Raw genomic sequence first — 226,254 nt, 5'->3', positions numbered from 1 at the left:
GGCGCGGGCGTCGACCGTGCAGCGGTGCGCCCGCGACGCGACGCCCTCCGCCGAGACCTCCACCAGCGCGGCCGTCACCGCGGGCGTCGAGGAGTCCACCACCAGTACGAGCACGATTGACCAGCCTAGCCGCCCCTGCCGTCACCCCCGGTGACGCCCCACCCGCCTTCCCCGCCGCCCCCGCCCCGCCCCCGCCTCCGCGATCTTGCACTTGTGGCCCCGTCATAAGCGACGAAAGCCGCAGAACGGAGGCCCAAACTGCAAGATCGCCGGGGCGGGGCGGGGGCGGGGGCGGGGTGGGGGTGGGGGTGAGGGGGGCACGGTTGCCGGGTCAGCTCGGGGTGCGGAACTTTCGGCGGAAGGCGGGCAGCAGCCAGGGCCGCCGCCCGGAGACGCGCACCCGACCGGTGAGCACCGCCCGCGCCTGGCTGACCCGACCGAACATCATCAGGTTGAAAGTGCCCGGGTCGTGGTGGACCCGGACGTCGGGCCGGGCGTCCGGCGGGGCGAACGAGACCAGCCCCCGGTGCAGCATCAGCCGGACCGGGTCGATGTACGCGTTGCGGAACTCGACCACGATCCGCCGGTCGCTGGGCGGCGCGCCGCCGTCCTGGAGCCGGCCGTAACCGTGCCGCACGACGCCGGCCAGGAACAGTTCGAGGAACAGGGCGGCGTCGCGGCCCGGCAACGACCAGCGCCGTCCGGTGGCCCTGGCGAGGTCGTGGCCGTGGATCAGCAGCTCGTTGACCAGGTGGGCGCAGAGCCCGGCGAGCGGCACCCGGGCCCCGCCGAGCCAGGGCACCGTCTCCTCCGCGTCCCGGTCGGCGCAACTGGCCAGCAGGTGCCCGACGTCGGCCCGCAGCCGGGCGAGCAGCACGACCGGGTCACGCTCGGTGAAGTGCCGGAGGATCACGTCGTTGAAGTCGGCGACCGTGTCGACGGTGACCCCGGGGAGGTAGTCGTCGAACCCCTCCACCGGCAGCGGCGGGTACTCCGGATCGGCCAGGTGCGCGTAGAGCCAGGCCAGGGAGACCACGTGCGCCAGCATGTCGGCCATCGACCAGTCGGCCGTGCACATGGTGTCGGGTCGGCAGGACTCGACCAGACCGGCGAAACGCTCGGTCTGGTCGGCCAGCGCCGTCCGCGCCGCGTTCCACTGCTCGGTGGTGACCGTCGCCGCCATGCGTCCTCCCCTGGTCGCCATGCCGCCGGCCACAGGCTACATCGGACGGTCACACCGTGGTGACCCCACGCAGTCAGCCGGCGGAGCGTTCCCAGTCCACAGTGGGCAGCCCCGCGTCGGCGAGCGCCTTGTTGGCCGCGCTGAACGGCCGGCTGCCGAGGAAGCCGCGCGGGTTCATCGGGCTCGGGTGCCCGGCCTCCAGCACCACGTGCGCCGGGTTGGTGACCAGGGCGGCCTTCTTGCGGGCGTACCCGCCCCAGAGCAGGAACACGACCCGCTCGTCGCGGGCGTCGAGGGCCCGGATGGTGGCGTCGGTGAACTCCTCCCAACCGGAGTTGGCGTGCGAGCCCGGGGTGGCCTGCCGGACGGTGAGCACCGAGTTGAGCAGCAACACGCCCTGCGCCGCCCAGCCGTCGAGGTTGCCGCTGCGCGGCTTCGGCACGCCCAGGTCCTCGCCGAGCTCCTTGAAGACGTTGCGCAGCGACGGCGGCACCGCCACTCCCTCGCGCACGCTGAAGCTCAGCCCGTGCGCCTGCCCCGCCCTGTGGTACGGATCCTGCCCGAGGATCAGCACCCGGCACTGCTCCGGCCCGCAGAGCCGGTAGGCGGAGAAGAGGTCCTCCAGCGGCGGGAAGACGGTCCGGGTGGCGTACTCCCGGGCGACGAACGCGGCCAGCGCGGCGGTGCGGGCCGGGTCGAGGTGCGGGGTGAGCACGGCACGCCACGCCTCCGGCAGCAGCGCCAGCAGGTCGAGGGTGGGGGCGTCGTCGGGCATCGGCAACCTTTCGCAGTCGTCCCGGGCACTCTAGGCAGCGGGTACGACAGCGCTCAGCGCAGGGCGTCCAGGCGGCTCGCCCAGTCGCCCCCGACCGGCTCCAACCCCACCACCCGGGTGTCGTCCTCGCGCCGGTCGATGCGGACCCGCAGGTGGGCGTCGACCAACTGCTCCACCAGCCCCTCGCCCCACTCGACCACGGTCACCGAGTCGTCCACCGAGGCGTCCAGGTCGAGGTCGTCGATCTCGGCACGCGGGTCGGCCGCGCCACCCAGCCGGTACGCGTCGGCGTGCACCAGCGCCACGCCCCGCCGCCGGGCCGGGTCGGGCCGGTGCACCCGGGCGATCACGAAGGTCGGCGAGGTGATGTCGCCGAGCACCCCCAGCCCGGCGCCGATGCCCTGGGTCAGCGCGGTCTTCCCGGCCCCCAGCGGGCCGGTGAGCAGGAGCAGGTCGCCCGCGCGCAGCAGGTCGGCCAGCCGGCGGCCGAACGCGTGCGTCTCCTCGACCGTCGACAGCGTGACGGTCACGCTCGCGCTCACAGACCCTCCAGGAACTCGGTCAGCGCCGCGTTGACCTCGTCGGCATGCTCCAGCATCACCACGTGCCCACTGTCGTTGATCTTGACGTACCGGGCGTGCGGCAGCCGGCGCACGATCTCCTCCGAGTGGGTCACCGGCGTGATCATGTCCTTGTCCCCCACCACCACCAGCACCGGCGTGCCGCTCAACGCGGCCAGCGCCGGGAACCGGGAGTGGCTGGCGAGGGTACGCAGGTAGCGGGTCACCGTGTCCGCCGACGTGCGGGAGTTCATCCGCTCGACGTACGACACCAGGGCCGGGCTGGGCCGGCGGGTGCCGAACCCGTACCTGCGGGTGAGCAGCCAGGCCACGTTGGACGTGGACTGCCGCGCCTTGTCGATCGCCGTGCCGCCGTACCGGGCGGCGTTGCTCATCATGTAGAGCACCGGCGAGCCGACCCGGCCCAGCAGCGCCGGCGCGACCAGCCTGGTCTCCGCGAGCAGGCCGCCCGAGGTGGCCATCAGCACGGTGCCCACCACCCGGTCGCCGAACATCTCCGGGTACAGCTCGGCGAAGGCCATGATCGTCATTCCGCCCATCGAGTGGCCGACCAGCACCAGCGGCCCCTCCGGGGTGGTCCGGTCGATCACCCGGCGCAGGGTATGCCCCAACGCCTCCAGGTCGTACTCGCCGGACTCCAGCCGGCCGGAGCGGCCGTGCCCCGGCTGGTCGTACGCGACGATCCGGTGCTCGCCCCGCTCGGCGAGCATCTTGCGCTGGAAGTGGAACGTCCCCATGTCCAGGCAGAAGCCGTGCACCAGCACCACCGTCGGGCGTCCCGGCGCGGACCGGGTCGGCTCGACCACCTCCACGTGGATGTCGGTGCCGTCCTCCAGCTCCAGCCGGAACGAGTCGTCGTACCGCTGCTCGCCGAAGGCCTCCCCGGCGTACCGGTCGGTGGGGTCGGCCTTGAGCCGGCGGACCAACGCGCGCTCGGTGGCGACACCGGCCGCGAGGCCGGCGGCGGCGACACCGACGGTCGCCAACGCACCGGCCACCTTCCCGGCGGCGGTACGCGGCCGGGGCACCCGGAAGTTCACGGCCGCTCACCGTCGTAGACCCGGGGCACCCGGACCCCGCCGAACCGGGTGACGATCTCGTAGTTGATGGTGCCGACCGCGTCGGCCCAGTCGTCGGCGGTGGGCTCGCCGTCGACGCCGCTGCCGAAGAGGGTCGCCACGTCCCCGGCGGCCACCTCGTCCGTGCCGCAGTCCAGCACGAACTGGTCCATGCAGACCCGGCCGGAGATGGTGCGCCGCCGACCGGCGAGCTGCACCGGGCCGACGTTGGAGGCGTGCCGGGGCACTCCGTCGGCGTAACCGAGCGGCACCACGGCCAGGTTCGTCTCGTCCTCGGTGGTGTAGGTGTGCCCGTACGAGACGCCGGTGCCGGCCGGGACCCGCTTGGTGATCATGACCCGGGCCCGGGCGGTCATCGCCGGGCGCAGCCCGAAGCGCTCCCCGGCGATCGGCGACAGCCCGTAGACGGCGATGCCGGGGCGGACCAGGTCGAAGTGGGTGTCCGGGCGGGTCAGCGTGGCGGCGGAGTTGGCCAGGTGCCGGTAGCGCGGGCGCAGCCCGGCCCGCTCGACCATGGCCAGGCCCTCGTGGAAGACCGCGAGCTGGCGGTCGGTGGTGGGGTGGCCGGGCGAGTCCGCGTACACGAAGTGGCTCCACACACCGACCACCTCGACCAGACCGTCGGCCTGGGCCTTCGCGGCGGCCTCCAGCAGGGTCGGCCAGTCGGCGACGGTCGCCCCGCCCCGGGACAGGCCGGTGTCGATCTTCAGGTGCAGCCGGGCCGGGCGGTCCGCGACCCGGCCCGCCTCGACCATCTCGTCGAGCTGCGGCAGGCTGGCCGCGGCGAGGTCCACCCCGGCCGCGACCCCCTCGTGCAGCGGCAGCCCCGGGTCGAGCAGCCAGGCCAGCACCGGGGCGGTTATCCCCGCCCGGCGCAGGGTCAACGCCTCGTCCAGGGTGCAGACACCGAGCCAGTCCGCCCCGGAGTCCAGCGCGGCGCGGGCCGAGGGGACCATGCCGTGGCCGTACCCGTCGCCCTTCACCACCGCCATCAGCTCGGCGCTGGTGCCCGCCCGGAGCCGGGCCACGTTGTCACGGATCGCGTCGAGATCGACGCGCACCTGGGACTGCCACATACGCCCAGCCTACTTGCGCCGGTGATCACCCGGCCCGCTCCCGGCTCAGCGGGTGAGCACCGTCCCGTCGACCGCGTCGACGTCGACCTCGCCGACCCGCGCCCCACGCAGTTTCATCTCCCAGATCGGCCGGCCGCCCTCCTCGTCCAGCTCCGCCCGGGTCACCTGGCCCCCGAACCGGGCGACGACGATCTCCGCCGCCCGCACGGCGTTCACCGGACGGGGGCCGAAGCGCGCGTCCAGCTCCGGGTCGATCCGCAGCTCGAAGGCCGGCCCGCCGGGCGGGGTGGCGACCCGGTCCCGGCCGTCCTTGGCCGAGGCGATGGCGGTACCGGCGGCCAGCATGCCGCCCACGGCGACGACCAGCAGAACGGCCTTGCGCATGGTTCCTCCTCGTGGAACACGTGCGGCCGGCAGCGTCCGGCGACGCGCCGCACGCCGGGGAGTACGGCCCCGGGCGGCGGGGCGGTTCAATCCAGCAGCGGCGCGATGACCGGGCGCAGCGCGGCCGCCACGTCCGGCGCGGTCACCGGGCCGCGCCGGGCCGCCTCCCGACCGGCCAGCCCGTGCAGGTACGCGGCGGTGGCCGCCGCCCGCTCCGGGGCCAGCCCGGCGGCGAGCAGCGAGCCGAGCAGCCCGGCCAGCACGTCGCCGGTGCCCCCGGTGGCCAGCGCGGGGCTGCCGGTGGGGTTGACGTACGCCCGACCGTCCGGCGTGCCGACCACCGTGCGGTCCCCCTTGAGCAGGACCGTCGCGTTCATCCAGGCCGCCAGCCGCAGCACGGCGGCGACCCGGTCGGCGCCCGGCTCCTCGCCGCAGAGCCGGGTGAACTCGCGGTCGTGCGGGGTGACCACGATCGGGGCGTCCCGGTCGCGCAGCCGGTCGGCGAGCGAGCCGTCCACCAGCAGGGTGAGCGCGTCGGCGTCGAGCACCACCGGCACCGGGGCGGCCAGCACCGCCCGCAGCTCGGCGGCGGCCTGCTCGCCGGTGCCGAGGCCGGAGCCGCACACCCAGGCCTGGACCCGTCCGGCGCCGGCGACCCGGTCGGTGGCGATCACCGACGGGTGCCGGCGGACCACGTCGGAGCGCGCGCCCCCGGCGTACCGGACCAGGCCGGTCGGGCCGGCGAGCGCGCCGCCCACCGAGAGCACGGCCGCCCCCGGGTACGTCCGTGAGCCGGTGGCCACCCCGACCACGCCCCGGCTGTACTTCTCCGAGGACGGGCCGAGTCGCGGCCACCAGTCGACCACGTCCGACCACTCGGTGACGTGCAGCGCGGGGGTGCCGCGCAGCCACGGCCCGAGCCCGATGTCGACCAGCTCGACCTGCCCGGCGAGCGGGGCGGCCGGGCCCACCACCAGCGCCGGTTTCCACGCGCCGAAGGCGACCGTCACGTCGGCGCGGACCGCGGCGGGCCGCCCGGAGGCGGCCAGCGGCACGTGACCGGTGTCGACCGCGACGCCGCTCGGCACGTCCACCGCCACCACGGTGGCCCGGTCGCCGTCGCGCCCGCAGTACCGCACCAGGCTCGCCGCCAACTGCTCGGCGGTCTCCCGCAGCCCGCCGGTGCCGCCGATCCCGACGATCCCGTCCAGCACCAGGTCGACGACGGCCGGTGGCCGGTCGACCAGCCGGCCGCCGGCGGCACGCAGCGCGGCGAGCCCTTCGGCGTGCGCCCGACCCGGGGTGACCGGCAGCGCGGAGACGGCGGCGCCGCGACGGGCCAGGTGCGCGCCCGCGTACAGGGTGTCGCCGCCGTTGTCGCCGGACCCGACCAGCAGCAGGACGTGGGCGCCGTACACCCCGCCCCGGTCGGCGAGCAGCAGCGCGCAGCGGCGGGCCAGGCCGGCGGCGGCCCGCGCCATCAGCGTCCCGGGCGGCAGGGTGCCCATCAGGCCCGCCTCCGCCGCGCGTACGTCCGCGACCCGCCACACCGGTTTCATGCCACCCGTCCCGTCGATCGGCCTGCGGACGGGCCGGGCGGCCCGCCCGTATCAGCGTTCCGCGACCACCATCGCCGAGGCGATCCCGCCGTCGTGGGAGAGCGATAGGTGCCAGCGGTTGATCCCGCGCTCGGTGGCGGCGGCCGCCACGGTGCCGGAGACGGTCAGCCACGGCCGGCCGTCCGGATCGGGCACGATCTCGCAGTCGTGCCAGCTCAACCCGCCGGGCGCGCCCAACGCCTTGGCGACCGCCTCCTTCGCCGCGAACCGGGCGGCCATCGACTCGGTCGAGCGCGGGTTGCCGGAGCCGGTGTAGCGCTCCGCCTCGGTGAAGAGCCGGTCGGCGAGCAGCGGGGTGCGGGCCACGGCTCGGGCGAACCGGTCCACCAGCACGACGTCGATGCCGACCGCGACGATCACGGAACCAGCCTACCGGCGGTGCGGGCCGCAGATTAGCCGCCGGCCACACGACGGGCAACGCCTGTGGACGACCCGGGGGTACGACCACCGCCCGCTGTCCACAGGCCCGCCGGACCGGCGGCGCAGCCGCCTAACGTCGACCCCGGTCGAGGTCACGCGGACGGGGAGGCCTGCGGAGTGGAGCCGTTGGAGGTACGACCGGAGGTGCTGCGCGAGGTGGCCGGCGGGCTCACCGACGAGGCGTACGCGCTGGCGCACGGGGTGGCCGGCGTGCCGGGGCTGGTGGTGCCCGCGCCCGAGTGGCGGGCCGCCGCCGCCCTGGCCCGGCTGGAGTCGGCGGTGCACTCCTGGCACGGCGTGCTCGGCGGTCGGGTGGCGCAGACGGCCGACGCCCTGCGCGCCGCCGTCCGCGCCTACGAGGCGGTGGACGACCGGGCGGCCGGTCGACTCGCCGCGCTGCCCCGGTGACCGGGTACGCGCAGCTCTGGCGGGCCGCCCCGGCGGACTGGAGCAGTGCTGGAGTGGCCTGGCGTGGGCTGGCCGACCCGGTGCGGCGTCGCCGTCGAGGGCTCGCGGCAGGCGTGGGCACGTTGCGTACCGGCTGGTCGGGTGGGGCGGCCGGCGCGGCCGGTGCGCGGCTCGGCGGGCTGCGCGCCGAGCTGGGCGGCCTGCTGCCGGTGCTCATCGAGGCGGACCAGGTGCTCGCCGAGTTCGCGGGCCGGCTGCGGGCGGCGAAGGCCCGGCTGGCCGCGGCGGTGGCGCTGGCGGACCGCAGCGGGGTGCAGATCGACCGGGACGGCGTGGCGAGCGCCGCCCCCGTCCCGGCCCGCCCGAGGTGGACCGGTCCGGAGGCGGGCGGCTTCCCGTCGGGCGTGCCGACCCGGCCGCCGGGCACGGGCGGGCCGGCGGAGGTGGCGCGGGTGGCCGCCGTCGTTCGGGAGGCGCTCGCGCTGGCCGACGCCGCCGACCGGGAGGCCGCCGATCGCCTCGACGAGCTGGCGGCGGCGGGCCGTACCGGCTGGGTTGCCCCGCCACCACCCGGGCGACCGGCGGCCGATGCCGCTCCCGCGCTGGTCCGCGCCTGGTGGGCCGGCCTCACCCCGGCCCAGCGGCGGTGGCTGGTGCTGCACGAGCCGGGCCGGGTCGGTCGCCTGGACGGCGTGCCGGTCACCGCCCGCGACCAGGCCAACCGGCTGCTGCTCGCCGACCGTCGGGACGCCCTCTCGGCCGACCTGCGGGAACTCTCGGCCGGGCCGGGCGATCGGGCCGCGCGGCGCCGGGTCGAGGCTGCGCTGGCCGGACTGGACGGGCTGGCCGGGCGGTTGGCGGTGGCGGGGCCGCCCCGGGCGTACCTGCTGGGGCTGGACGAGCGCGGGGACGGGCGGGCGATCGTCGCGCTGGGCAACCCGGACCGCTCGGCGCAGGTGCTGACGTACGTGCCGGGGATGACCGCCGACCTCGCCGACGCCCCGGGTGAGCTGAGCCGGGCCGCGCGGGTGCTCGCCCGGTGCGCCGGCGTCGCCCCCGACGAGGAGACCGCAGCGGTGCTCTGGCTGGACTACGACGCGCCGGACTTCCTGCACGAGGCGGCCTGGCCGGCCCAGGCGCGGGACGCCGGCCCGGCGCTGCACCACTTCCAGGAGGGGCTGCGGGCCACCCACGAGGGGCCACCGGCCCGGCAGACCGTCCTCGGGCACAGCTACGGCTCGGTGGTGGTGGGCAACGCCGCCCGCGACCACGGGTTGGCCGCCGACGCGCTGGTCTTCGTCGGGTCCCCCGGCGTCGGGGTGGACCGGGCGGAGGCGCTGCGCCTGCCGTCCGGGCAGGTCTGGGCGAGCACCGCGGCGGACGACGTGATCCGGTGGGTGGAGCCGCCGGCGCAGCTCACCGGCCGGGCGGCGCTCGCCACGTCACCGCTGGCCACGGCGGTCTCGCTGCTGCGTCCCGACGACCACGAGCTGTGGTTCGGCCACGACCCGGTCGATCCCGGTTTCGGCGGCCGCACCTTCCCCAGCGCCCGGTACGGCCACACCGGCTACTGGGAGCCCGACAATCCGGCCCTCGACGGCATGGCCCGGATCGTGCTCGGCCGGCCGGTGACCCCGTGACCGCACCACCGGGGAGACGGTCGGGCCCCGCCGGCCGTGGGTACGGCGGGCGGGGCCCGGTGGACGTCGCGGCCGGGCTACTCGACGGTGACCGACTTCGCCAGGTTGCGCGGCTGGTCCACGTCGTGCCCGCGGGCGGCCGCGATCTCGGCGGCGAGCACCTGGAGCGGCACGGTGGTCACCAGCGGGGCGAGCAGCGTCGGCGTCCGCGGCACGTAGATCAGGTGGTCGGCGTAGCGGACCACCGCCTCGTCGCCCTCCTCCGCGATCACGATGGTCCGGGCGCCCCGGGCGCGGACCTCCTGGATGTTGGAGACGACCTTGTCGTGCAGCATGCCCCGACCCACCGGCGACGGCACCACGCAGATCACCGGGGTGCCCTTGTCGATCAGCGCGATCGGGCCGTGCTTCAGCTCACCCGCGGCGAAGCCCTCGGCGTGCATGTACGCCAGCTCCTTGAGCTTCAGCGCGCCCTCCAGGGCCACCGGGTAGCCCACGTGCCGGCCGATGAAGAGCACCGTCGGCTCGGACTTCAGCTCCCGGGCCAGCTCGCGCACCGGCTCGATCCGGGCCAGCAGGTCGCGCAGCTTGCCCGGCATCTCCTGGAGCTGGGCGACCACCGCACCCACCTCGTCGGCGAACTTGATGCCGCGCACCTGGGCCAGGTGCAGGCCGATCAGGTAGCAGGCGACGAGCTGGGTGAGGAACGCCTTGGTCGAGGCGACCGCGATCTCCGGCCCGCCGTGGGTGTAGAGCACCGCGTCGGACTCACGCGGGATGGTGGAGCCGTTGGTGTTGCAGATGGCCAGCACCCGGGCCTTCTGCTCCTTGGCGTGGCGCAGCGCCATCAGGGTGTCCATCGTCTCGCCGGACTGCGAGATCACCACGATCAGCGTGGAACGGTCGAGCACCGGGTCGCGGTAGCGGAACTCGCTGGCCAGCTCGACCTCGCAGGGGATGCGGGTCCAGTGTTCGATGGCGTACTTGGCGACCAGACCGGAGTGGTACGCGGTGCCGCAGGCCACGATGAAGATCTTGTCGACGTCGCGCAGGTCCTGGTCGCTGAGGCGAACCTCGTCGAGGGCGATCTCACCGGTCTCGGTGAGCCGGCCGAGCAGCGTGTCGGCGATCGCCTGCGGCTGCTCCTCGATCTCCTTGAGCATGAACCAGTCGTAGCCGCCCTTCTCCGCGGCGGAGGAGTCCCAGTCGATGTGGAAGTCCTTGCCGGCGGCGGGCTGGCCGTCGAAGTCGGTGATCTCGATGCTCTCTCCGGTGATCAGCACGATCTGGTCCTGGCCCAGCTCGACCGCCTCACGGGTGTGCTCGATGAACGCGGCCACGTCACTGGCGAGGTAGTTCTCCCCCTCGCCCCGCCCGACGACCAGCGGCGAGTTGCGCCGGGCGCCGACCACCGCGCCCGGGATGCCGGCGTCGACGGCGAGCAGCGTGAACGCGCCCTCCAGCCGCCGGCAGACCACCCGCATGGCCGAGGCGAGCAGCTGCGGGCTGTCTGCCTCGCCCGCCGCGCGCAGCTCGGCCAGGGCGTTGGCGAGCAGGTGGGCGGCGCACTCGGTGTCGGTGTCGCTGGTGAACTGGACGCCGTCGGCCTCCAACTCGGCGCGGAGCTTCGCGAAGTTCTCGATGATGCCGTTGTGGATCACCGCGACCCGGCCGTCGGGCGACTGGTGCGGGTGGGCGTTGCGGTCGGTCGGGCCGCCGTGGGTGGCCCAGCGGGTGTGGCCGATGCCGGTGGTGCCGTCACCGATGCCGATCGGGCTGGCGGCACAGGAGGTGGGATCGGCAGCGGCCCGCTCGGACAGCACCTTCTCCAGGTTGGCCAGCTTGCCGGCCTTCTTCTCGGTCAGCAGTTCGTCGTCGCAGACGATGGCCACGCCGGCCGAGTCGTAGCCGCGGTACTCCAGCCGCCGCAGTCCGTCGAGCACGATGCCGAGCGCCGGGCGCGAGCCGGCGTAACCCACGATTCCACACATGGTCCGCAGCCTAACCCAGTTTCGCTCATCTCGCGTGCGCGGAAGCCCGGTAAACAATCACTGAATTTGAGCGATCGGCCAGCCGGGGCCGGCACCCGGACAATCGTCCACGCGCTGCGGCCCGCCGCGCGGGGCAACGGGGTTGCGGGCCCGCTTTCGGTACGACAGTCTCTCGGCGGATCCGGCACGTCCCTGGGACTGCCCCGTCGCCCCATTCCCCCTCCCGTCCCGGAGCAGTCATGTCCGACGCGTCCCCGCCCGCCGGGCCGCCCTCCCCCGACCCGTCCGCCGCGGAGTCGACCAACGGCCCCGGCGCTGCTCCGGCCGACCCCACCGCCGCGCCGCCCACCACGCACCAGTGGGCGCCGCCGGACCCCCTCGCGGCCCCGCAGCCCTGGACCGCGCCGGAGCCGTGGACCTCCCCCACGCCCGCCGAACCGGCCGACCCGGCCCGCTGGGCTCCCCCCACCACGCCGTCCGGCCCCCCGCCGGCCGCCGGCACCGGGGCGGCCCCAACCCACTCTCCCGGCGCGACCAGCGGGGCCGTTGAAGCCTCCGGGACCCCGTCCGCGCCACGACCGAGTGTGTCCACGCCGCCCGGCCTTCCCGCCACCCCGCCCGGCCTCCCGACCGGTCCGCAAGGACCACCCACCGGCCCGTACGCCACCGGGCCCTACGGCGACCCGGCCGGCCCGTACGGCACCCCCGCCGGGTCCACCGGGGCCACGTCGACCGGCTGGCCGCCATCGGCGTACCCACCGCCGTACGCCCACCCCGGCCACCCGTCCGGCGGCTCCTCGGTCGGCGGGCGGCAGGTGGTCGGCATCGTCATCGCGGTCGTCGCCGTGCTCGTCCTCGGCGTCTGCGGCTGCCTGGGAGTGGGCAGCGCGCTGATCGGGCGGTACGACACGGGCCCGGGGCCGGTCGCCGAGGACCCCTACTACGACGATCCGTACCACGACGACGAGGAGGACACCCCCGCCCCGACCTGGACCCCGCCCACGCCCAGCGAGCCGGCGACCGCCGCCGCCACCCCGTCCAGCGGTCGCGGCCGGATCAGCGTGACGTACGAGGTGACCGGGAAGGGCCGGGGAGACATCCGGTACTACGACGCCAACGGCGAGTTCATCCGTCTGGAGGGGGTGCGGCTGCCCTGGCGCGAGAAGATCCGCACCGACGATCCGAGCCGGGTGATGGTGATGGCCTACAGCACCGGCGACGACACCCCGATCGCCTGCTCGGTACGGGTCGGCGACCACCGGCCGGTGACCGACGAGCATGCGATGGGGTACCAGGTGACCTGCACGGGGAGGTGACCGGGCCGGGCCGGGCCGTAGGCTGGCCACCGTGACGACAACTCCCGACGTCGATCCTCTCGTCGCCCGGATGCGTCCCTTCGGGACAACGATCTTCGCCGAGATGTCAGCGCTCGCGGTCCGCACCGGCGCGGTGAACCTCGGGCAGGGCTTCCCGGACAGCGACGGCCCACCGGAGATGCTGGCCGCCGCGGCGGAGGCGCTGCGCACCGGGCAGAACCAGTACCCGCCGGGCCCGGGCATCCCCGCGCTGCGCCGCGCGATCGCGGACCACCAGCGTCGCTTCCACGCCCTGGCGTACGACCCGGACGGCGAGATCGTCGTCACGGCAGGCGCCACCGAGGCCATCGCCGCCAGCATCCTCGCCCTCTGCGAGCCGGGCGACGAGGTGGTCTGCTTCGAGCCGTACTACGACTCGTACGCCGCGTCGATCGCGCTGGCCGGCGCGGTACGGCGGCCCGTGACATTGCGCCCCGGCGCAGCCCACGCCGATGACCGGCTGGCCGGCCGCGCCGGCCGGGACGACGGCCGGTACTCCTTCGACCCGGCGGAGCTGCGCGCCGCGTTCGGGCCGCGGACCCGGCTGGTCCTGTTCAACTCCCCGCACAACCCGACCGGCAAGGTCTTCACCCCCGACGAGCTGGCCCTGGTGGCCGACCTCTGCCGCGAGCACGACGTGTACGCGGTCACCGACGAGGTCTACGAGCACCTGGTCTTCACCGACGCCGCCAGCGGGCACGTGCCCCTGGCGACGCTGCCCGGGATGCGGGAGCGGACGCTGCGCATCTCGTCGGCCGGCAAGACGTTCTCCTGCACCGGCTGGAAGGTGGGTTGGGTGAGCGGCCCGGCGCCCCTGGTGTCGGCGGTGCTGCGGGTCAAGCAGTTCCTCACCTTCGTCAACGCCGCTCCGCTGCAACCGGCGGTCGCCGTGGCGCTGGCCCTGCCGGACAGCTACTTCACCGAATTCCGGGACGACCTGCAACGGCGGCGGGACCTGCTGATGGCGGGCCTGACCGACGCGGGCTTCGACGTGCTCAGCCCGGAGGGGACGTACTTCGTCACCGCCGACGTGAGCGCGCTCGGCGGCCGCGACGGGGTGGACTTCTGTCGGTCGCTGCCGGAGCGCTGCGGCGTGGTCGCCGTCCCCACCCAGGTCTTCTACGACGATCCGGAGGCCGGCCGGCGGCTGGTCCGGTTCGCCTTCTGCAAGCGGCCCGAGGTGCTGTCCGAGGCGGTCACCCGGCTGCGCCGGCTGCCCGCGAGCTGAGTCCCGGCGACCGCCCTGGACTACGGCCGATCGCCGGCCTGCACGGCCGTTCCGCCTAACTCCCGTTCCGCGCGACGGGAGGGATCGTCCTCGGCCCACCCTCGACCCCGAAGCACCAACGAGTGCCCGGTGGCGCGAGTGGCAGGTCGCCGTGGACGAGGTCGATCAGGGCCTGCCCGAGGTCTGCGACCGGCGTGGTGTCCAGGTCGTCGGCGCCCCGCCACAGCACGGTGTCCTCACCGAGGACTCGCCACCGCGTCGCCTCGTCGCGGGTCACCGGGCCACGTTCGCGCAGTCGCCGGCTGGCTTCGGCGACCATCTCCAGCAGTTGCTCCCGTTGCGCGGCGTCGAGGCCGAGGTCCAGGTCGAAGTAGGCGTCGGCTCCGAGCACGGCGTGACGGCGCAGCTCGAACAGCGTGGGCGCGAGCCAGGGGGCACGGCCCGGTTCCGGCGCCTCCTCACCGACCTGAACGGTCTGCGCCAACAGGATGGAGAGGCTGACGTCCCAGGCCCATACGCTGCGATCGCCGAACCCGACAGGCACGGTCCGGCTCAACGACTCTCCTCGTCCTTGTCCGTGACGCTGCGGCGAACGGGTCAGGCGGTGGGGCTCGCCGCCCGGACCTGCTCGGCGATCCGCTCGGCCACCGACCGGGCGGTCGGCTCGGTGGCGGCCTCGACCATCACCCGTACCAGCGGCTCGGTGCCGGAGGGACGCAGCAGCACCCGGCCGGTCTCGCCCAGTTCGGCCTCGGCCCGCTCGACCTCGGCGCGGACGGCGGGGGCGGCCGCGCCGACGGTACGGTCGCCGACCGGCACGTTGATCAGCACCTGGGGCAGCTTGGTGACCACCGAGGCCAGCTCGGCCAGCGACTTGCCGGTGTGCGCCATCCGCGCCATCAGGTGCAGCCCGGTGAGCACCCCGTCGCCGGTGGTCGCGTGCGCCGGCATGACGATGTGGCCGCTCTGCTCGCCGCCGAGGGCGAGGCCGGAGCCGCGCAGCTCCTCCAGGACGTACCGGTCGCCGACCTTGGTCTCGATCAGCCGGATGCCCTGCGCGGACATCGCCAGCCGCAGGCCGAGGTTGCTCATCACGGTCGCCACCAGGGTGTCCTGGGTGAGCGTGCCGGCCTCCCGCATGGCGAGGGCGAGGATCGCCATCACCTGGTCGCCGTCGACCTCGTCGCCGTCGGCGGTGACCGCGACGCACCGGTCGGCATCGCCGTCGTGCGCGATGCCCAGGTGGGCGCCGTGCTCGACCACGGCGGCGCGCAGCGCGTCGATGTGGTTGGAGCCGCAGTCGTCGTTGATGTTGAGCCCGTCCGGCTCGGCGTAGATGGCGATCACCTCGGCGCCCGCCTCCCGGTACGCCACCGGGGCCACCTCGGCCGCCGCGCCGTTGGCGCAGTCGACCACGACCTTGATCCCGTCCAGCCGGTGCCCGACGGTGCCGACGAGGTGCTGCACGTAGTGGTCCGCGCCGTCGAGCAGGTCGTGGACGCGGCCGACACCGGCGCCGATCGGACGGTCCCAGGCGGTGGTGGCGTTCGCCTCGACGGCCGCCTCGATCCGCATCTCGATCTCGTCGGGCAGCTTGTGGCCACCGGCGGCGAAGAGCTTGATGCCGTTGTCGGGCATCGGGTTGTGCGAGGCGGAGAGCATGACGCCCAGGTCGGCCTTGGCCTCGGCGGTGAGGAACGCCACCGCCGGGGTGGGCAGCACCCCGACCCGGACCACGTTGGCCCCGGCGCTGGTGAGCCCGGCGACCACGGCCGCCTCCAGCATCTCGCCGCTGGCCCGGGTGTCCCGGCCGACCACGGCCAGCGGGGGATGGCTCTTGTCCGACTCGGCGAGCGTGTGCGCGGCGGCCACCGCCACCGCGAGCGCCAGCTCGGGGGTGAGATCCGCGTTCGCCCGCCCGCGTACGCCGTCCGTGCCGAACAACCGGCCCATACCCGCCAACCTCCGATGAAACGGTCCCAGGGAAACAACGAACGGCCGGGCCACCTCCCGTCGAGGGGAGGCGGACCCGGCCGTTCGTCAGAAGTACAACGTGTCGCTGAAGGTCAGCGCTTCGAGTACTGAGGAGCCTTACGGGCCTTCTTGAGGCCGTACTTCTTGCTCTCCTTGACCCGCGCGTCACGGGTCAGGAAGCCGGCCTTCTTCAGGGCCGGGCGGTCGTCCGGCTCGCTCACGATGAGCGCCCGGGCGATGGCGAGCCGCAGCGCGCCGGCCTGGCCGGTGGTGCCGCCGCCACGCAGGTTGGCGATGACGTCGAACGCCTCGGGCTTCTCGGCGGTGACCAGCGGGTCCTTGATGAGCTGCTGGTGCACCTTGCTCGGGAAGTAGGCCTCGAGGTCACGGCCGTTGCAGGTGATCTTGCCGCTGCCGGGGACGATGCGGACCCGGACGATGGCCTCCTTGCGGCGGCCCACGGTCTGGATCGGCCGGTCACCACGAGGCGCGCGGGCGACGGGCGCCGGCGCCTCGGTGGCCTCGGGGGCGACCTCGGTCTCGGTGATGTCGGTCATGCTGTTTCCTTCGCCCGCGCTCACTGCGCGATCTGCTTGATCTCGAACGGCACCGGCTGCTGCGCGCCGTGCGGGTGCTCGGCACCGGCGTAGACCTTCAGCTTCTTGATCAGCTGACGGCCGAGCTTGTTGTGCGGGAGCATGCCCTTCACGGCCAGCTCGATGGCCCGCTCGGGGCGCTTGGTCAGCAGCTCGTCGTAGCCGACCCGCTTCAGACCACCCGGGTAACCGGAGTGGCGGTAGGCGATCTTCTGCTGGCGCTTGTTGCCGGTCAGCGCGACCTTGCCCGCGTTCACGATGACGACGAAGTCGCCCGTGTCGACGTGCGGCGCGAAAGTCGGCTTGTGCTTACCACGCAGCAGCGTGGCGGCGTGGGTCGCGAGGCGGCCCAGCACGACATCAGAGGCGTCGATAACGTGCCACTGACGCTCGATCTCACCCGGCTTCGGGCTGTACGTACGCACAGGTCTACCTTGTCTCGTCGTCGGTCTGGGGTCGCGCGCCGAGGTGACCAGGCGCGCACGAACGACCAAGCGTACCTGATGCGGCACGCCTCTGAATGTCGTACAACAGCAGGCAACGATACCCGCCGCCCCGCCGGCAGGTCAAAACGGGGGGTCACCCAGCGTGGCCTGCGGCGGGACGATGAGCCAGATCACACGCCGGTCAGCCGGCGCTGCCCCGGCCGCAGGTACACCGCCCAGGTGAGGCCGAAGCAGAGCGCGTACCAACCGATGAACGCGACGTAGGCGGCGTCGGCGTTGCCGGAGGTCAGGAACGACTGCCGGAAGGCCACGTTGACCAGCACCCCGCCGACCGCCCCGACCGCCCCGGCGATGCCGATCAGCGAGCCGGAGAGCCGGCGGGCCCGCCGCTCGGCGGCCTCCGGGTCACCGGTCAGTTCCCCCTCGGTGACCGCCCGGGCCCGGAAGATCGCCGGGATCATCTTGTAGGTGGACCCGTTGCCGATCCCGGAGAAGACGAAGAGCGACATGAACCCGGTCAGGTAGAGCGGGAAGGACTGCTCCCGCGCCGCGTACAGCACCAGGCTGGCGCCGATCGCCATGCCGACGAAGTTCCAGAAGGTCACCCGGGCCCCGCCGAGCCGGTCGGCGAGCTGACCGCCGACCGGCCGGATCAGCGAGCCGATCAGCGGGCCGAGGAAGGTCAGCCAGGCGGCGTCGACGGGGGTCGGGAAGCGGTCGGCGAACTGGAGCTGGAGCACCTGCCCGAAGGCGAAGCCGAACCCGATGAACGAGCCGAAGGTGCCGATGTACAGCAGCGACATCACCCAGGTGTGCGGCTCGCGGGCGGCCTCGCGCAGCGCGCCCGGCTCGTTGCGGGCGTTGGGGAGGTTGTCCAGCCAGCGCGCCGAGGCCAGCGCGGCCAGCACGATCAGCGGCAGGTAGACCGCCGGCACCAACCGGGGGTACGCGGCCCCGGCGGTGGCGAGCACCGCCAGTCCGACGAGCTGCACCGCCGGTACGCCCAGGTTGCCGCCGCCCGCGTTGAGCCCCAGCGCCCGGCCCTTGAGCCGCTCCGGGAAGAAGAGGTTGATGTTGGCCATGGAGGAGGCGAAGTTGCCACCGCCCACGCCGGTCAGGCAGGCCAGCACCATCAGCGTGGTGTACGACACGCCCGGTTCCAGCAGGATCGTCATCGGCACCGCCGGCACCAGCAGCATCAGGGCGCTGACGATGGTCCAGTTCCGTCCGCCGAAGCGCGCCACGGCGAGGGTGTACGGCAGCCGCAGCACCGCCCCGAGCGCGGCCGGCACGGCGGTGAGCAGGAACTTGCCCGCCGGGTCGATGCCGTACGCGGGCCCCAGGAAGAGCACCGTGACGGACCACAGGCTCCACACGGAGAACCCGACATGCTCGGCGAAGATCGAGACCCAGAGGTTACGCCGGGCGATCCGCGCGCCGGTCGTACGCCAGAAGGTGGGGTCCTCGGGGCGCCAGTCGGAGATCCGGTGCCTGCCCCCGGCGGTGGTCGCCGGTTCGGCGGTGACTGTTGTCGTGCTGGCCAGCGTACTCACGGCGGCTCCTCCTCGTCGGTGTGACGAGCAGGACGCTAGGAAGGGCCGGTTACGGCGGGAGTCCCGTCAGGAGTCGTTCCGGAAACGGGGATCGCACGTCCGCCGGACAGCGGTGGTGAGACGCCTCAGAGCTGCTGGAGGATGCGCAACGCCCGGCCCACCCGCTGCATGGTCTCGGTGTCGACGACGTCCACGCACTCGGTGAACCACTTCTTCATCGGCGAGGAGAGCCGGTCGGGCATCACCACGTACCCGCCCATCCGCACCGCGAGCGGGGAGTCGCGCAGCAGCGCCTCCTCCACCACCTCGGCCACGATCACGATCGGCACGTCGGTGGAGTTGTAGACGTCGGAGCTGATCACCAGCCCGAGCCGCTCCCGGGCACCCTCGATCCGCCAGATCTCACCCCTACGCAGCACGCGGACGCCCGCCGAAGAGCGCGTCGTCGACCATGGCGACCTCCCGCGCGTCGGCGAGCGCGGCGGACTCCAGGTCGAGCCCGGCCCGGCCGACCGCCTCGGCGTGCGCGGTGAAGACCTCGCGCAGCGCCTTCTCCCGGGCCGCCTGGTCCATCCATGCGGAGAGGCTCAGCCCTTCACGCTTGGCGAACCGGCGCGCCTCCTCGATCGTCTCGTCGGAGAACGACAGTGTCACCTTGGCAGTCATGCGGCTGAGACTACCCACTGGTATGACCGCCAGTCATCCCTCGATGCGTCCCTCGAGAAATCCCCCAGTCGACGCCTTGCGGTGTGTCGCGGTACCAGGCGCCGGGGACACCGCGACACGCCGCAAATGGTGCGGCCGAGCCGGCGACCGACCCGTCACGGGCGACGGCCGCCGAAGACGGCGAAGCGCCACGCCTTGAAGAAGCAGTCGACGTCGACCAGGCCCGCCTCGGCCAACCAGCGGCACTGCTCCCCCACCGGCGCCGGCCGGTCGTGCCGCATCCGCTCCCGGGCGGCGGCGATCTCGGCGACCTCCGAGCCGAGCGCGGTGGCCTGCGCGACCCAGACCTCGTCGTAGCGGCGGTCCAGCTCCGGGGTGGGGCCGGCCACCTGTTCGGCGTTGACGAAGACCCCGCCCGGCGTGAGGGCCCGCGCCACCCGCCGGTAGAGCGCCCGCTTGCCGTCGTCGTCGAGGTGGTGCACGGCCAGGGCGGAGACCACCGCGTCGTACCGGCCGGCGGGGAGCGGGTCGGCCAGGTCGCCGACCACCGTCGCGTGCGGCACGCCCCGGGCGGCGAGGCCGTCGGCGGCGACCGCGAGCATCCGGGGCGCGCCGTCGAGCAGGGTCACCCGGATCCCGGGGACCGTCGCGGCGAGCAGCAGGGAGAGCAGCCCGGTGCCCGCGCCCAGGTCCAGCACCTCGGGGGTGCGCCCGGCGGTGAGCGCCGCGCGCAACGGCGGGGCGGCCACCTCGACCGCGGTGCCGTAGAAGGCGTCGAAGCAGGGCACCAGCCGCCGCCTGGCCTGGTCGTAGCTGCCCGCCACCGCGTCGAAGGCCGCCGCCACACTCATCATCGCCTCCTGAATAATGAGAAATCTGTCTCATATCTTAGGCCCTGCGGACCGGTCACGTGCTCCCGTGCGGTGTGAGGCGCTCTTGACAGGGCCGAAACAAACGGGACCCGGACCGGAAACCGCCCGGCGGCACGCTTCGATGGCATGACGGACGGTGCACGCGCGGCGACCCGACCGGGGGTACGGCCCCGGGAGGTGGAAACCCACTGCCCGTACTGCGCCCTGCAGTGCGGGATGGTCCTGCGCGCCGAGGGCGACCGGGTGGAGGTGCTCCCCCGGCAGTTCCCCACCAACCGGGGCGGGCTGTGCCAGAAGGGCTGGACCGCCGCCGAACTGCTGGACCACCCGGAACGGCTGACCACCCCCCTGCTGCGCGACCCGTCCGGCGAGCTGCGCCCCGCGACCTGGGACGCCGCGCTCGACCGGGTCGCCGCCGGCATCCGCGCCGTCCAGTCCGACCACGGGCGGGACGCGGTCGCGGTCTTCGGCGGCGGCGGGCTCACCAACGAGAAGGCGTACGCGCTCGGCAAGTTCGCCCGGGTCGCGCTGCGGACCCGGCACATCGACTACAACGGCCGGTGGTGCATGTCCTCGGCGGCGGCGGCCGGGATCCGCGCCTTCGGCGTCGACCGGGGGCTGCCCTTCCCGCTGGCCGACCTCGGCCGGGCCGACACCCTGCTGCTGGTCGGCGCCAACCCGGCGGAGACCATGCCGCCCCTGATGCGGCACCTGGCCGACCAGCGGAGCCGCGGCGGCCGGCTGATCGTGGTCGACCCCCGGGTCACCGCCACCGCCCGCCAGGCCGACCTGCACCTGCAACCGCTGCCCGGCACCGACCTGGCGGTGGCCAACGCGCTGCTGCACATCGCGCTCACCGAAGGGCTGGTCGACAAGGCGTACGTCGACGCGCGCACCACCGGCTTCGACCAGGTACGCCGGACCGTCGCCGGGTACTGGCCGGCCGAGGTGGAACGGCTCTCCGGGGTGCCGGTGGCCGACCTGGAGGCGACCGCCCGGGCGCTCGCCGGCGGCAGCGCGATCATCCTCACCGCCCGGGGCGCGGAACAGCACGCCAAGGGCGTCGACACGGTCAGCGCCTTCGTCAACCTGGCCCTCGCCCTCGGCCTGCCCGGCCGCCCCGGCTCCGGGTACGGCTGCCTGACCGGTCAGGGCAACGGGCAGGGCGGCCGGGAGCACGGCCAGAAGTCGGACCAGCTCCCCGGGTACCGCAAGATCGACGACCCGGCGGCCCGCGCGCACGTCGCCGGGGTGTGGGGCGTCGACCCCGACGACCTGCCCGGTCCGGGGGTGCCGGCGTACCGGCTGCTGGACTCGCTCGGCACGCCCGGCGGGCCGCGCGCGATGCTGGTCTTCGGATCGAACCCGGTCGTCTCCGCGCCCCGGGCCGCCCGGGTCACCGAGCGGCTGCGTGGACTCGACCTGCTGGTGGTGGCCGACTTCCTGCTCTCCGAGACGGCGGCGCTGGCCGACGTGGTGCTGCCCGTCGCCCAGTGGGCCGAGGAGGAGGGCACCATGACCAACCTGGAGGGCCGGGTGCTGCGCCGGCGGGCACTGCGTCCGCCGCCGCCGGGCGTCCGTACCGACCTCGACATCCTCGCCGGCCTGGCCGCGCGGCTCGACGACGGCGACTCGGCCGCCCGGCGGTTCCCGACCGACCCCCGGGTGGTCTCCGCCGAGCTGCGGCGGGCCTCCGCCGGCGGGCCGGCCGACTACGCCGGGATCACCTGGGAGCGGATCGAGCGGGACGAGGGCGTCTTCTGGCCCTGCCCGGACCCGGACGGTCCGGACGCGCCACGGCTCTTCGCCGACCGGTTCCCCACCCCCGACGGGCGGGCCCGGTTCCACCCGGTGACCCACCGGCCGGCGGCCGAGGAGGTCTGCGCAAAGTACCCGCTGCACTTCACCACCGGCCGGGTGCTCGCCCAGTACCAGTCGGGCACCCAGACCCGGCGGGTCGCCGCGCTGCGCCGCGCCGCCCCCGGCGGCTTCGTCGAGCTGCACCCGGACCTGGCCGACCGGCTCGGCGTCGAGGAGGGGGACGAGCTGGTCGTCACCTCCCGCCGCGGCGAGCTGCGCGCGCCGGCCCGGCTCAGCCCGGCGATCCGCCCCGACACCGTCTTCGCGCCGTTCCACTGGGGCGGCGCGGCCCGGGCCAACTCCGTGACCAACGACGCGACGGACCCGGTCTCCGGGATGCCCGAATTCAAGATCTGCGCCGTACGGGTGGAGAAGGCATGAGCGATCGGATCATCCGGCACCGCGCCGCCGCGTCTCGTGGCCGGTCGGAACGAAGCGGAGGACGGCCATGCGCGTCGTGATCGTGGGGTACGGCATGGCCGGCTCCCGGCTCGCCGCCGAGCTGCACGCCCGGGGCGGGGAACACAAGGTCACCGTGCTCGGGGCGGAGCCGCACCGGGCGTACAACCGGATCATGCTCTCCACCCTGCTGGCCGGGAAGATCGGCGAGCCGGACGTGGAGCTGGCCGAGGTCGCCGGGCAGGGCGTGGACGTCCGCACCGGGACGGGCGTCACCGCGATCGACCGGGCCGCCCGTGAGGTGTGCACCGACGACGGTGACCGGATCGGCTACGACCACCTGGTGCTGGCCACCGGCAGCCGGGCGCTGGTGCCGCCGCTGCCCGGCCTCGACCCGAGCGAGCTGCCGGCCCGGGTGGCCGCCTTCCGCACCCTGGACGACTGCCGGCGCATCCTCGCCGTGGCGCGCGACGCGCGCAGCGTCCTGGTGCTCGGCGGCGGGCTGCTCGGGCTGGAGGCGGCCCGGGGGCTGGCCGCCCGAGGGCTCGACGTGACCGTGGTGCACCCGGTGGGACACCTGATGGAGCGGCAGCTCGACCCGGCCGCCGGGGCGGTGCTCGCCGGCACCCTCGCCGGACTGGGCGTACGGACCGAACTGGCGGTCGGCGGCTCCGCAGTGGAGGTGGACGCCGACGGGGTCCGGCTGCGGCTGACCGACGGCCGGACGCTCGCCGCCGACCTGCTGGTGCTCTCCTGCGGCGTACGCCCCGAGACCGGGCTGGCCGCCGCCGCCGGGCTGGCCGTCGAGCGGGGCGTGGTGGTCGACGACCGGCTGCGCACCAACGACCCGCACATCTCGGCGATCGGCGACTGCGCCCAGCACGACGGCACGCTGACCGGGCTGGTCGCCCCCGCCTGGGCGCAGGCCCGGGTGGTGGCGCAGCTGCTGACCGCCGAGGACCCGACCGTCCGGTACCGGGCCCGCCCGGCGGTGACCCGGCTGAAGGCGGCCGGCATCGACCTCGCCGCGATGGGCGACCCGACCGACGGCCCCGGCGAGGAGCTGACCTTCGCCGACCCGGCCCGGGGCACCTACGCCCGGCTGCGCATCCACGACGAGCGGCTGACCGGGGCGATCCTGCTCGGCGACAACCCTGCCGTCGGCACGGTGGTGCAGCTCTTCGACCGGGGCGGACCCGTGCCGACCGACCGGCGGGCGCTGCTGCTCGGCCGGGCGATCGGGGCGACGGCGACGGCGACGGCCGAGTCCCCGGCGCTGATGCCGGACGCGGCGACCGTCTGCCAGTGCAACGACGTACGCAAGGGGGCGCTGGTGGCCTGCTGGCGCGACGGGGCCCGGACGGTCGACGAGGTGGTCGCCGCGACCCGGGCGTCCACCGGCTGCGGCGGCTGCCGGGAGGCCGTCGTCGGGATCGTCGACTGGCTCCGCGAGGCCGACTCGGTGGGAGCGGCCCGATGACCGGCCGGGTGGCGGGATACGGATCTGACGCGATGGACCGCGAGGAGGTGACGCGATGACCGGCGGACGATTGGTCGTCGTCGGCAACGGCATGGTCGGGCAGCGGTTCGTCGAGGCGCTGCGCGCCCGCGACCACGACCGGCGTTGGCAGGTGACGGTGCTCGCCGAGGAGGACCGGCCGGCGTACGACAGGGTGCGGCTCTCGGCGTTCTTCGACGGGGTGAGCGCCGAGGAGCTGAACCTGCACACCCCCGACGACGGGGTGGAGCTGCGCCTCGGCGAGCCGGTCACCGGGATCGACCGGGCGCGGCGGGTGGTGACCACCGCGGCCGGCGAGCACCCGTACGACATGCTGGTGCTCGCCACCGGGTCGTGCCCCTTCGTGCCGCCGGTGGACGGCGCGGACCTGCCCGGCGTCTTCGTCTACCGGACGTTGGACGACCTGGCGGCGATCCGCGACCACGCGGCCGGCCGACGGGTCGGCGCGGTGATCGGCGGCGGCCTGCTCGGCCTGGAGGCGGCGAACGCGCTGCGCCTGCTCGGGCTGGACACCCACGTGATCGAGTTCGCGCCCCGGCTGATGCCGGTGCAGGTCGACGAGGCCGGTGGCGCGATGCTGCGCCGGTACGTCGAGGAGCTGGGGGTGAGCACCCACCTGGGGGTGGCCACCACCGCGCTGCGTCCCGGCCCGGACGGCACGGTCGCCGCGCTGGAACTCTCCGACGGCGCCACGGTCGACGCCGAGCTGGTCGTGGTGGCCGCCGGCATCCGCCCCCGTGACGAGCTGGCCCGCTCCGCCGGGCTGTCGCTGGGGCCGCGCGGCGGGGTGCTGACCGACGCCACCTGCCGGACGTCCGACGAGCGGATCTGGGCGGTCGGTGAGTGCGCGGCGGTCGAGGGCGCCTGCCACGGCCTGGTCGCCCCCGGGTACGCGATGGCGGAGGTGGTCGCCGACCGGCTGCTCGGCGGCGCGGCCACCTTCCCCGGCGCGGACACCGCCACCAAGCTCAAGCTGCTCGGCGTGGACGTGGCCTCCTTCGGCGACGCCCACGGCACCACCCCGGGCTGCCTCGACGTGACGTTCACCGACCCGGTCACCCGGTCGTACGCGAAGCTGGTCCTCTCCGACGACGCGAAGACGCTGCTCGGCGGCGTGCTGGTCGGGGACGCGACCGCCTACCCGACGCTGCGGGCCAGCGTCGGCGGTCCGCTGCCCGCTCCCCCGCTGGCGCTGCTCGCGCCGGCTGGCGGGGCGGGGGCCGGCGCGGCCGCGCTGCCCGGCGCGGCGCAGGTCTGCTCCTGCAACGCGGTCACCCGGGACGACATCGACGCGGCGATCGCCGGGGGCGCGTGCGACGTGCCGGCGCTGAAGGCGTGCACCCGGGCCGGCACGAGCTGCGGCTCCTGTGTGCCGATGCTCAAGCAGTTGCTCGACGCGGCCGGCGTGCAGCAGTCCACCGCGCTCTGCGAGCACTTCGACGCCAGCCGGCAGGAGCTGTTCGACATCGTGCGGGTACGTGGCATCCGCACCTTCTCCCAGCTCGTCGCCGAACACGGGCGCGGGCGCGGCTGCGACATCTGCAAGCCGGTGGTGGCCTCGATCCTCGCCTCGCTCGGCACCGGGCACGTGCTCGACGGGGAGCAGGCGTCGTTGCAGGACACCAACGACCACTTCCTGGCCAACCTGCAACGCGACGGGAGCTACTCGGTGGTGCCCCGGATCCCCGGCGGCGAGATCACCCCGGACAAGCTGATCGTGATCGGCGAGGTGGCCCGCGACTTCCGGCTCTACACGAAGATCACCGGCGGGCAGCGGATCGACCTGTTCGGCGCGCGGGTGGAGCAGCTGCCGCAGATCTGGCGTCGACTGGTCGACGCCGGCTTCGAGTCCGGTCACGCGTACGGCAAGGCGCTGCGCACGGTGAAGTCCTGCGTCGGCGAGACCTGGTGCCGGTACGGGGTGCAGGACTCGGTCGGGCTGGCCGTCGCGCTGGAGCTGCGCTACCGGGGGCTGCGCGCCCCGCACAAGCTCAAGTCGGCGGTCTCCGGCTGCGCCCGGGAGTGCGCCGAGGCGCGCAGCAAGGACTTCGGCATCATCGCCACCGACACCGGCTGGAACCTCTACGTCGGCGGCAACGGCGGCTTCCGCCCCCGGCACGCCGACCTGTTCGCCTCCGACCTGTCCACGGAAACGCTGATCCGGGTGATCGACAGATTCCTGATGTACTACATCCGCACCGCCGACCGGTTGCAGCGCACCGCCGCCTGGATCGAGGCGATGGAGGGCGGCCTCGACCACCTGCGCGCGGTGATCGTCGACGACTCGCTCGGGCTCTGCGCCGAACTGGACGAGGCGATGGCCCGGCACGTGGCGTCCTACTCCGACGAGTGGCGCGACGTCCTCGAGGATCCGGAGCGGCTGCGCCGCTTCACCTCCTTCGTCAACGCCCCGGAGGTGCCCGACCCGTCGATCAGCTTCGCCGTCGAACGCGGCCAGCCGGTACCGGTCCGGGGCGGGCCACCACCCGGCGGGGACCACCGTCGGCAGCCGGTCGCGCTGGGCATGCCGGAGGTGCGGCGATGACCGACATGATGACGCTGGAGTGGACCGTCGTGTGCGGGCTGGACCGGCTGGACCACGAGCGGGGCGTCGCCGCCCTGGTGGACGGGGTGCAGGTGGCGCTCTTCCGCACCGGCGACGAACTGTACGCCGTGGCCAACCTCGACCCCGTCAGCGGCGCGTACGTGATGTCCCGGGGCATCGTCGGCAGCCGGGGCGGAGTGCCGACCGTCGCCTCCCCGCTGCACAAGCAGGTGTACGACCTGCGGACCGGGCACTGCCTGGACCTGCCCGGCGTGACGCTGCCCGTGCACCGGATCCGCTGCCGGGACGGGCTGGTCGAGGTGCGGCTGCGACAGGAGGAGTAGATGCGGGACGAACTGGCCGGCTTCACCATCGGGGTGACCGCCGACCGGCGACGGGACGAGTTGGCCGCGCTGCTCCAGCGGCGGGGCGCCCGGGTGGTGCTCGCCCCCGCCCTGCGGATCGTGCCGCTGGCCGACGACAGCGAACTGCGCGACGCGACCCGGACCTGCCTGGAACGGCCGCCGGACGTCCTGATGGCCAACACCGGCATCGGGATGCGCGGCTGGTTGGAGGCGGCCGAGGGATGGGGGCTGGCCGAGCCGCTGCGCACGGTGCTCTCCCGGGCGTACGTGGTGGCCCGGGGTCCGAAGGCGCGCGGCGCGATCCGGGCCGCCGGGCTGCACGACCAGTGGTCGCCGGACTCGGAGAGCTGCGACGAGGTCATCGAGCACCTGGTCGAGCGTGGGGTCGCCGGCCAGGTCATCGCCATGCAGCTGCACGGCGACCGGCAGCCGGAGTGCACCGAGGCGCTGGAGGCGGCCGGGGCCACCGTGATCGAGGTGCCGGTCTACCGCTGGGCTCCGCCGACCGATCCGGCGCCGCTGCACCGGCTCATCGACCTGGTCGCCGGCCGGCTGGTCGACGCGGTCACCTTCACCTCCGCCCCGGCGGCGGAGGCGATGCTGCGGGCGGCCGGCGACCGCGCCGAGACGGTGCTGGAGGCGCTGCGCGGGGACGTGCTGGCCAGTTGCGTCGGCACGGTCACCGCCGAACCGCTGGTGCGCCGGGGGGTGCCGGTGAGCGCGCCCGGCCGGGCCCGCCTCGGGGCGCTGGTCCGGCAGATCGTCGACGAGCTGCCCCGCCGTACGGTGACCGTGAAGGCGGCCGGGCACCTGCTGACCCTGCGCGGGCACGCCGCCGTCGTCGACGGTGAGCTACGCCCCCTGGCGCCCGCCCCGATGGCGGTGCTGCGGGCACTCGCCGCCACGCCCGGGAAGGTGCTGTCCCGGACCGCCCTGCTGCGTACCCTGCCCCGGGGCGCGGACGAGCACGCGGTGGAGATGGCGGTGGCCCGGCTCCGGGTGGGGCTGGACGCCCCCCGGGTCGTGCAGACCGTGGTCAAGCGGGGTTACCGCCTCCGGGTCGAGTAGACCCGGAGGCGGCTCAGCCCACCGGGGCGTACCCGCGGCCGTGCTCGTTCTGCAGGCGCAGCATGGCGTGCTCCACCACGGTCACCAGCACCTGCTTCACCGAGTCCCGGTGCCGGGCGTCGCACATCACCAGCGGCACGTCCCGCGAGATGGCCAGCGCCTCGCGGACCTCCTCCAGCTCGTACTGCGGCGCGTCGTCGAACCGGTTCAGCGCCACCACGTACGGCAGCTTGCGGTTCTCGAAGTAGTCCAGCGGCGCGAAGGCGTCGGTGATCCGGCGGGTGTCCACCAGGACGGCCGCGCCCACCGCGCCCCGGATGATCTCGTCCCACATGAACCAGAAGCGCGTCTGGCCCGGGGTGCCGAAGAGGTACAGGATCAGGTCCTGCGCCATGGTGATCCGGCCGAAGTCCATGGCGACCGTGGTGGTCTCCTTGCCGGGCACCTTCGACGGGTCGTCGATGCCGACCCCGGCCGCCGTCATCAGCGCCTCGGTGGTCAGCGGCGTGATCTCGGAGATCGCCCCGACCAGGGTCGTCTTGCCCACGCCGAAGCCGCCCGCGACCACGATCTTCGCGGAGATGATCTCCCGGCTGCGGCGCGCCCCGGCGGGGTCATAGTTCGCGAAGTCCACTTAGCACCCTTCCCAGCAGGTTCATTCGCTCCTCGTAGCCCGTGGCGGGAGCGGCAGTGTGTAGCGTCAGCAGGCCCTCGGCCACCATGTCGGCGACCAGCACCCGGGTGACGCCCAGCGGCATCCGGGTGTACGCGGCGATCTCCGCCAACGACTGCGCGCGACCCTCGCAGACCGTGGCGATGCGGTACTTGTCGTGCCCGGCGAAGCGCGCCTCGGCGGCCTGGGTGGGGGTGGCCGACAGCACCGCCTCCAGCGCGATGTCCCGACTCGGTTCGGTACGGCCCCGGGTGACCGCGTACGGGCGTACCAACGCCCCGCGCGGGTCCCGCCGTGGTTCCATCCGCGATCACCTCCCCCAGCCCGGAGCCACCACGGCACCGGATGCCCTGTTCCTGGCCGGGCGCGGTCGCGCCCGGCGTCGTACCGTCCGTCTCAGGACCGCACGGCGTCGCGCGGCAGCGGCACCAACGCGGCGCCCACCCGCTCCACCAGCAGTGCCATCTCGTAGCCGACCTGCCCCACGTCACAGCTGCGGGCCGCGAGGACGGCCATCGACGACCCGTCGCTGATCGACATCAGGAACAGGTAACCGCTGTCCATCTCGATCACCGTCTGGAGCACGCCCCCGGCGCTGAACATCCGGGCGGCGCCCTCGGTCAGGCTCACCACGCCCGAGGTGATCGCCGCCAGCTGGTCCGCCCGGTCCGGGGGCAGATCGCGGGAGGAGGCGAGCAGCAGCCCGTCCGCGGACACCGCCACCACGTGGGCGATGCCCGCCACGCTGTCGGCGAAGTTGGTGAGCAGCCAACCCATGTCCTGCATGGCCGCTGGCCTGTTCATCGGCGCGTCTCCTTGGTCGAGGTGCTGTTCTGGTCCGTACCGGCCGATCGGCCGCGCTGCACGCCGCGGTGGTAGGCGGAGAGCAGACCGCGTACCTCGTCGGGGGTGCGGCGACTGCGGTCCCGCCCGCTCTTCGGCTCGATGCCGCCGGGGACGAGTTGGGCCTGTGGCACCCGCTTGGGCAGGCCCGAGCGGGTGGTGCCACCGGCGGACGGTTCGGCGGCCTTGGTCGCCCGGGTCCAGCCCTCGTCGGCCGCGGTGCGCCAGGCGTCCGCCTCACCACCCGACGAGGTGGCCGACGGCGCCGGCGGCGCGGTCGGCACCGACGGCGGGGCGTACGACGGGGGCGGCGTGGCGGCCGCCGGCGGCGCGGCCGGGGCCACCGACGGGGTGCCGGCGGCGGCCGGCGCGCTCGGCACCCGGGTGGGCAGCTTGGGGCGCGGCGGCGGGGCGACGTCGTCCTGCCGGGCGGCCGGCGGCTCGCCGTCGAAGTTGGGCCGGGTGAAGATCGCGGTGGCGTCGTCCCCGTGGGAACGGAACCAGACCGCCTCCATCTCGCGGAATATCGGCGAGTCGGCCGGCCGTTCCGGGCGGGCCACCACCGGGGCGGCCGGCGGGGCGGCCGGCGGCGTGTACGGCACCGCCGGGGCGACCGGCGTCGGGGCCCCGCCGAACGGGACGGCCGGGGCGGCCGGGGCGGCGGCGAACGGCGTGGCCGGGGCGGTGAACGACGCCGGAGCGAGCGGATCGGCCGGCGCGCCGGCGACCGGCCCGAGCGGGAGCGTCGGGGCCGGCTCGGCGGCCGGGGCACGCTTCGGCAGCGGGTCGAGGACCGGGTTGGCCACCGTCGGGGTGCCGACGGAGAAGCCGTACGACGGTTCGGCCGGCGGGGCCGAGGCGGGCACGGCCGACGTCGGGACGGCCGACGTGGGCGCGGCCGAGACCGGGGCGCCGAAACCGACCGTCGGCGCGGTGTCCCGCGCGTCGACCGGCGGCCGCCACGGGGCCGGGGCCGGCGGGGTGGTCCGCCACGAGTCGGTCAGGGTCGCCGCGCCGGTTCGCCCACCGACCGCGGGCTCGCCGAAGCCGGACGTGGCGACCGGGGTCTGCTCGACCGCCAGCGGCTGCCGCTGCCGGGGCAGCGAGGAGTCCCGGCCCCGGTGGGCGGGGAGCACCACGGCGGAGTTCGGCAGGGTCACCTGGGCGACGGTGCCGCCCTCGACGTTGCGGCGCAGCTCCACCCGGATGCCGTAGCGGGAGGCGAGCCGGCTCACCACGGCCAGACCCATCAGCCGGAACGCGGCCACGTCCACGCTCGGCGGCGCGGCCAGCCGGCGGTTGAGCGAGTCGAGCTGCTCGTCGGTGAGGCCGAGACCCCGGTCCTCGACCTGGATCAGCACGTAGTCCCGGATCCGGCGGCCGTCGGCGACCACGGTCGTGGTCGGTGGCGAGAAGCGGGTCGCGTTGTCGAGCAGTTCGGCGACGAGGCGGACCACGTCGTTGACCGCGTGGGCGGCGACCGAGATGTCGGTGTCGACGGTGCCGAACTCGATCCGGTTGTAGAGCTCGACCTCGGACTGGGCGGCCCGCAGCACGTCCACCAGCAGCGCGTCGTCGCGGCGCGGCACGGCCGAGTCGGCGCCGGCCAGGACGAGCAGGTTCTCGTCGTTGCGGCGCATCCGGGTGGCCAGGTGGTCGAGTTCGAAGAGCTGGGCGAGGCGCTTCGGGTCCTCCTCGCTGCGCTCGATCGCGTCCAGCTCGCCGATCATCCGGTCGACCAGGGTCTGCGAGCGGCGGGCCAGGTTCAGGAACATCGCCGAGACGCTGGTCCGCAGGGCAGCCTGCTCGGCGGCGACCCGGACGGCCTCCCGGTGGACGACGTTGAAGGCCAGCGCGACCTGCCCCACCTCGTCGCGGTTCGCCAGCCGGATCGGGTCGCGGACCTGGCGGACGATCTCCTCCACCCCGCCGTCGCCGACGCTGCCCATGTTCTGCAGCCGCTTCACCGCGTCCGGCAGGTCGTGGTTGGCCACCGAGAGGGCGCCCTCGCGCAGCCGGCGCAGCGAGTGGTTGAGCGAGCGGGCCAGCACCACGGCGAGCGAGACGGCGATGATCAGGGTGAGCAGCACCAGCACCGACTCGACGACGGCCTGCCGGATCACGTCGCTGCGGGCGTCCTCGGCCTGGCGGAGCAGGCGGTCCTGGAGTTCGATCTCGGCCCACCGCATCAGGTCGTTGACCGCGCCGATCGAGGCGACCGCGTCGCCCGCGGTGACCAGCGGCTGCTGCCCGACCGAGCGGGTGATGTCGGCGGCGACCCGGTCGGCGAGGCCGACCGCGTCGCCGGAGACCGTCCCCTCGACCAGGTCACGCTGGTCGGGGGCGGCGGCCAGCGAGAAGGAGACCAGCGCCTCCTGCTGGCTGGTCAGCGTGGTGACGAAGGCGGAGAACTGCTCCTCGTCGACCCGGCCGCCGCTGAGCGCGGTGAAGGCGACCGCCTCCTCCTCGGCGACGGCGGCCTTCGCGCGGCTGAACGCGGCCACCGCGCGGCGGGCGTCCGCCAGGCTCTCCTGGCCGGGGAGCTGGGCCAGGGTGTCGCCGTACGAGACCAGGTCGGTCAGGACGATGCCGTACCGCAGGGTGGCCTCGGCGACCGGCATCTGCCGGCGGTCGAGCACCTTCTGGCGGGTGCCGTTGAGCGTCTCCAGATGGTCGTCGATGACCTTCAGCCGGTCACGGACGGAGCCCGGGATCTCGCCGATCCCGTTCCGCTCGGCGCGGTACTCGGTGATCCGCTGGTCGGTGGCCCGCACCCGCAGGTTGTAGTCGTCGACCCGCTGCTGCGGGTTGGCCAGGTAGAGCGCCGCGGCCATCCGCTCCTTGTGCAGGTCCTGAGTGAGCGCGGAGACGTCGGTCGAGAGCGCGGTGAGGGACCTGAGCCGGGTGGCGTCGACCGCGCCCTCACCGGTGGAGACGAGTCGGATAGTTGCCAGAGCAATGACGGCGGCCACGGGGACCACCAGAATGAGGGCGAGCTTGGAACGGATCCGCGCATCCCTCAGTCGGGGTAGCCGGCGTCCCCGGTCACCATCGGCGGTGTCGCCGATTTCGGGCAGGGTCGTCGGTCCGGTGCTCACGACATCGCCTCCGTCGTTTCTTCCGCGCCTGCCCCGCCGACCCGTGCCTGGTGCAGCGGAGAGCGCCACGCGCGGCACGGCCGCGATTTCATCAGAGAAGATCGCGTTTGGGAAGCCGCAGTGAGGCAGGAAACGGTCAACCGGCGACCTCGTCACCTTATGGCCTCATTCCCGCGCACGCTCTGAACAGGCATTGTCACTCCAGAGTGGTCGGTTGCCTCTCCGGAGTGAGCATCCGTAAATATCTGATGACCCCAACATGTGGGAAAGCCGTCCCGAAACCACTCCCGGGGCCCCGCGCTTGACCGCGCGGCCCGGCATTGGCAAGGTTTTGCAGGCTTCGCGCACACCGTACGGCAGACAATCCCGTTTCTCCACTGAGGACGGACACTAGCGGCGGTGACCGGGCATCGCCCGTGCCGCACCGGGAGGACTGAGTTGAGCCCCATCCGCTCCGCGACCATCGTGGCGCTCGCATCGGCCGTGCTGGCCACCACGCTCACCGGCTGCTCGTTCGGCGCGGGGCAGGAGGACACCACACCGATCGTCATCGCCGCCGACCTGGAGCTTTCCGGCGCGTCGGCCCCGATCGGCAAGGCGTACCAGCGTGCGCTGGAACTGAAGGTCGAGCAGTTGAACGGCTCCGGCGCCCTGGGTGGCCGGAAGATCGAACTGTTGATGAAGGACAACCGTTCCGACGCCAGTGAGTCGCTGCGCAACATCGGCGACTTCAGCGGCGATTCCAAGGTCAGCGCGATCATCATGGGCGGCTGCAACGAATGCGCCTTCGGCGCCGTCCGCACGATCAACGAGAAGAAGATCCCGACCATCGCGCTCGCCGCGTCCAGCGCGATCGTCAACCCGGTCGCCGATCGGCGGTACGTCTTCAAGCTGGCCCCGAACGCCGAGGACAGCGCGGCGGCGCTCACCACCGAACTGCGCCGAAAGGGCATCCGCAAGGTCGCCCTTCTGCACAGCGACGACGACTACGGCCGGGAGGGCCTCAGCGCGCTGCGCGGCGAATTCGACAAGGCCGACATCCGACTGGTCCGCAACGAGTCCGTCCGCTCCACGGACACCGACGTATCGCAGCCGGTACGCCGACTGACCACCGAGAAGCCGCAGGCGCTGATCGTCTGGACCCCGCCGGAGCAGGCCGGGCTGGCCGCCACCAGCGCCCAGGAGGCGGGCTTCTCCGGGTCGCTCTTCCTCGACGCGGCGGCCGCGGGCGACCTCTTCCTCGGCGGCTCCGCCCGGTCCACCGAGCGGGCCACGCTGATCTTCACCCAGACCATGGTGATCGACGACGTCATCGCCACCACCCCGGCCAAGGCCGCCCGCCGGCAGTGGTTCCAGGACTACACCGCCCGGTTCGGCGGCTACAACGGGTTCTCGTCCTTCGCCGCCGACGCGGTGCAGCTCATCGTCGACGCGAACCTGCGGGCCGGCGGCGACGGGGTCAACCGGGACGGCGTCCGGGACGTGCTGGAGACGTCCCAGATGGACGGCCTCTCCGGCCCGATCCGGATGACCCCCGACAACCACTCCGGCCTGATGCCCCAGGCGTTGACGACCCTCGTGGCGCGCGGTGGGCGGTGGCGGCTGGCCGGCTGATCTCTTGCGGTGGGGTGTGGCCCGCCGTGGGGGTGTGGCCCCGGCGCAACCGGCTCCGGGCGGTCAGGCTTGATCCCTCCGCCGGTTGCGCCGGGGCCACACCTCGGGTCGTTCGCCGTCCGGCCGCGCCTGGTGGATCTTGTGGGTTCACGGTCGACGTCGGGTGTCCGCGACGGGGGCTAGCGGGCGCTGGTGGTGGCCCTGACCCAGGGCAGGGCCAGGCGCTCGACCAGGGAGAGGGCCGAGTAGAGCAGGATGCTCATCCCGGCGATCAGCACGATCGCCGCCCACGCGGTCGCGGTGTCGCCGATGCCGTTGTACTGCAGGATCTGGTAGCCCAGCCCCGGCTTGTCGGAGTAGAACTCCCCGATCACCGCGCCGATCGCGGCCAGCGGCATCGCCACCTTGAGCCCGACGAAGATCTGCGGCAACGCCGCCGGGAAGCGCACCTTGCGGAACGCCTGCCACCACGAGGCGTTCAGCGACCGGGCCAGCTCGGCCAGGTCCGCCGGGGTGGTGGTGAGGCCGGTCGCCGTGGAGAGCACGATCGGGAAAAAGCAGAGCAGGAAGACCATGGTCAGGATGGGCTTCTCACCCCAGCCGACCGAGACCACCAGCAGCGGGCCGAGGGCGATCTTCGGCACCGCGTTGATCGCCACCAGCAGCGGCGCGAACATCCGCTCCGCCCGCCGGGACGCGGCCAGGGCCATCCCGATCAGCACTCCGGCGACCGTCGAGAGCAGGAAGCCGAGCAGCGTCATCAGCGTGGTGACGCCCAACGCCGGCAGCAGCACGTCCGCCGTGTCGGTCAACGCGGTCCAGACGTCCTGCGGGGGCGGCAGGGACGCCGGGTGGACCAGGTCGAGCCCCGCGGTCACCAGCCACCAGACGGCCAGCGCGATCAACAGGCCGAGCAGGGGCAGGCCCACCGTCGCCGGGCGTACCCCGGACCACCGGGACGCGGCGGCGAGCGGCGGTGTCGTCGGGGTCGCGACCGCGCCCGGGTCGACGGCGGCCGACTCCGTCCCGGCCGCCCCGGAGCGGGTACGGATCTCCGTCACGTTCTCATCCTCTCCTGCCGGCACGGGGCCGGCTACGGCGACGGGGGCGCGGCCACCGGGCGTCCCGGTGACCGCACCCCCGTGTCCGACGGTCGGTGATCAGGCCTTCGGCGTGAGATTGAAGTCGATGATCTGGTCCGGGTTGATGGCCGACTTCAGCGCGCCCGCGCCCTGGAGCAGGGCGATGCTCTTGGCGACCCGCTCCTTGTCCAGGGTGCCGAGCGCGGTGCCGGAGTTGCTCGACCGGACGTACGCGGCCATCAGCTGGAGCTCGGCGGCGGCCGCGCCCGTGTTGGTGGCGTCGACGTTCTTCTTCAGCAGGTCGGCGGCCTCCTGCGGGTTGGCCAGGGCGTACTCCAAGCCCTTGAGCAGCGCCGCGGTGAAGCGCTTGACCATCTCCGGCTTCTCCTTGGCGAGCTTGCTGGAGGTGATCAGCGCGTTGCCGTAGAGGTCCGTCATCACGTCGCTGTACGGCAGTACGACCGGCTTCTTCTTGGTGACCACCTCGACGGTGGGCTGGCCGACCACGAACTGGCCGATGCCGTCCACGGTGCCGGAGCCGAGCATGCCCATCAGGCTCTGCGCCTCACCGTTGACGAAGGTGACCTTGCTGGCGTCCACGCCGGCGAGCCGGGCGTACGTCGGGAAGAGCAGCCGCACCACGGAGGTGGGGGTGTCGGCGAGCTTCTTGCCCTCCAGGTCCTTCGGCGTGGCGATGTTCTTGCCCTCGACGGTCACGACCGCCGCCATGGTGCGCTGCTGGATCGCGGCGACCGCGACGAAGTCCTTGGCGGCGCCGTTGCCGAGCTGGAGCAGGCCACCGGTCAGGTCGATCGGGCCGAAGTCCGCCTGGCCGCCGACGACGGTCTGGATGACCGAGCCGGTGCCCTGGCCCGGCTTGATCTCCACGTCGAAGCCGGCCTCCTTGAAGAAGCCCTTCTCCTTGGCCACCCAGGCGTACGAGTCACGGCCGAAGTTGCCGAACGAGGTGAGGTAGGTCACCTTCTCCAGCGCCTTGCCGTCACCCCCCTTGGCCTCGGACGAGTCGTCCCCGCCGCTGCACGCGGAGACCAGGGCGAGGGCGGCGGCCAGGGCCGTCGCGGCGACCGTACGGGTCAGCCTTCTCATCAGTGCACCATGTCCTTTCCGACCGGGTGCTCGTCACCCGGAAGGGGTCGTCGGTCCGGCGGCGCGGCATGAGGGGGGAGCCGATACCACCGTCGTGAAGGGACTCTTCGCGCCGACAGCGTACGAGAAACCCACCGTCACGACGCCAGGCGGATCGGGTTGCGGAACGGAAACAACTCGTGGTCCACCCCGGACGGTGCGCATCGGACCCGAGCCGGATAGTGTTTGCCGGATTCCTGACCGACCACTCAGGGGAGGCCCGGCGGACATGATCCGACTCGCCGACGTGTCGCGTACGTTCGACGGCCGCTCCGGGCGGGTGGAGGCGCTGCGCGGCATCGACCTGGAGGTCGGCGAGGGCGAGTTCGTCGCCGTCCTGGGCCGCTCCGGCTGCGGCAAGTCGACCCTGTTGCGCATGGTCGCCGGGCTGCTGCCGGTCAGCGGCGGCGAGATCACCGTCGGCGGCGCCCCGATCACCGGGCCGCGCCGGGACATCGCCATGCTCTTCCAACGACCCGCCCTGCTCCCCTGGCGCACCGTGCTGGACAACGTGCTGCTGCCGGTGGAGATCTTCGGCTGGAGCCGGGCGAAGCACCGGGACCGGGCCCGCCGGCTCCTCGACGTGGCCGGGCTCGGCGGCTTCGAGAAGCGGCTGCCGCACGAACTCTCCGGCGGCATGCAGCAGCGGGTGTCGCTGTGCCGGTCGCTGATCGGCGAGCCCCGGGTGATGCTGATGGACGAGCCCTTCTCCGCCCTGGACGCGCTCACCCGCGAGGAACTCTCCGGCGAGCTGCAACGGGTGCACATGGAGACCGGGGCCACCGTCGTCTTCGTCACCCACTCCATCGACGAGGCGGTGCTGCTGGCCGACCGGGTGGTCGTGCTCAGCCCTCGGCCGGGCCGGATCCGCAAGGTCGTCGAGGTGGACATTCCCCGACCACGAACCCTCGGCCGCAACGCGCACCTGGCCGACGTCGCCCGGGTCAGCGCGGAACTGCACGAGCTGCTGATGGAGCGCGACGCGCCGGTGCCGGCCGGGACGGAGGAACGATGAGCATGCGGGTGGCGGTCTTCACCGAACCGCACCGGGGCGCCGACTACGACGACCAGCTGCGCTTCGCCCGGCTGGTCGAGGCGGGCGGCTTCGACGGCTTCTTCCGGGCCGACCACTACCAGGCGATGGGGGACGAGCCGGGGCTGCCCGGCCCGACCGACGCCTGGCTCACCCTGGCCGCGCTGGCCCGGGAGACCTCCCGGATCCGGCTCGGCACCCTGGTCACCTCGGCCACCTTCCGGCTGCCCGGCCCGCTGGCCGTGATGGTGGCCCAGGTGGACCGGATGAGCGGCGGCCGGGTCGAGCTGGGCATCGGCGCCGGCTGGTACGAGCGGGAGCACACCTCGTACGGCATCCCCTTCCCGGCGGTCGGCGAACGCTTCGACCGGCTCGCCGAGCAGCTGGAGATCGTCACCGGCCTGTGGCGCACCCCGGTCGGCGAGACCTACAGCTACACCGGCGACCACTACCGGCTGGTCGACGCCCCCGCGCTGCCCAAGCCGGCACAGCGGCCCGGCCCGCCGGTGATCGTCGGCGGACGCGGCCCGAAGCGCACCCCGGAACTGGCCGCCCGGTACGCCGACGAGTACAACATGCCGTTCAAGTCGGTCGAGGAGACCGCCGCCGCGTTCGAGCGGGTCCGTGAGGCCAGCGACCGGACGGGGCGGACCGGGTTGGGACGGGCGCCGCTGGTGCTCTCCGCCGGGGTCGTGGTGGCGATCGGGCGCACCGACGCCGAGGCGCGCCGCCGGGCCGAGCCGCTGCACGTCAAGAGCGCCCTGCCGCCGGAGGACCCGGTGGTCGGCTCCCCGGCCCAGCTCGTCGACCGGCTCGGCGAGTTCGCCGCGATCGGGGCCACCCGGGTGCACCTGCGCCTGATCGAACTGGACGACCTGGACCACCTGGAGCTGATCGCCGGCGAGGTGCTCCCCCAACTGGACGGAACGCGATGACCGACGTGTCGCACGGGCCCGGCACGACCGAGCCGGCCGGGACCCACGAAGGACTCGGCCCGGTCGGGCAGGAGATCGTCTTCGAGAACGACCGGGTGCGGGTGTGGCACATCCGGCTGGAGCCGGGCGAGCGGCAACCGCTGCACCGGCACGACCACCCGTACCTGGTGGTCGCGATCCAGGGGGCGAAGAACGTCGTGCAGACGATCGACGGCACCCGGATCGACGCCGACGAACCCACCGGCGGGGTGGTCTACCGGGACCCGGGTGCCGTCCACATGCTCACCAACGTCGGCGACACGACGTACCTGGCCCGCCTGGTGGAGTTGAAGTAACCCCAGGCTGATGCCCCGCCGCGCCACAGTGGCGATCGGGCGCACCGGGCCGTAACGTGCCCGACATGGCCTTTCGGACGTGGGGCAGACTGCTGCTCACCGCATTCGGGGTGAGCGTGCTGGCCGGGGCCGGTCAGCTCGGCATCGCGTACGGCTTCGGCATCGTCCGGCTCACCGGCGCCTTCACCGACGGCGCCGTCGACCGGTGGCCCGCCCAGCTCGCCTGGGTGGGCTGGTTCGCGGTGACCGCCGCCGTCGTCGGCGCGGTCGTCACCGGGCGGCTCGCCCGCTCCGACGGGCTGCCCGAGCAGACGAGCGTGCAGCTCGCCGTCTCCGGCGCGGCGGCGCTCGGCGCGACCGTCGTCGCCCCGCTCTGCATGCAACCCGCCCGGGCGGCCGAGCTGAGCACCGTCGACCCGGTCTTCGCCGTCGGCATCTGCGCGGTCGCCGGCGCGGTGGTCGGCGCGGGGGCCGCCTCCGTCGTGCTGCTGAGGCCGCCGCTGGGCTGGAACGTCGCCATGCTGGCCGGCGCGGTCTGGCTGGTCGCCCTGATCTCGGTCGCGCCGGGGCTGCTCTCCGCCGGGCCGCTGCGCACCGTACGCCTCGGCGTGCTGGAGCCGTCCTGGCTGGACGCCGCCGCCGCGCAGCGCCTGGCGATGCTGCTGCTGCCCACGGTGGCGTTGCTCGCCGGCGCGGCGACCGGCGCGCTGGCCCGCTGGCAGGGGCACGTCCCACTGATCGGAGGGGCCGCCGGCACGGCCGGCCCGGTGCTGCTCGCCTTCGCCTATCTGACGGCCGGCCCCGGCGACTCGGCCGACCGCTACCAGCTCGCCCCGTACTACGCGGCGGTCATCGCCGTCGCGGCCGGCGCGCTCGGCTCGACCGCCGCCACACTGGTGCGCTGGCCGCTCGTCCCGGCGCGTACGGATGACGGGGCGATCACGCCCACCGACATCCTGCGCCCCCTCCCCGGCGGGCCGGTGCCGGCCGGGGCGACCACGGCGAGCACCGTCGACCTGGTCGGCGCGGCGGGCGCGGCCCGCACCGTCGCGCCGGGCCGGCCGGGGGCCGCCACCCCGGCGCACTGGGACTGGCCGGTCGCCCCCGGCGCCTCCACCCCCACGCCCGACCCTTCCGGTACGCCCGAGCCCGCCCCGACCGCCGACGGCCGCCGCGCCGGCCCGCCCCCGGTCGATCCGGAACCGGCCTGGCCGGCGACGGCGCTGATCGAGGCCGAGGCGTCCACCGTGACCGGGACGCGGCGGCCGAGCGCCGACCGGGCGTCCGCACCGGTCTCGGCTGCCGACCCGGTGTCGCCTCCGGCCGCTCCCGACGGCGATCTCCGTACGCCGCAGGTCGCTCTCGAGGACGCGCCGGCCGCTTCCGAGGACGACTCCCGTGCGCCGCAGGTCGTTCTCGGGGACGCGCCGGCCGCCGTCCGGGCGTCGGGTTCGGTCACGCCGCCCGGCGGCACCGAGCCGGTGGGGCTGGACAGGGTGGCGCCGGGACCGGACGCCTCCACCGACGTGGCCGGGTCGGGGCGGACACCGGACGCCCCGGTCCCGTCGGCCGCCGCGACCGGCACGGACTCCCGGGCCGCCGAGCCGGTGGGGAGCGGCCCCGTGGTCGCGCCGAGGCCGCGGCCGAAGCGGCCCCGCAAGGCCCGCGCCACCGAGGCCGAGCTGACGGGAGTCGGCCTGCCCCCGGCCGCCCCGACCGACCCGCCATCGGTCCGGCCACCGGTCGACCCGACACCGGACACTCCGGCCGGGCCCACACCGTCGACCGGTACGTCACCGGCCACGCCGGACGACTCGACCTCGTTCCTGTCACCGGGCGCACCGACACCGGTCACGCCGACCAGTTCCACACCGGCAACGCCGGCCGGATCCACCGCCACCACGCCGGTCGGGTCCACGCCAGGCAAGCCGGCGGGTCACCCACCGGGCACGTCGGTCGGATCGGGGCCGGCCGCGAATGCGGCAGCAGCCGGCCGGGGAACCGGGGAGACCGCTCCCGGCCGCGCCACCCCGACGGCCCGTCCCGACGGCCGCACTCCGCGCGCCCCCCGGCAGCCGACCGGGGGCACCGCCGAGGACCCGGCCGGGAACACCACCGCGGAGCCGACCGGGAACACGACCGACCCGGCGGGCACCGGCGGCGCGACGACCCGGGCGGCCGGCGACGACGGGCCCGGCGTCGACGGCGAGCGGCCCGGGACGGGCACGGCCGGCGTACCCGCCGCCCCGCCGACCGTCGCGGAGCCGGCGCCCCGCCCCCGGCACCGCTTGCCCGACCTGGCCCGCGCGGGCGACTGGGACGCCTTCGGCGTCCGTACCTCTCCGGCCGGTGGGGCGCTGCCCTTCCCTGTCCCGCCCCAGGATGCCGAGGCCCCGAAGCCGGTCGCCTTCCGCTGGCACGCCGACGACGTAGCTCCCGCTGCCACCGACCCTGACGACGACCGGGACACCGGCGCGTCGACCGGCCCGTCCACCGCCCCCGCCGACGCGGAGTCCTCCGCCACCACGGCCCGGCCCCGGCGCGGCCTGTTCCGACGCGGCAAGGGCAAGGGCGGCACACCTGCCCTGGAGGCGCAGGAGGAGCCGCTGGCCGCGCAGGACGAGGAGTTCGTCGACTGGGTCGCCGGGCTGAGCAAGCCACTGGCCGACAACGAGCCGGAGCGGGAGAGCGGCCGTCGGTCACTGCGGTCCAGCGGCCGCCACCACCGGGACTGAGTACGACACACGGCGGGGCCGGAACGTCCGAAGACGTCCCGGCCCCGCCGCACGTCGACCGGTCAGGCCAGCGGGAGGTAGACCTTCCCGCCCGAGGAGACGAACTCGTCCGACTTGTCCTTCATGCCCCGGGCGGCATAGTCCTTCAGCTCCTGGGTGATCTTCATGGAGCAGAACTTCGGCCCACACATCGAGCAGAAGTGCGCGGTCTTCGCCGGCTCGGCCGGCAACGTCGCGTCGTGGTACGACCGCGCGGTCTCCGGGTCCAGCGAGAGGTTGAACTGGTCCTCCCAGCGGAACTCGAACCGCGCCTTGGAGAGCGCGTCGTCCCAGGCCTGCGCGCCGGGGTGGCCCTTGGCCAGGTCCGCCGCGTGCGCCGCGATCTTGTACGCGATCACGCCCGCCTTGACGTCGTCCCGGTCCGGCAGGCCGAGGTGCTCCTTCGGAGTGACGTAGCAGAGCATCGCGGTGCCGAACATGCCGATCATCGCCGCGCCGATGGCGGAGGTGATGTGGTCGTACGCGGGCGCGATGTCGGTGGTCAGCGGGCCGAGCGTGTAGAACGGGGCTTCGTGGCACCACTCCTGCTGGAGGTCCACGTTCTCCTTGATCTTGTGCATCGGCACGTGACCCGGGCCCTCGATCATCACCTGGACGTCGTACTCCCAGGCGATCTTCGTCAGCTCGCCGAGGGTACGCAGCTCGGCGAACTGCGCCTCGTCGTTGGCGTCCGCGATCGAGCCGGGACGCAGCCCGTCACCGAGGGAGAAGGTGACGTCGTAACGCGCGAGGATCTCGCACAGCTCACGGAAGTTGGTGTAGAGGAAGTTCTCCTCGTGGTGGGCCAGGCACCAGGCCGCCATGATCGAGCCGCCCCGGGAGACGATGCCGGTGACCCGGTCGACGGCCAGCGGCACGTACGGCAGCAGCACCCCGGCGTGCACGGTCATGTAGTCCACGCCCTGCTCGGCCTGCTCGATGACGGTCTCCCGGAACACCTCCCAGCTCAGCTTCACCGGGTCGCCGCCGACCTTCTCCAGCGCCTGGTAGATCGGCACGGTGCCGATCGGGACCGGCGAGTTGCGCACGATCGCCTCGCGGGTCTCGTGGATCCGCTTGCCGGTGGAGAGGTCCATCACCGTGTCCGCGCCCCACCGGGTGGCCCAGGTCAGCTTCTCCACCTCCTCGGCGACCGAGGAGGTGACCGCCGAGGTGCCGATGTTGGCGTTCACCTTCACCAGGAACGCCTTGCCGATGATCGCCGGCTCGCACTCCGGGTGGTTGACGTTGAGCGGCAGCACCGCCCGCCCGGCGGCGATCTCGTCCCGGACGAACTCGGGCGCCACCCCCTCACGGACGGCCACGAACTCCATCTCCGGCGTGACCACGCCCGCCCGGGCGTACGCGAGCTGGGTGGGGCGCTTGCCGTCCGTGCCGGCCAGTGGCGTCCCCGCGCCCCGGGCCGGGGCGACGTCCCCGCGCTCGGCGATCCACGCACCGCGCAGCGGGGGCAGCCCCACCTCCGGGTCGGAGCCCGGCCCGGAGGTGTCGTAGAGGCGCAGCGGGGGGTTGTCCCCGGTCAGCACCACCTCGGCGAACGGCACCCGGATGTCCGGCCGTGACCCCTCGACGTAGACCTTGCGACGTGCCTGCATGACAGCCTCCCTGATGGTCAACAGGACCAGCCGAAGTGGTCCAGCGGGCCGCGTCCCGCGCCCAGCTCCCAGTCCCGCGCGCCGGTCAGCGCGCGGGTGACGTACTCCTTGGCGGCGGCGACCGCGACCGGCACCGGGTCACCGGCGGCCAGCCGGACGGCGACCGCCGCCGAGAACGAGCAACCCGTGCCGTGGTTGTGCCGGGTGTCCACCCGAGGCGCACGCAGCAGCGTGGTGGTCCCGCCGCCGCAGAGCACGTCCACCGACTCGCCGTCGGCGTCCACGTCGCCGCCGGTCACCACGACGTGCGCCGGCCCACCGGCCGCGAGCGCCTCGGCCGCCGCGACCATCTCCTCGACCGTGGTCACCGGGCGTCCGGTGAGGGCGGCGGCCTCCGCGCAGTTCGGCGTCGCCACCTGCGCGTACGGCAGCAGCCGCTCGACCGCCTCCACCACGCCGAGCGGGTGCCCGCTGGTGGCGACCAGCACCGGGTCGACGACCAGGTGCGGCAGCCGACCCGCCTTCGCCGCCTCGGCGATCGCGTCGGCGACGGCCGGGGTGCCGAGCATCCCGGTCTTCACCGCCCGTACGCCGAAGTCGGCCAGCACGCTGTCGAGCTGGTCGGTGACGGTGCGCGGGGGCAGCGGCAGTACGGCGTCCACGCCCCGGGTGTTCTGGGCGGTGATCGCGGTGATCACGCTGGTGCCGTACGCGCCGAGCGCGGCGAAGACCTTGAGGTCTGCCTGGATGCCCGCTCCCCCGCCGGAGTCGGATCCGGCGATGGTGAGCACGGTCTGTGGCGTCACTGCTGTCCTCTTCCGGTGGGGGGCTGCGGCCGACCGTGCCCACTCCGGGCGGTCAGGCTTGATCCCTGCGTGGGCACGGTCGGCCGCAGCCCCGTCGTGCGGGCGTCCGCCGGGACGGGCGGGGTCGGCGTCACCGGGGTGGCCGCCTCCTCGAAGGTTCCGCCCAGCGGGGTGGTGGCGTCGGCGAGGGCGCGGGTGAGGGCGGCGGCCGATGCTGCCGGGTCGTCGGCCCGCATGATCGCGCCGAGCACGGCCACCCCGACGGCCCCTGCCTCGACGCAGGCGCGGGCCTGTCCAGGGGTTTCGACGCCGCCGAGGGCGAGGACCGGGACCGGGCTGCTCCCGACCAGCTCACGCAGGCCGTCGGGGTGCAGGGGTGGGCCGTAGCCGGGTTTGGTCCGGGTAAGGAAGACCGGCGACAGCGTCACGTAGTCCTCCGTGGTGAGTCGGGCCAGTTCCGCCTCGTCGTGGCAGGAACGACCGACCAGCCCGACGGCCGGCGGCGGGTACGGGCCGGCGGCGGGCAGGTGGACGGCGTCGCCTCCGAGCGGATCCGGGCCGGCCACGACCAGGGTGCCGCCGGTGTCGGCGAGGACCGCCCGCAGCTGCGCCGCGAGCGCGGCGCGCTCGGTGCGGGGCAGGTCCTTCTCCCGCAGCACCACCCAGCGCACTCCCCCGGCGACGGCCCCGGCGACCACCTCGACCAGTGGCCGCCGGGCCACCCGCCGGTCCGTCAGCAGCACCACGCCGGACGGGATCCGCCCCTGCGAAGGCCGGACCGGTTCCGCGACGGCCACCCCCGATCTCCGGGCCGTCACAGGTCGGGCCTGCCGTCGTCCGGGGTGGAGGCGAGGGCGTGGAAGCGACGGGCGATCCGGCCGGCACCGTACGCGAGCCGCCCGGCCTCGACGGCGTACCGCATGGCGGTGGCCATCGCCACCGGGTCGGCGGCCCGGGTCACCGCGCTGGCCAGCAGCACCGCGTCGCAGCCCAACTCCATGGCGAGCGCGGCGTCGGAGGCGGTGCCGATGCCGGCGTCGAGGATCACCGGCACCTGCACGCTCTGCCGGATCAGCCGGATGTGGTGCGGGTTGTTGACGCCGAGCCCGGAGCCGATCGGCGCGCCGGCCGGCATCACCGCCGCGCAGCCGACGTCGGCCAGCCGGCGGGCCAGGATCGGGTCGTCCGACGTGTAGGGCAGCACAGTGAACCCGTCGGCGACCAGTTCCTCGGCGGCGCGCAGCAGCTCCACCCCGTCGGGCAGCAGCGTGCGCTCGTCGCCGATCACCTCCAGCTTCACCCAGTCGGTGTCGAACGCGTCGCGGGCCAGGTGCGCCACCTTCACCGCCTCGCCGGCGGTGTAGCAGCCGGCGGTGTTGGGCAGCAGCCGCACGCCGCACCGGTCCAGCAGGTCGAGCAGCCCACCGGCGGTGCCGGGCGCGGTGTCGACCCGGCGCAGCGCGAGGGTGACCAGCTCGGTGCCGGACGCCCGGATCGCCTGCTCCAGCACGTGCAGGTTGGCCGCCCCACCGGTGCCGAGGATCAGCCGGGAGCCGAAGGTCACGCCGCCGATCTCGAAGCTCACCGCGCTCACCCGCCCTGGGCGGCGCTGAGCACCTCGACCCGGTCACCGTCGCGCAGCACCGTGGCCGGCCAGCCGGTACGCGGCACCACCTCGCCGTTGACCGCGACCGCGAGGCCGCGCTGCTGCCCGGTGACCTGGCGGACCAGGTCGGCCACCGTCGCTCCGCCGGGCACGGTCCGCCCGGCGCCGTTGACGATCAGTTCCACCTGCGCTCCTCCTCGGTGCTCGATCCGGCGGGCCCGATCCGGGCCGGCCCGGGGTGCGGGGCGTCGGGCCCGCCGAACCGGTCCGGTGTGAACGGCGCGAGCAGCGGGTCCGCCTCCCCGGTGACGACCAGCTCGGTGATCAGGTCGGCGGTGACCGGGGTGAGCACGATGCCGTGCCGGTGGTGTCCGGTCGCGACCAGCACACCGGGGTGGCCGGGCAGCGGCCCGAGGATCGGCGCGTTGTCCGGGGTGCCGGGGCGCAGCCCGGCGGACGCCTCCACCAGGTCGTACTCGGCCAGGTCGGGGACCAGGTCGACGGCGGCGCGCAGCAGCCGCAGCACCGCGCCGGCGGTCACCTCGGTGTCGGACCGTTCCTCGACGGTGGCCCCGACCACCACCTCGCCGTCGGCACGGGGCACCAGGTAGACCGACTCGCCGTCGGCGTACCCCCGGATCACGTGCCGGAAGTCCGGCGCGGCGCGACCGGGCGCGCGTAGCCGCAGCACCTGCCCCTTCACCGGCCGCACGGGCAGGCCGGTGAGCGCGGCGGCGCCGCAGCCGGCGGCCACCACGGTGACCCGGGCGTCCACGTCGGCGAGGCGGGCGACCGGGCCGGGGACCAGCGTCGCGCCGGCCCGCTCGGCCGCCGACCTCAGCGCGGCGACCAGCCGCCGGGGGTCGACCTGGTGGTCACCGGGCGCGACCGCGCCGCCGCGTACGCGCGGCGCCAGCGCCGGCTCGCGGTCGCGCAGCTGAGAGGGGCGCAGCGGGGTGATCGGCAGCCCCAGCCCCTGCTGGTACGACCACAGCCGGCGCGCCTCGGCCAGGTCGTCGGAGGTCAGCCCGACCACCAGGGTGCCCTCGGTCCGGTGGCCGAACTCCACCCCGGCGGCCCGGGCCAGCTCGGCGGCGAAGCCGGGCCAGCGGGCGGCGGACTCGGCGAGCAGCCCGGTCAGCTCGTGCTCCCCGAAGTACGCCTCGGCGACCGGGGAGAGCATCCCGGCGGCGACGTGCGAGGCGCCGGAGCCCGGGGCGGGATCGTGGACGACGACGCGCAGCCCGCGCGACGCGCATCGCCACGCGATCGCCAGCCCGACCGGTCCCGCCCCCACGATGGCGACGTCCGGCCGGGTCAGCACGTCAGGGCCTCGACGAGCGCGGCGGTCGTACGGGCCGGATCGGGGCTCGCGGAGAGCGCCCCGACCACCGCCACCCCGTACGCCCCGGCGGCCCGCAGGTCGGGCACCGTCGCGGCGGTCACCCCGCCGATGGCGATCACCGGCACGTCCACCGCCCCGGCGACGGCGCGTACCCCGTCCGGGCCGATCGGGTCGGGCAGGCCGGTCTTGGTGGCGGTCGCGTGGCAGGGGCCGACGCCCAGGTAGCTGGCCCCGGCGGCGACCGCCTCGGTGGCCGTCGCCGGCTCCCGGGCGGTCGCGCCCAGCACGGCGGTCGGGCCGAGCACCCGGCGGGCCGCCGCGACCGGCAGGTCCTCCGCGCCGACGTGCCCGCCGGCGGCGCCCACCGCGAGGGCCACGTGCAGCCGGTCGTTGACCAGGCACGTCGCCCCGTACGGCGCGCAGAGCGCGAGCACCCGCCCGGCCAGGTCGTACGCCTCGCGGTCGGTGGCGTCGTCGGTCACCCGGACCTGGACGACCAGTTCGGCGCGGGCCACCGGCAGGGCGGCGCGCAGCACGGCGAGCGGGTCACGCCCCGGCCGGGTGTCGGTGATCAGATGCAGTCGTCCGAGGGACGGCACGGCAACACTCCTCCCTGCGCCGGCATTACCCGGATCAGGTTCGACGGTCGGGGGCTTCAGCCCCCCTCTCAGCCCGGTGCACCGGGCTCCCGTGGGTCACTTGCGGGCCTACCGTACGACGTCTCTCCGGACGGCGGAAGAGTGGGTGACGTTTTTCCCACTGACCGTCCGGTGTCGACGGCAGGGGCGGCACGTGACCGTCCGGTCACGCCATGCTGTCCGGATGCCCGCTCACGCCCGTGTCCCGCGACGTCTGGCGTTCCTGCCCTTCGGGGGCAGCCATGCGGTCGCCGAGGGCCTGCTCACCTGGTCGATGCTGCGCGGCCCGGCGCGGCGCCGGCTGCTGCCCGACGTGTACGTGCACCGGGACGGGTTCCGCGCGGGCCGACCATCGCATGTGGTGCGAGGCGGTGGCGCTGCTGCTGCCGCCGGGCGCGGAAATCGCGGGGCCAGCGCCGCGTACCTCTGGGGTGCTGCCACCGCCCTGCGATGACGTACATGGCGTTCCACCGACGGAGTTCTGCCTGCGGCAGCGGGCGGCTGCCCGCGGGCGGCGGGGTGGTGGGGGCGGGATGCGCGTCAGAGGACGGTGTCGAGGGCGTCCAGGTCCTCCTCGGTGGGCTGCCAGGTTCCGGCGGCGGCGTTCGCCCGTACCTGCTCGGGGGTGGTGGCACCGGCGATCACCGAGGCCACCGCGGGCCGGGCGGCGAGCCCGCCGATGGCGACCTGGAGCATGGTCAGCCCCCGCTCGCTGGCGTACGCCTCGATCGCCTCGATGGTGTCCCAGTTCGCGGCGGCGAGGCGCTGGGCGTACCGGCCGCCGCCGGAGAGCCGGCTGCCGGCGGGCGGGGCCTCACCGCGCTTGTACTTGCCGGTGAGCAGGCCGTTGGCGAGCGGGAAGAACGGCAGCATGCCCAGCCCGAAGCGCTCGCAGGCAGGGATGATCTCGACCTCGACGTCCCGGTGGAGCAGGTTGTAGTGGTTCTGGGCGCTGACGAACCGGGTGCGGCCCTGCGACGACGCCGTCCAGTCCGCGTCGGCGATCTGCCAGCCGGCGAAGTTGGAGTTGCCCAGGTAGCGGACCTTGCCGGCCCGGACCAGGTCGTCCAGGGCGGCCAGGGTCTCGTCGATCGGGGTCTCCGGGTCGGGCTCGTGCATCTGGTACAGGTCGATGTGGTCGGTGCCGAGGCGGCGCAGCGACGCCTCCACCGCGCGGGCGATGTACCGGCGTGCACCGCGGGCGCCGAAGTCGGACCCGTTCAGCCCGTGCATGTCCATGCCGAACTTGGTGGCCAGCACCACGTCGTCGCGGCGGCCCTTGAGCGCCTGCCCGAGCAGTTCCTCGGAGCCGCCCTGCGGCTCGCCGTAGATGTCGGCGGTGTCGAAGAAGGTGATCCCGACGTCGAGGGCGGCGTCGACCACCGCGCGGGTGCCGTCGAGGTCGAGCTTGCGGCCGAAGTTGTTGCAGCCGATGCCGACCACGGACACCACGAGCCCGGAGTCGCCCAGCCGGCGGTAGGTCATCTCAGTCACGAGATCCACCCTATGCCGGCCCAGCCGGCTCCACCGGGCCCGGTCACCGCGGCCGGGCTCCCCGGCGACCCGGCCGGGCGGTCGACCAGCTCGTCGTCGTTCAGCGGGCGACGTCCCAGACCGGCTCGGGTGTCTCCACCACCTCGCCGTCGCCGCGGAACAGCACGAACCGGTCGAAGGAGCGGGTGAACCAGCGGTCGTGGGTGACCGCGACGACCGTCCCGGAGAAGGCGGCCAGCCCCGCCTCCAACGCCTCCGCCGACGCGAGGTCCAGGTTGTCGGTGGGCTCGTCGAGCAGCAGCAGGGTCGCCCCGGACAGCTCCAGCAGCAGCACCAGGAACCGGGCCTGCTGGCCGCCGGAGAGGGTGCCGAAGCGTTGGTCGCCCTGCCCGGCCAGCTCGTACCGGGACAGCGCGGCCATCGCCGCGTGCCGGTCCATGCCGGCCCGGTGCTCGTCGCCCCGCCAGAGGATCTCGACCAGCGTCTTCTCCATCAGCTCCGGCCGGTCGTGGGTCTGGGAGAAGTGGCCGGGCCGGACCCGGGCACCGAGGCGGGCCACCCCGTCGTGGCCGACGGGGGCGAGAGCCGCCGCGTCGACCGGGGTCTGCGCCGGGTCGGGGTCGGTGCCGCCCCGGGCCAGCAGCCGCAGGAAGTGCGACTTGCCCGTGCCGTTCGCGCCGAGCACGGCGACCCGGTCGCCGTACCAGAGTTCCAGGTCGAAGGGGTAGGTGAGGCCGTCCAGCTCCAACTGCTCGCAGATGACCGCGCGCTTGCCGGTCCGCCCGCCGGCCAGCCGCATCCGGATGTCCTGGTCCTTCGGGGGTACGGGCGGCGGCCCGGCCTCCTCGAACTTGCGCAGCCGGGTCTGCGCGGCCTGGTACCGCGACGCCATCCCGTCGTTGTACGCCGCCTTCTGCTTGTACATCAGCATCAGCTCGCGCAGCTTCTGGTGCTCCTCGTCCCAGCGGCGGCGCAGCTCGTCGAGGCGGGCGTGCCGGGCCACCCGCGCGTCGTGCCAGCTCGCGAAGCCGCCCGGGTGCACCCAGGCGCTGCCGCCCTCGACGGCGACCACCCGGTCGGCGGTCTGCGCCAGCAGCTCGCGGTCGTGGGAGACGTAGAGCACGGACTTCGCGGACTCGCGCAGCCGCGCCTCCAGCCAGCGCTTGCCGGGTACGTCGAGGAAGTTGTCCGGCTCGTCGAGGAGCAGCACCTCCTCGGTGCCGCGCAGCAGCAGCTCCAGGGCGAAGCGTTTCTGCTGGCCGCCGGAGAGGGTACGCACCGGACGGTCCCGGGCGGCGTCCCACGGCAGGTCCAGCACGATGGTGGCGACGGTGTCGAAGAGCACCTCGGCGTCGTACCCGCCGGCCTCGCCCCAGGCGGCGAGCGCGTCCGCGTACGCCAGTTGGGCCTTGCCGGCGGCGGTGCTGTACTTGCCGCGCAGCTCGGCCGCCCGCATGGCCGCCTCGGTCGTGGCGAGCCGGCGGCCGGCGTCGCGCAGTGACGGCGGGGCGAGGGAGAGCGCCAGGTCCGCGAGGGTGGACTCGTCCCCGATCATGCCGATGAACTGCCGCATCACGCCGAGGCCGCCGGAACGCGCGACCACCCCGGTGCGCACCGGCAGGTCACCGGCGACCATCCGCAGCAGGGTGGTCTTCCCCGCCCCGTTCGGGCCGACGAGGGCCACCTTGGCGCCGTCGGCGACCCGGAAGGAGACGTCGGCGAAGAGCTGCCGACCGTCCGGGAGGATGTGCCCGACCCCTGCCACGTCCACGTAACCCACGCCGGCATCCTGCCGGAGCGGCCGGGGCGGGCGACAGCGGATTACCGGGTGACCCGCAGCACCCGGTAGCCCTTCTGGCTGGCCGGGCGGTCGACCTGCCAGCCTTCGTCGACGAGCCAGCGGTGCAGCGAGTCGCCGCCGAGGTGGCGGGCGACCACCAGCCAGGCCACCCCGTCCGGGGCGAGCCGGGGCAGCCAGCGGCGCAGCAGCTCGTGCAGTTCGGCCTTGCCGATGCGGATCGGCGGGTTGGACCAGATCTGGGTGAAGGTGACGTCGGCGGGCACGTCGTCCGGGGCCACCGCGCGGATCCGCTCGGCGGCGCCGACCCGCCGGGCGTTCTCGGCGGTCAGGGCGCGGGCCCGCTCGTTGACGTCGACCGCCCAGACGGTGGCGGCGGGCGCGGTGCTCGCGAGCACGCAGCTGATCGGCCCGAACCCGGAGCCGATGTCGAGCAGGTCGCCGCCGGTGCCGGTGCCGGGCAGCTCGGCCTTGCGCAGCAGCACGGCGGTGCCGGGGTCGAGCCGGTCGGCGGAGAAGACCCCGCCGGCGGAGGCGAGGGTGAAGTCGCGCCCGGCGACGTGGAACTCCACCTCGCGCGGGTGGGCCGCGCCGGTGGGCTCGGTGGAGAAGTAGTGGTCGCCGGTCACGACGGGCATTCTCGCACCGGTCGGGAGCGGGGTCGCGGTCGCCTCGGTCAGCAGAATCCGACGCGCCGTACCGCAATTTCCCATTATTACCCTCTAAAGGGACAATGGCCCCTACTCTAGCTCACATGGTGTATCGGTACGAGTCCGATGAGGACGCCTTCGTGGAACATCCGGGGTCCCGGTCGGACCTGCCGGACGTCGCCCCCGGCCCGCCCGCGCCCGCCGGGCCGTCCCCGTCCCGCTTCCCCACCCCGTCGCTGCCCCGGGCCACCCCGCCGGCGCTCGGAGCCCCCGAGCCGCCTCCCGCCGGGGTGCTGCCGGACCCCGAGCCGGTCCCGGTCCGCTCGTCCGTCCAGGCTCCACCGCCGCCACCCACCCAGGGGTACGCCCCGACGGAACCACTGGACCTGCCCCGGTCCCGCCGATCCGGGCGGGGTGGCGGCCGGCTCTGGCAGGTGCTCGTCGGCGGCGCTGCCGTGCTGGTGCTGCTGGCGCTCTGCGGTCTCGGCGCGGCCGCCCTGCTGGCGGAGCGCACCTCCGACACCGACCGGGCCGCACCCGGCGCATCGGCCAGCGCGGCGGCCCCCACCCCCGAACCGTCCTCCGGGGACCTGGACTCCCGCGACACCGACCAGCAGCCGCTCACCGCCAAGGAGGTGTTCCCCGGCAAGAAGCTGGTGGTCGCCGACGGACAGCCCGCGTACGAGGTGCTCAAGACGCACTCCAGCGGCAGTTGCGCGGTGGCGGCCACCGGGGAGATCGCCGACCTGCTGGTCCGCCTCGGGTGCAGCCAGGTCGTCCGGGCCACGCTCCGCTCCCCCGACGGCGGGCACCTGGTCACCGCCGGGCTGTTCAACCTGACCGACAAGTCGAGCGCGCAACGCGCCCGGGACCGGATCCGGCAGATGCTCGACGAACGGCAGGGCCGCTTCCGGGGCCTGGCCGCCGGTGCGGACACCGAGGCGATCACCACCGCGGCCGCCCGGGTCGGCTGGCAGGTGCGCGGCCACTACGTCGCCTACTGCCTCGTCGTACGCGCCGACGGCGGCGCCGTGCCGGCCGGCGACGGCACGGTCCGCGAGATCCTCTACGAGATGATCGAGCTGCACCTCAACCGGGGAGTGCTCGACCGGCGGGCGGCCGGAGGCACGGCCGTGCAGCCCACCACCGGGAGCCGCGACTCCGACCAGAACGGCGAGGAACTCCCCGGCGACTGACCCGCCACCCGCCAGCGCCGAGGCCCGGCCCGCACCACGCGGACCGGGCCTCGGTGCTGCTGCACGGTCGGTCACCGGTGGGCTCGGTCCACCCGAGCGGGCCGCGCGCCGCCGCCTCCGACCCGGATCGGGCCGGCGAGCGGACGCGGCTCGGACCGGCGAGTCGACGCGGGTCAGGATTCGGCGGGGACGCGGAGCCTGCGGGTCAGGTCGGCGCGGCGGGCGTACTGGGCCGGGTCGTCCGGGTAGCCGACCTCGACCAGCGCCAGCCCGTGCGCGGGCGCGACCGTCACCTCGCTGGAGCGTTCCCGCCGGGTGAGCAGGCTGGCCGGCCACTCGACGGGGCGGCGGCCGTCCCCGGCGACCAGCATCGCCCCGACCAGGCTGCGCACCATGTTCTGGCAGAACGCGTCGGCCTGCACGGTGGCGACGAGGATGCCGTCCGGGTCACGCCGCCAGTCCAGCCGGGTCACCTCGCGCAGCGTGGTGGCGTTCTCCTTGCGCCGGCAGTACGCGGCGAAGTCGTGCTCCCCCACCAGGCCCGCCGCCGCGGCGTTCAGCGCGGCCAGCTCCAGCGGCTTCGGCCAGGCAAGGGTGTCCCGCCGGCGCAGCGGCTCGGCGCCCCACGGCGTGTCGGTCACCCGGTACTCGTAGCGGCGGAACGTCGCCGAGAACCGGGCGTCGAAGTCGGGCGGCACCTCGGTCATCGCGCGTACCCGCAGGTCGGTGGGGAGCAGCCGGGCCAGCCGGCGCAGCAGCCGCCCCTCGTGCTCCCGCCACACGGCGGTGGGCAGGTCGAGGTGGCAGACCTGCCCGGTGGCGTGCACCCCGGCGTCGGTCCGGCCGGCCACGGTCAGGCCGGTCGCGGTGCCCGCCCCGAGCACCAGGTCGAACGTCGCGGTGAGCACCCCGGCGACGGTACGGCGGGTCGGCTGGGCGGCCCAGCCGGAGAAGTCGGTGCCGTCGTACGAGACGTTCAGCCGCAGCCGGCTCCGCTCGTCCACCTCGTACCTCCAGTTACGGGTCGGGCCCGACACCCCGGTGGGGGTGTCGGGCCCGACGGCGGCCTGACTCAGGCCTTGTCGTTCTCGGCGGCCTCGTCGCTGTCCTCGCGGGCGGCGGCGGTGTCACCGGACGCCGACACCGGAGCGTCGGCGTCCTGGTCGTCGTCGGTCGACTTCGGGGTCTCGTCCGCGGGGGCGAGCGCCTCGACCTTGTCCTGCTGGGCGGCCTTGCGGGCGGCGGTCTTCTTGTTCGCCTTCGGCTCGGCGACCTGAAGCTCCTCGACCAACTCGATGATCGCCATCGGAGCGGCGTCACCCTTGCGCGGACCGGTCTTCACGATCCGGGTGTAGCCACCGTTGCGGTTGGCGTACCGGGGCGCGATCTGGTCGAACAGGGCGTAGACCACGTCCTTGTCCTTGACGACGCCCAGCACCCGACGCCGCGAGGCGAGGTCGCCGCGCTTGGCCTTGGTGATGAGCTGCTCGGCCAGCGGACGCAGCCGCCGGGCCTTCGTCTCGGTGGTCTGGATCTTGCCGTGCTGGAACAGCGCAGTGGCCAGGTTGGCCAGCATCAGCCGCTCGTGCGCGGGGCTGCCGCCGAGGCGGGGGCCCTTGGTGGGCGTGGGCATGCTTGGTGCTCCTCAGGTGTGGCGGCAGCGCGGACTAGAGCTGCTCGGTCTCGCGGTAGTCGTCGGTGTCGTAGTCGGCCTCACCGAAGGCGTCCACGACGTGCGCCGGGTCGAAGTTCGGGGCCGAGTCCTTCAGCCCCAGACCCATCCCGGCGAGCTTCATCTTGACCTCGTCGATCGACTTCTGACCGAAATTCCGGATGTCGAGGAGGTCGGCCTCGGTGCGCCCGATCAGCTCACCAACGGAGTTGATGCCCTCGCGCTTGAGGCAGTTGTAGGAGCGGACGGTGAGGTCCAGCTCCTCGATCGGCAGAGCCAGGTCGGCCGCCAGCTGGGCGTCCTGCGGGGACGGCCCGATGTCGATGCCCTCGGCGGTCTCGTCCAGCTCCCGGGCCAGGCCGAAGAGCTCCACCAGCGTCGAGCCGGCCGAGGCCAGCGCGGTACGCGGGCCCATCGACGGCTTGGTCTCGACGTCGATGATCAGCCGGTCGAAGTCGGTCCGCTGCTCGACCCGGGTCGCCTCGACGCGGTACGTCACCTTGAGCACCGGCGAGTAGATCGAGTCGACCGGGATCCGGCCGATCTCGGCGCCGGCCTGCTTGTTCTGCGCCGCCGTGACGTAGCCCCGACCCCGCTCGACGGTCAGCTCCATGTCGAGCCGGCCCTTGCCGTTGAGGGTGGCGAGCTTCAGGTCCGGGTTGTGCACCGAGACGCCGGCCGGGGGCTGGATGTCGCCTGCGGTCACGTCGCCCGGGCCCTGCTTGCGCAGGTACATGCTGACCGGCTCGTCGTGCTCGGAGCTGACGCAGAGCTCCTTGATGTTCATGACGAGCTCGACCACGTCCTCCTTGACCCCGGGGATGGTGGTGAACTCGTGCAGCACACCGTCGATCTTGATCGAGGTGACCGCCGCACCCGGGATGGACGACAGCAGCGTACGACGCAGCGAGTTGCCCAGGGTGTAACCGAAGCCGGGCTCCAGCGGCTCGATGGTGAACCGGGACCGGGTCTCGTTGATCGACTCCTCGGAGAGGGAGGGTCGCTGGCTGATGAGCATTTCTTCTCTTCTCTTCCGGGACGCCCGCTATATGACGCCCACGACAAAACTGTTCCGGTGGCCCGCCCCGGAGGGCGGGCCACCGCAACGAGCCCTTACTTGGAGTAGAGCTCGACGATCAGCTGCTCCTGGACCTGGGTGTCGATCACCTGGCGGGCCGGGAGCGAGTGCACGAGAACCTTCATCTGGCTGGGAATGGCCTCCAGCCACGCCGGAACCGACTTCGAGCCGGCCTCGGCCTGCGCGACGATGAACGGGGTGAGCTCCTTGCTCTTGCCCCGGACCTCGATGATGTCGTGCTCCTTGACGCGGTACGACGGGATGTCGACCTTCTTGCCGTTCACGGTGAAGTGACCGTGCTTGACCAGCTGGCGGGCCATGTCCCGGGACTTGGCGTAGCCGGCCCGGTAGACCACGTTGTCCAGCCGCGACTCGAGGATCTGCAGGAGGACCTCGCCGGTCTTGGCCTTCTTGCCCACGGCCTCCTCGTAGTAGCCGCGGAACTGCTTCTCCAGCACGCCGTAGACACGGCGGGCCTTCTGCTTCTCACGGAGCTGGAGCAGGTACTCCGTCTCCTTGGTGCGGCCGCGGCCGTGCTGCCCGGGCGGGAACGGCCGGGACTCGAACGGGCACTTCGGGCCATCGCACTTGCTGCCCTTGAGGAACAGCTTCATCTTCTCCCGCCGGCAACGGCGGCAGTCAGCACCGGTGTAACGAGCCATCTCTCTCTAACCTCTCAGACCCGGCGACGCTTCGGCGGACGGCACCCGTTGTGCGGCTGCGGGGTCACGTCGGAGATCTGCCCGACCTCGAGCCCGGCTGCCTGCAGCGAACGGATGGCGGTCTCCCGGCCGGAGCCGGGGCCCTTGACGAACACGTCGACCTTGCGCATGCCGTGCTCCATGGCCCGACGCGCGGCGGCCTCGGCGGCCAGCTGCGCGGCGAACGGGGTCGACTTGCGGGAGCCCTTGAAGCCCACCTGGCCCGAGGAGGCCCAGGAGATGACCGCACCGGTCGGGTCGGTGATCGACACGATGGTGTTGTTGAAGGTGCTCTTGATGTGCGCCTGCCCGTGGGCGACGTTCTTGCGTTCCTTGCGCCGGACCTTCTTGACGGCGGCTCCGGCACGAGCCTTCGGTGGCATAAGTCTGTGCGCTCCTAGTTACTTCTTGCCGGGCTTCTTCTTGCCGGCGACGGTCCGCTTCGGGCCCTTCCGGGTCCGCGCGTTGGTCTTGGTCCGCTGGCCACGCACGGGCAGGCCCCGGCGGTGCCGGATGCCGGCGTAGCAGCCGATCTCGACCTTGCGGCGGATGTCAGCGGCGACCTCGCGGCGCAGGTCGCCTTCAACCTTGTAGTTGCCCTCGATGTGGTTGCGGAGCTGGACCAGCTCCTCATCCGTGAGGTCCCGAACGCGCTTGTCCGGCGAGATGCCGGTAGCGGCGAGCGTCTCCAGGGCGCGGGTACGGCCGACCCCGAAGATGTAGGTGAGCGCGATCTCCATCCGCTTCTCGCGGGGGAGGTCGACGCCGACTAGACGTGCCATGTGCGGGCGTACTCCTCGTGATGTTGTGGCGGAGGTGTGGACCCGTCCCACCCCGCTACCGACCGTCCCGTCCTTCCGACGCCATCGGCGCCGGCGACCGGGAATGGTCGCTGCCCAAGCGGGCCCCGGCCTCCGACCGGGGGTCGGCCACGATCGAGTACGCGCTGCGTACCGCTCGCGGCTGGGACGAGCTGATGATGTGTTGTCCGGATCTGCGGCCCGGGCCTCGTTCCGCCACCGCTCGTCACGGTCGGCGGACTCGGCTCAGCCCTGGCGCTGCTTGTGGCGCGGGTCGGTGCAGATGACCATGACCCGGCCGTGCCGGCGGATCACCCGGCACTTGTTGCAGATCCTCTTGACGCTCGGCTTGACCTTCACGGTTGCCTTACTTCCCATCTGGCCCGGAGACGCGACGAGGCGCGACGCCGGACGTCGAAGACGGACACGGGGACGTCCCGGCCGCCGTCAGGCTTACTTGTAGCGGTAGACGATGCGCCCGCGGGTCAGGTCGTACGGCGAGAGTTCGACGACGACCCGGTCCTCCGGCAGGATGCGGATGTAGTGCTGCCGCATCTTGCCGCTGATGTGAGCCAGCACCTTGTGGCCGTTCGCGAGCTCCACCCGGAACATTGCGTTCGGCAGGGGCTCGATGACCCGACCCTCGATCTCGATGGCTCCGTCTTTTTTCGGCATGTCCTCCGCTGTCCTGACGTCGGTTGCTCCGGACGGCCCACAACGTCTTACACGGGCCTTCGACCATGATCGAAAGAGCCCGCGCCAGCCGCGGCTCCGACTCCCACCGAAGCGCGGGGTGGGCATGCCGGAGTGGACGCTGTGCGCCGATCTGAAAGTGTACGCCCGCCTGCCGGCGGTCGCCAAACCGGCCACCGTACTCGCCGCGACAGTGGGCAAAATCCCCCGACCGGGCGGCGTGTCCCCCGTCGTCGCCGTGCCGTGAGATGCCGGGGACGACCGGCCCGTCCGGTTCCCCGGCGCCGTCGGAGGGTCTTCCGGCGGCGGCGGTCACACCGGCGACCCGGGTCCGGCGGCCACCACCGGGCTTCGTCCCGCTAGTCGGTCAGTTCCCGTCGCCGGTGTTCCCGCCGCACGGCCCGCGCCTGCCGTCGGCGGTCCCGCTTCGCGGCCTGCGCCCGCTGTCGGCGGTCCCGCTTCGCGGCCCACCGCCGAGGCTCACCGGAGGCCAACCCCCCGACGGTGCGGACCAGCACCACCGCTCCCCACGGCCCGGCCACCCAGCCCGGCCAGAAGTACAGCACCTCACCGGCGAGCACACCGGTCACCGCCCACACCGCCAGCACGATGCCGACGACCTTCAGGTACGGCTCCCAGACCTCCACCAGCCACTCGGCGGTGGCGGAGCGCCGCCCCTCGACCGGCCCGGACACCGCAGGTGGCACCCGGTCGGGTGACCGGTCCCCCGTCCCGTCCGGAACCGCCACCTCGCCCACCCGCGGCCCCGGCAGGTCCACCAGGACCGAGTCGAGTTCGCCGTACGTCCGGGCGCCGTACGCCCGCTGCAACCGCTCGTCGTACTCGGAGAGGCTCAGCCGGCCCTCGTCGACCGCCATCCGGAGCCGATCCGCCACCACCTGACGGTCACCGTCGGCGGCCCGCATCCCGTCGCGCCCCTGCATCACGCCAGCATGACACCGCTGCGCCACCGCCGCCCAGGGCACCGGGGTGGGGACGAACCCCCGGCCGTGCCCGGCGCGCGGCGCGCAGACCGGACGGCGGGTCAGGCCGTCGGAGAGTCGGCCGACTGCCGAGCGGTGACGAGGTCACCGAGGCGGGCCCGGCCGCCGTCGAACGCGGTCAGCACCCACACCCCGTCCTCCAGCAGCGCCATCGAGTGCTCGACGTGCACCGCCATCGAACGGTCCCGGGTGACCACGGTCCAGCCGTCGGACAGCTCCACCGTCCGGGGCGAGCCCATGGTGATCATCGGCTCGATGGCCAGGGCCATGCCGGGCACCAGCCGTGGGCCCTTGCCGGGGCGGCCGTGGTTGAGCACGTGCGGGTCCTGGTGCATCTCCGTGCCGATGCCGTGGCCGCCGTAGCCGTCGACGATGCCGTACCGGCCGCCCCTGCGGACGGCGGTCTCCACGGCGTGCGAGATGTCGGTCAGCCGGCCCTTGCCGCCGGCGGCCCCGCGGGCGGCGGCGGCGATGCCGGCCCACATGGCGTCCTCCGCGACCGCGGCCATCTTCAGCAGCGCCGGGTCGACCTCACCCACCCCGACGGTGATCGCCGCGTCGCCGTGCCAGCCGTCGAGCACGGCCCCGCAGTCGATGGAGATCAGGTCCCCGTCGCGGAGCACCTGCTGCGCCGACGGGATGGCGTGCACCACCTGCTCGTTGACCGACGAGCAGATCGAGGCCGGGAATCCGTGGTAGCCCTTGAACGACGGGACCGCACCCGCCTCGCGGATCGTCGACTCGGCGATCGCGTCCAGGTCGGCGGTGCTGATCCCGGGGGCGACGGCCTCGCGCATCCGGCGCAGGGCCTCGGCGACCACCAGGCCCGCGGCCCGCATCTTGTCGATCTGGTCGGGGGTCTTCAGCTGGATGTCCAGCTGGGGACGGCGCATGGAGCGGTTACCTTTCGTTGCCGAACAGCGGGGCACGTCGCACGTACCCCGCTGTTCGCACTCTATCCACCGGACGCCGGCGGGACCTCACCCGCCGTACGAGCGCAGCGCGTCGATGGCGCGGACGGTGACGTCCTCCACCGGCCCGGTCGCGTCGATCCCGACCAGCTTGCCCTGGGCGCCGTAGTAGTCGACCAGCGGCGCGGTCTTGTCGGCGTACTCCCGCAGCCGGGCCGCGATCGTCTCCGGCTTGTCGTCGTCCCGCTGGAACAGCTCGGCGCCGCACCGGTCGCAGATGCCCTCACGGGTGGTGGCGTCGAACTCGACGTGCCAGATCTTGCCGCAGCCGCGGCAGGTACGCCGGCCGGAGAGCCGCCGGATCACCTCGTCGTCGTCGACGACAAGCTCCAGCACCAGGTCCAGCGCGGTGCCGAGGTCGGCGAGGAGCTTGTCCAGCGCGGCGGCCTGCGGCGTCGTACGCGGGAAGCCGTCGAGCAGGAAGCCCTCGGCGGCGTCCGACTCGGCGAGCCGGTCCCGGACCATGTTGATGGTGACCTCGTCGGGGACCAGCTTGCCGGCGTCCATGTACCGCTTGGCCTCGACACCCAGCGGCGTGCCCTGCGAGACGTTCGCCCGGAAGATGTCCCCGGTCGAGATCTTCGGCACCGAGAGGTGCGCGGCGATGAACTCCGCCTGTGTGCCCTTGCCCGCGCCCGGCGGGCCAACCAGAACGAGTCGCATCTACCGCAGGAACCCTTCGTAGTTCCGCTGCATGAGTTGGCTCTCGATCTGCTTCACGGTCTCCAGACCGACGCCGACCATGATGAGCACAGCGGTGCCGCCGAACGGGAAGTTGAGGAACTGCTCGCTGTTCAGCCAGATGAAGAAGAAGTTCGGCAGGATCGAGATGACAGCGAGGTAGAGCGCGCCCGGCAGGGTGATCCGGCTGAGGATGAAGTCGAGGTACTCCGCCGTCGGCTTGCCCGGGCGGATGCCCGGCACGAAGCCGCCGTACTTCTTCATGTTGTCCGCGACCTCGGTCGGGTTGAACGTGATCGACACGTAGAAGTACGTGAAGAAGATGATGAGCAGGAAGTAGAGGGCGATGTGCTCCGGCGCGGTCGCCTTCACGATGTGGTTCTGGATCCAGGCCTGGACCTTGCCCGGGTCGTTCGGGTCGAAGAACTGGAGCGCCAGCGTCGGCAGGTACAGCAGCGAGGAGCCGAAGATGACCGGGATGACACCCGCCTGGTTGACCTTCAGCGGGATGTAGGTCGAGGTGCCGCCGTACATCCGCCGGCCGATCATGCGCTTGGCGTACTGCACCGGGATCCGGCGCTGCGCCTGCTCGATGAAGCAGACCGCGGTGATGACCACCAGGACGAGGACGAGCACCAGGGCGAACTTCGGCCAGCCCTCGTTGGTCTTGATCTTCCAGCCCTCGCTGGGCAGCCGGGCGGCGATCGAGGTGAAGATGAGGACGGACATGCCGTTGCCGACGCCGCGGTCGGTGATCAGCTCGCCGAGCCACATCACCATGCCGGTGCCGGCGGTCATCGTCATGACCAGGATGCTCAGCGTCAGCCAGTTCGGGATGCCGGTGCCCTCGGGCACGATCGGGAACTGGTCGCACTGGTTGTTGAAGAGCTGCCCGGAGCGGGCCAGCGCCACGAACGCCGAGGACTGGAGGATGCCCAGGCCGAGGGTCAGGTAGCGGGTGTACTGGGTGATCTTCGCCTGCCCGGCCTGGCCCTCCTTGCGGAGCTGCTCCAGCCGCGGGATGACCACCGTCAGCAGCTGCAGGATGATCGACGCGGTGATGTAGGGCATGATGCCCAGCGCGAAGACCGAGAGCTGCAGCAGCGCGCCGCCGGAGAAGAGGTCCAGCAGGTTCAGCACGCCGGTGGTGCCACCCTGGATCGTGTCGAGGCACTTCTGCACGTTGCCGTACGAGACGCCCGGGCTGGGCAGGGTGGCGCCCAGCCGGTAGACCGCGATGATGCCTACTGTGAACAGCAGCTTCTTGCGCAGGTCAGGCGTACGGAACGCACTGAGAAAGGCGGACAGCAACTTCTTCCTCCTGCGCGAGGCGGGCCGCCGGTGTTCCCTGGCGGGGCGGGGTGGGTGCCGGGCGAGTGCCCGATATCCATAGCTGGGAAGGGACTCTAACAGCCCGATCCCGGTCCGGGCAGATGTGCCCGGCTACATAAACCGAATCCGATGTTACTTGGCGCACACGTGCCATGTAGACCATGGCGCCCGCCCAGTCGGTGACAACTGAGCGGGCGCCATGTTCGTGCCTTACAGCTCGGTGACGGAGCCACCGGCGGCGGTGATCTTCTCCTTGGCCGACGCGCTGAACGCGTGCGCCGACACCTGGAGAGCCACACCACCGAGGTCGCCGGTGCCGAGGACCTTCACCGGCTGGCCCTTGCGGACCGCGCCGGCGTCGACCAACTCCTGCGGGCCGACCTGGCCGCCGTTCGGGAACAGCTCGGCCAGCCGGTCCAGGTTCACGACCTGGAACACGACCTTGAACTTGTTCTTGAAGCCCTTCATCTTCGGCAGTCGCATGTGGATGGGCATCTGCCCACCCTCGAACGCCGCCGAGATGTTCTTGCGGGCCTTGGAGCCCTTGGTACCGCGACCGGCGGTCTTGCCCTTGGAGCCCTCACCGCGACCCACGCGGGTCTTGGTGGTCTTGGCACCGGGCGCCGGGCGCAGGTGGTGAACCTTGATCGTCATTACTCGACCTCCTCGACCTTCACGAGGTGGTTGACCGCGAAGATCATGCCGCGGATCTCCGGACGATCCTCCTTGACCACCACGTCGTTGATCCGCTTGAGACCGAGCGAACGCAGCGAGTCACGCTGGTTGCGCTTGGTCCCGATCTCGGACCGGACCTGGGTGACCTTCAGGCGTGCCATCAGGACGCCACCCCCGCCCGCGACGCCAGCATGGCCGCCGGCGCGACGTCCTCGACCGGCAGGCCACGACGGGCCGCGACCTGCTCCGGGGACTCGAGCCCCTTCAGGGCCGCCACGGTGGCGTGCACGATGTTGATCGGGTTCGACGAGCCGAGGCTCTTGGAGAGCACGTCGTGGATACCCGCGCACTCCAGCACGGCGCGGACCGGACCGCCGGCGATGACACCCGTACCGGCCGAGGCCGGCTTGAGCAGCACCACACCGGCCGCGTCCTCGCCCTGCACCGGGTGCGGGATCGACTGGCCGATCCGCGGCACCTTGAAGAAGTGCTTCTTGGCCTCCTCGACACCCTTGGCGATCGCCGCGGGCACCTCCTTGGCCTTTCCGTAGCCCACGCCGACGTTGCCGTCGCCGTCGCCCACGATCACCAGGGCGGTGAAGCTGAAGCGACGACCACCCTTCACGACCTTGGCGACGCGGTTGATCGCGACGACCCGCTCGAGGTGCGGGGTCTTCTCGACGGGCGCGTTTCCGCGGCCGCCCTCACGGCGGTTGTCGCGGCGACCACCCTCGTTGCCACCGGACCCGCCGCCACGGCGCTGTTGACCTGGCATCAGCAGCCTTCCTTCTCTCTCGTGACGGGGTTTCTAGAACTCGAGCCCGGCTTCGCGGGCGGCGTCGGCAAGCGCGGCGACCCGCCCCGCGTACCGGTTGCCACCGCGGTCGAAGACGACCTTGGAGACGCCGGCCGCCTTGGCCCGCTCGGCGAGCAGGGCGCCGACCTTGCCGGCCAGGGCGCTCTTGTCGCCCTCCGCACCGCGCAGCGACGCGTCCAGGGTCGAGGCCGACGCCAGGGTGTGACCCTTGGTGTCGTCCACGATCTGGGCGACGATGTGCCGCAGGGAACGGGTGACCACCAGGCGGGGACGCTCGGCGGTGCCGCTGATGTTCTTGCGGACCCGGAAGTGCCGGCGCGCACGCCCGACGGCACGCTTGGCGGCGACGCCGCGGCGGCGCTTGAGCAGCGTGGCGCTCACTTCTTACCTGCCTTTCCAGCCTTGCGGCGGATGACCTCGCCCTGGTACTTCACGCCCTTGCCCTTGTAGGGCTCCGGCGGGCGGATCTTCCGGATGTTGGCGGCAACCTCGCCGACCTGCTGCTTGTCGATGCCGGCCACGTGGAACAGCGTCGGCTTCTCCACCGTGAAGGTGATGCCCTCCGGGGCCGGCACCAGCACCGGGTGCGAGAACCCGAGCGCGAACTCGAGGTCCTTGCCCTTGGCGGTGACGCGGTAACCCGTACCGGCGATCTCCAGGCTCTTGCGGTAGCCCTCGGTCACCCCGACGATCATGTTGGCGACCAGGGTACGGCTCAGGCCGTGCAGCTCCTTGGCCTTGCGCTCGTCGTTCGGCCGGTTGACCTGCAGCTGGCCGTCCTCGGCCCGCTCCACCGTGATCGGCTCGGCGAGCGTGTGCGACAGCTCGCCCTTCGGACCCTTGACCTTGACGGTCTGGCCCTCGATCGTGATGTCGACGCCGGTCGGTACCGGGATCGACTTACGTCCAATGCGCGACATTTCTACCTGTCTCCCGTTACCAGACGAAGGCGAGGACTTCCCCGCCAACGCTCCGCTTGCGGGCCTGCCGGTCGGTGAGCAGCCCCTGGGACGTCGAAATGATCGCCACGCCCAGCCCGCCGAGCACCCGCGGGAGCCCGTCCGACTTGGCGTACACCCGGAGACCGGGCTTGGACACACGCTTGATGCCGGCCAGGCTGCGCTCGCGGTTCTGGCCGTACTTCAGCTCGACGACCAGTCGCTTGCCGACGGCGCCCTCCTCGGGCTCCTCGACCGACCAGGTGGCGATGTAACCCTCGGTCTTCAGGACCTCGGCGATGTTCGCCTTGATCTTGGAGTAGGGCATCGTCACCCGGTCGTGGTACGCCTGGTTGGCGTTACGCAGACGCGTGAGCATGTCTGCGATCGGGTCGGTCATCGTCATGAATTCGTCAACCTTTCTCGCCGGGGTTCCCCGGGCTGGGCCCGGGGCCTACGGCGAAGAGACAGTTCAGCTGACGCGCCGGAGCGCGCCGGGCTATTACCAGGAAGCCTTGGACACGCCGGGCAGCTCACCGCGGTGGGCCATCTCCCGGATGCACACCCGGCAGAGACCGAACTTGCGGTAGACCGCCTTCGGACGCCCGCACCGCTGGCAGCGGGTGTACGCGCGAACCGAGAACTTCGGCTTCGCGGCCGCCTTGAGGATCAGCGCCTTCTTGGCCATTCGCTCAGTTCTCCTTGAACGGGAAGCCCAGGAGCTTGAGCAGCGCCCGGCCCTCGTCGTCGGTCGTGGCGGTCGTGACCACCGTGATGTCCATGCCCCGCTGGCGATCGATCTTGTCCTGGTCGATCTCGTGGAACACCGACTGCTCGGTCAGACCGAACGTGTAGTTGCCGTGCCCGTCGAGCTTGCGCCCGTCCAGGCCGCGGAAGTCGCGGATACGCGGCAGCGCGATCGACAGCAGCCGGTCCAGGAACTCCCACATCCGGTCGCCGCGGAGGGTGACCTTCGCACCGATCGGCATGCCCTCACGCAGCTTGAACTGCGCGATCGACTTGGTCGCACGCCGCACCTGCGGCTTCTGGCCGGTGATGGTGGCCAGATCGCGGACCGCGCCGTCGATCAGCTTGGCGTCGCGAGCGGCCTCGCCGACACCCATGTTGACGACGATCTTGACCAGCCGCGGAACCTGCATGGGGTTCGCGAAGCTGTGCTGCTTCTGCAGCTCGGCCACGATCTCGTTACGGTACCGCTCCTTGAGGCGCGGCATGGTCTTGGTTTCGGTAGCCGTGGTCATCACAGGTCCTTACCGGTGCTACGCGCGATGCGGACCTTCTGGCCGTTGTCGTCGACCCGGTAACCGACGCGGGTCGGCTTCCCGTCGGAGTCCAGGACCATCACGTTCGAGACGTGGATCGGGGCCTCCTGGGTGACGATGCCACCGGTCTTGGCGCCACGCTGGGTGGTGCTGATGCGGGTGTGCTTCTTGACCCGGTTCACGCCCTCGACCAGGACCTTGTCCTGCCGCGGGTAGGCCGCGATGACCTTGCCCTTGGCACCCTTGTCCTTGCCGGCGATGACGACGACCGTGTCGCCCTTCTTGACCTTCACGGTCACAACACCTCCGGCGCGAGAGAAATGATCTTCATGAACCGCTTGTCCCGCAGCTCACGACCGACCGGGCCGAAGATACGGGTACCGCGCGGGTCCCCACCGTCCTTGATGATGACGGCGGCGTTCTCGTCGAAGCGGATGTACGAGCCGTCCGGCCGCCGCTTCTCCTTGGCGGTGCGGACGACGACGGCCTTGACGACGTCGCCCTTCTTCACACCAGCGCCGGGGATCGCGTCCTTGACCGTGGCCACGATGACGTCGCCGATGCTCGCGTAGCGCCGACCGGAGCCACCGAGAACCCGGATGCACAGGATCTCCCGGGCACCCGTGTTGTCGGCGACGCGCAGTCGCGACTCCTGCTGAATCACGTCTATCTCCTATGTCTGCCGGTTCTCCGGCCGCCCGCGGGCGGCCGGAGCCTGGCGGAACCTGCGCCCGACCGATGCCGGCCGAGCTCGAGCCTTCGCTACTTGGCCTTCTCGAGGATCTCCACGAGCCGCCACCGCTTGGTGGCGGAGAGCGGCCGGGTCTCCATGATCAGGACCCGGTCGCCGATGCCGGCCGAGTTCTGCTCGTCGTGCACCTTCAGCTTGCGGGTACGGCGCATGATCTTGCCGTACAGCGCGTGCTTGACCCGGTCCTCGACCTCGACCACGACGGTCTTTTCCATCTTGTCGCTGACCACGAGGCCCTCACGCACCTTACGGCGGGCCCGCGCAGCGGCGGTGGTCGTGTTCTCGCTCATGATGCAGTCACCTCAGTCGGCGCGGCCGAGAGACCCAGCTCGCGCTCACGCATGATCGTGTAGATCCGGGCGATCTCCCGACGGATGACCTGCAGCCGCCGGTTGTTGTCCAGCTGACCGGTCGCGGCCTGCACGCGGAGGTTGAACAGCTCCGCCTTGGCCTCGCGCAGCTTCGTGACCAGCTCCTCCTCGGAGAGCTCACGCAGCTCGGAAGGCTTGACGCCCGCTGCCATCAGGATTCACCCACTTCGCGCGTAACAATGCGGCACTTCATCGGGAGCTTGTGGATCGCGCGACGCATCGCCTCTCGCGCGATCTGCTCGTTGGGGAAGGACATCTCGAAGAGAACCCGCCCCGGCTTGACGTTCGCGACCCACCACTCGGGCGAGCCCTTACCGGAACCCATCCGGGTCTCGGCCGGCTTCTTGGTCAGGGCCTGGTCCGGGAAGACCGTGATCCAGACCTTGCCGCCACGCTTGATGTGACGGGTCATCGCGATACGCGCCGACTCGATCTGGCGGTTGGTCACGTACGCCGGCTCGAGAGCCTGGATCCCGAACTCGCCGAACACCACCCGGTTACCACCCTTGGACGCGCCACTGCGGTCCGGGTGGTGCGGCTTGCGGAAGCCCTTCGGGGGCTTGCGCGGCATCAGCATCTGTCAGCCCTCCTGCTGCGTTTCTGCCGCAGCGGCGACGGCGCCGGCGTCAACCGGCTCGCCGCTCGGCGTCTCGGCCTGCTGCGCGATGGTGGTCGCAGCAGCCCGGCCGGCCTCGGTGCCACCGGCGGTCGTGCCGGACGAACCCGACCGGCCACGGCGCGGCCGCTCGGGGCGGTCGCCGCGGTCACGGCGCGGGCGGGACGGACCGGCCTCGGCCGGAGCCTCCCGGCCCGGGACGGCGTCACCCTTGTAGATCCAGACCTTCACGCCGATCCGGCCGAAGGTGGTACGGGCCTCGAAGAAGCCGTACTCGATGTTGGCCCGCAGCGTGTGCAGCGGGACCCGACCCTCGCGGTAGAACTCGGTCCGGCTCATCTCGGCGCCGCCGAGACGACCCGAGACCTGGACCCGGATGCCCTTGCAGACCGGGTTCTTCATCGCCGACTGCATGGCCTTGCGCATCGCCCGACGGAAGCTGACCCGGCTGGACAGCTGCTCGGCGACGCCCTGGGCGACGAGCTGCGCGTCCGACTCGGGGTTCTTCACCTCGATGATGTTGAGCTGCACCTGCTTGCCGGTGAGCTTCTCCAGCTCGCCGCGGATCCGGTCGGCCTCCGCACCCTTACGGCCGATGACGATGCCCGGCCGGGCGGTGTGGATGTCCACGCGGACCCGGTCCCGGGTGCGCTCGATGTCGACCTTGGAGATGCCGGCGCGCTCGAGGCCCTTGGACATCATCCGGCGGATCTTGACATCCTCGCCGATGTAGTCCTTGTAGAGCTTGTCCGCGAACCAGCGGGACTTCCAGTCGGTCGAGATGCCGAGCCGGAATCCAGTGGGGTGAACCTTCTGACCCATTACTCGGCACCCTCCGTCTTGCTCTGCCCCTCGGCGGCCTCGGCCTGCGCGGCCGGAGCGGCCTTCTTCGCCGACTTCTTCGGCGCGGCCGGCGCGACCGCCTCGACCGCCACGGTGATGTGGCAGGTCCGCTTGCGGATCCGGTAGGCCCGGCCCTGCGCCCGCGGCCGGAACCGCTTCATCGTCGGGCCCTCGTCGACGAACGCCTCGCTGACGAGCAGCGCATCGGGGTCCAGCCGCTCGTTGTTCTCCGCGTTGGCGATCGCGCTCGCGAGCACCTTGTACACCTGCTCGCTCGCAGCCTGCGGCGCGAACTGCAGCACCGTGAGCGCCTCCTTCGCGGGCAGGCCGCGGACGAGGTTGACCACCCGGCGCGCCTTCATCGGCGAGATGCGCACGTGCCGCGCAACCGCCCGCGCGCCCGGAAGCACCGGAGCGTCGCCCTTTCCTGGCATCGCTGTAACCCCTTGTTCCTCTATCCGTATGCCCGCGGCGTCAGCGCCGGCGGCTCTTCCGGTCGTCCTTCTCGTGACCCTTGAACGTGCGGGTCAGCGCGAACTCGCCGAGCTTGTGCCCGACCATGGCCTCGGTCACGAACACCGGGACGTGCTTGCGTCCGTCGTGCACGGCGATCGTGTGCCCCAGCATCTCGGGGATGATCGTCGAGCGCCGCGACCAGGTCTTGATGACGTTCTTCGAGCCCTTTTCGTTCTGCGTCTCCACCTTCTTGAGCAGGTGGTCGTCGATGAACGGGCCCTTCTTCAGGCTGCGAGGCATGCTCTATCTCCCTCAGCCGCGCTTACGCGTGGCGTAGCGGCGGCGGACGATCAGCCGGTCGCTCGGCTGGCCCTTACGACGGGTGCGGCCCTCGGGCTTACCCTGCGGGTTGACCGGGTGGCGACCACCGGAGGTCTTACCCTCACCACCACCGTGCGGGTGGTCGACCGGGTTCATCGCGACACCACGGACGGTCGGGCGCTTGCCCTTCCACCGCATACGGCCGGCCTTACCCCAGTTGATGTTCGACTGGTCGGCGTTGCCGATCTCGCCGATGCTGGCGCGGCAGCGCACGTCGACCCGCCGGATCTCGCCGGACGGCATGCGGAGGGTCGCGTACACGCCCTCACGGCCGAGCAGCTGGATGCCGACGCCGGCCGAACGGGCCAGCTTGGCGCCACCGCCCGGACGAAGCTCCACGTTGTGGATCGTCGTACCGACCGGGATGTTGCGCAGCGGCAGGTTGTTGCCCGGCTTGATGTCCGCGCTCGGGCCCGACTCGACCCGGTCACCCTGCTTCAGGTCCTTCGGCGCGATGATGTAGCGCTTCTCGCCGTCGGCGTAGTGCAGCAGCGCGATGCGCGCGGTGCGGTTCGGGTCGTACTCGATGTGCGCGACCTTCGCCGGCACGCCGTCCTTGTCGACCCGCTTGAAGTCGATCAGGCGGTACTGCCGCTTGTGGCCGCCACCGTGGTGCCGGGTGGTGATCCGGCCGTGGGCGTTGCGTCCGCCCTTCTTCGGCAGCGGAGCCAGCAGCGACTTCTCGGGCGTCGACCGGGTGATCTCGGCGAAGTCGGCGACGCTGGAGCCACGCCGGCCCGGCGTCGTCGGCTTGTACTTACGGATAGCCATTGTCTACACCCCTCAGCTGACCGGGCCGCCGAAGGCCTCGATACGGTCACCGTCAGCCAGCTTCACGATCGCCCGCTTGGTGGCCTTGCGCTGACCGAAGCCGGTCTTGGTGCGCTTGCGCTTGCCCTCGCGGTTGAGCGTGTTGACCGTCAGGACGCGGACGTTGAAGATCTGCTGGATAGCGATCTTGATCTCGGTCTTGTTGGCGTCCGGGTGCACCAGGAAGGTGTACCAGTTCCGGTTCAGCTCGCTGTAGCTCTTCTCCGAGACGACCGGCGCGACGATGATGTCCCGCGGGTCGGCGATCGTGCTCACTTGCCACCCTCCTCGGTGGTCTCGGCGGGAACGCCCAGGAACTCGTCCAGGGCCTCCTTGGTGAAGACCACATCGTCGGCCACCAGCACGTCGTACGTGTTGAGCTGGCCGGCCTCGATCAGGTGCACCCGCGGCTCGTTGCGCAGCGACACCCAGTTCAGCTCGTCGGTGCTGCTCAGCACGACGAGGACCCGACGGGCCTCGGTCAGCTTGGCCAGCGTGGCCAGAGCGGCCTTGGTCGACGGCTTCTCGCCCGAGACGAACGCCTCGACGACGTGCACCTGGCCGGCGCGGGCCCGGTCGGAGAGGGCGCCACGCAGGGCGGCGGCCTTCATCTTCTTCGGGGTCCGCTGGCTGTAGTCGCGCGGGACCGGGCCGTGCACCACGCCACCGCCGGCGAACTGCGGCGCGCGGATCGAGCCCTGGCGGGCACGACCGGTGCCCTTCTGCTTGTACGGCTTCTTGCCGCCACCGGCGACCTCGCCGCGGGTCTTGACCTTGTGCGTGCCCTGGCGGGCCGCCGCGAGCTGGGCCACCACGACCTGGTGCATCAGCGCGATGTTGGCCTGGACGTCGAAGATGTCGGCCGGCAGCTCGACGGAACCGCTCTTGGCGCCTTCGACGTTGCGGACGTCAACGGTGGTCACTTGGCCGCACCGCCCTTCTTCACCTTGGTCTTGGCCGCGGTACGAACCAGGACCAGCGCGCCCTTGGGGCCGGGGATGGCACCACGGACGAGCAGGAGGTTGTTCTCGGTGTCGACCGCCTGGACGGTCAGGTTCTGGACGGTGTAGCGCACGCCACCCATCCGACCGGCCATCCGGGTGCCCTTGAAGACGCGACCCGGGGTGGCGCACGCGCCGATGGAGCCCGGCGAGCGGTGCTTGCGCTCCACACCGTGGCTGGCGCGCAGACCGTGGAAGCCGTGCCGCTTCATCGGGCCGGCGTAGCCCTTGCCCTTGGTCTTTCCGGTGACGTCGATGACGACGCCGGCCGGGAACTCCTCGACCGTGACCTCCTGGCCCGGCGAGTAGTCCGCGGCGTCGACGGTGCGCAGCTCGACGATGTGCCGGCGCGGCGCGACGTCCGCCTTCGCGTAGTGCCCGCTGATCGGCTTCTTGACCTTGCGCGGGTCGATCGTGCCGTAGGCGAGCTGGATGGCGGAGTACCCGTCCTTCTCGGCGCTACGAACCTGGCTGACGACGCACGGGCCGGCCTGCACCACGGTCACGGGCACAACCTTGTTGTTGTCCCAGACCTGGGTCATGCCGAGCTTGGCGCCCAGGATCCCCTTGACTTGCCTGTCCATCTGTCCGGTCCCTACAGCTTGATCTCGATGTCGACGCCAGCCGGCAGGTCGAGGCGCATGAGCGAGTCGACCGTCTTCGGGGTCGGGTCGATGATGTCGATCAGCCGCTTGTGCGTGCGCATCTCGAAGTGCTCGCGCGAGTCCTTGTACTTGTGCGGCGAGCGGATAACGCAGAAACGGTTGATCTCCGTGGGCAGCGGCACCGGGCCTGCGACCTGCGCCCCGGTGCGCGTCACCGTCTCGACGATCTTCCGAGCCGAGGAGTCGACGACCTCGTGGTCATAGGCCTTGAGCCGGATGCGGATCTTCTGTCCCGCCATGGTGGCTTCTGTTCCTTCTCTCGATGCCGCTGTGTGCGGGGGCTGTACCGGCTGGTACAGGCCCACTTCGCCGACCCCCGCGGTCGGGCGTGTCGCGCCCTCGGACCAGGCTCCGCCCCGGGACTCCGGAGCGATTCTCCTGACCGTGCGGTGGGTCAAGGCGCCGATCGCATCACAGCGATCCGGACGCCGTGCGAGGGTGGTTGACCGCCAGGGGCGATCAACCACCCTACGCGCGACTGTTGGTCTTCCGGAGGTCCAGCGTTCACCGGACGCGGACGACTAACCGTCGTTACGCAACCTGACTAGTATGCCGCACGACCGGCGGCAACGCTAATCGGGGTTACCTAGCTCACTTGACGATCTTGGTGACGCGACCGGCGCCGACCGTACGACCGCCCTCGCGGATCGCGAACTTGAGGTTCTCCTCCATGGCGATCGGCTGGATCAGCTTCACGCTCATGGTGGTGTTGTCGCCCGGCATGACCATCTCGGTGCCCTCGGGCAGCGTGACGACGCCGGTGACGTCCGTGGTCCGGAAGTAGAACTGCGGACGGTAGTTCTGGAAGAACGGGGTGTGCCGGCCGCCCTCCTCCTTGGAGAGGATGTAGACCGTCGCCTCGAACTCCGTGTGCGGGGTCGTGGTGCCCGGCTTGACGACCACCATGCCGCGCTCGACGTCCTCGCGCTTGATGCCGCGCAGCAGCAGACCGACGTTCTCGCCCGCGCGGGCCTCGTCGAGCAGCTTGCGGAACATCTCGATGCCGGTGCAGGTGGTCTTCATCGACTTCTCGCGGATGCCGACGATCTCCACCTCCTCGTTCGGCTTGAGGATGCCGCGCTCCGCGCGACCGGTGACGACCGTGCCACGACCGGTGATCGTGAAGACGTCCTCGATCGGCATGAGGAACGGCTTCTCGGTCTCACGCTCCGGCTGCGGGATCGCGGTGTCGACGGCGTTCATCAGCTCCATCAGACGACCGGTCCACTCCGGGTCGCCCTCCAGGGCCTTGAGCGCCGAGACCCGGACGACCGGCAGGTCGTCACCCGGGTACTCCTGCGAGGAGAGCAGCTCGCGGACCTCGAGCTCGACGAGCTCCAGGAGCTCCTCGTCGTCGACCATGTCGCTCTTGTTGAGCGCCACGACGATGTACGGCACACCGACCTGACGGGCCAGCAGCACGTGCTCGCGGGTCTGCGGCATCGGGCCGTCGGTCGCCGCCACCACCAGGATCGCGCCGTCCATCTGCGCGGCACCGGTGATCATGTTCTTGATGTAGTCGGCGTGACCGGGGCAGTCGACGTGCGCGTAGTGACGCGCCTCGGTCTGGTACTCGACGTGCGCGATGGAGATCGTGATGCCGCGGGCCTTCTCCTCCGGCGCCTTGTCGATCTCGTCGAACGGCGTGTACGGGTTGAGGTCCGGGAACTGGTCGTGCAGGACCTTGGTGATGGCCGCCGTCAGCGTCGTCTTACCGTGGTCGATGTGACCAATGGTGCCGATGTTGACGTGCGGCTTAGTCCGCTCGAACTTCGCCTTCGCCACTGGTGTCCTCCTGTGGACTTCTTGGTTCGTTCGCCCCGGCGCGCCGATTGGCGCTTAGGACTCTGTCGACAGCCTTTCCGACCTGATGGCCGGAGAGCTTGGTGGGTTCTGCGGCGATGAAGCCTACAGGCCCGGATTCACACAACCCGACCGAGGTGGCCGCGGGCGGAAGGAAACCCTCCCGCGGCCGGCCCCGGATCACCGGATCAACTCAGGTGAGCGTCACTCACCCGTCGCCTTGGCGATGATCTCCTTCGCGACGCCCTGCGGGACCTCGGCGTAGGAGTCGAACTGCATGCTGTAGCTAGCCCGGCCCTGGGTCTTCGACCGCAGGTCGCCGACGTAGCCGAACATCTCCGACAACGGCACCAGGGCCCGGACGACGCGGGCGCCGCTGCGCTCCTCCATCGCCTGGATGATGCCACGGCGGGAGTTGAGGTCGCCGATGACGTCACCCATGTTCTCCTCAGGAGTGGTGACCTCAACGGCCATCATCGGCTCGAGCAGCGCGGGGTCGGCCTTGCGGGCCGCCTCCTTCATCGCCATCGAGCCGGCGATCTTGAACGCCATTTCCGACGAGTCGACCTCGTGGTACTGGCCGTCCACCAGGGTGAGCTTGACGCCCACCAGGGGGAAGCCGGCGAGGATGCCGTACTGCATGGCGTCCTGCGCGCCCGCGTCCACCGACGGGATGAACTCCCGCGGGATGCGGCCACCGGTGACGGCGTTGGCGAACTCGTAGGTCGGCGCGTCGTTGCCCAGCGGCAGCGGCTCCAGGCTGATGATCACCCGGGCGTACTGGCCGGAACCACCGGTCTGCTTCTTGTGGGTGTACTCGACCTTCTCCACCTTGCGGCGGATGGTCTCGCGGTACGCCACCTGCGGCTTACCGATGTTCGCCTCGACGTTGAACTCGCGGCGCATCCGGTCGACCAGGATGTCCAGGTGCAGCTCGCCCATGCCGGAGATGACCGTCTGACCGGTCTGGTCGTCCAGCTTGACGCGGAAGGTCGGGTCCTCCTCGGCCAGCCGCTGGATGGCGGTGCTGAGCTTCTCCTGGTCGGCCTTGGTCTTCGGCTCGATGGCCACCTCGATGACCGGCTCCGGGAAGGTCATCGACTCCAGGATGACCGGGTTCGCCGGGTCGCACAGGGTGTCACCGGTGGTGGTCTGCTTCAGACCCTGCACCGCGATGATGTCGCCGGCCTGGGCGGAGCTGCGCTCCTCCCGCTTGTTGGCGTGCATCTGGTAGATCTTGCCGATCCGCTCCTTGCGGTCCTTGGTGGAGTTGACCACCTGGGAGCCGGACTCGAGCGTGCCGGAGTAGATCCGCACGTAGGTGAGCTTACCGAGGTGCTTGTCCGTCTGGATCTTGAAGGCCAGGCCGGAGAACGGCTCCTTCACCGACGGCGTGCGCTGCATCGGGGTCTCGCCGTCGGTGGCCGTGCCCTCGATCGCCGGGATGTCCAGCGGCGACGGCAGGTACGCGACGACCGCGTCCAGCATCGGCTGGATGCCCTTGTTCTTGAAGGCGGTGCCGGTGAGGACCGGGTTGGCCTTGCCGGCGATGGTGGACCGACGGATGGCGGCCTTGACCTCCTCGACGGAGATCTCCTCGCCCTCCAGGTACTTCTCCATCACCGCGTCGTCGACGTCGGCCAGGGTCTCCATCAGCTTCTCGCGCCACTCGGCGGCGGAGTCGGCGAGGTCGGCCGGGATCTCCTCGACCGCGTAGTCCTCACCCTTCTGGGTCTCGCCGCGCCAGGTGAGCGCCCGCATCTCGACCAGGTCGACGACGCCGATGAAGTCGGACTCGGCGCCGATCGGGATCTGGAGCACCAGCGGGGTGGCGTTCAGCCGGTCGATCATCATCTGCACGCAGCGGAAGAAGTCGGCACCGGTCCGGTCGAGCTTGTTGACGAAGCACATCCGCGGGACGTTGTACTTGTCGGCCTGACGCCAGACGTTCTCCGTCTGCGGCTCCACGCCGGCGACACCGTCGTAGACCGCGACCGCACCGTCCAGAACCCGCAGCGACCGCTCGACCTCGACCGTGAAGTCGACGTGGCCGGGCGTGTCGATGATCTGGATCGTGTGGCCCTTCCACTCACACTTGGTGGCAGCGGAGGTGATGGTGATACCACGCTCCTGCTCCTGCTCCATCCAGTCCATGACGGCAGCGCCCTCGTGGACCTCACCGATCTTGTACGTGATACCGGTGTAGAACAGGATCCGCTCGGTGGTAGTGGTCTTACCGGCATCGATGTGCGCCATGATGCCGATGTTGCGTACGTTGGCGAGCGCGTCTGCGGCGGCCACTTCAATCCCTACTTATCGTCGTCTCGACACAACTGGTGGCGGTTCCGGCGCCGGTGCGGCGCCGGAACCAAGGTGTTACCAGCGGTAGTGCGCGAAGGCCTTGTTGGACTCGGCCATCTTGTGCGTGTCCTCGCGCCGCTTGACGGCGGCACCCAGACCGTTGCTCGCGTCCAGCAGCTCGTTCATCAGCCGCTCGATCATGGTCTTCTCACGCCGGGCGCGGGAGTAGCTGACCAGCCAGCGCAGACCGAGGGTGGTCGCCCGGGCCGGGCGGACCTCGACCGGCACCTGGTAGGTGGCGCCACCGACACGGCGGCTGCGCACCTCGAGGGTCGGCTTGACGTTGTCCATCGCGCGCTTGAGCGTCACGACCGGGTCGGTGCCGGTCTTCTCGCGGCAGCCCTCGAGGGCCGCGTACACGATGCGCTCGGCGAGCTGGCGCTTGCCGCGCAGCAGGATCTTGTTCACCAGCTGGGTGACCAACGGCGAGTTGTACACCGGGTCAGCGACCAGCGGCTTCCGCGGAGCGGGCCCCTTACGCGGCATGTCAGCTCTTCTCCTTCTTCGCGCCGTAACGGCTGCGCGCCTGCTTGCGGTTGCGGACACCCTGGGTGTCCAGCGAGCCGCGGACGATCTTGTAACGCACGCCGGGGAGGTCCTTCACACGACCGCCGCGGACGAGCACGATCGAGTGCTCCTGCAGGTTGTGACCCACGCCCGGGATGTAGGCGGTCACCTCGATCTGGCTGCTGAGCTTGACACGCGCGACCTTGCGGAGCGCCGAGTTCGGCTTCTTGGGGGTGGTGGTGTACACGCGGGTGCACACACCGCGCCGCTGGGGGGACCCCTTCAGCGCCGGGGTCTTGGTCTTGGTCGTCTTGGCCTGGCGGCCCTTTCGGACCAGCTGCTGGATGGTGGGCACCGGGTTTCTCCGCTCCCTTCGGCCGCTGCGAGGCGACCGCGCCGTCTGCTCGTCAGCCGCCCGTGATGGACGGCTCTCCTACATTCCAACCAGGGCCGCCTTGCGGAGGCCCCAGCACCCGCGGTCGGGCGTGTCGCCCAGCTCACGGTCCGGTGCCGTCGCTCACGCGTGCCACCGGATGTGTTCACCGGCGCACGGCGGACCGCGTGCCGGCTCTTCGACTGTGTCGTGCCGCCGCCTGATCGCCGGATGGACCGGATCCCGCGCACGCACGAGTTGCCCGGGCAGGCCCGGGCACAAGGGGAAAGAGTACCTACCACAGCCTCGCAGGTCAAAACGGAATGGTCCGGCGGATCTCAGATCCCGCCGGCCGCCTCGCCCGTCGTGCCTGCTCACCCGTGATGGGCACCGACGTGCTCAAGTGTACCGGCTACCCCGGCAGGCGGCCCGTCGGGCCCCGGCGCGACCGCCGTCAGGCGAGCTGGAGCAGCAGCGCCAGTCCCAGGCCCAGCAGGCTGAGCAGCAGCCCCACCGCGCCGCAGCTGATCCCCGCGACGGCGATCCCACTGCCGGTGAACCGGACGGCCGGTGGCGGCGCCGCCCGGCGGATCTGCCGGCGGGCGAGCAGGCCGGCGACGATCGCCGCGGCCCCGGCCAGCGAGCCCGGCACGGTGAACGCCCCGGCCGCCCAGGCGCCGCCCAACCGTGCTCCCCCGACCCCGAAGCAGATCACCACCAGGGAGACCAGGATCGACCCGATGCCGGCGACCAGCGAGCCGACCGCAGGGCCCGAGGTGACCGCCGGCACGTCGAGGTGGACCACGCCGAAGGGCGTGCCGGGGACCGGGTCGACCCGCTTCGGCGGTCGCGGCGTCTCCTGCGGCGGCGGAGGCAGCGGCCCCGGGCCGGGCGACGAAGCCGGCGGCCACCCGCCCGGCGGGCTCCCCCCGAGGTACGCCCCCGGCTGACCGGGGTACGCCCCGGACGGTGCGACCGGGAACGCCGGCCGGTACGGGCCCGACGGGACCGGCGGCGGGGCGTACCCGATCGGGGCGGCCTCCGGCGGCGCGCCGGCGCCACGGTCGGACCGGTCCCCGCCCGGGCCCGGAGCCGACCAGGGCGACCCGCCACTCCCCTGCCAGGGCGACACCGGCCCGGGCACCGGCGACCCCGCGACGGGCTGCCCCGGCCCGGGCGACACCGGCCCGGGCTGCGCCCACCCGGACGGCACGGGACCGGACGACGCCGGGCCCGGGGACACGGGGGCAGGCGGGACCGGCGCGGCAGGGCCCGGCGAGGCCGGCGACACGGGGCCCGGCGGGACCGGCCAGGCGGCACCGGGTGCGCCGGTCTCCGGGGACCCCGCGGGCCGGCCGCCGGGGTCGGCTCCCGACGGCGACGCCGGTTCCGTCACGTGGTCCTCCTGTCGAGAGAGTCAGGTCCACCGCCGCGCGACGGACACCGGCCAGGCTACCGCCGGTGTGCACGGCCGGTGGGGGGCGTGAGCGGTCGTCACCGGGATCAGTCGACGTTCGAGGAGAAGTCCTGACCGAAGGGGGCCTCGGCGTAGCGGACCACGCCGATCACCACGAGCGTCACCACCGCGACCGCGACCAGCGCCAGCCCCGTCCAGGCCAGCCGCTCACCGCGCCGCAGCCAGGCGGCGCCGGTGAGGTACCCGCCGGAGGCGTACGCCTCGCGCCGGGCCTGTCGGGCGAGCTGGAGCGCGACCGTCGCCGGCACCACGCCACCGACGAACAGCCCGGTCAACGCCCCGATCAGGCCCAGGGCGAAGACGGCGCGCGCCTTCGTCGCGGGTGCCGGGTCGGGGTCGAGCGGGTGGCGTGGCGGCAGGTGCGCCACGGGCAGCTGCCCGGGAGCGGTCGTCATGCCGTCCATCATGCCCGCACCCGGCCCGCGCCGGGCGGGACCGGGACGCGACGAGGCCCCCGGCGGGTGCCGGGGGCCTCGTCGGTGCCCTGCTTAGCGGTACGACCCGAAGTCGAAGTCGTCCAGCGGCACCGCCTGGCCGCTGGCCGGCCCGAAGCCGTAGTCGGTCTCCGGGTAGCCGGTCATCGAGTAGACCTTGGCCTTCGCCTCCTCGGTCGGCTCGACCCGGACGTTGCGGTACTTGCTGATGCCCGTACCGGCCGGGATGAGCTTACCGATGATCACGTTCTCCTTGAGGCCGACGAGCGAGTCGCTGCGCGAGTTGATCGCCGCGTCGGTCAGCACCCGGGTGGTCTCCTGGAAGGAGGCCGCCGAGAGCCAGGAGTCAGTGGCCAGCGAGGCCTTGGTGATACCCATCAGCACCGGGCGACCGGCGGCGGGCTCGCCACCCTCGGAGACGAGTCGGCGGTTCTCCGACTCGAACAGCGCCCGGTCGACCAGCACGCCCGGCAGGAACTCGGTCGAGCCGGAGTCGATGACCGTCACCCGCTTGAGCATCTGGCGGATGATGATCTCGATGTGCTTGTCGTGGATGAGCACACCCTGCGAGCGGTAGACCTCCTGGACCTCCTGGGTCAGGTGGACCTGGACCGCACGCGGGCCGAGGATGCGCAGCAGCTCGTGCGGGTCGATGGTGCCCTCGGTGAGCTTCTCGCCGACCTCGACGTGGTCCCCGTCGTGGGTCCGCAGCCGGACCCGCTTGGAGATCTTGTCGTAGACGATCTCGTCGGTGCCGTCGTCCGGCACCACGATGATCTTCCGGGACCGCTCGCCGTCCTCGATCCGGATCCGGCCCGGGGTGTCGGCGATGGGCGCCTTGCCCTTCGGCACCCGCGCCTCGAAGATTTCCGTGACACGGGGCAGGCCCTGGGTGATGTCCTCGCCCGCGACACCACCGGTGTGGAAGGTACGCATCGTCAGCTGGGTACCCGGCTCACCGATCGACTGGGCGGCGATGATGCCGACCGCCTCGCCGACGTCCACCGTCTTGCCGGTCGGCAGCGAGCGGCCGTAGCACGCACCGCAGACGCCCAGCTTCGACTCGCAGGTCAGGACGCTGCGCACGCGCACCGTCTCCACCCCGGCCGCGACGATCTTGTCGACCAGGATCGAGTTGAGGTCCGAACCCCGCTCGGCCACCACGGTGCCGTCCGGCCCCTTGATGTCGTCGGCCAGGGTACGGGCGTGCACGCTGGTCTCGACGTGCTCGTGCGCGACCATCCGGCCGTCCAGGCGCTGCCCGATCTGCATCGGGATCGCCCGGTCGGTGCCGCAGTCCTCCTCGCGGATGATGACGTCCTGCGAGACGTCCACCAGACGACGGGTCAGGTAACCCGAGTCGGCGGTCCGCAGCGCGGTGTCGGCGAGACCCTTACGGGCACCGTGCGTGGAGATGAAGTACTCCAGCACGGACAGACCCTCCCGGTACGAGGCCTTGATGGGCCGCGGGATGATCTCACCCTTCGGGTTGGCCACCAGACCACGGATCGCCGCGATCTGCCGGAGCTGGAGCAGGTTACCGCGGGCACCCGAGTTGATCATCTTCCACAGCGGGTTCTCCTGCGGCAGCGCGGTGTCCATCTCCTTGGCGACCTCGTTGGTCGCCTTGGTCCAGATCTCGATGAGCTCGCCGCGACGCTCCTCGGCGGTCATCAGACCACGCTGGTACTGCTTGTCGATCCGGTCGGCTTCCTTCTCGTACCGCTCCAGGATCTCCCGCTTGCGCGGCGGAGCGATGACGTCCTCCATGCCGATGGTGACGCCGGACCAGGTGGCCCAGTGGAAACCGGCCTCCTTGAGCCCGTCCAGGGTGGCGGCCAGCGCCACCTTGGGGAAGCGCTCGGCGAGGTCGTTGACGATCGCGGAGAGCTGGCCCTTGCGGATCTCGTAGTTCACGAAGCGGTAGCCCTGCGGCAGCGTCTCGTTGAACAGGACCCGCCCCAGCGTGGTCTCCACGGTCAGGGCCTCGCCCTCGACCCAACCCTCGGGCGCGACCCACGGCTCGGCGCCGGCGCCGTTGTCGACACCGACCACGCCGCGCAGGCGGATCCTGACCGGGGCCTGGAGGTGCAGCTCGCCGTTGTCGAAGGCCATCCGCGCCTCGGCGTCCGAGCTGAACGCCCGGCCCTCGCCCTCGCCACCCGGGGTGAGGTGGGTGAGGTGGTACAGGCCGATGACCATGTCCTGGGTGGGCATGGTGACCGGCTTGCCGTCGGCCGGCTTGAGGATGTTGTTCGACGAGAGCATCAGGATCCGCGCCTCGGCCTGGGCCTCGGCCGACAGCGGCACGTGCACCGCCATCTGGTCACCGTCGAAGTCCGCGTTGAACGCGGTGCAGACGAGCGGGTGGATCTGGATCGCCTTGCCCTCGACCAGCTGCGGCTCGAAGGCCTGGATGCCCAGCCGGTGCAGGGTCGGCGCACGGTTCAGCAGCACCGGGTGCTCGCCGATGACCTCTTCCAGCACGTCCCACACGACCGGCCGCTGCCGCTCGACCATCCGCTTGGCGGACTTGATGTTCTGCGCGTGGTTGAGGTCGACCAGCCGCTTCATGACGAACGGCTTGAACAGCTCCAGCGCCATCTGCTTGGGCAGGCCGCACTGGTGCAGCTTCAGCTTCGGGCCGACCACGATGACCGAACGGCCGGAGTAGTCGACGCGCTTGCCGAGCAGGTTCTGCCGGAACCGGCCCTGCTTGCCCTTGAGCATGTCGGAGAGCGACTTCAGCGGACGGTTGCCCGGACCGGTGACCGGCCGGCCGCGACGGCCGTTGTCGAACAGCGCGTCGACGGCCTCCTGGAGCATCCGCTTCTCGTTGTTGACGATGATCTCGGGTGCGCCGAGGTCGATCAGCCGCTTGAGGCGGTTGTTCCGGTTGATCACGCGGCGGTACAGGTCGTTGAGGTCGGAGGTCGCGAAGCGGCCACCGTCGAGCTGCACCATCGGACGCAGGTCCGGCGGAATGACCGGGACGCAGTCCAGCACCATGCCGAGCGGCGAGTTGCGGGTGTTCTGGAACGCCGCGACGACCTTGAGCCGCTTCAGGGCACGGATCTTGCGCTGCCCCTTGCCGGAGCGGATGGTCTCGCGCAGGCTCTCGGCCTCGGCGTCGAGGTCCATGTTCTGGACCAGCGCCTTGATGGCCTCGGCGCCCATGCCACCGGTGAAGTACTCGCCGAACCGGTCGCGCAGCTCGCGGTAGAGCAGCTCGTCGGTGACCAGCTGCTTCGGCTCCAGCTTGCGGAAGGTCTCCAGCACCTCGTCGAGACGGTCGATCTCGCGCTGGGCCCGGTCGCGGATCTGGCGCATCTCGCGCTCTCCGCCCTCCTTGACCTTGCGCCGGACGTCCGCCTTGGCACCCTCGGCCTCCAGCTCGGCCAGGTCGGCCTCGAGCTTGGCGGCCCGCTTCTCGATCTCCGAGTCGCGGCTGTTCTCGGACTGCCGCTTCTCGGCCAGGATCTCGTTCTCGATGGTCGAGAGGTCACGGTGACGCGACTCGGCGTCCACGCTGGTCACGACGTACGAGGCGAAGTAAATGATCTTTTCGAGGTCCTTGGGGGCGAGGTCCAGCAGGTAGCCCAGCCGGCTCGGCACGCCCTTGAAGTACCAGATGTGGGTCACCGGAGCGGCGAGCTCGATGTGCCCCATCCGCTCACGGCGGACCTTGGAGCGGGTCACCTCGACGCCGCAGCGCTCGCAGATGATGCCCTTGAAGCGGACCCGCTTGTACTTACCGCAGTAGCACTCCCAGTCCCGCTGCGGACCGAAGATCTTCTCGCAGAAGAGCCCGTCCTTTTCCGGCTTGAGGGTGCGGTAGTTGATCGTCTCAGGCTTCTTGACCTCACCGTGCGACCACTGACGGATGTCGTCGGCGGTGGCGAGGCCGATGCGCAGCTCGTCGAAGAAGTTGACGTCGAGCACTATGTCCCCTATGTCGTCGTCTGTACTGCTTAGCTAGTGGGTGGGGTCGGGAGCCGGCGAACCGGCCCCCGACCGCTCACCTCAGACCTCTTCGACCGAGCTCGGCTCGCGCCGGGACAGGTCGATGCCCAGCTCCTCCGCGGCCCGGAACACCTCGTCGTCGGTCTCGCGCATCTCCAGGGCCACACCGTCGCTGGAGAGCACCTCGACGTTGAGGCACAGCGACTGCAGCTCCTTGAGCAGCACCTTGAACGACTCGGGGATGCCCGGCTCGGGGATGTTCTCGCCCTTGACGATCGCCTCGTAGACCTTGACCCGGCCCAGGACGTCGTCGGACTTGATCGTCAACAGCTCCTGCAGGGCGTAGGCGGCGCCGTACGCCTGCATCGCCCAGCACTCCATCTCGCCGAAGCGCTGGCCACCGAACTGCGCCTTACCACCCAGCGGCTGCTGCGTGATCATCGAGTACGGGCCGGTCGACCGGGCGTGGATCTTGTCGTCGACCAGGTGGTTGAGCTTCAGGATGTAGATGTAGCCGACCGCGATCGGGTCCGGCAGCGGCTCGCCGGAGCGACCGTCGAACAGCTGCGCCTTGCCGGAGGAGCCGATCAGCTGCTTGCCGTCCCGGTTGGGCAGGGTCGACGCGAGCAGACCGGAGATCTCCTCCTCGCGGGCACCGTCGAAGACCGGAGTGGCCACGTTGGTGTCCGGCTCGGACTCGTGCGCCTCGATCGAGCGGAGCTGACGCTTCCACTCGGCGTCGTCGCCGTCCACGCTCCAGCCGGTCTTGGCCACCCACCCGAGGTGGGTCTCCAGGACCTGGCCGATGTTCATCCGGGACGGCACACCCAGCGGGTTCAGCACGATGTCGACGGGGGTCCCGTCCTCCAGGAACGGCATGTCCTCGATCGGCAGGATCTTGGAGATGACGCCCTTGTTGCCGTGCCGGCCGGCGAGCTTGTCGCCGTCCTGGATCTTGCGCTTCTGGGCGACGTAGACCCGGACCAGCTCGTTGACGCCCGGGGGCAGCTCGTCGCCGTCCTCGCGGGAGAAGGTACGCACACCGATGACCGTGCCGGTCTCGCCGTGCGGCACCTTCAGCGAGGTGTCCCGGACCTCACGTGCCTTCTCACCGAAGATCGCGCGCAGCAGCCGCTCCTCCGGCGTCAGCTCGGTCTCGCCCTTCGGGGTGACCTTGCCGACCAGGATGTCGCCGGGGACGACCTCGGCGCCGATCCGGATGATGCCGCGCTCGTCGAGGTCGGCGAGCATCTCCTCGCTGACGTTCGGGATGTCGCGGGTGATCTCCTCCGGGCCGAGCTTGGTGTCCCGGGCGTCGACCTCGTGCTCCTCGATGTGGATCGAGGTGAGCACGTCCTGCTGCACGAGGCGCTGCGACAGGATGATCGCGTCCTCGTAGTTGTGGCCCTCCCAGCACATGAACGCCACGAGCAGGTTGCGCCCGAGCGCCATCTCGCCCTCGTCGGTGCACGGACCGTCGGCGATGACCTGACCGGCCTCGACGCGGTCGCCCTCGAAGACGACCGGCTTCTGGTTGACGCAGGAGCCGGCGTTGGAGCGGCGGAACTTGTGCAGCAGGTACGTCCGGCGGTGGCCGTCGTCCTGGTGGATGGTGATGTAGTCGGCGCAGAGGTCCTCGATGACACCGCCGACCTCGGCGACGACCACGTCACCGGCGTCGACCGCGGCACGGTACTCCATGCCGGTGCCGACCAGCGGCGACTCGGCCTTGACCAGCGGCACCGCCTGGCGCTGCATGTTCGCGCCCATGAGCGCGCGGTTGGCGTCGTCGTGCTCGAGGAACGGGATCATCGCGGTCGCGACCGAGGTCATCTGCCGCGGCGACACGTCCATGTAGTCCACGGCGTCCGGCGCGACGTCCTCGGTCTCACCGCCCTTACGGCGGACCAGGACGCGGTCCTCGGCGAACGTGCCGTCCGACTTCAGCGGGGCGTTGGCCTGCGCCTTGACGAACCGGTCCTCCTCGTCCGCGGTCAGGTAGTCGATCTGGTCGGTGACCCGACCGTTGACGACCTTCCGGTACGGCGTCTCGATGAAGCCGAACGGGTTGACCCGGGCGAAGGTGGAGAGCGCGCCGATCAGACCGATGTTCGGGCCTTCCGGCGTCTCGATCGGGCACATCCGGCCGTAGTGGGACGGGTGCACGTCGCGGACCTCGAAGCCGGCCCGCTCCCGGGACAGACCACCCGGGCCGAGCGCGCTCAGCCGGCGCCGGTGGGTCAGGCCCGCCAGCGGGTTGGTCTGGTCCATGAACTGCGACAGCTGCGAGGTGCCGAAGAACTCCTTGATCGCCGCCACCACCGGACGGATGTTGATCAGGGTCTGCGGGGTGATCGCCTCGACGTCCTGGGTGGTCATCCGCTCGCGGACGACCCGCTCCATCCGGGAAAGACCGACCCGGACCTGGTTCTGGATCAGCTCGCCGACCGTACGCAGGCGCCGGTTGCCGAAGTGGTCGATGTCGTCGGCCTCGTAGCCGTCCTCACCGGCGTGCAGCCGGCAGAGGTACTCGACGGTGGCGACGATGTCGTCCTCGGTGAGCGTGCCGGTGGTGATCGGCACGTCCACTTCGAGCTTCTTGTTGAACTTGTACCGACCGACCTTGGCGACGTCGTACCGCTTCGGGTTGAAGAAGAGGTTGTCGAGCAGGGTCTGCGCGTTCTCGCGGGTCGGCGGCTCGCCAGGGCGGAGCTTGCGGTAGATGTCGAGCAGGGCCTCGTCCTGGCCGGCGATGTGGTCCTTCTCGAGCGTGGTCATCATCAGCTCGGACCAGCCGAACCGCTCGCGGATCTGCTCGGCCGACCATCCGATGGCCTTGAGCAGGACGGTGACGGCCTGCCGACGCTTACGGTCGATGCGGACGCCGACCGTGTCGCGCTTGTCGATGTCGAACTCCAGCCAGGCACCCCGACTCGGGATCACCTTGACGCTGGAGAGGTCGCGGTCGGAGGTCTTGTCCGGCTGCTTGTCGAAGTAGACGCCCGGGGACCGGACGAGCTGGCTGACCACGACGCGCTCGGTGCCGTTGATGATGAAGGTGCCCTTCGGCGTCATCATCGGGAAGTCACCCATGAACACCGTCTGGCTCTTGATCTCACCGGTGGTGTTGTTGGTGAACTCCGCGGTCACGAACAGCGGGGCGCAGTAGGTCAGGTCCTTCTCCTTGCACTCCTCGATCGAGGCCTTGACCTCGTCGAAGCGCGGAGCCGAGAAGGAGAGCGACATGGTGCCGGAGAAGTCCTCAATGGGACTGATCTCGTCGAGGATCTCCGCGAGACCCGAGCGTGCGTGCGGGTCGTCCGCCGACCGGCCCTGCCAAGCCTCGTTGCCGACGAGCCAGTCGAAGGACTCGTTCTGGATGGCGAGGAGGTTGGGGACCTCGAGGTGTTCGGTGATCCTGCCGAAAGAAACTCGGCGGGGCGCGAAAGCGCTCGACGTACGACTGGTCTTCGCAGGGCGGGAAGCTGCCAAGATGCGTCCTTCCGAGGACCGGTGCTGCAGAACGGCTGGTACGCGTGCACTCCAATGACCCCACCGGAAATATCCACAAACGGACATTTCCGAGCAGGGGTCAATTCGGAAGGCAGCGCAAACTAGCAGTGTAGCCGAGAGGCTAACCGCTGTCCAGCCCATCCCGCAGGTCGTCGCGGAACGTGCCTCGGGACCCCTGGATCCGGGGTCTCCGGGCCGCTCGGAACGCGTCGTTCCTGGCGGGCCGCTCAGGTGCCGCGGCGGGTGGTGCTGCCGCTGCCATTACCCAAGAGGTGGCCGTCGCAAGCGCGGAAGGTCTTGCTGGTGTCAGCGTGCCTGGGAGGCCCGTGCCGCGTCAAGGGCCGGCCGGGGTCGCCGTCGTCTTTCCCACCGACGGACTACCGTCGCACGCCGCCTCGGTGCCGTACGCCCGGCGTCGGAAGCCCTGCTCACGCCGCTGCCGCCGGAGCCACCAACCACAGCGGGCGGTGATCCGTTCCCGGATCACCGCCCGCTGCGACGCGGTGTGCCCCGGCTCACGTGAGCCGGGCGCGCGCCGAGGTCGACCAGAGGCCGACCTCAGGTCACTTGAGGGTGACCTTGGCGCCCTCGCCCTCGAGCTTGGTCTTCGCCTTCTCGGCGGTCTCCTTGTTGACCTTCTCCAGGATGGCCTTCGGCGCGGCCTCGACCACGTCCTTGGCCTCCTTCAGGCCCAGGCCGGTCAGCTCACGCACGACCTTGATGACCTGGATCTTCTTGCCACCGTCGCTCTCGAGGACGACGTCGAACTCGTCCTTCTCGGCCTCCGGCTCGGCAGCGGCGCCGCCGCCACCCGGGCCGGCCATCATCATCGCGGCCGGAGCCGCGGCGGTGACCTCGAAGGTCTCCTCGAACTGCTTCACGAACTCGGAGAGCTCGATCAGCGTCATCTCCTTGAACGCGTCGAGCAGCTCGTCGGTGCTGAGCTTCGCCATGTCTGGCGTCCTTTCTCAAAGTGAAAACTAAGAACGTGGGTGCGCCGGGTGGCCTCAGGCCGCCTCGGCGCCCTCCTTCTCGCGCTTGTCCTGCAGGGCGGCCGCCAGACGGGCGGTCTTGGAGAGCGGAGCCTGGAACAGGGCCGCGGCCTTGCTCAGGTTGCCCTTCATCGCGCCGGCCAGCTTGGCCAGCAGCACCTCACGGGACTCCAGGTCGGCGAGCTTCGTGACCTCGGCCGCGGAAATGGCCTTGCCCTCGAAGACACCGCCCTTGATGACGAGCTTCGGGTTGGCCTTCGCGAAGTCGCGAAGCCCCTTCGCCGCCTCGACGACGTCGCCCGAAACGAAAGTCAGCGCGGTAGGACCGGAGAACAGCTCGTCGAGGCCGGAGATGCCCGCGTCGGCCGCAGCACGCTTCGCGAGCGTGTTCTTGGCGACGGTGTAGGTGGTCTCCTTGCCGAGCGAGCGCCGCAGCTGGGTGAGCTGGGAAACCGTCAGACCACGGTACTCGGTGAGCACCGCAGCGCCCGCGTTGCGGAAGCTCTCGGTCAGCTCAGCGACGGCCGTGGCCTTGTCGGCCCGGATCGGCTTGTCCGCCATGTCCCTCCTCTCTCGTTACTCGGAGCTGGTCGCCGTCGTCGGACCGGTCGGCCCGGGACGGCGGCGTAGGCATCACGACAACGAAAAAGCCCCGGCGCAGGGCGCACGGGGCGAGGGCCGGCCCGATCACCGCAGTCGGCGGACCACGGGAAGAGCCGAGTTTCGCTTGCCGCCCTGCGCGGGTCGCCCGTCATCGCGGGACCTTCGACCGTGCCGGGGCACGGTGACCAGCGGTCTCTGGGTGGAACTTCGTCATCAGGTTACGCGACGCGACCGTGAGCACCAAATCGCCCCCGCGTGCGCCCGGTCACGCCCGCACGACCGCGTCCGGGACCCGGCCGTCGCGCCGCGACCGATCGGGCCGCGAGCGGCCGTCAGGGGCGGGCCCGGCGACGCCAGGCGTAACCGGCCAGCGCCGCCGAGGCCCACGCCAGCGCCCATGCCGACAGCAGCAGACCCGTGCCGACGGTCGGCGAACCGGCCAGCGTACGGGCGGTAGCCATCACCGGCGGCGCCAGCCAGGGCACCACCGAGCCGCGCAGACCCAGCGCCAGGGCGCCGACCGCGCCGAGGGCCAGCACCGCGACCCCGTACCCGGCAGTGCGGGTGAGCGCCCGGCTGGCGAGGGCGCCCAGCGCCACCGCCGGAGGCAGGGCGAGCAGATGCGCCCAGAGCCCCAGGCCCAGCCCGGCCGCCCGGCCCATCGCGGTGAGGTAGCGCTCGACGGTGAAGGGCTGCTCGGCGGGGAACCGTTCCGGCACCCACCCCACCTGCCCGGGACGGTCGACGACCCGGCCCCGCGCCGGACGCAGCACCCCGGCACAGAGCTGGAGCAGGGTGGACTTGCCGACCCCGTTGCGGCCGAGCACCACCGCCACCTCGCCCGGCCCGATGCCGACCCGGGCCGCCCGGAGCACCCACGGGCCGCGCCGGTGGTACCGGAGCCGGACGTCCTCCAGCCGCATGGGCCGAGCCTGCCACAGGGGACAGACGGAGAGGGGGCCCCGCCACAGTGTGGCGGGGCCCCCTCCGTCGGGGTCGTGCTCAGCCCTCGGCGCCGGCTTCCTGGAGGTTCTTGACCAGCTTCGGGTCGACCGGGACGCCCGGGCCCATGGTGGTGGTCAGGGTGACCTTCTTGAGGTACGTGCCCTTGGCCGCGGACGGCTTGGCCCGCAGCACCTCGTCGAGGACGGCGGCGTAGTTGTCGATCAGCTGGGTCTCGGAGAACGAGGCCTTGCCGATGATCAGGTGCAGGTTCGAGTGCTTGTCCACCCGGAAGGTGATCTTGCCGCCCTTGATGTCCGAGACGGCCTTGGTGACGTCCATGGTCACCGTGCCCGTCTTCGGGTTCGGCATCAGGCCGCGCGGGCCCAGGATCCGCGCGATCCGGCCGATCTTGGCCATCTGGTCCGGGGTGGCGATCGCGGCGTCGAAGTCCAGCCAGCCACCCTGGATCCGGGCGACGAGCTCGTCCGTGCCCACCTCGTCCGCACCGGCGGCGGCGGCCTCCTCGGCCTTCGCGCCGGCGGCGAACACGATCACGCGGGCGGTCTTACCGGTGCCGTGCGGCAGGTTGACCGTGCCGCGGACCATCTGGTCCGCCTTGCGGGGGTCGACGCCGAGGCGCATCGCGACCTCGACCGTGGCGTCGAACTTGACGTTGGTGGTCTCCTTGGCCAGCTTCACGGCCTCGGCGGGGGTGTAGAGCTTCGAGCGGTCGATGACGTCCGCGGCCTTGCGGTAGCTCTTGCTGCGCTGCATTTCTCGTTACTCCTGTGGTCTATGGCGGGCCGCGGTGTCCGCGCGCCCTCCCACGAACTGATCGGGTGAAGCGGGTGACCGAGGTCAGTCGGCGACGGTCAGGCCCATCGACCGGGCGGTGCCGGCGATGATCTTCTCGGCCTGGTCGATGTCGTTGGCGTTGAGGTCGGCCATCTTCTTCTCGGCGATCTCACGCAGCTGGGCGCGGGTCACGGAGCCCACCTTCTCCTTGTGCGGGACGCCCGAGCCCTTCTGCACGCCGGCAGCCTTGATCAGCAGCCGGGCGGCGGGCGGGGTCTTCAGCACGAAGGTGAAGGACCGGTCCTCGTACACGCTGATCTCGGCGGGGACGATGTCGCCCCGCTGGGACTCGGTCTGCGCGTTGTAGGACTTGCAGAACTCCATGATGTTCACGCCGTGCTGGCCGAGCGCGGGGCCGACCGGCGGCGCCGGCGTGGCCTGGCCCGCCGGCAGCTGAAGCGTGAACGTCTTGACGAGCTTCTTCTTCGGAGGCATGTCTCTTCCTGGGGCTTGGAACTGGGATATTCACCGGCCGCGGGCGCGCACGGTCAGCGCGGTGCGACAACGGCGACGTTCTAGGGTAGCGCAGCCCTCCGCCGGCCCGTCCGCCGAGGTCCGCCACCGAAGGCCGGGAAGCACGGACGCCGACGGCGGGCTGCTGCCCACCGCCGGCGTCCGGTACGTCAGATCTTGGCGACCTGGTTGAAGTTCAGCTCGACCGGGGTCTCCCGACCGAAGATCGACACCAGCACCTTGAGCTTCTGCTGGTCGGCGTTGATCTCGCTGATCGTCGCCGGCAGCGAGGCGAACGCGCCGTCGGTGACGGTGACCGAGTCGCCGACCTCGAAGTCGAGGACCTTGACCTCGGGCTTGGCCTTCTTCTGCTCGGTCTCCACCGCCGGGGCCAGCCACTTCAGCACCTCGTCGAGGCTGAGCGGCGCCGGGCGGTCGGCCCGGTCCGTCGCGCCGACGAAGCCGGTGACGCCCGGCGTGTTGCGCACGCAGGAGTACGACTCGGCGGTCAACTCCATCCGGACCAGGATGTAGCCGGGGAAGACCTTGGCCTGGATCTGCGACCGCTTGCCGTTCTTGACCTCGACCTCTTCCCGGGTCGGCACCTCGACCTGGTAGATGTAGTCCTCCATGTCGAGGGACGTGATCCGGGTCTCGAGGTTGGTCTTGACCTTGTTCTCGTAGCCCGCGTACGAGTGCACCACGTACCAGTCGCCCGGGGCGTAGCGCAGCTTCTGACGCAGCTCGGCGACCGGGTCGTAGTCCTCTTCGGGCGCGGGCTCGGTGGTCGGGAATTCCGGCTCGCTGGCGGCCTCGACCGACTCGTCACTGGCCGCCGTCGCCACCGTGGACTGCTCGTCCGTGGTCTCGGCGGTCTCGTCGTACTCAGGCACGCTTGCTCACTTCCGTCACTATCGGCTCAGTCGGCCGGTCAGCTGGGGTTGCCGAAGACCCACAGCACGCCCTTCGCGAAGGCGAAGTCGAGAAGCCCCACGATCGTCAGCACCACCGCGACGAACGTCACCACCACAGCGGTGTAGGTCAGCAGCTCCTTGCGGGTCGGCCAGATGACCTTACGCAGCTCGGCGACCACCTCGCGGAAGAAACGCGCGATGCGGGCGAAGAGCCCCACCTTGTCGCTCTCGGTGCGGGTCCTCGGCTTGCTGTCGGCAGCCCGCTCCCGGGTCGCGGTGCCGCCCCGGGAGACCGGCTCGTCCGCGCCGGTGGCGTCGTCGTCGGCGGCCACGTCGTCGACGAGCTCGTCGCGCTCGTCGCGCAGACCCTCGTCGCCGGCGTCCTCGCCGCGCCGCTTGCTCTCGGCCACTTCGCCCTCCGTCGCGGGATGTCGGTCGTACGCCGATGGGCGCACGCGGCGCTGGTCACGCCGGCCGGACCAGCCGTCCCGCGACGGGCCGCGGCCGGCGGACCGGACGAAGGGGCCCCGATGCCTCGGAGCCACCCCGCCGATGCCACCACCACGGGCCGGACGCCGCCGTTCGGCGGCGCGACCCACGGGAACGGTCAGGCCTGAGGCGCAGGGGTGACAGGACTTGAACCTGCAGCCTGCGGTTTTGGAGACCGCTGCTCTGCCAATTGAGCTACACCCCTGTGCGGCAACGCTCGCCCCGCTCGGTCTGCACGACCGGGCAGGGGTCACTTGCCCCACGGCGGACCAGTGTACGGGTAGCGCCCCGACTTTCCCAACCGGTCCCGCCCATCACATCCGGAAGACCCGTCAGCGGGAGGTGCGCACGATCGCCCGGGCCTGCGAGAGGACCTTCTCGCCGTGGCAGGTGGCGGTCACGTCGAGCCTGGTCAGGCCCGCTTCGGTGACCTCCTTCACCACCGCGTTCACCTCGATCTCGGTGCCCTCGTCGTCGTCGGGGACGACGACCGGACGGGTGAACCGGACACCGAAGTCGACCACCGCGTCGGGCGCGCCGGCCCAGGCGGTGACCGCCCGGCCGACCAGCGCCATGGTGAACATGCCGTGGGCGATCACCCCGGGCAGGCCGACCTTGGTGGCGGTCCGGTCGCTCCAGTGGATCGGGTTGAAGTCGCCCGAGGCGCCCGCGTAGCGGATCAGGTCCGCCCGGGTGACCCGGAACGTCTGGGTGGGCAGTTCCATCTCAGGCCTCCCCGCGTACGACGATCTTGGACCAGACGGCGACCACCGGCTCGCCGGCGGCGTCGGTCACGTCGGTGCGGGTGGTCAGGAAACCGTGCCCGCCCCGGTTGGTGATCTCCTCGATGGTGTTCGCGCAGACCAGCTCGTCGCCGGCCACCACCGGCCGGGTGTACGCGAAGCGCTGGTCGCCGTGGACCACCCGGCTGTAGTCGACGCCGAGCGCCGGGTCGTCGACGATCTGCTGCGTGGCGGCCATGGTGAGCACCACGGGGAAGGTCGGCGGGGCGACCACGTCCGGGTGGCCCAGCGACCGGGCCGCCTCCGGGTCGTGGTGCGCGGGATCGGTCGCGCCGATGGCGGTGGCGAACTCGCGGATCTTTTCTCGGCCCACCTGGTAGGGGGCGGTCGGCGGATAGGTCCGGCCGACGAAGGACGGGTCCAGGGACATGCCGCCGAAACTACACGTACGACACGAACGCCGACCCGTACGGGACGCGCGGCTCAGGCCACGCCATCCGTGCGGATCGGCGTTCGGGTGTCGCTGCGGGACCGGGCCGGCGAGTGCCGGCCGTGGGTCAGCGGGTCTCGCGGTGGACCGTGTGCTTGCCGTCCCGGGGGCAGAACTTCTTCAGCTCGATGCGGTCCGGGTCGTTACGACGGTTCTTGCGCGTGATGTAGTTGCGCTCCTTGCACTCCACACACGCCAAAGTGATCTTCGGCCGGACATCGGTCGCCTTCGCCACGGCGGAGTGCCTTCCTCGTTAACGGGTAACAACTACGGCGCATCAGCCTACGCGGCCAATGCGCGGACATGCAAAGTGGGCGCCAGTGGCGCCCGTCCCACCGACCGCCGGGAACGAGCCCGGAGGACGAGAGTAGCGGTGGCCGGACTTGAACCGGCGACACAGCGATTATGAGCCGCTTGCTCTGCCATCTGAGCTACACCGCCGCAGGCGGGTCCAGCCGGACCCTCTGAGCCCCCTTACGGAATCGAACCGTAGACCTTCTCCTTACCATGGAGACGCTCTGCCGACTGAGCTAAGGGGGCCTACCCGATCACCCCGGAGGGCGTCGCGCAGGGGATACATTACACGGCCCCGAGCCGGGGACGAAATCGACTCCCCCCTCCCCACGTCCACCCAGCTCAGGGCACCACTCGCAGGCGGGGCAGCTCCCCGGCGGTGATCGTCTCCGGGTCCACCTGGGCGCCGAACCAGGCCTCCAGCCGCTCGTACGGCAGCGGGCGGCTGAACAGGAAGCCCTGGCCGATCTCGCAGCCGATGTCCTGGAGCAGCTCCAGCGTCAGCTCGCTCTCCACCCCCTCGGCCACCACCGCCAGCCCGAACTGCTGGGAGAGGGTGACCACCGCGTTGACGATCGCCAGATCGCCGGGATCGGTCGCCATGCCCTGCACGAACGAACGGTCGACCTTCACCTCGTGCACCGGCAACCGGCGCAGGTGCGCCAGGGACGAGTCCCCGGTGCCGAAGTCGTCCACCGAGAGCCGGACGCCGAGGTCCCGCAGCCGGCGCAGGGTGGGGATCGGCCGGTCCGTGCCGTCCAGCACCCCCGACTCCTTGATCTCCAACGTCAGCCGCTGCGGCGGCACGCCGTACTCGTCGAGCAGGTCCCGCACCCGCGCCGGGAAGTGCTGGTCGGTGAGCGTACGGGCGGAGATGTTGACCGCGACGGCGAGCGCCTGGTCGCCGTGCCCCCAGTCCCGGCTGCGGCGCAACCCCTCGCGGAGCACGAACTCGGTGAGCCGGCCGAGCTGGCCGGTGTGCTCCGCCACCGCGACGAAGTCCTCCGGGGCGACCGTGCCGTGCGCCGGGTGCTCCCAGCGGGCCAGGCACTCCACGCCGACCAGGAGGCGGTCCCGCAGGGTCACCTTCGGCTGGAAGTAGACCTCCAGCTCGCCGTCGTCCAGCGCGCGCCGCAGGTCCCCGGCGAGCCCGAGGCGGCGCAGCGACCGGGACTCCAGCGCCGGACTGAACAGCTGGACGCTGCCGGGCACCGACTTGGCCGCCGTCGCCGCCAGGTCCACCCGTTGCAGCAGCGTCGCGGCGTCACTGCCGTGCTCCGGATGGACGGCCACCCCGACGGCCGTGTCGACGTCCAGGGTGAGCGCGTCGAAGACCATCTCGTCGCGGATCTGGTCGCGCAGGTGCGCGGCGAGGTCCAGTGCCGCCTCCGCGCTCTCCAGCCGGAGCGTGACCAGGAACTCGTCGCCACCGGCCCGGCCGACCAGGGCGCTGGACGGCGCGCAGACGCGCAGCCGGTCGGCGACCTCGACGAGGACCTTGTCGCCGGCGGCGTGCCCGAGCGACTCGTTGACCTGACGCAGCCGGTCCACGTCGAACAGCAGCACCGCGACCACCTCGCCGGGCGCCCGGATCCGCACCGCCTCGTCCAGGGCGCTGGTGATCCGCCGCCGGTTCGGCAGCTTCGTCAGGGCGTCGTGGTACGCGTCGTGCCGCAGCCGGTCGACCAGCCGGGAGTTCTCCAGGGCGACGGCGGCGTGCGCGGCGACCGTCTCGAACACCGGGATGTCGGCGGAGGTGAAGTGGTACGTGTCGCCGAGCCGGTTGACGACCTCCAGGGTGCCGATGACGGCCTGACCGGAGCGCAACGGCACGACGATCAACTCCTGGACCCGGCTGTCCCCGGTGACGGTCCGCTGATCCACCTCGGTGCCGAGTTGCCGGCCCGCGGCCACCGTCTCCCCCGTTCGGAGCACCCGGTCCCGCACCGCCATCGGGGCGGGCGCGAAGTCGAGCAGACCGGGGTCGTCGACGCGGGCGGTGAGCAGCACCTCGGGGTGCCGGCCCTGCGAGGGGAGCCAGAGGGTGGCGTACTCGGCCTGCATCAGGCCACGGACCCGACCGAGGAGCGCGTCGACGAGGGTGCCGTCCTGGCCGCTCTGCGTCATCGCGCGGGTCAGCTCGTACATGTCGCTGAGCGTCCGGTGCTGGCGGAAGAAGCGGGAGTACGACCGGTACACGAAGGCCACGGCCACCGCCACCGCGGCGAGCAGCAGGGCCGCCCACGCGTTGCTGTCCAGCACCATGAGCACGACGAGACCGATGGCGACGTTGACCGCGGCGGTCAGCAGCGTCGGGGCCGCCCTGCGGAGCATGTCCCACCCGGCCTGCCAGCCCTGGATGAGGCAGATGACCCCGCTGACCGCGGCGAGGGCCGTCAGGGCGAAGGTGCTCACCACGACGAAGAGCACGCCCCAGGTCGCCGGCCCGACCCCGTCGACGGGAGGCATGGCCAGCAGGACGAGACTCGCCAGCGAGGCGGTCGCGCCCGCCTTGGCGACGTTGAACCAGGCCTTCGTCGCGGTCAGCCGACGGCGCAGCTGGCCGATCCCGGTGGCGAGCGCGGCGACCACGATGACCGTCACCGGCTTGAGGTAGAAGAAGGCCAGGACGAGTGGGATCTCGGTCAGGGTGACGGCCAGCGCCTGGCGCCGCACGATGAACTGGAGGACCTGGGTGCCCGCCACCACCATCGCGACGAGGACGATCGCGCCGGGGATCAGGTCGTCCGGGCCGGGCGGGTCGACCGCCCCCAGGACCGTGCAGCAGACGACCGAGAGCAGGGCCATCGGACCGGTGATCAGCCAGGCCGCATCGGTCGGCCTGCGTGCCGAGGTTTGACTCCGTGCCATCCCGCTCCTCAAGAGGGTCGCGTCAGATCGGCTCGGAACCGCCGGCCGCCGCGGGGTGCGCGGCGACGAGCCGTCAGCGGAGGACGACCTGCGAGATCGGCGCCGCCCACTCGTAGTCGAGCGGCGCCGCCCATTCGTAGTCGCCGAGGGCATCGCCGGACACGGGTACGAGTCCGGCGACGAGCGCGGCCAGCGCGAGCGACGCGAGGGTCATGCCGAGCAGCCGGCCAGGCCTACGACCAGACATCAGTGCGCTCCTGTCGGCAGGGGGAAGACGATGGAGGTTCCACGATGGTGCCACAGCTGTGTCAGGAGTGAGAAGCCGTGACGGGCGAGGTCCGTCCACCTGCGTGGCGGGGCGAGCCGTCCGGTTGTCGACGATGGGCCGTCCGGCCAGGTCAGGTCATCACGGCACGGTCCTTCGTCCTGCAGAAACGACCAAGGTCGCAAACGGGCCCTAACGAGCATAGCCGTACGTGTCGCCCCCGAGTGCGGCGGGCCGCGCGCAGCGCCACCTTACCGACACCCACCGACACATCGACCACCATACCTTCTCGTCACCATCGGGGTCAGCGGGCCGGAAGACCTGTTCCCGACAGCGAGGAGCCCGGGTGCGCAGCAGTCCGACCGGGTCGGACACGGCGTGCGGCACGACGTCCCTGACGCTGCTCGAGGCCGGCGGGACGTGGCACGATCTCGTAGGTGACCAGCACACCTGCCACCGCGCAGCATCTGCGCGACCTCGCGCGGCTGCGCCGCGTCCGGGACCGGATCGACCGGGAGTACGCGCAGCCGCTGGACGTCGAGGTGCTCGCCCGGGGCGCCCACATGTCGGCCGGGCACCTCAGCCGCCAGTTCCGGCTGGCCTACGGCGAGTCGCCGTACCGCTATCTGATGACGCGGCGCGTCGAGCGGGCCATGGCGCTGCTGCGCCGTGGCGACCTCAGCGTCACCGAGGTCTGCTTCGCGGTCGGCTGCGCCTCGCTGGGCACCTTCAGCACCCGCTTCACCGAGTTGGTCGGGGTGCCGCCCAGCACCTACCGGCGCGAGGCGGGCCGTGCGACGGCGGGAGTGCCGCCGTGCCTGGCCAAACAGGTGGGCAGACCGATCAGGAATCAAGAAGCACAGCCCGCGCGGCCGCACCTAGCCTGACTGCCATGAGCCTCACCATCCACACCTGCGTCCTGCCGCACACCGACCCGGACGCCTCGCTGGCCTTCTACCGCGACACCCTCGGCTTCGAGGTCCGCAACGACGTCGGCACCGGCACCATGCGCTGGATCACCGTCGGGCCCGCCGACCAGCCCGGCACGTCCATCCTCCTCGCGCCCCCGGCCACCGATCCCGGCATCACCGACGACGAACGCCGCACCATCGCCGAGATGATGGCCAAGGGCACCTACGGCTGGATCATGCTGGCCACCCCCGATCTCGACGACACCTTCGACAAGATCCAGGCCGGCGACGCCGAAGTCGTCCAGGAACCGATCGAGCAGCCGTACGGGATACGCGACTGCGCCTTCCGTGACCCCGCCGGCAACCTGGTCCGCATCCAGCAACTGCGCTGAACCGTCCCCGACACAGCCACGACCTGTACGGACGGCGCCGGGCAGGAGACCGCGCAGCCGCGCCCGGGCAACAGATGGAGACACGATGAGCATGGCCACGAGAGCGGACACGCCGGCGCCCGCGTCGCACGTCGCCGACAGTCACGACCTGATCCGCGTGCACGGCGCGCGCGAGAACAACCTCAAGGACGTCAGCATCGAGATCCCGAAGCGCCGGCTGACGGTGTTCACCGGCGTCTCCGGCTCGGGCAAGAGCTCGCTGGTGTTCGGCACCATCGCCGCCGAGTCGCAGCGGCTGATCAACGAGACCTACAGCGCCTTCGTGCAGGGCTTCATGCCGACGCTGGCCCGGCCCGAGGTCGACGTGCTCGACGGGCTGACCACCGCGATCATCGTCGACCAGCAGCGGATGGGCGCCGACCCCCGCTCCACGGTCGGCACCGCCACCGACGCCAACGCGATGCTGCGCATCCTGTTCAGCCGACTCGGGAAGCCGCACATCGGCTCGCCCCAGGCGTTCTCCTTCAACGTCGCCTCGATCAGCGGAGCGGGTGCGGTCACCCTGGAGCGCGCCGGCAAGACCGTGAAGGAGCGGCGCAGCTTCAGCATCACCGGTGGCATGTGCCCGCGCTGCGAAGGCCGGGGCTCGGTCTCCGACATCGACCTCAGCCAGCTCTACGACGACTCCAAGTCGCTGGCCGAGGGCGCGTTCACCATCCCCGGCTGGAAGTCGGACAGCTTCTGGACGGTGCGCGTCTACGCCGAGTCGGGCTTCGTCGACCCGAACAAGCCGATCCGCAGGTACACCAAGAAGGAGCTGCACGACTTCCTCTACAAGGAGCCGGTCAAGGTGAAGGTCGACGGCGTCAACCTCACCTACGAGGGGCTGATCCCGAAGATCCAGAAGTCCTTCCTGTCCAAGGACAAGGAGGCGATGCAGCCGCACATCCGGGCGTTCGTCGAGCGGGCGGTCACCTTCACCACCTGCCCCGAGTGCGGCGGCACCCGGCTCAGCGAGGCGGCCCGCTCCTCGAAGATCGCGGGGATCAGCATCGCCGACGCCTGCGCGATGCAGATCAGCGACCTCGCCGCATGGGTACGCGACCTGAACGAGCCGTCGGTGGCGCCGCTGCTGGCCAAGCTCCAGCAGACCCTGGACTCCTTCGTGGAGATCGGGCTGGGCTACCTCTCGCTCGACCGGCCCTCGGGCACCCTGTCCGGCGGTGAGGCGCAGCGCACCAAGATGATCCGCCACCTCGGCTCCTCGCTCACCGACACCACGTACGTCTTCGACGAGCCGACGATCGGCCTGCACCCCCACGACATCCAGCGGATGAACAACCTGCTGCTGCGGCTGCGCGACAAGGGCAACACGGTGCTCGTCGTGGAGCACAAGCCGGAGACGATCGCGATCGCCGACCACGTCGTCGACCTCGGCCCCGGCGCCGGCACGGCGGGCGGCGCCGTCTGCTTCGAGGGCAGCGTCGGAGGCTTGCGGGCCAGCGGCACCCTCACCGGCCGCCACCTCGACGACCGGGCCGCCCTGAAGCAGACGGTACGCAAGGCCACCGGCACGCTGGAGATCCGCGGCGCGACGAGGCACAACCTGCGCGACGTCGACGTCGACATCCCGCTCGGCGTGTTCGTCGTCGTCACCGGCGTCGCCGGCTCCGGCAAGAGTTCACTCGTGCACGGCTCGATCCCCGCCGGCGCGGGTGTGGTGTCGATCGACCAGAGCCCGATCCGCGGCTCGCGACGGAGCAACCCGGCCACGTACACCGGCCTGCTCGACCCGATCCGCAAGGCGTTCGCGAAGGCCAACGGCGTGAAGCCGGCGCTGTTCAGCGCCAACTCCGAGGGCGCCTGCCCGGCCTGCAACGGCGCCGGTGTCATCTACACCGACCTGGCGATGATGGCCGGCGTCGCCACCACCTGCGAGGAGTGCGAGGGCAAGCGGTTCCAGGCAGCGGTGCTGGAGTACCACCTCGGCGGCCGCGACATCAGCGAGGTGCTCGCGATGTCGGTCAGCGAGGCCGAGGAGTTCTTCGGTACCGGTGAGGCGCGTACGCCGGCCGCGCACGCCGTCCTCGACCGGCTCGCCGACGTCGGGCTCGGCTACCTCAGCCTCGGCCAGCCGCTCACGACCCTGTCCGGCGGCGAGCGGCAGCGGCTCAAGCTGGCCACCCACATGGCCGAGAAGGGCGGCGTCTACGTCCTCGACGAGCCGACCGCCGGCCTGCACCTCGCCGACGTCGAGCAGCTGCTCGGCCTGCTCGACCGGCTCATCGACTCCGGCAAGTCGGTCATCGTCGTCGAACACCACCAGGCCGTCATGGCACACGCCGACTGGATCATCGACCTCGGCCCCGGCGCCGGCCACGACGGCGGCCGGATCGTCTTCGAGGGCACCCCCGCCGACCTCGTCGCCGCCCGGTCGACCCTCACCGGCGAGCACCTCGCGGCCTACGTCGGCGCCTGACCGGACCTGGCAACGGGCACGGTGACTGTGATCCCACAACTGATGCGCGCGACAGCGCGATGAACCGAGGGCACATCAGTACCCCTCGGGACGTGCGGATCCGGCCGAGAACCGGAAAAGGCTGATCTTGATGTGCCGGAGTTCCGCTAGCATCGTCGGCGTGGCGACGCGGCTTGTGCAGATCAACATGAAGGCTCAGGACGACTCCGCGCTGGGCGGTTTCTGGGCGGGGGCGCTCGGCTGGGGAATCTCCAGCGAGGGACCCGGCGTGACCAACCTCGAACCCGAGGGCTTCGTCTATCCCGACCCCGTCGCCGTCTGCATCGACCTCATCGCCTCCCCGGAACCCAAGACGGTGAAGAACCGGGTGCACGTCGACCTCGCCACCACCTCGGCGGCCCATCAGAAGGAGTTGGTCACGCGTCTGAGGGATCTCGGCGCGACACCCGACGTGGGCCAGGACGACGTGCCATGGACGGTCATGGCCGACCCGGAGGGCAACGAGTTCTGCGTGCTGGACCCCCGACCGCTCTACCGGGACACCGGACCGATCGCCGCGGTGGTGGTCGACTGCGCGGATCCGCGAGCCATGGCCCGCTTCTGGGGCGAGGCCATGGACTGGGACCTGCACGAGGTGACCGACCGGGCCGCGGTACTGCGCTCCGCCAAGGGCGTCGGCCCATATCTGGAGTTCATCCGCACACCCGACGTGAAGACCGGGTGGAACCGCGTCCATCTCGACGTCCGGCCGTACCCCGGTGACGATCTGGAGGCCGAGGCGGCCAGACTGCGGACTCTCGGCGCCACCGCCATCGACCTGGATGTCCCGTGGAAGGTCCTCGCCGACCCGGAAGGCAACGAGTTCTGCCTCCTCACCCCGGGCTGACCCTCCTCATCCGTTGGCCACGGCCGGGAGCCCCGGGTCTGCGGCGACAGTGGTCAACGGCAGCAGCAGACGACGAAGGCCCCTGAACTACGTTTCCGTAGTTCAGGGGCCTTGCGTTGCCTGGTGGCGGGTAGAGGATTCGAACCTCTGTAGCTTTCGCGACGGATTTACAGTCCGCTCCCATTGGCCGCTCGGGCAACCCGCCAGGGCATACCACCGCACTCGCGCGCGGCAGCGGAGCCAAGGATAGCGGTTGTCCCCGGGGTCATCGCAACCGGGTACCGTCAGGGGGTCCCACGCTGGTCAGCGGGGGACGTACCAGCACAGACCGCCGGACAGCAGGAGCATGAGCATGGCAGCGAACCCGTCGTTCGACATCGTAAGCAAGGTCGACCGCCAGGAGGTCGACAACGCCCTCCGCCAGGCGGAGAAGGAGCTCGCGACGAGGTTCGACTTCCGCGGCACCGGCGCGGAGATCTCCTGGTCGGGCGAGGAGGCGATCAGCCTCCAGGCGGAGACCGAGGAGCGGGTCCGGGCCGCCCTGGAGGTCTTCAAGGAGAAGCTGGTCAAGCGGAACATCTCGCTGAAGTCGCTGGACGCCGGCGACCCTCGCCCCTCCGGCAAGATCTTCAAGATCGACGCCAAGGTGATCCAGGGCATCGACTCGGACAAGGCCAAGGCGATCAGCAAGAAGATCCGTGACGAGGGGCCGAAGGGCGTCCAGGCGCAGATCCAGGGCGACCAGCTGCGGGTCACCGGCAAGAAGAAGGACGACCTCCAGGCCGTCATCGCCCTGCTCAAGGGCGATGACTTCGGCGTCGCCCTCCAGTTCACCAACTACCGGTAAGGCTCGGCCACCACAGCCGCGCTCACCCTTCGTGAACCGGGCAGACGTCGTCGCCGATGGTCGTCGTTCGTCATCACTGTCTGACGCCGACGGCCTGGCGACGACCTGGCTGCCGCCTGACCCGCCTACGGGGTCGGCCTGGACCCCTCTCCGCGCCTCGGCAGGAATCGCGCGTTGAGGAAGACCGGCTAACGACGTTCGCCGGCGTCCGCCCCTTCCCACAGCGCCTCGATGTCGATCGGCTGGCCGCCGTCGGACACGGGGTTCGGGGCGGAGCCCACAGAAGGCTCCGGCCGGTCCGTGCGTGCCTCAGGAACAGGCGGGACCTCACCGGGCTTGTCCGACAGAAGGCGCAGCTAATCGAGGGTGTAGAAGACGGTCACGCGAGGCCATTGACCGTATTCGTTCACCTCGTCGTTGCTGTACATCAGACCCGCTACGTCGACCGCGCCGTGCTCCGCGAGGTCTTCGATGGATTTCGCCACGTGCCGCAGCAGGGCAGGAACGTCGGCCTGCCCCTCGCCGAGGGGGAGGCCGATCGAGTAGTGGAAACAGGCGAGTCCCCGGCCGGTCCCCGACCGACATCGACGCTCACGCCGATCCTCCTCGTCACGCGCTTGCAAGGTACGGGAAGAGGCCGCCGACGATACACAGGATGAACAGCCGGACCGTGGACACCGGGCGCTAGTTCAACGGCCGGCATCGGACTCGACGTGATCTCCACACCTTGGCGCAATTGCAGCGCGGCGCCCCAACCCTGGGCCGTCGCCCCGTGACTAACCCATCGCCAGGTGGCGTTATCATCGCGGAATGACGATGAGTTCTCCGCTCGGGCTGGAACCGGCCGCGGCCTTGTTCCGGTCCCTCGGTGATCCAACCCGGTTGGCGCTCCTGCGCCGGCTGGCGTCCGGCGAGGCGCGGGTGGTCGACCTGACCGGCGAGCTGGGTTTGGCCCAGTCGACCGTGTCGAAGCACCTGGCATGCCTGCGCGGCTGCGGCCTGATCGACTACCGGGTCGAGGGGCGTCAGTCGTTCTACGCGCTGATCCGGCCCGAGCTGCTGGATCTGCTGCGCTCGGCGGAACAGGTCCTCGCGGCGACGGGCGAGGCGGTCGCCCTCTGCCCGGTCTACGGGGCACCGACCGCCGCCCGGGCGGGGGCCAGCGCGTGAGCGCCGCTCTGCTGACCCCCGAGCGTCGGGCGGTGCTGTCCCGGCGCAGCCTGTGGCTGGCCTACGCCACCGCCGGCTACAACCTGCTGGAGGGCATGGTCGCGATCGTCGCCGGTGCGGCGGCATCCTCCACCGCCCTGATCGGCTTCGGCCTGGACTCGTTCGTCGAGGTGTCCAGCGCCGCCGTGCTCATCTGGCAGTTCCGCTCCCGGGTGCCCGAGGATCGCGAGCGGCTGGCGCTGCGGCTGATCGGCGCGTCGTTCTTCGCCCTGGCCGCCTGGGTGATCGTCGACGCCCTCCGCTCGCTGCTCACCGGGGGTGACGCCGACGCCAGTCCCGTCGGCATCGGTCTGGCCGTGGCGTCGCTGCTCGTGATGCCGCTGCTCGTCGGGGCGAAGCGGCGTACCGGTCGGGAACTCGGTTCCGCCACCGTCATGGCCGACTCCACCCAGACGATGCTCTGCACCTACCTGTCCGCGGTGCTGCTCGTCGGCCTGGCCCTGAACGCCCTCTGGGGATGGTCGTGGGCGGATCCCGTCGCCGGGCTCGTCATCGCCGGGGTAGCGGTGAAGGAGGGCGTGGCGGCCTGGCGTGGCGAGCACTGCGACGACTGCGCGCCGCTGCCCGCGAGCGCCGCCAGCGGCGAGGGAGAGGCGTGCGGCGGCGACGGCTGCTGCTCCGGCTAGCGCGAGAAGATCAGGATCAGCACCACGGTCAGGATCGCGCTGACCAGGATCGAACCGAGGCATCCGAGCCGGTTCGAGAAGAAGACGAACATGACCGGTGAGTTACCCGCCGGCCCGGCCGGCACACCTCGCCGACGACCACCCCGGTCAGACCGGGGCCGGTTGCTCCGCGCGTACCGCTCTCGCCTCGGCGCGGGCGACGGGACCGGCGGGCAGCCCGGCGACCGTCGCCCCGACGGCGACCGCCGCCCCGGCGAAGAGGAACGCCCAGGGCACGCCGCCGGCCTGGTCGACGATCAGCCCGGCCACCGCGCCGCCCGCGGCGCTCGCCGCCACCGACATGGTGACCACCCAGGTGTACGCCTCGTTCAGCATGCCGGTCGGGGCGATCCGCCCGACCAGGGTGTTCTCCAGGGTGAGCGCGGGCGCGATGGTGGCCCCGCCGATCACCAGCGCGACGCCGAGCGCCAGCGGGGTCGGCATCACCGCGAAGACCGCGAAGCTGCCGGCGACCGCGCCGAGCAGCCAGGCGAACTGGCGGGCCATGTTGGCCGACGGCTTGCGGACGCCGAACCAGAAGCCCCCGACGGCGCTGCCGACGCCCCAGACGGCGAGCAGCAGCCCGGCGAGCCCTTCCGGGTCGCCGGTGGACTGGTTGCCGGCGTAGGCGGGCACGATCACCCCGGCCGCGCCGAACGCGATGCCGAGGCTGGCGACGCAGACCAGCAGGGCGGGGAAACCTCCCACCCGCAGCGGGCCGAGCCCCTTGGCGTGGTGCTCGTGGGGGTGCGGCCGCCAGCCGCGCATGACCTTGCCGAGCGCCACCGCGCCGGTGCCGACCAGAGTCACCACGGCAGCCCCGACCAGCGCGGCGGCGGCGTCGGCGACCAGCACGAAGCCGGCCACCAGCAGCGGACCGAGCACGAAGACGACCTCGAAGAGCGAGGTCTCGGCGGCGAGCGCGGTGTTGCGCAGGTGGTAGCGGCCGGAGGCCGGACCGGTGAGGTCGTTCCAGGCGCCCCGGATCGCGGCGGTCAGCGGCGGGTACGTGGCTCCGGCCACCCCGGCGGCGAGGTAGATCAGGGCGATGCTGCCCGCCTCCGACCGGCTGGCCCAGAGCAGCCCGAACAGGGCGAGCGGGTGGGCGACGGCGGTGGTCAGCAGCACCGGGGTGGGGCCGACCCGGTCGGCGATCCGCCCGGCGACCGGGCTGAGCGCGGCGCCGGAGAGGGCGTAGATGCCGCCGGCCACGGCGGCGAGCGAGTACCGGCCGGTCACCCCCTCGACGACCAGCAGCAGCGCCAGCGGGGTCATGCCGATCCCGAGTCGCCCGACGATGCCGAGGACCAGCAGCATCGGTGCCCCGGGGATCCGCCAGACGCCCAGGTACTGGCGCAGAGCGGCCACGGCCGACCTCCTGGAGATGTAACGGGTGGGAGCCTTGCCGACCCTAACGCCGGGCCGCTCCGGCGGAAAGCGGATATGACGCGCGCGACGCCGCCGCGCCACTCGTACACGCAGATCCGCCCGGGTCCGGCGGACCGGACACGGGCGGAACCGGGTGGTACGGACCCGTCAGCGCTGGAACTGCACCGGGCCGCTGCTGGCCGCCAACTGCTCCAGCCGGGCGACCCGCTCCTCCATCCTCGGGTGGGTGGAGAAGAGCGCGGCGATGCCGCCGCCCCGCTTGAACGGGTTGTCGATCATCAGGTGGGCGGTGCTGGTCAGCTGGCCCTGGGCGGGCAGCGGACGCGCCTGCGTCCCCATGTGGATCTTCCGCAGGGCGCTGGCCAGGGCCAGCGGGTCGCGGGTGAGCTGCGCGCCGGAGGCGTCGGCCTGGAACTCCCGGCTCCGGCTGATCGCCAGCTGGATCACGGTGGCGGCGATCGGACCGAGGATCAGGGTGAGCAGCAGCACGGCCGGGTTCGGGGCGTCCTCGTCGTCGCCACCGCCCAGCGGGATGAACCAGGCGATGTTGGCCAGCATGGTGATGATGCCGGCCAGCCCGGCCGCCACGCTGGAGATGAGGATGTCCCGGTTGTAGACGTGCGACAGCTCGTGCCCGATCACGCCGCGCAGCTCGCGGTAGTCGAGGATCTCCGTGATGCCCCGGGTCACGCAGACCGCCGCGTGCTGCGGGTTGCGCCCGGTGGCGAACGCGTTGGGCTGCGAGGTCGGGCTGACGTACAGGCGGGGCATCGGCTGCCGCGCCTCGGTGGCCAACTCCCGCACCATCCGGTACAGCTCGGGGAATTCCGCCTCGCTGACCGGTTGCGCCCGCATCGAGCGCAGCGCGAGCTTGTCGGAGTAGAAGTAGGTCACGCCGTTCATCAGCAACGAGACGACGACGGCGATGACGAGGCCGCCGCTGCCGCCGAACCAGTAGCCGACCGCGAGGATCAGCGAGGTCAACAGGCCGAGCAGCGCTGCGGTCTTCAGACGGTTGTGATGCACGATCGCTCCTTCGGTGCGCGGGCCACGCGGGGCCCGCCGACCGGTACAACGACACCGGTACCCCACAACCATCCTGCTCATGACTGAGAGTTGCCTGGAGCATGCTGTGCGCCCGCTGTAAACCGGCCCGGACCTCGGGATCCTTCTGGTTACGGTCCGTCACGGCGTCACAGTCGGTGATCCCCCCGAGACGCACCGCGGGGGGTCGGACAGGCCGGATGGGCCGTCCGCCCGGGCCGGCGGCCCCCTGATCAACCCGGTTTGCGGTGTGTCGCGGTGTCCCGCCGGTCTGACACCGCGACACGCCGCAAACCGGGCGGAAGGTCGGGCGGACGGGCGGGGCGGACGGGTCGGGCAGATCCGCCGGGTGGGCCCGGACAGGCCGGGCGGCCCGGCGGGTCAGCGGGCGGCGAGGTCGAGGACCAACTGCGGGGCGAAGCCGAGCACCACGGCGACGACGGTGGCGAGGGCGAGCGCCACGGCGACGGTCCAGGCCGGGCGGCCGACCGGGGCGCCGGCCACGACCACTGCGCCGGCGTCCGCCGGGACGACCGACGCGGCGCCGACCGGTACGCCGCCGGAGACTGCCGGTGCGCCGCCGGCCAGGGTGCCCGACACGTCGCCGGAGACGGGCGCGGTGCCGGAGACGGGCACCGCGTCGACGGCGTAGAGGGTGGCGGCGAGGCGCAGGTAGTAGGCGAGCCCGATCACCGCGTTGACCGCCACCACCAGGGCCAGCCACCCCGCGCCGCCGTCCAGCAGCGACCGGACCACCGTCACCTTGGCGAAGAGCCCGGCCAGGCCCGGTGGCAGCCCGGCCAGCCCGATCAGCGCCAGCGCGAACGCCGCGCCGACCCACGGATGCCGGCGGGCCGCCCCGCGCAGGTCGTCGACGGTGCCGCCGTCCGCACCGGCCGGACGCAGCGCCACCAGGGCCGCGAAGGCGGCCAGCTCCAGCACCACGAAGAAGACCGCGTACGCGACCGCGGCGGCGTAGGCGGTCGCCGGGGCGTCACCGGTGCGGCCGGCGGCCAGCGCCAGCGCGCCCAGTGGGGCCAGGATGTAGCCGGCCTGGGCCACCGACGACCAGGCGAGCAGCCGGACGGTACGCCGCTGGCGCAGCGCCACCAGGTTGCCGACCGTCATGGTGAGCACGGCGAGCAGGGCCAGCACCGGGCCGGTGACGTCGGCCGGCAGCGCCCGCTGCACCACGGCGAGCAGGGCCACCACCCCGCCGAGCTTCGAGGCGGTGGAGAGGTACGCCGCCACCGGCAGGGGTGCGCCGTCGTAGGTCGACGGGGCCCAGGCGTGCAACGGCACCGCCGCCACCTTGAAGGCGATCCCGACCACCACCAGCACGATCGCGGCGGTGGTGAGCGGCAGGTCACGCCCCTCATCGAGGAGCGCGCCGAGCCGGTCGAGGTGCAGGCCGCCGGTGACCGCGTACAACAGGGCCGCGCCGAGCAGGGTCACCGTGGTCGCCACCACGCTGACCACGAAGAAGGTGACCGCCGCCTCGGCGCTGGCCAGACTGCCCCGACGCAACCCGACCAGGACGTACAGCGGGAGGGTGAGGGTCTCCAGGGCGACGATCAGGGTGATCAGGTCGCCGGCCGCGCCGAGCACCACGCCGCCGGTCATCGAACAGGCGAGCAGGAAGCAGTACTCCCCCGCCGGGGTCGGCCCGCTGCGCAGCAGCGGCCCGGAGAGCCCGAGCACCCCGAGGGTGAGCAGCGCGAAGACGGCGGCGACGAGGGCCGCGCGCCCGTCCAGGACCCAGGAGCAGTCGGCGCCGACGCAGAACGTCCGCCGGGTCTGTCCCGCGCCCACCACCGCCGCGCCGACCGCGGTGGCGACCGCGCCCACGGCGGCCACCGCCGCCGTCGCGCCGGCCCGGGCCAGCAGCAGGTCGGCCAGGAGCACCAGCACGGCCGTGCCGGCGGCCAGGTACGCCGGCAGCAGCGCCACGTTGTCGACGCTCTGCACCAGGCTCATGCCGCCACCTCGTCCGGTTCCGTCCCCGTCCTCACCGCAGCACCCCCACCAGCGCGTCCACCGGACCGGCGGCCAGGCCGAGCACCAGCGTCGGGGCCAGCCCCACCGCGAGGGCGAGCAGCACCAGCGGCGCCCAGGCGGTCAGCTCCGCCCCGGCCAGCCCGGGCGTGATCCCGGCCACCGCCGGGCTGGGCCGGCCGTGGGTGACCAGTCGCAGCAGCCGCAGGAAGTACGCGGCGGTCAGCGCCCCACCGATCGCGGCCAGCACGGCCAGCGTGGTCCAGAGCCCACCGCCGCGCTGGACGGCCGCGACGACGGCGAACGCCTCCCCCCAGAAGCCGGCCAGTCCGGGCAGCCCGAGCGAGGCGACCGCCGCGAAGCCGAGCAGCCCGGCGAGCCGGGGCGCGGTCTCCCGCAGCCCCGACAACTCCGTCAGCGCGCCGGTGTGCGTACGGTCCTTGACCGCCCCGGCGAGGAAGAAGAGCAGGCCGGTGATCACACCGTGCGCGATGTTGCCGATCAGCGCCGCCTGGATGCCGGTGGCGGTCAGCGTGGCCACCCCGAGCAGCACGAAGCCCATGTGCCCCACGCTGGAGTACGCGATGAGCCGCTTCAGGTCGGACTGCGCCAGGCAGACCAGGGAGCCGACCAGGATCGCGGCGACGGCGAGCACGCCGAGCACCGGGGCGGCCCACCGGGCGCCCTCGGGAGCCACCCCGACCGCGATCCGCACCAGCCCGTACGTGCCCATCTTGAGCAGCACCCCGGCGAGGATCACGCTGCCGACGGTGGGGGCCTGGCTGTGCGCGTCGGGCAGCCAGGAGTGCAGCGGCCAGAGCGGGCTCTTCACCGCGAAGGCGAGCGCCAGCAGGGTGAACGCGGCCAACTGGGTGCCCCGGGACAGCCCGGCCCCACCGGTCAGGGCCACGACGTCGGCGGTGCCGGCCGCGGCGACCACCACGTAGACGCCGACCAGCAGCAACACCGAGCCGAAGAGCGTGTAGAGGGCGAACTTCCGGGCCGCCCGCCGCCGGTCCTCGCCGCCCCACCCGGCGATGATCGCGTACATCGGCAGCAGGACGACCTCGAAGAACACGAAGAACAGGATCAGGTCCAGGGCGAGGAAGGTGCCGAGGATGCCCACCTCGACCACCAGCAGCAGCGCCACCAGCGCCCGCCCGCTGCCACCGGCCGGCACCCGCCAGAGCGTGTAGCCGCAGCAGAGCAGGGTGAGCAGCGCGGTGAGCACCACCAGCGGCCAGGAGATCCCGTCCACCCCGAGGTGGAAGCGCAGGTCCAGGCCGGGCACCCAGGGCACGTCGAGCCGGTGCCACGGCTGCACCGCGGGCGCCGGGCCGTACCCGAACCAGCCGTGGTCGCCGAGCACCAGCATCGCCGCACCGACCAGGGTCAGCCCGGCGACGACCGTACCGACCACCCGGGCGGCCCGGTCCCGGGGCGTGGCCGCCACCGCGACCGCACCCAGCGCCGGCAGGGCCAGCACCGCGACCAGCAGGAACTCCCCGAGGCTCACGACATCTCCCCGGTTCGCGACTGCGGGGCTCGCAACACCGGCTCACTCCTCGCGCTCACGGCGTCCCTCCGATCAGCAGGACGGCGGCCAGCCCGACCAGCAGCGCGCCGGCCAGCACCGCCGCCGCTGCGCGGGGCAGCGCCGCGCGGTGCAGCGCGGCCAACGCGCCCCCCAGGCCGACCGTGCCCCGGCCGACGCCCTTCACCACGCCGCCGACCACCATCTCGTCGCCCGCCTGCGCCACCCAGGCCAGGTCCGCCGCCGGGCGCACGACCAGGGCCTGCTGCACGTCGTCGAGGCGGAACGCGGTGGCGAAGACCGGGCGGAGCGGACCCAGCGTTCGGGCCGGGTCGGCGGCCGGGTCCCGCCGCCAGCCGGTCCAGGCCAGCGCGGCCCCGGCGAGCAGCAGCACGGTCGGCAGCAGCAGCGCCGGGCCGAGGTGGACGAGCACCTGCTCCCCGGGGGCGACGGCGGGCGCCGCCGGGAAGAACAGCCGGTGGGCGAAGGACTGGGTGAAGCCGGCCAGTCCGAGCAGCGCGGCCGGCACGGCGAGCAGCAGCACCGGCCACCGCATCGCGGCCGGCGGGTCGTGCGGGTGCAGCAGCGGCATCCGGCGTTCGCCGAGGAAGGCGCGCAGCAGCAGCCGGGTGGCGTACCACGCGGTGACCAGCACGCCGAGCAGCCCGGCCAGCCAGACCAGCCAGCCCACCCAGGCGGGCGCGGGACCGGCGCCGTCCAGCGCCGCCGCCTGGGCGACCGCAAGCACGCCGTCCTTGCTCCAGAAGCCGGACAGCGGCGGCACCCCGGCCAGCGCGCCGAGCCCGATCACCGTGCACCAGAAGGTGACCGGCATGTCGCGGCGCAGCCCACCCATCCGGGACATCAGCGTGGTGCCCAACGCGTGGATCACCGCCCCGGCGGCGAGGAAGAGCAGCGCCTTGAAGGCGGCGTGGGTGAGCAGGTGGAACAGCGCGGCGGCGGGCGCGCCGACCGCCAGCGCCCCGGTCATGTAGCCGATCTGGGAGACCGTCGACCAGGCGAGCACCCGTTTCAGGTCGTCCTGGGCGGTGGCCGCGAACGCGCCGAGCAGCAGGGTGACCGACGCGAGCACGCCGAGCACCGCCAGCGCGGTCGGGGCCGCCGCGAAGAGCGGCCAGAGCCGGGTCACCGCGTAGACGCCGGCGGCGACCATGGTGGCCGCGTGGATCAGCGCCGAGATCGGGGTGGGGCCGGCCATCGCGTCGGGCAGCCAGGTGTGCAGCGGGAACTGGGCGCTCTTGCCGGCCACCCCGGCGAGCAGCAGCAGGCAGGCGGCGGTGAGGGTGCCCGCCGAGTGGTCGTGGGCGAGTACGTCGGCGATGGAGAAGCTGCCCGCCGAGACGCCGAGCAGGGCGATGCCGAGCAGGAAGCCGACGTCACCCACCCGGGTGACCAGGAACGCCTTCATCGCGGCGGCCGGGGCCTCGGGCAGCCGCCGGTCGTGGGCGATGAGCAGGTAGGAGCAGAGCCCCATCACCTCCCAGCCGACCAGCAGCATGACCAGGTCACCGGCGACGACCACCACCAGCATCGCGGCGGTGAAGAGGCTGATCTGCGCCGCGTAGGGCGGGTAGCGGTGGTCCACCTCGACGTCGTCGTGCCGGCCGCGCCGCAGATAGGCGGTGGAGTAGACCTGCACGGCCAGGGCGACCGCCGCGACCGCCACCGCGACCAGCGCGGCGGCGCCGTCCAGCCGGACGCCGAGGGTGACCCGCAGGCCGCCGAGATCGATCCAGGTGGTGGAGGTCTCCACCGGGTCGCCGACCCGGACGACCAGGAGCACCGCGATCAGCAGGGCGCCGGCCGCGCCGGCCACCCCGAGGGCGGTCGCCGCCCGACGCGCCCGGTCCTCCCCGGTGGTCGCGCCCTTCGGCGACGGTGGCAGCAGCAACCCGGTCAGGCCCGCCACCAGGGGTACGGCCGGCAGCGCGGCCCCGAGCAGCCCGGTCACCTCGCCCCCTCCGCCCCGTCCACACCCGAGCCGGCCGCCGGCCGGTCGACGCCGACCGTGGTGGCCGACCGCTCGGCCACGGCAGCGGCCGGCACGGGCACCGGCGGCTCGGTCAGCGGCACCTCGTCCACCGCGACGCTGGCCCGCAGCCGGTAGAGCTGGAGCACGATGGCCAGGCCGACACCGATCTCGGCGGCGGCGAGCACGATCACGAAGAGCGCGAAGACCTGCCCGCCGTGCGGCAGGGCGGCCTTCGCCGTGGTGTCGGCGGTGACCAGGATCAGGTTGACCGCGTTGAGCATCAACTCGACCGCCATCAGCACCAGTACGGCGTTGCGCCGGCGCAGCACGCCGTAGACGCCCAGGCCGAACAGGAGCGCGGCGGTGACGTACGGGACGACCGGTCTCACGCGCGGCCTCCCTCGTCCGTGGACGCCGGGCCGGGGCGGGCGGCCGGGGCGGCCGGCGCGTCGGGACGGCGGCCGATGTCGGGACGGGAGAGCACGATCGCGCCGACCAGGGCGGCCAGCAGCAGCACCGAGAGCACCTCGAACGGCAGCACCCAGGAGCGGAAGACCTGTTCGCCGAGGCGCTCGGCGGTGCCCGCCGCGGGCAGCTCCACCCGGGTCCAGCGGAAGGCGTCCACCAGCAGCACGGCCAGGCCCAGCCCGGCGCCCCCGCCGATCAGCGCGGCCGGCCAGCCGGGACGGTCCAGGTCGTCGGAGGCGCCGATCGGGGCGCGGGTCAGCATCACCGCGAAGAGCAGCAGCACCACCACCGCACCGACGTAGATCAGCACCTGCACCCAGGCGACCAGCTCGGCGGTGAGCACCAGGTAGTCGCCGGCCAGCGCGCCCAGGCAGACGACCAGGTAGAGGCCGGCCCGGACCAGGTGCTTCGTGGCGACCACGAGCACACCCGCCCCGACCGCCACCGCGCCGAGGGCGAGCAGCAGCACGTCCGCACCGGTCATGCTGGCGTACCCCCGTCGGGGGCGGGGCCTGGCTCGGGGCGTACCACGGTGGGGCGGGCGGCGGAGCTGGACGGGGCCGCGGCCTTGCGCGCGGCGGTGGCCTCCTCCTTGGCCGGCTCGCCGTTGCGGTCGTGCGCCGGCGGCGGCGGCACGGTGCCCATCCACTCGCCCAGGTGGTCCTTGTCGTGCAGCAGGTCCTTGATGTCGTACTCGGCGTACTCGAACTCGGGTGACCAGTAGAGGGCGTCGAACGGGCAGACCTCGACGCAGATGCCGCAGTACATGCAGAGCGAGAAGTCGATGTCGAACTTGTCGAGCACGTTGCGCTGGCGGGGGCGGGCGGCGCCGGGCACCGCCACCTCCTCCTTGTGCGAGTCGATGTAGATGCACCAGTCCGGGCACTCGCGCGCGCAGAGCATGCAGACCGTGCAGTTCTCGGCCAGCAACGCGATGACACCCCGGGAGCGGGGCGGCAGCTCGGGGGCGACGTCCGGATACTGCTGGGTGGTCGAGCGGCGGGTCATCGTCTTCAGCGTGACCGCCAGCCCCTTCACCAGCCCCTCGCCGGGAAGACCACCGCGCTCGCTGCGCTCGCTCATGCCGCTCATCCTGCCCTGTGCCCCCGGCGAGCGCGACCACCACCCGTCCCTTCCCGGCGGTACGGTGACAGGCGGGGAGAACGACGCACCGGAAAGGACCCGTCGATGACCGCCGCCATGCACGACGAGTTTCCGCCGCCGGGCGAGTGGACGACCGACGACCTGGACCGACTGCCCGACGACGGTCGTCGTCGCCCCGAGCTCCTGGACGGAAACCTGCTCATGTCGCCCTCCCCCACGCGACTGCACCAATCCATCGCCGGCCGCCTGATGGCCGCTCTGGAGGAGACCTGCCCCGCCGACCTGGACGTCACCCAGGGCGTCGAGGTCCGCGTCTCCCGCCGCCGATCGTTCACCCCGGATCTGCTGGTCACCGAGCTGGACGCGTCGGTCCGCAACCCGTCGTGCTACCGCCCGAACGAGGTGCTGCTGGTCGTGGAGATCGTCTCCGAGGGTTCGCGCAGCATCGACCGGGTGCTCAAGCCCGCCCTGTACGCCGAGGCGGACATCCCGTACTTCTGGCGGGTCGAGACCGAGGCAGGCATCGTCGTGCACGCCCACAAGCTCGACCCGGTCAAGGGGGTCTACGTCGAGGCGGCGCGGATGACCGACGGCATCCTGCTGCCCGAGCCGTGGGAGATGGATATCCCGCTGTCCCGGATCACGCCTCGGCGCCGGTGAGCGACGGCTCGTCCGCCGGCCCCGGGGCGTGATCCCGCGCGCTCGCCGGGCCGACCGGTACACCGTCCGCCAAGATGGGTCGCAGCGGTGCAGTCGGACTGAGGGGGCGGTCGTGGACGAGCAGAGCGGCGGGAAGTACGTGGAGCCGGGCGGGGAGTTCACCCGCGACCAGCGCTACATCGCCACCCGGATCACCGCCGACGACCGGGACGGCTGGCCGGTGGAGCCCGGACGGTACCGGCTGGCGGTCAGCCGGGCCTGCCCGTGGGCGAACCGGCTGATCATCGTCCGGCGGCTGCTCGGCCTGGAGGACGCCATCTCGATGGCCGTGGCCGGCCCCACCCACGACGCCCGGAGCTGGACGTTCGACCTCGACCCGGACGGCCGCGACCCGGTGCTCGGCATCGAGCGCCTGCAGGAGGCGTACTTCCGGCGCTTCCCCGGCTACGAGCGGGGCATCACCGTGCCGGCGCTGGTGGACGTGCCGACCGGGCAGGTGGTCACCAACGACTACGCGCAGATGAGCCTGGACCTGTCGACCGAGTGGACTGCGTACCACCGGCCGGGCGCGCCGCAGCTCTACCCGGAGCACCTGCGCGCGGAGATCGACGAGGTCAACGCGGTGGTGTTCCGGGACGTCAACAACGGCGTCTACCGGTGCGGGTTCGCCGGCGCCCAGGAGGCGTACGAGAAGGCGTTCCACCAGCTCTTCGACCGGCTGGACCGGTTGACCGAGCGGCTGTCGGGGCAGCGCTACCTGGTGGGCGACACGATCACCGAGGCGGACGTGCGGCTGTTCACCACCCTGGTCCGCTTCGACCCGGTCTACCACGGCCACTTCAAGTGCAACCGGCAGAAGCTGACCGAGATGCCGGTGCTCTGGGCGTACGCCCGGGACCTGTTCCAGACCCCCGGCTTCGGGGACACGGTCGACTTCGACCACATCAAGCGGCACTACTACGAGGTGCACCGGGACATCAACCCGAGCGGGGTGGTGCCGCTCGGCCCCGACCTGTCGAACTGGCTCACCCCACACGGCCGGGAGGAACTGGGCGGTCGTCCCTTCGGCGACGGCACGCCGCCGCCCCCGCCACCGCCCGCCGAGCGGGTCGGCCCCTCCCACACCCCTCTGCGCTGACCGCCCTGCCTGCGTTCGCCGGCCTCGCCACCACGGCAGTGATGACAGTGGTGGCGTCGTCGGCGGAAGAACCTCCGGCAGGGTGTCGAACGGGCCGACCGCCGTTCGACGCGTAGGTGAGAAGGCACCCTGACACGAGGAGACAACGATGCGGTTCATGGTGATCACCAAGGCCACCGCGGAGAGCGAAGCCGGCGTGCTGCCCGCCACCGAGGACTTCGACACGATGGGCAAGTTCATCGAGGAGCTCATCGACGCCGGCGTGCTGCTGGCCGCCGACGGCCTCCAGCCCAGCGCCACGGGCGCCCGGATCTACTTCGACGGCGACAAGAGGACCGTGGTGGACGGGCCGTTCACCGAGACCAAGGAACTCATCGCCGGCTACTACCTGGTCGAGACGAAGTCGCTGGAGGAGTGCGTCGAGTGGTTCAAGCGCTGCCCGATCCGGCAGCCGGGTGCGGGGGCCCGGACCAACATCGAGATCCGCCGGGTCTTCCAGGCCGAGGACTTCGGCGAGACCTTCACCGCCGAGCAGCGGGAGGCGGTCGAGAAACGGCACGCGAAGGCCGGCGGGAACAACTGAACCCGTACAGCCCGGCAGACGCGGGTCCGGCTCCGGGGCGAACCCGCCCACGCGGCACGGGCACTGGTACGTCGGGGTGCGGTGGGATGGACGCGGGGCCATGACCACTGACACCCACCGTGTGATCGAGGCGGTCTGGCGGATCGAGGCGCCCCGCCTCGTCGCCGGGCTGACCAGGCTCGTCCGCGACGTCGGCGTGGCCGAGGAGCTGGCGCAGGACGCGCTGGTCGCGGCGCTGGAACAGTGGCCGGCGCAGGGCGTGCCGCGCAGTCCGGGCGCGTGGCTGATGACCACCGCCAAGCGCCGGGCCATCGACCAGATCAGGCGCAGCGAGACCTTCAGCCGCAAGGTCGCGGAGATCGGCCGGGAACTCGCGGATTCCGCCCCGGACATCGGCGCGACGGTCGCCGAGGATGACGGCATCGGCGACGACCTGCTGCGGCTGGTCTTCGTGGCCTGCCATCCGGTGCTGTCCACGGAGGCCCGCGCCGCGCTGACCCTGCGGCTGCTCGGCGGCCTGACCACCGGTGAGATCGCCCGGGCCTTCCTGGTGCCGGAGCCGACCGTGGCGCAACGGATCGTGCGGGCCAAGAAGACCCTGGCCAACGCCCGGGTGCCGTTCGAGGTGCCGCAGGGCGACGAGCTGGCGGCCCGGCTCTCCTCGGTGCTCGAGGTCGTCTACCTGATCTTCAACGAGGGCTACTCGGCCACCGCCGGTGACGACTGGATGCGGCCGGCGCTGTGCGAGGACGCCCTGCGGCTGGGCCGGATACTGGCCCGGCTGGCCCCGCGCGAACCCGAGGTGCACGGCTTGGTGGCGCTGATGGAGATCCAGGCTTCCCGGGCGGCCGCCCGTACGGGCCCGGGCGGCGAGCCGATCCTGCTGGCCGACCAGGACCGGGCCCGCTGGGACCAGCTGCTGATCCGCCGCGGCGTGGCCGCGCTGGAGCGGGCCCAGTCCCTGGTCGACGGCGAGCCCGGCCCGTACGTGCTGCAGGCGGCCATCGCCGCCTGCCACGCCCGCGCCCGCCACTTCGCCGACACCGACTGGGAGCGCATCGCCGGGCTCTACGAGCAGCTGGCCGAGGCGGCGCCGTCCCCGGTGGTCGAGCTGAACCGCGCGGTGGCGCTGTCCATGGCCTTCGGGCCGGAGGCCGGGCTGGCGCTGCTGGACCAGCTGCTGGCCTTCCCCGCCATGCGGAACTACCACCTGCTGCCCGGCGTGCGCGGCGACCTGCTGGCCAGACTGGGCCGGCACGCCGAGGCGCGGGCGGAGTTCGAGCGGGCGGCGTCGCTGACCCGCAACGAGCGGGAGCGGACCCTGCTGCGGGACCGCGCCGCCGCCTGCGATCAGCCGGCGCGAACGGATCGCCCCTGACTCCGCGACCGTCCCCGCCCCTGCGGGCCGGGCCCCTCGCTCTGCGGTGTGTCGCGGTGTCCGGTCGACCGGACACCTTCCCTGGGGGGCGGGTCCCTTTTTTCTGTGTTGTGTCGGGTTTCCTGGGCCTCGGGACACCGCAACACGCCGCAAACGGAGTGGATCACGCCGGCCGCGGCCGGGCGGCGAGGGCCCGACTGGATCCGGTCAGAGGGCCAGGCGGACGGCGGCGGTGAGGACGAGCTGGGCCAGGGCGAGGGGGACGAGGACCAGCCAGCAGAGGCGCTGGAGCTGGTCCTCCCGCAGTCGGGGGTAGCTCACCCGCAGCCAGATGATGACGAAGGAGACCGCGAAGACCTTCAGCAGCGTCCAGAGCCAGCCGAGCTGCGCGTCGGCGAACGGGCCCTGCCAGCCACCGAGGAAGAGCACGGTGGTCAGCGCGGCGATCACCACGATGCCGACGTACTCGGCGAGCAGGAAGAACGCGAAGCGCAGGCCGGTGTACTCGGTCATGTAGCCGAAGACCAGCTCGGAGTCGGCGATCGGCATGTCGAACGGGGGCCGCCGGATCTCGGCCAGCCCGGCGACGAAGAACACGATCATCGCGGGGGCCTGCCACAGCAGCCACCACGGCCGCCACGCCTCCACGATGCCGCCGAGGCTGAGCGTTCCGGCCGCCATCGCCACCGACGCGGCGGCCAGCACCAGCGGCAGCTCGTAGCCGAGCAGCTGGGCCGCCCCGCGCAGGCCGCCGAGGAGGCTGTACTTGTTGGCCGAGGCCCAGGCCGACATCAGCACCGCCACCACGCCCACCCCGACCACGGCGAGGACGAAGAAGAGGCCGATGTCCAACGGCTGGCCGACCAGGTCGTCCGGGCCCAGCGGGATGACCAGCAGCACCAGCAGGTAGGGCACGAGCGCCACCACCGGGGCGAGCCGGAACACCGCCCGGTCCGCCTCGCGCGGGGTGACGTCCTCCTTCTGCACGAACTTGATCCCGTCGGCGACGAGCTGGGCCCAGCCGTGGAAACCGCCGGCGTACATCGGACCGAGCCGGCCCTGCATGTGCGCCATCACCTTGTGCTCGGCCTGCCCGACCACGAGCGGCAGGGTGAGGAAGGCGACCAGCACGCCGCCGACCCGGATCACCAGCTCCAACCAGGTCGGCATCAGGCCGTGCCCCCCTCGTCGCCGCCCCGGTCCGCCGCCCGGTCGTCGGCCGCGCCACCCCGGGCGGGCCGGTCGGCCGGCCCGGAACCGCCGCCCCCGGCCGCCGGGTCGGTCGGCGCGCCACCACCGTCGGCAGCCGGGCTTCCCGGCCCGCCAGCACCCGCCGCCGGACGCTCGACCGCCGCAGCACCCGCAGGCGGACGCTCGACCGCCGCAGTGCCGGGAGCCGGCTGGCCGGGCGCCGCCGGGTCGTCGCCGGTCGCGCCGGCCCGGGGGGTACGCGCCGGACGCGCGCCCGGGGCCGGGCGGGTGGGCCGCTCCCGGGCCGGGCGGGCCGGCGTACCGCCGCGCGGCCCCTCGCCGACCCCGGCCGCACCGGCGGGCGTGGGCGTCGTCCCCCACTCCCCCGGCGCGGGCACGCCCGGCGGGCGGACCACCCGACGACCGCCACCGGCCTCGGACTCGCCCGGCTCCTTCGCGCCGGGCCAGGGCTTCGCCACCCGGGAGGCGAGCACGAACTCCTTGCGCAGCGGGTGCCCCTCGAACTCCGGCGGCAGCAGCAGCGGGGCCAGCCCGGGGTGGCCGGCGAAGTCGATGCCGAACATCTCGTGGGTCTCCCGCTCGTGCCAGGCCGCGCCGGGGTAGAGGTCGACCACCGAGGCCACGGCGGGCGTCTCGCGGGGCACCCGGGTACGCAGCAGCATCCCGTGCCGGTGCCGGGTGGACCAGAGGTGGACCACCACGTCGAAACCGGCGGCCAGCTCGTCCACCGCCGACAGCCAGTCGAAGAAGTCGCAGGCCAGTTCGGCGTCGTCCCGGGCCGCCCGCAGCGCGTCGGCCCAGCTCGCCGGCGGTACGTCGACGGTGGCGCGGGCGTACGACTGGCCGCCGGAGACCGAGGCGGTGGCCTCGACCGGCGCGAGCAGCGCGACCACCCGCCGGCCGACCTCTTCCGGAGTCATGCCGCTGATCCTATGGCCGGCAGCCGCCGGTCGTGTCGGGCCGTCCGGGCGGGCATCTGCCGCTTTGCCCGGCGGGGGGCCCCGGACCGGGGAAAGATGAAGCCGTGCGCGCTGTGACTGTGGCTCCCGGGGTCCCCGACTCGCTGCGCCTGGACCCGGACTGGCCCGAACCCGCCGCCGAGGAGGGCGCGATCCTGGTCGAGGCGCTCGCCGTCGGTGTCTGCGGCACCGACCAGGAGATCATCGAGGGCCACTACGGCGAGGCGCCGCCCGGGCAGCAGCGGCTGGTGCTCGGGCACGAGTCCCTCGGCCGGGTGCTGGAGGACCCGACCGGCACTTTGCAAGCTGGCGACCTGGTGGCCGGCGTCGTCCGGCACCCCGACCCGCTGCCCTGCCCCAACTGCGCCGTGGACGAGTGGGACATGTGCCGCAACGGGCAGTACACCGAGCACGGCATCAAGGCGCTGCCCGGTTTCGCCCGGGACCGGTGGCGGGTGCAGCCGAAGTTCGCGGTGGGGCTGGACCCGGTCCTCGCCCCGGTCGGCATGCTGCTGGAACCGGCCAGTGTGGTGGCCAAGGCGTGGGACCACATCGAGCGGATCGGCGCCCGCGCGGAGTGGAAGCCGCAGAGCGTGCTGATCACCGGCGCCGGGCCGATCGGCCTGCTGGCGGCGCTGCTCGCCACCCAGCGCGGGCTGTCCGTGCACGTGCTGGACCGCAACACCACCGGCCCGAAGCCGGACCTGGTCCGGGCGCTCGGCGCGACGTATCACACGGAGACGGTGGGTGAGCTGGACCTGGAGCCGGACGTGGTGGTGGAGTGCACCGGCGCGCCGGTGGTGGTGCTGGACGTCATGTGCAAGGTCGGGCCGAACGGGATCGTCTGCCTGACCGGGGTGTCCAGCGGTGGCCGGACGATCGACTTCGACGCGGGTGCACTCAACCGGGCCCTGGTGCTGGAGAACAACGTCGTGCTCGGCTCGGTCAACGCCAACCGGCGGCACTGGGACCGGGCCGCCGAAGCCCTCGCCCGGGCCGACCAGTCCTGGCTGAACTCGCTGATCACCCGCCGGGTGCCGGTGACGGAGTACGCCCAGGCGTACTCCTCGGGCGGCGGCGAGGACATCAAGGTGGTGCTCGACTTCACCGCCTGACCCGGCGGCTACCGCTCCCGCCGGGCACGGTCCCGCCGCGCCTCCGAGGCGCGGTAGAGCTGGTACGTCTCCAGGGCCTGGTACGCCTTCACCAGCTCGGTCAGCCCGAGCATCACCGAGAGCAGCGCGGACTTCAGCTCGTCCCGGTCGATGTCGTCGGACAGCTGCTCCAGCCCGCCCCGGATCTCGCTGAGCGCCTGCTCCACGGCCGGGTCGGCCACCACGTCGAAGGCCCGGTCGAAGGCCGGCACGGACACCGTGAGCAGCTGCTCCAGGATGGTCCGCAGCGGCGGGAGCCGACTGCCGTCCAGTCCCGCCCGCAGGCCCCGCTCGGACAGCCGCAACATCATGTCGACGACCCTCCCGTCGTCGTCGAGCAGGCCGCCGTAGCGCCGCTGCGGGCGACGCCGGTACGACCCGCCGGTCAGGTACCACTCGACCACGTCCAGGATGTCCGATTCGATCCGGCCGACGGCCTCGCCCATCGCCCGACCCCAGCGCCGGACGTGGTCGCGCCGGAGGAACCGGTTGACGCCGAGGGTCACCACCAGCGCGCTGGTGGAGAAACCGGTCAGCCCGGACAGCAGGTTGACCAGGTACGGGTGCTCCTGCATGGTGCCGGCGGCGAACCTCTCCCAGCCGACCCCCGCCAGGAAGCTCGACAGGGCGATCACGAACAGGCTGCCCGCGACCGACCGGGGCAGGCGGGGCGGCACGCCGCTCAGATCCCCGGCAGGCGGCCGTTGCGGAACAGGTCGACGAAGAGCTGGTGGTCCTCCCGCGTCCGCACCCCGTACGCGTGGGCGAAGTCGACCAGGTGCGCCACGAAGCCGTCGACGTCGTCACCCACCGCCGCGACGATCGACTCCTCGGTGGAGTAGTCGACCAGGTCGTGGCTGGACTCGTCGTCGGCGACCGAGTGCATCCGGGCCACCGCCCGACCCAGGTCGGTGAGCACCCCGGCCAACTCCTCCGGTTCGTCGACGTCGGCCCAGTCCAGGTCGGCGGCGTACGGGGAGACCTCGGCGACGAGCTGGCCCACCCCGTCCAGCTCGGTGAAACCCAGCCACGGGTCCGCGTGCGCCTGCAGCGCCCGCTGCGACTCGGCCGTCCGGTGCCCCTGGTGCCGGAAGTAGCCGCGGACCCGCTCGTCATCGATGTGCCGGGCCACCGCCGGCACCTGCGCCTGCTTCATGTAGATGACGACGTCGTTCTCCAACGCCTGGGTGTGCCCCTCCAGCAGCAGGTTGTACGAGGGCAGCCCGGCCGAGCCGATCCCCACGCCCTTGCGCAGCACCACGTCCTTGACGTGGGCAGCGACCGGCCGGAGCCGGGCGGTGGGCTCGGGGAGCGTGTCGAGATAGTCCTCGAAGGCGGCACAGACCTTCGCCCGGGTCTCCGAATCGACCTGGAACACGCCGTCGCCGCGGGAGAAGCGTCGCTCGTAGTCGTCGATGGTGGTCTGCGTGGCGAGCAGGTCGACCCGGGTGTTGAGCCGGGCCTGCTGGAGCACCCGGCGCAGCACCCCGTCGGCGTTGTCCAGGGTGATCGAGCCGATCGCGTCGTCCCCACCGGCGGCGAGCGCCCGCAGCTCGGTCAGGTACGACCGGGCGAACCCGTCGACCAGGTCGCTGATCACCCGGTCGGAGAGGGCCTTGGCGTAGCAGAGCAGGGCCACGCTGGCCGCGAAGCGTTTCAGATCCCAGGAGAACGGCCCGACGTACGCCTCGTCGAAGTCGTTGACGTTGAACACCAGCTGCCCGGAGGCGTTCATGTAGGTGCCGAAGTTCTCCGCGTGCAGGTCCCCGTGGATCCACACCCGGCTGGTCCGCTCGTCCAGGAAACGGTCGTCGGCGAAGTCGCCGAGCTGGTCGGCGTAGAAGAGCGACGCGCTGCCCCGGTAGAAGGCGAACGGGGAGGCGGCCATCTTGCGGAACTTGCGCCGGAAGGCCGCCGGGTCGAGCGCCATCGACGCGCCGAACTCCTCGGTGAGCACGTCGACGATGAAGGCGGAACGCCGGTCAGCGGAGTGGGTCATGGACGGAGGATGATTGCCTGTCCGCGGGTGGGGCGCTGGACGGAGGGTTTGGGCCGGGTGGGCCGGTCCGGCGGGTCGACACCCGCCGGACCGGCCCACCCGCCGGACGGACGAGGTCAGCGGAGCGTCGCGCCGACCGTGGTCGTGGACGGCCGGTACTGGGAGGCGCGCACCGGCGGCCGGGCGCAGGTGCGGGTCATGTCCGCCGAGATGGTGGTGGTCGCCCCCGCCGTCACGGCGACCGCGATCGAGTTCCGCCCGCCTGGGCCGTACCAGCAGCGCCGCTCGAGGTCCGCGTACTCGACGTGGACGGTCTGGGTACGGTGCCCGCGCAGGCTGAAGGTGCCGTCCCGGGCGATGTTGGCGTGCGACGGGCTCGCGATGTCGCCGGTGCGCGCGTTGTACGTCCAGACGTAGCCGGCGTCGACCACGCCCGCCCCGTCGGTCACCTTGCCGGCGAGCACCCCGCCGGTCACCAGTCGGGCGTCGACGGTGGCCGTGCCACCCGGGTCGACCTGCGTCATGGTCGCGGCGAACCGGTCGGCCACGTCCCCGGACCACTGCCAGGCGTATCCGCTGTTGGCGTTCGGGGTGAACTCCACCGGCCAGCGGTACGGACCGAGGTTCTCGATGGTGTAGCGCCCTTCCGCGTTCGTGCAGTTCTTCCCCCAGCTCGCGCCCTGCCCGGGGTGGAAGGCGTACGGGTAGGCGCAGACGCCGGGGACCACCGCGCCGGAGGCGTTTCGGACCGTTCCGGTGATCGAGCCGGGCGGGTCCATCCGCACCGTCGGCAGGGTGATCGTCTCTTTCGCCTTCAGCGTCACCGTCAGGGCCTTGCGCTGGTCGCCACTGCCCCCGTCCGCGGTGATCCACTGGGCGCCGTAACGCTTCACCGGCGGGTCGTACGGGTTGGTCGCCTGGTAGGCGTAGAGCTGCCAGCCGCCGAGTTCCGCCTCCGTGAACGGGCCCACCTCCAGGTGGCCGTCGTCGTCCGAACAGTACTGGCGCATGTGGGCGGACTGGCCACCCCAGCTCGGCCGCACCAGGTGCACGCAGATGCCGCCGACCGGTGTGGCCGTCGTCGCGTCCTGGACGGTGGTGGCGAACGCCGCGCCGGGCTGGAGCGCGAACGCGACCCGGGTGACCTGGCCCCGGGTCACCCGGTAGTACTCCTCGGTCTCGTCGACGCCGAAGTACGACGCACCCCCGCCGACGGACATCTTCCAGTCGCCCGGGCGCACCGCCGGGATCCGCACCAGCCCGTTCTCGCCGCAGGCGTCCGCGTCGTTGCCACCCGTGCCGAGGACACTCAGGCAGGGCCGGCGCACCGGCAGGCCGGTCACCGCGTCGGTCACCCGGGCCTCCACGACCCCCATCGGCAGGAATGCCTCGTTCACCACCAGGGCGTCACCGTCGGTGAGGGTGAAGACCGTGGCCTCCTCCCGGGTCTCCTTCTGCGGCACCCACTGGTATCCGCGCACGTTGTCCGAGACGGAGATCCGGTACCGGCCGGGGGGCAGGTTCCGGAACGCATAGCGTCCGGCGCCGAGGTCCCAGGTGTAGGCGGTGGCCTCGTAGTAGAAGTCCTCGCCGTAGACGTGGACGGTGGCCGCGGCGGCTGCGCCGTACTCGTCGGTGACGGTGCCGCTGATGCCGGCGGAGCCCCGGCTCAGGGTGACGTTCCGCTCGACGAGCTCGCTCGTGGGAAACCAGACGGCGTCGGCGTTGAGGTGATCGGGAGCGTTGTACCACCACTCGGTGCGGAAGCCCTCGGCGTACATCCGGACCTTGTACTGCGGTCCGCTCGGCGGGCTGGGAATGGTGTAGCGGCCGTCGGCGCCGGAACAGTGCTCCGCCGCGACGTCGGTGGGTGAGGTGTGCACGGCGAAGCACGCGTTCGTGACGGGCGTCCCGTCGGGATCGGTGACGACGCCGGTGTAGCCGACGGTGTCGGCGGCCGCCGGAGCGGCGAAGAGGGTGACTGTGGCGAGCGCCGCCAGGAGGGCGGCCCCCGTTGCCCGCATGGGTCTCATGCCAGCAAGATAGCGACACTCGTCGACCTCGAAGATCATCCGCTCGGCCCGGTCGGCCCGCCGGTCGGCCACGGAGGGGCGGCCGGCGGCTCAGGGAGCGGGCGGGCGGACCGGTGGGGCGGTGAGCGAGTCGACGGGGCGCGGCGGCCCGGCGTCGCGGGGCGCGGCGTCCACCGGCGGGGCCAGCGGGTCGGGGCGGGTCACCCCGCCGATGCCGGACTGCTCGGCGGCGATCTTCTCCTGGAGGCGGAGGATGCCGTGCAGCAGCGCCTCCGGCCGCGGCGGGCAGCCGGGCACGTACACGTCGACCGGGATGAGCTGGTCGACGCCCTTGGTCACCGAGTACGAGTCCCAGTACGGGCCGCCGCAGTTGGAGCAGGCGCCGAAGGAGATGACGTACTTCGGTTCGGGCATCTGGTCGTAGAGGCGCTTGATCGCCGGGGCCATCTTGTCGGTGACCGTGCCGGAGACCACCATCAGGTCGGCCTGCCGGGGGCCGTGGGCGAACGGGATCACGCCCAGCCGCATGAAGTCGTGCCGCCCCATGCTGGTGGCGATGAACTCGATCGCGCAGCAGGCCAGGCCGAAGTTGAAGACCCAGAGCGAGTAGCGGCGGCCCCAGTTGAGCACGAACCGGATCGGCTCGCCGAGCACTCCCGGCAACTGCACGACCGCCTCCTCCCCTGTCTCCCACCGGACAGTCAACCACAGCGGTCGGGCGCAACCCGGTGGGCCGGCAGCGGCTCCTACCGGTATGACGGCGGGCCGCACCGGCCGCCGGCACCGCACCACCACTTCGCGCGGCGTCCGCCGCGCAACGGGGACCACGGGAGGAAGCGCCATGACCACACTCACCGCATCACGGACCGGCACCCTGCTCGGTGCGGCACTCGCCGTACTGACGGCGGTGCCGGCCACCGCCGCGTCGGCCACACCCACCGCGGCGGCCGCCTCGATCGACGCGGGGCGACTCGTCCTGACCCCGACCGGTCGGGGTTACCAGGGCAGCCTGTCGGTGACCGTCACCAACAACAGCGGTGCGGCGCAGTACTACAGCATCCGGATCACCGAGCCGGTGGCCGGCTCGTTCCGCGGCCTCCAGCCGACCGGGGCCTGCGTCCACGACGGACGGGTGGCAGGCCGGCGGATCCTCGTCTGCGGGGTGGACGGTCCCGACTTGAAGCCCGGTGAGCGGCGTCGGCTCGCGGTCACGTTCGAGGTACTGACCGCGCCTCGGCCGTACCCGATGTCCGCCGCCGGAGGGCGGGTCGAGGTGCTGCCCGGCGACACCGGTCAGGTGGCGGACGCCGACGACTTCCGCACCCTGTTCCGTGGCACCGACGGCTCGCTGCGCCACCCGCGACCGTACGTCCAGGACAACGAGGCGCGGGCGTCGATCACCACGAGCGTCGGCGAGGTGCGGCTGACCCGGCAGCCCGACGGCAGGTTCGCCGGCCGGCTGCCGGTGACCGTCTGGTACGCCGGGGACGCCCCGCACGACTCTCTCTCCGTCCGGGCGGACCTGCCGGCCGGAGTGGAGGTCACCGGCACCGAACCGCAGGATTCGCCGAGCTTCGGCGGGTTCTTCGACGTCCCCGGCGGGCGGCTGAGCAGCGGCGAGGAGCGCACCTTCGACGTGCTGTTCCGCGCCCCGGCCGAGACGGCCCCCGGCGAGCTGGGCCCGGTCAGTCTCCTGCTGAGCACCTGGTACGGCAGCGACGAGGTGGCCGACGCCGATCCGACCGACAACGCCGTCACGGTCGCGATCAGCGCGGCCGACAACGGCTGACGCATCGGCGCCGTCACCGCCGGCCGGGCACGGGGGTCCCGGCCGGCGGCGCGGCGTCCCGGCCCGGCTGTCCCGGACCCGACAGAGATCGACGTCGAACGGACGCAACCGCGCGGCCGGTCCGGCCGTGTGACCGGTGCCGGTACGCACCGCCGGCGACCACGGGGAGGACGAGTGAGTGTGACGAGAGAAAGGCGGGTCGACGGTCCACCGCCGGACCCCGACCCCGAGCCGCCGGAACTGACCTTCGACGACTTCTACCACGCCCACTTCCGGGGGCTCGTCGTCCAACTCACCGCGTACACCGGGGATCTGGGGCAGGCCCAGGACCTGGTCCAGGAGGCGTTCTGCCGGGCGTACGCGCGGTGGGACCGGGTCGCCGGCTACGAGGACCCGCTGGCCTGGGTCCGCAAGGTCGCCTGGAACCTCGGCCACAGCCGCTGGCGACGGCTGCGGACCGCCCAGTCGTGGCTAATGCGACAGCGGGAGACGCACGTGGCCGGGCCGAACCCGGACCGGGTGGCGCTGGACGCGGCGCTGACCCGGTTGCCGCCGAAGCAGCGCCGGGCGGTGGTGCTGCACTACCTGGCCGACCTGTCGGTCGCCGAGATCGCCGGCCAGGAACGGGTCGCCGAGGGGACGGTCAAGTCCTGGCTGCACCGGGGCCGGACGGCGTTGGCGGCGCACCTGCGCGAGACCACCGAGGAGGTGCGGGATGCCTGAACGGGAGACGAGTCTTCTCAGCGAGGAGTTCGACCGCTACCGCCGTACGCTGCTGAGCGAGGTCGTGGCGCCCGGACCCGCCGCCGTCCGGCGGACCGTACGACTACGCCGCCGCAACCATCTGGTGGCCGCGGCCACGGCGGCGCTCGCGCTGCTCACCGGCCCGGCGCTCGGGTACGCGGCGCTGCACGAGCCGACCCCGCGCCCCGGCCCGGTCGACCCCAGCCCGACCGCGACCCCGTCGCCGACGCCGAGCGGGTCGACCAGCCCCACGCCGACACCGTCGGCGAGCAGCACCAGCCCCACCCCGACCCCACCGGACGGCCGGATCAGCCGGTCCCAACTGCTCGGCACGCCGGTGACGCTGCCGCCCTGGCGCGCGGGACCCGGCTGCCCGACCCGGGGGGTACGGCTGAGCGGCGACCCCGGGGAGGGGGCCAACGGGTTGCTCGCCCTGGCCCACGGCGACGTGGACTCCGACGGGGCCGCCGAGACGGTGGCGCTGGTGCGGTGCGCGCTCGGCACCGGCGGGCCGCAGCAGGTGGTCGCCTTCGACCGCGACGCCGACGGGACGGTGGTCACCGTCGGCCGGGTGGTGGCGAGCACCATCGACACGCCGCAGTGGCTGATCGCGCTCGACGTGCGCGACGACGGCGTGGTCCGGGTGCAGGTCGGCGACATCCACCCGGGCGGGGGCTGGCCGGGCGAGTGGTCGCAGCGGCAGTGGCGGGGCTACCGCTGGAACGGGGAGTCGTTCGGGCAGGTGTCCGGGCCGACCGCCTTCGGGCCGAACCCGCACCGGGCGGACGTCGCGGTCACCGCCACCGACCTGGTGCTCGCCGACGCGCCCGACGGCTCCCGCACCGGCAGCGTCACGGTCGTGGTCCGCAACACCGGCGACGTGCCGGTGGCGTACGTGGCGCTGCGGCTCGACCTGCCGCCGGCGCTGCGCCCCGACGGCCCCGGCTGGGCGGCCTGCCGTAACGACCCGGGGACCACGGGCCGGCCGGTGACCTGCGACCTGACCCGGTTGGACGCGGGGAAGGAACGCCGGCTCACCCTCGGTTTCCGGGCCGCCGCCGGGGCCGGGGTCGGCGCGGGGACGGCCGAGGTGGACGTGCGGCCGATGGACGAGGGGTTCGACTTCCTGCCCGACGTCGAGCCCGCCGACAACACGAGGAGGATCGGCTACCGGTGACGGGCGGGGTACGGGGTACGGGGTACGGGGTACGGGCCCCGTACCGGTCCGGCCGCCCCGCGCCGGCCCGGCAGTGGCGCACGGGTCCGCCGACGAGCAGGCCGGCCCCGCTCCGTCTCGGGCCGTCCGGAAGCAGGGCGGGGACGGTTCACCAGGCGGGACGTTGCAGCAGGCTCACGAACTCGACCAGCAGCCGCTCCCTCAACGCCGGTGGCGCCGCGTCGAGCAGGGTGTTGACCACCGCCATCCGCTCCGGCGCGGCGGCCACGACCTCCCCCGGCCCGGGCGCCGGCGTTTCCGCGCCGAGGCTCGGGGCAGGCGTCGCCGCGCCGAGGCCGAGGCCGGCGGCGAGCCCGGCGACCACGTCGGGGGTGAGCGCCTGCGGGGTCAGCGAGGTCGCCAGCGCCAGCAGTTCGGGCGGGAGCCGGACCGGACCGGCCGCCCGGGCCGCCGCCACCGCGTCGGCCAGCGCGGGGCCGAACTCGGCCACCCGGGGCGCGACGGAGGCGGTCACCGTCAGGTGCACGCTGCGCGGCAGGTCGGCGTGGCGCAGTTGCGGCTGGGTGTGCCATCCCCGGGCGGTCAGCTCGTCGACGAGCACGAACAGGTCCAGGTCGGGGTCGGTGGCGGTGAAGCAGACGACGGTCGACTCCGGTTCGGCCATCAGCCGCAGCCCGTCGACGTCGCGGACCGCCCCGGCGAGGGCGGTCACCGCGTCGCGGGTGGCGGCGGCGAGCCGCAGGTAGCCGGCGTCGCCGAGGTGCCGCAGGGTGGCGTACGCGGCGGCGATCGGGCCGCCCGAGCGGGTGGACGCCAGCACCGGGTTGACCATCGTGTAGCCGGGCCAGTCGGCGTACGCGAAGTACTGCGCGGCGCGCAGCGACGCGTCGCGGTGCAGCAGCACCGACACCCCCTTCGGGGCGTACGCGTACTTGTGCAGGTCCACCGAGATCGAGGTGACCCCGTCGACGGAGAGGTCGAACGGAGGCACCGGCACGCCGAGGCGGCGCAGGTACGGCAGGGTCCAACCGCCGAAGCAGGCGTCCACGTGGCAGCGCACCCCGGCGGCCGCCGCGACGGCGGCGATCTCGGCGACCGGGTCGACGACGCCGTGCGCGTACGAGGGGGCGGAACAGGCCACCAGGACGGTCTCCGGCCGGATGGCGGCGGCCACGTCGGCCGGTGCGGGGCGCAGCGTCTCCGGGTCGACGCCGACCGTGTCGACGGTGACCCGGAGCAGGTGGGCGGCCTTGGCGAAGGCGGCGTGCGCGCTGACCGGCACCACGATCCGGGGCGCGGTGATCTCGGGTCGGGCGTCCCGGGCCGCCTTGACGGCGAGGATCAGCGACTCGGTGCCGCCGCTGGTGACGCTGCCGACGACGTCCGGGGCGGCGCTGCCGGGGCCGCCGCCGAGCAGCCGGGCGGCGGCGGCGACCAAGGCGTTCTCCATCGCCAGCAGGGACGGGAAGGCGGTCGGGTCGAGCCCGTTGACGTGGGCGCTCTGCGCGTGGGCGGCGGCGGTCAGCTCGTCCAGGCCGGGCACCGCCGGGTCGTAGACGTAGGCGAAGAGCCGCCCGCCGTGGGTGGGCCGGTCGAGCGCGCGCAGCGCGCGGATCTCGGCCAGCACCTCGTCGGCGGGGAGCCCCTTCTCGTCGATCATGCGTCCTCCGGGTCGGGGTGCAGGGTCCAGCCGCGCAGCAGCAGCGTCGCGCCGCCGACCAGCGCGGCGGGCAGCACGGTGAAGCCGAGCAGCACGCCGAGGCGGGCGGTGTCGGACTGGGCCGCCGCGGTGCCGGTGTCGGAAGAGACGTAGCCGGTCAGCGCCAGGACCAGGCCGTAGATGCCCGGGCCGAGGGCCAGCCCGAAGGTCTCCCCCGCCGTCCACAGGCCGGTGAAGACGCCCGCCTGCCGCCGCCCGGTCCGCGCGGTCTCGTCGGCCACGCAGTCGGGCAGCAGGGCGAGGGCGAAGACCTGCTGGCCGGCGTACCCGACACCGAGGAGCGCGACCACCGCGTAGACGGCGGCGGCCGGGAGCACGGGCGCGGCGACCAGGGCCGCGGCCCCGGCGGCGAGCAGCACCGACGCGGCGACCAGCGCGGACCGCTTGCCGAGCCGGGCGCCGACGCGGGTCCAGAGCGGCATGACCAGCAGCGCCGGCCCGACGAAGCAGGCGAAGAGCAGGGTGGGACCGGTGGCCGGGTCGCGCAGGATCTGGTCGGCGAAGTAGCTGACCCCGGCCAGGATGGTCGCCACCCCGGCGGACTGGAGCACGAAGCAGAGCAGCAGCGCCCGGAACGGCCGGTGCCGCCCGGCGAGGGCGAGTTGGGCGCGCAGTGACGGCTCGGTCTCGGTCACCGCGCCGACGGGTGCGGCGCGGGTGCCGAGGAACGCGCCGAGCGCGCCGAGCGCGATCAGCGCGGCCACGAAGATCCCCATCCAGCGGTGCCCGGCGACACCGTCGCCGCCGGCGGTCACCACCATCGGGGCCACCGCGCCGGAGACCAGGATGGCCAGCGCCAGCACCGCGATCCGCCAGCTCATCATCCGGGTACGCTCCGCGCGGTCGCCGGTCAGCTCGGCCGGCATCGCCACGTACGGCACCTGGAAGAAGGCGAACGCGGTGGCGGTGGCGAGGAAGGCGACGGCCACGTACGCCCCGGCGGCCGGCCCGCTGCCGAACGGCGCGGCGAAGATCGCGGCGAAGAGCACGGCGAGCGCGAGCCCGGCGCCGAGCAGCCACGGCCGGCGGGGCCCCCAGCGGGAGCGGGTGCGGTCGGAGATCCGCCCGGCGACCGGGTTGACCAGCACGTCCCACGCCTTCGGCACGAGCACCAGCAGGGCGGCCACCCCGGCGGCCACGCCCAGCGTGTCGGTGAGGTACGGCAGCAGGAGCAGCCCGGGCACGGTGCCGAACGCGCCGGTGGCGAGCGAGCCGAGCGCGTAGCCGGCGTGCACCCGTCGGGGCAGTGGCTCCTCGGCCGGGCCTGCGGCGGCGACCGGCGCGACGGCGGCCGAGGGCTGCGTGGCCGGCGCGGCGTCGGCGCCGGGCGGTGCAGTCGGCGGGGCGGCCCCGACCGGGCCCGGGGAGCCGGCTGCGGCCGGCGGGGCGTCCATGCGGCCGAATGTTACTCACGTTATGGCCCGGGTCACATCCCCTCTTCCGGCCACCAGCTCGCCGCCGCCATGTCCACCCCGGCGGGGCGCAGCGGGCAACCCTCGGCGCGCAGCCGGGCCCGCGCCTCCACCTCGTGCCCGGGCGGCAGCCGGCCGGCGGAGTTCACCACCCGGTGCCAGGGCACCCCGCCGCCGTGCCGGGCCATGATCGAGCCGACCAGCCGGGCCGAGGCCCGCCCGGACCGCTCCGCGAGGGCGTCGGCGACCGCCCCGTACGACATCACCCGGCCCGGCGGGATCCGCTCGACCAGCGCGAGCACCGCCTCCACGTACTCATCAGGCGTCACGAGCTGCCACAGTATGGGAACGCGCCGAGGCCCGGCGGGACCGACCGCGCAGAATGGTCGGGTGCGCGAAGCAGTCACCCAGGCCCGGCGGGTCGTCGTCAAGATCGGGTCGTCCTCGCTGACCACCGCCGCCGGTGGGCTGGACGACGCCCGGGTCGACGCCCTGGTCGACACCCTGGGCGCGCTCGCCGCCGCCGGCCGCGAGGTGGTGCTGGTCTCCTCCGGCGCGATCGCCGCCGGCCTGGCCCCGCTCGGGCTGGCCCGGCGCCCGCGCGACCTGGCCACCCAGCAGGCCGCCGCCAGCGTCGGGCAGGGCCTGCTGATCGGCCGGTACGCGGCCGGCTTCGCCCGGCACCGGCTCACCGTCGGGCAGGTGCTGCTCACCGTCGACGACGTGACCCGGCGGGCGCACTACCGCAACGCGTACCGGACCCTGCGCAAGCTGCTCGACCTGCGCGCGGTGCCGATCGTCAACGAGAACGACACGGTCGCCACCGAGGAGATCCGGTTCGGCGACAACGACCGGCTGGCCGCCCTGGTCGCCGCCCTGGTCGACGCCGACCTGCTGGTGCTCCTGTCGGACGTGGACGCGCTCTGGACCGGCGACCCGACCCAGCCGGGCAGCAGCCGGATCACCGAGGTGCGCGGCGCGGGCGACCTGGCCGGCATCGACATCGGCGGGGCCGGCCGGGCCGGGGTCGGCACCGGCGGCATGGTCACCAAGGTCGAGGCGGCCCGGATCGCCACCGGCTTCGGCATCCCGGTGGTGCTCACCGCCGCGCCGCTGGCCGGCGACGCGCTGGCCGGCGAGGCGGTCGGCACCTACTTCCACCCGAGCAGCCGCCGACCCGCCGCCCGGCTCTTCTGGCTGGCCCACGCCACCGCGCCCCGGGGCCGGCTGCACCTCGACCCGGGGGCGGTGCAGGCCGTGGTGGGGCGGCGCAAGTCGCTGCTGCCCGCCGGGATCACCGCCGTGGACGGCGCGTTCACCGCCGGCGACCCGGTCGACCTGGTGGACGCCGAGGGCGCGCCGGTGGCCCGGGGGCTGGTCAACTACGACGCGGTGGAGCTGCCGGGGCTGCTCGGCCGCTCCACCGGAGAGCTCGCCGCGGCGCTCGGCCCGGCGTACGAACGGGAGGTCGTCCACCGTGACGACCTCGTGCTGCTGTGAGGAGTTTGCGGATGAAGGCGAGCGTCAGCGAGCAGGCCCGCCGGGCCCGGGAGGCGGCGGGCGAACTGGCCGTCGCCACGCGTACCGCCAAGGACGCCGCGCTGCACGCGATGGCCGACGCGCTGGTGGCGCGTACCCCGGAGATCCTGACCGCGAACGCGGCGGACCTGGCGGCCGGGCGGGAGGCCGGGCTGAGCGCGGCCGTGCTGGACCGGCTCGCCCTCGACGCGGGCCGGGTCGCGGGCATCGCCGACGCGCTGCGCCAGATGGCCGCCCTGCCCGACCCGGTGGGCGAGGTGGTCCGCGGCTCCACCCTGCCCAACGGCCTGGAGCTGCGCCAGGTCCGGGTGCCGTTCGGGGTGGTCGGCATCATCTACGAGGCCCGCCCGAACGTCACCGTGGACGCCGCCGGGATCTGCCTGAAGTCCGGCAACGCGGCCCTGCTGCGCGGCTCCTCATCGGCCGCCCACTCCAACGCCGCCCTGGTCGCCGTGCTGCGCGACGCGGTCGCCGCCGCCGGCCTGCCGGCCGACGCGGTGCAGCTGCTCGACGCCGGCTCGCGCGACTCGGTCAAGGAGCTGATGCGCGCCCGCGGCCTGGTGGACGTGCTGATCCCGCGCGGCGGCGCGTCGCTGATCCGCACCGTGGTGGAGGAGTCGACGGTGCCGGTGATCGAGACCGGGGTCGGCAACTGCCACGTGTACGTCGACGCCGCCGCCGACGTCGCCAAGGCGGTGGCGATCACCCTGAACGCCAAGACGCAGCGGCTGTCCACCTGCAACACGGCCGAGTCGCTGCTGGTGCACGCGGCCGTCGCGGACGCCTTCCTGCCGCCCGTGCTGGCCGCGTTCGCCGAGGCCGGGGTCACCGTGCACGGCGACGCGCGGGTGGCCGCCCACTCCGACGCCGTCGTCCCGGCCACCGACGAGGACTTCGCCACCGAGTACCTGTCGGCCGACATCTCGGTGGCCGTGGTCGACTCCCTGGACGCGGCGGTCGCGCACATTCGCCGGTACGGCACCGGGCACACCGAGGCGATCGTCACCGACTCGCAGCCGGCGGCCCGCGAGTTCGTGGCCCGGGTGGACGCGGCGGCGGTGATGGTGAACGCCTCGACCCGGTTCACCGACGGCGGCGAGTTCGGTTTCGGCGCGGAGATCGGCATCTCCACCCAGAAGCTGCACGCCCGCGGCCCGATGGGCCTGCCCGAGCTGACCTCCACCAAGTACGTGGTCACCGGGGACGGCCACCTGCGCGGCTGAGCCTCTCCTGTGGAGGGGCCCCCGGGGGGTCGCACCGGATCGCTAGGCTGGGGCGCGGATTCGGCACGGCTGGTCTGGGGAGGCGGCATGCTGGACGACAGCGCGCTGGAGCAGCAACTGGCGCAGGCACGGGCCGCGCTGCGGGAGGTCTCCCGCAGCGCCGTCCCGCGGGAGCGGGAGGAGTCGGTGGCGGAGGCCGCCGACGGGCGGCTCCGGGTCACCCTCGGCACCGACGGGCGACTCAGCGCGGTCGAGATCGACCCCCGGGTCCTGCGCGACGGCTCGGAGTACCTCGCCGACGAGCTGCGCCGGGCGGTGAACGCCGCCCTCGACGGGCAGGACCCGGGCGTCGGCGCCGAGCCGATGCCCGACCTGGCGGCGATGACCGCCACCCTGGAACGGATCCAGGACCAGGGCCTGCGGCAGATGCGGGAGATGAGCCTCGCGATCAGCGAGACCATGCGCAAGCTCCAGCAGCGGAGCTGAGCCGTGGAACCCCTCGACGTCGACATCGACGCGCTGCGCCGGGGCGCCGAGCAGCTCGGCGAGGCCAAGGAGAGCGTGCGCCAGACCTTCGAGTCCTTCCAGGCCGCAGTGGCCGGGTACGAGCAGGCGTTCGGCGTCGACGACATCGGCATGCTGCTGGGTGTCGCGCACCAGGCGTGCGTGGACGCGCTGACCGAGTGCCTGGGCACCAACATCACCGAACTGGAGTCGTACGCCGAGAGCCTGCGCGGAATGGCGGACGGTTACCAGGCCGTGGAGGACGGCGTCTCCGAGGCGTTCCGCTCGATCCTCGGCAAGCTGGGCTGAGCCCCGGAAGAGAGGAGTCACCGTGGGTCTGACGATCCCGGGTGAGCTGGCGTCCCTGCTGTCGATGCTGGGGTACGACTGGCCGGAGTCCGACGAGACGGCGCTGTTCCGGCTGGCCGGCGAGTGGACCGGCATGGCCGACCGGATCAACGGCTCGGTGGCCCAGTTGGAGTCGGCGGCGCGGTCGGTGCTCGACACCAACCGGGGCGAGAGCTTCACGGCCTTCGCCAGTGAGTGGAACGACAAGGAGTCGGCCGCCCGCAACGTCGCCGACGCCGCCAACCCGGCCACCGTCATCGGGATCGGGTTGATGGCCGCCGCGGGCGTGGTGCTGGCCCTGAAGATCAACGTGATCATCCAGTTGGTCGTGCTGGCGATCCAGATCGCCCAGGCGATCGCCACGGCGGCGGTCACCTTCGGCGCGTCCCTGCTCCAGATCCCGATCTTCAAGATGATCACCGGCTTGATCATCGACCAGTTGATCGGGCTGGCCGTGGACACGGTGCTCAATGGGTAAGAAGCGCACCGCGCCGCCCCGGCAGACCCAGGCGAAGGGTGCCAAGATCGTCTCGGCGTACCTGGAGAACGCCGACGTGTTCCGCACCGCCAAGGCGGCCGGGAAGAAGGCCGACGGCCCGGCCGTGCTGGTGCTGCGCAACCGCCCGGACTTCGACAAGAAGGACTTCGACCGCAAGGCCAAGGACCTGGTCCGGCTCGGCCAGGAGGGCCGGCTGAGCAAGGCCGACTCGGACCGGACGACCAACAGCGTCCACCACCGGGGTGGCCGGGGGACCAAGCCGGGCAACCGGACCCGCACCAGGGTCTTCCGGGACCGGGTGATCCGCCGGCTGACGAAGAGCGAGCGGCTGACCCAGCAGCACGGCACCCGGGAGACCAACCAGTACCTGGCCAACAAGGACCTCGTCGACCGCCTCTACGGCGGCCGGGGTCCGATCACTGCCCGCGGCCAGGGACTCGACCCGGACCACGTCCACGAGCTGCAACTCGACGGAAAGGACGAATACGCTAACCTCAGGCTGATGGACGCCTGGACCAACCGCCAGATCGGCAGCGACATCTCCGTGGCGTTGCGCGACGTCGATCCGGGCACCCCGATCATCGTGAAGGTCCTGCCGTGACCAGACCGGACCCCGCCGTCCTCGCCCGGATCACCGAGAAGTTGGAGCTGCTCACCCGGGTCGAGTCCGAGCACGGCTTCGGTGTCCGCATCGAGGGGCCGGCGCCGCTGGAGCCGATCGCCGACCTGCCCGGCGTCGCCGAGGTCTACAGCCTGTTCCGGCGCATCGAGGGCGACGACTTCCGCTTCCACGCGCCGAAGGAGATCCTCACCCCGCAGGCCTGGGCCGGATCCGAGGTCGACCCGGACGACCCGATGGGCAGCCCGCTGATCGTCGGCTACGAGATGGACAGCGTCCCCCGTGGCCTGCGGGACGAGATCCGCGGCGGCGACCCGATCTACCTCGACCGGGAAGACCTGGAGGTGTACTACATGGAGTCCACCGCCTACGTCTACCAGTACGAGCACCCGGACGAGGACGTCGAGTACACCGTCATCGCCCCCGATGTCGGCACCTTCTTCGACGAGTACGTGCTCGGCCCCGGCTACCCCGAGCTGGTCGCCGCCGTCTTCGGTCCCGCCGCTGGAGAACTGCGGCTGCGCAAGGGCCGGCACGCCGGCGAGTACGCCGACAACTGGCGGCGGCTGCTGATCGCCGCCGGCCTGTCCTCCTGACCCACCGTCGACCCTGCGAAGGACCGTCATGGCCGCTGATCCCCGGTTCACCGCGCTGTGGAGCGAGGACGAGCTGATCCCGTACCCGCGCGAGGCGTGGCTGGAGGGGGGTTTCCGCCCCGACATGCTCCCCGCGGGCGACGAGATCCCGCTCGACGTGGCGGTCGTCTTCACCGCCTTCCTCGAAGGCGACATCGAGCTGTACGACACCATCCAGCTGACCACCGAGGACGGCTCACTCGACGTCCGGCTGATCGTGGTCGGCGCGGTGGCCGACAACACCGACCTGCTCTACGTGCTCGACCCGCGTACCGGCGAGATCCTCCAGTTCGACCTGGAGCAGCATGACGTGCAGCCGGTGAACAGCACCTTCCGCACCTTCGTCGAGTTCCTCTACCAGTTCGCGCTCTTCGTCGAGGCGGACGAGGGCAAGCCGGGCCGGGCCGAACGGGCGGAGCAGCTGCGGATGGTGCTGGAGAGCATCGACCCGGCCGCCTTCACCCCGGACGGCTGGTGGCCGCTGGTGATCAACCAGCTGAAGTGACCGCCGGGCGGCAGGCCCGGATCGCGGTCAGCGTGGTGTGCACGTCGAACTGGTGCCCGTCGTCGCTGTCCCAGCCGCCGTCGCTGCGCTGGGTCTCGGTGAGCCGCCGGCGGGCGGACACCAGCAACCACTGCTCCTCGCCCACCTCGGCCCGGCGCAGCGTCGCGGCCAGCCAGGCCACGTCCGCCGGGGACATGGTCGGCACCCGCTCGGCCAGCACCGCCTGGATGCGCGCCGACTCGTCGTACATCTGCTGCCGGTGCAGCACCGCCGCGCTCAGCCAACCGGCCGGCAGGAAGGACGGCCAACTGCCGTCGGGGGCGAGCGCCGCGGCCAGCGCGTGCGCCGCCGCCTGCACCACCCCGGCGTACGCCCCACCGACCCGATGGTCCAGCGGGCCGGCGGCCCGGGCGTCGAGCCCGGCGACGGTCAACCAGAAGCCGGCGTTGGCGGTCAGGTAGAGCCGGGCCTCCGGGTCGCCGGGGCGGGCCCACTCCGGGGCCAGGCCGGCCAGTCGCGGGTCCTCCTCCCAGCCGCCGTCGGGCAACTGCCGGGCGGCGAGCCAGTCCAGCGCGTGCCGGGCGGCGGGACGGCCGAGTGCGCCGAGGTCGTCCAGCTCGGCGAGGCGGAAGCAGGTCGCGTCGACCGAGGCGACCTCGCCGCCGAGCACGGCCGGCCAGCCACCGCCGGCTGCCTGCCCGGCCTCGGCCGCGTCGAGCAGTTCGTCCGGCACCGGCGCGCCGGTGCGCAACCGGGACAGCCGGGCGCGGTCCACCGCGTCCCCGTGAGCCACGACGAAGCCGATCGCGGCGTCCATGTCGACCACGGCGGACACGCTACCTGCGAAAAGACGATCCCGCCTCCGGGAAACGGCTGCCTGCCGTCCGCCGGGCGGCCATCGATGATCCGCCGGCTGCGGGCCGGCCCGGCGCCTTCCCGGCCGACCGGCGCGGGAAGCCCGGCGGCACGCGAAGGGCCCCTCCGCGTCGGCGGAAGGGCCCTTGCGCCGAACCGGTCAGTACGCCGGCAGCGACGGGTCGATCTGCTTGATCCAGGAGAGCACGCCGCCCTGGACGTGCACGGCGTCGGAGAACCCGGCCGCCTTGAGCGCGGCGAGCGCCTCGGCGGAGCGCACGCCGGACTTGCAGTGCAGCACGATCCGCCTGTCCTGCGGGAGCTTCGACAGCGCCTCGCCGGAGATGATCTCGCCCTTGGGGATCAGCGTGGCGCCGGGGATCCGGACGATCTCGTACTCGGCGGGCTCGCGGACGTCGACCAGGAAGATGTCCTTGCCGGCGTCCTGCCACTCCTTGAGCTCGACGGCGGTGATGGTGGCGTCGACCACCGCCTCCTGCGCCTCCTCGGAGACCGCGCCGCAGAAGTCCTCGTAGTCCTCCAGCAGGTCGGTGACGGTCGGGTTCTCGCCGCAGAGCGCGCAGTTCGGGTCCTTGCGGACCTTGATCTTGCGGTAGCTCATCTCCAGGGCGTCGTAGACCATCAGCCGGCCGACCAGCGGCTCGCCGATGCCGGCGAGCAGCTTGATCGCCTCGTTGACCTGGATGGAGCCGATCGACGCGCAGAGGACACCGAGCACGCCGCCCTCCGCGCAGGAGGGGACCATGCCGGGCGGCGGGGGCTCCGGGTAGAGGCAGCGGTAGCAGGGGCCGTGCTCGGCCCAGAACACCGACGCCTGGCCGTCGAACCGGTAGATCGACCCCCAGACGTACGGCTTGCCGAGCAGCACCGCCGCGTCGTTGACCATGTAGCGGGTGGCGAAGTTGTCGGTGCCGTCGACGATCAGGTCGTAGGAGGAGAAGATCTCCCGGACGTTGTCCCGGTCCAGCGCGGTGTTGTGGATCTCGACGTTGACCAGCGGGTTGATCTCGCGGATCGAGGCGGCGGCGGACTCGGCCTTGGAACGGCCGACGTCGGAGACGCCGTGGATGATCTGGCGCTGGAGGTTCGACTCGTCGACGGTGTCGAAGTCGATGATGCCGAGCGTCCCGACACCGGCGGCGGCGAGGTACATCAGGGCCGGCGAGCCGAGGCCGCCGGCGCCGACGCAGAGCACCCGGGCGTTCTTCAGCCGCTTCTGCCCCTCCACCCCGACGTCCGGGATGATCAGGTGGCGCGAGTAGCGGCGGATCTCGTCAACGGTCAGCTCGGCGGCGGGCTCGACGAGCGGGGGCAGCGACACGGTGGACTCCCCGGGATCGGCTGGTGGCGAACCGGGCCATTGTCGCTCGCCGCACCGCCGGTCGGCCATGAGCAGGGACACCCCGCCCGACATGCGGGAGCGGGAATAACTCTAGAGGCCGTCGGTCGGCTCGCCCACGTACCGGCTGCCGTCGAGGTACGGCCAGGCGTTGGCGACGCAGCCGTCCAGGCCGTACGTCTGCTGCTGCATGACCGGCGCCGGCTCCGCGGGGCCGGGGCAGGCCTGGTGCTCCTCGCCGAACTCGTGCCCGACCTCGTGGTTGACCACGTACGTCCGGTAGGTCTCCAGCGGCGCGCCGTAGTGCGGCACGCCGTCCATCCAGCGGGCCAGGTTGATGATCACCTGGCCCGGCAGCCGGCACGAGGTGTACCGCTCGGTGACCAGCCCACCCAGGGCGCACATCCGCTCGGAGGTGGCCGGGGTGGCCAGGTAGACGGTGAAGTCGGCGGCAGCGGCCTCGGGCACCCGCTGCACCCGCAGTTCGCCGGAGCCGATCCAGCTGCGCGGATCGCCGAGCACCTCGTCGACGGTGGCGGCGAAGGCGTCGACGTCCTGACCGGTCCCCTCCTCCACCGCCACCCGGTAGCGGTGCAGCGGGCCGTCGACGCCCCGCACCGGGGAGCGACCGTCGGCGGCGGCGAACCGACCGGGACCCTCGACGGGGTACCCGGGCGGCGCGATCCGGTCACCCGCGCCGAGCCCGTACGCCGTCCGCCCCTCGGCGGGCGGGGTGGGCGCGTCGCCGGCCCGGACGAGGGCGACCCCGCCGATCGTCGCGCCGAGCGACACCAGGCCGAGCAGCGCGGCCCGCCGCCGACGCCGCCGCATCCGGACCAGGCCGGGGCGGGGGTCGGTCGGTGCCGGGGCGGCGGCCGGTCGGTCGGCAGCGGGCGACGTGTCGGGGCTCACCCCGACAGCATTGCAGACCAATCGGGCAAATAATTGCTATTGCCGCGAATGCTGCGAAGATGCTTCACATCGTGCCGGCCGACTCAGAGCGGGCGACCCCGGTACCGCCGACCCTCCAGGTACGGCCACGGGTTCGGCGTGCACCCGTCGAGGAAGAGCGTCTGCTGCTGCATCACCGGCGCCGGCCGACCCCGCCCCGGGCAGCGCTCGTGGCGGTGCCCCAACTGGTGACCGACCTCGTGGTTCACCACGTACAGCCGGTACAGCGACAGGGGCACCCCGGCCCGGACGAAGTGCGGAACCGAACCGCGCCACCGGTCCAGGTTGACGATGACCTTCCCCGGTGCGCGGCACGACGTGTACGGCCGGCCGCCGATCCGGATGTCCACTCCCCCGGCCAGGCACATCCGCCCGGCCGTGACGGCGGTCGCCAGGTAGACGGTGAAGTCGGCCGCCTCGCCGGGCGGCACCCGGCGCAGCCGCAGCCGCCCGTCGTCCACCCAGCCGCCCGGCCCGGCGAGCGCGGCCTGCACCTCGTCGGAGAAGCCCCGCACGTCCTCACCCGCGCCGTCCTCCACGGCGACCCGGTAGCGCTGCACCCCACCGGCCCGCCCCAGCACCGGGCCCGGCCGGTCGTCGTAGCCGAAGGTGCCCCGGCCGGTGGCGGGCACCGGCCCGGCGACCTGGAGCACCGGGGCGGCGTCCGACCCGGACGGCGACGGGGTCGACACCGACGGGGACAACGGCATCGGCGACGATTCGGCCGCCGGCGGCCCCGGGGCGGGCGCCTGCGCGCCCCACGTCCGGGCGCCGGGCTCGGGCCGGCCCGCCGACATCGCCCCGCCCGCGCCCGCGGCGAGGGCGAGCCCCGCGGCGAGCAGCACCGTCCAGCGGCGACGACCGGACGACGGCTGCCGGCCGGGACGGGTCGGCCGGGCACGCCGACGCGGCCGGGGGAGGAAGTCGGACATCCTGCTCAGCCTGCCACGTCCGGCCGCGACACGCCCTGTCCCGACTCGGCGAGCAGGTGCAGGACGGCGCGCGCCACCGTACGCGGCACCTCCACCTGGGCCACGTGCCCGACCCCGGCCAGCATCATCAGCCGGCTGTCCGGGATCACCCGGGCGGTCTGCGGCGCCACCCGCACGTCCACCAGCCGGTCCTGCAAGCCCCCGACCACCAGCGTCGGCGCCTCGATCGACGCGGCGATCCGCCACATCGACCTCGGGCCCGGCAGGTACGACCGCAGGAAGCTGGAGACCAGCCCACGGAACGTCCGGACGTACGCGGCGGCGTAGTGGGCGGCCTCGTAGCGCACCCGGATCTCCTCCAGCGCCTCCTGCCGGCGCTGCTCGCTGATCCGACTCAGGTCGGCCACGCACGCCTCCATCGCCTGCCGGGCCATCACCTCCGGGGCTATCTGGGCCAGCCGCCACGCGGCCAGTCGCTCCCCGCGCGGGATCGCCAGCAGCGGCAGCATCCGTCCCTGCAACGACCGGTGGAAACCCAGGAACGGCAGGGCCGGCGAGATCAGGGTGAGCGTCCGCACCAGGTCCGGGCGCAGGCCCGCCACGTACACCGAGACCGCTCCGCCCAGCGAGTTGCCGAACAGGTGCACCGGCCCCCGCCCGGAGTGCTCGATCCACCGGACGACCCGCTCGGCGAAGGCCGGGATGGTGTAGCTGCGCCCCGGCTCGCTGCGCCCGAAGCCGGGCAGGTCGATGGCCTGCCCGTCGAGACGGCCGGCGAGCAGGCCCGCCAGGTCGGTCCAGTTCTGCGACGAGCCGCCCAGCCCGTGCACGTACAGCGCCGGCTCGGCGTCCGGGCCGGTGGCCGGGGTGTCCCGGACGTACGTGACGGTGCCGTCGAGGCGTACCGCCCGGCCCGGCCAGGGCGGTGGGACGTGGTGCGGGGGCAGCAGGTGGTCGGGCCAGAGAGCGGCGCGCTTCATGTCTGCCAGTCTTCCCCGCGCGAACCGCGCCGACACCGCCGACTCAGGCGAGCAGGGCCTCCAGGCGACGGTTCACCGCGGCCAGCGTGGCGCGTACCACCGCCTGACGGGGGTCGCCAGCGACCAGCGCCGAACCGGCGAGCTGCTCCACCCAGCCGTCGCAGACCAGCAGCACCACCACGGTGGCCACCTCGCAGTTGCCGAAGGGCACCACCGCCGCGTGCTCGACGAAGCAGCGCCCCCGCTCGGCGGTGCGCCCGCCACCCCGGAGCAGCTGGTCCACCGCCGCCGCGGCGGCCACCGCGCAGAGCCGCAGGACGTACCCGTCCACGGCCGGACCGGTCGCGTGGCCGGCGGCGATCTCACCGGCGGCCAGCAGGCGTACCTCCACCGTGGCGTCGAGACCGAAGGTGCTCACCTGGACGTGGTCGATCACCACCCGGGGCCCCGGCACGCCGCCGGTGTCCAGCGGGCGGGAGGGCGCGGTCTCCGTCGTGGTCATCTGCCCACCGGAGTACGACGTGCCGGCCGTGGCCGGGCTGCCGGTGGCCGTCGGGGCGGCGGACAGGGCCGCCTCCTCCACACTGGCCCGGCCCCGGTGCGGGGCGGTCTGCCGACGGCGACGGGGCACCCCGCCGACCGTGCCCGGCTCCTCCTCCTGGCCGGGTGCGCCCGGGCGCTCGTCGGCGGGGTCGACCCTCGGGGCCGGCTCGGCCGTCCGGGAGCGGCCCACGGGCGCCGAACCCGGCTCCGCGAGGCGGGCGTCGCCGGAGCGCGGCTCGGTGGGGGTGCTCTCCGGGCCGGGCGCGCGGGTACGCGCCTCTGCCGGCCGGGGTTCGACCGACCGGCCCGGGGCGGACCTGCGCCGCAGCGGCGCGGGGGCGGCAGTGGGCAGGTTCTGCGGGGCCGCGGCCAGTCCCATCCGCTCCTGGAGCAGCCGGGCCACCATCCGGCTCACCTCGGCCGGGTCGGCCCCGTCGGCAAGGTCCAGACGGAGGCTGTGCGCGCCGGCCGGGGTACGGCGCAACGCGGCGTCCCGTACGCCGGCCACCTCCCGTACCGCGTCCAGGATGGCGTTGACGTCGAAGCCCTCCGGCCGTTCCTGCGGCGGGGCGGGCTCGTCGTCCCGCCGCAGGTGGGTGGCGATGCGGGCGAGTTCCGGGGTCTCGGCGGGTGGCTCCACGGCTGGCGGCTCCGGCACGACGGGCACGTCCGGCTCGGCGGGGACGCGCTGCGGCAGCACCGCCGCGCCAGCGTCCGGGGCCTCGTCCCCGGCGACCGGCGGGGCCACGGGCACGGGATCGGGGGCGGAGCGGCGGGCCGCGTAGGGGGGTGCGCTCGTCGGGGCGGGCGCGGACGGCGTGGGGTCCGGTCGACGCGGCCCGCTCGTGACGGGTGCGGTCGCGGTGCCGGGACCGGCGGGGACCGGCGGGTGGCCGGGCAGGTCCGCAGGCGCGGTGGGCTCCCCCGGTACGGACCGGAGCCGGAACGGCGGCGCGGCCCGCTCGGTGATCGTGGCAGCGCCGGTCGGCTCCTCCGCGACGGCGGGCGGGGCGCTGCGGGGCGCGACGGCGGACGGGGCGCCGGCCGGCGCGGGCGGGGCGCTGCGCGGTGCGCCGGCGGGCGCGGGCGGGGCGCTGCGCGGGGCGACGGCGGGCGCGGGCGGGGCCGCGCGACCGGCCCACGCGGGTCGGTCGACGGGGCGTACCGGCGGCTCCGGCTCGGAGCGGGTGACCTCGTACGGCCGGGGCAGCTCGGAGCGGAGCGGCTCGTACGGCCGGGCCGGCTCGGCGCGGACCGGCTCGTACGGCCGGGCCGACTCGGTGCGCACCGGCTCGTACGGCCGGGCCGGCTCGGCCGACCACTCCCCCGCCCGCTCCACCCGGGCGCGGCGACCGGACGGCGGATCCTCCTCGCGGGCCCCGCGAAGGCCGGGTGGCTCCTCCTCACGGGCCCACGACGGCGCCCAACTCCCGCCCCAGCTCGGGCGGTTCCAGCTCGGGCCGGACCAGTCCGGCTCGTCGGCCGGGCGGCCGGCGACGGGCGAACCGGCGGGCCTCTCCGGCTCGGTGGGCTCCGGCGGGAAGCGGTCCGCCCAGGCGGATGGCTCGGCGGCCGACTGGCCGGACTCCGTGCGGTCGGCCCAGGTCGGGGACCCGGCGGCGGACGGGCCGGACTCGGAACGATCGGCCCAGGCCGGCGGCTCGGCCGCCGACGGACCGGACTCCGTGCGGTCGCCCCAGGTCGGAGGGTCGCCGGCCGACGGGCCGGGCTCGGCGCGCCCGGCCCAGGCCGGGGAATCGACACCCGACGGACCGGAGTCGGCGCGGTCGGCCCGGGGGGCGTGGAATCCGGGCGGCACCTCGAAGCCGGAGGGGGCGGTGCCCACCGGTGGCACCTGGACGGCGGGGGGCGCGGAGGCGGGGAAGCCCTCGTCCGACCAGCGGCCCGCCCGGGGCGCGTCGTCGGAGGAGTGGCGCGCGGGGCCGGCGTCGGGCTCCTGCTGCTGCTCGGCCGCGGGCGCGGGCCGCTGTGCCGGCACGATCAGCCGGTCGCCGTCGGCGTCCCGGCGCGCGTCGGCGCCGGACCAGGCCTCGGCCGGCGGAGCGCTGACCGGGGCGGGCCGGCCGCCCGGCGGCTCGTCGCCCGGGTGGCTCGTGCCGTTGAGGTGGGGCCGGCCGTTGCGGGGCGCGGGGTCCACGTCCGACCGTGGGTCGGGCAACGGGGCCGGCAGGTCGCCGTGTCGCGGCGAGGAGGCGCCCCAGCCGGACGGCTCGGGCCGGTGCCAGGGAGCGGCCGTCTCGCGGTACGCCGGGGCGTCGGCCCCGCCGGACCACCCGGCCCCCGGAGGTGCCCACCCGCTGCCGGAGCGGGCCGGATCGTCGTGCCGACCCGTCCCGTCACCGTGCTCTCCCGGGGTGGCGGCACCGGGTTGCCCTGTTTCACTCACCGCGCGCTCCTTGGTCGCCCCCGCTGAGGCTACCGTGTGGTGACAGTGGCGATAAGTTACAGCGGCGGGCCAATTCCGGGGCCGGGGCGGATGCCCTGACCGGTACGGGGTAAAAGTGCCGGCTCGTACGAAGAACTCGGAGGTTCCCATGACCGCTGTGGGGAACGGTGCGCAGACCGCCGGCCGGCCCACCCGGCTGCCCCGCTCGGCGCGCCGTAAGCAGCTGCTCGCGGCGGCGCAGGAGGTGTTCGTCGCGCAGGGCTACCACGCCGCCGCGATGGACGACATCGCCGAACGGGCGGGGGTCTCCAAGCCGGTGCTCTACCAGCACTTCCCGGGCAAGATGGAGCTCTATCTCGCGCTGCTCGACACGCACTGCGACGCCATCGTCGCCAAGGTGCACGACGCGATGCGCGGGACGAGCGACAACAAGGAGCGGGTCGGCGCTTCGGTGCGCGCCTACTTCGACTTCGTCGACCACGAGAGCGAGGCGTTCCGCCTCGTCTTCGAGTCGGACCTGCGCAACGACCCGGCGGTCCGGCAGCGGGTGGAGCGGGTGGAGCAGGGCTGCATCGCGGCGATAACCGACACCATCATCTCGGACACCGGCGTCAGCCGGGCGCACGCCGAGCTGCTCGCGTCCGGCCTGGTCGGGGCGGCGGAGACGGCCGCGCAGTTCTGGCTGGCCGGCGGTCGCCAGGTGCCCAAGGCCGAGGCGGAGGCACTGGTCGCGGCGCTGTCCTGGCGGGGGATCGCGAGCTTCCCGCTGCAAGGTGAGTCAGCCTGAACATCCGGCCCCGAGATCGGATAGCCTTCCCATCGGCGGCTCTTTCGCCCACCTGAGGAGGCACAGTGGAGGTCAAGATCGGCGTGCAGTACGCGCCGCGCGAGCTGGTTCTGGAGAGCGCGCAGTCGCCGGCCGAGATCGAGCAGATCGTGACCGACGCCTTCGGCAAGTCCGAGGGGACCCTCTCCCTGACCGACGAGAAGGGTCGGCGGGTCATCGTGCCGGTCGGCAAGGTCGCCTACGTCGAGATCGCCGAGGCGTCGCCGCGGGCGGTGGGCTTCACCGTCCGCTGAACCGGTCCGGCCCCCGCGGCGGCTCAGCCCGCCGCGGGCCGGATCCGGGTCGCCGCCTCGCCGGCGCGGGGGCGACCCGGCGCAGTCGTCGAGGCCGGTGACTCAGGTGCCGAGGCCGTCGCCTCAGGCTCAGTTGTTGAGGCCGGCGGCGGTCATCCGGGCGGTGTGGTTGGCGGTCAGCCTGCGGAACAGCGCCGGCACGTCGACCTCGCCCCGCCCGATCAGGGCGGTGAGCGCGCCCCGGTCCGCCGCGGCGACCCGCCCCGCCTGGGAGAGCGCCTCCCCGACCAGCCGTCGCGCCCACATGGAGAGCCGGTTGGCCACCCGGGGGTCCGCCTCGATCGCGGCCCGGATCTCGAACACCGCGAACTCGGCGTACTCGGAGTCGTGCAGCACGTCCCGCACCAGTTGCCGGTACGGCTCGTCCAGCCGGTCGGCCATCTCGCCGAGGAAGTCGTCGGTGATGCCGTCCCCGACGTACGCCTTGGTGACCGCCTCCAGCCAGTCCTTCGGCTCGGTCGAGTCGTGGTACGCCTGCAACGCGTCCCGGTACGGCGCCATCGCCTCGTCCGGGCTGGCCCCGAGCGCGGTGAGCCAGTCGGCGAGCCGGCGGTAGTTGCCGATCTCCGCCGCCGCCATCTCGCTCAGCGCGGCCCGGCGACGCAGGTCGGGGGCGAGGCGGGCGTCGGCGGCCATCCGGTCGAAGGCGAGCAGTTCGCCGTAGGCGACCAGACCGAGCAGGTCGACCACGGCGTCGGGGCTTGTCGGGGCGGGCACGAGCGCAGGGTACCGTCCGGGGCGTAGGACCGTTTTTCACGTGACGCAGGTCACAATTGGCACCCCCGGAGAAGGGTCGGTCAGCGGGCTCCGGAGCGGAACCGTGCTGCTCGGCTAAGATGGAGTAGTTGCCGTGGGCGCCGATCTGATCGAAGTCCTGCCTACGGCGCGCGTGCGGCCCGGTCCGGCTCGGCGACACCGCCGCCGACCGCGTGGCCCGCGCCATACCGATCGCGCCCTGAGGACAAGACGGGGCGCACCACGAGAGGGCACCCCCAGATCCAGATGAGCGAACAGATTCTCGAAGAGCTGGCGGGCCACGAGCTGGCCCCCACCGCCCCGGTCCGCCCGGAGGCGCCCACGTTCGCCGCGCTCGGCGCGCGGCCCGAGACCGTCGAGGCGCTGGCCGCGGCGGGCATCACCCGCGCCTTCGCGATCCAGGAGTACGCGCTCCCGATCGCGCTGCGCGGCACCGACCTGATCGGCCAGGCGCCGACCGGCACCGGCAAGACCCTCGGCTTCGGCGTACCGCTGCTGGAGCGGGTCTTCGCCCCCGACGAGGGCAGCGACGGCGTGCCGCAGGCCCTGGTCGTCGTCCCCACCCGTGAGCTGGGCATCCAGGTCGCCAAGGACCTCGCCGCCGCGGGCAAGACCCGGGGCGTGCGGGTGCTGCCGATCTACGGCGGCGTGGCGTACGAGCCGCAGATCGACGCGCTGCGCAAGGGCGTCGAGATCCTGGTCGGCACGCCGGGCCGGCTGATGGATCTGCAGAAGCAGAAGCACCTGCGGCTCGACCGGGTGCGCGCGCTGGTCCTCGACGAGGCCGACCGGATGCTCGACCTGGGCTTCCTGGACGACGTCGAGAAGATCCTGGCGATGCTGCCGGAGGACCGGCAGACCATGCTCTTCTCGGCCACCATGCCGGACCCGATCGTCACGCTCTCCCGGCGCTTCCTGCGCCGGCCGGTGACGATCCACGCCGGGCACACCGCCGAGACCGGCCCGTCGCCGCAGACCAAGCAGTTGGCGTACCGCACCCACTCGATGAACAAGGTCGAGATCGTGGCGCGGATCCTCCAGGCGGAGGGGCGCGGCCTCACCATGATCTTCACGCGGACCAAGCGGGCCGCCGACCGGGTCGCCGAGGATCTCGACTTCCGCGGCTTCGCGGTCGCCGCCGTCCACGGTGACCTGGGCCAGGGCGCGCGGGAGCGGGCGCTGCGGGCGTTCCGCGCCGGCAAGATCGACACGCTGGTCGCGACCGACGTGGCCGCCCGGGGCATCGACGTCACCGGCGTCACCCACGTCATCAACTACGACTGCCCCGAGGACCAGGACACCTACACCCACCGGATCGGCCGTACCGGCCGGGCGGGGGCGACCGGCGTCGCGGTGACCTTCGTCGACTGGGACGACATGCCCCGCTGGCGGATCATCGACAAGACGCTCGGCCTGGACATGCCGGAGCCGCCGGAGACGTACCACACCTCCCCGCACCTCTACACCGACCTCGACATCTCCACCGAGATCACCGGCACCCTGCCGACCGCGGAGCGGACCCGTGCCGGGCTCGCCGCCGAGGTCGAGGAGGACCTGGGCGGACGGCCTCGCCGTGGTGAGGGTGGCCGAGGGTCCCGGCGCGGCGAGAGCCGTGGCGAGGGCCGTGGTCGGGGTGAGCGTCGCCGGGGCCGCTCCGGTTCCGACACCGCCGATGCCGAGACGCCGGCCGAGGCCACCGCCGAGGAGGGCACCCGCACCCCGCGCCGCCGGCGTCGCCGCCGGGACGGCGAGCCGGTCGCGGGCGAGCCGACCGCGGTGATCTCCGCCGACCAGGGCGCGACCGAGCCGGCCGCCGCCTCCGCCGACGGCGAGCAGCCGTCGAAGCCGCGCCGCCGCCGGCGCCGGCGTGGTGGCGCTTCCGGCGTGGGTACGCCGGCCGAGGCCACCGCCGACTGACCCCGTGACACCCGACATCCCCCGCACCGCTCGCCGGTACGGGGGATGTCCCCTGTGGTGACCGCCCCCGCCCGCTCCCGGCGACCCGGACCGGGCGGGAACGCGCCGCCCCCACCCCGGCGACGTGGTGCGGTCACCGGGGGTGCGGCGCGGGCCACCACGACCCGGGTCGCGCACCGCCGCCCGCCCCCGACGAAGGATGATGCAACGATGCCCGAACCGTTGGACGCCGCCCTGACCGAGGTGCGGGAGCTGCTGCTCGACCCCGCGCTGACCCGGGCGGTCGCCGCCGGCCGCCGGCGTGGACAGCGGCCGTCGGTGGTCCGCGCCGAACTGCGTCCGGTCGTCCTCAAGGCCGGTCCACGGTTGCAGATCTCCACCTCCGACGGCAGCCGGCCGTACACCCGCAACGTGGCCCCGGGGGCGGAGGCCGGCTCGGCGGTCGACGCGCTGCTGGCCGAGCCGTTCGGCAACTGGCACGTGGAGACCGCCGACGCCACGCTCCAACTCCGGGTGACCAAGTCCGGCGAGGCGCAGGTGCACCGGGCCGCGGCGACCCGGACGGCGGCGGAGCCGGTCGGGCACGACCGGGCCAAGGAGTACCTCCTCGACCCGGGCGACCCGATCTTCACCGAGATCGGCGGCTCGGCGGCCAAGCGACGCCAGGTGGACGCCTTCCTGCGGGCGCTCGCCGCCACCCTGCCGGAGGAGCTGACCGGGCCGCTGCGCGTGGTCGACCTGGGCTGCGGCAACGCGTACCTGACCTTCGCGGCGTACCGGTACCTCACCGGACGCGGCCTCGACGTCGAACTGGTCGGGGTGGACGTCCGTGAGGACCAGCGGCGGCGCAACACCGAGCTGGCCGAACGGCTCGGCTGGGCCGGCCGGGTCTCCTTCGTCGCCGGCACCATCGCCGACGCGGTGGTCGAACCCGCGCCGGACCTGGTGCTGGCCCTGCACGCCTGCGACACCGCCACGGACGAGGCGCTGGCCCGGGCGGTGCGGTGGAACGCCCGCTGGGTGCTCGCCGCCCCCTGCTGCCACCACGACCTGGCCGCACAGCTGCGCTCCCGTCCGGCCCCGGCCCCGTACGAGCTGCTGACCCGGCAGGGCATCCTGCGGGAACGCTTCGCCGACGTGCTCACCGACGCGCTGCGCGCCGGCCTGCTCCGGCTGCACGGCTACCGGGCGGAGGTGGTGGAGTTCGTGGACTCCCGGCACACTCCCCGGAACCTGCTCGTGCGGGCCCGCCGGACCGGCGCCGCGCCCACCGAGGGCCAGCGGGCCGAGTACCGGGAACTGGTCGACCAGTGGCAGGTCACGCCCCGCCTGGCGGCCCTGCTCGCCGAGGACGCCCCGACCGCCTGACCGCCGTACGCGAGGAGGGGTGGGCGGGTCAGCGGCGCCGGTCGCCGTTGCCGCCCCGGTCCCGGCCGGCACGGTCCCCGGCCGGGCCCCGGTCGAAGGCGGAGACCCGCTCGCGCGACGGCCGCTCGTCCTCGGCCGGCAGGGTCGGGAAGGGGACCACCTTCCCCGACGTCCCGGCGTTACCGGCGGCGGTGAAGGCGTTCCAGGAGATGTCCACCAGCAGCCGCTTCAGCTCGGCGTGCCGTACGGCGGCGCTGCGCTGCACCGCCAGCCGGGCGCCGAGCACCACGCCGACCAGGGTGGTGGTGGTCGCCCCGGTGGCCGCGAGCACGTGCGCCCCGGTGGCCTCGTCGCCGGTCAGCACGAGCACCAGCAGCCAGATCCAGAAGCCGAGGGCGAAGACGCCGGCCTTGGCCACGAAGAAGAGACTGACCGCACCCGGGCGGTGCGGCACCGGACGGACGGGGTCGGTCATGCTGCTCCTCTTCGGTGTTCGGGACGTGCCTGACCGGCCGCGTCCCTGCTGACGGCGGGTCCGTCGAGCCTGGGTGATGCCTGACGATCGACGCCGGCGCACGGGCCCGGGTGGATCCGGGGTCCCGCGCGGGACACAGGGGTCGATCGGTCAATTGCTCCGACGCATCGTCGTACTACCCTGGGGAGGCGCGATCGACACCGCGCCCGGTTCGAGAAAGGGACCACCCCGCAGGCATGGGCTCCGCAGAGGTATCACCGCAGATGGCCTTCGCACGCTTCGTGCGACGTGCCATCGACGACGCCCGCGACGAGCGGGGTTGGACGGTGAGCGACCTGGCGGCGCACACCGGGGTGGGGCGGTCCACCGTCTTCCGCTGGCTGGCCGGCGACTGGCAGGACTACCCCGAACTGGCCAAGGTGCGCGGCTTCTGCGCCGCCCTCGACCTGCCGGTCGCGGCGGCGTTCCGGGCGCTCGGGCTGCCCGACGCCGGTCCGTCCCCGCGTCGTCGCGCCGACGACGCCCCGGTCGAGGCGGACGTGCGGGTCATCCTGGAGCGGCTGGCCGACCCCACCGTGCCGGCCGAGGAGAAGCACCACATCCGCGACCTGCTCCGCTACCTCGCCCGCCGCCCGGTCCGCCGGGCCGGCTGACCCGACGGCACAGCCCTCCCCGGCGGGCGTCGCCGTCAGGCGACGGTGACGGTGAACTCGGCGGTCCGCACCACGCCGGCCACCTGGAAGTCGAGGTACATCCGGTACCGGCCCGGTCCCGGCGCGGTGACCCAGAAGGTGACCGTGTCGCCGGCCTGCGTCGGCTCCGGGTGCACGTGCAGGTAACCGAGGTCCCCCTGGCGCAGCGCGACGAGGTGCCCGTACGCGCCGAGGTAACGCTCCAGGGCGGCCGGGGCGGCGCCGTCGCGGACCCGGAAGCGCAGGGGCAGCGCCCTGCCGACCTCGGGCACGCCCTCGTGACCGACGGTGAATCCGTCGACGGTCGTGGTGGTCGCCGGGGCGGGCAGCGGCCGGGGCGCGTACTCGCCGGGGGCGGTCAGGTCCACCCCGAGGGTGACCGGCGTCTGCCGCCCGTCGTCGGCGACGGCGACGAAGTCCGCGTACGCCCGCCAGACACCGGGCTGGGCCAGGGTCAGCGGCACCGACCAGGTGCCGTCGGCGGCCATCGTCGGGTGCAGGTGCTGGTAGCCGGTGAGGTCCCGGCGTACCACGATCAGGTGCATCGGCTTGTCGTGCACCACGGCGAACCGGGTGACCGCCCGCCGCCGGTCGTCGTGGATCCGGAAGCGGAACTCCCCGGCCCGGCCCGCGACGAGGTCCCCGGCCGACGGGGTGAGGGTGTAGCCGGACGAGGTGACCGAGAGCCCGCCGGCCGCCGTCGCGGCGTCCCCGCCCGCGCCGTGGTCGTGCGCGCCGGTGCCGGGCGCGTGGGTGTGCTCCCCGACGGCCGCCGCGGCGACGCCCGTCCCGCCCGGCGTGGCCGGCTTCGGGTTGGCCCGGCCCAGGCCGAAGCCGAGCAGGACGGCGAGCACCAGCCCGCCCACGGTCAGCGCCAGCCGCAGGGTGCTGCGGTCCGGCCCGACGGGGTGGGCGTCGGTCGCCGACCCTCCGTCCGGGTCGACCGCCGCCGTGACGGATCGCTGCTCGGCCATGCGCCCACGGTACCGTCGGCCCGGACGCCGACCGGCCGTCGCCCGCCGAGCGTGGCGACGCTCGCAATCCGTCCGGCCCGGGAACTTTTCGCACCCCAGCGGTGTCGGATCGGCCCGCATGCCACGATCCGCACCCCGCCCGGTGGGCACCGGGCCGGGCAGCGGATGCTCAGCCGGCCACGGCGAGGGCGAGCGGCAGCACGTCCGGCGCGCCGGTCCGGCGCAGCAGCCGGGCCACCATGGCCATCGTCCAGCCGGAGTCGACCAGGTCGTCGACGAGCAGCACCGGCCCGTCCAGCCCGGCGAGGGCGTCGGCCAGTTCCGCCGGCACGGCGAAGGCGTCGTGCAGTGTGCGTACCCGCTGGGCGCTGTTGCCGCGCGGCCCGCCGGCCCCCGTCGGACCGGTCGGGACGACCTGGCCGAGCAGCGGCAGCCGGCCCACCGCGGCGATCCGCTCGGCGAGCGAACCGACCAACGTCGGGTGGGTGCGGGAGCCGACGGCGACCACGCCGACCGGCCGGCGCGGCCACGGGTCGTCGCCGTGGGCCCACGCCCTGAGCACGTCGACCACCGCCGCCGCCACGTCGTCGGGGACCGGGCCGTCCGCCGCGTCCGGCCCGACCAGGGCGCGCAGCCGGCCACCCCAGCCCAGGTCGGACAGCCGTCCCACGGCCCGACCGGGCAGCGCCTGCTCCGCCGGGGGGATCCGCCCCTTCAGGGGTACGCCCACCGCGTCCAACCCGGTCGGCCAGAGCTTCTTCGGTGGGACCTGGACACCGGGGCGGCCGAGGAAGGTCTGCGCGGTGCTCAGCGCGGTGTCGGTGACCTCCGGGGTGAACAGCGGACCGGCGCAGTTGTCGCAGCGCCCGCAGTCGGTGGCTCCGGCGTCGTCGAGGCACTCGCGCAGGTACCGCATCCGGCAGCCGGGGGTGGCCGCGTACTCCCGCATGGCCTGCTGCTCGGCGGTGCGCGCCTGGGCGACGCGACGCAACCGGGCCTCGTCGTAGGCCCAGGGCTCGCCGGTGGCGAGCCAGCCGCCACGCACCCGGCGCACCGCGCCGTCCACGTCGAGCACCTTGAGCATCAGTTCCAGCCGGGCCCGGCGCAGGTCGACGAGGGGTTCCAGGGCCTGGGTGGAGAGCGGCCGGTCGGTGTGCAGGGCGGCGAGCACCGCCCGGACCTGCTCCTCCGGCGGAAAGGCGAGCGAGGCGAAGTAGCGCCAGATCGCCGCGTCCTCGACGCCGGGCAGCAGCAGCACCTCGGCGTGCTCGACGGCCCGGCCGGCCCGGCCGACCTGCTGGTAGTACGCGATCGGCGAGGATGGCGCGCCGAGGTGCACCACGAAGCCGAGGTCCGGCTTGTCGAAGCCCATGCCGAGCGCGGAGGTGGCGACCAGCGCCTTGATCTTGTTGTCGAGCAGGTCCTGCTCGGCGGCGCGGCGGTCTGCGTCCTCGGCCTGGCCGGTGTAGGAGGCCACCGACCAGCCACGCGAGCGCAGGAACTCGGCGGTCTCCCCCGCCGCCGCGACGGTCAGCGTGTAGATGATCCCGGAGCCGGGGAGCCGGTCGAGGTGGTCGGCGAGCCAGCCCAGCCGGTGTGCCGGGCTCGGCAGGTCGAGTACGGCCAACCGCAGCGACTCCCGGTCCAGGGTGCCGCGCAGCACCAGCGCGTCGCTGCCGTCACCCGTGCTGAGCTGCTCGGCCACGTCGGTGGTGACCCGGGCGTTGGCGGTGGCGGTGGTGGCCAGCACCGGGGTGCGCTCGGGCAGGCCGGCGAGGAAGGTGCGCAACCGGCGGTAGTCCGGCCGGAAGTCGTGCCCCCAGTCGGAGACGCAGTGCGCCTCGTCGACCACCAGCAGGCCGGTGGTGGCGGCCAGCCGGGGCAGCACACCGTCGCGGAAGTCCGGATTGTTGAGCCGTTCCGGGCTGATCAGCAGCACGTCCACCGCGCCGGCGTGGATCTCGGCGGTGATCTCGTCCCACTCGTCGAGGTTGGCGGAGTTGATGGTGCGGGCCCGGATGCCCGCGCGGGCCGCCGACTCCACCTGGTTGCGCATCAGCGCCAGCAGCGGCGACACGATGACCGTCGGGCCGGCGGCGTCGGGGCGGTCCCGCAGTAGCGCGGTGGCGACGAAGTAGACCGCCGACTTGCCCCAGCCGGTGCGCTGCACGCAGAGCACCCGACGCCGGTCCACCACCAGCGCCTCGATCGCCCGCCACTGGTCCTCGCGCAGCGTGGCGTGCTCGCCGGCCAGCCGGCGCAGCACCGCCTCGGCCCGCTCCCGTACCGCCGCCCGATCCTGGCTCATCCGGCATTTCTACCAGCACCGGCCCGCCGGGGTCCCCGCACCGCCCACCGTCCCCGGTCGGACGTGAATGCCACGGTGAATGGTGCGAACGGGAAGAGAGGCGGCCAAGTCGGCGACCACCGGAAGGGGGTCCGCACCCGGCGGGATCTTGCATTGACAGCAATTGGTCAGACATTCGACGGCGCGAGCGGGTCGGGCTATCGTCGAAAGCGCGTCGAGCAGTGGCGACAACAGAATGGCCAGAACGGTTCGCGGATACGACCGCCTGGAGGATCCGGTGCCATTGGGATACCCGAATTCCGCATTCCGTTACGAGTTGCTCGACGACCGGCCGGTCGGCCGTGGGGGCTGCGGCACCATCTGGATGGCGCGGGACCTGCTCTTCGACGAGAAGGTCGCGGTGAAGACCGTCAACGAGAGCCTGGCGCTGCACGGCGATTCCCGCGTGCAGCGCAGCTTCGTCAAGGAGGCGATGGTCGGGGCCCGGCTCGGCAGGCTGAGCCGGCACGTGGTGCCGGTGACCGACCTCGGCGTCGCCGACGACGTCCCCTACTTCGTGATGCCGTGGATCGAGCCGTGGCGGGACGGGCACATCGACATCTCCCCGATGATGGGGGCGGTCTCCCTGGCGCAGACGAGGACGATCCTCTTCGAGGTCGCCGAGGCGCTTTCCGTGGCGCACGCCCACGGCATCGTGCACAGCGACGTCGCGCCCTGGAACGTCGTGCGGTCGGAGGCCGACCACACCTACAAGCTCGCCGACTTCGGCCTGCTCAAGATCCTGGAGAGCCGCCTCGTCTCGATCGGGTCCGGCAGCCTCCTCAAGGGCGGGCGGGCCCTCTTCCAACCCCCCGAGGTACGCCAGGACATCTCCGCCGTCTCCCCGGCCGCCGACGTCTACGCCCTCGCCGTGACGTTCCGCGTCCTGCTGGAGGGACCCGACCACCTCCGGCGGGCCGGCGGTCCGCACCCCACCCCCGGGGTGGTCCGCATCCGGCACGAGCAGCGGGACGCGCCCGACCAGGCGCGCCAACTGCTGACCCGGTTCATCGACCGTCACTCCCCGGACGACTCGGTCGACGAGTTCGTCCAGCAGTTGCGCCGCGTCCCGTGAGTCCCGACCGCCCCCGGGAGGTTCCCCGATGAAGCGAGCCATCGCCCACATCCCCTCCGCCGAGATGCTGCGGCTCAAGCCGGTGGAGTACTGGCTCGGCCGGTTCCCCGACTTCGTCCGCCGGTCCGCCACCGAGATCGTGCTCCCCGCGGTCGGGACCTTCGGCCCCTCCTTCGAGTCCGAGGTCCACCCGATCCCGCCGGCCCTGCGTGGCCACGAACTCCTGCCCGACTGGGTACGCCAGGCCCGCGACCTCCTCGGCGACGAGGGGGCCATCTGGGCGAACATCATCATCGACGGACAGTTCCTCGACAATTCCGCCATCTGGCAGAAGAACCAGTACGACCAGGAATTCGCCCAGGTCTGCATCACCCATCCGACGGTGCAGCGCATTCTGCACCAGATGATCTCCGAAATCCTGGAGCACGGCGTCGACGGCGTCGTGCTCGACCTCACCGACGCGTATCCGAACTCGGGGTCCGACTCGTACGCCGGCCTGAGCGCCCACTGCTTCTGCGCGTACTGCATGGACGCCATGCGGCTGAAGGGGTTCCGGGAGTCGAAGGACGCCTTCATCGGGGACGACAGCATCCTGCGGCTGGCGTTGCGGGTGGAGGACGACGGCACCGCGTACGTGGACACCCCGCAGTCGTGGATCGACCACCGCAACGCCGACGCGCTGGTCTCCCTCGCGCTGGCGCGCCGCATCGTCTCCGGCGACTCCCAGCAGCTCACGGCGGAGGCGATGCGGCTGCTCGCGTACCTGCGGGCCCGGGTCCAGGTGACGGCGGAGGCGGTCCGGGCGGTGCTCGCCCCCTGCCGGGACAAGGGCAAGCGGACGGCGGTCATCCTCGGCAGCGCCGACTGCGACTGGTCCAGCATGGTCACGCTGGAGGCGCTGCACACCGCCAAGAGCGCGAGCGAGTACTGGCTCCCCGACTCACCCGACCCGCAACTGGTGGCAGCCGGCGAGCAGATCGTCCAGTTCCTGGCCACCCGCTCGACGTACGGGTTCAACCGGTTCTTCGAGACCGTCGAGGACGCCGACAAGCGGATCGTGCTGTTCGGTATCGACGAGTTCCTGAAGAACCTGATGAGCACGTCGAAGCGGCTGATGGGCAACAAGCTCAGCGCCGGCGCGGCCTACGTGGTCGAGCACCTGCCCGAGTTCGCGGGGTTCGTCGGGATCCCGCTGGGCCAGCAGGACCACCTCGACATCGTCGAGCAGCTGACCCATTCGGTGACCGGCGTCGTCCTGCCCCAGGAGCTGCTGATGAAGTTCCGGATCGTCGAACCGTCCCCCTGACCGCCGTCGCCCGGGCTGGCGGCCGCCGTCGGCCGCCAGCTGGCGGCCGACGGCGGCCGCCGGGCCGGCCTCGCTCAGGTGGCGGCCGGGGGCGGCCCGGGAGGTGGCAGGAAGACGAGGACGTCGCGCAGGTGCTCCGTCACGACCGGCGGGAGCAGGCAGCGCCCGGCCAGTTCCTCCACCGACGAGTACGGGCCGCGCAGCAGCCGGTCGGTGACGATGTGCCGGCACTGGTCGGGGGTCAGGCCGGGGAGCCCGGCGAGCACCTGGTCGCTCACCGCGTTGACGTCGACGAGCCCGCCGTCGTCGAAGACGCGGGGCAGGTCGGGGCGACCGATGGCCAGCTCGTGCCGGGCTGCCGGGTGGTGGTGCAGGAGGTAGCGGGCCTGCTCGCGGCGTACCCGCCGCTCATCGCCGCCCCGCCGGTCCACCACGCCGAGGGCCCGGCGCACCGCGCCCCGGAAGCCCCGGCTCAGCAGCACGACGTGCACGGTCCCCACGCACCAGCACACCGCGAGCACGCTGAGGACGTAGAGGAGTTCCCCGTCCGGGGGCTCCGCGTCGGGGTCGCTCGTCACGGCCAGGTAGAAGAGGCTTCCGATCAGCGCGAGGTAGCCCAGCCCCGCCAGGGCCAGCCGCCAGCTGCGCCGCCAGGCCGCGTACCCGAGGACGACCGCCCAGGTGAGGGCGCCGAACGACAGCAGGACCACCGCCGTGGCCACGACCGTCGCCGTCACGCTCATCCAGCGCGGCGGGTGCCAGACCGCCCCGGCGACCGGCCCGGCCGGCGGGACCGGCAGGACCGGCGGGGTCGGCATGACCGGCGGGGTCGGCAGGACCGGCGCGCCGGAGGTCGACGGCCGGCCCGCCGGGACGGGCGGCCCGCTCACCGTCGCGGCGGGAACCGGGCCGTACCGCACCTGCGCAGCGACGGGCACCGGATCGCCCGGTACGTCAGCCGGGACGGGCACCGGGTCGCGCGGCACCGGAACGACCGCCGCCGACGAGGCGGCAGCTGCGGACGGAGCGGCCGGCTCAGTCGGGGCGGCCAGCGCAGGCGGGGCGGCCGGCGCAGGCGGAGCGGGATGCGTCGGAGCGGCCGGGGTCGGCGATGCGGGATGCGTCGGCGGGGCGAGGGTCGGGTCGGAGCGCAGGATGCGTCGGTGCAGCTCCTGGAGCGCGTTGCCCGGCTCGATGCCGTACTCCTCGCGCAGCAGCTCACCGATCTCCCGGTACGCGGCGAGCGCCTCGGCCTGCCGGCCACTGCGGTAGAGGGCCAGCATGAGCTGGTGGCGCAGCCGTTCCCGCAGCGGAAACCCGGCCACCAGCTCCACCAGCTCGCCGGTCAGCTCCCGGTGCCGACCCAGCTCCAGCTCCAGCTCGATCCGGGCCTCCAGGGCGGCGGCGCGCAGCTCGCCCAGCCGGTGGCGGGCGGAGTCGAAGAACGGGCCGGGCAGACCGGGCAGCGGCTCGCCCCGCCACAGGTCGATGGCCGACCGCAGCTCGGTGACCGCCTCGGTGACCCGCCCCTCCGCCCGGGACTGCTGCGCCCGGCGCACCGCCCGTTCGAACCGGACGGCGTCCACCGCCTCCGGCGGCACCCGCAGCAGGTAGCCCGCCTCGGTCAGGGTGACCACCTGCCCCGGCGTACGCGGGGAGCGCTCCGGCTCCAGCACCCGGCGCAGCCCGGCGACGTACTTCTGCACCACGTTGGGACCGTTGGCCGGCGGATCGTCCGGCCAGACCGCGTCCACGATCTGCCCGGTGGGCACCGGGCGGCCCGCCGAGAGCAGCAGGACGGCCAGCACGGCGCGCTGCTTGCCCGGGCCGGTGTCGATCTCGCGGTCGTCGTGCCAGGCCCGCTGAGGACCGAGGATCTCGAAGCGCAGCGTTCCTGACATGCGATTTTCCGTTCCTGACACCCCCGCTCCCGCCGGCGGCGCCCGCACGGCAGTCGGACGGCAGCATAACGGCAGCGATCCCGCAGTGGCGGCCCGCAGCATCGTCTCGGCAACCGCCGAACATGCGAGAGAGAGATCTGCGATGACACAGCGCACCCGTACCGCCGGGTTGATCCGTCGGGTCGTCACCACCACCGCCGCCGTGGCCGCGACCGCCCTGGTCGCCGGGTGCGAGCCGACGGCGTCCGGTCCGGCCGCCGTGCCCGCGACGAGCGCCGAGCCGACGCCGAAGCAGGCGCTGCTCGCCGCCGTCCCGGACGGTACGGAGGGGACGTTCCGCTTCAGCGGGAAGTCGTCCACCGGCGACGTCTCGGGGCTGGTCGACCCGACCGCGAAGGGGATGGAGCTCTCCATCGCCAACAAGGACGCCGAGCTGGGCTTCACCATGCGGATGTCGTTCCGGATCGTCGCGGACGACCTCTGGATGAAGGTGCGGTTCACCGGCGCCGACGGGCTCACCGGCCTGCCGAAGCTGCCGGACCGCTGGCTGAGGCTGGACCGTGCCAAGCTCACCGACGCCGAGAGCGCGCCGGTGTGGGAGGGCGTGGACGTCGGCAACACCGGCCCGCTGATCGAGGCGGCGACGCGCGTCGAGGAGCAGGGCGCCGGGAAGTACACCGGCACGATCGACCTGACCTCGGGCGAGGCGGCGAAGGCGCTGGAGGCCGAGGAAATGACCGCGCTCGGCGACGCCGCGAAGGCGGTTCCCTTCACCGCCGAGGTCGGCGCGGACGGCAACCTGAGCCGGCTCACCCTCCAGGTGCCGGCGGCGGGCAAGCGCAAGGCGTACCCGTACCTGGTCGAGTACCGCGACTACGGCACCGCGCCGAAGGTGGACGCCCCCACCGGCAGCGCCGCGCAGGACGCCCCGAAGGTGGCGTACGAGCTGCTCGCCGGCTGAGGCGACGAGGGGGACGCGGCCACACGGGGGGCCGCGTCCCTTCCTTCGTCGTACCCGCGTCGGCGGGGCCGGGTCGGCGGGGCCGGGTCGACGGGGCCGGGTCGACGGGGCCGTCACTTACAGAGAAAGAGTGGCTATTCGGCGCTCAATAGCCACGCTATCTCTGTAAGTGCGCGTTCTCTGTAGGTACGCGCGGCGGCGGGGGTGCAGCGGGTGGGGGATCAGCGGCCGAGGACGGATCCGCCGTTGACGCCGAGCACCTGACCGGTGACGTATCCGGCGGACGGGCCGGCCAGGTAGCGGACCGCGGCGGCGATGTCGTCCGGCTCGCCGGCCCGCCCGACGAGGGTCGCGGCGACCCGCTTGGCGTGCCCGTCCGGGGTCATCCGGTCGCCGAAGAACTCGGTGTCGGCGACGTAGCCGGGGCTCACCACGTTGACCGTGATCTGCTCCGGGCCGAGCTGGGTGGCCAGGTCGTACGCCCAGCCGTGCAGTGCCGCCTTCGCCGCCGAGTACGCCCCGCCGCCGCCCCGCTGGGCGGCGATCGAGCTGATCAGGAGCACCCGACCGCCGGGTCGGCGCAGCGCCGGCCGCAGCGCCTCGGTGAGCAGCACGGCGGTGAGCACGTTCGCGTCGAGGTTGGCCCGCCAGTGCGCGGCCACCCCGTGCAGGCCGGACGTGTCCCCGCCGAGGTAGCCGCCGGCGTTGTTCACCACCACGTCGACGGGCCGGCCGCCGACCGCCGTGACCACCCCGGCCGTCTGCTCCGGGTCGGTCAGGTCGGCGGTGACGACGGTGACCGCGTCCTCCCGACCCGCCTCGGCGCGGATCCGCTCGGCGGTCGCCCGCAGCGGCTCGACCCGCCGCCCCACCACCAGCACGTCGAACCCGTCACCGACCAGCCCGCGCGCGACGGCCGCCCCGATCCCCGTCCCGCCCCCACTCACCACGGCCAACCGCTCCCCCACGCCCCGCTCCCTCCGCGATCCCGCTCCGTCGATCATGAAGTTATCGCCTGCGGGCACGGCGTGTCGTGGCAATAACTTCATGATCAACAGGGCGGGGGCGGGGGTCAGCGTGGGGGGCGGAGGGACTTGAGGAGGGGGGTCAGTCGGGTGGTGAGGCTGGCCAGGCCGCCGGGGAAGAAGTAGACGGCCAGGATGAAGACGGTGCCGAGGACGAACAGGGGCTGGCTGAGCGGGGCGCTCAGCACGGCGGGCAGGGCATCGACCGCGTCGCTGGTCCCGAAGGCGGTGAGGCGGTGGTCCAGGTACATGTAGAGGACGCCGCCGAGCACCGGGCCCCAGCGCGTGCCGGGCCCACCGAGCACCACCATCACCAGCAGCGACAGGGTCAGCTCGGACGAGGTCACGTGCGGGCTCGCGCCGCCGACGATCAGGCAGTAGACCACTCCCCCGGCCGAGGCGAGACCGCCGGCCAGGGTGAACGCCACCAGCTTGAACCGGTACGGGTCGAGCCCGAGCACCCCGATCCGCCGCTCGTCGTCGCGCAGCCCGGCCAGCACCCGCCCGGTCGGCGAGCCGGAGACCCGGTGCACCACGAACACCACCAGCGCCAGGTACGCCAACGCCAGCCAGTACAGGTTGACCGTGTTCGTGACCCCGACCAGCGCCTGCGGCAGGCCGGAGACGTCCAGCGGCAGCCCTTCCTCGCCGCCGGTCCAGCCGCCGAAGTTCCGGGCCACCAGGATGGCCCCGACCTGGGCGAAGGCGAGCGTCACCATGGCGAAGGCGATCCCCACGGTACGCAGCGCCACCGCACCGAGCAGCGCCGCGAGGGTCGTCGCCCCGACGACGGCGAAGAGCGCGGCCTGCCACAACGGCAGCCCGGCCCGGGTGACGAGGATGTCGGTGCCGTACACCCCGGCGGCGAAGTAGAGCGCGTGCCCGAAGGAGAGCATGCCGGTGCGGCCGAACAGCAGGTCGTACCCGGCGGCGAGACCGCCGAAGACCAGGCAGACGGCGAGCAGTTGCAGGGTGCCCGGCGAGTTCAGCGGCCCCTCGAAGATCCCGGGCAGGGCAACCGTCGAGTACGGCACGATCGCGGCCACCGCCAGCGCCGCCAGCGGCAGCCACGGCCGCAGCCCGTGCCAGCGCGAGTGCCCCGGGGTCAGTTCCGCCGGCACCGCGGCCGGGGGTGCGTCGACCATCTGGTCGGTCATGCGTGAGCCACCTTTCCGGCCAGGCCCTGGGGCCGCAGCAGCAGCACCACGGCGAGCAGGCCGACCACGCAGATGTCGCCCAGCCCGGAGACGCCGTAGTAGTTGACGAACTGTTGCAGCAGCCCCACCACGACCGCCGCGTACGCGGACCCGACCACCGAGCCCATCCCGCCGATCACCACCACGATGAACGCGAAGATCAGCAGCGAGCCGCCCTGTCCGGGCGAGACGCTGCCGAAGTAGACGCCGCCGAGCGCGCCGGCCAGCGCGGCCGCCGCCCCACCGATGGCGAAGACCAGGGTGAACGCCTTGCGCACGTCGATGCCGAGCGCGGTGACCATCTCCCGGTTCTCCACCCCGGCGCGGATCACCAGGCCGTACCGGGTCCAGCGGAGGAAGGCGAGCAGCGCGCCGAGCACCGCCACCGCGGCGACGATCAGCAGCAGCCCGCCGTTGGGCACGTTCGCGCCGAGCACCGAGGTCACCTGTCGGGTCCACTCGGGGCGCGGGAACGGCCGGGCGTCCGCGCCCCAGGTGGCCTGGAGCAGCGCCACCCCGGCCAGCGAGAGGCCGACGGTGACCAGCACCTGTTCGATGGTGCGCGAGTAGAGCGGCCGGATCAGCACCAGTTCCACCAGCACCGCGACCAGCGTGCCGGCCGCCACCCCGAAGAGCACCGCGAGCACGAACCCGAGGCCGTCCGGGCCGGCGCCGGGCAGGTTCCCGGCAGCCCACCACGTCGCGTACGCGCCGACGCCGAGGAAGAGCCCGTGCGCGAAGTTGAGCACGTCGGCCAGACCGAAGACGAGGGAGAGGCCGGAGGCGACCAGGAAGTAGAGCGCCGCCAGGCCAAGCCCGGTCAGCGTCAGCAGGATGACCGTGCCCATCAGCTTCCGTCCTTCCGCGCCGCCGTCGGGGCGGTCTCGTGCCCGCCGCCGGAGCCGACCCCGAGCAGCGACTTCGTCAGCGCCGTCTCCAGCAGCAGTTCCTTGGCGTCGCCGGTCCAGGCCACCTGGCCGGCGGCGAGCACCACGGCGTCGTCCGCGAGCCGCCGGACCACGGCGAGGTTCTGCTCGACCAGCAGCACCGGCACCGACTCGGCGACCCGTTCCAGCACTTCGGCCACCTCGGTGACCACCTTGGGCGCCAGCCCCTTGGTCGGCTCGTCGACCAGCAGCAGCCGGTTGTCGTTGAGCAGCACCCGGCCGATCGCCAGCATCTGCTGCTGCCCGCCGGAGAGCGAGCCGGCCCGTTGCCGTCCGCGCCGGTCCAGCTCCGGGAAGAGCGCATAGACCTTGTCGTACGCCGGGGTGCTGCCGCGCCGTTCGGCGAGTCGCAGGTTCTCGGCGACGGTGAGGCCGGCGAACACGCAGCGGTCCTCCGGCACGTAGCCGAGGCCGCCGCGGACCAGCCGGTGGGTGGGGCGGGCGAGCAGGCTCTGCGCGCCCATCCGGATGGTGCCCCGCACCTCGCCGTTGCGGGGGGTCAGGCCGACGATCGCGCGCAGCGTGGTGGTCTTGCCGACGCCGTTACGCCCGAGCAGCACGGTCACCCCGGTCGGGGCGACCGTGAACGACACCCCTTGCAGGATGTGCAGCCCGGCGATCCGCACCGACAGGTTCTCGACGCTCAGGACCGGTTCACTCACAGCGACTCCCCCAGGTACGCCTCCTGCACGGTGGCGTTCGCCATCACCGTGTCCGGCGTGTCGCAGGCCAGCAGCGCGCCGTGGTGCATCACGGCGATCCGGTCGGCCAGTTCCAGGATCACGTCCATGTGGTGCTCGACCATCAGCACCGACCGGCCGCTGTCGCCGGTCAGCGACCGGATGACGTCGACCAGCTCGGGCACGTCCTCGGCGCTGACCCCGGCCATCGGCTCGTCCAGCAGCATCACCCGGGGCTCCCCGGCCAGCAGCAGGGCGATCTCCAGCTTGCGCTTCTCGCCGTGGGCGAGGGTGCCGGCGAGCGCCGTACCCCGGTGGTGCAGGCCGACCCGGTCGAGCGCCGCGTCGGCGGCGGCGGCCACCTCCCGGTCGGCCGCCGCCCGCCGCCACAGTTTCATCGAGCCCCCGCGGTGGGCCTGCACCGCGAGCCGGACGTTCTCCCGCACGGTGAGCGAGCCGAAGACCGAGGACGCCTGGAAGGTACGTCCCAGTCCGAGGCGGGCCCGCCGGTGCGGCGGGAGGGCGGTGATGTCCTCGGAGTCCAGCGTGATCCGGCCCTCGGTGGGCCGGCGCAGGCCGGTGATCAGGTTGAACAGGGAGGTCTTGCCGGCGCCGTTGGGCCCGATCACGCCGAGGAACTCCCCGGGCGCGAGGTCGAGGTAGACGTTGTCGACGATGGCGACCTCTCCGATCCGCCAGGTCAGACCGCGGGTGGCGAGCACTTCTCAGCCCTTCATCGGGGTGACCGGCGGGGCGGTCTCGTCGCCGGTCAGGGTCTTCTGGGCGGCGGCCGTGAAGGCGGTGCCGCTGCCGGAGAGCTTGGCCTGGTACATCGGCTGGAGCAGGGCGTGGTCCTCGGCGCGGATGGTCATCTTGCCCTTCACCCCGTCGAACGTCCAGCCTTCGAGCGCGGTGACCATCTTGTCGACGTCGTCGCCGCCCTCCTGCGCGGCCCGGACGACCATCTGCGCGGCGGCGAAGCCGTCGGGGTGGAACAGGTCGATGGCGTTCACCTTGGCCTTGAGCGCCTTGGCGGCCTCGGTGTCGCTGGCCCCGTCGAAGTAGTGCGACAGGAAGGAGATCTTGCTGCCGGCGGCGCCGAAGGTGGGCCAGGAGGCCCGGATGTCCAGGCCGGTGACGACCGTGGTGGAGGTGAGGACGCCCTGCTGGTCGAGGGTCTGCCACATGGCCGGGGCGGTGGTGCCGGCCCAGGCGACGAAGAGCAGGTCCGGCTTGGCGGCCTTGATCTGGCTGGCGAACGGGGTGAACTCGGTCGCGCTGGCCGGGGCCCGGACGCTGCTCACCGTGGCGCCCGCGCCACCGATGACGGCCTTGACGGCGGCCTCGTTGGCGTCGCCGAACGCGCCGTCCTGGGCGAAGACGACGACCTTCTTGCCGGCCGGGTCTCCGATGAACGACTTGGCGGTCACCACGTCCTGGTACGACTGCCGCCCCGAGCGGAACGTGTACTTGTTCGCGCCGGTCACCGCGTCGGTGGCGGCCGGCCCGGAGATGAAGAGGACCTTGTTCTGCGCGGCGATCGGGGCGACCTGGAGCGCCACCCCGGAGGCGGTGGAACCGGCGATGATCTTAGTGCCCTTGCCGATCAGGTCCTTGGCGGCGGAGACCGCCTTGGCCGGGTCACCGGCGTCGTCGACCTCGGTGACCTCGATCTTCCGGTCACCGACCTTGCCGGTGCCACCGGTGGCGTGGTCGAGGCCGGCCTTGAATCCTTCGATGTACTGCTTGCCGTAGCTGGCCAGGGGACCCGACTGGGAGTAGACCAGGCCGACCTTGACCGGGGCGGTGCTGTCACCGCCGCCGGAGGCGGTGTCCTGCGGGCTGCCGCAGGCCGTGGCGGCGAGCGCCGCAGCCATCATCGTGGCGGCGGAGAGGAACGCCCGCCGCGTGTGCCGGACCGTCATCGCGACTCCAGGTGAGGACAGGAAGCATGTGTCGGCTCACGCTAGAAGTGACGTCACCCACGGGCTATGTGGCGGAAACACACAAGTGACAGGGGCGAGGTGGCCGGCCGTAACAATCCCCGGCCCGGTCGGGTCGGCACACGCGTTCGTGGTGGGCGCGGTCGCCACCGCCCCGGTCGGCGCTGTGTCGCCCCCCGCCATCGACCGCCACTCACTGCGTCCGCGCCGGCCGGCGGCCGGCACACCGCAGCCCGCCGTCGTGGTCGGCCGGTCGCGGGCAGCGCCGGCCACCGTCGAGCAGCCGGTCGCAGAAGACCCGGTGGCCGAGCGACGGGGCACCTGAGGTCCGCCGACGCTATCGACCTGATCGCACCGATGGATCAGCACCCACCGACCCCACCGAGATCGTGCTGGATCGTGGAAGTAGTGGCCTTGCCCGCGGGCGGAGGCCACTACTTCCACGATCCAGCAGGCTCACCGTGCGCGAGCAGGCTCACCGTGCCGTGCTCCCGAAAGGCGGGCGGCGGTGATCCATCTGTGCGATCAAGTCGGTAGTCACCCGGCAACACCTGCGCCCCCGCCCGGCACACCAAACGACGGTGGGGCGTCCGGTCGAACCGGACGCCCCACCGGGCTCACGGGAGGCGGCAACCGCAGGGCCGCCCGGAAGGGGTCGATCCGCCCCGGGACCAGCCCATCTGCGGCGATCAGCGCCAGGTCAGGCTCGACCACGCTGACGTCCGCGCCCGACGCGACCGGCATCGGGGCCCAGGCCGACCGAACGCCGGTCAGCGCCGGAGCAGGCCGACCACGCGCCGGTCAGCGCCGAGGGAGGCCGGCGCGGGCCGCCACGGCGGTGTCGGGCTGGTCGGTGAAGACGCCGTCCAGGCCGAGGCCGTAGAAGAGTTCGTACTCGGCGGTGACGTCGCCCCGGGCGTTCGGGTCGGCGCCGATGCGGAAGTCGGCCGGGAGGAACTGGTTCTCGGCGCGGAACGTCCAGGCGTGCACCACGAGCTTCTCCCGGTGCGCGTCCCGGATCACCGTGGTCGGCGCGCGGAGCCTGCCGGCGGCGTCCCGGGGCACGATCAGGTTCTTGTTCAGGCCGACGCCGTCGGCGTAACCGGCGATCCAGGCCAGCCCGGCGGGCGAGGCCAGGTCGGCGTAGCTGCGCGGGTCACCGGCGGCGGTGAAGTCGTACGGGCGGCCGGAGGCGTCGAGCAGCTGCACCAGCGGCACGTCGATCATCCGGTCGAGCCTGCGCAGGTTGGCCGTCTCGAAGGACTGCACGAAGACCGGCGCGCCCCGGTGGGCCAGCTTGTTCTCGCGCAGCACCGCCACCAGCGGCTCCTCCAGCGGCAGCCCGATCGAGGCGAAGTAGCTGGGGTGCTTGGTCTCCGGGTAGACGCCGATGGTCCGGCCCCGGTTCCGGCTCTCCGCCCGGGCCAGGTCGACGACCTCCTGGAAGGTCGGCACCTCGTACCGCCCGTCGAAGGCGGTGTTCGCCACCCGTACCTGCGGCAGCCGCTCCTTGGCCCGCAGCGTCTTCAGCTCGGCCAGGGTGAAGTCCTCGGTGAACCAGCCGGTGACGGTCACCCCGTCGATGGTCTTCGTGGCCTTGCGGGCGGCGAACTCGGGCCGGGCCGCCACGTCGGTCGTACCGGAGATCTCGTTCTCGTGCCGGGCGACCAGCACACCGTCCTTCGTCGGCACCAGGTCCGGCTCGATGTAGTCGGCGCCCGTGCGGATCGCCAGCCGGTACGCCTCCAGGGTGTGCTCGGGGCGGTAGCCGCTAGCACCACGGTGGCCGATCACGATGGGCCGGTGGGTGGCCCGCACCGCGCGGCCCGCGCGCTCGGAGTCGTCCTCGCGGGCGGACGCCGCGCCGGGCACGGCGACCGCCACCGCGAGCAGCGTGCCGGCCAGGCCGAGGGCGGAAAGGGTACGTCGCAACGCCGTCTCCTGTCGTCGATGGGTCGCGCCCAGCAGACCGGCCCGGACTGACCGGCAGTTGGTCGGCGGCTGACCACCGGATGAACCCTCCGGGATACGCGATTCACCGACCCCGGACCGCCGGGAAACAGAAGATTGTCTGATGCGCCGGTTTCTCCGTCATCCCGTCCGGCTGGTGCCGTTGGGATTCCTGGCGGCGATCGCCCTCGGCACCGGCCTGCTGATGCTGCCCTGGGCGACCAGCGAACAGCATTACACCCCGTTCACCAAGGCACTGTTCACCGCCACCTCCGCCGTCTCGGTCACCGGCCTGTCGGTGGTCGACACCTCGACGTACTGGAACACCTTCGGGCTGATCATGATCACCGTGCTGACCCAGGTCGGCGGCCTCGGCATCCTCACCGGCGCCACCCTGGTCATCCTGGTGGTCGCGCGGCAGCTCGGGTTGCGCAACCGGATGCTGGTGCAGGCCGAGACCGCCGAATTCGGCTTCGGCGACGTACGCCGGCTGCTGCTGCGCATCGCGGCGCTCGCCGTGGTCAGCGAGGTGGCGATCACCGCGATCCTGGCCGGCCGGCTCTGGTGGGCCTACGACTACCCGGTCGGGCGTGCGCTCTGGTACGGGCTGTTCCACGCCGTGCAGGGCTTCAACAACGGTGGATTCTCGCTCTGGCCCGACAGCCTGGTGAGCTTCGGCCGCGACCCGTGGATCTGCCTGCCCCTCGTGATCGGCACGATCCTCGGCGGGCTCGGGTTCCCGGCGCTGTTCGAGGTGGTGCGGGCGTGGCGCCGGCCCGCCTCGTGGGCGGTCGCCACCAAGCTCACCGTCTGGGGCAGCCTCACCCTGCTCGTGGTCGGCTTCGTCGGCCTGCTCGCCACCGAGTGGGCCAACCCGAACACCCTCGGCACGTACGACTGGCGGGGCAAGATGCTGGCCGCCCTCACCCAGGACGCGGTCGTGCGCACCGGCGGCTTCAACACGGTCGACACCAACCAGCTCGACGAGGAGACCTATCCCCTGCTCATCGCCCTCATGTTCATCGGCGGCGGCAGCGCCAGCACCGCCGGTGGGATCAAGGTCTCCACCTTCTTCCTGCTCGCCTTCGTCATCTGGGCAGAGGTGCGGGGCGAACCGGACGTCACCGTCGGTCGGAGCCGGATCGCCACCGCCAGCCAGCGGCAGGCCCTCACCGTGGCCCTGCTCAGCGTCGCGCTCGTGGTCGCCGGCACCGTCGCGCTGATCGTGATGACCGAGGGCGTGCGCTACTACCGGGCGCTGTTCGAAGTGACCTCGGCCTTCACCACCACCGGCCTCTCCGTGGGCAGCCCGGACGACTACGGCATGCCGGGCCATCTGACGCTGACCCTGCTCATGTACATCGGCCGGATCGGTCCGCTCACCCTCGGCTCGGCCATCGCGTTGAACACCCGACGACGCCTGTACCGCTACCCGGAGGAGCAACCCATTGTCGGCTAGGAGCACGGACGACAGCGGCATCGTGATCATCGGCCTCGGCCGGTTCGGTTGCCACCTGGCCGGATCCCTCACCCAGCTCGGTCACGAGGTCCTCGCCGTCGACCGCAGCCCGGACCGGGTGCAGCGCTGGTCGGCGCAGCTCGACCGGGTGGTGCAGGCGGACGCCACCGAGGAGGCCGCGCTGCGGCAGCTCGGCGTGGCGGACTTCGGCCGGGTGGTCGTCGCGATCGGCGCGTCGGTGGAGGCGAGCGTGCTGTCCGTGCTGGCCCTGGCCGAGCTGGGCGTGCCGCAGATCTGGGCCCGCGCCACCTCGGAGAAGCATGCCAAGATCCTCGCCTCGGTCGGTGCGCACCACGTGGTGTTCCCCGAGGCGGAGACCGGGGAGCGGGTGGCGCACCTGATCATCAGCCGGATGCTCGACTTCATCGAGTTCGGCGACGACTTCGCCATCGCCAAGGTGCCGGTGCCGCCGAGCCTGGTCGGCCGGCAGCTGAGCGAACTCGTCCCGACCGAGCGCTACGGGGTGATGGTGGTGGGCGCGAAGCTGCCCGGGGAACGCTTCCGGTACGCGGGCCCGGAGACGGTGCTCATGCCGGAGAGCGTGCTGATCGTGGAGGGGACGATCGACCAGGTGCAGCGGTTCGCCACGCTGAGCTGACCCGGGCCGTCAGTCGTCGTCGCCCCCGTCGTCGTCATCGTCGTCCCTTGCCACGGGCGCCGCGGCTTTTTTTGCGCCGTCACCCGACCCCTTGCCGGACTTCGCCTTGGCGCCGCCGCCGGAGCCCTTGCCGGAGGTGACGGTGGAGCCGCCCTTGCCGGCCGCCTTCTTCGCCGGCGGCTTCGCGGCCGGTGCCTTGGCCGGGGCGGTCGTCGGCGTGGACCCGGCCACCCCGGAGACCTGGACCGCGCAGGTGGCGTCGCCGAGGCGGAACTCCACCGGCAGCGGGTTGGCGCCGGTGTACCGGCCGGTCATCGCGACCTTCTCCGAGGCCCCCGGCGCGAGCGCGGTCCGGCCGGCCGCCGGCTGGACGACGACCGTACGCCCCTGCTGACGGGCCACCGCCGGGCTGGCCTTGACCACCTTCTGGGTGCCGGGAAAGGCGAAACTCATGCTCCAGTCCCGCAGCTCCTGCTTGCCGGTGTTGGTCAGCGTCACCTCGGCCGTGAAGTCCTTGCCGGAGTCCTTGCGCAGCACGTACGAGACGCCGCACGGGGTCTGCTGCTGGAGCCCCATCCGCGCCTCGGTGGGCTGGTCCACGCCGCCGCTGGCGGGGCTCTTGGAGGTCAACCCCCACATCGCGGCGGTCACCGCGACCAGGCCGGCGGCGGCCACCCCCGCCTCGACCTTGCGGCGACGCGAGGCCGCCCGGCGGCTGCGGGTCCGGCCGGAGAACGGCAGCGCGTCGGTGTCGGACGACCAGGGCAGGATCGTGGTGCCGGCGCTGGCCAGCAGCGCCGGGTCCGCGAATCCGGGAGCCGGGGAGACCGGCACGGCCGCGATCATCCCGGCCGCCTCGGCCAGGGTACGGGCCACCTCGGCGGTCTGCGGCCGGTCCTCCGGCTGCTTGGCCAGGCAGCGGCGCACCAGCTCCGCCACCTCGTCGGGGAGCCCGGTCACCTCGGGCATCGGCTCCGGGTCGTTGTACATGTGCGCGCGGAGCATCTCGGTGGTGGTGCTGGCCTTCCACGGCAGCCGACCGGTCAGCATCCGGTAGAGCAGCAGCCCGACGGCGTACACGTCGGTGGCCGGGGAGACCTGGCCGTTGTCCAACCGCTCCGGGGCCAGGTAGGCGGGGGTGCCGAGCAGGGCGCCGTCCGGGCCCTTCTCGCTCTCCCCGACCAGCGCCGAGATACCGAAGTCGACCACCTTCACGCCGGTGGAGGTGAGCATGACGTTGCCCGGCGTGACGTCCCGGTGCACCACGCCGCGGGAGTGCGCGGTGGCCAGCGCCGAGGTGACCTCCGCGCCGATCGTCACCGCCTCCCGCCAGGGCAGCTTGCCGTCGCGGCCGAGCCGCGCGGTCAGCGGGCCGCCGTCGACCAGCTCCATCACGACGTACGGCACGGTCAGCCCGACCTGCTCGGACTCACCGTAGTCGTACACGTTGGTGATGTTGGGGTGGCAGAGCCGCGCGGCGGCCTGGGCCTCGACCCGGATGCGGTGCCGGAACGCCCGGTCGGCGGCCAGGCGGGAGGCGAGCACCTTCACCGCCACCTGCCGGCCGAGCACCTCGTCGTAGCCGCGCCAGACCACGGACATGCCGCCCGCGCCGAGTTGCTCGATCAGCCGGTACCGCTCACCCAGCAGTTGTGCGCCGTTCCGGATCGCTCCACCCATGGTCGGACGTGTTGCCCGCAGGCGGGCCCGTTACACCTGGATGGGCGTAATCGGTCAGCAGTGTCACCCGTTCAGGCGGTCGCGAGCAGCTGGTCCACCGGGGCGTAGTCGTCGGTGAGCACCAGCGCGTCGCCGACGAAGGCGGTGAACTCCGCCCCGGCGAGCAGGTCGGGGATCGTGTCCAGGGCGCCGAGACGCTGGCCGAGCGCGTCCAGCGGCAACGGCGCGTCGGAGGCGACGACGAGGAAGTTCGACCCGACCTGCCCGGCGAACGCCTGGGGCGGCGCGACCACCGCGACGTGCCGGAACTCGGCCGCGACGGTGGCCAGTTCGCTGCGGATGAACCGCCCCGGCGGGTAGTCGATGACGTTCTGCACGTAGAGCCCGCCGGGGCGCAGCACCCGTCGGACCTCGGCCGCCATCTCCCGGGTGGCCAGGTGCCACGGCACCACCAGATGCCCGAAGGCGTCCCCGACCACGAGGTCACGGCTGTCGGCCGGTTCGCCGGCGACCAGCATCCGGGCGTCACCCACCACCGCCCGCAGCCCCGGCCCCGGGCGTACGCCCAGCTCACGCCGGTCCAGCTCGACCAGCCCGCCGTCGATCTCGAAGACCACGTTGTCGGTGCCGGGCCGGGTGGCGCTCAGGTAGCGCGGCATGGTGAACCCGCCCCCGCCCAGGTGCAGCGCGTCCAGTCGCTGCCCCTTCGGCGCGAGCACGTCCGCCGCCGCGCCGATCCACTGGGTGTACTCGTACTCCAGGTGGGTCGGGTCGGCGAGGTCCACGTACGAGTGCTGGGCCGAGTTCAGGTACAGCACCCGGCCGCTGGGCCGCGACGGGTCCTCGGCCACCCGGGCACAGTGGTACGCCGTCTCCACGTCGCACGGGTTCGGCGCGACCGCGCTGAGCCCCGCGCCGAGCAGCCCGAGCACCGCCAGGGTGGCCTTCGCCCGGGCCGGGCCGGGCAGCCCGGTGCCCCGCTGCCGACGCAGGTACGCCCCGAGGGCGAGGCCGGTGCCGCCGAGCAGCGCCGCCAGCGCGATCAGGATGACCGTGCTGGGCAGCGCCGCCACCAGCACGAAGCCGGTGACCAGGGTGGCGGTGATGCCGCCGAGGGTGCCGATGCCGGAGAGCCGGCCGACCACCTGCCCGGTGCGCCGCAGGTCGGCCAGTTGGAGCTTCACCACCAGCGGGGTGACCGCCGACAGCAGGGCCGCCGGGACGAAGACGGCCGCCGCGACGAGCAGCAGGATGGCGGTGGCCGCCCCGCCGCGCAGCACCTCACCGGCGTACCGGACCACCGGCAGGGTGACCGCGGAGGCGATGCCGGCCAGCACCAGCGCCGGGGCGAGCAGGCCGCGCGGGTCCCGCCGGTCGGCGAGCCACCCGCCCGTCCACGCCCCGTACGCGATGGCGGCCAACGCGATGCCGATGACCGAGCTGGTCACCTGGAGGGTCACCCCGACGTACGGGCCGACCAGGCGCAACGAGACCGTCTCCAGCACCAGCACGGCGCCGCTGGAGAAGAAGACCAGGAACGCGGCGAGCCCGTTGGGCAACGCGCGGGAGGTGGCCGGGTCGGCGGGTGCCGCCTCGGCCACGACGTCGGAGGATGAGCTGCTCACCGTCGCGATGGTACGCAGCGTTCCTGGTCGCCCGGGTCAGTACATCGAAAGATGAACATGGTTCGTGTGGTCGGCGGCCGGGCTGCCGGAGCCGCTGTACGCCCGCCACCCGGTGTTCGGCATCCAGATCTGCCGGTACCAGATCACGTAGAGCACGCCGAGCCGGCTGGCGTTGTTCTTGTAGTAGTTGGCCAGGCTGTCGCCGTACGCCTTGTCCCCGCCGGTCGCCGTCTCGTCCTTGAACGTGCTGGTGGCGGCGGAGAAGTCGCAGGCACGGCCCTTCGGGTGCTCACCGTCGCCGCCGGTGCGGAAGCACTTGACGTAACGCTTGTAGCCGGCCGCCTGGGCCTGCTGGAGGGCGTGCAGGGTGCGCGGGGTGATGCACCCGTCGGTGGTCGGGTCGTTGACCGAGCAGTTCTCCGACGGCCAGGAGCCGTCCGAATTGCGCGGCGCCGGTTTGGCCGACGACGACCCGCCGCTGAAGCCGGAGCTGACTCCGGAGCTGACGGTGGCGAGCGCGCGTTCGGCGTCCCGCTTCCGCTTGGCCAGGGCGGCGACCTGCTTCTGCTGCTCGCGCACCTCGTTGTCGATGGCGATCTTCGCCTGCGCGGCGGTCTCCTTGGCCTCGACGAGGTCGCGCAGCTTCCTGGCGTCGCGCTGACCCATCACGTCGAGTTCGGCGGCGCGCTGCAGGAACGACTCGGGGCTGGCGCTGTTGAGCAGCGCCGAGGTGGGGGTGAGCCGGCCCAGCCGGTACGACTGCGCGGCCACCTGGCCGACCTGGGTGTTCAGCCCGACCAGCCGCCCCTCGACCGTCTTCAGCTCACCGGTGAGGGCGGCCTGGCGGCGCTTGGAGTTGTCGAGCTTGGCCTTGGCCTCGATGTGGCCCTTGGCGGCGGCCTCCAGCGCGTCGCGCAGCTTCTTGGTGCCGCCCTCGTTGGGCTCCGCGGAGGCCGGCACGGCGCCCCCGCCGAGCAGCAGCGCCACCACGGCGAGCAGCACGATCAACGGCCGGCGTACGCGCGGTCGGGTGCTGGTGGTCCTGGGCACGAAGGTGTCCTTCCCTCTCCCCACGGGGCCCGGTCGACCCCTGCGCGGCGGTGGCCCCGCCGACGGAGCAGGTGGTGGCCCGTTGGCGGGAGACCGCCGGACACGATACCGGACGCAGCCCGGTTGACCAGGCCCGCGACCGCTCGGCGCATCGATCGTCGACACAGCGTGCCGACGTCGTCGCGCAGTGCCGAGAACCGGCGGTCGGCGCGGGGGATTCAGCCCCCGAGCAGGGTGTCGCGCACCTCGGCCCAGGTGTCGTCGTCGGCGGCGACGAGCAGCCCCCGACCGTCCTCGGCCGGGTGGTAGTCGGTGCCGTCGAAGCGGCGGGCCACCCCGCCGGCCTCCCGGACCAGCAGCACGCCGGGAGCGTGGTCCCAGGGCAGGGTCCGCCAGAAGAGCACGAACTCCTGCTCCCGGGTGAGCAGGTCGAGGTACTCCCGGCCGGCGCAGTGCTGCCCGGGGAGCAGTTCACCGATCCGCTCACCGCCGGCCTCGACCCGTTCCCGGGTGCCGGGCGGCAGGAACCGGGTCATCGCCGTGCCGCGCAGCCCGCCCGAGGCGACGGCGAGGTCGGCGACCCGCACCGGCCGGCCGTCGAGCCGGCTGCCCTCCCCCCGCCCGGCGTCCGCCAGGGTGTCGGCGAGCGGGTCCAGCACCCAGGCGGCGGTCAGTTCGCCGTCGGTGAGCAGGGCGACCATCAGCGCGAACGGGCTCCGGCCACCCGCGAAGTTCCCGGTGCCGTCGACCGGGTCGACCAGCCAGACGTCGCCGCCGTCGCGCAGGTGCCGCAGCAGGGACGGATCCGCGGCGACCGCCTCCTCGCCGACCACCACGGAGCCGGGCCGCAGCTTGCGCAGCACGGCGGAGATCTTCGCCTCCGCCCGCTGGTCGGCCACCGTGACCAGGTCGCCGGGGGCCTTCTCGGTGACGTCGGCGTCGTCCAGGTGGCGGAACAGGGGCAGCACGACCTCGGCCGCGGTCTCCCGCAGCAGCTCGCCGACCTCGTCCCGCAGCCGGTCAGCCACGCGGCGGGAGCTTGACCACGCTGACGAAGAACTCGTCGATCTGCCGCACCACCGAGATGAAGCGCTCGAAGTCCACCGGCTTGGTCACGTAGGCGTTGGCGTGCAGCTGGTAGCTGCGCAGGATGTCCTCGTCGGCCTGGGAGGTGGTGAGCACGACCACCGGGATCCGGCAGAGCTGGTCGTCCTTCTTGATCTCCTCCAGCACCTCCCGCCCGTCGCGGCGCGGCAGGTTCAGGTCGAGCAGGATCAGATCGGGCAGCACCGCGTCCGCGTACTGCCCCTCGCGCCGCAGGTAGGCAAGCGCCTCGGCGCCGTCGGAGACGACGGTGAGCCGGTTGCGCAGCTTGTGCTCCTCGAACGCCTCCTGGGTCATCAGCACGTCGCCCGGGTCGTCCTCGACGAGCAGGACCTCGATCGGGCTGTTGCCGTCCGCCGGCACCGTCATCCCACCGTCTCCTTCATGCCACCCGTTGTACCCTGCTCCGACGCCCCGTCGGGCGCGCTCCCGTCCGCCGCGCCGTCCGGCTGCCGGTCGGCCGGGGCCGGCGCGTCGGCCGTGACCGCGTCCTCGGCGCCGTCGGTGTCCACCGGGGCGTCCCCGGTCGACTCCTCGGCCGCGGCGGCCTCGGCCCTCGCCGCCTCGACGTCCTCCGGACGGGCCGGGAGGGTGAACCGGATCGCGGTGCCCTCGCCGACCGTGGTGTCCACCCAGACCCGGCCGCCGTGGTACTCGACGATCTTCTTGACGATCGCCAGGCCGATGCCGGTGCCCGGGTACGCGTCCTTGGAGTGCAGTCGCTGGAAGATCACGAAGATCTTGTCGGCGAACTCCGGCTCGATCCCGATGCCGTTGTCCTGGCAGCTGATCTCCCACTCGTCGTCGACCAGCCGGGCGGAGACGTGCACCTTCGGGGGGACGTCGGGCCGGCGGAACTTCACCGAGTTGCTGACCAGGTTGGCCAGCAGGTTGGTCAGCAACGGCTCCTCGCCCCGGATGGTGGGCATCGGGCCCCAGGTCAGCTCGGCGTCGGCGTACTGGCGGGCGGCCTCGGTCTGCCCGGCCACGTCGCCCATCACCTTGTCCAGGTCGACCTCGGTGAAGCCGCTGGTGAGGCGGCCGATCCGGGAGAAGGCGAGCAGGTCGTTGATCAGGCGCTGCATCCGTTGCGCGCCGTCGACCGCGAAGGCGATGTACTGGTCGGCCCGCTCGTCGAGCTGCCCGGCGTAGCGCCGCTGGAGCAGCTGGCAGAAGCTCGCCACCTTGCGCAGCGGCTCCTGGAGGTCGTGCGAGGCGACGTACGCGAACTGCTCCAGGTCCCGGTTGGAGCGGGTCAGCTCCTCGGCCTGCTTCTGCAGCTGGCTGTTGACCCACTCGATGTTCTGGCGCGCCTCGCGCACCTCGTCCAGCTCCCGGGCGATCTTCTGCCGCATGGCGTCGACGTCGTCGGCGAGACGGCGGAACTCCGGCGGGCCGGACCCCTCGATGTGGTGCCGGTAGTCGCCGCCGGCGACCTCCCGCACCTGCAGGGCCAGCCCGGTCAGCGGCCGGATCACCATCCGGTCCAGCGACAGCACCAGCAGCACGCCGGCGACCGCGATCACCACCGCCGCGATGATCAGCAGGACGACCAGGATGTTGCTCGTCTCGTAGACCTTCTGCGCGGTGCGGTTGCGCTCGGCGAAGATCTCCTTCTGGAGCACCTCGGTCGAGGCCCGGATCTCGTCGAACTGCTGCCGGGCCTGGTCGGTGATGAGCGCCTGCCCGGCCTCCGTGCCGTCGCGCTCGGTCGTGGCGATCACCGGCTCGGCGACCGTGCGTCGCCAGTCGGCCGCCTGCTGCTCCACGACCCGCAGCTCACGCTGGATGTCCGGGTAGTCGCCGATCAGCCTGTTCATCGCGGCGACCGTGTCGCGTTCCTGCTTCAGGCCGGTCTCGTACGGGGCGAGGTCGGCCCGGTCGCCGCTGACCGCGTAACCGCGGACGGCGGTCTCCTGATCGAGCAGGGCGTTGAGCAGTTCCTGGCCCTGCACCCGCAGCGGCCCGGTCTTGATCAGCACCGCGTCCATGTTCTGCCGGGTCTTGGTCGCCAGCGCGGCCTCCGCCGCCGCCAGGCCCAGCAGCAGCGCCACCACCACGGTGAGCAGCACGAGCACCCGCCGGCGCAGGGTCCAGCCCTGACGGTAGGTGTTCACCGGCCACCACCCCGGGTGACCAGCAGCATGGCGACGTCGTCGGCGAGCGGGCCACCGTTGATCTGCTCCGCCCGGCCGACCAGCCACGCCGGCAGCTCGGCCAACGGCACCGCGTGGTTGGCCGGGTCCTCCAGCAGACCGGCGAGCCCCGGCACGTCCAGCCGGTCGTCGCCGTCACCCACCCGCCCCTCGATCAGGCCGTCGGTGTACATCAGCAGGGACCAGTCATCGGTGTCGAACTCCAGGTCGAACGCTACGGGCCGGCGCGGTCGTACGCCGAGGAGCAGGCCGCCGGGCGCCGGAACGGGCGCGACCTTGCCCCCGGAGAGCAGCAACGGCGGCGGGTGCCCGGCCAGCCGGACGGTGGCCCGGTTGGCGTCGAGGTCCAGCCGTACGGTGGCGACGGTCGCGAAGATCTCCTGGAGCCGGCGCTCGCTCATCAGCACCTGCTCCAGCGCCGGCAGCACGTCGTCGTCTCCGACGCCGGCCAGGATCAGCGCCCGCCAGGCGACCCGCAGCTCGACGCCGAGCGCGGCCTCGTCCACGCCGTGCCCGCAGACGTCGCCGACGATCAGGTCGACCCGGTCGGGCCGGGTCTGCACGACGTCGAAGAAGTCCCCGCCGATCAGGGCGGCGTGCCGGCCGGGACGGTAGAAGGTGTGCACCGACACCTCGTCGGTGGACATCAGCGGCTGAGGCAGCAGACCACGTTCCAGGCGGGCCGACTCGGCCTGGCGCAGCTCGACCTCGCGCAGCCGGCGGGCGTTCTCGTCGGCCCGCTTGCGCTCCACGGCGTAGCGCAGCGCCCGGGTCAGCAGCACCCCGTCTACCTGGCCCTTGACCAGGTAGTCCTGCGCGCCCTCGGCGACCGCGACGATGCCCAGGTGCTCGTCGGAACGGCCGGTCAGCACGCAGACCGCCGCGCCGGTGGACATCTCCAGCACCTTGCGCAGCCCGTCCAGGCCCTGCGCGTCGGGCAGCCCGAGGTCGAGCAGGACGCAGTCCACACCGGCCACCCGCTGCCGCGCCTCGCTCAGACTGGTCGCGACCAGCAGGTCGATCATCGAGTTGGTCTCGGCGAGCAGTTCACTCACCAGGAAGGCGTCGCCCTCGTCGTCCTCGACCAGCAGCACCCGCAGCCGCTCGCCGGGCGGCAGGTTCGGGTTTCGCCCGAGGCCGCCCTGCGGGTACGGCGCGACTGAGGGACCGGCCATGCCGGGCCCCCGGTGCGGCCGGGTCACCGCCGCGAGACGCGGGAGTTCGCTGGTGATGTCGGGCTCCTTCCGAGTGCCCTGCTGATCCTGTATTAGACAACGGTCGCACACAACACGACCGCGGCGGCACGGGCGTACCCGGGCAAGGCAGTCACTGAGTGAGCGTTCGGGCGGGCGGGCGTGTCACGGTTCGGCACTGGGTGTCGCGGATCACGGTGCCGCGGTGCAGGATGGGCCCACCCCCGCCCCACCGGAGAGGAGTCCGCCGTGGGCGTACCCGGAGTCCCCGCCGCCGACCGTGCCCTGGCGCGCCCCCGTCACCGGTTGCCGGCTGCCCTCGCCGCGCTGGTCGTCCTGCTCGCGGTCGGCGCCGCCGTCCTGGTCGACCTGCGAACGCCCGCGCCCCGGCCGGCGGACGCCCCGGCCGGGGAGTTCAGCGCCGGGCGGGCGTACCGGACGGTGGAGACGATCGCGGCGGAGCCGCACGTGGCCGGCAGCGCCGCCAACGACCAGGTACGCGAGCACCTGGTCGGCGTGCTGCGCGGGCTGGGCCTGGAGACCGAGGTGCAGGACACCGTGGCCGACGAGGCGGGCCAGCTCAGCGGGGCGGCCGCCGGGGCGACCCTGGCCCGGGTCCGCAACGTGGTGGCCCGGCTGCCCGGTACGGCCCCGACCGGCCGGGTCTTCCTGGTGGCGCACTACGACTCGGTGCAGTCCGGCCCGGGCGGCAACGACGACGGCGCCGGCACCTCCACCATCCTGGAGGTGGCCCGCGCGCTGACCGCCGGGCCGCGGCCGCGCAACGACATCGTCTTCGTGCTGACCGACGCCGAGGAGGCCTGCCTCTGCGGCGCGTCGGCGTTCGCCTCGGAGCACCCGCTGGCGGCGGACGGCGGGGTGGTGCTGAACCTGGAGGCGCGCGGGTCGACCGGCCCCGTGATCATGTTCGAGACGTCCCGGGACAACGCGAAGCTGGTGGACGTCTTCGGCCGGGCCGCGCCGCACCCGGTGGGCACCTCGTTCGCGGTGGAGATCTACCGGGCGCTGCCCAACGACACCGACTTCACCGCGTTCCTGGACGAGGACTTCGTCGGGCTGAACTCGGCGTACATCGACGGCGGGGCGATCTACCACACCCCGTTGGACACCCCGGCGAGCATGGACCGGGGCAGCCTCCAGCAGCACGGGGACAACGCGTTGGGGCTGGCGCGGGAGTTCGGGCGTACCGATCTGACCGCCCTGCGCGCCGGGCACGACGCCACCTACTTCCCCGTCCCGGGTGGGCTGGTCCGCTACCCCGGCTGGCTGATCTGGCCGCTCGCCGGGCTGGCGGTGGCGGCGGTGCTGGGGCTGGCCTGGCTGGCCCGGCGGCGCGGCCGGGCCACGGCCGGCCGGCTGGCGGCCGGTTTCGGGCTGGCGCTGGTGCCGGTGGTCGCCGCGCCGCTCGCCGCCCAACTGCTCTGGGCCGGGATCACCGCGCTGCGCCCGGGGTACGCCGAGCTGCTCGACCCGTACCGGCCGGTCTGGTACCGGCTGGCCGTGGTGGCGTCGGCCGCCGCGATCCTCTTCGCCTGGTACGCGCTCACCCGCCGCTGGGTCGGGCCGGCCGCCCTGGCGGTCGGTGGGCTGGGCTGGCTCGCCCTGATCGGGGTGGCGCTGGCCGCGACCGTGCCGGGCGGGGCGTACCTGGCGACCCTGCCGGCCCTGGCCGGCGCGGTGGCCGGCCTGGTCGCGCTCGCCACCCGGGTCGACGGCCCGTGGCCGGTGGTCGCGGTGACGCTGGCCGGCGCGGTGGCCGTGGTGATCCTGCTGCCGACGGTGGTGCTGCTCTTCCCGGCGCTCGGCATGGGGATGGGCGGGGTGGCGGCGCTCTTCGCGGTGTTGCTCGGCCTGGCCGCGCTGCCGGTGGTGGACCTGCTGCACCCGGCGGCCGGCGGCCAGCGCGGCCTGGTCGCCGCCCGCGCGCGTCGGCGCGGCGCGCTGCCCGCCGTCGCCGCCGGGCTCGCCGTGGTGGTGCTCGCCGGGGTCGGCCTGCGGGTGGACCGCTTCGACGCCGCGCACCCGGTGCCCACTCATCTGATGTACGCCCTGGACGCCGGCACCGGGCAGGCCCGCTGGCTCAGCCACGAGGAGGATCCGCAGCCCTGGACCGACGGGTACGTGGACGAGGTCGGGACGGTCGAGGACTTCCCGGGGCTCGGTGACGCCGAACTGCGTGCCGGTCCCGCCCCGGCGGCGAACCTGCCCGCCCCGAAACTGGAGGTGCTGGCCGACGTCACGGCCGGCACGGAACGGACCCTGCGCCTGCGCCTGGTGCCGCAGCGGTCGGTCCGGCTGGCCTCGCTGCACGTGGAGACCGCCGGCCCCGGCGACGTGGAGGTCACCGGGGCGACGGTGGCCGGCCGGCAGATCCAGGTCGCCCGGCAGCAGCAGGACGGCCGCTGGTGGGGTGTGGTGTTCCACGCGCCACCGGCCGAGGGGATCGAGGTCACCCTCAACCTGCGATCGCGCGGCGGGCAGGTGCGGCTGCGGGCGATGGACGCCAGCGACGGCCTCGACGCGCTGCCCGGCTTCCGGCCCCGCCCGGCGGACGTCGGAGTGGTCGGCTCGCACAGCTCGGAGATGCTGGCGGTGGCCCGGACGTACCCGCTCTAGTCGGCTCCGTCCCGGGCAACTGTCGGCGCTCGGGCGGTGCTCGTGGACCGGCCACCTACACTCGGTGGCCCGCCCCCTGGAGGTCGCACCGTGCCTGCTCAGCCGTCGTCCGGTCCACGGCGGGCGACCTCGGCCCCGGGTCTCGCCCAGTGGGCGCGGCAGGTGCTCCGGGACCGTCCCCCCTACCAGGTCCTGCACGAGATGGACTACCTGCTCCTCGCCGACGACGACGGCCTGCGACAGCGGGTGTTCGACGCCGGTGACCGAGGTCTCGCCGCGCTCGACAAGGCGGTCGTCGCGCAGAACCTCGATCCGCTCGGCGCCGCCCGGGCCGCGCTGTCGCGCGCCGCGTCGATCGTCGAGTCGGTCGGGGTCGACCGCCTCACCGCGCTGGCCGACGCCCGTGACGCCGCGCTGCGCGTCCTGGACCGGCGGAAGGTGCTCGCGGCGGAGCCGGCGGCGGTGGCCGCCCGGTCGACGCCCGGCACCGCCGCGCTGAGCTACGCCGTCGGCGAGGTCGAACGGTCGGGCGCGCGGCACGCCGCACACCGGGCCCGCTCCCCGCGTGACCGGCAGCCGCCGACCCCGGCGGTCCGGCCGGATCCGAAGGCCGTCGACCCGGGCGGGGCGCTCGGGGTGCTGCTGGCGGCCGTCCCGGTCGTGCTCGCGGTCACGGTGTTCGTCGGGACGACCCCGGCCGCTGCCGCGACCTGGGGGTCGACGTCGGCGTTGCTCGCCGCCGCGCTCGTGCTCGTGGTCAGCGGAGGCCGGTCGGTGCGGGGTCAGCCTCCCGGTCGGCTGAGCTCCACGCATCTGATCGGGGTGGCGGTCCTCGGCGGTGTCGGTGCGGTCGCCTCGAGCGCCGTCGCGTTGTCGGATCCGTTCACCGGGCGGTACGTCGGTGCGGTGTTCTCGTGCCAGGCGATGTCGACGCTGGTGATCGTCGCGCTCGCCGTACAGGTACGGCGGGCGGAGCACCGTAGTCGGTGACGCTACTTCCAGCGGAAGTGCACGAAGAGGCGGCCGAAGTTCTTCGAGTCCTTCTCGACCCGGTGGTAGAGCTGCTTGACGTCCTTCTGGTCGAGGAACCGCAGCACCCGCTTCTTGAGCTGGCCGGAGCCCTTGCCCGGGATGATCTCGACCAGGGTGGCCTTCTTCGCCACCGCCTCGTCCATGATCCCGCGCAGCGCCCGGTCGATGTCGTGGCCCTTGTTGAAGATCTCGTGCAGGTCCAGCTTCAGCTTCATGCCGCGCCCACCCCCGGCTCAGGTCCCATGGCCGCCATCGTATTCCGGCCTGCCGTCCGGCCCCGGACACGCGTCGGGGCAGCCCCGCGGGGCTGCCCCGACGTTCGCGTCGCCGCTCAGCGGCCGCCGCCGACCCGGCTCTGGACCCGGCGCAGCGCGGTCGCGTAGTCGTCGTTGGTGGAGTGCATCGCCGCGGCGATCCGCAGGTGCCGCAGCGCGTCGGCGTGCCGGTTCAGCCGCTCCAGCGTCCGGCCCAGCACGTGGTGGGCGTAGTGGTCGCTCGGGTCCCGCTCGACCAGCTCACGCAGCTGCTCCTCGGCCCGGCCCAGCTGGGCCGACTGGAAGTATGCCCGGGCCAGCAGTTGGCGTACCGAGGAGTTGCCGGGCTCGGCCTCGACGATCGGTTCGAGCAGCCGGGCCGCTCCGGTCGGGTCACCTGCTTCGAAGAACATGGTCGCCCGCCGGTAGTCCGCCAGAAGATCCATCCCGACCCACCTCCTCGTGTCGCGCCGCCCTTTGTTCGACGCTGGCACAACACCGGCCGGACCGCGAGTGTTCCTGCGCTGGAAACGCCCGGGTCAGGGGGTCGGGCGGCGGTCGCCGAGCAGGTCCCAGGCCCGGACACCGCCGACGATCCCGGCCGTGTTGGGCACGACCACGATGTCGTCGCCCATCCGGGCCAACTGCTCCGGGCGGATCAGCCGGGAGTTGCCGCCACCGAGGTAGAGCCGGTCCCAGCGGAACACCGGGCGCAGCCCGTCCACCACCTGCCGGATCCGGCGGGACCAGAACGCGTCACCCAGCCGGCGACGCTCCGGCTCTCCCACGTACGTGTCGTAGGTGGTGCCCCAGCGCACCGGGGCGTGGGACAGCTCCAGGTGCGGGGCGAGCACACCGCCGTCGAAGAGCGCGCTGCCCAGCCCGGTGCCGAGGGTCAGCACCAGCTCGCAGCCGGTCCCGGCGACCACCCCCGCGCCGTGCACCTCGGCGTCGTTGAGCACCAGCGCCGGCACCCCGAAGGCGTCGGTCAGCGCGCCGCGGGCGTCGTACCCGGACCACTCGGCGACCAGCTCCGGGTCGATCCGGCTGCGCGGGCCGGAGCGGGTGACGTAGTGCGGGGTGGCCACCACCACGCCGTGCCGGATCATGCCGGGCATCCCGACGGTCAGCCGGTCCGCCGCCGGCAGCCGCCCGCCCAGCTCGACGAGGGTCTTCACGAAGAGCGCCGGTGGCAGCGGGTACGGCGTGGGCACCCGCAGCGGGCGGGCCCGCATCGTGCCGGCCGCGTCCAGCACGGAGGCCTTGATCCCGCCGCCGCCGCAGTCGATCGCCAGAGTGGTCGCCACGGGAGTGAGTCTGCCTCGCGTCCACGTCCCCCGTGCGGCGGGCCGGTCATCCGGTCGGCCCGCCCCGACCGCCCGGTACGCTCGGCTCCTCATGAGCGCCACGCTAATCGCCAAGGGTCTCGCCGCCGGCCACGGCGACCGCCTCCTCTTCTCCGACCTCGACCTGGTCGTCGCCCCCGGTGACGTGGTCGGGCTGGTCGGTGTCAACGGGGCCGGCAAGTCGACGCTGCTGCGCACCCTCGCCGGGCTCCAGCCCGTCGAGCAGGGCGGCATCTCGCTGAACCCGCCCACCGCCAGCGTCGGCTACCTCCCGCAGGAGCCGGAGCGCCGGCCGGGGGAGACGGTCCGCGACTTCCTCGCCCGGCGGACCGGGGTGACCGCGGCGCAGGCGACGCTGGACGCCGCCGCCGAGGCGCTCGGCGTGGGCGCGGCCGACGCCGACGACGCGTACGCCGAGGCGCTCGAGCGCTGGCTCGACCTCGGCGGTGCGGACCTGGCCGAACGCGCCGAGCAGGTCGCCGCCGAGCTGGGGCTCACCGTCGACCTGGACCACCCGATGACCGGTCTCTCCGGCGGCCAGGCGGCGCGGGCCGGGCTGGCCTCGCTGCTGCTCAGCCGCTACGACGTCTTCCTGCTCGACGAGCCCACCAACGACCTGGACCTGGCCGGCCTGGAGCGGCTGGAGGGGTTCGTCACCGGGCTGCGCGCCGGCACGGTGCTGGTCAGCCACGACCGCGAGTTCCTCACCCGCACGGTGACCCGGGTGCTGGAGCTGGACCTGGTCCAGCAGCAGATCCGGCTCTACGGCGGCGGTTACTCGGCGTACCTGGAGGAGCGGGAGGTGGCCCGCCGCCAGGCCCGCGCCGAGTACGAGGAGTACGCCGACACGAAGGCCGGGCTGGAGGCGCGGGCCCGGACCCAGCGGGCCTGGATGGAGAAGGGCGTGAAGAACGCCCGACGCAAGGCCACCGACAACGACAAGATCGGCCGCAAGTTCCGCGCCGAGGCGACGGAGAAGCAGGCGGCGAAGGCCCGGCAGACGGAAAAGCTGATCGAGCGGCTGGACGTGGCGGAGGAGCCCCGCAAGGAGTGGGAGCTGCGGATGGAGATCGCCGCCGCGCCCCGGGCCGGCGCGGTGGTGGCCGCGCTGCGCGGCGCCGTCGTCCGTCGGGGCGGCTTCACCCTCGGCCCGGTGGACCTCCAGATCGACTGGGCCGACCGGGTGGCGATCACCGGGGCGAACGGCTCCGGCAAGACGACCCTGCTCGCCGCGCTGCTGGGCCGGCTGCCGCTCGACTCCGGGCACGCCTCGCTCGGCCCCGGGGTGGTGGTCGGCGAGGTCGACCAGGCGCGCGGGCTCTTCCTCGGCGAGCAGCCCCTGCTGGACGCGTTCGGCGCGGCCGTACCCGAGCTGGCCCCGGCGGACGTCCGGACGCTGCTGGCCAAGTTCGGCCTGCGCGCGGCGCACGTGCTGCGGCCGGCGGCGACCCTGTCGCCGGGCGAGCGGACCCGGGCGGCGCTGGCGCTGTTGCAGGGGCGCGGGGTCAACCTGCTGGTCCTCGACGAGCCGACGAACCACCTGGACCTGCCGGCGATCGAGCAGTTGGAGTCGGCCCTGGCGCACTACGCCGGAACGCTGCTGCTGGTCACCCACGACCGGCGGATGCTGGACGCGGTGAGCGTCGACCGGCGGCTGCGGGTGGACGCCGGACGGATCGCCGAGGATTGATCCGTGCCGACCCGCTCGCGCGGGGTGAGAATGACTCCATGCTCAAGTGGGAGTACGCGCTGCTGGTCCGCCGCCGCCAGGCGGCCACCGACGACATCGGCTGGGAAGTCGTCTTCATCTGGTACGGCCCGGACGGCTCGATGGTCGATGTGACACCGTACGGCGACACCGCGCTGGCCCACCTCAACCGGGCCGGCGACCAGGGCTGGGAGCTGGTGGCGATGAGTGAGGACCCGTCCCTGCCGGGTAACAACGAGCTGCACCGGTACCACCTCAAGCGACCCAGGACGAGCGCCGCGCCGCGGCAGCGGATCCGGGGCGGCGTCCGGGCGCCCCGGCGCACGATTTCCGGCTGATCCGCCGCGCGCCGACCCGCGCCGCGTGATCCCCTCCGCTGCGGCGACATGGCGGTGTCCGAGCGGCGCGGATACCGCCATGTCGCCGAACTGGAGCCGATACCGACCGGTCTCGGCCGGGCATCCGGGCATACCGGGCGCGAATCCGGGTAACGGCGGCCCGGGAGGTGGCCATGGTCGCGCTGGCTCAGACGCCGCCCTCGGCCGAGCGGCTGCGGGCGATCGACGGATTCCTGGCCGAGTCCTGGGCGGACCAGGCCCGGCACGACGAACGGCTGCGCGGGATCGCGGTCGAGGTGCGGTTCGACCGGGGGGTGGCCCACCTGAGCGGCGAGGTCGATGAGGCGGCCGAGCTGCGTCTGGTCCGGGACCTGGTCGGCCGGCTGGCCGGCGTCTACGGGGTCTGGGACCGGGTCCGGGTCGCCGGGCGGGACCCGGTGGTGGTGGACCTGGGCTGCGGCGGCCAGAAGCAGTACCCCGCCAACCTGGGGCTGGACATCTTCCCGGCGCCCGGGGTGGACGCGGTGGCCGACCTCTCCGGCTCGCTGCCGCTGGCCACCGACTCGGTGGACGCGCTCTTCGCGGTGCACATCCTGGAGCACCTGATCGACTTCCTGCCACTGGTGGACGAGTGCCACCGGGTGCTCCGGCCGGGCGGCGTGCTGCACGTGATGAGCCCCTGGTGGGGGCATGTGAACGCGGTGGCCGACCCGACCCACGTCCGGCTGCTGGACGTGCAGACCTTCAAGGGGATCTGCGGGCAGCGCCCGCCGGGCACCCCGCGCTGGTATCCGCTGCACGCCGGCTGCGACGGCGCGTCGATCTTCGCCGACCTCACTCCCCTGCCTGCGGGGGCGGACCCGCCCACCGCCACCCATCTGGCCCGCTTCTTCGACTGACCACGGCCTCCGGGTGCCGGTCAGGCGTGCGCCGGGCCCTCGGTGGACTCGCGCAGTTCGAGACGGTACGGCGCCGTCAGCTCGCGGGCCGGGGCGGCCCGCTCACCGGCGAGCCGGCCGGCGAGCAGTTCCACGGCGAGGCGGGCGATGGCCTCCTTGTCCGGCGAGACGGTGCTCAGCGTGGGGACGGAGAACCGCCCGTCCTCGATGTCGTCGAAGCCGGCCACCGCGACGTCCTCGGGGACCCGCAGCCGCGCCTCGTGCAGGGCACGCAGCGCGCCGAGGGCGAGGGTGTCGTTGAAGCAGAAGACGGCGTCGGGCCGGGCGCCGGAGGCGAGCAGCTGCCGCATCGCGGCGGCCCCGTCGGCCCGGTGCCAGGCGGAGGCCGGGGCGACCAGGCTCTCGTCGTAGGCGAGGCCGGCGGCGGCGAGAGCGGTACGGTAGCCCGCCAGCCGGAGCCGGGCGCTGGCCCCCTCGGGTGTGCGCTGCGCGCCGATCGCGGCGATCCGGCGCCGGCCCAGGCCGATCAGGTGGGCGGTGATCTCGCGTGCGGCGGCCACGTTGTCGACCGCCACGTGGTCGGCGGGGCCGTGGTCGACCCCCTCCCCGAGCAGCACCATGGGTATGCCGTCCAGGCCGGTGAGGTCGTCCGCGGTGAGCGCCAACGGGCTGAAGATGAGCCCGTCGATCATGTGGTCGCCGATGCCCGAGGCGGCCACCCGCTCCTGTTCCGGGCCGCCGCCGGTCTGGTCGACCAGCACCGTCCAGCCGTGTACGCCGGCGGCGGTGACCACGTGCCGGGCCAGTTCCGCGAAGTACGGGATGTCCAGCTCCGGCACGGCCAGGGCGATCACCCCGGTCCGTCCCTTGCGCAGGTTGCGGGCGGACAGGTTGGGCCGGTAGTTGAGTTCGGCGATGGCCTCCTCCACCCGGGCCCGGGTGTCCGGTCGCACGTGCACGTAGCCGTTCACCACGTTCGACACGGTCTTGACCGACACGCCGGCCCGTTCGGCCACGTCCTTGAGCCTGTGTCGCACGACCTCGTCCTCCCGCAGGTGCCGGGTGCCAGGTCCGGACTCTACCGCGCGACGGCATCTTTACAACGTTGGTTACAACGTTGTAAAGACCTGGGGCCCGGAACCGTACCGGGGTCAGGGGGTCGGGGCCGGTTCGCCGGCCGGCTCCGTCGCGGCGTGCTCGCGACGGGCCAGGCGGTTGCGGCGGTAGCCGTAGCCGAAGTAGATCAGCGCGCCGAGGGCCATCCAGATCAGGAACCGGATCCAGGTCTCCACCGACAGGTTGAGCATCAGGTAGAGACAGGCCAGTGCGGAGACGATCGGCAGCACCGGGGAGAACGGCACCTTGAACGGCCGCTCCAGGTCCGGGCGCCTCCGGCGCAGGATCGGCACCGCGATCGAGACGATCACGAACGCGCAGAGCGCGCCGATGCTGACCAGGTCGGCCAGGGCCGACAGGGGCAGGAAGCCGGCGAGCAGCGCGACCGCCACGGTCATCACGCCGGAGATCCGGTACGGGGTGCCCCAGCGCGGGTGGATCCTGGCGACCGCCGGCGGGATCAGGCCGTCGCGGGAGATGGCGAAGCCGATCCGGCCCATGGCCACCAGGTCGACCAGGATCACGCTGGTCAGGCCGGCCACGGCGGCGATGGAGACGAGCACCCCGGCCCAGCCCGCGCCGACCGCGTTGAAGGCCGCCGCGATCGGGGCGCCCCGGTCGATCTCGGTGTACGGCACGATGCCGACCAGGACCAGCGAGACGCCGATGTAGAGCACGGTGGAGATCAGCAGGGTGCCGAGCAGGCCGAGGGTGAGGTCCCGCTTCGGGCGGCGGGTCTCCTCGCCGAGGTTGGCCACCGCCTCGAAGCCGGTGTAGGCGAAGAAGACCACGGCGGCGGCGCTGAGCACGCCGACGAAGCCGAAGACCGACGGCTCCAGGCCGAACAGCGCCTGCGTGACCGGCTGCTTGATGCCGTCCTCGCCGGCGTCGGCGGGCCGCGACGACGGGATGAACGGGGTGAGGTTGGCGGCCTTCACGAAGAACAGGCCGGCGGCCACGATGAAGACGCAGATGGCGACCTTGACGAACACCAGCAGGTTGGTCACCTTGGCGGATTCGCGGATGCCGACGACGGCGACCACGCCGAGCAGCAGCACGATGCCGATCGCGCCGAGGTTGACGACGCTGCCCTCCTCGCCGAACCAGGCGGTGGGCAGCCCGAGGAGTTCGGCGAGGTAGCCGGACCAGCCGCGGGCCACCACCGCCGCGCCGAGCGCGAACTCCAGCAGCAGGTCCCAGCCGATGATCCAGGCGACGACCTCGCCCATGGTGGCGTACGCGTAGGTGTAGGCGCTGCCGGCGGTCGGCACGCTGGAGGCGAGTTCGGCGTAGCAGAGCGCGGCGAGCAGGGCGACCACGCCGGCGATCGCGAACGAGACCACCACGCCGGGCCCGGCGCTGTCCCGGGCCTCGATGCCGGTGAGCGTGAAGATGCCGGTGCCGATCACGATGCCGATGCCGAAGCCGGTGAGGTCGCGGGCCCTGAGGTGGCGCTTGAGGCCGAGCCGGCCGTCGCTGCCGTCGGCCTCGCTCTGGGCCATCACGTCCTTGATCGGCTTGGTCCGCAGCATGGACACCGGGCTTCCCCTCCCACCGTGCGACCACCTGGTGGCGGCCGGTGACCGGCGATGCTACCCAGGACGGATCCTCGTCAACCGCCACGTCCTGTCACACTCCGGTCACGACCGGGCGTGTGGAGCCGGTCACCCTCCGGGGTGCGCGCGGGTCGCCCCGGACGGCGCAGCCGGGCGGTATCCGGACATCCAGGTCAGACTCTTGCGCCGAGGCCGGACGGTGTGAAAATTTTCTACCAGCGGTAGATAGCTTGCGGCGAATGTTGCCGCCATCGGCCGCGACACCGGGAGCCCGACGAAGGGACACACCGCATGAAGGCAACTCGGCTCCGAGCCGCCGGGCTGGCCGTGGCACTGCTCGGCGCGCTGGTCGCCGGCACGCCCGCGAGCGCCGCACCGGACACCACCGCCACCCCCGCCACCACCGACTGCACGACCGATCCGGCCACCCCCAAGCGCCAGTTCCGCGCCATGTGGATCTCCTCCGTGGTCAACATCGACTGGCCGACCAAGACCTCGCAGACCGCGCCGGACCGGATCGCCACCCAGCAGGCCGAGTACCTGGGCTGGCTCGACCTGGCGCAGAAGCTGCACCACAACGCCGTCGTGGTGCAGGTCCGCCCGACCGCCGACGCGTTCTGGCCGTCACCGCACGAGCCGTGGTCGGAGTACCTGACCGGGGTGCGCGGGCAGGACCCGGGTTGGGACCCGCTCGCCTTCCTCGTCACCGAGGCGCACAAGCGCAACCTGGAGTTCCACGCCTGGTTCAACCCGTACCGGATCTCGATGCCGGCGCCGGGCGGAGCCGGCGCGGACATCTCGAAGCTCGCGCCCGACCACCCGGCCCGCCAGCACCCGGAGTGGACCTTCGCCTACCCGCCGGCCGGCGCCGCCGGCAGCCGGCTCTACTACAACCCCGGCCTGCCGGAGGTCCGCGAGTTCGTCCAGACCGCGATGATGGACGCGGTCCAGCGGTACGACATCGACGGCGTGCACTTCGACGACTACTTCTACCCGTACCCGAGCGGGACGCACCAGGTGCCGGACGACGCCACGTTCGCCGCCCACCACCGGGGCTTCACCGACAAGGCGGACTGGCGGCGCGACAACATCAACCTGCTCGTCCGGGAGATGAACGACCGGATCAAGGCGGCCAAGCCGTGGGTGAAGTTCGGGGTCAGCCCGTTCGGCATCTGGCGCAACAAGTCGGTCGACCCGCTCGGCTCGGACACCACCGGCTCGCAGTCGTACGACATCATCTCCGCCGACACCCGTAAGTGGATCAAGGAGGAGTGGATCGACTACGTGGTGCCGCAGCTCTACTGGTACATCGGCCAGTACCCGGCCGCGGACTACGCGCGGCTCGTGCCGTGGTGGGCCGAGCAGGTGCGCGGCACCCGGGTGCAGCTCTACATCGGCCAGGCCGACTACAAGAGCGGCGAGCCGGCGTACGGGTCGTACTGGATGAACCCGCGGGAGCTGTCGGACCACCTGACGCTGAACCGGTCGTACCCGGAGGTGCTCGGCAACGTGCACTTCTCGGCCGTGCAGGTGAAGGCCAACCGGCTCGGGGCGACCGACATCTACGCCGCCGAGCACTACTCCCGCCCGGCGCTGCCGCCGAGGATGACCCACCTGCCGGCGAAGCCGCTGCTGTTCCCCGTGATCACGCGGACCGAGCGGTCCGCCGACGGGGTGCGGCTGCACTGGCGGCAGCCGGCCGACGGCCAGGGTCCGCTCGGCACGGCCACCTCGTACGCGGTCTACCGCTTCGACGGCGCCGGTCCGGCCGACCCCTGCGGCTTCGCCGACGCCGCGCACCTGGTCGGCACCGTGCGCGCCGACTCGGCGCCGGGCACGCGGTCCTGGCTGGACGAGACGGCGACGCCCGGCGCGACGTACACGTACGCCGTGACGGCGCTGGACCGGCTCTGGAACGAGAGCGCGCCGAGCCCGGTACGGGTGGTGCGCTGACCGATCCGCGAATGCCCCGGGCGATCCTGCCCGGGGCATTCGTCTGTTTCGACGCCTGTCACCAATAGTTCGCACTCGCCACGACCGACGGCCGCGAACCCGATCGACACTGATCGACATCCGGTGACCCGCCGGTAACCCACCGCCACACCGCACATCCCCGCGGAGGTAACCGTGACCAGACGCCTCGCCACCCTGCTCACCTCGGGCACGATCGCGCTGCTCACCGCGCTCGGCCTCGCCACCCCGGCGGCCGCCGCCGTCAGCACCGAACAGAAGCTCAGCGTGCTGAGCAGTTGGACGCAGACCAGCGCCACCAGCTACAACGCCTGGAACGCCGGCCGGCTGGACAAGGCCACCTGGTCCGCGTACGCCTTCGACTGGTCGACCGACTACTGCTCGTCCAGCCCGGACAACCCGCTCGGCTTCACCTTCAGCCTCTCCTGCTACCGCCACGACTTCGGCTACCGCAACTACAAGGCGATGGGGCAGTTCTCGGCCAACAAGTCCCGGCTCGACAGCGCCTTCTACGCCGACCTGAAGCGGGTCTGCGCCCGGTACAACGTCGTCGTCCGGCCCGCCTGCTACAGCCTGGCCTGGACCTACTACGAGGCCGTCAAGGCCTTCGGCACGGTGGCCGCCGTGCAGCAGTCCGACATCGACCGGGCCGCCCGGATGAAGGCCGACGCCGAGCGTCGGGCCGCCCTGCGCGGCTGACCCGCCCGGCACGCGCGGCTGCGGTCACCGCAGCCGCGCGTGCGCCGCACCGGCGGACGATCCGCCCGGTCAGGCCCACTCGCAGCGGCCCAGCTCCCACCGGGTCGGCGCGGCCGGACGCGGCGTCACCGCCCCCGAAGGACGGAAGCGGACCGAGTCCTCCCCCAGGTCGGGGTGCTCCACGGACAGGGCCAGCGCCGCCGCCTCCTCCAGGCCGAGCAGGCCACCCTCGCCGTACGCCGTGTCGAAGGCCGCGTCACCGATCCTGCGACGCAGCGCGGACTGCTGCTCCAGCCAGTACGGCCCGTAGATGCCGGGGCTGGCCCGCAGCCGCGCCCGGGTGGCCTGGGCCGCGCCGAAGAGCCGGGCCGCGGTGACCGGATCGTCGGTGACACAGCGCACCGCCACCGCGCTGACCGTGTCGCAGGCCCGCCCGTGGTAGCCGTGGCTCATCCGGGAACGCAGCGCCACCAGCAGGTGCTCGTGCGCCGCGACCACGTCGCCCCGGGCCAGCGCGACCATGCCGAGCAGCATGTCCACCGACCGCCGGCCCCGCTCGACCGGGCGGGCCGCCTCCACCGGGCGGGCCCCGCCCAGCAGCTCGGCCGCCTCGTCCAGCGCGTCCCGCCGCCACAGCAGCTGGGCCAGGACGTAGACGGCCAGGAGCGCGTCGCCGGCCACCTCCTGCTCGTACGCCCAGTCGATGACCTCACGGCAGACCCGCTCCGCCTCGGCGAACTGCCCCATGTCGATCAGCGGGGCGGCCCGCCCGGCCAGCACCCGGGCGAGCAGTCCCGCGTCCCCGGCCTGCCGGGCCGCCGCCTCCGCCCGCTGGGAGAAGCGCAGCTCCTCGGCGAACTCGCCGTCCGCTCCGGCGTGCAACGAGTGCAGGTGGTACGCCGCCGCCAGCTCCGCCTCCGGGATCTGCTCGCCGGTCTCGGCGATCCGCCCGTACAGCCGGAACAGCCAGAGCCGGGCCTCCCGGGACAGCCCGCGCTCCCGCCACCACTGGTCCAGGCCACCGGCCAGCCGCAACCCGGCCCGCGCGCTGCCACCGGTGGCGCACCAGCGCAGGGCCGCGCGCAACTCCCCGGCCAGCGGGTCGAGCGCGTACAGCGAGAGGGTGACCGGCCGGCCGTCCGGCCCGAGGTGGGCCTGCTCCAGCGCGTGCGACGACCAGGCCACGTGCCGGTCCCGCGCGCCCTGCTCCTCGCCCGCCTCGGCCAGCCGCCGGGCCGCGTACGCCCGGATCGGGTCGAGCATCCGGTACGTGCTGCCCGTCGCCGCCGGCTCGGCCAGCACCATCGACTTGTCCACCAGCACCGACAGCGCGTCGAGCGGGTCCTCGTCGAGCAGCCACTCCACCGTGGACAGGCTCACCGGCCCGGCGAAGACCGCCAGCCAGCGCAGCAGCCGGGAGGCGCGCGGCCCCAACGTCCGGTACGACCAGGTGACCGTCGCCTGCATGGTGAGGTGCCGCTCCACGGCGGAACGCTGCACGGCCCGGTGCGCCGGTGACGGGGGCGCGCCGCCGGCCGCCGCGGCGACCAGGTCCACGGTGTCCTGCTGGTTGCCCGTCCAGGCGTGCTCCACCGGCGGCGTGGGGTCGACCCGACCGGCGTCCAGCGCGCCCAGCACGTCGTCGAGGCGGGCGGCGAGCTGCCCGGCGGAGAGCACCCGCAGCCGGGCGGCGGCCAGCTCGATGGCCAGGGGCAGGCCGTCCAGCCGCTGCACCACCCGGTGCAGGTCGCCGACCTCGGCCCAGTCCGGCGGCCGGCCGCCCCGGGCCGCCGCCGTCCGGTCCAGCAACAGCGCCACCGCGTCGCTCTCCACCCGCCCCGGCTGCGGGTCGACCGAGAGCGGCGGGATCCGCCAGACCACCTCGCCGGGCAGCCCGAAGGACTCCCGGCTGGTGGCCAGCACCCGCACCCCGCCACCCCCGGCGAGCAGCCGGGAGATCACCTCGGCGCAGGCGGCGGGCTGGGCGTCGCAGGTGTCCAGCACCACCAACATCCGGCGGGCAGCCGCGTACTCGACCAGGGTGTCCAGCATCGGGCGGCCCGGCTCCGGACGCAGCCCGAGCACCGCGGCGATCGCGAACGCCACCAGCCCCGGGTCGGTGACCGTGGCGATGTCGACGAACCACACCCCGTCCGGGTACGCCTCGACCAGCCCGGAGGCCAGCTCCACGGCCAGCCGGGTCTTGCCCGCGCCACCCGCGCCGAGCACGGTGACCAGCCGGTGCCGGCGGACCAGCAGGTCCAGCTCGGCCCGCTCGGTCAGCCGGCCGATGAAGGAGGTGACCTGGGTGGGCAGGTTGTGCGCCGCCGCCTCGGCGGTACGCGGCCGGGGGAACTGCCGTTCCAGCCCGGGTGCGACGAGCTGGAAGAGGCGCTCCCGGTCGTCGAAGCCGCGCAGCCGGTGCAGGCCGAGGTCGAGCAGGGTCGCCCCGGACGGGAGCGGGTCGGCGAAGCGGGCGGTCGACGCCGAGCAGAGCACCTGCCCGCCGTGCGCCGCGGCGGCGACCCGGGCGGCCCGGTGCACCTCCGGGCTGGCGTACTCGCCGTCGCGGGGTTCGGCGTAGCCGGTGTGCAGCCCCATCCGGACGCGCGGCGTGGCGTCCTCGTTCGGCCAGTCGTGGGTGGACAGCGCCCGCTGCGCGGTCAGGCAGGCGGTCAGCGCCTTGGCGGCGTCGGGGAAGGCGAGGAAGAACGAGTCCCCCTCGGTCAGCAGCTCCGCGCCGTCGGTCACGGCCAGCGTGTCCCGGAGCAGCCGGCGGTGCTCCCGCAGCACCGGGCGGTACTCCGGTCCGAGCAGCTGGGCCAGCCGGGTCGAGCCCTCGATGTCGGTGAAGACGAAGGTCACCCAACCGCTCGGGAGGTGGATCCGTGGCGACATGCGTGGAACCTCCGACCTGACGTCGGGTACATGCTGCCCTATGGTCGGGCCGTCACGCATCGTGAGAACGGCCGGGCGGCGTCCGACTCAAGGTGCCATCCGACCAGGCAGCCGGCAAGGCGGGAGAGCGGGGACGGCGGCGGTCAGCCGCAGCAGCCGCCACCGCAGCAACCACCGCCGCCGGACGGCGCCGGTGCGGCGGCCGGCGTTCGCCCGCCGCCTCGGCCGGTGACCGCGACGGTGGAGAGGAGCTTGACGGTGTCGGCGTGACCCTCGGGGCAGGACGCCGGCTCGCCGGCGTCCGACATCGGACGGTTGACCTCGAAGGTGTCACCGCAGGCGCGGCAACGGAACTCGTACCGGGGCATGCCTCCAGCGTACGACCGGGCCTGACGCTCCGGCGGGCATGGGTGATACTCGACGGGTGAGCGGCGAGGAGAGTGCGACCGTGCGACCCCTGCGACCGGCGACGCCGCCCGACGGGCCGCTCGGCAGCTCCGGCGCCGCGCCCGACCCGGCCCCGCTGCCCCGGCCCCGCCGACCCGTCCAGGACGAGGCCAGGATCGATCGCGCCGGGGCCGACACCCCGAACGCGGACGCCACCGAGCCTGACACCACCTCGCCCCGTGGCGCGGAGACCGAGGGCGCGAAGGCTGAGCCGGCCAAGGACGAGACGGCCAAGGCAGACCCGGCCAAGGACGAGCCGGCCAAGGACGAGACGACGACGACGGACACGACCGAGGCCGGCGCGGCGAAGGGTGTGCCCGGCAGACGGCGGCGGATTCCGTTCGCGCACGCGGTCCGGCTCCCCCCGCCCCGACAGGCGGTCGCCGGCGCGGCCCGGGCCACCCGGGCCTGGTCCCGCCGGCCCAGCGGCCGGCTGACCCTGCCCGGGCTGTTCCTCTTCGCGCTGGTCGCCGCGACCGGAGCGGTCGGCGCGGTCGTGGTCCCGTCGGCCGTGCGGCAGGCCAGGCCGGTCGCCGTGGACGCGACCGAGCCGGGCGCGGTCGTCGTACCCGCGCCGGGCGCGCTGCCCGGGGCCACGGTGGCGCCGGTGCCGCCCGGGGTGACCCCGCCGGCCGGGCTGCCGCCCACCACGCCGCTGCCCGGCGGCGTGACGCCGACCGCTCCGGCGCCCGGGTCGGTCACCGGACGCCCGGCGGACGCCCTCGCCGCCTGGGCGCAGACCACCGGCGCGAAGGTCGGCGTCTCGCCGGTGGCGATGCAGGCGTACGGCTACGCCGAACTGGTGCTGGCCGAGACGAACCGGAGCTGCCAGCTCAGCTGGACCACGCTCGCCGCGATCGGGTACGTCGAGTCCCGGCACGGGCAGGCCAACGGCGCCCGGCTCGGCTCGACCGGCCGGGCCGAACCGGAGATCATCGGCGACGCGCTGGACGGCAACGGCGGCCGCATGCTGATCCGGGACACCGACCGGGGCCTCTTCGACCGGGACACCACCTACGACCGGGCCATCGGGCCGATGCAGTTCATCCCGACCACCTGGCAGGAGATCGGCGCGGACGCCGACAACGACGGCCGCAAGGACCCGCACGACCTGGACGACGCGGCGCTGGCCGCCGGGAGGTACCTGTGCAAGGGCGGCCGGAACATGACCGTCCCCGGTGACTGGTGGGGCGCCATCCTGTCCTACAACGACGTACGCCGCTACGCCACCGACGTGTTCGACAAGGCCAACGAGTACGGCCGGGCGAGCCGTACGTGATGTGATCGTCCGCGTACATTGCCGGACCGGACACTTCCCCCGGGCAGCCGTTGGCGGCAAGCTGTACGGGTGATGGTGCGCGAGTGGGATCCCCGGACCGCGTCGTCCGACGAGATCGCGTCCGTGCTGGACACGCTGAACGCGGTCCTGGCGGCGGACCTCCCGCAGGACCCGCCCTGGCGGGAGAACTCCCTGCGGGAGTACCTCTCCGAGGTGATGCCGGGCGAACGGCGGATCTCCTGGGTCGCCGAGGGCGATCCGGGTCCCGACGGTGCGCCGGGCCCGATCCTGGGCCACGTCCACGTGCTGCTCCTCGGTGACATCGGCGTGCTGGAGGTGCTGGTGCACCCGGAGGCGCGCCGCACCGGCCTCGGCCGTCAGCTGGTGCTGACCGCGGCCCGCCGGGTCTACCAGGAGGGCTTCCGGTCGATCGGTGTCGAGGTGGTCGGCGACACCCCCGCCGTCGCCTTCTACGAGTCGCTCGGCTTCCTCCGCGAGTACGTGGAGACCCGCAGCGTGCTCGACCTCGGCACGGTCGACTGGCCGGCGCTGACCGAGATGGCCGGCGGCGTGGGCGCCGGATACCACCTGGAGTTCTGCCCGGGCGGGCCGCCGGACGACCTGATCGAGGCGTACGCGCGGGCCAAGGCCGAGGTGCGCGACGTCGACGACGGCGAACTGCGCCCCAGCTCGTACGACCCGCAGCGGCTGCGGGACAGCCTGGACACGCTGCACCGGCGCGGCATGAAGCCGTACATCGTGCTGGCCCTGCACGAGCAGACCGGGCAGGTGGCCGGGCTGACCGAGGTGGTGGTGCCGGCGCAGCACCCCACCCGCGCCGACCAGTACGACACCATCGTGGTGCAGGATCATCGGGGCTACGGCATCGACCGGGCGATCAAGGCCCGGATGCTGCTGGAGCTACGCTCGGCCGAGCCCACGCTGGGCGAGGTGCAGACCTGGAACGCCCAGGCCAACGAGGCGATGCTCAAGGTCAACGCCGAGCTAGGCTACCGCCCCGACCGGGAGTGGTGTGAATACAGCGTGGACGTCGCCGAGCTGGTGCACCGCCTCGACGCCTCCCGCTGACCACGAATTCACCACACCGCCGCCCGGGGGATGGACGGCGGCCATCACCGACCCTTAACGTGCGTTAGTTCACGTCCACCCATCGTGGAGGCCCTATGCGCCCGCGCCGCAGATACGCCGCGCTCGCAACCGCCGCCGCCGTCACCCTTCCGGTCATCGGCGTCGCACCGACCGCGGCCAGCGCCGCGCCCACCGACCTTTTCATCTCGGAGTACGTCGAGGGCTCGTCCAACAACAAGGCGATCGAGCTCTTCAACGGCACCGGGTCCCCCGTCGACCTCACGGCCGGCGGCTACCAGCTCCAGCTCCACTTCAACGGCTCCACCACGCCGACCAACATCGCGCTGACCGGCACCGTCGCCGCCGGTGACGTGTTCGTCTTCGCCGCCTCCTCGGCCGCCCCGACGATCCTCGCCCAGGCCGACCAGACGTACGCCTCCTCGCTGTTCAACGGCGACGACGCGATCGTGCTGCGCAAGGGTGGCAGCGTGCTCGACTCGATCGGTCAGGTCGGCGTCGACCCGGGCACCGAGTGGGGTGCCGGGCTGACCAGCACCGCCGACAACACGTTGCGTCGGCTGCCGTCGGTCTCCGCCGGGGACACCGAGCCGTCCGACGCCTTCGACCCGGCCGTGCAGTGGGCCGGTTTCGCCACCGACACGTTCGACGGTCTGGGCAGCCACGCCGTGGGCGACGGCGGCCCGGTCGACCAGCCGGCCGCGCTGAACTGCGGCGGCACGCTGACCCTGGAGGCGGGCGCGACCGCCACCCGCGAGGTCACCGCCACCGACGCCGACGACACTGTCGTCGATCTCGCCGTCACCGCGGTCAGCCCGACGCCCGCCACCGGGTCGATCAGCCGTACCGCGTTCACGCCGGCCACCGCCGCCGGCGGCACCGCCACCGCCACGGTCACCGCCACCGGCCTGCCCGGTGGGACGTACGCGGTCACCCTGACCGCGACCGACGCCGACGGCGGCACCGCGACCTGCACCCTCACCGTGCAGGCCACCACCGTGCTGTCGGTGGGCGAGGTGCAGGGCCCGACCGGGGACGACGAGAACGGCCGGACCGACCGCTCCCCGCTCGCCCCGGCCAGCGGCAACGGCACCAGCTCCACGCTGTACGACGTGCGCGGCGTGATCACCCAGAAGTCGCTCACCCGCACCTCGGCCGGCGCCGCCCAGTACGGCTTCTACCTGCAGAGCCGCACCGGCACCGAGGACGGCGACCCGCTCAGCTCCGACGGCCTCTTCGTCTTCACCGGCTCGTTCACCACGCTGATCGGCGGCTACACGCCGACGGTCGGTGACGAGGTGGTGCTGCGCGGCCGGGTGTCGGAGTACTTCCACCAGACCCAGCTCTCCAGCGCCTCGCTGGTGCGCAAGCTGGACTCCGGCCTGGACGTGGACACCGCCGTGGCGGTGGACGACGCGACGCCGCCGGCCGACGCCACCGGCGCCGACCTGTTCTGGGAGCGGCACGAGGGCACCCGGATGCGGGTCCGCTCGGGCAGCGGGGTGTCCGCCCCGCGCCACATCTTCGCCTCCACCCTCGACTCCGAGATCTACGTGGTGGACCGCGAGGACCCGATCATGAAGCGGACCGACCCGTACGCCCGTCGGGTGTTCCGGGACGCCCACCCGCTGGACGACATCCCCGGCACCCTCTTCGACAACGGCAACAACCAGCGGATCCTGCTCGGCGCGGGTGGGGTCAAGGCCACCGCCGGGGACTCGGCCGCGCTGCTGCCGCCGGCCCGCACCTTCGACACCCTCGCCACCGACGCGTACGGCGCGGTCGCCTTCGGCTTCAGCAAGTACACCGTGCAGCCGGAGACGCTCGCCCTCGGCGCGGGCGCCGACCCGTCGGCGAACAACCCGCCGAAGCCGGCCGACCGCAGCCGTGAGGTCGCCGTCTCGACGTACAACGTGGAGAACCTGTACGACTTCCGGGACGACCCGTTCGACGGCTGCGACTTCGCCGGCAACCCGGGCTGCACCGGGGTACGGCCGCCGTTCGACTACGTGCCGGCCGGCGAGGCGGAGTACCGGGAGCACCTGGCCGCGCTCGCCGACCAGATCCGCACCGACCTGCACTCCCCGGACCTGATCCTGGTGCAGGAGGCCGAGGACCAGGACATCTGCACGGTGTCCGGCACCGAGCTGGCCTGCGGTGACAGCAATGACGCCGACGGCGCCCCGGACACCCTCCAGGACCTGGCGCTGACCATCGCCGCCGCCGGTGGCCCGGCCTACGCCGCCGCGTACGACCGCAGCGGCGCGGACGCGCGCGGCATCGTCTCCGCGTTCCTGTACCGCACGGACCGGCTGTCGCTGGCCGAGGCGACCGCCACCGACCCGCTGCTCGGCGCCACGCCGACGGTGCGGTACCGGTCGGCGGGGCTGCCGTCCAACGCGGACGTGCAGAACCCGAAGGCGCTCAACGCGGTGCTGCCGGCCGACACCGACACGTCGACCGGCCAGGACGGCGACAACGTCTTCACCCGCGCTCCCCAGCTGGGCAAGTTCGTGGTGAGGGCGACGCCGGGCGGCGCGGAGTCCTACCTGCTGTACGCGCTGAGCAACCACTACTCGTCCGGTCCGGACAGCAGGGTCGGACAGCGCACCGAGCAGGCGCGGTACGGCGCGGCGATCGTCACCGCGATCGAGGAGTCGGATCCGCACGCCCGGGTGGTCTACGGCGGCGACATGAACGTCTTCCCCCGCCCGGACGACCCGATCGCCACGGCGGCGAACCCGACCCCGTCGGACCAGCTCGCCCCGCTCTACGAGGCCGGCCTGCACAACCTCTGGGACGACCTGGTCGCGGACGCCCCGGCGGCGGCCTACTCGTATAACTACAGCGGGCAGGCGCAGACGCTGGACAGCATCTTCGTCAACGACGCGCTCCACGCCGACCTGGTGCAGGTGCGGACGGCGCACGTCAACGCCGACTGGCCGAGCGACTTCACCGAGGACGGCTCGCGGGGCGCGAGCGACCACGACCCGTCGGTCGCCCGGTTCCGGGCGCAGCCGTCGCTGCGCGTGGCCGACGCGTCGGTGGTCGAGGGCGACAAGGGTGACCGGACGCTGACCTTCCAGGTCACCGTCTCCCGTCCGCTGTCGACGCCGACGACGCTCTGCGCCGCGGCGGTGGGCCTGACCGCGTCGGCCGGCTCGGACTTCGACCCGTACGTCGGCTGCCGGGTGCTGCCCGCCGGGCAGACCTCGCTGGCGTTCCCGGTGACCGTGCGGGGTGACCGGAAGGTGGAGGCGAACGAGAAGATCGCGTTCGCGGCCGCCGGCCCGCTGAGCCTGCGGCTCGCCGACCCGCTGGCGATCGGCACCATCACCGACGACGACTGACGGTCCGAGGTACGACGACGGCCCGTCGTCCGGGAGTGCACCCTCCCGGGCGGCGGGCCGTCACCCGTCGGGGCGCGGCACGCGCGGCGGTGGCGGCACGTTCCGGTACTTCGCGACGCGCACCTCCCACTGGCTGCGCCGGCGCATCGCGTCCCGCACCGCGCGGTTGCGGTAGTACGTCTCGGGCGGCCGGGCCAGCCCGTAGACGTCGGCCCACCACTCGCCCGGCTCCGGGTCGAGGATCGTGTCCAGGTGGGAGGGGTAGCGCCGCTCTGCGCCGTCCCGGGCCGGGCGCTGTGGATATCGCCGGGCGCGCCCGGCCCGCCGAACCCCAGGGCCGAGCTACCGGCAGCTCACGGCAGCACCTCGATGTGAACGGCCCCCCGCGCGCCGCACGTCACACGCGGTCGCGGCGGCCCAGCGGCGGCCCAGGGGGCTCAGTAGCGCTCGCGGAGCAGTTGGGCGGCCTCGACGGCCCAGTAGGTGAGGATGATCTGCGCACCGGCCCGGCGGATCGAGGTGAGCGTCTCCAGCATCACCCGCTCCCGATCGACCCAGCCGTTCGCGGCGGCCGCCTCGACCATCGCGTACTCGCCGGAGACCTGGTAGGCGGCGACCGGGACGTCCACCGCGGCGCGGACCGCCGAGACCACGTCGAGGTAGGGCAGCGCCGGCTTCACCATCACCATGTCGGCGCCCTCGGCGACGTCCAGCGCCACCTCGCGCAGCGACTCGCGCAGGTTCGCCGGGTCCTGCTGGTAGGCGCGCCGGTCCCCCTCCAGCGCGGACTCCACCGCGTCGCGGAACGGGCCGAAGAAGGCCGAGGCGTACTTGACCGCGTACGCCAGCACCGCCACGTCCTGGTGGCCGGCGGCGTCGAGCGCCCGGCGTACGACGCCGACCTGGCCGTCCATCATCCCGGACGGCCCGACCACGTGGACCCCGGCGGCGGCCTGGGCCACCGCCATCTCGGCGTACGCCTGAAGCGTGGCGTCGTTGTCGACCGCGCCGTCCGCGGTGAGCACGCCGCAGTGCCCGTGCGAGGTGAACTCGTCCAGGCAGAGGTCGCTCATCACGACCGTGGCGTCGCCCACCTCGGCGACGACGTCGGAGATGGCGACGTTGAGGATGCCGCCCGGGTCGGTACCACCGGAGCCGCACTCGTCCCGCGACGCCGGCACCCCGAAGAGCATGATGCCGCCGACCCCGGCCTGGACCGCCTCGACGGCGGCCTTGCGCAGCGAGTCCCGGGAGTGCTGGAGCACCCCCGGGAGCGACGCGATCTGCCGCGGCTCGGCCAGCCCCTCCTTGACGAACATCGGCACGACCAACTCGGCCGGGTCGACGCGGGTCTCGGAGACCAGCCGCCGCACGGCCGCGTTACGACGCAGCCGGCGGGGCCGGATCTCGGGGTACGGCATGAGGAGCCTCCCTGTCAGCGGAACCTCAGGGCGGTCGGCCCCTGCACCTTCGAGCCACGGCGCTGCTTGGCCGGCATGGCGGCCAGCTTCTCCCGCAGTTCGACGGCGTAGGCGGCGAGCGCCTCCACCAGGTCGGGCACCGAGGCGTGCGGCGGCTGCACGTCGACCCGCAGGCCGAACTCCGTCGCGGTCTCCGCCGTCTTGGGCCCGATGACTGCAACAACGGTACGGGCGTGCGGCTTCCCGGCGATACCGACGAGGTTCCGCACGGTGGAGGAAGACGTGAAGAGCACCGCGTCGAACCCGCCCGACTTGATCGCGTCGCGGATCTCGGCGGGCGGCGGCGCGGCCCGGACCGTCCGGTACGCGGTCACGTCGTCGACCTCCCAGCCGCGCTCGGTGAGCCCGGCGGCGAGGGTCTCGGTGGCGATGTCGGCGCGCGGCAGCAGCACCCGGCCGACCGGGTCGAGGATCTCGTCGTGCGGCGAGAACTCGGCCAGCAGGCCCTCGGAGGACTGCTCACCGGAGGGCACCAGCTCCGGCTGGATGCCGAAGGCGCGCACCGCGTCGGCGGTCGCCTCACCGATACAGGCGATCTTGACGCCACCGAAGTGGCGGGCGTCCAGGCCGTGCTCGGCGAACTTCTCCCAGACCGCGCGGACGGCGTTGACCGAGGTGAAGATCACCCAGGCGTACCGGCCGTCGACCAGGCCCTTGACCGCCCGCTCCATCTGGGCCGGGGTGCGCGGCGGCTCGACCGCGATGGTCGGCACCTCGCACGGGATCGCCCCGTACGCGCGCAGCCGGGCGCTCATCGCGCCGGCCTGCTCCTTGGTCCGGGGGACGAGCACCTTCCAGCCGTACAGCGGGCGGTTCTCCCACCAGCTCAGCTTGTCCCGCTGACCCACGCCCTCACCGACGGTGAGCACCACCCGGCCGGTGAAGCCGAGCGCCGCCGCGACGAAGGAGTCCACGGTCGACGTGGTGGTGTACTGGGTCTCGCCGGTGCCGTCGCCGGTCACCCCGACGCCGGTGGTGCCGTCCACCCCGGCGGCGAGCAGGCCGTCCCGGATGGCGGCCAGGTCGCCGGCGTCCACGGCCAGCGCCAGCGAGCCCCGGCCGACGGCGGCGGCGAGCGCGTCGAAGTCCAGCGTGCCGACGTCCTCGACGTCGGCGGCGGTGCGTACGCCCGGCAGCGGCACGCCGGCGTACGTGGCGACGCCCTCGGCCTGCCCGACGCCCGGCACCACCTCGAAGTGCGCGGCGGTACGCGCCACCGCCTGCACCTCCTTGACCACCGAGTCGTGGCCGAACGGGTCACCGGCGACCAGGTGCACCGCGTTCAGCCCGGAGCGGGCCGCGGAGATGAGCACCTTCGCCACGTCACCCGGCACACCCTCGGCGGGGGTGAACTGGGCGTCCTCCTTGGCCTGGGCGCGGACGACGTCGAGCAGCGACTCGGGGACTCCCCGGTCGTACACCACCTGGTCGGCGTCGACCAGGGCGTCGTGCGCCCGGCGGGTCAGCAGGCCCGGGTCGCCGGGGCCAGCCCCGACGAATGCGATCCGGCCTACGGGCTTACGGGTGCGGGTCATTCTGTGCTCCCAAATTGCTGGGTCCCCGGGCCGGTGCTTCCGTCGTGGCCGAGGATCGAGTCGGCGCCGAGGTCGAGGAGTTCGGCGGCGAGTGCCTTGCCGATCTCCGCCGCGTCGGCGGGCGTTCCGGTGCGGGACAGCCGCAGGTCTCGGGTGCCGTCCGGGCTGATCACCGCCCCGCGCAGGTAGATCTCCTCGCCGACGTCGCCTTCGGCGAGTTCGGCGTAGGCGGCGACCGGAGCGGAGCATCCGGCCTCCAGGGTGGCCAACAGCGCCCGCTCCGCGACGACCGCGGCGCGGGACGGTGCGTGGTCGAGCACCGCGAGCAGCTCGACCAGTTCCGTGTCGTCGGCCCGGCACTCCACCGCCAGCGCGCCCTGGGCGGGCGCGGGCAGCATCAGCATCGGGTCGAGCGTCTCGGTGATCTCGTCGGTCCGCCCGATCCGGGCCAGACCGGCCCGGGCCAGGACGATCGCGTCGAGATCGGCGTCCGGGCCGAGCACCCGCCGCAGGCGGGTGTCCACGTTGCCCCGGATCGGGGTGACCTCCAGCTGCAGGCCGAGGGCGTGCAGCTGGGCGATCCGGCGCAGCGCGCCGGTGCCCACCACCGCGCCCGGCGGCAGCTCGGCGAGGGTACGACCGCCCTTGGCGACCAGCGCGTCGCGCGGGTCCTGGCGGGGCGGCACCGCCGCGATGTGCAGCCCGGCCGCCGCGGCGGTGGGCAGGTCCTTGTAGGAGTGCACGGCGAAGTCGATGGTGCCGGCGGTCAACGCGTCGCGCAGCGCGGAGACGAAGACGCCGACGCCGAGCCGGTGCACGGGGGCCGAGGAGCGGTCACCCGCGGTGACCACCTCCACCAGTTCGACCGGGCGGCCGGTGGCGGCGGTCAGCGCCTCGGCGACGTGGCCGGACTGGGCCATCGCCAGGGCGCTGCCCCGGGTACCGAGGCGCAGGGGGCTGCTCATCGCTCACCTCCGGTGTACGGGGTGGTGTCGGTGTCGACCACGTCGGGCACCGTGTCCACCGGGGAGGAGGTCTGTGGTACCTCCAGGTCGAACAGCTCGCGCAGCAGCGCGGCGTACTGGTCGCCGCCGGGTTCCGCGGCGAGCTGGCGTACCCGCACCGTGGGCTGGTGCAGCAGCCGCTGCACCACCCGGTGCACGGTCCGGGCGACCTCGGCACGCTGGTCGTCGCTGAGGTCGGGCCGGCGCTGGGCGAGCCGACGCAGCTCGGCGCCGACCACGTCCTCGGCCCGGCCGCGCAGCGCCGCCACGGTGGGCGCCACGTCCGCGCCGCGCAACCAGCTCAGGAACGCCTCGACCTCGCCGGTGACGATCCGGGTCACCTCGGCGGCGTCGGCGGCGGCCGGACCGTCGGCGAGCAGGCCGGCCATCCGGTCGATGTCGATCACCTCGACACCTGCCAGCCCGGCCACGCCCGGCTCGACGTCGCGGGGCACGGCGAGGTCGAGCAGGACCAGCGGCCCCCGGTCGGTGTCGCGCCGGGTCAGCGCCCGGGTCACCACGTCGAGGGTGAGGACCGGTTCGGTGGCCGCGGTGGCGGCCACTACGATGTCCACTGTGGAGAGCGCGTCGACGAGCGCGGCCATCGGGACGGCGTTCGCCCCGTACGACTCGGCCAGGCGTACCGCCCGGTCGGCCCCCCGGTTGGTGACGGTGAGCGGGCCGGCGCCCAGCCGGGAGAGTGTCGCCACGCTCAGCGCGCCCATCGCGCCCGCCCCGACCACCATGGCGGGCCGGGCGGAGAGGTCACCGTCGAGGTGATCGGCGGCCAGATCCAGCGCGGCGGTCACCACGCTCTGCCCGGCCCGGTCGATGTTGGTCTCGGCGTGCGCCCGCTTGCCGACCCGCAGCGCCTGCTGCATCAGTTCGTGCAGCAGCCGGCCGGCGGTGTCCGCGCCGCTGGCCCAGTGGTACGCGTCCCGCAACTGGCCGAGGATCTGCGCCTCGCCGACCACCATCGAGTCCAGCCCGGCGGCGACCCGGAAGACGTGGTCGACGGCGGCGCCGTCGTAGTGCACGTAGAGGTGGTTGGCGAGCGTCGCCGGCGGGGAACCGGCCTGCTCGGCCAGGACGGCGCAGATGTCGCCCAGGCCGCCGTGGAAACCGGACACGGCGGCGTAGACCTCCACCCGGTTGCAGGTGGAGACCAGCACGGCCTCGGCGACGTACGGCTGGGCGACCAGGCGGTCCAGGGTGCGGGTGAGATCGGCGGGGGCGACCGCCAGCTGCTCCAGGGTGGCGACCGGAGCGGTGCGGTAGGACGCGCCGACGACGAGCAGTTTCACGTGCCGATCGCCTCCTGGGTGTCGGGGGCCGTGAGCCCACCGGGCAGGGCGGTGAGCGCGGACCCGCCGGTGGCCGGGAGCGCGGTCAGGGACGCCTTGCGGTGCTCGTGGAACGACAGGATCTGGAGCTCGATGGCGAGGTCGACCTTCCGCACGTCGACGCCCTCCGGCACCGAGAGTACGCACGGGGCGAAGTTGAGGATGCTCGTGACGCCGACGGCGACGAGCCGGTCGGCCACAGCCTGGGCGGCCGGGGCGGGGGTGGCGATGACGCCGATCGAGATCTGCTCCTCGGCGGCGACGTCGGCCAGGTCGTCGACGTGCCGTACGACCAGGCCGTTGATGATCTCGCCGACCCGGGCGCGGTCGGCATCCAGGAGGGCGGCGATCCGGAAGCCGCGGCTGGCGAAGCCGTCGTAGCCGGCCAGGGCGTGACCGAGATTACCCACGCCGACCAGGGCAACGGCCCGCCGCTGGGTGAGCCCGAGCACGAACTCGATCTGGTCGACCAGCAGCCCGACGTCGTAGCCGACGCCCCGGGTGCCGTACGAGCCGAGGTGTGAGAGATCCTTGCGGAGCTTGGCCGAGTTGACCCCGGCGGCGCTGGCCAGCCCTTCGCTGGAGACCGTCTCGTGGCCGGCTTCGGCGAGGTTGTGCAGGGCACGGAGGTACTCGGGGAGCCGCGCGACGGTCGCCTCCGGGAGGTCCGGGAGCGCCGGTACGGCACCGGCGCGGCCGGGCGCGCCAGGGTGACGGTGCTGACTCATGAGACTCCGTGCGGTGCGATCCTCGGCCGGTGACCGACCGTTTCGGGACTCCCGCTGGCGACCGAGGTTGCCGGCTGTGCTAGCAGGGCGCGTCGGAACTACAGGGTAGGCGCTTGTGAAGACGTGCACAAATCGCGATCTTGCTGTCTCGCGACGTGCCGTCACCAGGCCCTCCATTCTGCAAGATCGATCCGGCGGCCTCCGGCGGCGCCGCTGCGCGATTATTGCTCAATCCCGACTTCTCTGACCAATCACGCGCGCTCAGCGGCGACGTGGCGTATCCCTCACCACCACACCCGGTGGCCCCGGCCCCGGCGGGCCCCGGCCCCGGCCGGTGAACGGCCGACCGCCGGGCGGACCGGAGCGACGAGGAGTCAGGACAGCGTGGTGGCGAGGGTCACGGCCTCGGTCAGGGTGTCGGCCACCGGGTGACCGGAGGCACGCAGGCCGGCCGGGTCCGACAGCCCACCGGTGTAGAGGACGCAGTGCGCCCCCACGCTCACGGCGGCGTCGGCGTCGTCGATCGAGTCGCCGATCAGCACCACCTCGCGACCGTCCAGGCCCAGCTCGGCCAGGTGCTTGGCCAGCCACCCGGCCTTGAAGCCGCCACCGACCGCGGCGCGCAGCCCGTCCACCCGGGTGAAGTGCGGGGTCAGCCCGTACGTGTGCACGGTCGGCACCAGTTCGTCGTGGAACCACATCGACAGCAGCGACTGGGTGCCCGGCCAGGCGGCGATCGCCGCGGTCGCGTCGTCCGCCAGCGCGCAGGAGGTCAGTCCGGCCCGGTACGCGTCGTGGAAGATCCGGTCCAGCGCGCCGAACGCCTCGGCGTCGACCGCCCGGCCGAGCATGTCCGCGTAGTAGTCGGCGATCGGCCGGCGGAACCGGACCCGGTGCTCGTCCACGGTCACCGAGGGACCACCGACGCTGGCGAAGGCGACGTTGGTGGCCTGCACCACCAGGCCGAGGTCGTCGAGCAGGGTGCCGTTCCAGTCCCACACCAGGTGGCCGCGCGCCGGAGTCATCGGTGCACCGTAGACGCCGGTCACAGCTGCGGGGTGGTCAGGTCCCGCAGCAGCCGCTCCTCCTCGACCCGCCAGTAGCCGTGCTCCTTGCCGTCGAGCAGCACCACCGGCAGGCGGTCGCCGTACTCACGCTCCAGCTCGATGTCGTCGGTGACGTCCTTCTCCACCCACCGGTCGCCGGTGACGGCCACCACCCGGTCGAGCGCCGCCTTGGCGTCCTCACAGAGGTGGCAGCCGGGCCGGGTGACCAGGGCGAGCCGGGCGTCAGTGGACATCGGGCACCTCCGGGGAGCGGGCGGCCGGGACGGACCGCAGCTGGGTCTTGCGTACCTTGCCGATCACCGAGTACGGCAGCTCGTCGACGAACTCGACGGCGGTCGGGCACTTGAACCGGGCCAGGCTACGCGCGCAGTGGGCGAGCAGGTCCTCGCCGGTGACCGACTGCCCGGCCGCCGGCACCACGTACGCCCGCACAGTCTCACCCGTGCGGGGGTGCGGCACACCCAGGACGGCGGAGCCGGCCACCCCCGGGTGGGCGTCGAGCACCAGCTCGACCTCGTGCGGGTAGACGTTGAAGCCGTTGACCAGGATCAGCTCGCCCAGCCGGTCGACCAGGAAGAGGTCGCCGTCGGCGTCGGCGTAGGCGACGTCCCCGGTCGCCCACCAGCCGTCGGCGTCCGGCCCGCCCCGACCGTCCGGCCAGTAGCCGGTGAAGAGGTTCGCCCCGCGTACCACGATCTGGCCGGGGTCGGTGCCGGGCGAGGGGTCGGCGGGCCACGGCTCGTCGGGGTCGTCGTCCGGCTCGGCGACGCCGTCGCGCCACAGGTCGACGGAGTCCGGGCCGACGAGGCGCACCTCGACGCCGGGCAGCGGCCGGCCGATCGAGCCGGGTTTCGGCTCCCCGCCGACCAGGGTCGAGGTGAGCACCGGCGCGGTCTCGGTCAGGCCGTACCCGACGTGCACCGGATGCCCGGTGACCTCGGTGAAGCGCGCCGCGGTGGCCGGGTCGAGCGGTGCCGCGCCGCAGACCGCGACCCGCACCGACGCCATCGCCGCGACGACCGTGTCGGCGTCCGCCGCCGACCAGGCGAGGAACATCGACGGTACGCCGACCAGCACGCTGACCCGGTGCCGGGCGATCTCGTCGAGCGCGCACGCGGGCCCCGGCTCGTCGACCAGGACCCCGGTCGCGCCATGGTGGACGACCGCGCCGAGCCCCGAGTTCAACCCGTACGCGTGGAACAGCGGCAGCGCGAGCAGCACGGTGTCGTCGGGGCCGACCACCGGGGGCTCGATCCGGTCGATCTGGTCGTGGTTGGCCGCGAGCGCCCGGTGCGGCAGCATCGCGCCCTTGGGCCGCCCCTCGGTGCCGGAGGTGTAGAGCAGTACGGCGAGGTCTCCGCCGGCGCGTGCCGGTGGCTCCCCCACCTCCTCGGGCAGGGTGGTGTGCACGGCGCGCAGCGCCGGCAGGTCGGCGGCGACGGTGGCCACCCGCCCGGCGACCTCCCCGGTGGCCAGGAGCAGCGCGGCGCCCGAGTCGGCGAGCACGTGTCGCAGTTCCCGGGCGGTGAAGCCGGGATTGACCGGCACCGCGACCAGCCCGGCGCGCAGCGTGGCGAGGAAGGCCACCACGAAGTCCGGCGTGTTGGGCAGGGCGATCGCCACCCGGGGCGGCACGGCGTCGGCGCCGGCATCGGCGTCGGCGTCGGCGTCGGCGTCGGCGTCGGCGTCGGCGTCGGCGTCGGCGTCGGCGTCGGCGTCGGCGTCGGCGTCGGCGGGATCGGACCCGGCCGGCACGGCGCGGGCCAGCGCCCGGGCCACCGCGGTCACCCGGGCGTCCAGTGCGGACCAGGTCAGAGTGGTCTCGCGCCAGTGCAACGCGGGGCGGTCGCCGTGGTCGGCGGCCGCGCGGCGGAGCCGGTCGGCGAGGTGGGGCGCGGTGCTGTCGGCGGCGTCCTGCACGGTGGCTGAGTCTGGCACAGCACCACCCCGTCGGACCATGCCCGCGGGGCGTTCCACTCCAGATCAAGTCGTGACGTGAAAGTCAACCGCACACGACGGACAACGGGTCCGCCATCTGTGCGACGCAGGGGGAAATACTTTGGCCCTGTGTAACGGACTTGCCACGCGCGGGTGACGTTGGCCCTATCATCACTCGGGTCGGCTCACCCCATTTGCCGTGAGTCGACACCCCTCAGCCCGAGGAGGCCCCCGTGCCTGTGAGCGCATTGGACCAGCACCTCAAGGGGATCTGCCGCGCGTCGGCATCCCCCCACGCGGCCCTGCCCGTCCCGGGCAGACCGGACGCCGCGGCGGCCTGTCGCCGCCCCGTCCGGCCCGCCGCGCAGTGGACCGGGGAGGCACGGTGACCACCTTCGGCTATGCGGAACGGCCCGCCGGGCTGACCGGCCCGGCCCCCCGGACATCGCCGAACGAACGGCTGGAGGCAGCTCGCGGCGCGGACCCCGCCTCCCGCCGGCTGCACCAGCGCCCGCACCACAACGAGGCGACCACCCGACCTGCCGTGCCGGGCGGCAACTCGGCGCCCACCGGCCGGATCGTCGCACCGAACCGGCCCATGATGCCGGCGCAGAGCCGCCGGGTCGGCGAGCCGTCCGCCGCGACCGACCCGGCCGGCGCCGAGACCGCGGTGCTCCCGGCCGTGCCGGCCGGCGACACCGCCGTCATCCCGGCGGTGCCCGCCGCCACCAACCCGAGCACCGGCTACCCGAGCCGGCCCGACCCGTCCGACCCGGCCACCGAGGTCTGGGCGCTGGTGGAGCGCGCGCAGGCCGGCGAGGCCGAGGCGTTCGGCCTGATCTACGACCGGTACGTCGACACCGTCTTCCGCTTCGTCTACTTCCGGGTCGGCAACCGCCAACTGGCCGAGGACCTGACCTCCGACACCTTCCTCCGCGCGCTCAAGCGGATCGGCAGCTTCACCTGGCAGGGCCGTGACCTCGGCGCCTGGCTGGTCACCATCGCCCGGAACCTGGTCGCCGACCACTTCAAGTCCGGCCGGTACCGGCTGGAGGTGACCACCGGCGACGTGCTCGACGCCGACCGCGAGGACCGCGGGCCGGAGGGCAGCCCGGAGGCGGCCGTGGTGGAGCACATCACCAACGTCGCCCTGCTGACCGCGGTCAAGCGGCTCAACCCGGAGCAGCAGGAGTGCATCGTGCTCCGGTTCCTCCAGGGTTTCTCGGTGGCGGAGACCGCCCGCGCGATGGGCAAGAACGAGGGAGCCATCAAGGCGTTGCAGTACCGGGCCGTCCGCGCCCTCGCCCGCCTGCTCCCGGACGGCTTCCAGCCCTGACCACCAGCCTCGATGCCGGCCCCCTGCCCCGGGGCCGGCGGACGTCCGGCGCCCGTGACGACGATCACTCTTGGTAATTTCGCCTCCGCCGCCCCCGTAACCGGCACCCGGCGCGGTCCGTTTCTCCGGGTGCGACCCGTGGTTGTCCCGGCGTCCCCCGGGCCACCCGGTCCGGCTCGTACGGTCGGCACCCGTGCCGTCCGTCGGCGTCACGCTGCCACCGGTCGCTGGTGACGACCACGGCCGACCCGGCCGGACCAGCGAGAGGGGGTGCCTGCGGTGGACAGCGACCTCTTCTCCCGTCGGCGGGCCGCACGCTTCGCCCAGCTTCTCGACGAGGCGAACGGCGGCCGGCGCCACCACGTCCGGTCCCGCGCCGACGACCAGCTCGCCGCCCTGGTGGCGGTCGGGCGGCGGCTCACCGAGGAACGGCCGGACGTCGAGGTCGACGCCGAGTTCCGCACCGGGCTGCGCGCCATGCTGGTGGCCACCGCGGAACGGGAGGGCGTCGGCGCGGCGGCCGCGACCACGCCGGAGACCGCCCCGGCCGGCACCCGGGCCTCGCTGCTCGGCGCGGTGACCGCCCGTCAGGTCCGCGCCCGGGGCGCCATCCTGGTCGGCATCGCCGCCGGCGCCGTCGCGGTGTCGGGCATCTCCGCGGCCAGTGAGGACGCGGTCCCCGGTGACGCGCTGTACGGCATGAAGCGCTCCACCGAACGTGCCCAGCTCGCCCTGGCCAGCTCGGACCTCAGCCGGGGCCAGCTCTTCCTCGACTTCGCCCGCACCCGGCTGGACGAGGCCGCCTCCCTGCGCGGCGACCTGACCGGCTTCCGCGCCGTGATGGACGACATGGACGCCGACACCCGCCAGGGCGTACGCCTGCTCACCACCGCCTCGGCGCAGCGGTCGGACACCGCCGGGCTGGACGCGGTGAACACCTTCGTCGCCGGGCAGCGTCAGGCGGTCGGCGGGCTGCTCGACGGGGCCGACCGCGCCGAGCGGGAACGGACCCGCCGGTCGCTGGCCCTGCTGGACGCGATCGGCAAGCGCTCCGACGCGCTGCGCGCCGCCATCGCCTGCGGGCTGCCCACGCCGGTCGGCACCGACGCCCTCGGCCCGGCTCCGGCCGCCTGTCCCGTCGACCGCTGAGGGCGCGGAGCAGTTCACGCCACAGTTACGCCTTCGGGCGACCGCCCGTCACGAACCCCCGACTAGGCTCAAGGGCAGGCGCGGTCGTCGTACGGAGGGAGGTCGCCGTGGTCCGGTCCCGCAAGGTCACGGTCAGCACCGACGTCCACGGGCACACCGCCGGCTGGGCGGAGGTCGAGCCGGCCGTCCCGGTGACGCCCGACCCGAGCGCCGCGGCCTTCTTCGACGTGGACAACACGATGATGCAGGGCGCGTCGATCTACTGGTTCGCCCGTGGGCTCGCCGCCCGTAAGTACTTCACCACCACCGACCTGGCCCGGTTCGCCTGGCAGCAGGCCCGGTTCCGGCTGCTCGCCACCGAGCACGCCGGGGACATGTCGCAGGCCAAGGAGGCGGCCCTCGCCTTCATCGAGGGCTGGCGGGTGGACGAGGTCGAGCGGCTCGCCGAGGAGATCTTCGACGAGCTGATGGCCCCCCGCATCTGGGCCGGCACGCGCCGCCTCGCCCAGCGGCACCTCGAATCGGGTGAGCGGGTCTGGCTGGTCAGCGCCGCCCCGGTGGAGATCGGCCGGGTGATCGCGAGCCGGCTCGGCCTGACCGGCGCGATCGGCACGGTGGCCGAGGTGGTCGACGGCGCGTACACCGGGCGGCTGGTCGGCGACCTGATGCACGGCCCGGCCAAGGCGGAGGCGGTCACCCAGCTCGCCACGGTGGAGGGGCTGGAGCTGTCCCGCTGCGCGGCCTACAGCGACTCGGCGAACGACCTGCCGATGCTGTCCACCGTGGGCCGGGCAGTGGCCATCAACCCGGACGGGACGCTGCTGCGGCAGGCCCGGGACCGGGGGTGGGAGGTGCGGGACTTCCGCACCGGCCGACGGGCGGTCAAGATCGCCGTACCCTCGACGGCCGCGGCCGGGCTGCTCGCCGGCGCGGTCAGCGCGGGGATGGCCCTGCACCGCCGTCGACGCGCCGGCATCTGACCCGCGACACACCGCCCGGCGTCAGGGGCCGAACGGGTCGGGGCGGCGTTCCAGCAGCTTGTGCAGGGTGTGCTGGATGGTTTCGCGGACCTGGTCGGCGAGGTTGAAGACGACCAGCGGGTCGTCGGCGGAGTCGGTCAGGTGCGCGGTGGGGATCGGCGGGCAGAACTCGATCAGCCACTTGCTCGGCAGCGGCACCATGCCCAGCGGGCCCAGCCACGGGAAGGTCGGCGTGACCGGGAAGTACGGCAGCTTGAGCAGCCGGGCGAGCGGCTTGATGTCGGCGAGCATCGGGTAGATCTCCTCGCCCCCGACGATGGCGACCGGCACGATCGGGGTGCCGGTACGCAGCGCCGCCGACACGAACCCGCCCCGGCCGAAGCGTTGCAGCTTGTACCGGTCGGAGTAGAGCTTGCCGATGCCCTTGAAACCCTCCGGGAAGACGCCGACCAGTTCCCCGCCGCCGAGCAGCCGCTCCGCGTCCGGGTTGCAGGCGACGGTGCCGCCGGTCTTGCGGGCGAGCTCGGAGACCACCGGCATCCGGAAGACCAGGTCCGCGCCGAGCAGCCGCAGGTAGCGGTGCCCGGGGTGCTGGTCGTGCAGGGCGGTGGAGAGGATCAGCGCGTCCAGCGCCACGGTGCCGGAGTGGTTGCCCACCACCAGGCCGGCGCCCTGGACGGGCACGTGCTCCAGGCCGGTGACCTCGGTGCGGAACCAGTCCTTGTAGAGCCGGCGCAGCAGCGGGTGGAACACCGCGTCGGTCAGCTCCGGGTCGAAGCCGAACTCGTCGACCTCGTACTCGCCGGAGAGGCGTCGCCGCAGGAACGCCAGCCCGGCGGCGACCTTGCGGTCCCAGTGGTCCCCCGCCCGGTCCGGCACCGCCGGCCCCTCCGGCACACCGGCCGGTGACTCGGCGGTGGCGGCCACCGGCTCCGGCTCGTCGGCGCCGGACCCGGCCGGCACGTCCGGCCCGGCCACGTCGGCCGGTTGCTGAGCGACGGTGTCCGGCCCGGCGGTCGCGGGGTCGCGGACCGGCTCGTCGGTCGCCGAGGTGTCCGGCTCGTCCCGCGTCGCCGGGGCGACGGCCTTCGTGGTGCGCCGGTGCCCGTTGCGCCGCGCCGGCTGCGCGTCCGGCCCGGCCACGGTCAGCGGTACGTCGTACCGGCCCTCGGGGCGCTCGTCGGACCTGCTCACGAACGCTCCTGTACGGCTGAACGGACCTGGCGGATGCTCTCCAGCACCAACTGCTCGGCGGCGGTGAGCGTGTCCCGGGTGAGCACCACACCGCCGTGGTGGGCGCGGATGAAGTCGTCGAACGCGGCGGCGGTGGATCGCGGGGTGAAGCCGTACTCCCGCTCTAGCCGGCTGGTGTCCACCACCCGGCCGTGCACGAAGAGGTCGACCTGGTCGAGGCCGTAGCGGCCGAAGCCGAGGTTGCGGGCGAGCGCGGCGGCCCCGGAGAGGCCCGGCTCCAGCACCGGCACGGCGACCCGGCCGGCCCGCCGGATCGCCTGGGACAGGGAGAGCACCCCCGGCCCGGCGACGTTGTACGTCCCCGGGTGGTCCTCGGCGATGGACCGGTGCAGCACCTCCAGGGCGTCGTCGAAGTGCACGAACTGCAGGCGCGGGTCCCGCCCGAAGACGGTGGGGACGAACGGCTGGGAGAAGTAGCGGGTGAGCGTGGTGTCCGCGGTGGAGCCGATGAAGGGCGCGAAGCGCAGCACGGTGGCGGTGACGTCGGGCCGGCGACGGCGGAAACCGCGGACGTACCCCTCTATGTCGAGGATGTCGCGGCCGAAACCGCCGCGTGGCACCTCGCGCGGCTCGGTCTCCTCGGTGAAGACCGCCGGGTCCCGGAAGGACGCGCCGTACGCGGCGGTCGAGGAGCGGACCACGAGCTTGCGCAGCCGGGGTGCCCGCTGGCAGGCGGCGAGCAGCTGCATGGTGCCGATGACGTTCTGTTCCTTCATCGCCGTCCGGCCGCCGTGCTGCGGGTCGGGGGCGCTGACCAGCGCGAGGTGCACCACGGCGTCGACGTCGAGGTCGGCCAGGAGGCCGGCGAGCGAGCCGAGGTCGAGGCGGACCCGCTCGACCCGGTCGAGCAGGTCGGTGAACTCGGGGCCCGGGGTGGTGGGGTCGACGCCGATCACCCGCTCGATGCGGGGGTCGGCGGCGAGCCGGGCGGCGACGTGCGCGCCGAGGTAACGGCCGACCCCGGTCACGACGACGACCCCCGGAGCACCTGGGGTGCCACCGGGGGTCATCGGGAACGCCTTGACCGGCAGGCGGGACCGAGCCGGGACGTCCGCGGCCTGATCACCTGAGCCTCCGAGGGTCGACAGTTCTGGCAAGTGGTGCCGGATGCCGGGCCGTGGCCCGGCATCCGGTCACTTGCCGAGACGGCGACGCTGGACGCGGGTCTTGCGCAGCAGCTTGCGGTGCTTCTTCTTAGCCATGCGCTTGCGGCGCTTCTTGACCACCGAGCCCATACGACAGCCTTTCAATGCAACGTGCGGGGCGGACGGGTGGCACCACGACGGTGGTGCCGGCGACCGCTTGCGGACAACGGAACCGGACCAGCCTGGTGGCGTCGGGGCACACCGGCGTTGCGGTCACGGTCGGCTCCAGGGTAGCCGGAGAGCGTCAGCAGGACCAACGCGCCCCCGTCGATGCCCGTTACGTCGCACTCGACACCGGTCAGGCGGTCTCCTGGAACGCGCCCCGGAGATAGTCGTGCACCGCGTGCTCGGGCACCCGGAACGAGCGGCCGACCCGGACCGCGGTGAGCTCACCGCTGTGCACCAGGCGGTAGACCGTCATCTTGGACACCCGCATGACCGACGCCACCTCGGCGACGGTCAGGAACTTGACATCCGACAGCCGCCCGTCGGACTGTGACCCGGCCATGGCTCACCCGACCCATCCCATGCCCGGCGCGTGCCACCCGAGGTGGAGATCCCGTCCGGGGCGGCAACGCGCGTGTTACCAGTACGGTAGCGGGGCGGCTGTGACCGGCGCGATCCCTTCGTACAACTGATCATGCCCGGGGCGTTGTTCACCCGGTCGTGACCTGCCGTTATCCACCCGAAAGCGCTTCGCGTCCCGTTGCCGGGACCGGTGGTGGGGTCACTCGGCGCGCAACGCCACCACCGGGTCCAGACGGCCGGCCCGCTGCGCCGGGACCACCCCGAAGACGATGCCCACCGCCGCGGACACCCCGAAGGCCAGCGCCAACGACCACCAGGTGATCGCCGCCGGGATCGGCGAGACGGCGTCCACCAGCAGCGCGGCGCCCACCCCGAGGGCCATGCCGGTCAGCCCGCCGATCGCGGTGAGCAGCACCGCTTCCAGCAGGAACTGCACGCCGATGTCCCGGGGACGTGCGCCGACCGCCTTGCGCAGGCCGATCTCCCGGGTCCGCTCCCGTACCGAGACGAGCATGATGTTGGAGACGCCCACCCCGCCGACCAGCAGGGAGATGCCGGCGATGGCGGCCAGCACGCCGGTGAGCACGCCCAGGATGTCGCCGAGCACGCCGAGGATCTGCTGCTGGGTGACCGCGCTGAACTCGGTGTCCGGGTGCCGCCGGGACAGCTCCGCGACGATCCGGTCGCCCAGTTCGCCGATCCGCTCCCGGTCCGGGGCCTTCACCGCGATACCGTCCACCCGCTGGGTGCCCCAGAGCCGCTGGGCGGCGGTGACCGGCACGTGCACCTCGTCGTCCCGGTCGACGCCGAGGCTCTGCCCGAGCGGCGCGAAGACGCCGATCACCCGGAACCGGACCCCGGCGAGCGTCACCTGCTGGCCGAGCGGGTCCCGGTCCGGGAAGAGGACGCGGGCCACCGAGTCCCCGAGCACGGCCACCCGGCGGCTGGTGTCCACGTCCGCGCCGGTCAGGTACCGGCCCCGGGCCAGTGACCGGGTGAAGACCGTCGGGGTGTTCTCCAGCACGCCCTGCACGGTCGTGAAGTCGGAGCGGTTGCCGGCGCGGGCGGTCGCGCCGGAGGCGATGGTGACCGCCACCCGGTCGGGGTCACCGACCACCCGGGACACCGCGTCCACGTCCCTGAGCGTCAGCGGCGAGACCACCGGGGCGGTGCCCACCTCGATCCGGCCGGGAACCACCAGCAGCAGGTTGGAGCCGAGCCCCTCGACCTGCTGCTCGACCGTCTGCTTGGTGCCGGTGCCGATGGCGACGAGCAGCACCACCGAGGCCACCCCGATGATCACTCCGAGCATGGTCAGCGCACTGCGCATCCGGTTGGCGCGCAGCGCGTCCAGCGCCACCCGCCACGCCTCGGCCACCCTCACGCCGCACCCCCGGCCGCCGGCTCGCGCGGAAGGCGCCCGGTGGCTCCGGCGGCGCCACCGGAGCCACCGGACGGGTGCCCCGGGCCGCTTCCGGACGCGGACCGGGGCTCCGCGCTGGGAGCGGCCCCCAGTGTCTCAGGTCCGTCCCCGGCGCCCGACAGCGGTCGATCATGAACGGTGGTCCCGGTGGTGGCCCCCACCGCCGCCGCCCGCGTCGCCGCAGGTGACTCCGTGCCGGCGGTGTCCGACACGACCGCTCCGTCCCGCATGGCGATCCGCCGCCGGGCCCGGGCCGCCACCTCGTTGTCGTGGGTCACCATCACCAGGGCCACCCCCGACTCGGCGTTGAGCTGCTCCAGCAGGGCCAGCACCGCCAGGCCGGTGGCGGTGTCCAGGTTGCCGGTCGGCTCGTCGGCGAGCAGCACCGTCGGGTCGGTGACCAGCGCCCGGGCGATCGCCACCCGCTGCTGCTCACCGCCGGACATCTGGTTGGGCCGGTGGTCCAGCCGGTGCCCCAGGCCGACCCGGCCGAGCATCGCCGCCGCCCGCTCGCGCCGCTGCCGGGCACCGACCCCCCGGTAGACCAGCGGCAGCGCCACGTTGTCCACCGCCGACGTACGCGGCAGCAGGTGGAACGCCTGGAACACGAAGCCGATGGTCTCGTTGCGCAGCGTCGCCAGCTCCGGCGCGGAGAGGGTGGCCACGTCCCGGCCGCCGATCACCAGCCGGCCGCCGGTCGGCCGGTCCAACCCGCCGAGCAGGTGCATCAACGTCGACTTGCCGGAGCCGGACGGCCCGACCAGAGCCACGTAGTCGCCGGGCGCGACGGTCAGCGTCACCCCGCGCAGCGCCGGCACCGAGACCCCGTCGAGCTGGTACGTGCGGGACACGTCGACGGCCTCGATCGCCGGCCCGCGCCGACCGGCTCGGACGTCGTCCGCCGCCGGTGTCCCGGTCACCGGGTCGCCGCCCGCCCGGCTCGCCGGCCCGTCCTCCTCACCGGACCTCCTGGCCGTCGGTGACCCGGTCGGCCCCGCGTACCACCACCTGGTCGCCGGCCTGCACCCCGTCGAGGATCTGCACCAGGTCCGGCCCCTGCACGCCCACGGTGACCGCCACCCGGTCCGCCTGGCCGTCCCGGACCAGCCAGACGGCGTCCCGCCCGTCGGCGGAGAAGACCGCCGAGGCGGGGACGGTGACCGCGTCGGCGGCCTCGCGTACCCGCAGCCGGACCACCGCGTTCATGCCGGGGCGGGGCTCCGGGGCGGCCTCCTGGTCGCCGAGCCGGCCCGCGCCGAGGGCGAGTCGCACCCGGTAGCTGACCCCGCCCCGCGCGGAGCTGCTGGGCAGCACGTCGACCGAACGGACCGTGGCGTCGTACGTGGCGCCGGTGACCGCGTCCAGCTCCACCGTGGCGGTCAGGCCGGGCCGGACCAGCAGCACGTCCGTCTCGTCCACCTCGGCGAGCAGGCCGAGCGCGCCGGTGTCCACGACGGTGAGGATCGGCGTGCCGGCGGTGACCCGGCCGCCGGCCGGGATCGCGTCGTCCACCCCCGGCGGCGGCCCGGAGCGGGTCGGGGCGAGCGCCGACGGATCCAGGCCGGCCGGGAGCTGACCCCCGCCGAGCAGGGCCGACAGGTCGGCGCCACCCCCGGACGGGGTGCCGCCCGGCTGCACCACTCCCGGGATCGGAGCGCGCAGGGTCAGCGCGTCGACGGTCGCCTTCGCCAGGTCGTACGCCTGGCGGGCCTGCAGGCGCTGCGCCGACGACAGCGCGCCGACCGCGGAGTTGAGCCCGGCGACACCCCGCTGCACCGACCGGACCGCCTCGTCGGCGGTCCGCGCGGCGGCGGCGTACTGCCGCTGCGCGGAGGTGACCTGGGCCAGCAGCGCGTCGCGTACCTTCTGGTCGGCGATCTTCCCGGCCGCCTCGCGGGCGGCGCCGAACGCCTCGTCGGCGGCCTTGTCGGTGCCGCGCCGCCGGGTGCCCAGGTTGCCGACGGCGACACCCCGGCCGGCCCGGTCGGCGGCCCGCAGCGCCTCGCGGGCCTGGCGGAGCCGTTCCCGGGCCGACGGCGAACTCACCACGGCGAGCACCTGGCCGCGCCGCACCCGCTGTCCGGGCTGGACGCGGAGGCTGGCCAGGGTGCCGTCGGCGGGGGCGGTGACGGTGGCGGCGGCACGGGCGGTCACGGTGGCCGGGGCGTCGATCACCTCGGCGACCGCGGCCCGGGACGCCGGGGCGAGCGCGACGTCGGACTTCTCGTCGCCGCACGAGGCGGCGGTGCTACCGGTCAGGGCGACGACGGCGAGCAGGGCGATGAGCAGGCGGGGCCGCGTGGCTGTCAGGGGCCGCGGCGAGTCGGTGCGGCGCACCGGCCAACCTTAGCCGGGCGTCGATACCACCGGCGGAGCGGCGTGGACCGGCCGCCGCCGTCATCCGGCCACCGACCGGAGGTAGCCGACGCACTCGTCGTGCAGCGTCGACCACCGCTCGCCGAGGACCCGCTCGGACGCCTCGTCCACCGGTCGCCGGTCGTGCACCACGGAGCGAAAGAAGGCCAGCACCTGCTGCTCGCCGTACCGGTCGACCAGGTGACGGACGGCGAGGTAGCCGACGCCGTAGCTGCCGCCGACCCGGTCCGCCGGCGCCGTGTCGGCCGGGGCGAGCGCCTCCAGCCGACCGTCCCAGCCGCCGGTGACCAGCCGCCGGACCTCGTCCAGCCCGTCGTAGCGGCTCACCGGCGCGCCGTCGGCCCCGGCGTACTCGGCCAACCCCTCCACCAGCCACCAGGTCGGCCGGCCGGGATGGCCCCGGTCGGGCAGCGAGGCGGCGTGGGTCAGCTCGTGCCGCAGCAACTCACCCGGACCGGCGGTGGGCAGCGCGTCGGCGTTCAGCACCACCTCGTGGTGCCCGCCGCCGACGCCGACGGCGTACCCGGCGGTCCACTTCGGGCGGCCACCGCCGTACCAGCGTCGCCACTCGGCCCGGCCGGCGTAGAAGACGCGGTACCGGTCCGGGGGCGGGCCGGGCACCGCGTACAGGTCGGCCACCTTCGCGGCCTCCTCCGCCTCGGCGAGCAGGCCGGGCAGCTTCCCCCGCAGCGCCGGGGTGGTGGCGACGACGGTCCGCGCGCCGACGGCCACCACCAGCTCGCTGACCTCCCAGGGCCGGGCACCGGTCCGCGCCGAGCGGGACTCCTCGACGGCCAGCAGCAGCGGCGCGTCGCCGCCCTCCCGCCACCGGGTGGCGACCAGCACCGGGCTCGGCGTGCAGTCCGGCACGACGAGGCAGTACCGGAAGGTGACCTGTTGCCGCCACTGGCCCGACCGCCCGGCGACCGGGGTGGGCAGACCCTCGGGTTCGGCGCGCCAGACGGAGACCCGCAGCGCCCGCAGCGCGGCGAAGCGACGGGTGAGTTCGGCCCGAACGCCCCGGTCGGCGACCGCGAGGAAGCCGGCCCGGTCCCCGCCGAGCAGGGCGGCGGCCTGCCGGTCGAGCTGGGCGGTCAGCCGCTCGCCGACCCGCCGGGCGGCGAGCGTCGCCGGATCGTCCGAGGCGACGGAGGCGCGGCCGGCTGCGGGGCGATCGTCGTCCCGGTCCACCAGAGCGGTCAACAGCGCCGCCGGTACGCCGCAGGCCAGCAGCGCGACGACCGTCGCGACCGCCGCCCAGCCCCACCACCGACGAGGTACGAGCCGGGCCGCCACGGGGTCCGGAGCCGGGGCGGGGACGGAGGTCGGGGCTTCGGCTCCGGGCGGAGCCGGGACGGCGGCCGGAGCCAGGGCCGGCGACGGTACGGCGGCGGCACCAGCCGGGACCGTGACCGAGGCCGGAATCTCGACCGGACCGGGCACGACCGGACCGGGCACGACCGTCGTCTCGGCTCGACGGTCCGGCGCAGGTCCCGGCTCGTCCTCGTCGGTCGCCGGCCCGTCAGTCACCGGCGAAGGGTACGACCGATCGGGCGATCCCGGCCAGCGCCACCCGCGCGTCGCGCCGGACGGCCGGCGGGGTCAGGCCGGTTGACCGCCTCGACCGAGCAGCGCCCGGTCCACCGCCCAGACGCCGACCAGGCCGGCCGCGAGCGCCGGGTGACCGGCCACGGCGAGCAGCACGACCCGCATCACGGCCTCCAGTGCCGGTACGCGGAGTCCAGCCCGGTCACGAGCCGGTCGAACGAGCGGTCGATGCTGCGGGGCAGGCCGAACCCGCCGGCCGCCTCCAGCACGACGAAACCGTGCACCGCGCTGCGGAACATCCTCGTCGCGTCCACGGCGTCGTCGTCGCGCAACCCGTACCCGCGCAGGACCGCGAAGATCGCGCCGACGGCCCGCTCGGCGACCGCGAGGTGCTCGGGGTCGGTCGGGTCGGGCGCCCGCTGGGTGGCCGGGTAGCGGCCGGGGTGGCGGTGGGCGTACCCGCGCCAGGCGGCGGCGACGGCGCGCAGCGCGTCCGCCCCGGCGCGGCCGGCGGCGGCGCGGGTGATCTCGTCGGCCAGTTCGGCGGCGGCCAGGACGGCGAGCCGGTGGTGCAGCGCCTCCGCACCCTTGACGTGCTTGTAGAGGCTGGGCAGCGCGACCCCGAGCCGGCCGGCGAGGGCGGCCAGGGTCAGCTTCTCGTAGCCGACCTCGTCGGCCAGCCGGGCCGCCTCCCGCACCACGGTGGCCGGGGTGAGCCCGGCCCTAGGCACCGGAGGTCACCGCCAGGAACTCGACGAGCTGGGCGGCGGTGGCCCGGGGCTGGTCGGCGTGCGGGTAGTGGCCGGAGTCGGCGATCATGCGGGCCTCGGCGGTGGTGAACTGCCGCCGGGCGGCGCGGGCCTCCGCTCCCGGATCGGGGAAGTCCGGGTCGTTGGCGCCCATCAGCACCAGCACCGGCTGCCGGACGTCGGACGCGCGGGCCGTCCAGTGCGGTGCGACCGGGGCGATCACCCCGCGCACCGCGTCCATCCGGCCGCGCATCCCGGCGACGATCTCCTTGCGGTACGCCGCGTCGTCGGCCGGCCGTCCGCAGGGGAAGAGCGTCCGGTGGAACCTGCCGAAGAGCCGGGGACTGCGCAGCACGACCGCCTGGACGACCCGCATGACCGGGTTGGCCTCGGGCTCGGCGACGAACGGGGCGATCTGGACGACCCCGTCGACCAGGTCGGGGGCGTCGCCGGCGGCGAAGACCACGGCCGCGGCGGCGGACGAGCTGCCGACCAGGGTGGCCGGGCCGCCGAGGGTACGCACCACGGCCAGCAGGTCCGCGCCGACCTCGGCGGGCGCGTACGACGGCCAGTGGGCGCTGGAGTCGCCGTGCCCCCGGACGTCCACCGAGGCCACCCGGTAACCCGCCTCGACCAGCAGCGGGACCAGGTGGCGGAAGGACCGTCGGTTCTCCCCCATGCCGTGCGCGAGGACCACGAGGGGGCCGTCGCCGTGCACCTCGTACGCGATGGTCCCGCCGTCCCGCACCACCTGGCTAATCATCATAGCCAAAAGGCTAATGCCATTAGCTTCATGGGTCAACGCTTGACCTGAAGTCGGGTGGAGGTCGCAGGATCGGCCGTGTGACACCGTCCCCCGGCACCCACGTCCGCATCGCCCGCCCCAGCCGCGACCTGACCGCGGCCGAACGGTTCTGGGTGCGGGGGCTCGGCCTGACCGTGCTGTACCGGGGCGAGGCCGGCGGGCCCGGCGAGCACGACCTGCTGATGGTGGGCTGGCCGGACGCCGCCTGGCACCTCGAACTGGTCGGCGGGGCGGCGCTCACCGTCGGGCCGCGCCCGACCGAGGAGGACCTGTTCGTGCTCTACCTCGACGGACCGGTCGACGACGCCCTGGTGGAGAGGCTGCTACGGGCCGGCGGGACGCGGGTCTCCGCCGGCCCGTACTGGGACCGCTGGGGGGTGACGGTGGCCGATCCGGACGGCTACCGCCTGGTGCTGAGCACCCGGAGCTGGTCGAACGCCTGACTCACTTCTTCGACATCAGGGCCCGGCCGAAGAAGGCCAGGTTCGCCGGGCGCTCGGCGAGTCGGCGCATCAGGTAGCCGTACCAGTCCTCGCCGTACGGCAGGTAGGTCCGCACCGTGTACCCGTCGCCCACCAGCCGGGTCTGCTCCTCCGGCCGGATGCCGTACAGCATCTGGAACTCGAAGCGGTCCGGGCCGCGGTCGAACCAGCGGGCCCGGTCCTCGCCGATGGCGATCAGGCGCGGGTCGTGGGTGGCCAGCATCGGGTAGCCGTCACCGGACATCAGCACGTTCATGCAGCGCACGTACGACTTGTCCACCTCGCGGGCGGTCTGGTACGCCACCGACTCCGGCTCCTTGTACGCCCCCTTGCAGAGCCGCACCCGTGACCCGGCGCCGGCCAGCTCACGGCAGTCGGACTCGGTGCGCCGCAGGTACGCCTGGAGCACCGCGCCGGTCGACGGGTGGTCCTTGCGGAGCTTGGCCAGGATGTCCAGCGTCGAGTCGGTGGTGGTGTGGTCCTCCATGTCCAGGGTGACCGTGGTGCCGGCCTCGTCGGCCGCCGCGCAGATCGCCCGGGCGTTGTCGTACGCCAGTTGCTCGTCGAACTTCTGGCCCAACGCGGAGAGCTTGACGCTCACCTCGGCGGCCGGGGTGAGCCCGGCGCCGGAGAGCATCCGCAGCAGCGTGAGGTACTCGTCGCGGGTGGCGTTGGCCTGCTCTGCGGTGACGGTGTCCTCACCGAGGTTGTCGAGGGTGACCGCGAGGCCGTCGGCGACGAGTTCGCGGGTCGCGCGCAACGCGTCGTCGGTGCCGCTGCCGGCGACGAACCGGCGGACGACGTCCCGGGTGAACGGGGCCGTCGCGATGAGCCGCTCCACCTGGGATGACCGGGAGGCGGCGAGGATGACGGAACGGAGCATGAGCCGAGCGTAACGCCCGCCGACCGTCGCCGGCCCCGGGGCGGCCATCGGGTCCCGGTCGCGACACAGGCCCCGTTCGGGGGAGCGCGCCGGTGGCATCCATCGGTTACAACCATGAACGTGGAACGACACCCCCGCCGCCGGCTCCGGTCCGCCTCCGTGCAGCTCGGCGCGCTCACCGCCCTGGCGCTCGCCCTCTCCGGCTGCAACATGTCCTCCGACGACGACGATGACGACTGCGCCCTCGGGCCGGTCGGCGGCGGCGGGGACACGGTCGCGCTGGCGATGCGGGTGCCGACGGTCACCACCGGGACCGGACGCGCCGAGCCCCGGCCACCGGCCACGGCCGTGCCGGAGCGGGGCGGCTTCGGCACCCACCTCGCCTCCTGCGGCGGCTGAGGTGCGGCGCGAGGCTTCCACCCCCCGCCCGGACTGGGCGGCCACCATCCTCGAACAGGGCCTGGTGTACGCCACCACCGAACTGCCCGACGGCGACACCATGTCGTACTGGGACGAGACGGCGGCGTACGCCTTCGACCTGGCCGAGGTGCTGCGGCTGGAGGACGCGACCGAGGAGCTGCACCGGATGTCGGTCGCCGCCGCCGAGCACGTCGTCGCCCACAACCGGTACGCCGAGTTCGGCATCCCGGCCTGGGCCGCCGAGTCGGTGGCCCGGTCGCTGCGCGAGCAGCCGCCGACCCTCTACGGCCGCTTCGACCTCGCCTACGACGGCAGTTGGCCGCCGAAGCTGCTGGAGTACAACGCCGACACCCCCACCTCGCTGGTGGAGGCGAGCATCATCCAGTGGTACTGGCTGGAGGGGACCCACCCCGACGCCGACCAGTGGAACAGCCTGCACGAGCGGCTGGTCGGGGCCTGGGCCAAGATCGGCGCCGGGCTGCACGACCGGCGGGTGCACGTGTGCTGGTCGAACGAGGAGGAGTCCGGCGAGGACCAGATCACCGCCGGCTACCTGGCCGAGACGGCCCGGCAGGCCGGGCTCGACGTGACGCTGCTGCCGATCCAGCACATCGGCTGGGACGGCCGGCGCTTCGTCGACGCCGAGGACCGGCCGGTGACCACCTGCTTCAAGCTCTACCCGTGGGAGTGGATGCTGGCCGAGCCGTACGGCCCACCGGCGCTGGAGCCGGGCACCCCGACCACCTGGATCGAGCCGGCCTGGAAGCTGCTGCTGTCCAACAAGGCGCTGCTCGCCGTGCTCTGGGAGCTGTACCCGGGCCACGAGTACCTGCTCCCGGCGTACCTGGACTCGCCCCGGCAGATGACCGAGTACGTGGCGAAGCCGCTGCTCGGCCGGGAGGGCGGCTCGGTACGCATCGTCACCGGCGGCACCGAGCTCACCAATCCGGGCATCTACGGCGACGAGGGCTACTGCTACCAGGAGTTCCGGGCGCTACCGGAGTTCGCCGGCAACCACATGGTGCTGGGGAGCTGGATCGTCGACGGCGAGTCGGCCGGCGTCGGCATCCGGGAGAGCGAGAGCCTCATCACGGACGGATACGCACGGTTCCTGCCGCACTACATCGACGCGCCGCGCGCCTGCTGAGTCGTCTACGGTTGGTGTCGTGAACTTCGACGCGTACGCCCGGACCGGCGTTGATCTCGTCAACGCCCGCCTGGACGACCTCGACGACCTACGGGCCATCTTCCCGGACGAGAACGCGTGGATGCGCGACGAGGTCTCGGAACGGGATCTGGCGATCTTCCGGCGGGCGCAGAAGCGCCTGCGCGACGTGTTCGAGTACGGCACCTCGGGGCGCGACGGCCAGGCGGTGACCGAACTGAACGCCCTGCTGGAGGCGTTCCCGGTGCAGCCGCGGATCTCCGGCCACGACTCCAGCGACTGGCACATGCACGTGACCAGCCGGGGCGCCTCGGTCAGCGCGGAATACCTCGCGGGCGCGGTCTGGGGCCTGTCGGTGTGGCTCTGCGAGTACGGCAGCGCCCGGTTCGGGGTCTGCGCCGACGACCGCTGCGGCAACGTCTACCTGGACACGTCGTCCAACTGCTGCCGCCGGTTCTGCTCGGAGCGCTGCGCCACCCGCTCCCACGTGGCCGCCCACCGCGCCCGCAAACGCGCCGCCGTCGGCGACCAACACCCCGTCCCCACCCAACCCGAAGCCCCCCTAACCCCCGTCAGCTAACCCCCCACCCACCCCACCCCACCCCCACCGCTCGCCGCGTTGATCATGAAGTTATTGCCGCGACACGCCGAGACGCCGGGCGATAACTTCATGATCAACGGGCTCGGAGGGCGGGCCCCGGGCCGGGCGGGGGGTCAGGGGGTCGGGGTCAGGGGGT

220 protein-coding genes, 4 tRNA genes, 1 pseudogene and 1 riboswitch (1 of these 226 only partly in view) are annotated in these 226,254 nt (G+C 73.2%); of the genes and pseudogenes, 66 read left to right on the top strand and 159 right to left on the bottom strand.

Going from position 1 to position 226,254, the window contains the following annotated elements; all coding sequences use genetic code 11:
* The 9 genes from tsaB to ACPFP2_RS08925 all read right to left on the bottom strand — a co-directional run.
* Positions 1-114, bottom strand: the beginning of a protein-coding gene (gene tsaB, locus ACPFP2_RS08965) for a tRNA (adenosine(37)-N6)-threonylcarbamoyltransferase complex dimerization subunit type 1 TsaB (protein ID WP_424087880.1). Its footprint begins 564 nt before the window's first position; 114 of the gene's 678 nt are visible here — the first part of the coding sequence; the start codon lies at positions 112-114; its stop codon lies beyond the left edge, outside the window.
* 217 nt (positions 115-331) lie between these two features.
* Positions 332-1,183, bottom strand: coding sequence for a maleylpyruvate isomerase family mycothiol-dependent enzyme (locus ACPFP2_RS08960; RefSeq protein WP_424087878.1), 852 nt, complete (start codon positions 1,181-1,183; stop codon positions 332-334).
* Between the two features lie 73 nt (positions 1,184-1,256).
* Positions 1,257-1,958 carry a uracil-DNA glycosylase gene (gene ung, locus ACPFP2_RS08955; RefSeq protein ID WP_424087877.1) on the bottom strand — a complete coding sequence of 234 codons (702 nt, stop codon included), beginning with the start codon at positions 1,956-1,958 and terminating at the stop codon, positions 1,257-1,259.
* A gap of 53 nt (positions 1,959-2,011) precedes the next feature.
* Positions 2,012-2,500 (bottom strand): tRNA (adenosine(37)-N6)-threonylcarbamoyltransferase complex ATPase subunit type 1 TsaE, encoded by a 489-nt coding sequence (tsaE, locus tag ACPFP2_RS08950; RefSeq protein ID WP_424087876.1) that lies wholly within the window; start codon positions 2,498-2,500, stop codon positions 2,012-2,014.
* Positions 2,497-3,579: an alpha/beta fold hydrolase gene (locus tag ACPFP2_RS08945; protein WP_424087874.1), complete on the bottom strand. Its 1,083-nt coding sequence runs from the start codon at positions 3,577-3,579 to the stop codon at positions 2,497-2,499. The genes tsaE and ACPFP2_RS08945 overlap by 4 nt, the downstream gene beginning before the upstream one ends.
* The gene (alr, locus tag ACPFP2_RS08940) at positions 3,576-4,694 is read right to left on the bottom strand and encodes an alanine racemase (RefSeq protein ID WP_424087872.1); all 1,119 of its coding nucleotides are present in this window, start codon (positions 4,692-4,694) and stop codon (positions 3,576-3,578) included. Before alr ends, ACPFP2_RS08945 begins: the two co-directional genes overlap by 4 nt.
* 45 nt (positions 4,695-4,739) lie before the next feature.
* The gene (locus ACPFP2_RS08935; protein WP_424087870.1) at positions 4,740-5,078 is read right to left on the bottom strand and encodes a PepSY domain-containing protein; all 339 of its coding nucleotides are present in this window, start codon (positions 5,076-5,078) and stop codon (positions 4,740-4,742) included.
* An 86-nt stretch (positions 5,079-5,164) separates the two neighbouring features.
* Positions 5,165-6,637: an NAD(P)H-hydrate dehydratase gene (locus ACPFP2_RS08930; protein WP_424087869.1), complete on the bottom strand. Its 1,473-nt coding sequence runs from the start codon at positions 6,635-6,637 to the stop codon at positions 5,165-5,167.
* Between the two features lie 51 nt (positions 6,638-6,688).
* A complete protein-coding gene (locus ACPFP2_RS08925) occupies positions 6,689-7,057 on the bottom strand; it encodes a holo-ACP synthase (protein ID WP_424087867.1) in 369 nt (122 codons plus the stop codon).
* A 186-nt stretch (positions 7,058-7,243) separates the two neighbouring features.
* Between ACPFP2_RS08925 and ACPFP2_RS08920 the strand changes: the two genes are divergently transcribed.
* Both ACPFP2_RS08920 and ACPFP2_RS08915 read left to right on the top strand, forming a co-directional pair.
* Positions 7,244-7,525 (top strand): hypothetical protein, encoded by a 282-nt coding sequence (locus tag ACPFP2_RS08920; protein ID WP_424087865.1) that lies wholly within the window; start codon positions 7,244-7,246, stop codon positions 7,523-7,525.
* Positions 7,522-9,165, top strand: a complete 1,644-nt coding sequence (locus ACPFP2_RS08915; RefSeq protein WP_424087863.1) for an alpha/beta hydrolase — start codon at positions 7,522-7,524, stop codon at positions 9,163-9,165. Before ACPFP2_RS08920 ends, ACPFP2_RS08915 begins: the two co-directional genes overlap by 4 nt.
* A gap of 77 nt (positions 9,166-9,242) precedes the next feature.
* Here ACPFP2_RS08915 and glmS read toward each other — a convergent pair whose 3' ends face one another.
* On the bottom strand, positions 9,243-11,156 hold the full coding sequence (gene glmS, locus ACPFP2_RS08910; RefSeq protein WP_424087862.1) for a glutamine--fructose-6-phosphate transaminase (isomerizing): 1,914 nt from the start codon (positions 11,154-11,156) through the stop codon (positions 9,243-9,245).
* A gap of 239 nt (positions 11,157-11,395) precedes the next feature.
* Between glmS and ACPFP2_RS08905 the strand changes: the two genes are divergently transcribed.
* Together ACPFP2_RS08905 and ACPFP2_RS08900 are read left to right on the top strand one after the other, a co-directional pair.
* Positions 11,396-12,472, top strand: coding sequence for an MmpS family transport accessory protein (locus ACPFP2_RS08905; RefSeq protein WP_424087860.1), 1,077 nt, complete (start codon positions 11,396-11,398; stop codon positions 12,470-12,472).
* A gap of 31 nt (positions 12,473-12,503) precedes the next feature.
* Positions 12,504-13,739: a pyridoxal phosphate-dependent aminotransferase gene (locus tag ACPFP2_RS08900; protein WP_424087858.1), complete on the top strand. Its 1,236-nt coding sequence runs from the start codon at positions 12,504-12,506 to the stop codon at positions 13,737-13,739.
* Positions 13,740-13,794: 55 nt separating this feature from the next.
* On the opposite strand, the gene ACPFP2_RS08895 is transcribed toward ACPFP2_RS08900, so the two are convergent.
* The 8 genes from ACPFP2_RS08895 to ACPFP2_RS08860 all read right to left on the bottom strand — a co-directional run bounded on the left by ACPFP2_RS08895 (position 13,795) and on the right by ACPFP2_RS08860 (position 19,825).
* Positions 13,795-14,295: a hypothetical protein gene (locus ACPFP2_RS08895; protein WP_424087856.1), complete on the bottom strand. Its 501-nt coding sequence runs from the start codon at positions 14,293-14,295 to the stop codon at positions 13,795-13,797.
* Positions 14,296-14,336: 41 nt separating this feature from the next.
* Complete coding sequence (glmM, locus tag ACPFP2_RS08890) at positions 14,337-15,692, bottom strand: phosphoglucosamine mutase (RefSeq protein ID WP_424087854.1); 1,356 nt, start codon at positions 15,690-15,692, stop codon at positions 14,337-14,339.
* A gap of 113 nt (positions 15,693-15,805) precedes the next feature.
* Positions 15,806-16,270 (bottom strand): 30S ribosomal protein S9, encoded by a 465-nt coding sequence (gene rpsI / locus ACPFP2_RS08885; RefSeq protein WP_088647409.1) that lies wholly within the window; start codon positions 16,268-16,270, stop codon positions 15,806-15,808.
* Positions 16,271-16,290: 20 nt separating this feature from the next.
* Positions 16,291-16,734 carry a 50S ribosomal protein L13 gene (rplM, locus tag ACPFP2_RS08880; protein ID WP_088976076.1) on the bottom strand — a complete coding sequence of 148 codons (444 nt, stop codon included), beginning with the start codon at positions 16,732-16,734 and terminating at the stop codon, positions 16,291-16,293.
* 191 nt (positions 16,735-16,925) lie between these two features.
* On the bottom strand, positions 16,926-18,308 hold the full coding sequence (locus ACPFP2_RS08875; RefSeq protein WP_424087851.1) for an MFS transporter: 1,383 nt from the start codon (positions 18,306-18,308) through the stop codon (positions 16,926-16,928).
* A 125-nt stretch (positions 18,309-18,433) separates the two neighbouring features.
* Entirely contained in the window at positions 18,434-18,727 is a 294-nt protein-coding gene (locus ACPFP2_RS08870) for a type II toxin-antitoxin system PemK/MazF family toxin (RefSeq protein WP_424087849.1), read from the bottom strand.
* A complete protein-coding gene (locus ACPFP2_RS08865) occupies positions 18,717-18,974 on the bottom strand; it encodes a DUF6364 family protein (protein WP_363912392.1) in 258 nt (85 codons plus the stop codon). Before ACPFP2_RS08865 ends, ACPFP2_RS08870 begins: the two co-directional genes overlap by 11 nt.
* A gap of 155 nt (positions 18,975-19,129) precedes the next feature.
* On the bottom strand, positions 19,130-19,825 hold the full coding sequence (locus ACPFP2_RS08860; RefSeq protein WP_424087847.1) for a class I SAM-dependent methyltransferase: 696 nt from the start codon (positions 19,823-19,825) through the stop codon (positions 19,130-19,132).
* Between the two features lie 237 nt (positions 19,826-20,062).
* On the opposite strand from ACPFP2_RS08860, the gene ACPFP2_RS08855 reads away from it, so the two are divergent.
* The 5 genes from ACPFP2_RS08855 to ACPFP2_RS08835 all read left to right on the top strand — a co-directional run bounded on the left by ACPFP2_RS08855 (position 20,063) and on the right by ACPFP2_RS08835 (position 27,602).
* Positions 20,063-22,087: a molybdopterin oxidoreductase family protein gene (locus tag ACPFP2_RS08855; protein ID WP_424088031.1), complete on the top strand. Its 2,025-nt coding sequence runs from the start codon at positions 20,063-20,065 to the stop codon at positions 22,085-22,087.
* Between the two features lie 67 nt (positions 22,088-22,154).
* The gene (locus ACPFP2_RS08850; RefSeq protein WP_424087845.1) at positions 22,155-23,585 is read left to right on the top strand and encodes an FAD-dependent oxidoreductase; all 1,431 of its coding nucleotides are present in this window, start codon (positions 22,155-22,157) and stop codon (positions 23,583-23,585) included.
* A 55-nt stretch (positions 23,586-23,640) separates the two neighbouring features.
* Complete coding sequence (gene nirB, locus ACPFP2_RS08845) at positions 23,641-26,169, top strand: nitrite reductase large subunit NirB (RefSeq protein ID WP_424087843.1); 2,529 nt, start codon at positions 23,641-23,643, stop codon at positions 26,167-26,169.
* A complete protein-coding gene (gene nirD / locus ACPFP2_RS08840) occupies positions 26,166-26,513 on the top strand; it encodes a nitrite reductase small subunit NirD (protein ID WP_424087842.1) in 348 nt (115 codons plus the stop codon). The genes nirB and nirD overlap by 4 nt, the downstream gene beginning before the upstream one ends.
* Complete coding sequence (locus ACPFP2_RS08835) at positions 26,514-27,602, top strand: uroporphyrinogen-III synthase (RefSeq protein WP_424087840.1); 1,089 nt, start codon at positions 26,514-26,516, stop codon at positions 27,600-27,602.
* A gap of 13 nt (positions 27,603-27,615) precedes the next feature.
* On the opposite strand, the gene ACPFP2_RS08830 is transcribed toward ACPFP2_RS08835, so the two are convergent.
* From ACPFP2_RS08830 to ACPFP2_RS08815, 4 genes are all read right to left on the bottom strand, one after another.
* Positions 27,616-28,236 carry a GTP-binding protein gene (locus ACPFP2_RS08830; protein WP_363873178.1) on the bottom strand — a complete coding sequence of 207 codons (621 nt, stop codon included), beginning with the start codon at positions 28,234-28,236 and terminating at the stop codon, positions 27,616-27,618.
* Positions 28,217-28,579, bottom strand: a complete 363-nt coding sequence (locus tag ACPFP2_RS08825) for a DUF742 domain-containing protein (RefSeq protein ID WP_088976087.1) — start codon at positions 28,577-28,579, stop codon at positions 28,217-28,219. The genes ACPFP2_RS08830 and ACPFP2_RS08825 overlap by 20 nt, the downstream gene beginning before the upstream one ends.
* A 92-nt stretch (positions 28,580-28,671) precedes the next feature.
* Positions 28,672-29,079 (bottom strand): roadblock/LC7 domain-containing protein, encoded by a 408-nt coding sequence (locus ACPFP2_RS08820; RefSeq protein WP_088976088.1) that lies wholly within the window; start codon positions 29,077-29,079, stop codon positions 28,672-28,674.
* The gene (locus ACPFP2_RS08815) at positions 29,076-32,216 is read right to left on the bottom strand and encodes a nitrate- and nitrite sensing domain-containing protein (protein WP_424087837.1); all 3,141 of its coding nucleotides are present in this window, start codon (positions 32,214-32,216) and stop codon (positions 29,076-29,078) included. Before ACPFP2_RS08815 ends, ACPFP2_RS08820 begins: the two co-directional genes overlap by 4 nt.
* Before the next feature lie 438 nt (positions 32,217-32,654).
* Here ACPFP2_RS08815 and ACPFP2_RS08810 point away from each other — a divergent pair, with 438 nt between their 5' ends.
* Entirely contained in the window at positions 32,655-33,830 is a 1,176-nt protein-coding gene (locus tag ACPFP2_RS08810; RefSeq protein WP_424087835.1) for an ABC transporter substrate-binding protein, read from the top strand.
* A gap of 179 nt (positions 33,831-34,009) precedes the next feature.
* Here ACPFP2_RS08810 and ACPFP2_RS08805 read toward each other — a convergent pair whose 3' ends face one another.
* Positions 34,010-34,882: an ABC transporter permease gene (locus ACPFP2_RS08805; RefSeq protein WP_424088029.1), complete on the bottom strand. Its 873-nt coding sequence runs from the start codon at positions 34,880-34,882 to the stop codon at positions 34,010-34,012.
* Positions 34,883-34,990: 108 nt separating this feature from the next.
* Positions 34,991-36,019, bottom strand: coding sequence for an ABC transporter substrate-binding protein (locus ACPFP2_RS08800; RefSeq protein WP_424087833.1), 1,029 nt, complete (start codon positions 36,017-36,019; stop codon positions 34,991-34,993).
* A gap of 268 nt (positions 36,020-36,287) precedes the next feature.
* On the opposite strand from ACPFP2_RS08800, the gene ACPFP2_RS08795 reads away from it, so the two are divergent.
* From ACPFP2_RS08795 to ACPFP2_RS08780, 4 genes are all read left to right on the top strand, one after another.
* Positions 36,288-37,073 carry an ABC transporter ATP-binding protein gene (locus tag ACPFP2_RS08795; RefSeq protein ID WP_424087831.1) on the top strand — a complete coding sequence of 262 codons (786 nt, stop codon included), beginning with the start codon at positions 36,288-36,290 and terminating at the stop codon, positions 37,071-37,073.
* Between the two features lie 2 nt (positions 37,074-37,075).
* Complete coding sequence (locus tag ACPFP2_RS08790; protein ID WP_424088027.1) at positions 37,076-38,026, top strand: LLM class F420-dependent oxidoreductase; 951 nt, start codon at positions 37,076-37,078, stop codon at positions 38,024-38,026.
* Complete coding sequence (locus ACPFP2_RS08785) at positions 38,023-38,361, top strand: cupin (protein ID WP_424087828.1); 339 nt, start codon at positions 38,023-38,025, stop codon at positions 38,359-38,361. Before ACPFP2_RS08790 ends, ACPFP2_RS08785 begins: the two co-directional genes overlap by 4 nt.
* 65 nt (positions 38,362-38,426) lie before the next feature.
* On the top strand, positions 38,427-41,096 hold the full coding sequence (locus ACPFP2_RS08780) for a hypothetical protein (protein WP_424087827.1): 2,670 nt from the start codon (positions 38,427-38,429) through the stop codon (positions 41,094-41,096).
* Between the two features lie 62 nt (positions 41,097-41,158).
* Here the strand turns inward: ACPFP2_RS08780 and thiC are convergent, their stop codons facing one another.
* The 7 genes from thiC to thiE form a co-directional block, all read right to left on the bottom strand.
* On the bottom strand, positions 41,159-42,751 hold the full coding sequence (gene thiC / locus ACPFP2_RS08775) for a phosphomethylpyrimidine synthase ThiC (protein WP_424087825.1): 1,593 nt from the start codon (positions 42,749-42,751) through the stop codon (positions 41,159-41,161).
* A 17-nt stretch (positions 42,752-42,768) separates the two neighbouring features.
* Positions 42,769-43,557 (bottom strand): bifunctional hydroxymethylpyrimidine kinase/phosphomethylpyrimidine kinase, encoded by a 789-nt coding sequence (thiD, locus tag ACPFP2_RS08770; RefSeq protein WP_424087823.1) that lies wholly within the window; start codon positions 43,555-43,557, stop codon positions 42,769-42,771.
* Entirely contained in the window at positions 43,554-44,315 is a 762-nt protein-coding gene (locus tag ACPFP2_RS08765) for a thiamine phosphate synthase (RefSeq protein ID WP_424088025.1), read from the bottom strand. The genes thiD and ACPFP2_RS08765 overlap by 4 nt, the downstream gene beginning before the upstream one ends.
* Positions 44,316-44,371: 56 nt before the next feature.
* Positions 44,372-45,151 carry a thiazole synthase gene (locus ACPFP2_RS08760; protein WP_424087822.1) on the bottom strand — a complete coding sequence of 260 codons (780 nt, stop codon included), beginning with the start codon at positions 45,149-45,151 and terminating at the stop codon, positions 44,372-44,374.
* The gene (thiS, locus tag ACPFP2_RS08755; RefSeq protein ID WP_424087820.1) at positions 45,148-45,348 is read right to left on the bottom strand and encodes a sulfur carrier protein ThiS; all 201 of its coding nucleotides are present in this window, start codon (positions 45,346-45,348) and stop codon (positions 45,148-45,150) included. Before thiS ends, ACPFP2_RS08760 begins: the two co-directional genes overlap by 4 nt.
* Positions 45,339-46,487 (bottom strand): glycine oxidase ThiO, encoded by a 1,149-nt coding sequence (gene thiO, locus ACPFP2_RS08750; protein WP_424087818.1) that lies wholly within the window; start codon positions 46,485-46,487, stop codon positions 45,339-45,341. The genes thiS and thiO overlap by 10 nt, the downstream gene beginning before the upstream one ends.
* Positions 46,481-47,107, bottom strand: a complete 627-nt coding sequence (gene thiE / locus ACPFP2_RS08745; RefSeq protein WP_424087816.1) for a thiamine phosphate synthase — start codon at positions 47,105-47,107, stop codon at positions 46,481-46,483. Before thiE ends, thiO begins: the two co-directional genes overlap by 7 nt.
* A riboswitch (TPP riboswitch) is annotated at positions 47,102-47,209 on the bottom strand. It overlaps the preceding gene by 6 nt.
* 121 nt (positions 47,210-47,330) lie before the next feature.
* On the opposite strand from thiE, the gene ACPFP2_RS08740 reads away from it, so the two are divergent.
* On the top strand, positions 47,331-47,600 hold the full coding sequence (locus ACPFP2_RS08740; RefSeq protein WP_424087814.1) for a hypothetical protein: 270 nt from the start codon (positions 47,331-47,333) through the stop codon (positions 47,598-47,600).
* Between the two features lie 86 nt (positions 47,601-47,686).
* Here the strand turns inward: ACPFP2_RS08740 and ACPFP2_RS08735 are convergent, their stop codons facing one another.
* The 3 genes from ACPFP2_RS08735 to ACPFP2_RS08725 all read right to left on the bottom strand — a co-directional run bounded on the left by ACPFP2_RS08735 (position 47,687) and on the right by ACPFP2_RS08725 (position 51,067).
* Positions 47,687-48,649 carry an aldo/keto reductase gene (locus ACPFP2_RS08735; protein WP_424087813.1) on the bottom strand — a complete coding sequence of 321 codons (963 nt, stop codon included), beginning with the start codon at positions 48,647-48,649 and terminating at the stop codon, positions 47,687-47,689.
* A gap of 91 nt (positions 48,650-48,740) precedes the next feature.
* A complete protein-coding gene (locus ACPFP2_RS08730) occupies positions 48,741-50,420 on the bottom strand; it encodes an ATP-binding cassette domain-containing protein (RefSeq protein WP_424087811.1) in 1,680 nt (559 codons plus the stop codon).
* A gap of 41 nt (positions 50,421-50,461) precedes the next feature.
* Positions 50,462-51,067, bottom strand: a complete 606-nt coding sequence (locus tag ACPFP2_RS08725; RefSeq protein ID WP_424088023.1) for a class I SAM-dependent methyltransferase — start codon at positions 51,065-51,067, stop codon at positions 50,462-50,464.
* A gap of 125 nt (positions 51,068-51,192) precedes the next feature.
* On the opposite strand from ACPFP2_RS08725, the gene ACPFP2_RS08720 reads away from it, so the two are divergent.
* Positions 51,193-52,284, top strand: a complete 1,092-nt coding sequence (locus ACPFP2_RS08720) for a hypothetical protein (protein WP_424087809.1) — start codon at positions 51,193-51,195, stop codon at positions 52,282-52,284.
* A 173-nt stretch (positions 52,285-52,457) separates the two neighbouring features.
* Here the strand turns inward: ACPFP2_RS08720 and truA are convergent, their stop codons facing one another.
* The 56 genes from truA to ACPFP2_RS08440 form a co-directional block, all read right to left on the bottom strand.
* Positions 52,458-53,288 carry a tRNA pseudouridine(38-40) synthase TruA gene (gene truA, locus ACPFP2_RS08715; protein WP_424087807.1) on the bottom strand — a complete coding sequence of 277 codons (831 nt, stop codon included), beginning with the start codon at positions 53,286-53,288 and terminating at the stop codon, positions 52,458-52,460.
* A gap of 68 nt (positions 53,289-53,356) precedes the next feature.
* Complete coding sequence (gene rplQ / locus ACPFP2_RS08710) at positions 53,357-53,917, bottom strand: 50S ribosomal protein L17 (RefSeq protein WP_424087806.1); 561 nt, start codon at positions 53,915-53,917, stop codon at positions 53,357-53,359.
* A gap of 34 nt (positions 53,918-53,951) precedes the next feature.
* Positions 53,952-54,974, bottom strand: coding sequence for a DNA-directed RNA polymerase subunit alpha (locus ACPFP2_RS08705; RefSeq protein ID WP_007073009.1), 1,023 nt, complete (start codon positions 54,972-54,974; stop codon positions 53,952-53,954).
* A gap of 95 nt (positions 54,975-55,069) precedes the next feature.
* Complete coding sequence (gene rpsD / locus ACPFP2_RS08700) at positions 55,070-55,696, bottom strand: 30S ribosomal protein S4 (RefSeq protein ID WP_088998366.1); 627 nt, start codon at positions 55,694-55,696, stop codon at positions 55,070-55,072.
* A gap of 14 nt (positions 55,697-55,710) precedes the next feature.
* Positions 55,711-56,118 carry a 30S ribosomal protein S11 gene (rpsK, locus tag ACPFP2_RS08695; protein ID WP_014440747.1) on the bottom strand — a complete coding sequence of 136 codons (408 nt, stop codon included), beginning with the start codon at positions 56,116-56,118 and terminating at the stop codon, positions 55,711-55,713.
* Positions 56,119-56,136: 18 nt separating this feature from the next.
* On the bottom strand, positions 56,137-56,517 hold the full coding sequence (gene rpsM, locus ACPFP2_RS08690) for a 30S ribosomal protein S13 (RefSeq protein ID WP_091290326.1): 381 nt from the start codon (positions 56,515-56,517) through the stop codon (positions 56,137-56,139).
* 264 nt (positions 56,518-56,781) lie between these two features.
* A complete protein-coding gene (gene rpmJ, locus ACPFP2_RS08685) occupies positions 56,782-56,895 on the bottom strand; it encodes a 50S ribosomal protein L36 (RefSeq protein ID WP_012184307.1) in 114 nt (37 codons plus the stop codon).
* Positions 56,896-56,988: 93 nt separating this feature from the next.
* Positions 56,989-57,210, bottom strand: coding sequence for a translation initiation factor IF-1 (gene infA / locus ACPFP2_RS08680; protein ID WP_007073013.1), 222 nt, complete (start codon positions 57,208-57,210; stop codon positions 56,989-56,991).
* A gap of 377 nt (positions 57,211-57,587) precedes the next feature.
* On the bottom strand, positions 57,588-58,172 hold the full coding sequence (locus ACPFP2_RS08675) for a DUF1707 SHOCT-like domain-containing protein (protein ID WP_424087799.1): 585 nt from the start codon (positions 58,170-58,172) through the stop codon (positions 57,588-57,590).
* 101 nt (positions 58,173-58,273) lie between these two features.
* A complete protein-coding gene (gene map, locus ACPFP2_RS08670) occupies positions 58,274-59,125 on the bottom strand; it encodes a type I methionyl aminopeptidase (RefSeq protein ID WP_424087798.1) in 852 nt (283 codons plus the stop codon).
* A gap of 87 nt (positions 59,126-59,212) precedes the next feature.
* Entirely contained in the window at positions 59,213-59,866 is a 654-nt protein-coding gene (locus ACPFP2_RS08665; protein ID WP_424087796.1) for an adenylate kinase, read from the bottom strand.
* The gene (secY, locus tag ACPFP2_RS08660) at positions 59,867-61,195 is read right to left on the bottom strand and encodes a preprotein translocase subunit SecY (protein ID WP_424087795.1); all 1,329 of its coding nucleotides are present in this window, start codon (positions 61,193-61,195) and stop codon (positions 59,867-59,869) included. It lies immediately after the preceding gene.
* A gap of 231 nt (positions 61,196-61,426) precedes the next feature.
* Positions 61,427-61,870 (bottom strand): 50S ribosomal protein L15, encoded by a 444-nt coding sequence (rplO, locus tag ACPFP2_RS08655; protein WP_091290337.1) that lies wholly within the window; start codon positions 61,868-61,870, stop codon positions 61,427-61,429.
* Entirely contained in the window at positions 61,870-62,052 is a 183-nt protein-coding gene (gene rpmD, locus ACPFP2_RS08650) for a 50S ribosomal protein L30 (RefSeq protein WP_088976114.1), read from the bottom strand. The genes rplO and rpmD overlap by 1 nt, the downstream gene beginning before the upstream one ends.
* Complete coding sequence (rpsE, locus tag ACPFP2_RS08645) at positions 62,052-62,666, bottom strand: 30S ribosomal protein S5 (protein ID WP_424087794.1); 615 nt, start codon at positions 62,664-62,666, stop codon at positions 62,052-62,054. The genes rpmD and rpsE overlap by 1 nt, the downstream gene beginning before the upstream one ends.
* 33 nt (positions 62,667-62,699) lie before the next feature.
* Complete coding sequence (gene rplR / locus ACPFP2_RS08640; RefSeq protein ID WP_205801978.1) at positions 62,700-63,077, bottom strand: 50S ribosomal protein L18; 378 nt, start codon at positions 63,075-63,077, stop codon at positions 62,700-62,702.
* Between the two features lie 8 nt (positions 63,078-63,085).
* Complete coding sequence (gene rplF, locus ACPFP2_RS08635; RefSeq protein ID WP_424087792.1) at positions 63,086-63,628, bottom strand: 50S ribosomal protein L6; 543 nt, start codon at positions 63,626-63,628, stop codon at positions 63,086-63,088.
* A 16-nt stretch (positions 63,629-63,644) separates the two neighbouring features.
* A complete protein-coding gene (gene rpsH / locus ACPFP2_RS08630; RefSeq protein WP_007073022.1) occupies positions 63,645-64,052 on the bottom strand; it encodes a 30S ribosomal protein S8 in 408 nt (135 codons plus the stop codon).
* A gap of 96 nt (positions 64,053-64,148) precedes the next feature.
* Positions 64,149-64,334: a type Z 30S ribosomal protein S14 gene (locus ACPFP2_RS08625; RefSeq protein ID WP_007073023.1), complete on the bottom strand. Its 186-nt coding sequence runs from the start codon at positions 64,332-64,334 to the stop codon at positions 64,149-64,151.
* 4 nt (positions 64,335-64,338) lie between these two features.
* Positions 64,339-64,908, bottom strand: a complete 570-nt coding sequence (gene rplE, locus ACPFP2_RS08620; protein WP_091290346.1) for a 50S ribosomal protein L5 — start codon at positions 64,906-64,908, stop codon at positions 64,339-64,341.
* Entirely contained in the window at positions 64,908-65,228 is a 321-nt protein-coding gene (rplX, locus tag ACPFP2_RS08615) for a 50S ribosomal protein L24 (protein WP_174242669.1), read from the bottom strand. Before rplX ends, rplE begins: the two co-directional genes overlap by 1 nt.
* The gene (rplN, locus tag ACPFP2_RS08610; protein ID WP_007073026.1) at positions 65,225-65,593 is read right to left on the bottom strand and encodes a 50S ribosomal protein L14; all 369 of its coding nucleotides are present in this window, start codon (positions 65,591-65,593) and stop codon (positions 65,225-65,227) included. The genes rplX and rplN overlap by 4 nt, the downstream gene beginning before the upstream one ends.
* Before the next feature lie 98 nt (positions 65,594-65,691).
* Positions 65,692-65,970, bottom strand: coding sequence for a 30S ribosomal protein S17 (gene rpsQ / locus ACPFP2_RS08605; protein WP_424087790.1), 279 nt, complete (start codon positions 65,968-65,970; stop codon positions 65,692-65,694).
* Positions 65,967-66,203: a 50S ribosomal protein L29 gene (rpmC, locus tag ACPFP2_RS08600; RefSeq protein WP_013288628.1), complete on the bottom strand. Its 237-nt coding sequence runs from the start codon at positions 66,201-66,203 to the stop codon at positions 65,967-65,969. The genes rpsQ and rpmC overlap by 4 nt, the downstream gene beginning before the upstream one ends.
* Complete coding sequence (gene rplP / locus ACPFP2_RS08595) at positions 66,203-66,628, bottom strand: 50S ribosomal protein L16 (protein ID WP_088976120.1); 426 nt, start codon at positions 66,626-66,628, stop codon at positions 66,203-66,205. The genes rpmC and rplP overlap by 1 nt, the downstream gene beginning before the upstream one ends.
* A 3-nt stretch (positions 66,629-66,631) precedes the next feature.
* Positions 66,632-67,489, bottom strand: coding sequence for a 30S ribosomal protein S3 (gene rpsC / locus ACPFP2_RS08590; protein WP_088976121.1), 858 nt, complete (start codon positions 67,487-67,489; stop codon positions 66,632-66,634).
* Complete coding sequence (rplV, locus tag ACPFP2_RS08585; RefSeq protein ID WP_088976122.1) at positions 67,489-67,944, bottom strand: 50S ribosomal protein L22; 456 nt, start codon at positions 67,942-67,944, stop codon at positions 67,489-67,491. Before rplV ends, rpsC begins: the two co-directional genes overlap by 1 nt.
* A gap of 40 nt (positions 67,945-67,984) precedes the next feature.
* On the bottom strand, positions 67,985-68,266 hold the full coding sequence (gene rpsS, locus ACPFP2_RS08580; protein ID WP_013735950.1) for a 30S ribosomal protein S19: 282 nt from the start codon (positions 68,264-68,266) through the stop codon (positions 67,985-67,987).
* A 12-nt stretch (positions 68,267-68,278) separates the two neighbouring features.
* Positions 68,279-69,118 (bottom strand): 50S ribosomal protein L2, encoded by an 840-nt coding sequence (gene rplB / locus ACPFP2_RS08575; protein ID WP_262283037.1) that lies wholly within the window; start codon positions 69,116-69,118, stop codon positions 68,279-68,281.
* Between the two features lie 12 nt (positions 69,119-69,130).
* Entirely contained in the window at positions 69,131-69,433 is a 303-nt protein-coding gene (gene rplW / locus ACPFP2_RS08570; RefSeq protein WP_073834931.1) for a 50S ribosomal protein L23, read from the bottom strand.
* Positions 69,430-70,080: a 50S ribosomal protein L4 gene (gene rplD, locus ACPFP2_RS08565; protein WP_424087788.1), complete on the bottom strand. Its 651-nt coding sequence runs from the start codon at positions 70,078-70,080 to the stop codon at positions 69,430-69,432. The genes rplW and rplD overlap by 4 nt, the downstream gene beginning before the upstream one ends.
* Positions 70,077-70,742, bottom strand: coding sequence for a 50S ribosomal protein L3 (gene rplC / locus ACPFP2_RS08560; RefSeq protein ID WP_424087787.1), 666 nt, complete (start codon positions 70,740-70,742; stop codon positions 70,077-70,079). The genes rplD and rplC overlap by 4 nt, the downstream gene beginning before the upstream one ends.
* 11 nt (positions 70,743-70,753) lie before the next feature.
* On the bottom strand, positions 70,754-71,062 hold the full coding sequence (gene rpsJ / locus ACPFP2_RS08555) for a 30S ribosomal protein S10 (protein WP_007073037.1): 309 nt from the start codon (positions 71,060-71,062) through the stop codon (positions 70,754-70,756).
* Between the two features lie 352 nt (positions 71,063-71,414).
* Positions 71,415-72,608, bottom strand: coding sequence for an elongation factor Tu (tuf, locus tag ACPFP2_RS08550; protein ID WP_424087786.1), 1,194 nt, complete (start codon positions 72,606-72,608; stop codon positions 71,415-71,417).
* 222 nt (positions 72,609-72,830) lie between these two features.
* Positions 72,831-74,927 (bottom strand): elongation factor G, encoded by a 2,097-nt coding sequence (gene fusA / locus ACPFP2_RS08545; protein WP_424087785.1) that lies wholly within the window; start codon positions 74,925-74,927, stop codon positions 72,831-72,833.
* Positions 74,928-75,002: 75 nt separating this feature from the next.
* Complete coding sequence (gene rpsG / locus ACPFP2_RS08540) at positions 75,003-75,473, bottom strand: 30S ribosomal protein S7 (protein ID WP_091290369.1); 471 nt, start codon at positions 75,471-75,473, stop codon at positions 75,003-75,005.
* 1 nt (position 75,474) lies between these two features.
* Positions 75,475-75,849, bottom strand: coding sequence for a 30S ribosomal protein S12 (gene rpsL / locus ACPFP2_RS08535; protein WP_007465318.1), 375 nt, complete (start codon positions 75,847-75,849; stop codon positions 75,475-75,477).
* A gap of 472 nt (positions 75,850-76,321) precedes the next feature.
* Entirely contained in the window at positions 76,322-76,744 is a 423-nt protein-coding gene (locus tag ACPFP2_RS08530; protein ID WP_424088021.1) for a hypothetical protein, read from the bottom strand.
* A 626-nt stretch (positions 76,745-77,370) separates the two neighbouring features.
* Positions 77,371-77,739 carry a hypothetical protein gene (locus ACPFP2_RS08525; protein WP_424087784.1) on the bottom strand — a complete coding sequence of 123 codons (369 nt, stop codon included), beginning with the start codon at positions 77,737-77,739 and terminating at the stop codon, positions 77,371-77,373.
* A 93-nt stretch (positions 77,740-77,832) separates the two neighbouring features.
* Positions 77,833-81,720 carry a DNA-directed RNA polymerase subunit beta' gene (locus tag ACPFP2_RS08520; RefSeq protein WP_424087783.1) on the bottom strand — a complete coding sequence of 1,296 codons (3,888 nt, stop codon included), beginning with the start codon at positions 81,718-81,720 and terminating at the stop codon, positions 77,833-77,835.
* Positions 81,721-81,801: 81 nt separating this feature from the next.
* A complete protein-coding gene (locus tag ACPFP2_RS08515; protein WP_424087782.1) occupies positions 81,802-85,233 on the bottom strand; it encodes a DNA-directed RNA polymerase subunit beta in 3,432 nt (1,143 codons plus the stop codon).
* Positions 85,234-85,817: 584 nt separating this feature from the next.
* Positions 85,818-86,207 carry a 50S ribosomal protein L7/L12 gene (rplL, locus tag ACPFP2_RS08510; protein ID WP_424087781.1) on the bottom strand — a complete coding sequence of 130 codons (390 nt, stop codon included), beginning with the start codon at positions 86,205-86,207 and terminating at the stop codon, positions 85,818-85,820.
* Positions 86,208-86,261: 54 nt separating this feature from the next.
* Positions 86,262-86,807 carry a 50S ribosomal protein L10 gene (gene rplJ, locus ACPFP2_RS08505; RefSeq protein ID WP_088976132.1) on the bottom strand — a complete coding sequence of 182 codons (546 nt, stop codon included), beginning with the start codon at positions 86,805-86,807 and terminating at the stop codon, positions 86,262-86,264.
* Between the two features lie 374 nt (positions 86,808-87,181).
* Positions 87,182-87,772, bottom strand: a complete 591-nt coding sequence (locus ACPFP2_RS08500; protein WP_424087780.1) for an ATP-binding cassette domain-containing protein — start codon at positions 87,770-87,772, stop codon at positions 87,182-87,184.
* Positions 87,773-87,851: 79 nt separating this feature from the next.
* The gene (gene rplA, locus ACPFP2_RS08495) at positions 87,852-88,568 is read right to left on the bottom strand and encodes a 50S ribosomal protein L1 (protein WP_088976133.1); all 717 of its coding nucleotides are present in this window, start codon (positions 88,566-88,568) and stop codon (positions 87,852-87,854) included.
* Positions 88,569-88,652: 84 nt separating this feature from the next.
* Positions 88,653-89,084 carry a 50S ribosomal protein L11 gene (rplK, locus tag ACPFP2_RS08490; protein ID WP_088976134.1) on the bottom strand — a complete coding sequence of 144 codons (432 nt, stop codon included), beginning with the start codon at positions 89,082-89,084 and terminating at the stop codon, positions 88,653-88,655.
* 188 nt (positions 89,085-89,272) lie between these two features.
* Positions 89,273-89,995, bottom strand: a complete 723-nt coding sequence (gene nusG, locus ACPFP2_RS08485; RefSeq protein ID WP_424087779.1) for a transcription termination/antitermination protein NusG — start codon at positions 89,993-89,995, stop codon at positions 89,273-89,275.
* Positions 89,996-90,033: 38 nt separating this feature from the next.
* Complete coding sequence (secE, locus tag ACPFP2_RS08480) at positions 90,034-90,426, bottom strand: preprotein translocase subunit SecE (protein ID WP_424087777.1); 393 nt, start codon at positions 90,424-90,426, stop codon at positions 90,034-90,036.
* A gap of 211 nt (positions 90,427-90,637) precedes the next feature.
* Positions 90,638-90,710: transfer RNA gene (locus ACPFP2_RS08475), tRNA-Trp, on the bottom strand.
* A gap of 127 nt (positions 90,711-90,837) precedes the next feature.
* On the bottom strand, positions 90,838-91,230 hold the full coding sequence (locus tag ACPFP2_RS08470) for a MaoC family dehydratase (protein ID WP_424087776.1): 393 nt from the start codon (positions 91,228-91,230) through the stop codon (positions 90,838-90,840).
* 1 nt (position 91,231) lies between these two features.
* The gene (locus ACPFP2_RS08465) at positions 91,232-91,678 is read right to left on the bottom strand and encodes an FAS1-like dehydratase domain-containing protein (protein ID WP_424087774.1); all 447 of its coding nucleotides are present in this window, start codon (positions 91,676-91,678) and stop codon (positions 91,232-91,234) included.
* 127 nt (positions 91,679-91,805) lie between these two features.
* Positions 91,806-91,973 carry a 50S ribosomal protein L33 gene (gene rpmG / locus ACPFP2_RS08460; protein WP_013288652.1) on the bottom strand — a complete coding sequence of 56 codons (168 nt, stop codon included), beginning with the start codon at positions 91,971-91,973 and terminating at the stop codon, positions 91,806-91,808.
* A gap of 133 nt (positions 91,974-92,106) precedes the next feature.
* A tRNA-Met gene (locus ACPFP2_RS08455) sits at positions 92,107-92,179 on the bottom strand.
* A gap of 26 nt (positions 92,180-92,205) precedes the next feature.
* Positions 92,206-92,278 (bottom strand) — tRNA-Thr (locus ACPFP2_RS08450).
* A gap of 96 nt (positions 92,279-92,374) precedes the next feature.
* Positions 92,375-94,903, bottom strand: a complete 2,529-nt coding sequence (locus ACPFP2_RS08445; RefSeq protein WP_424087770.1) for an EAL domain-containing protein — start codon at positions 94,901-94,903, stop codon at positions 92,375-92,377.
* Positions 94,904-94,976: 73 nt separating this feature from the next.
* Positions 94,977-95,150, bottom strand: a complete 174-nt coding sequence (locus tag ACPFP2_RS08440) for a hypothetical protein (RefSeq protein ID WP_424087768.1) — start codon at positions 95,148-95,150, stop codon at positions 94,977-94,979.
* 455 nt (positions 95,151-95,605) lie between these two features.
* On the opposite strand from ACPFP2_RS08440, the gene ACPFP2_RS08435 reads away from it, so the two are divergent.
* The 4 genes from ACPFP2_RS08435 (at position 95,606) to ACPFP2_RS08420 (ending at position 99,836) form a co-directional block, all read left to right on the top strand.
* Positions 95,606-96,055, top strand: coding sequence for a helix-turn-helix transcriptional regulator (locus ACPFP2_RS08435; protein WP_424087766.1), 450 nt, complete (start codon positions 95,606-95,608; stop codon positions 96,053-96,055).
* 5 nt (positions 96,056-96,060) lie between these two features.
* Positions 96,061-96,471 (top strand): VOC family protein, encoded by a 411-nt coding sequence (locus tag ACPFP2_RS08430; RefSeq protein ID WP_424087764.1) that lies wholly within the window; start codon positions 96,061-96,063, stop codon positions 96,469-96,471.
* A gap of 85 nt (positions 96,472-96,556) precedes the next feature.
* Positions 96,557-98,950: an ATP-binding cassette domain-containing protein gene (locus ACPFP2_RS08425; RefSeq protein WP_424087762.1), complete on the top strand. Its 2,394-nt coding sequence runs from the start codon at positions 96,557-96,559 to the stop codon at positions 98,948-98,950.
* 160 nt (positions 98,951-99,110) lie between these two features.
* Positions 99,111-99,836 (top strand): VOC family protein, encoded by a 726-nt coding sequence (locus ACPFP2_RS08420; RefSeq protein WP_424087760.1) that lies wholly within the window; start codon positions 99,111-99,113, stop codon positions 99,834-99,836.
* Between the two features lie 121 nt (positions 99,837-99,957).
* Here the strand turns inward: ACPFP2_RS08420 and ACPFP2_RS08415 are convergent.
* Positions 99,958-100,041, bottom strand: a tRNA-Tyr gene (locus ACPFP2_RS08415).
* A 147-nt stretch (positions 100,042-100,188) separates the two neighbouring features.
* On the opposite strand from ACPFP2_RS08415, the gene ACPFP2_RS08410 reads away from it, so the two are divergent.
* From ACPFP2_RS08410 to ACPFP2_RS08400, 3 genes are all read left to right on the top strand, one after another.
* Entirely contained in the window at positions 100,189-100,683 is a 495-nt protein-coding gene (locus ACPFP2_RS08410) for a YajQ family cyclic di-GMP-binding protein (RefSeq protein WP_424087758.1), read from the top strand.
* Positions 100,684-101,493: 810 nt separating this feature from the next.
* On the top strand, positions 101,494-101,853 hold the full coding sequence (locus ACPFP2_RS08405; protein ID WP_424087756.1) for an ArsR/SmtB family transcription factor: 360 nt from the start codon (positions 101,494-101,496) through the stop codon (positions 101,851-101,853).
* The gene (locus ACPFP2_RS08400) at positions 101,850-102,539 is read left to right on the top strand and encodes a cation diffusion facilitator family transporter (RefSeq protein WP_424087754.1); all 690 of its coding nucleotides are present in this window, start codon (positions 101,850-101,852) and stop codon (positions 102,537-102,539) included. Before ACPFP2_RS08405 ends, ACPFP2_RS08400 begins: the two co-directional genes overlap by 4 nt.
* Before the next feature lie 147 nt (positions 102,540-102,686).
* On the opposite strand, the gene ACPFP2_RS08395 is transcribed toward ACPFP2_RS08400, so the two are convergent.
* From ACPFP2_RS08395 to ACPFP2_RS08360, 8 genes are all read right to left on the bottom strand, one after another.
* On the bottom strand, positions 102,687-103,946 hold the full coding sequence (locus tag ACPFP2_RS08395) for an MFS transporter (protein WP_424087752.1): 1,260 nt from the start codon (positions 103,944-103,946) through the stop codon (positions 102,687-102,689).
* 168 nt (positions 103,947-104,114) lie between these two features.
* Positions 104,115-104,993 (bottom strand): zinc metalloprotease HtpX, encoded by an 879-nt coding sequence (gene htpX / locus ACPFP2_RS08390; protein WP_424087750.1) that lies wholly within the window; start codon positions 104,991-104,993, stop codon positions 104,115-104,117.
* 399 nt (positions 104,994-105,392) lie between these two features.
* Positions 105,393-106,988 carry an NADH-quinone oxidoreductase subunit N gene (locus tag ACPFP2_RS08385; RefSeq protein ID WP_424087748.1) on the bottom strand — a complete coding sequence of 532 codons (1,596 nt, stop codon included), beginning with the start codon at positions 106,986-106,988 and terminating at the stop codon, positions 105,393-105,395.
* A gap of 31 nt (positions 106,989-107,019) precedes the next feature.
* Positions 107,020-108,522 carry a complex I subunit 4 family protein gene (locus ACPFP2_RS08380; RefSeq protein ID WP_424087746.1) on the bottom strand — a complete coding sequence of 501 codons (1,503 nt, stop codon included), beginning with the start codon at positions 108,520-108,522 and terminating at the stop codon, positions 107,020-107,022.
* Positions 108,523-108,577: 55 nt separating this feature from the next.
* Complete coding sequence (locus ACPFP2_RS08375; RefSeq protein WP_424087744.1) at positions 108,578-110,512, bottom strand: NADH-quinone oxidoreductase subunit L; 1,935 nt, start codon at positions 110,510-110,512, stop codon at positions 108,578-108,580.
* A complete protein-coding gene (gene nuoK, locus ACPFP2_RS08370) occupies positions 110,509-110,922 on the bottom strand; it encodes an NADH-quinone oxidoreductase subunit NuoK (RefSeq protein WP_424087742.1) in 414 nt (137 codons plus the stop codon). The genes ACPFP2_RS08375 and nuoK overlap by 4 nt, the downstream gene beginning before the upstream one ends.
* Positions 110,919-111,485 carry an NADH-quinone oxidoreductase subunit J gene (locus ACPFP2_RS08365; RefSeq protein ID WP_424087740.1) on the bottom strand — a complete coding sequence of 189 codons (567 nt, stop codon included), beginning with the start codon at positions 111,483-111,485 and terminating at the stop codon, positions 110,919-110,921. The genes nuoK and ACPFP2_RS08365 overlap by 4 nt, the downstream gene beginning before the upstream one ends.
* On the bottom strand, positions 111,482-112,093 hold the full coding sequence (locus ACPFP2_RS08360) for a NuoI/complex I 23 kDa subunit family protein (RefSeq protein WP_424087738.1): 612 nt from the start codon (positions 112,091-112,093) through the stop codon (positions 111,482-111,484). The genes ACPFP2_RS08365 and ACPFP2_RS08360 overlap by 4 nt, the downstream gene beginning before the upstream one ends.
* Positions 112,094-112,189: 96 nt before the next feature.
* Between ACPFP2_RS08360 and ACPFP2_RS08355 the strand changes: the two genes are divergently transcribed.
* The 4 genes from ACPFP2_RS08355 (at position 112,190) to ACPFP2_RS08340 (ending at position 115,864) form a co-directional block, all read left to right on the top strand.
* Entirely contained in the window at positions 112,190-112,765 is a 576-nt protein-coding gene (locus ACPFP2_RS08355; RefSeq protein WP_424087736.1) for a Uma2 family endonuclease, read from the top strand.
* 112 nt (positions 112,766-112,877) lie between these two features.
* Positions 112,878-113,903, top strand: coding sequence for a glutathione S-transferase family protein (locus ACPFP2_RS08350; RefSeq protein WP_424087734.1), 1,026 nt, complete (start codon positions 112,878-112,880; stop codon positions 113,901-113,903).
* A 148-nt stretch (positions 113,904-114,051) separates the two neighbouring features.
* Complete coding sequence (locus tag ACPFP2_RS08345; RefSeq protein ID WP_424087732.1) at positions 114,052-114,486, top strand: YciI family protein; 435 nt, start codon at positions 114,052-114,054, stop codon at positions 114,484-114,486.
* Between the two features lie 100 nt (positions 114,487-114,586).
* A complete protein-coding gene (locus ACPFP2_RS08340; protein ID WP_424087730.1) occupies positions 114,587-115,864 on the top strand; it encodes an RNA polymerase sigma factor in 1,278 nt (425 codons plus the stop codon).
* 207 nt (positions 115,865-116,071) lie between these two features.
* Here the strand turns inward: ACPFP2_RS08340 and nuoH are convergent, their stop codons facing one another.
* Both nuoH and ACPFP2_RS08330 read right to left on the bottom strand, forming a co-directional pair.
* Complete coding sequence (gene nuoH, locus ACPFP2_RS08335) at positions 116,072-117,034, bottom strand: NADH-quinone oxidoreductase subunit NuoH (protein WP_363873356.1); 963 nt, start codon at positions 117,032-117,034, stop codon at positions 116,072-116,074.
* A 365-nt stretch (positions 117,035-117,399) separates the two neighbouring features.
* Positions 117,400-117,996 (bottom strand): annotated as a pseudogene (locus ACPFP2_RS08330) (NADH-quinone oxidoreductase subunit C); the annotation flags it as partial.
* A 104-nt stretch (positions 117,997-118,100) separates the two neighbouring features.
* Here ACPFP2_RS08330 and ACPFP2_RS08325 point away from each other — a divergent pair.
* A complete protein-coding gene (locus ACPFP2_RS08325; RefSeq protein ID WP_424087728.1) occupies positions 118,101-119,150 on the top strand; it encodes a glucose 1-dehydrogenase in 1,050 nt (349 codons plus the stop codon).
* A gap of 8 nt (positions 119,151-119,158) precedes the next feature.
* Here ACPFP2_RS08325 and ACPFP2_RS08320 read toward each other — a convergent pair whose 3' ends face one another.
* From ACPFP2_RS08320 to ACPFP2_RS08305, 4 genes are all read right to left on the bottom strand, one after another.
* Positions 119,159-119,866, bottom strand: coding sequence for a hypothetical protein (locus tag ACPFP2_RS08320; RefSeq protein WP_424087726.1), 708 nt, complete (start codon positions 119,864-119,866; stop codon positions 119,159-119,161).
* A gap of 5 nt (positions 119,867-119,871) precedes the next feature.
* Positions 119,872-121,188 (bottom strand): DUF2252 domain-containing protein, encoded by a 1,317-nt coding sequence (locus ACPFP2_RS08315; RefSeq protein WP_424087724.1) that lies wholly within the window; start codon positions 121,186-121,188, stop codon positions 119,872-119,874.
* Between the two features lie 116 nt (positions 121,189-121,304).
* Positions 121,305-123,221: a hypothetical protein gene (locus tag ACPFP2_RS08310; RefSeq protein WP_424087722.1), complete on the bottom strand. Its 1,917-nt coding sequence runs from the start codon at positions 123,219-123,221 to the stop codon at positions 121,305-121,307.
* A 90-nt stretch (positions 123,222-123,311) separates the two neighbouring features.
* A complete protein-coding gene (locus ACPFP2_RS08305; RefSeq protein WP_424087720.1) occupies positions 123,312-123,890 on the bottom strand; it encodes an NADH-quinone oxidoreductase subunit B in 579 nt (192 codons plus the stop codon).
* A 172-nt stretch (positions 123,891-124,062) separates the two neighbouring features.
* Here ACPFP2_RS08305 and ACPFP2_RS08300 point away from each other — a divergent pair, with 172 nt between their 5' ends.
* The 3 genes from ACPFP2_RS08300 to ACPFP2_RS08290 all read left to right on the top strand — a co-directional run bounded on the left by ACPFP2_RS08300 (position 124,063) and on the right by ACPFP2_RS08290 (position 126,931).
* The gene (locus tag ACPFP2_RS08300) at positions 124,063-125,010 is read left to right on the top strand and encodes a hypothetical protein (protein ID WP_424087719.1); all 948 of its coding nucleotides are present in this window, start codon (positions 124,063-124,065) and stop codon (positions 125,008-125,010) included.
* Between the two features lie 174 nt (positions 125,011-125,184).
* Positions 125,185-125,733: a SigE family RNA polymerase sigma factor gene (locus tag ACPFP2_RS08295; protein ID WP_424087717.1), complete on the top strand. Its 549-nt coding sequence runs from the start codon at positions 125,185-125,187 to the stop codon at positions 125,731-125,733.
* Positions 125,726-126,931, top strand: coding sequence for a hypothetical protein (locus ACPFP2_RS08290; protein WP_424087715.1), 1,206 nt, complete (start codon positions 125,726-125,728; stop codon positions 126,929-126,931). Before ACPFP2_RS08295 ends, ACPFP2_RS08290 begins: the two co-directional genes overlap by 8 nt.
* Before the next feature lie 148 nt (positions 126,932-127,079).
* Here the strand turns inward: ACPFP2_RS08290 and ACPFP2_RS08285 are convergent, their stop codons facing one another.
* The 3 genes from ACPFP2_RS08285 to ACPFP2_RS08275 are packed head-to-tail and all read right to left on the bottom strand — an operon-like array spanning position 127,080 to position 130,392.
* A complete protein-coding gene (locus ACPFP2_RS08285) occupies positions 127,080-128,591 on the bottom strand; it encodes a pyridoxal phosphate-dependent decarboxylase family protein (RefSeq protein ID WP_424087713.1) in 1,512 nt (503 codons plus the stop codon).
* A complete protein-coding gene (locus ACPFP2_RS08280; RefSeq protein WP_424087711.1) occupies positions 128,588-130,045 on the bottom strand; it encodes an MFS transporter in 1,458 nt (485 codons plus the stop codon). The genes ACPFP2_RS08285 and ACPFP2_RS08280 overlap by 4 nt, the downstream gene beginning before the upstream one ends.
* A 32-nt stretch (positions 130,046-130,077) precedes the next feature.
* Positions 130,078-130,392, bottom strand: coding sequence for an MGMT family protein (locus ACPFP2_RS08275; protein WP_363873384.1), 315 nt, complete (start codon positions 130,390-130,392; stop codon positions 130,078-130,080).
* Between the two features lie 13 nt (positions 130,393-130,405).
* Between ACPFP2_RS08275 and proB the strand changes: the two genes are divergently transcribed.
* From proB to ACPFP2_RS08235, 8 genes are all read left to right on the top strand, one after another.
* The gene (gene proB / locus ACPFP2_RS08270) at positions 130,406-131,563 is read left to right on the top strand and encodes a glutamate 5-kinase (protein WP_424087709.1); all 1,158 of its coding nucleotides are present in this window, start codon (positions 130,406-130,408) and stop codon (positions 131,561-131,563) included.
* 11 nt (positions 131,564-131,574) lie between these two features.
* A complete protein-coding gene (locus ACPFP2_RS08265; protein ID WP_424087706.1) occupies positions 131,575-132,825 on the top strand; it encodes a glutamate-5-semialdehyde dehydrogenase in 1,251 nt (416 codons plus the stop codon).
* An 87-nt stretch (positions 132,826-132,912) separates the two neighbouring features.
* Positions 132,913-133,311, top strand: coding sequence for a YbaB/EbfC family nucleoid-associated protein (locus ACPFP2_RS08260; protein ID WP_424087704.1), 399 nt, complete (start codon positions 132,913-132,915; stop codon positions 133,309-133,311).
* Positions 133,312-133,314: 3 nt separating this feature from the next.
* Positions 133,315-133,638 carry a hypothetical protein gene (locus ACPFP2_RS08255; RefSeq protein ID WP_424087702.1) on the top strand — a complete coding sequence of 108 codons (324 nt, stop codon included), beginning with the start codon at positions 133,315-133,317 and terminating at the stop codon, positions 133,636-133,638.
* Between the two features lie 22 nt (positions 133,639-133,660).
* Positions 133,661-134,155 (top strand): WXG100 family type VII secretion target, encoded by a 495-nt coding sequence (locus ACPFP2_RS08250; protein WP_424087701.1) that lies wholly within the window; start codon positions 133,661-133,663, stop codon positions 134,153-134,155.
* Positions 134,148-134,777: a hypothetical protein gene (locus ACPFP2_RS08245; RefSeq protein WP_424087700.1), complete on the top strand. Its 630-nt coding sequence runs from the start codon at positions 134,148-134,150 to the stop codon at positions 134,775-134,777. Before ACPFP2_RS08250 ends, ACPFP2_RS08245 begins: the two co-directional genes overlap by 8 nt.
* Positions 134,774-135,391, top strand: coding sequence for a hypothetical protein (locus ACPFP2_RS08240; RefSeq protein WP_424087698.1), 618 nt, complete (start codon positions 134,774-134,776; stop codon positions 135,389-135,391). The genes ACPFP2_RS08245 and ACPFP2_RS08240 overlap by 4 nt, the downstream gene beginning before the upstream one ends.
* Before the next feature lie 28 nt (positions 135,392-135,419).
* Positions 135,420-135,935 carry an SUKH-4 family immunity protein gene (locus tag ACPFP2_RS08235; RefSeq protein WP_424087696.1) on the top strand — a complete coding sequence of 172 codons (516 nt, stop codon included), beginning with the start codon at positions 135,420-135,422 and terminating at the stop codon, positions 135,933-135,935.
* Here ACPFP2_RS08235 and ACPFP2_RS08230 read toward each other — a convergent pair.
* The 6 genes from ACPFP2_RS08230 to ACPFP2_RS08205 all read right to left on the bottom strand — a co-directional run bounded on the left by ACPFP2_RS08230 (position 135,919) and on the right by ACPFP2_RS08205 (position 143,963).
* Positions 135,919-136,752 (bottom strand): squalene--hopene cyclase, encoded by an 834-nt coding sequence (locus ACPFP2_RS08230; RefSeq protein WP_424088019.1) that lies wholly within the window; start codon positions 136,750-136,752, stop codon positions 135,919-135,921. The genes ACPFP2_RS08235 and ACPFP2_RS08230 overlap by 17 nt on opposite strands.
* Before the next feature lie 198 nt (positions 136,753-136,950).
* Positions 136,951-138,132: an adenylyltransferase/sulfurtransferase MoeZ gene (moeZ, locus tag ACPFP2_RS08225; protein ID WP_424087694.1), complete on the bottom strand. Its 1,182-nt coding sequence runs from the start codon at positions 138,130-138,132 to the stop codon at positions 136,951-136,953.
* Between the two features lie 111 nt (positions 138,133-138,243).
* Positions 138,244-139,062 carry a DUF3152 domain-containing protein gene (locus ACPFP2_RS08220; RefSeq protein ID WP_424087692.1) on the bottom strand — a complete coding sequence of 273 codons (819 nt, stop codon included), beginning with the start codon at positions 139,060-139,062 and terminating at the stop codon, positions 138,244-138,246.
* A gap of 83 nt (positions 139,063-139,145) precedes the next feature.
* Positions 139,146-140,033: a DUF3152 domain-containing protein gene (locus tag ACPFP2_RS08215; protein WP_424087690.1), complete on the bottom strand. Its 888-nt coding sequence runs from the start codon at positions 140,031-140,033 to the stop codon at positions 139,146-139,148.
* Between the two features lie 5 nt (positions 140,034-140,038).
* On the bottom strand, positions 140,039-141,013 hold the full coding sequence (locus ACPFP2_RS08210) for an alpha/beta fold hydrolase (RefSeq protein ID WP_424087689.1): 975 nt from the start codon (positions 141,011-141,013) through the stop codon (positions 140,039-140,041).
* Between the two features lie 43 nt (positions 141,014-141,056).
* Positions 141,057-143,963, bottom strand: a complete 2,907-nt coding sequence (locus tag ACPFP2_RS08205; protein WP_424087687.1) for a hypothetical protein — start codon at positions 143,961-143,963, stop codon at positions 141,057-141,059.
* Between the two features lie 148 nt (positions 143,964-144,111).
* On the opposite strand from ACPFP2_RS08205, the gene ACPFP2_RS08200 reads away from it, so the two are divergent.
* The gene (locus ACPFP2_RS08200) at positions 144,112-144,750 is read left to right on the top strand and encodes a TetR/AcrR family transcriptional regulator (RefSeq protein WP_091290545.1); all 639 of its coding nucleotides are present in this window, start codon (positions 144,112-144,114) and stop codon (positions 144,748-144,750) included.
* A 65-nt stretch (positions 144,751-144,815) separates the two neighbouring features.
* On the top strand, positions 144,816-145,043 hold the full coding sequence (locus ACPFP2_RS08195) for a DUF3107 domain-containing protein (RefSeq protein WP_088976183.1): 228 nt from the start codon (positions 144,816-144,818) through the stop codon (positions 145,041-145,043).
* Positions 145,044-145,172: 129 nt separating this feature from the next.
* Here the strand turns inward: ACPFP2_RS08195 and ACPFP2_RS08190 are convergent, their stop codons facing one another.
* Entirely contained in the window at positions 145,173-145,820 is a 648-nt protein-coding gene (locus tag ACPFP2_RS08190; RefSeq protein ID WP_424087685.1) for a ferritin-like fold-containing protein, read from the bottom strand.
* Between the two features lie 285 nt (positions 145,821-146,105).
* Here ACPFP2_RS08190 and ACPFP2_RS08185 point away from each other — a divergent pair, with 285 nt between their 5' ends.
* Both ACPFP2_RS08185 and ACPFP2_RS08180 read left to right on the top strand, forming a co-directional pair.
* Positions 146,106-147,776, top strand: coding sequence for a DEAD/DEAH box helicase (locus tag ACPFP2_RS08185; protein ID WP_424087683.1), 1,671 nt, complete (start codon positions 146,106-146,108; stop codon positions 147,774-147,776).
* A gap of 210 nt (positions 147,777-147,986) precedes the next feature.
* Positions 147,987-149,144, top strand: coding sequence for a class I SAM-dependent methyltransferase (locus ACPFP2_RS08180; protein WP_424087681.1), 1,158 nt, complete (start codon positions 147,987-147,989; stop codon positions 149,142-149,144).
* 28 nt (positions 149,145-149,172) lie between these two features.
* On the opposite strand, the gene ACPFP2_RS08175 is transcribed toward ACPFP2_RS08180, so the two are convergent.
* The gene (locus ACPFP2_RS08175; protein WP_424087679.1) at positions 149,173-149,619 is read right to left on the bottom strand and encodes a hypothetical protein; all 447 of its coding nucleotides are present in this window, start codon (positions 149,617-149,619) and stop codon (positions 149,173-149,175) included.
* Positions 149,620-149,855: 236 nt separating this feature from the next.
* On the opposite strand from ACPFP2_RS08175, the gene ACPFP2_RS08170 reads away from it, so the two are divergent.
* Positions 149,856-150,272 carry a helix-turn-helix domain-containing protein gene (locus tag ACPFP2_RS08170; protein ID WP_088976188.1) on the top strand — a complete coding sequence of 139 codons (417 nt, stop codon included), beginning with the start codon at positions 149,856-149,858 and terminating at the stop codon, positions 150,270-150,272.
* A 35-nt stretch (positions 150,273-150,307) separates the two neighbouring features.
* Here ACPFP2_RS08170 and ACPFP2_RS08165 read toward each other — a convergent pair whose 3' ends face one another.
* On the bottom strand, positions 150,308-151,285 hold the full coding sequence (locus ACPFP2_RS08165; RefSeq protein WP_424087677.1) for a hypothetical protein: 978 nt from the start codon (positions 151,283-151,285) through the stop codon (positions 150,308-150,310).
* Between the two features lie 169 nt (positions 151,286-151,454).
* Positions 151,455-153,593: a DEAD/DEAH box helicase gene (locus tag ACPFP2_RS08160; RefSeq protein WP_424087675.1), complete on the bottom strand. Its 2,139-nt coding sequence runs from the start codon at positions 153,591-153,593 to the stop codon at positions 151,455-151,457.
* A gap of 316 nt (positions 153,594-153,909) precedes the next feature.
* On the opposite strand from ACPFP2_RS08160, the gene ACPFP2_RS08155 reads away from it, so the two are divergent.
* Both ACPFP2_RS08155 and ACPFP2_RS08150 read left to right on the top strand, forming a co-directional pair.
* On the top strand, positions 153,910-154,707 hold the full coding sequence (locus ACPFP2_RS08155) for a protein kinase domain-containing protein (RefSeq protein WP_424087673.1): 798 nt from the start codon (positions 153,910-153,912) through the stop codon (positions 154,705-154,707).
* A gap of 28 nt (positions 154,708-154,735) precedes the next feature.
* Positions 154,736-156,013, top strand: coding sequence for a hypothetical protein (locus ACPFP2_RS08150; protein WP_424087671.1), 1,278 nt, complete (start codon positions 154,736-154,738; stop codon positions 156,011-156,013).
* A 74-nt stretch (positions 156,014-156,087) separates the two neighbouring features.
* On the opposite strand, the gene ACPFP2_RS08145 is transcribed toward ACPFP2_RS08150, so the two are convergent.
* Positions 156,088-157,914: a BTAD domain-containing putative transcriptional regulator gene (locus tag ACPFP2_RS08145; protein WP_424087669.1), complete on the bottom strand. Its 1,827-nt coding sequence runs from the start codon at positions 157,912-157,914 to the stop codon at positions 156,088-156,090.
* Positions 157,915-158,056: 142 nt separating this feature from the next.
* Between ACPFP2_RS08145 and ACPFP2_RS08140 the strand changes: the two genes are divergently transcribed.
* Positions 158,057-158,875, top strand: a complete 819-nt coding sequence (locus ACPFP2_RS08140; RefSeq protein WP_424087668.1) for a hypothetical protein — start codon at positions 158,057-158,059, stop codon at positions 158,873-158,875.
* A gap of 221 nt (positions 158,876-159,096) precedes the next feature.
* On the opposite strand, the gene ACPFP2_RS08135 is transcribed toward ACPFP2_RS08140, so the two are convergent.
* The 7 genes from ACPFP2_RS08135 to ACPFP2_RS08105 form a co-directional block, all read right to left on the bottom strand.
* Positions 159,097-159,843, bottom strand: coding sequence for an SDR family NAD(P)-dependent oxidoreductase (locus tag ACPFP2_RS08135; protein ID WP_424087666.1), 747 nt, complete (start codon positions 159,841-159,843; stop codon positions 159,097-159,099).
* A 104-nt stretch (positions 159,844-159,947) separates the two neighbouring features.
* Positions 159,948-161,057, bottom strand: a complete 1,110-nt coding sequence (locus tag ACPFP2_RS08130; RefSeq protein WP_424087664.1) for a branched-chain amino acid ABC transporter permease — start codon at positions 161,055-161,057, stop codon at positions 159,948-159,950.
* Complete coding sequence (locus ACPFP2_RS08125; protein WP_424087662.1) at positions 161,054-161,944, bottom strand: branched-chain amino acid ABC transporter permease; 891 nt, start codon at positions 161,942-161,944, stop codon at positions 161,054-161,056. The genes ACPFP2_RS08130 and ACPFP2_RS08125 overlap by 4 nt, the downstream gene beginning before the upstream one ends.
* A complete protein-coding gene (locus tag ACPFP2_RS08120; protein WP_424087660.1) occupies positions 161,944-162,705 on the bottom strand; it encodes an ABC transporter ATP-binding protein in 762 nt (253 codons plus the stop codon). Before ACPFP2_RS08120 ends, ACPFP2_RS08125 begins: the two co-directional genes overlap by 1 nt.
* Positions 162,702-163,445, bottom strand: coding sequence for an ABC transporter ATP-binding protein (locus ACPFP2_RS08115; RefSeq protein ID WP_424087658.1), 744 nt, complete (start codon positions 163,443-163,445; stop codon positions 162,702-162,704). The genes ACPFP2_RS08120 and ACPFP2_RS08115 overlap by 4 nt, the downstream gene beginning before the upstream one ends.
* A gap of 3 nt (positions 163,446-163,448) precedes the next feature.
* On the bottom strand, positions 163,449-164,648 hold the full coding sequence (locus tag ACPFP2_RS08110; RefSeq protein ID WP_424087656.1) for a substrate-binding domain-containing protein: 1,200 nt from the start codon (positions 164,646-164,648) through the stop codon (positions 163,449-163,451).
* Positions 164,649-165,467: 819 nt separating this feature from the next.
* Positions 165,468-166,598, bottom strand: coding sequence for a glycerophosphodiester phosphodiesterase (locus tag ACPFP2_RS08105; RefSeq protein WP_424087654.1), 1,131 nt, complete (start codon positions 166,596-166,598; stop codon positions 165,468-165,470).
* 142 nt (positions 166,599-166,740) lie between these two features.
* On the opposite strand from ACPFP2_RS08105, the gene ACPFP2_RS08100 reads away from it, so the two are divergent.
* Entirely contained in the window at positions 166,741-168,075 is a 1,335-nt protein-coding gene (locus ACPFP2_RS08100) for a TrkH family potassium uptake protein (protein WP_424087653.1), read from the top strand.
* Entirely contained in the window at positions 168,065-168,733 is a 669-nt protein-coding gene (locus tag ACPFP2_RS08095) for a potassium channel family protein (RefSeq protein WP_424087651.1), read from the top strand. Before ACPFP2_RS08100 ends, ACPFP2_RS08095 begins: the two co-directional genes overlap by 11 nt.
* A gap of 9 nt (positions 168,734-168,742) precedes the next feature.
* Here ACPFP2_RS08095 and ACPFP2_RS08090 read toward each other — a convergent pair whose 3' ends face one another.
* The 7 genes from ACPFP2_RS08090 to ACPFP2_RS08060 all read right to left on the bottom strand — a co-directional run bounded on the left by ACPFP2_RS08090 (position 168,743) and on the right by ACPFP2_RS08060 (position 177,523).
* A complete protein-coding gene (locus tag ACPFP2_RS08090; protein WP_424087649.1) occupies positions 168,743-170,413 on the bottom strand; it encodes a serine/threonine-protein kinase in 1,671 nt (556 codons plus the stop codon).
* Positions 170,414-170,484: 71 nt separating this feature from the next.
* Complete coding sequence (locus tag ACPFP2_RS08085) at positions 170,485-172,038, bottom strand: fused MFS/spermidine synthase (RefSeq protein WP_424087647.1); 1,554 nt, start codon at positions 172,036-172,038, stop codon at positions 170,485-170,487.
* Between the two features lie 36 nt (positions 172,039-172,074).
* Complete coding sequence (locus ACPFP2_RS08080; RefSeq protein WP_424087645.1) at positions 172,075-173,088, bottom strand: coiled-coil domain-containing protein; 1,014 nt, start codon at positions 173,086-173,088, stop codon at positions 172,075-172,077.
* Between the two features lie 218 nt (positions 173,089-173,306).
* Complete coding sequence (locus ACPFP2_RS08075; RefSeq protein WP_424087643.1) at positions 173,307-174,116, bottom strand: inositol monophosphatase family protein; 810 nt, start codon at positions 174,114-174,116, stop codon at positions 173,307-173,309.
* Entirely contained in the window at positions 174,109-174,561 is a 453-nt protein-coding gene (locus ACPFP2_RS08070; protein WP_088976209.1) for a response regulator, read from the bottom strand. Before ACPFP2_RS08070 ends, ACPFP2_RS08075 begins: the two co-directional genes overlap by 8 nt.
* Positions 174,558-176,309 carry a sensor histidine kinase gene (locus ACPFP2_RS08065; RefSeq protein ID WP_424087640.1) on the bottom strand — a complete coding sequence of 584 codons (1,752 nt, stop codon included), beginning with the start codon at positions 176,307-176,309 and terminating at the stop codon, positions 174,558-174,560. Before ACPFP2_RS08065 ends, ACPFP2_RS08070 begins: the two co-directional genes overlap by 4 nt.
* On the bottom strand, positions 176,306-177,523 hold the full coding sequence (locus ACPFP2_RS08060) for a PP2C family protein-serine/threonine phosphatase (RefSeq protein WP_424087638.1): 1,218 nt from the start codon (positions 177,521-177,523) through the stop codon (positions 176,306-176,308). Before ACPFP2_RS08060 ends, ACPFP2_RS08065 begins: the two co-directional genes overlap by 4 nt.
* A 267-nt stretch (positions 177,524-177,790) precedes the next feature.
* Between ACPFP2_RS08060 and ACPFP2_RS08055 the strand changes: the two genes are divergently transcribed.
* Positions 177,791-180,178 (top strand): M28 family peptidase, encoded by a 2,388-nt coding sequence (locus ACPFP2_RS08055; protein ID WP_424087636.1) that lies wholly within the window; start codon positions 177,791-177,793, stop codon positions 180,176-180,178.
* 90 nt (positions 180,179-180,268) lie between these two features.
* Positions 180,269-181,168: a hypothetical protein gene (locus ACPFP2_RS08050; RefSeq protein WP_424087634.1), complete on the top strand. Its 900-nt coding sequence runs from the start codon at positions 180,269-180,271 to the stop codon at positions 181,166-181,168.
* Between the two features lie 2 nt (positions 181,169-181,170).
* On the opposite strand, the gene ACPFP2_RS08045 is transcribed toward ACPFP2_RS08050, so the two are convergent.
* From ACPFP2_RS08045 to ACPFP2_RS08035, 3 genes are all read right to left on the bottom strand, one after another.
* A complete protein-coding gene (locus ACPFP2_RS08045) occupies positions 181,171-181,425 on the bottom strand; it encodes a Smr/MutS family protein (RefSeq protein ID WP_030329768.1) in 255 nt (84 codons plus the stop codon).
* A gap of 116 nt (positions 181,426-181,541) precedes the next feature.
* A complete protein-coding gene (locus ACPFP2_RS08040) occupies positions 181,542-181,910 on the bottom strand; it encodes a tetratricopeptide repeat protein (RefSeq protein ID WP_363911209.1) in 369 nt (122 codons plus the stop codon).
* Positions 181,911-182,003: 93 nt separating this feature from the next.
* Positions 182,004-182,771 (bottom strand): ROK family protein, encoded by a 768-nt coding sequence (locus ACPFP2_RS08035; protein WP_424087631.1) that lies wholly within the window; start codon positions 182,769-182,771, stop codon positions 182,004-182,006.
* A gap of 91 nt (positions 182,772-182,862) precedes the next feature.
* On the opposite strand from ACPFP2_RS08035, the gene ACPFP2_RS08030 reads away from it, so the two are divergent.
* The 3 genes from ACPFP2_RS08030 (at position 182,863) to ACPFP2_RS08020 (ending at position 185,755) form a co-directional block, all read left to right on the top strand.
* Complete coding sequence (locus ACPFP2_RS08030; protein ID WP_424087629.1) at positions 182,863-184,500, top strand: ABC-F family ATP-binding cassette domain-containing protein; 1,638 nt, start codon at positions 182,863-182,865, stop codon at positions 184,498-184,500.
* Between the two features lie 38 nt (positions 184,501-184,538).
* Positions 184,539-184,856, top strand: a complete 318-nt coding sequence (locus ACPFP2_RS08025; RefSeq protein ID WP_424087627.1) for a hypothetical protein — start codon at positions 184,539-184,541, stop codon at positions 184,854-184,856.
* Between the two features lie 173 nt (positions 184,857-185,029).
* On the top strand, positions 185,030-185,755 hold the full coding sequence (locus ACPFP2_RS08020; protein ID WP_424087625.1) for a methyltransferase domain-containing protein: 726 nt from the start codon (positions 185,030-185,032) through the stop codon (positions 185,753-185,755).
* Between the two features lie 20 nt (positions 185,756-185,775).
* On the opposite strand, the gene ACPFP2_RS08015 is transcribed toward ACPFP2_RS08020, so the two are convergent.
* Both ACPFP2_RS08015 and ACPFP2_RS08010 read right to left on the bottom strand, forming a co-directional pair.
* Positions 185,776-186,792 carry a LacI family DNA-binding transcriptional regulator gene (locus ACPFP2_RS08015; protein WP_424087623.1) on the bottom strand — a complete coding sequence of 339 codons (1,017 nt, stop codon included), beginning with the start codon at positions 186,790-186,792 and terminating at the stop codon, positions 185,776-185,778.
* A 114-nt stretch (positions 186,793-186,906) separates the two neighbouring features.
* A complete protein-coding gene (locus tag ACPFP2_RS08010) occupies positions 186,907-188,403 on the bottom strand; it encodes an amino acid permease (protein WP_424088017.1) in 1,497 nt (498 codons plus the stop codon).
* Positions 188,404-188,718: 315 nt separating this feature from the next.
* On the opposite strand from ACPFP2_RS08010, the gene ACPFP2_RS08005 reads away from it, so the two are divergent.
* Both ACPFP2_RS08005 and ACPFP2_RS08000 read left to right on the top strand, forming a co-directional pair.
* Positions 188,719-190,380, top strand: a complete 1,662-nt coding sequence (locus ACPFP2_RS08005) for a glycoside hydrolase family 10 protein (RefSeq protein ID WP_424087621.1) — start codon at positions 188,719-188,721, stop codon at positions 190,378-190,380.
* 174 nt (positions 190,381-190,554) lie between these two features.
* Positions 190,555-191,097 (top strand): phospholipase, encoded by a 543-nt coding sequence (locus ACPFP2_RS08000; RefSeq protein ID WP_424087619.1) that lies wholly within the window; start codon positions 190,555-190,557, stop codon positions 191,095-191,097.
* Between the two features lie 69 nt (positions 191,098-191,166).
* Here ACPFP2_RS08000 and ACPFP2_RS07995 read toward each other — a convergent pair whose 3' ends face one another.
* Both ACPFP2_RS07995 and ACPFP2_RS07990 read right to left on the bottom strand, forming a co-directional pair.
* Positions 191,167-193,995, bottom strand: coding sequence for an ATP-binding protein (locus tag ACPFP2_RS07995; RefSeq protein ID WP_424087617.1), 2,829 nt, complete (start codon positions 193,993-193,995; stop codon positions 191,167-191,169).
* A 143-nt stretch (positions 193,996-194,138) separates the two neighbouring features.
* Positions 194,139-194,363, bottom strand: coding sequence for an FmdB family zinc ribbon protein (locus ACPFP2_RS07990; RefSeq protein ID WP_424087615.1), 225 nt, complete (start codon positions 194,361-194,363; stop codon positions 194,139-194,141).
* A gap of 38 nt (positions 194,364-194,401) precedes the next feature.
* Between ACPFP2_RS07990 and ACPFP2_RS07985 the strand changes: the two genes are divergently transcribed.
* The 3 genes from ACPFP2_RS07985 (at position 194,402) to ACPFP2_RS07975 (ending at position 200,178) form a co-directional block, all read left to right on the top strand.
* On the top strand, positions 194,402-195,721 hold the full coding sequence (locus ACPFP2_RS07985) for a lytic murein transglycosylase (protein ID WP_424087614.1): 1,320 nt from the start codon (positions 194,402-194,404) through the stop codon (positions 195,719-195,721).
* A 72-nt stretch (positions 195,722-195,793) separates the two neighbouring features.
* Positions 195,794-196,810, top strand: a complete 1,017-nt coding sequence (locus tag ACPFP2_RS07980) for a GNAT family N-acetyltransferase (RefSeq protein WP_424088015.1) — start codon at positions 195,794-195,796, stop codon at positions 196,808-196,810.
* A gap of 95 nt (positions 196,811-196,905) precedes the next feature.
* Positions 196,906-200,178, top strand: a complete 3,273-nt coding sequence (locus ACPFP2_RS07975) for a lamin tail domain-containing protein (RefSeq protein WP_424087612.1) — start codon at positions 196,906-196,908, stop codon at positions 200,176-200,178.
* A gap of 437 nt (positions 200,179-200,615) precedes the next feature.
* Here ACPFP2_RS07975 and hemB read toward each other — a convergent pair whose 3' ends face one another.
* The 8 genes from hemB to ACPFP2_RS07935 all read right to left on the bottom strand — a co-directional run bounded on the left by hemB (position 200,616) and on the right by ACPFP2_RS07935 (position 209,295).
* Positions 200,616-201,599 (bottom strand): porphobilinogen synthase, encoded by a 984-nt coding sequence (gene hemB, locus ACPFP2_RS07970; protein WP_424087610.1) that lies wholly within the window; start codon positions 201,597-201,599, stop codon positions 200,616-200,618.
* Positions 201,600-201,613: 14 nt separating this feature from the next.
* A complete protein-coding gene (locus ACPFP2_RS07965) occupies positions 201,614-203,194 on the bottom strand; it encodes a uroporphyrinogen-III synthase (protein WP_424087608.1) in 1,581 nt (526 codons plus the stop codon).
* The gene (hemC, locus tag ACPFP2_RS07960; protein WP_424087606.1) at positions 203,191-204,159 is read right to left on the bottom strand and encodes a hydroxymethylbilane synthase; all 969 of its coding nucleotides are present in this window, start codon (positions 204,157-204,159) and stop codon (positions 203,191-203,193) included. Before hemC ends, ACPFP2_RS07965 begins: the two co-directional genes overlap by 4 nt.
* Positions 204,156-205,502: a glutamyl-tRNA reductase gene (locus tag ACPFP2_RS07955; RefSeq protein WP_424087605.1), complete on the bottom strand. Its 1,347-nt coding sequence runs from the start codon at positions 205,500-205,502 to the stop codon at positions 204,156-204,158. The genes hemC and ACPFP2_RS07955 overlap by 4 nt, the downstream gene beginning before the upstream one ends.
* A complete protein-coding gene (locus ACPFP2_RS07950) occupies positions 205,499-206,269 on the bottom strand; it encodes a redox-sensing transcriptional repressor Rex (protein ID WP_424087603.1) in 771 nt (256 codons plus the stop codon). Before ACPFP2_RS07950 ends, ACPFP2_RS07955 begins: the two co-directional genes overlap by 4 nt.
* A gap of 374 nt (positions 206,270-206,643) precedes the next feature.
* Positions 206,644-207,294: an HAD family hydrolase gene (locus ACPFP2_RS07945; protein ID WP_424087601.1), complete on the bottom strand. Its 651-nt coding sequence runs from the start codon at positions 207,292-207,294 to the stop codon at positions 206,644-206,646.
* A 20-nt stretch (positions 207,295-207,314) separates the two neighbouring features.
* Positions 207,315-207,569 (bottom strand): glutaredoxin family protein, encoded by a 255-nt coding sequence (locus ACPFP2_RS07940; protein ID WP_424087599.1) that lies wholly within the window; start codon positions 207,567-207,569, stop codon positions 207,315-207,317.
* Entirely contained in the window at positions 207,559-209,295 is a 1,737-nt protein-coding gene (locus ACPFP2_RS07935) for an AMP-binding protein (protein WP_424087597.1), read from the bottom strand. The genes ACPFP2_RS07940 and ACPFP2_RS07935 overlap by 11 nt, the downstream gene beginning before the upstream one ends.
* Before the next feature lie 364 nt (positions 209,296-209,659).
* Here ACPFP2_RS07935 and ACPFP2_RS07930 point away from each other — a divergent pair, with 364 nt between their 5' ends.
* From ACPFP2_RS07930 to ACPFP2_RS07920, 3 genes are all read left to right on the top strand, one after another.
* Positions 209,660-210,610: an ECF subfamily RNA polymerase sigma factor, BldN family gene (locus ACPFP2_RS07930; RefSeq protein ID WP_424087595.1), complete on the top strand. Its 951-nt coding sequence runs from the start codon at positions 209,660-209,662 to the stop codon at positions 210,608-210,610.
* 279 nt (positions 210,611-210,889) lie between these two features.
* On the top strand, positions 210,890-211,759 hold the full coding sequence (locus ACPFP2_RS07925) for a DUF5667 domain-containing protein (RefSeq protein WP_424087593.1): 870 nt from the start codon (positions 210,890-210,892) through the stop codon (positions 211,757-211,759).
* Between the two features lie 107 nt (positions 211,760-211,866).
* Positions 211,867-212,739, top strand: a complete 873-nt coding sequence (locus ACPFP2_RS07920; RefSeq protein WP_424087592.1) for an HAD family hydrolase — start codon at positions 211,867-211,869, stop codon at positions 212,737-212,739.
* Between the two features lie 21 nt (positions 212,740-212,760).
* Here ACPFP2_RS07920 and ACPFP2_RS07915 read toward each other — a convergent pair whose 3' ends face one another.
* From ACPFP2_RS07915 to ACPFP2_RS07870, 10 genes are all read right to left on the bottom strand, one after another.
* The gene (locus ACPFP2_RS07915) at positions 212,761-213,636 is read right to left on the bottom strand and encodes a lysophospholipid acyltransferase family protein (protein ID WP_424088013.1); all 876 of its coding nucleotides are present in this window, start codon (positions 213,634-213,636) and stop codon (positions 212,761-212,763) included.
* 293 nt (positions 213,637-213,929) lie between these two features.
* A complete protein-coding gene (locus ACPFP2_RS07910) occupies positions 213,930-215,003 on the bottom strand; it encodes an NAD-dependent epimerase/dehydratase family protein (protein WP_424087590.1) in 1,074 nt (357 codons plus the stop codon).
* Between the two features lie 123 nt (positions 215,004-215,126).
* Positions 215,127-215,228, bottom strand: a complete 102-nt coding sequence (locus ACPFP2_RS07905) for a 30S ribosomal protein bS22 (RefSeq protein WP_007465623.1) — start codon at positions 215,226-215,228, stop codon at positions 215,127-215,129.
* Positions 215,229-215,436: 208 nt separating this feature from the next.
* Positions 215,437-215,646, bottom strand: a complete 210-nt coding sequence (locus ACPFP2_RS07900) for a helix-turn-helix domain-containing protein (protein ID WP_088960133.1) — start codon at positions 215,644-215,646, stop codon at positions 215,437-215,439.
* Positions 215,647-215,865: 219 nt separating this feature from the next.
* Complete coding sequence (locus ACPFP2_RS07895; protein ID WP_424087582.1) at positions 215,866-217,050, bottom strand: ABC transporter permease; 1,185 nt, start codon at positions 217,048-217,050, stop codon at positions 215,866-215,868.
* Positions 217,047-218,009 (bottom strand): ABC transporter ATP-binding protein, encoded by a 963-nt coding sequence (locus ACPFP2_RS07890; RefSeq protein WP_424087580.1) that lies wholly within the window; start codon positions 218,007-218,009, stop codon positions 217,047-217,049. Before ACPFP2_RS07890 ends, ACPFP2_RS07895 begins: the two co-directional genes overlap by 4 nt.
* 37 nt (positions 218,010-218,046) lie before the next feature.
* Positions 218,047-219,426, bottom strand: coding sequence for an efflux RND transporter periplasmic adaptor subunit (locus ACPFP2_RS07885; protein WP_424087579.1), 1,380 nt, complete (start codon positions 219,424-219,426; stop codon positions 218,047-218,049).
* A gap of 60 nt (positions 219,427-219,486) precedes the next feature.
* The gene (locus tag ACPFP2_RS07880) at positions 219,487-220,995 is read right to left on the bottom strand and encodes a hypothetical protein (protein ID WP_424087578.1); all 1,509 of its coding nucleotides are present in this window, start codon (positions 220,993-220,995) and stop codon (positions 219,487-219,489) included.
* A 182-nt stretch (positions 220,996-221,177) separates the two neighbouring features.
* Positions 221,178-221,744, bottom strand: coding sequence for a TetR/AcrR family transcriptional regulator (locus tag ACPFP2_RS07875; protein ID WP_424087576.1), 567 nt, complete (start codon positions 221,742-221,744; stop codon positions 221,178-221,180).
* Entirely contained in the window at positions 221,737-222,528 is a 792-nt protein-coding gene (locus ACPFP2_RS07870) for an alpha/beta fold hydrolase (protein WP_424087574.1), read from the bottom strand. Before ACPFP2_RS07870 ends, ACPFP2_RS07875 begins: the two co-directional genes overlap by 8 nt.
* A gap of 77 nt (positions 222,529-222,605) precedes the next feature.
* Here ACPFP2_RS07870 and ACPFP2_RS07865 point away from each other — a divergent pair, with 77 nt between their 5' ends.
* Positions 222,606-223,010 carry a VOC family protein gene (locus ACPFP2_RS07865; protein WP_424087573.1) on the top strand — a complete coding sequence of 135 codons (405 nt, stop codon included), beginning with the start codon at positions 222,606-222,608 and terminating at the stop codon, positions 223,008-223,010.
* Between the two features lies 1 nt (position 223,011).
* Here the strand turns inward: ACPFP2_RS07865 and ACPFP2_RS07860 are convergent, their stop codons facing one another.
* The gene (locus ACPFP2_RS07860; RefSeq protein ID WP_424087572.1) at positions 223,012-223,932 is read right to left on the bottom strand and encodes a proline dehydrogenase family protein; all 921 of its coding nucleotides are present in this window, start codon (positions 223,930-223,932) and stop codon (positions 223,012-223,014) included.
* Positions 223,933-224,046: 114 nt separating this feature from the next.
* Between ACPFP2_RS07860 and ACPFP2_RS07855 the strand changes: the two genes are divergently transcribed.
* From ACPFP2_RS07855 to ACPFP2_RS07845, 3 genes are read left to right on the top strand one after another with little or no spacing between them, the layout of a single operon-like run.
* Positions 224,047-224,331 carry a hypothetical protein gene (locus ACPFP2_RS07855; RefSeq protein ID WP_424087570.1) on the top strand — a complete coding sequence of 95 codons (285 nt, stop codon included), beginning with the start codon at positions 224,047-224,049 and terminating at the stop codon, positions 224,329-224,331.
* A 1-nt stretch (position 224,332) separates the two neighbouring features.
* Complete coding sequence (locus ACPFP2_RS07850) at positions 224,333-225,499, top strand: glutathionylspermidine synthase family protein (protein ID WP_424087568.1); 1,167 nt, start codon at positions 224,333-224,335, stop codon at positions 225,497-225,499.
* Between the two features lie 19 nt (positions 225,500-225,518).
* A complete protein-coding gene (locus ACPFP2_RS07845; protein ID WP_424087566.1) occupies positions 225,519-226,097 on the top strand; it encodes a CGNR zinc finger domain-containing protein in 579 nt (192 codons plus the stop codon).
* The last annotated feature ends 157 nt before the right edge of the window (positions 226,098-226,254 follow it).

Source organism: Micromonospora citrea, assembly GCF_049629545.1.
Taxonomy (GTDB): Bacteria; Actinomycetota; Actinomycetes; order Mycobacteriales; family Micromonosporaceae; genus Micromonospora; species Micromonospora citrea_A.
This window is presented reverse-complemented; position numbering and strand designations above follow the sequence as displayed.

Excerpts from the sequence above, each read along its gene's own strand:
- ACPFP2_RS08300 (WP_424087719.1), top strand. The coding sequence starts at position 124,063 with ATGACCACACTCACCGCATCACGGACCGGCACCCTGCTCGGTGCGGCA.
- ACPFP2_RS07980 (WP_424088015.1), top strand. The coding sequence starts at position 195,794 with ATGGTGCGCGAGTGGGATCCCCGGACCGCGTCGTCCGACGAGATCGCG.
- ACPFP2_RS08470 (WP_424087776.1), bottom strand. The coding sequence starts at position 91,230 with ATGGAACTGCCCACCCAGACGTTCCGGGTCACCCGGGCGGACCTGATC.
- rpsQ (WP_424087790.1), bottom strand. The coding sequence starts at position 65,970 with ATGAGCGAGAACACGACCACCGCCGCTGCGCGGGCCCGCCGTAAGGTG.
- ACPFP2_RS08360 (WP_424087738.1), bottom strand. The coding sequence starts at position 112,093 with ATGAGCGGCATGAGCGAGCGCAGCGAGCGCGGTGGTCTTCCCGGCGAG.
- ACPFP2_RS08625 (WP_007073023.1), bottom strand. The coding sequence starts at position 64,334 with ATGGCCAAGAAGGCGCTGATCCTCAAGGCGGCCGCGAAGCCGAAGTTC.
- nirD (WP_424087842.1), top strand. The coding sequence starts at position 26,166 with ATGACCGACATGATGACGCTGGAGTGGACCGTCGTGTGCGGGCTGGAC.
- ACPFP2_RS08030 (WP_424087629.1), top strand. The coding sequence starts at position 182,863 with ATGAGCGCCACGCTAATCGCCAAGGGTCTCGCCGCCGGCCACGGCGAC.
- ACPFP2_RS08315 (WP_424087724.1), bottom strand. The coding sequence starts at position 121,188 with ATGACCCACTCCGCTGACCGGCGTTCCGCCTTCATCGTCGACGTGCTC.
- ACPFP2_RS08290 (WP_424087715.1), top strand. The coding sequence starts at position 125,726 with ATGCCTGAACGGGAGACGAGTCTTCTCAGCGAGGAGTTCGACCGCTAC.
- ACPFP2_RS08245 (WP_424087700.1), top strand. The coding sequence starts at position 134,148 with ATGGGTAAGAAGCGCACCGCGCCGCCCCGGCAGACCCAGGCGAAGGGT.
- rplC (WP_424087787.1), bottom strand. The coding sequence starts at position 70,742 with ATGGACAGGCAAGTCAAGGGGATCCTGGGCGCCAAGCTCGGCATGACC.
- ACPFP2_RS08265 (WP_424087706.1), top strand. The coding sequence starts at position 131,575 with ATGAAGGCGAGCGTCAGCGAGCAGGCCCGCCGGGCCCGGGAGGCGGCG.
- ACPFP2_RS08005 (WP_424087621.1), top strand. The coding sequence starts at position 188,719 with ATGAAGGCAACTCGGCTCCGAGCCGCCGGGCTGGCCGTGGCACTGCTC.
- ACPFP2_RS08785 (WP_424087828.1), top strand. The coding sequence starts at position 38,023 with ATGACCGACGTGTCGCACGGGCCCGGCACGACCGAGCCGGCCGGGACC.
- ACPFP2_RS08200 (WP_091290545.1), top strand. The coding sequence starts at position 144,112 with ATGACCGCTGTGGGGAACGGTGCGCAGACCGCCGGCCGGCCCACCCGG.
- ACPFP2_RS08345 (WP_424087732.1), top strand. The coding sequence starts at position 114,052 with ATGCGGTTCATGGTGATCACCAAGGCCACCGCGGAGAGCGAAGCCGGC.
- ACPFP2_RS08525 (WP_424087784.1), bottom strand. The coding sequence starts at position 77,739 with ATGACGACCGCTCCCGGGCAGCTGCCCGTGGCGCACCTGCCGCCACGC.
- ACPFP2_RS08070 (WP_088976209.1), bottom strand. The coding sequence starts at position 174,561 with ATGACGGTGCCGGCGGACGGCAACAGCCCGATCGAGGTCCTGCTCGTC.
- ACPFP2_RS08440 (WP_424087768.1), bottom strand. The coding sequence starts at position 95,150 with ATGTCTGGTCGTAGGCCTGGCCGGCTGCTCGGCATGACCCTCGCGTCG.
- ACPFP2_RS07870 (WP_424087574.1), bottom strand. The coding sequence starts at position 222,528 with ATGATGATTAGCCAGGTGGTGCGGGACGGCGGGACCATCGCGTACGAG.
- ACPFP2_RS07910 (WP_424087590.1), bottom strand. The coding sequence starts at position 215,003 with ATGACCCCCGGTGGCACCCCAGGTGCTCCGGGGGTCGTCGTCGTGACC.
- rpsE (WP_424087794.1), bottom strand. The coding sequence starts at position 62,666 with ATGCCAGGTCAACAGCGCCGTGGCGGCGGGTCCGGTGGCAACGAGGGT.
- ACPFP2_RS08040 (WP_363911209.1), bottom strand. The coding sequence starts at position 181,910 with ATGGATCTTCTGGCGGACTACCGGCGGGCGACCATGTTCTTCGAAGCA.
- ACPFP2_RS08410 (WP_424087758.1), top strand. The coding sequence starts at position 100,189 with ATGGCAGCGAACCCGTCGTTCGACATCGTAAGCAAGGTCGACCGCCAG.
- ACPFP2_RS08045 (WP_030329768.1), bottom strand. The coding sequence starts at position 181,425 with ATGAAGCTGAAGCTGGACCTGCACGAGATCTTCAACAAGGGCCACGAC.
- glmS (WP_424087862.1), bottom strand. The coding sequence starts at position 11,156 with ATGTGTGGAATCGTGGGTTACGCCGGCTCGCGCCCGGCGCTCGGCATC.
- ung (WP_424087877.1), bottom strand. The coding sequence starts at position 1,958 with ATGCCCGACGACGCCCCCACCCTCGACCTGCTGGCGCTGCTGCCGGAG.
- rplE (WP_091290346.1), bottom strand. The coding sequence starts at position 64,908 with ATGACCACGGCTACCGAAACCAAGACCATGCCGCGCCTCAAGGAGCGG.
- proB (WP_424087709.1), top strand. The coding sequence starts at position 130,406 with ATGGGAACGCGCCGAGGCCCGGCGGGACCGACCGCGCAGAATGGTCGG.
- hemB (WP_424087610.1), bottom strand. The coding sequence starts at position 201,599 with ATGCCGTACCCCGAGATCCGGCCCCGCCGGCTGCGTCGTAACGCGGCC.
- ACPFP2_RS08465 (WP_424087774.1), bottom strand. The coding sequence starts at position 91,678 with ATGTCCCTGGACCCGTCCTTCGTCGGCCGGACCTATCCGCCGACCGCC.
- rpmC (WP_013288628.1), bottom strand. The coding sequence starts at position 66,203 with ATGGCAGCGGGCGTCAAGCCTTCCGAGCTGCGTGAGCTCTCCGAGGAG.
- ACPFP2_RS08285 (WP_424087713.1), bottom strand. The coding sequence starts at position 128,591 with ATGATCGACGAGAAGGGGCTCCCCGCCGACGAGGTGCTGGCCGAGATC.
- ACPFP2_RS08425 (WP_424087762.1), top strand. The coding sequence starts at position 96,557 with ATGAGCATGGCCACGAGAGCGGACACGCCGGCGCCCGCGTCGCACGTC.
- rpsH (WP_007073022.1), bottom strand. The coding sequence starts at position 64,052 with ATGACGATGACCGACCCGATCGCAGACATGCTCACGCGTCTGCGTAAC.
- rpmD (WP_088976114.1), bottom strand. The coding sequence starts at position 62,052 with ATGGCACGCCTGAAGGTCACCCAGGTCCGGTCCGAGATCGGGACCAAG.
- ACPFP2_RS08935 (WP_424087870.1), bottom strand. The coding sequence starts at position 5,078 with ATGCGCAAGGCCGTTCTGCTGGTCGTCGCCGTGGGCGGCATGCTGGCC.
- ACPFP2_RS07945 (WP_424087601.1), bottom strand. The coding sequence starts at position 207,294 with ATGACTCCGGCGCGCGGCCACCTGGTGTGGGACTGGAACGGCACCCTG.
- hemC (WP_424087606.1), bottom strand. The coding sequence starts at position 204,159 with ATGAGCAGCCCCCTGCGCCTCGGTACCCGGGGCAGCGCCCTGGCGATG.
- alr (WP_424087872.1), bottom strand. The coding sequence starts at position 4,694 with ATGTGGCAGTCCCAGGTGCGCGTCGATCTCGACGCGATCCGTGACAAC.
- ACPFP2_RS08860 (WP_424087847.1), bottom strand. The coding sequence starts at position 19,825 with ATGAGTGTGGCGGCGGCCTTCGACGCGGTGGCGGGCAGCTACGACCAG.
- glmM (WP_424087854.1), bottom strand. The coding sequence starts at position 15,692 with ATGGGCCGGTTGTTCGGCACGGACGGCGTACGCGGGCGGGCGAACGCG.
- ACPFP2_RS08025 (WP_424087627.1), top strand. The coding sequence starts at position 184,539 with ATGCTCAAGTGGGAGTACGCGCTGCTGGTCCGCCGCCGCCAGGCGGCC.
- ACPFP2_RS08260 (WP_424087704.1), top strand. The coding sequence starts at position 132,913 with ATGCTGGACGACAGCGCGCTGGAGCAGCAACTGGCGCAGGCACGGGCC.
- ACPFP2_RS08930 (WP_424087869.1), bottom strand. The coding sequence starts at position 6,637 with ATGAAACCGGTGTGGCGGGTCGCGGACGTACGCGCGGCGGAGGCGGGC.
- ACPFP2_RS08100 (WP_424087653.1), top strand. The coding sequence starts at position 166,741 with ATGCGCCGGTTTCTCCGTCATCCCGTCCGGCTGGTGCCGTTGGGATTC.
- rplF (WP_424087792.1), bottom strand. The coding sequence starts at position 63,628 with ATGTCGCGCATTGGACGTAAGTCGATCCCGGTACCGACCGGCGTCGAC.
- rpsM (WP_091290326.1), bottom strand. The coding sequence starts at position 56,517 with ATGGCACGTCTAGTCGGCGTCGACCTCCCCCGCGAGAAGCGGATGGAG.
- rplK (WP_088976134.1), bottom strand. The coding sequence starts at position 89,084 with ATGCCTCCGAAGAAGAAGCTCGTCAAGACGTTCACGCTTCAGCTGCCG.
- ACPFP2_RS07855 (WP_424087570.1), top strand. The coding sequence starts at position 224,047 with ATGAACGTGGAACGACACCCCCGCCGCCGGCTCCGGTCCGCCTCCGTG.
- ACPFP2_RS08385 (WP_424087748.1), bottom strand. The coding sequence starts at position 106,988 with ATGAGCCTGGTGCAGAGCGTCGACAACGTGGCGCTGCTGCCGGCGTAC.
- ACPFP2_RS07965 (WP_424087608.1), bottom strand. The coding sequence starts at position 203,194 with ATGACCCGCACCCGTAAGCCCGTAGGCCGGATCGCATTCGTCGGGGCT.
- ACPFP2_RS08010 (WP_424088017.1), bottom strand. The coding sequence starts at position 188,403 with ATGCTGCGGACCAAGCCGATCAAGGACGTGATGGCCCAGAGCGAGGCC.
- nuoH (WP_363873356.1), bottom strand. The coding sequence starts at position 117,034 with ATGCCGACCTGGTTGGAGCTGGTGATCCGGGTCGGCGGCGTGCTGGTC.
- ACPFP2_RS08280 (WP_424087711.1), bottom strand. The coding sequence starts at position 130,045 with ATGGACGCCCCGCCGGCCGCAGCCGGCTCCCCGGGCCCGGTCGGGGCC.
- ACPFP2_RS08445 (WP_424087770.1), bottom strand. The coding sequence starts at position 94,903 with ATGGCACGGAGTCAAACCTCGGCACGCAGGCCGACCGATGCGGCCTGG.
- ACPFP2_RS07985 (WP_424087614.1), top strand. The coding sequence starts at position 194,402 with ATGGGTGATACTCGACGGGTGAGCGGCGAGGAGAGTGCGACCGTGCGA.
- rpsC (WP_088976121.1), bottom strand. The coding sequence starts at position 67,489 with ATGGGTCAGAAGGTTCACCCCACTGGATTCCGGCTCGGCATCTCGACC.
- rpsD (WP_088998366.1), bottom strand. The coding sequence starts at position 55,696 with ATGGCTCGTTACACCGGTGCTGACTGCCGCCGTTGCCGGCGGGAGAAG.
- ACPFP2_RS07975 (WP_424087612.1), top strand. The coding sequence starts at position 196,906 with ATGCGCCCGCGCCGCAGATACGCCGCGCTCGCAACCGCCGCCGCCGTC.
- rpsJ (WP_007073037.1), bottom strand. The coding sequence starts at position 71,062 with ATGGCGGGACAGAAGATCCGCATCCGGCTCAAGGCCTATGACCACGAG.
- rplA (WP_088976133.1), bottom strand. The coding sequence starts at position 88,568 with ATGCAGCGCAGCAAGAGCTACCGCAAGGCCGCGGACGTCATCGACCGC.
- ACPFP2_RS08210 (WP_424087689.1), bottom strand. The coding sequence starts at position 141,013 with ATGAAGCGCGCCGCTCTCTGGCCCGACCACCTGCTGCCCCCGCACCAC.
- thiC (WP_424087825.1), bottom strand. The coding sequence starts at position 42,751 with ATGCAGGCACGTCGCAAGGTCTACGTCGAGGGGTCACGGCCGGACATC.
- rplO (WP_091290337.1), bottom strand. The coding sequence starts at position 61,870 with ATGACGATCAAGGTTCACCACCTGCGCCCGGCGCCCGGTGCCAAGACC.
- rpsG (WP_091290369.1), bottom strand. The coding sequence starts at position 75,473 with ATGCCGCGTAAGGGGCCCGCTCCGCGGAAGCCGCTGGTCGCTGACCCG.
- ACPFP2_RS08165 (WP_424087677.1), bottom strand. The coding sequence starts at position 151,285 with ATGGCCGAGCAGCGATCCGTCACGGCGGCGGTCGACCCGGACGGAGGG.
- ACPFP2_RS08740 (WP_424087814.1), top strand. The coding sequence starts at position 47,331 with ATGCCCGCTCACGCCCGTGTCCCGCGACGTCTGGCGTTCCTGCCCTTC.
- ACPFP2_RS08820 (WP_088976088.1), bottom strand. The coding sequence starts at position 29,079 with ATGAACAGGCCAGCGGCCATGCAGGACATGGGTTGGCTGCTCACCAAC.
- ACPFP2_RS08795 (WP_424087831.1), top strand. The coding sequence starts at position 36,288 with ATGATCCGACTCGCCGACGTGTCGCGTACGTTCGACGGCCGCTCCGGG.
- ACPFP2_RS08175 (WP_424087679.1), bottom strand. The coding sequence starts at position 149,619 with ATGACCGACCCCGTCCGTCCGGTGCCGCACCGCCCGGGTGCGGTCAGT.
- ACPFP2_RS08180 (WP_424087681.1), top strand. The coding sequence starts at position 147,987 with ATGCCCGAACCGTTGGACGCCGCCCTGACCGAGGTGCGGGAGCTGCTG.
- ACPFP2_RS08340 (WP_424087730.1), top strand. The coding sequence starts at position 114,587 with ATGACCACTGACACCCACCGTGTGATCGAGGCGGTCTGGCGGATCGAG.
- ACPFP2_RS08185 (WP_424087683.1), top strand. The coding sequence starts at position 146,106 with ATGAGCGAACAGATTCTCGAAGAGCTGGCGGGCCACGAGCTGGCCCCC.
- ACPFP2_RS08960 (WP_424087878.1), bottom strand. The coding sequence starts at position 1,183 with ATGGCGGCGACGGTCACCACCGAGCAGTGGAACGCGGCGCGGACGGCG.
- ACPFP2_RS08790 (WP_424088027.1), top strand. The coding sequence starts at position 37,076 with ATGCGGGTGGCGGTCTTCACCGAACCGCACCGGGGCGCCGACTACGAC.
- ACPFP2_RS08355 (WP_424087736.1), top strand. The coding sequence starts at position 112,190 with ATGACCGCCGCCATGCACGACGAGTTTCCGCCGCCGGGCGAGTGGACG.
- ACPFP2_RS08905 (WP_424087860.1), top strand. The coding sequence starts at position 11,396 with ATGTCCGACGCGTCCCCGCCCGCCGGGCCGCCCTCCCCCGACCCGTCC.
- ACPFP2_RS08855 (WP_424088031.1), top strand. The coding sequence starts at position 20,063 with ATGGTCCTGCGCGCCGAGGGCGACCGGGTGGAGGTGCTCCCCCGGCAG.
- ACPFP2_RS08825 (WP_088976087.1), bottom strand. The coding sequence starts at position 28,579 with ATGGAACCACGGCGGGACCCGCGCGGGGCGTTGGTACGCCCGTACGCG.
- ACPFP2_RS07940 (WP_424087599.1), bottom strand. The coding sequence starts at position 207,569 with ATGTCCACTGACGCCCGGCTCGCCCTGGTCACCCGGCCCGGCTGCCAC.
- ACPFP2_RS08150 (WP_424087671.1), top strand. The coding sequence starts at position 154,736 with ATGAAGCGAGCCATCGCCCACATCCCCTCCGCCGAGATGCTGCGGCTC.
- map (WP_424087798.1), bottom strand. The coding sequence starts at position 59,125 with ATGCGCCGTCCCCAGCTGGACATCCAGCTGAAGACCCCCGACCAGATC.
- ACPFP2_RS08170 (WP_088976188.1), top strand. The coding sequence starts at position 149,856 with ATGGGCTCCGCAGAGGTATCACCGCAGATGGCCTTCGCACGCTTCGTG.
- ACPFP2_RS08310 (WP_424087722.1), bottom strand. The coding sequence starts at position 123,221 with ATGAGACCCATGCGGGCAACGGGGGCCGCCCTCCTGGCGGCGCTCGCC.
- ACPFP2_RS08235 (WP_424087696.1), top strand. The coding sequence starts at position 135,420 with ATGGCCGCTGATCCCCGGTTCACCGCGCTGTGGAGCGAGGACGAGCTG.
- ACPFP2_RS08130 (WP_424087664.1), bottom strand. The coding sequence starts at position 161,057 with ATGACCGACCAGATGGTCGACGCACCCCCGGCCGCGGTGCCGGCGGAA.
- ACPFP2_RS08230 (WP_424088019.1), bottom strand. The coding sequence starts at position 136,752 with ATGGACGCCGCGATCGGCTTCGTCGTGGCTCACGGGGACGCGGTGGAC.
- ACPFP2_RS08780 (WP_424087827.1), top strand. The coding sequence starts at position 38,427 with ATGGCCTTTCGGACGTGGGGCAGACTGCTGCTCACCGCATTCGGGGTG.
- rplB (WP_262283037.1), bottom strand. The coding sequence starts at position 69,118 with ATGGCTATCCGTAAGTACAAGCCGACGACGCCGGGCCGGCGTGGCTCC.
- infA (WP_007073013.1), bottom strand. The coding sequence starts at position 57,210 with ATGCCGAAAAAAGACGGAGCCATCGAGATCGAGGGTCGGGTCATCGAG.
- ACPFP2_RS08835 (WP_424087840.1), top strand. The coding sequence starts at position 26,514 with ATGCGGGACGAACTGGCCGGCTTCACCATCGGGGTGACCGCCGACCGG.
- ACPFP2_RS08215 (WP_424087690.1), bottom strand. The coding sequence starts at position 140,033 with ATGTCCGACTTCCTCCCCCGGCCGCGTCGGCGTGCCCGGCCGACCCGT.
- rpsS (WP_013735950.1), bottom strand. The coding sequence starts at position 68,266 with ATGCCTCGCAGCCTGAAGAAGGGCCCGTTCATCGACGACCACCTGCTC.
- ACPFP2_RS08675 (WP_424087799.1), bottom strand. The coding sequence starts at position 58,172 with ATGCAGGGGCGCGACGGGATGCGGGCCGCCGACGGTGACCGTCAGGTG.
- rplJ (WP_088976132.1), bottom strand. The coding sequence starts at position 86,807 with ATGGCGGACAAGCCGATCCGGGCCGACAAGGCCACGGCCGTCGCTGAG.
- ACPFP2_RS08800 (WP_424087833.1), bottom strand. The coding sequence starts at position 36,019 with ATGAGAAGGCTGACCCGTACGGTCGCCGCGACGGCCCTGGCCGCCGCC.
- ACPFP2_RS08665 (WP_424087796.1), bottom strand. The coding sequence starts at position 59,866 with ATGCGACTCGTTCTGGTTGGCCCGCCGGGCGCGGGCAAGGGCACACAG.
- ACPFP2_RS08140 (WP_424087668.1), top strand. The coding sequence starts at position 158,057 with ATGACACAGCGCACCCGTACCGCCGGGTTGATCCGTCGGGTCGTCACC.
- ACPFP2_RS07935 (WP_424087597.1), bottom strand. The coding sequence starts at position 209,295 with ATGGTCCGACGGGGTGGTGCTGTGCCAGACTCAGCCACCGTGCAGGAC.
- ACPFP2_RS08850 (WP_424087845.1), top strand. The coding sequence starts at position 22,155 with ATGCGCGTCGTGATCGTGGGGTACGGCATGGCCGGCTCCCGGCTCGCC.
- ACPFP2_RS08090 (WP_424087649.1), bottom strand. The coding sequence starts at position 170,413 with ATGGGTGGAGCGATCCGGAACGGCGCACAACTGCTGGGTGAGCGGTAC.
- ACPFP2_RS08020 (WP_424087625.1), top strand. The coding sequence starts at position 185,030 with ATGGTCGCGCTGGCTCAGACGCCGCCCTCGGCCGAGCGGCTGCGGGCG.
- ACPFP2_RS08405 (WP_424087756.1), top strand. The coding sequence starts at position 101,494 with ATGACGATGAGTTCTCCGCTCGGGCTGGAACCGGCCGCGGCCTTGTTC.
- ACPFP2_RS07900 (WP_088960133.1), bottom strand. The coding sequence starts at position 215,646 with ATGGCCGGGTCACAGTCCGACGGGCGGCTGTCGGATGTCAAGTTCCTG.
- ACPFP2_RS08160 (WP_424087675.1), bottom strand. The coding sequence starts at position 153,593 with ATGAGCCAGGATCGGGCGGCGGTACGGGAGCGGGCCGAGGCGGTGCTG.
- ACPFP2_RS08145 (WP_424087669.1), bottom strand. The coding sequence starts at position 157,914 with ATGTCAGGAACGCTGCGCTTCGAGATCCTCGGTCCTCAGCGGGCCTGG.
- ACPFP2_RS08060 (WP_424087638.1), bottom strand. The coding sequence starts at position 177,523 with ATGGCCGGTCCCTCAGTCGCGCCGTACCCGCAGGGCGGCCTCGGGCGA.
- ACPFP2_RS07990 (WP_424087615.1), bottom strand. The coding sequence starts at position 194,363 with ATGCCCCGGTACGAGTTCCGTTGCCGCGCCTGCGGTGACACCTTCGAG.
- ACPFP2_RS08865 (WP_363912392.1), bottom strand. The coding sequence starts at position 18,974 with ATGACTGCCAAGGTGACACTGTCGTTCTCCGACGAGACGATCGAGGAG.
- rpsK (WP_014440747.1), bottom strand. The coding sequence starts at position 56,118 with ATGCCACCGAAGGCTCGTGCCGGAGCCGCCGTCAAGAAGGTCCGGCGC.
- nirB (WP_424087843.1), top strand. The coding sequence starts at position 23,641 with ATGACCGGCGGACGATTGGTCGTCGTCGGCAACGGCATGGTCGGGCAG.
- ACPFP2_RS08110 (WP_424087656.1), bottom strand. The coding sequence starts at position 164,648 with ATGACGGTCCGGCACACGCGGCGGGCGTTCCTCTCCGCCGCCACGATG.
- ACPFP2_RS08430 (WP_424087764.1), top strand. The coding sequence starts at position 96,061 with ATGAGCCTCACCATCCACACCTGCGTCCTGCCGCACACCGACCCGGAC.
- ACPFP2_RS07995 (WP_424087617.1), bottom strand. The coding sequence starts at position 193,995 with ATGTCGCCACGGATCCACCTCCCGAGCGGTTGGGTGACCTTCGTCTTC.
- ACPFP2_RS08720 (WP_424087809.1), top strand. The coding sequence starts at position 51,193 with ATGGTGTATCGGTACGAGTCCGATGAGGACGCCTTCGTGGAACATCCG.
- ACPFP2_RS08705 (WP_007073009.1), bottom strand. The coding sequence starts at position 54,974 with ATGCTCATCAGCCAGCGACCCTCCCTCTCCGAGGAGTCGATCAACGAG.
- rplP (WP_088976120.1), bottom strand. The coding sequence starts at position 66,628 with ATGCTGATGCCGCGCAAGCCCCCGAAGGGCTTCCGCAAGCCGCACCAC.
- rpsI (WP_088647409.1), bottom strand. The coding sequence starts at position 16,270 with ATGACCGACATCACCGAGACCGAGGTCGCCCCCGAGGCCACCGAGGCG.
- ACPFP2_RS07905 (WP_007465623.1), bottom strand. The coding sequence starts at position 215,228 with ATGGGCTCGGTGGTCAAGAAGCGCCGCAAGCGCATGGCTAAGAAGAAG.
- ACPFP2_RS08125 (WP_424087662.1), bottom strand. The coding sequence starts at position 161,944 with ATGGGCACGGTCATCCTGCTGACGCTGACCGGGCTTGGCCTGGCGGCG.
- ACPFP2_RS08500 (WP_424087780.1), bottom strand. The coding sequence starts at position 87,772 with ATGCGGCTGGAGGACGTCCGGCTCCGGTACCACCGGCGCGGCCCGTGG.
- rplL (WP_424087781.1), bottom strand. The coding sequence starts at position 86,207 with ATGGCGAAGCTCAGCACCGACGAGCTGCTCGACGCGTTCAAGGAGATG.
- rplV (WP_088976122.1), bottom strand. The coding sequence starts at position 67,944 with ATGCCAGGAAAGGGCGACGCTCCGGTGCTTCCGGGCGCGCGGGCGGTT.
- ACPFP2_RS07860 (WP_424087572.1), bottom strand. The coding sequence starts at position 223,932 with ATGCTCCGTTCCGTCATCCTCGCCGCCTCCCGGTCATCCCAGGTGGAG.
- ACPFP2_RS08365 (WP_424087740.1), bottom strand. The coding sequence starts at position 111,485 with ATGACCGGTGCGGACGTGCTGCTGCTCGCCCTCGGCGCGGTGGCGGTC.
- ACPFP2_RS07950 (WP_424087603.1), bottom strand. The coding sequence starts at position 206,269 with ATGAGTCAGCACCGTCACCCTGGCGCGCCCGGCCGCGCCGGTGCCGTA.
- rplQ (WP_424087806.1), bottom strand. The coding sequence starts at position 53,917 with ATGCCCACGCCCACCAAGGGCCCCCGCCTCGGCGGCAGCCCCGCGCAC.